Below are 162,205 nucleotides of genomic sequence, written 5' to 3'. Positions count from 1 at the left end.
GGCCTTCCTCGTCTCCGCAGCCTTGGCGCTGATCGTGATCGTCATGGCAGTGCTGCTGCCGAGCCGGGCCGTCATCCCGGAACAAGCCGACAAGCCCGAGACCACGGCCCCCGAGCTGGTCAAGGGCTGAACGGGATTCGGCACGACAAGCCCGGTGGGTTGCTACAGTGCGGCGCGATTTCGGGTGCGATGTCTGCCCATTCCGGGCAGTTTACGACGGTGCGGAGTGACCTAGCCGGCGGGCGCCGCTTCCAGCAGGCCAGTGGCGCGAACGCGGATGCGCTGCAGGCGTTCCAGGTCCGCGGCGATCGTGGACAGCTGGTCGCGGCGGTCGGCCTCGTGACGGTCGACGGTGTGAGCCGCCGCGGCGATGGCGTCGTTTGCCTTCTGACTGTGGGCATCCGCGACATCGGTGAAGTGATCGCGAAGCGTGCGCTGCACCTCGCGCAGCCGTTGCTTGGACTCTTTACCGACCTGGAGGGAAACCTCGTCCATCAGCTTGCCGACGGCGATCTTCGCTTCCAGCTGGCGGCGCTGCTTCACCGATTTGAAGTCCTCCCACACTGTGTGCCCGCCCAGCATCACACCGGCGATGATCGACCACGGGTTCACCAAAGCCAAGCCGGCCAGCGTGGTGGCCACGCCGATCATGAGCACGCCGCTGTAGGAGCCGCGCAGCGCGTTCACCGCCCGCTGCGCCACCGAGCCTTTGGCGCTGTCGAGTTCCTCCAGCTGCCCGTAGCCGCCGAGCACCGACTGGGTGTCGGCGATGCGGATGCGCGGCACCGCGTGCCGCTCTTCGTCGGCGAACTTCACCGCCACGGTGTTCGCCAGCTCTATCGAAAGGCGTTGCGCCAGCTGGAAGTTCTCACCCACCTCGGTAGCGACGCGGTCATCCAGCCAGGTGCCGAACCGCGCCCAGCGTTTGGCCGGATCCGATTTCGCGATGTCCTGCTCGGCCTCGCGGATCAGCGCGCGCAGCCGGATACGGAGATCGTGCTCGACGGCCACGTTCAGTTCGGTGACCCCGTCGCCGAGCGCGTACTGCCAGTTGGAGGTCCGCTTGCCCAGCGCCTCGGCGGCCTGGCGGGCGTGCTCCAGATGCGCGCGGGCCGCCATGCCCAGCTGGGGGTCCTGCAGCCGGGACAACTTCGAATTCAGCGCCAGGGTCGCCTGATCCGACACCACCCGGACATCGTGGATCACCGACTCCCGGGCCACCACGTCGGCGCGGGCCAGCAGATAGTCACGGATGTAGTCGACCAGCTGCGGGATGCCGGATTCGACGATTCCATCCGCGTTGTCGCCCCGGTGTCCGGACCGGTGCAGGTCGGTGGACACCGGCAATAGCGGCAGGTCCAAGCCCGCCTCGGTGAGCAGCTTCCGGTTGGCCTTCTGCACGTCGCCCCACCGCGGGTTGGTGTCGATCTTGTTGATCACGCCGGTCACCACCGGGCACACGTGGTGGATCCGCTGCAGATAGCGGATCTCTGCGGGACTGTACTCGTGCGCGGCGTCGGACACGAACAGCACCGCGTCGGCGGTCCCGAGCAAGTCCAGGATCGCCGTCGCGGAGCTGGACTCGATTCCGGTGAGACCGGGGGTGTCGACCAGGATCACACCGTCGGCGAGCAGTTGCGCCGGCGCGGTCACCGTCAGCTGGCCGCCGCGCCGGGCGACCGTGCGGAACGCCTCACCGTGCTCGATCACCGCCGGTGCCTGCGTGCGTTGCCCGACCGGGCACACATCCGCGGCCACCAGGGCGTTGACGATCGAGCTGAGCCCCTTGCCGGATTCTCCGGTCACGACGATGCGCAGGTGGTTGTCGCGGATGCGGCGGCGGGCCGTGGTCAGCCGCCGGGCCAGGTCGGCGCGGCCGACGGTCTCCGTCACCGACTGCAGTTCAGTGAGGATTTCGGTCATCGAGGTGATCGCGTCGGACACTTCGGCGACCCGGGTAGGCGTGCTCACGGTGAAAGAAGTACCTCTCTGGGGCTTCGGACCCCGCCGGATCGCGGCATGTGCGGGACCGGGCGATTCAGTGCTGGAGGAGGGTGGCGTCGTGGCTCGCGTCGGTGGTCGGGTGGACCGTCGACTCGGTGCCGGACGTCAGTCCACTGGACAGGGGGCTCGAGTGCGAATCGGTCAGCCCGCTGTGGTCGGTGGTACTGCTCGTGCCTGCGGTGACATCGGTGTGGGTGGCCGTGGTCGCCGCAGGGTGGCCGGTGTCGGTCGAGCTGGTCACATCGCTGTGGGTAGCGGCCGACCCCGACGTGCTCGCGCCGGTCGAGGCCGACGTGCCTGCCGACGGCGCACTCGCCGCGGTGGTCGGCGCGGTCGCACCCGACCCGCTGTGCGAAGTGTCGCTACTGGTGCCTGTCGAACTCGACGAGGGCGCCGAGGTCGACGCGGTGCTGCCGGACTGCATTTGGGTCACGTTGTCGCTGGTGTGCGAGCTCACGTTGCCGCCGGCGCTGCCGCCCAGATCCGCCTTCGGGGCTGCACCGGAGCTGCTCGGCGTGCCGGTGCTGTCGCTCGTGGTTGGAGCGGTGGAGTGTGTGGTCTCCGTGGGCCCTGTGGTCGCCGTCGAACCCGAAGTCGCGCCCGGGCCGGTGGTGGCCGAGTGCGAGCCGTCCGTGGCGGCGGTCGCCGTGGTCTGGGTGGTGGCCGTGACCTGGGTGGTGGCAGTGGGAATTGTGGCGCCGGTGGTTGCCGAGCCGGTGCCGGTGGAACCGGTGGTCGACGTGTGCGAAGTGCCGGTGGTCGAGGCGCTGATCGTCGCGGCCGCCCGGGCATCGGTGCTGGTCGCCTGCGACACCGTGGACGCCAGCGAGGTGCCGGCGGCGTTCGACGCCGACGCCGCCACCGGGGTCGCCACCACCGGCTGCACCGCCGACGCGTCGGCGGCCACCGTGGCGACGGTGGCCGCGGTGTGCGCCACGGCCGGGCCGGTGGACTGACCCAGAGACGACTGGGTCAGCGAGGTGCTGCCGGTCGCGCCGAGATTCGCCGCCGAGTTGGTCGCCACGTTCGACGAGAAGCCAGCGTTCTGCGCCGCACTGTTCGCAGTCGCGGCGGTGCCCGCGGTGCTCTGCGAGAAGCTCGCGCGGATGTCGGCCGATGGGGCATTGCCGGTACCCGCGGACGGCGCGTTGCCGCCGATGGCCGACGCAGGCCGGGAATCGCCGAGCTGACCGCCGCCCTGGGACGAACCATGACGAATGTCCTGGTCGTCGCCCCGGTTGTCGCCACCGTGCAAGCCGGACCGGTTGTCCCGATCGCCGTTGTGTCCGCCGCGATCCTGGTCGCCGAAGCCGGACCTGCCGCGGTCGAAATCACCGTCGGCATGGCCTCCGACACCCGGGCTCATACCGGCGTGCCCGTGGAAACCGGGCCGGCCGCCGTCGAAATCACCGTCGGCATGGCCTCCGGCACCCGGGTGCGCACCGGCGTGCCCGCCGAAGCCGAGCACCGCATCAGTGCCGAACTGGCCGACGCCGGCGTGCGCGTGCCCGAAATCCGCGACCGGCGCCCTGCCGGGCTCCCCGGAACCGAGCTGCCCGCCGGCATTTCCACCGAATCCGGCACCACCGTGGTGACCATCTCGGAATCCCGGACCGAAACCAGCACCGTCATGGTGGAGGCTGCTGTGGTCGGAGCCGTTCAACCCGATGCCCTCGCGGTGGCCATCATCGTGAAGACCGCCGCGGTCGGACCCGTCGAACCCGATGCCCTCGCGGTGGCCATCATCGTGAAGACCGCCGCGGTCGGACCCATCGAACCCGATGCCCTCGCGGTGGATGCCGAAGCCTGGACCGCGGTGGCTCGCGTCGCCGAAACCGGGGTGGTAGTGAGAGTCGCCGAAGGCACCCGGCGAACCAGGGCCCTCGGCGCCGATCCCGCCGCCGACGTTCACGCCGAACTCGAAGTCGACGTCGCCCATGTCGACACCGACTTCGACGCCCATCGCGCCGCCGACCGGGACGCCCGGCGCGCCGTCGGCGGACACGCTGTCCTGGACGACGCTGGTCTCCACGGTCGCTGAGAACGCAGGCGCCCCTGGTCCGAGCACCGCGCTGACCGAGTGCACGTCGTCCTGCTCCACCCTGGTCTCTACAAGGGAGCCGTTCCCGCCGCCGAGTGGGGTGGAGGCGCCGCCGGTGAACCGGATGCTGTCCTCGGTGACCCGGTGCTCATCCACGGTCTGGAGGCTTGGTCCGAACCCGGTCAGCGAGGTATCGGTCTCATGCACCGTGTCGGACTCCGAGTGCGATTCGTCCACCGACTCGTAGGCCGAGCCGAATGGGGTGTTCACCGCATGGGTGACCAGCTGGTCGTCGGTCTCGGTGTGCGAGGCGTCGACGGTCTCCTGGCCGAATCCGAAGAGCCCGGTCTCCTGCGAGACGTGCAGGTTGTCCGACTCGGTGTGGGACTGCTCCACGGCGTTGAAACCGCCGCCGTACGGGGTGTTCACCGCGTGGGTGACCAGTTGGTCGTCTGTCTCGCTATGTGCGAAGTCGATGGTCTGCGAGCCGCCGGACATGCCGGTCTCGCGGTTCACGTGCAGACTGTCATCCTCGGTGTGGGTGCGGTCCACGACATCCGAGGCGGAGTCGAAGGGGGTATTGACCACGTCGACGGCGTGGTAGCCGTCGGACTCGTGGTGGTCCGCGTCGATACTTTCGGAGCTGCCGAACAAGCCGGTCTGCTCCGAGACGTGCACGTTGTCCGACTCGGTGTGTGACTGGTCAACAGCCTCGAAGCCTGCGGCCAACGGGGCATCGACTACGTGGACCGCCTGCTGGTCGTCGGCCTCGTTGTGCGACGCATCGACATTCTCGTAGCCGGTACCGAACCAGCCGTCGCCTCGATCGACGTGCAGGTTGTCATCCTCGGTGTGGGTGCGGTCCACGGTCTCCGAGGCCGAGGCGAACGGAGTGCTCACGGCATTCACGGCGTGGTAGTGGTCGGCCTCGTGGTGGCTGGCCTCGACGGTCTCGGAGCCGCCGAACGGGCTGCGCTCCTCGGCGACATGCCGTGCGTCGGAGTCGGTGTGGAAGGCATCCACCGAATGCTGCGCCGAGCCGAACAGTCCGGTGATGGAGTGGCTGCTGTGCTGGGTGTCGGTCTCCTGGTGCGAATCGTCGACGTTCTCGTAGCCGGTGCCGAACCAGCTGTTTACGGTCGCGATGTGGCGGCTGTCATCCTCGATGTGTGTGATCTCTGAGTCGGAAAGGTCGGAGCCGAACGGGGTCACCGAACGGGCCAGGTGAACGCCGTCGTCGGCCATATGGGTCTGCGTGTCGGATTCGAAGGCGCTGCCGAACGGGGTGACGACGCCGGATTCCGCGGCGCTGTGGTCGGCGACATGGTCGCTGCGGTCGGCCGAGAATTCGGTGCCGAATGGGGTGGCGGCGTTGGCGACGGCCGCGCTGTGGTCCGCGACGTGGGTGCGCTCGCCGGCCTCGAACGCCGGTCCGAACCGGATCTGTGCCACGGCCAGGTCGGCGTTCTGTTCGCTTACGCGCACTTCCTCCGCGCCCACGGAACCGTCGCCGATCGGCGCTGACGTGGCACCGACGGCGATGCCGCCGGCTTGCTCACCGACGCCGAATTCGGCCTGATCGTGCGCCCAGGCGCCGGTCTCGGCGGGGGTGTCGCCATGCGGGCGGTCGGGAGTCGGACGACCATTCGCCCGTCCGTTGCCGAAGCCGAAGACGGTCTCTTCGCCGAAATTGGTGCCGAACGCCATGAGAGAACTGCCTTTTCTGATCTTGATCGCCGCTATTGCCGATAACCGTCCTGCTCGCCGGTTCAGCCAGCGAATTTACAGAATTCGAGCTGATGGCTCGATCAGAGCAAGCTGTGAATCAGCCGTGAATTCATTCCCGGAACAAGGAGTGCTGACCGAGACGCCAGCCGAAAGGCCCTGCAACAGCAACCTCTCCGGTGACCGACAATTATCGAATCAGCGAGTTGCCCGAATGCGGACAGCGGATCAGATGTCTTTGCCGACTGGATGTTACGCCGATCTGTAAAGCTTCGAGTAGCCCGCGTGATCGGGTGAAAAGCGGTTCGTATCCTGCCACGCCCTCGTGCTCGACGGCTCCACCCCGAGGACAAAGGCGGCGGTACCGGCTTCGCCGGGGGCGTGTGTGGTGGACGGTACGTCCGATGACCGCGCAGGCTCGCGTCGCTGGGCAAGCAAGTCGACCGAGGCCGCCCGGTCGATTGCGCGAGACCACCGCGAAGCAGCCGACGATTGGTGTCGGCGGCTACGAGAATCCGACGGAGGCGCTACGGAGGGTCGCAGGGCCTCAGCGGTGCAGGCCCTCACCCTGTGTGCACACGCACCGCTCTCAGGGCTTCCGAAACCGAATCCGCGAGGGGGAGTTGGAGTTACGTCAACCGAATCCGCATATTGCGTCCCGCGGAGGTTGATCACGGCCGACGAGCAGCATCTTCTCGCTAATGGGAATGCATGCGCCAGCCGGGGGAAGTAGATTTCACTGTCAACTTCGGCGACAACCGTTGGTTCAGGAATGGCGCAATCGTTTGAAACAGAACCTTATATCGAGACCGTCTACGGAAATTTCACCCGCGAATCCCCAACTGTGCGGACCGATGAAAGCCATTGGTCCATCGCCTCGGCGTCTCCGTCGAAACAAGGCCCGACATGAACCCGCCGTCGACTGATCCGGCGCCGCACGCGTCGATGCGTGACCGGACCGCGCTGGTCACGGGCGCGGGCGCGGGTATCGGTCGAGCCTGTGCGATTGCCCTGGCCGCGGCGGGCGCGGCCGTTGTCGTCACCGATGTGGACCGGGATTCCGCCGAGCATGTCGCGGAATACATTCGGACGACAGGCGCCGAAGCCGTGGCGGTCCGTGCGGATGTCCGCCGGCCGGACGACGTGGCCGAGGCGGTCGATTTCACCGCACGGACATTCGGGCGACTGGACTGCGCGGTGAACAATGCCGGTATCACCTGTGCACCCGCCGATACCGCGGACTCGAGTGGTGCCGATCTGGAACGGCTGTGGACGGTCAACGTCACCGGGCTGTGGCAGTGCATGCAGCGGGAACTGGAGTCGATGCTGGCCGGAGGCGGCGGCACCATCGTCAACCAGTCCTCGGCCTTGGGCATGGTCGGGATTCGCGGGTCCGCGGCCTATGCCGCCAGCAAACACGCCATTCTGGGTCTGACCAGGTCGGCCGCCCTGGAGTACATCGGCCGCGGAATACGGATCAACGCCGTATGCGCCGGGCCGGTGCGCACCGGCATGCTCGATCGCTTCCTCGGTGACGACCCGGACGCCGCGGCAGGACTGCGTGCCGCGACTCCCATCGGGCGGTTCGCTGAACCCGGCGAGGTCGCCCAAGCGGTGCTGTGGCTGTGCTCGCCGCTGTCGTCGTATGTGGTGGGTCACGGATTGGTGGTAGACGGCGGATGGACGGCGCAATGAACCCCGATGTGGTCGTCATCGGCGCCGGAGCTGTCGGTCTGGCGGTGGCACATCGGCTGGCCGGTGCGGGATCCGCGGTCACGGTCGTGGATGCGGGCGAGCCCGGCCGGAAGGCGTCATGGGCTGCTTCCGGCTCGTTGTCCCTGATCCTCCCGCAGGCGGCACCGAAGCCACTGCGGGCGCTCGCCGCGGCCAGTTGGGCGTTGTGGCCGGACTTCGCCGCGCAGGTGGAGCAGCATTCCGGGATGGACGTCCAAGTGCGCCGAAGCGGTTTGGTGCGGTTGGTCCTGTCCCAGTCGAGCGAGGCCGCCACCGAGGAGAGCAGAGCATGGCTGAGCACCCATGGTCAGCCATGCGAATGGATAGATCGGCACGGGATCGCCGCGCTCACACCAGTGGCGACCGACCGAGCGGACCGGGCCCTGTATCAACCGGATGTGTGGCAGGTGCGCCCGCCGCGCTTGATGAAGGCATTGGTCGACGCCGCACGGCGCAGCGACCGCATCACCGTTCGCCCGTTCGATCCGGTGGCCCGGCTGCTCGTCGGCAAGGGGCGGGTCACTGGTGTCCGGCTCGCCACCGGTGCGGACATCTACGCTCGGGAGGTAGTCGTCTGCGCCGGCGCCTGGGCTGGTCAGCTATTGGACCCACTCGCGTCCAGCATGGTCACTGTGCGCCCGATTCGTGGGCAGTTGCTCTGCGTGACAATGCCTTTCGATGTGGGTGCCGGTGCGGGCGCGATGTTGCTCGGGGAGGGCAACCACTACCTCATTCCCCGGGCGGACGGCCGCTGGGTGGTCGGTTCGACGTTCGAGGACGTCGGCTTCGACGAACGCGTCACCGCTGGTGGACTGCACGAAATCATCGACGGCGCACTTGCTTTCGCGCCGAGGCTCGCGCGAGCACCGATCGTGGCGCACTGGGCTGGGCTGCGACCGTCCACTCCGGACGGCGTTCCCTATCTGGGCAGGCCGCCCGGTCTCGACGGTCTTGTGGTGGCGGCGGGGCATTTTCGCGACGGCCTCCTGCTCACCCCGGTGACCGCCGAGATCGTCACCACGATGATCCACGGCGCTGATGCGCCGGTCGACCTGTCCGACACTGCGATCGGCCGGTCCGTACCCCACGCCGACGTCCCGGTGGCTCAGTCCGGGTCCGACACGGTGAGTGCGCCGGTCGCATACGAGGTGCGGCCGTCGAGCAGTACGTCGGCCACTGCTTGACCGATTACGGGAGCGAATTTGAACCCCATGCCGGAACACGCGCAGACTGCGGTGGCGCTGTGGGTGATCCGGGCGAGCGTCAACGCACCGCCGGCGGTGTGGGTGTACCGGCACACCCGCGAGCGGACGGCAGGTGACGAGGAGACCCCGGACATCCGTGCGCGCAACGCGGCGATGTCCGCGGTAACGACGTCCGGCGGAACAACGGCGTCGGCGGATCGAGGATCGACCAGCATTCCGGTGGAGAAGCGACCGAATTTCACGGCTTGGCCCGCCACGGCGGGAAACACCCCGAACGGCGTCGGATCGCGGTCGAAGATCACGAACGGCTCCGGGGCCGGAACGGGGTCGTCGAGCCAGTGCATCACGGCCTGTTCCACGGTCAGTTTCGGCATTGCGCGCAGACCCGACACCGCGGCCCACGCGCCGGTCGCCAGCACCAGTAGATCCGGCTCCACGATCTCGTCGGCGACGCGTACCCGCAGTGGTCCCTCGGTATCCGACCCGACCGAATCCGGTTGTGCTTCAATGCCGAATCGCAGTGTCGCCCCGTGCTCGACGGCCCGTGCCCGCAGTGCATCGACGCAGTCTTCCGCCAGCAGGATTCCCGCATGCGGCTCGTACCACCCCGACTCATCGGCTTCGATCCGCATACCGGGAAGCATCCGGCGCAGTTCCGCGGGGTGCAGCATTCGGTGCCCCGCGGCATCGCCGGGCATCGTCCCCACCGTCACACCGCCGGTGCGCACGAACAACCGGCGACCGGCATCGTGTTCCAGTCGCGACCACTGCGCGGCAGCGTCCCGCACCGCGGCAGTCAAGGCCGGGCGGTCAGGATGCTCTCGTAGCAGCCGGGAACCGCCGAACGAGGCTCCCCTCCCGCCAAGCGTGGAGTCCTGTTCCACACCGAGCACCGACAGCCCACGCCGCGCCAACGCATCGGCGCAGGCACTGCCCATCACCCCCAGCCCGACCACCAATACCTGACAGCGATATGTGCGCATCCATCCTCCTGGGAGCATGACAATGGCCGATGAGCCCACTCGTCTCCGAGCCCGCCTCGGCACCCGATTCCGCGGCGACATCATCGATCGTGACCAGCCCGACTACGAACGGGTACGCCGGGTCTGGAACGGAATGATCGATAGGAACCCCCTGCTCGTACTCCGCCCCGCGGATATCGCGTCCGTGCAGGCCGCGGTCCGGCTCGCCGGAGAGCTCGAGCGACCGCTGGCCGTTCGGGGTGGCGGACACAATGTCGCAGGCACCGGCACCTGCGACGACGAACTCGTACTGGACCTGAGCCTGCTCGGCGGGTTGCGGGTCGATCCGCAGCGGCGAATCGTGCGCGCCCCGGGCGGTTCGACCTGGGCGCCGGTCGATCAGGCGACCCAGGTACACGGACTCGCCACGGTCGGCGGCATGGTCTCCACGACCGGTGTCGGCGGGTTGACCCTCGGGGGCGGTGTCGGCTGGCTCATGCGCAGCTATGGCCTCACCTGCGACAACCTCGTCTCGGTCGACCTGGTGACGGCGGCCGGTGACCTGATCACGGCCTCCGACGAGACGCACCCCGATCTGCTGTGGGCGCTGCGCGGCGGTGGCGGCAACTTCGGCGTCGTCACCCACTTCACGTATCGGTTGCACCCGGTCGGCACGGTCGTCGGTGGATTTGTCATGTATTCCCTCGATCGAGCCGCCGAGGTGCTCCGACGCTATGCCGGCTACTGCGAGCGGTGCCCGGACACCGTCACCACGCTCGTCGTGCTGACCACCGCCCCCGACCAGCCGTTCGTTCCCGAGCGGTTGCGCGGAAGGCCGGTGCTGCTCGTCGCGGTATGCGACATCACCGCGGAGGCCGGCACCGGTGACCTGCTGGCAGCGCTGGGAGCTCCGGATCTGAACCTCACCGCCGCCATGCCCTACTGTGACCTGCAGTCGATGCAGGACCCGACAGCGCCGCACGGCTCGCGCAACTATTGGAAGTCCGGATATCTGCCCGGGCTCACCGGCCAACTGATCGACCTGCTCGTCGACTTCGCTGCCCGTGCACCGTCGCCGATGACCCAGATCCACGTGCATCAGATGGGCGGTGCGGTCGTACGGGTAGCCGGCGATGCTACCGCCGTGTCCTTTCGTGATGCGCCCTACATGATCAATATCGTGGGAATGTGGAACGACGTCGATTCAGATGCCGTCAACCTCGAGTGGCTGGCCGACTGCTGGCGACGTGTCGAGCCGCAGATCGCGGGAGCGTATTCCAACTTCCTCGCCGAAGGGGAGACCGACCGTGTCCCCGACGCCTACTCCGCCGAAGTCTGGAAAAGGCTGCGCGACATCAAAAGCGCATGGGATCCACGCAATATGTTCCGATACAACCACAACATTCCACCGCACGCCGACCACCCATGACAACCGGCCGGGTCGCCCGCCGGAACGGGCGCAGGGCAGGCTCTATTTCCGGCAGTCCACGATCGCGATATGCGGGTTGTCGAGGTAGCTCTGCCAGAATTCGGGTGGACCAGCGTCCGCGTCGGTAGGCGGGACCAGTGGAACCCACTGTACCGAACGGAATCCGCAATCGAACAACACCCGCTCGTAGGTTTCTCGTGACCAGAAGACGTTCGTGATGACGAACGAGGGATCGGTATTGATCTCGATGGTGATTTCGTCACCGTCCCGCGGGTTTCGCGGAAGGGTCACCGCGATTCCGTATTTCCCGAAATTCCTGGCTGAGCTCCACTTATCGGTCCGGTATCGGGAGTCCCCGACAATCGTCACGAAGCGGCCACCGGATCCGAGATTGGCGAAGACGTTCCGGCACATGCGGGCCAGCTGCGCTTCGTTTGTCGCGAACTGGAGCAGATGCACCGCCGCGACCAGGTCGTATTCACCGATCTTTCCCATCTCGACCACATCCGCGACCAGGTACTCGATACCGCGCGGATGCGCTCGTTCGAGGTCTCGCGCGTGCTCGATCAACGCCGGGTCGAGATCGGCGCCGGTAACCTGAGCCGCACCGAGCGGTGGAAACCGACGCGTGTACACCCCGTCGCCACAGGCCAGGTCGAGCACTGTACATCCGGAAATATCGCCGACCGCGCGGAAGAAGTTTCCAGGTTCGAGATACTTCCGGTACGGGATCTCCGCGGCCAACTCGAACAGTTCCGGCGTGAAGTCGACACCGGCCGTCACCGATTCTTGGTCACCAGGTGCCCAATCGCCCATTTCCGAACCTCGCAATATTGCTGAATGTTTACCGGTCCATGATTGCTGCTGCGCCTGGGTCCCCCATCCCAGCGATGGGAGTTCGGATCTCGCACGAGCGGCGATCGATCGGAGAGAAGTCGAGTCACGCCACGGCTGCACGCGACGGCTCGGATGCCGACGGGTGACGAAGTGTGCGACTACGCGGTTGCCCAGCTCGGCCAGCCGGACGACGTCCTGGTCGTGCGCGCAACAGGATTCCTCGTCACCGGCGCCGATCCAATCCCGCTTCATCACCGCCATGTTTGCCGTGCACACCCCTGCGCGCGCGTGGCAGGTCGACGGTTTGCGGAAGGAGTTCGATTCGCGGCGCCAGCACCGCATAGCGTGCGCCGCAGAACTTCGCCTCGAAATTCCGCATCCAGCCGTGATGGGACAGATTTCCCCAAGCGTCGAAACCTACGATGGAAATGCCACTGCGGTCATAGCTCCCGGAGAGCAGAAAGGTCCAGTACGCCTGGTCCGGAAAAGTGCCGTTCCGAGCCATGAAGGCGGCACAGAAACACAGGTACCGCCGCAGATCGAGGCCGTGGAGACCCTCGTCGTCATATTCACGCTTCGCGTATTTTCCGCTGCTTCCGATGAGCTCCGGTACCTTGGCGGCGGAGGTGACGAACCAATGCGATTCGCTCACCATGACGGTGCGGATCATATTCGCTTCGACATCGAAATTTATATTCGCCTGGATGCCGAACAGCTCGCACAAATCCCGTGCCGACAGCTCGGCAGGCACATAGACGAGCAGTTCGTCGCTGGATTCGAGTTCGGCAATCTCCGCATCGGTGAACGGGCAAGGCGCGATCTCGTCCGGCCGCTTGTCGCCGAACATCCCGTCGACGATCTCGTTCAGGTATGCTTCTCGGTCCACGTGTCGGGCGCCTTCCTCATCGGCTACGGCATTGCATTCGAGGCAACACGACATCCGCGCGGCAACGCGGGGGGAACACCCAACAGTTGCTTCATCGCACGGATGCTACTTCGGCTCGAGCCATCCGATTTCCCAGTGCGGGGACGGCCGAATGCTGGGACCGTCGGCGCAAACTTCCGTCCGGTATGCCTTTCCCGGTAACGGGTCGGTCATCGGTGCGACCTGCTGACACGCTGGAAGTTGTTGGGCTGCAACGAAAGCGCGGAGTTCGCCCAGCTCGGCGACCAACATGTCCTGCTTTCCCACAACGTGGCGGTCCCGACACGGAGCGGTCATAGTGCTGCCGACGTCAGCCCTGGCAAGATCCGTTCCGAGTACCAGTTGTCGGGCGATCGCGCGGCCGACGGCTCCTGAAGGCAGAATCCGGCTCTGCTTCTGGACTGTGACTGTCGCCGACGGCCATCCATCTTCGCCCCCTGTCAGGCCCGCTACGGGGTCTGATACAGTCCGGCCCGGATACATCGGAGGGCGAGAGGGCGGGATGGCGCACCGAATAACGTTGATCCCCTTGGCGGCAGCACTTGTGCTCGGACTCGCCTCCTGTGGTAACTCGGACGAAGGGTCACCGGCCGCGTCCACGACGCAGGCTGTGCGCACGAGCGGCGCGGCGGCGCAGCTGTTCGATCCGTGCACTGGAATTCCCGACACCGCACTGACCACCGCCGGACTCGACCCGGCGACCAAGCAGGTCGGTGTCGGTGGCGTCAAGCAGCCCGGCTGGGAGATCTGCGGATGGAAGGGCGCCGACTACACCCTCGGCGTGTTCTCCACCAGCGGGACCGTGGCCGAGTTCGAGCGGAGGCCGGGCAACGTCGATTTCCAGGACGTCACGATCGCCGGCCGCACCGGACGCCAGTTCCGGGTGGACGGCGCGGCCAAGGATCAGATGTGCGATGTGCTGTTCCCCGCCGCGCAGGGGCTGCTGCAGCTGACGCTGGTCAACAAGACAAGCGCCGACCCGTGCGCTCGCTTGCAGAGCGCCGGCGAGGCCATCGTCCCGGCACTGCCGAAGTAAACGACAACCCGGCCGATGGCATGGACGGACGAACCCACCCTGGTGCGCGATGACCCTGATGCCCCCGGCCGATCGCGTGGGACCCGGACTAGCCTGCCTGCAACCCTTCGGGGTCGCATCCGGGCGCACTGAACCGGCACGCCGCTACTTGTCGGCGAGGATGCCGAGCACCGCGTCGGAGGTATAGAACGGCGCGAGACGCTCGCGGATCAGCCCGGCCAGGACGCCGTTCTTCTTCGCGCCCTCGATCACCGCCGGCCCGTAGCGCAGAATCTCGTTGACGACGTCGTCGCCGGTGAGCCCGAGTTCGGGCAGCATGCCGGCCACTGTGTAGTCGCCGTACTTGGTGAAGAACACCTCGACGCACTCGTCGACGAGCAAGCCGAAGTACTCCTTCTCGCGGGTGGTGACGGCGATCTCGTAGCAGAGCAGAACCAGCTCGTTGAGGTCCGTCTGACTCAGGTATTCGCGCAGACCGCTGACCGGTTCGTCGGCGTGCAGATCCCAGAACTCCATCGCGGCGTCGTGCACCGGGGCGTCGCGCAGCATCTCGCGGATGGCGTTGTTGGTGCGTTTGAGCGCGAACAGCGCGCCCTTGCCCGCCAGGTCGCCCACGAACGTGCTGTCGGCCACCTTCTTCGCGCGGTTGGCGGCGGACTGGCCCAACGACATGAGCGAGGAGACGCCAGGGATCTTCTCGGCACGCTCCCGGTTGACCTGCATGAAGTCGTTGATCAGCTTGTCGACGAACTTCGAGGCGACGGTGGCCACGAGCGGGCTCTCGGTGAGCCGGTCCAGGATGCGTTCCTGGGCTCGGTGCATACCGAAGATCTTCTCCAGCAGCGCCTCTACCGGCTCGCGCTCGACCACCTGGCCGAGTGTGTAATCGTGGTTGGCGGCGATGTGGTCGTAGACGGAATCGGCGAACACGCCGACCATGTCGGCGAAAACCGGGCTGCCTCCGATCAGATCGATGACGGTCCGAACGGTCTGCTTGGCCTGCTCGACCTCGACGATGTCACGGAAGACCAGGGTGTCGGCGACCTCGAGGACGGATTCCGTGTCGCGCGCGAGCACCTCGGCGAAGCGGTCGCCGGTCACCTCGCCGAGGAGGAATTCCACCTGGGCGTCCAGCAGCCGTTCGGCGATCTCACGCGGCTCGCTCATCGAGTTCCACCCATCACAGTCGTAGTCCGGTGCACCTGGTCCGGATTACGGCTCGTGCGTTTCGATGTCGTTGCCGTGCAACGATTTCCGGATCCGATCCAGGCGCGCACGCGCAGCCTTCTCGCGTGCCTCCCATTGTTCGTCGACGCGGCGGCCGGCCGGGGTCTCCCGGTCGAGTTCGCCCATCCCCTGGGCGGTGCCGAAGCGCTGCTCGACCTTATCGCGAACTGACTCGAAAGTAGGAACGCCGGACGACGAATATCCGCCACCCGAGCCGGGTGCCGGAATACCGGGCGGCGGCACCGGTACGACGGGTACCGCGGAAACGTCTCCGACCTGCCTCGACACGTCCGGCACCGCCGCAGGGCCGTATGCGGCCGCGCTCGGCGTGTCAGGACTCACATCAGCCACGGCTCCCACATCACCTGCCTCGACGAGCCCGAGCAGCGCCGCGTGCGCCGCTTCGAACCCGGAGCGTCCCGCCGTCGCGACCAGCAGAACCCCCGCCAATTCCGCATCGGACAGCGCCGCCAGCCGCCCCGCGATCTCGCTTTTGTCACTCATACCGCCAGGCTACGCAGCCGCGACCACCGCGAACGGTTCACACCCGGAGGAGGGCGCCTGCCCAGTCGCGCACGAGGTCGTACCAGGCCGAGCCACCGACGACGATCAGGTCGTTGTGGCCCGCGCCGGGAAACACGACGAGCTGTTTCGGCTCCCGCGCCGCGGCGTAGAGCCGCTCGGCGTGCCGCAGCGGCAGCAGTTCGTCCTGGTCTCCGTGCATGATCAGCACCGGGGCGCGCAGCGCGCGGATGCGACGCTCGCTCGGATAGGCGTTCGGCACGAGCGGTGCGGGCAGGAACGGATACACCGAGCGGGCCGCGTCGCGGATGCCGGTGAACGTGGACATCAGCATCAATCCGGCCGGGGGATGCTCCTGCGCCAGTTCGAGCACGACACCGCCGCCGAGTGACTTCCCCAGATACAGCACCCGATCCGGGTCGACACCGGGTTGTGCCAGCATGGCCTTGCGCGCAGCGCGGGCGTCGAGGTAAGTGCCGTGCTCGGTGGGCCTGCCGGTGCTGCGTCCGTAACCGCGGTAATCGAAGGCCAGCACGTCGAATCCGGCCTCGGTGAGCAGCGCGAAGATCGGCACCCGGTCGCCGATGTTGCCCGCGTTGCCGTGCGCGAACAGGATGTGTCCGATCGAATTTCGCGCGGGCATCCACCAGGCATGCAGGGTCTCCCCGTCCGCCGTGCGCGGGGACAGCTCGGTGTAATCCATGCCGAGCACGGCCGGCGTCTGCAGCACCGTCCGCTCCGGCAGGTAGGTCAGCGCGTTGAGGATCGGACTGGCCGGATGTCGCATGCCCACGTTCTTCCTCCCTGTCGGCGCTCCGCAGCGGTGCGAATCAGCCGCGCAGGACCGCACCGACGGCATCGAACGCCGCGGTGACGGCCGCGTCACGCGCCGCACTGGCCTCGTCCTCGGTGAGTGTCCGGTCGGTGGCACGGAAGCGCAGCGCGTAGGTGAGCGACTTGCGTCCCTCGCCAGCCTGGGCGCCCTCGTACACGTCGAACAGCGCGATGTCCTCCAACAGTTCGCCGCCGCCGGTGCGCAACGCGGATTCGACCGACGCCGCGGAGATCGTCTTCTCGACACTCACCGAAACGTCCTGCAGCACCGCGGGGAACGGGGACACCGTCGGGACCGGCCGGGATTCCCGCAAGGGAAGCGCGTCCACATCGAGTTCGACAGCACACGTGCGCGGCGGCAGTCCGGAACGCTCCAGCACGGCGGGGTGTAGTTCGCCCGCGTAACCGACGACGGTTCCCTCGACCACAAGCTCGGCGCAGCGACCAGGGTGCCACGGCAGATAGGCCGCGGCGCGGCGTTCGATGGTCACGCCCGCCGCGTCGGCGACAGCGTCGGCGAGAGCGAACGCATCGGCGGCTTCGGCCGGGCGGCCTTCGCCCCACGGCCCGCGCGGCTCGCGGCGGCCGGTCAGGACGGCCGCCACGTGCACCGGCTGAGCGGGCAGCGAATCGAGCAGTTCGGCGATCTCGTCGTCGGTCGGACGCCGATCCACCGGCAGCGCCTCGACCGGCCTTGTGTTCGGTCCGGGCAGCACGACCTGAGCGATGCCGTAGACGGCGAGGTCACGGGCACCACGCGAAATGTTGCGCGCGGCCACCTCGAGCAGACCGGGCAGCAAGGTGGTGGCCAGCTCGGCACGCTCGACGTCCAGCGGGTTCACCACCCGGGTGGTGGCGCGCCGCGGGTCGTCGACGTCCAGACCCCAGGTTTCGAACACCCCGGCGGGCAGGAACACCGGCGCCGGCACCTCCACGCAGCCCGCGAAAGCCAGCGCGCGGCTGACCGCGCGGCGGCGGCGCTGCGCCGGGGTGAGACCACGGCCGGCCGGCGCGGTCGGCAGCACGGACGGGATCTGTTCGAGCCCCTCCAGCCGCAACACCTCTTCCACCAGGTCGGCGGGCTGGGCCAGGTCGGGGCGCCAGCTCGGCGGCGTGACCACCAGCTGGCCGTGCCCGGAGTCGCTGACGCCGACCTCGACGAGGCAGCCGATCTGGGCCAGGCGACGCGCCGAGGTCCCGGTCGGGTAGATGACGCCCGCGACGCGGTCGGCCAGGTCGATGTCGATGCGGATCGGCCCAACCGCCTGCACCGTGGGGCGTATATCGGTGAGCACGGATTCGACTGTGCCACCGGTGATTTCGGCGAGAAGTGTGGCGGCTCGGTCGAGCGCGGCGACGTTGATCTCGGGATCGACCACCCGCTCGTAGCGCTTGCCCGCCTCGGACACCAGCTTGTGCCTGCGCGCGGTCCGGTAGACCAGCAGCGGATTCCAGGTGGCCGCCTCCAGCAGAATGTCGGTGCTCTCGGCGCCGACCTCGGTGCTCGCGCCACCCATCACGCCGGCCAAGGAGACGACGCCGGAATCGTCGGCGATCACTACATCCTCGGCATCGAGCACCCGCTGCACATCGTCCAGGGTGCGCAGCGTCTCGCCCCGGTTCGCGGTGCGGACCACCAGCCCGCCCGATACCTTCTCGGCATCGAAGGCGTGCAGTGGCTGACCGAGCTCGAGCATCACGTAGTTGGTCACGTCGACCGCGGGCGAGATCGGGCGCACGCCCGACAGCAGCAGCCTGCGCTGCAACCACCAGGGGCTGACCGCCTTCGGGTCGATGCCGGTGACCCGGCGAGCCGCGAAACGGGTGCACTGGGAGCTCGGCTCGACCCGGATCGGCCAGGCCTCCTGTTCGTCGTCGGCCAGCGTTCGCACGGCCGGGTCGGCGTACTCGAGATCGAAACCGCAGGCCAGTTCGCGGGCCAGACCGCGCACCGAGAAGCAGTAGCCGCGGTCGGGGGTGATGTTCAGCTCGATGACCGTGTCGTCGAGGCCGAGCAGCTCGTTGGCGTCGGTACCCGGCTCCGCGGTGCCCGGCTCCAGCACCAGAATGCCGGAATGGTCCTTGCCGATACCGAGTTCGGCGACCGAGCAGATCATGCCGTTCGAGACGTGGCCGTAGGTCTTGCGCGAGGCGATGCGGAACCCGCCGGGCAGCACACCACCCGGCAGGACAACGACCACGAGGTCGCCGACCTCGAAGTTCCGTGCGCCGCAGACGATCTCCTGCAGCTCGGGAACGCCGATGTCGACCCTGCAGAATCGGATCGGCTTCTTGAACTCCGTGAGCTCGGTGATCTCCGCGACCCGCCCGACCACCAACAGCCGCGCGGTGTCCGGTCCCTCCCCGTTCCCCACCGGGTCACCGGTGACCCGCTCGAGCTTGTCGACCTCTTCGACCTCCAGCCCCACCCGGACGAACCCCGCGTCGAGCTCTTCCGGCGGCACCGACCAGTCGGGGTTGGTGCGCTGGAGGATGTCGGTCAGCCAGGACTGCGCTACTCGCACTTGACGTTTCGCTCTCTCGATCGAAGGGTGAGGTCAGGACCGGATACCGAAGGGCAGCGTGAAACGCACGTCCCCTTCGACGATGTCCCGCATGTCCGGGATGCCGTTGCGGAACTGCAGGGTCCGCTCCATGCCCATACCGAACGCGAACCCGCTGTACACCTCGGGATCGATCCCGCTGGCGATCAGCACCTTCGGGTTCACCATGCCGCAGCCGCCCCATTCGACCCAGCCCGCGCCGCCCTTCTTGTCCGGGAACCACACGTCGACCTCGGCGGAGGGCTCGGTGAACGGAAAATAATTGGGGCGCATGCGCGTACGGGTGTCCGGACCGAACAGCGCCCTGGCGAAGGCGTCCAGGGTCCCGCGCAGGTGCGCCATGGTCAGGCCCCTGTCCACCGCCAGACCCTCGACCTGGGAGAACACCGGCGTGTGCGTGGCATCCAACTCGTCGGTACGGAAGGTGCGGCCCGGGCAGACCACGTAGATCGGCAGCTCGCGTTCCAGCATGGAGCGCACTTGCACCGGGGAGGTGTGCGTGCGCAGCACCTGGCGCGAACCCTCCGGCGCGATGTGGAAGGTATCCTGCATCGTCCGGGCTGGGTGGTCGGGCAGGAAGTTCAGCGCGTCGAAGTTGAAGTGCTCGGTCTCCACCTCGGGACCCTCGGCGACCTCCCAGCCCATCGCGACGAACACGTCGGCGATCTGCTCGGAGATGACCGTGATCGGGTGCCTGGCGCCGACCGGCGTACGACGGGCGGGGAGCGTCACGTCGATGGCCTCGGCGACCAGCACGGCGGCGTCGCGCTCGGCGAGCAGCGTGGCACGGCGCGCCTCGAACGCCTCGGACACCCGGCCGCGCGCGATGTTCACTCGCTTGCCCGCGTCGGCCTTCGCCGATTTCGGCAGACTGCCCAGCGCACGCTGCGCCAAGGCAAGCGGTGCCCGGCCGCCGAGATGCTCGGTTTTCGCGACCGCGAGCGCATCCAGATCGCCGGCAGCGGCAAACGCCTTCTCGGCGGCCGCCGCGGCCGCGGCCAGTGCCTCCTCGGTCAGCGCCGCGTTCTGCTCGCCTGCGTCGATGTCGTCGGCCACGATGCTCCGTCTCTCCCCTGGGGATCGGTTCGCGGGCACAGCTGATTGCCTACCCACATTGCTGCTGGTCGAATCGTATTCGATGCCTCCCGGACACTTCACGCGGATTCCCCCGCTGTCACGGACCAAATGGTCTGTCAGCTCGCCGCGGATCCGGTTCTCGCCCTCGAAACGCGCTGATGACGCGCCTCGCCGCTACGGAAGACTGGTCTCGTTACGACGAGAGTGACCGGACAGTGGGACGTTCCGGCCACCTCCGCAACCGCGCTCGTGTACCCATTTCCGACACGACGCACCGCTCGGTGTCATCAACGCTACTGTGCGCCCTCCCCCGAAGCAGCGGAAAGGACGCACAGATCGGCGGTCAGTCCGCCGCGACCACCCGACGCGGCAGCAGCAGCGACGCCAGCGCCCCCACCGCCACGATCGCCGCGCCGACCCATACCGCGGGCACCAGCCCAGCTACGTAGCTCTTCGGGCCGAGGTAGGAACCATAGGAGGCGAATACCGAGGCCAGCACCGCGACACCCATCGCCACGCCCACCTCGCGGACGGTGTTGTTGGTGCCCGAGGCCATGGCCCGGTCCTCTGGTGCGGCGCTGGTCATCACGATCGTGGACGCGGGCGCGAAGGTCAGGCCCATACCCACACCCGCGAGCAGGAACGGCGCGACGAATGCTCCATAGCCGATGTCCACCGATGTGATCGCCGCTATCCAGGCCAGCGCCGCGGCGAGCAATCCCTGACCCGTGCTGATCAACGTGCGCGCGCCGACCCGGTCGACCAGCAGGCCCGCGATCGGCGCCACGAGCATGGGAGCCATCGTCCACGGCATCGTGCGCACGCCCGATTCCAGCGGGCTGTAGCCCTGCACCACCTGGAAGTACTGCGCGAGCAGGAAGATCGAACCGAACACCCCGACCGAGAAGGCGAAGCCCACGACGTTGCTCACGCTGAATGCCCGGGAACGGAACAGCCGCAGCGGCAGCATCGGCTCCGGCGTACGCAGTTCCCAACCGATCAGGCAGCCCAGCAGTGCGGCGCCGCCGATCAGCGCGGACAGCACACCCGCCGAGGTCCAGCCGTCGTCGGCGCCGTGGATCACGCCCCACACCACCGCGAGAACGCCGCCCGCCGACAGCAGCAGACCGACCGGGTCGAGGCGCCGGCTGCCACCGTGCGACTCGGCGAGCACCCGCGCGGCGAAGGGCAGCACTGCGAGACCGACAGGCACGTTCAGCCAGAAGATCCAGTGCCAGCTCAGCCCGTCCACCACGGCGCCGCCGATGAGGGGACCGAGCGCGACGCCGAGACCGGCGATACCGCCCCAGATGCCGATGGCAGCGTTGCGCATCCGCTCCGGAACAGCCGTCGAGAGCAGCGTCAGCGACAGCGGCATCACGGCCGCCGCGCCGAAGCCCTGAATCGCCCGTGCGGCGATCAGCATGCCCGGTCCGGTGGCCAGTGCACAGGCCGCGGACGCCAGCGTGAACAGTGCGATGCCCGCAAGAAAGACCCGGCGCCTGCCGAGCCGGTCACCGACGGCCGACGCGGTGAGCAGCAGCGAGGCGAAGGACAACGTGTAGGCGTTCACGAACCACTGCAGGTCGGTCAATGCGGCGCCCAGCTCGGTGCGGATCACCGGCAGCGCGTTCGTCACGACCAGGTTGTCCAGCGTGACCATGAACATCGGGATACCGACGGCGACCAGCACGGCGGCGAGCGAGCGCCCGCCGATAGCAACCGCGGGTGCGGCGGCAGGTGCCGCCGCAGATTGAAATGTCTCGGTCATGTCCAGTCCTTGTTGTAATCGACTGATAACTAACTGCCCGAAGAGTATGCATTGACTGATAACATGTCAAGATTCGCACGAACCAGAGGAGACGGAGCACCCCGATGGCGCATTCGACCAGAACCAGGATGACCGCCACCGAACGCGGCGAGCAGGTGCTGCGCGCGGCCATAGACGCCTTCGCCGAGTCCGGTTACGCGGCCACGAAGACCGACGAGATCGCCCGGCGCGCAGGCGTTTCGCAGCCGTACGTGATCCGGCTCTTCGGCAGCAAACAGCAGCTGTTCCGCGCAGCGCTGCACCGGGTGTGTGACCGGATCGAGGAGATCTTCCGTTCGGCGCGCGCAGAGGCAGGCCCTGGTGTGAGTTCCGAGGAAGCGCTGCGCGCGCTCGCCAACGGCTACTCGGTGTTCCTGGCCGAGCGAGAACTGCTCCAACTGCTGCTGCATGGGTTCTCGGCCAGCGCGGACCCCGCCATCGGCGACCATGTCCGTACGCGTTTCGGCCAGATCTACACCCTGGTCCGCGAACTGAGCGGCGCGCCGACATCCGAGGTGCGCCGGTTCCTGGCCTCCGGGATGCTGCTCACGGTGATGAGCGCGATGCGTGTCGCGGGACCGGACGCGGTGCCTGCCGCGTGGGCGGCGGAGATTTTGGCGGATCTGAGCGCCAACGGCGATTGAGCAGGCGCGGGCCGTCACGCGATCGAGTCGGTCAACGGCGCTCGAGTAGAGCTGCCGGTTTCGCAATCGGGCGGATCTGCCCGTTGAAAGCTATCGACCAGGCGCGCGGCTGTCTTGCTATCGGGCCGGACGCACGCACGTGCTGGTCCGCGCCGATCCGAGGGACCCGCGACCTCAGGAATCGGCGCGGTAGCGGACGCGGGAGTTCGCGTAGAGGCAGATCGCCGCGGCAGTGGCCAAATTCAGGCTCTCGGCACGGCCTCGAATAGGGATGCGGACGCGATGGTCGGCGCGACGCGCGACGGCGGGGTCGAGGCCGTGCGCCTCGTTGCCGAACAGCCAGGCGACAGGTTCGATGAACAGCTCGTCGGCGTCGTCCAGGTCGACTTCGCCGTTGGCGGCGGTCGCGAGGATCGTGATGCCAGCGGCCGCAAGCGCATCCACCGTCTCACCGACGTCTCTGTGCCGTGCGATCGGCACGTGGAAAATGCTGCCCGCGCTCGCACGCACGCATTTTCCGTTGTGCGGGTCGACACTGTCTCCCGCCAGCACCACTCCGTCGGCACCGACCGAATCGGCGACCCGGACGAGTGTTCCGGCATTGCCCGGCTCTGCCATTTCGACGGGAACGGCCAACATCCGCGGGCCCCGCTCGAGTATTCGCGCCAGCGGCACGTCGATAAGGTCGCAGACCGCGACCAGTCCCGGAGCAGTGACGGTTTCGCCGAGATGCTGCGCTGCGCGGTCGCCCACCAGCGTGCTGCGCACCCCCGCGGCGGCCGCGCCGGCGATCAGCTCGTGCTCACGCTCGGCGGCGGCCATCGAGTAGAACAGCTCATGCACTCGCCCGGCGCTCAGCGCCGCGGCAACGGCGTTGGCTCCCTCGGCGAGGAATCGGCCTTCCTTCCTGCGCTGCGCGCTGCGCTGCAGCTTGACAGCGGAAACGACCCGCGGATTGCGCTCGCTGAGCGCCTCCACGGGTCGTTCCGAGGGTCGTCCTTGTGTCAACAGATTCCGCGACTCAGGCAGCCGGGGCGTTGACGTCCTGCGGGAGAGCGGCCTTGGCGATCGCGACGAGACCGGCGAACGCCTCGGCGTCCGACACCGCGAGCTCGGCGAGAATCTTGCGGTCCACCTCGACACCGGCGGCCTTCAAGCCCTGGATGAAGCGGTTGTAGGTGATGTCGTTGATCCGCGCCGCGGCGTTGATTCGGGCGATCCACAGCTTACGGAAGTCACCCTTGCGCGCCCGGCGGTCCCGGTAGGCGTAGGCGAGCGAGTGCAGCTGCTGCTCCTTGGCCTTGCGGTACAGCCGCGAACGCTGGCCGCGGTAACCCTTGGAGGCCTCAAGGATGGAACGGCGCTTCTTCTGAGCGTTGACGGCCCTTTTGACGCGTGCCACTGGTCAGTCCTGTTCGATCTGGGGGCGCGGGCGGCGCCCGAAATTGGTCGGGGGTGGCGCCGGAGAATCTCCGGTCGCGGTGTGCTGGTAGCTAGCCTGCGCAGTGGCGCAATCAGATAGCGAGCAGCTTCTTCACGCGACGGACGTCGGCAGCCGCGACGACCTCCGTGCCGTCCAGACGACGAGTCCGGCGGGTGGGCTTGTGCTCGAACAGGTGGCGACGGTTCGCCTGCTGGCGAAGCAGCTTGCCTTTACCGGACACCTTGAATCGCTTCGAGGCGCCGCTGTGGCTCTTCATCTTCGGCATGGATTCCTCTATCTGTCGTTCCGGCGGCCCTCGCGGACCGCCGGTGTTCTGATCGGTGTTACTGCGGAGGTGCTGCCGCCTCGGCCTGCTCCGCGGCCGGCTCACCGGCCGGTGCGGCGCTGGGCGCCGGGCGCGGGGCCGACTCCTGCTGCGCCTTCACCCGCGTCTTCGCACCCTTGTGGGGGGCGAGGACCATGGTCATGTTGCGACCGTCCTGCTTGGCCGAGGTCTCTACGAAACCCAGCTCGGCAACGTCGGAGGCCAGCCGCTGCAGCAGCCGAAACCCGAGCTCGGGGCGGGACTGCTCGCGACCCCGGAACATGATCGTCACCTTGACCTTCGACCCCGCCTCGAGGAAGCGGACCACATTCCGCTTCTTCGTCTCGTAGTCGTGGTCATCGATCTTCGGGCGGAGCTTCTGCTCCTTGATCACGGTCTGCTGCTGGTTCTTCCGAGACTCACGCGCCTTCTGCGCCGTCTCGTACTTGAATTTGCCGTAATCCATGATCTTGCAGACCGGCGGACGGGCATCCGGGGCCACCTCGACCAAGTCGAGGTCGGCTTCGAGGGCGACGCGTAGTGCATCTTCAACACGCACGATCCCAACCTGCTCGCCGCCAGGTCCGATGAGACGGACTTCGGGAACACGGATGCGATCGTTGATGCGGGTCTCAGTGCTGATGGGGCCTCCTAGGTCAAGCGGTGTCGTCGGACGACCGCACGCAATAACTGCAACCCCTGTTCAACACAAAGGCCCCGGTGCGGTATTCCGCACGGGGCCCGGTGTCGACCGATCGCCGACCGCGAATATTCGGGTCGACCCTTGTGCGTCGGCTCTCCCGCGAGAACCCCGGCACAAGAAACCCGCCCTCGTAAGGACGGGTGACCGGACCGTTTGACCTGTACGATCGCTCGTCGGCAACGGTGGGAGTCGGGCTCCACTTATCAGGCCCCGGGCAGGCCCGGGGCGGTCGTCAGCGAAAAGTCTAACATTCTGTTCGGCTATCGCCGAATCGGGACGAAAACCGCTTGCCGGACCACCCGACGCGTGCCACGCTCCCCCGATGCCCACACCACGCCGTGACCTGCTGCGATGGCAATTCGACCTGACCTGGTCGCTCGCCGGGATCCACTTCGACACGCTCACGCAGGAAGACTTCCTCTGGGAGCCCACCGACCTCGTCTGGACGGTACGACCGGATCCCGAAGGCGTATGGCGGCCGGACTGGGCCGATACCGAACCCGATCCCATGCCGGTCCCGACCATCGGCTGGCTCACCTGGCACATCGGCTGGTGGTGGGGCACGGCCGTGGACCACGCCGAGAAGCGCATCCCACCAGCGCGGGAGGACGTGCACTGGCCTGGCGACGGCGCCGCCACCATCGCCTGCCTGCGCGAGCTACGCGAGGAGTGGGTGCGCGTGCTCGGCGGGCTCACCGAAGCCGATCTGGATCTCCCGTCCGCCTACCCGTGGCCCGCCGACGCCGGGCTGACCATCGCACACCTGGCGGGCTGGGTGAACGCGGAGCTGATGAAGAACGTCGCAGAGATCGGCCACCTCCGGATGCTGCGCGCGGCGTCGCTAGCCTGAAGGGCATGACTGAAGAGCTCGACACCTCCGTGCGCGAACTGGCCGACATCCCTGCGGTCGAGGTGATCAGCCGCGCCGCCGTGATGCTGATGAGCTCGGCGGCGGAGAAGCTCGGGCTCGCCGACGAGGATCCGGCCACCAGTCCGCGCCGCGACCTGGACGAAGCGCGGCGGGTGATCACCGCGCTGGCCGGGCTGGTCACGGCCTCGGTGGAGTATTTGGGCCCGCATGCCGGGCCGATTCGCGAGGGGCTGCAATCGCTGCAGCGCGCCTTCAGGGAGTCCTCCGCACACCCCGACGAGCCGGGCAAGGGCCCTGGTGAGAAGTACACCGGCCCGGTCTACTGACTCGCAGTCGCCACCAGCGGGTGCCGTAAAATCTTTCCCTTCGGGAATTTTTGCCCACCGGGCAAGTTTTCGCCGTAGTCTGGAGCCATGCCCGAAGAACACACGCTCGGCCTGCGCGAGCGCAAGAAGCTCGACACCCGTCGGGCACTGAGCGACGCGGCGCTGCAACTGGCCTTCGAACGCGGACTCGAGAACGTCACCCGAGAGGACATCGCGGCGCGGGCGGGTGTATCGGTACGGACGTTCACCAATTACTTCACCGGCAAGTACGACGCGATCGCCTATCGCCAGGCCGAGCGCATCCGGCGCAGCCTCGTCCTCCTGCGTGAGCGGCCCGCCGACGAGCCGTTGTGGACGGCCGTCTCCGCCGCGCTGCTCGCACCCCTCGAGGCCGAGGGCGCCACGGACATGGTGCCGAGTGCCGCCCAGCTGGCCGAGATCCGCAAGCTGCTTGCCATCCCCGAGCTACGCTTCGCGATCTCCAAAGAAGCCACCGAAGACTGGGTCGAAGTGGTCGCCGAACGTACCGGCACCGATCCGCATCGCGATCTCTATCCGCGCCTGGTGGCGGGCGTGATCGCGGCCTTGGGCGAAGCGGCCATGCTGGCCTACGTCCACGCCGATCCCCCGGTGCCCGTGACCACCGTGCTCCGTCAGGCCCTGGCCGAAGTCGCCGCAGGCCTGCCCGATCCTCAGCGCTGACCCCAGCGCGACCACATCACCGAGATACCAGAAGGGTTGTCCTCGTCATGCCCGAAAACGCTGTCGACGTGGTGATTTCCGGTGCCGGACCGAACGGGCTCATGCTCGCCGCCGAGCTCGCGCTCGCCGGTGTCCGCCCCGTCGTCCTGGACCGGCTCACCGAGCCGAGCGCGGAGCCGAAGGCCAACGGCCTGGTCGGCCAGGTGATCCGCCTGCTGGATCTGCGCGGGCTCTACCACGAGTTCGGTGGCACACCAGGCGCGCCTGCGCCGATTCCGGCGTATTTGCTCGGTGGGATGCCGGTGTCGTTCGCCGGGGTCGCGGACAACCCGATGCGGGCGATGCTGATGCCGCAGCCGCGGCTGGTCCGGCTGCTGGTGGAGCATGTGCGCGGCCTCGGGGTGGACCTCCGATGGGGCAACGAGGTGATCGGCCTCGACCGCGACGACGCGGGAGTCACCGTCACGGTGGCAGCGCACGACGGGACCTACGACCTGCGCACCCGGTATCTGGTGGGCGCAGACGGCGGCAAGAGCCTGATCCGCAAGAGCGTCGGCATCGGTTTTCCCGGCCACACCTCTGCGACGATCAACCGGATGGCGCATGTGCGCCTACCCGACAACCTGCGCACCGCCGACGGCGGCGTCGAGGTCCTCGGACCCGGCCGTCTTCCGTTCGGGCACAACCGGCTCGAACGCGGCGGATTCGTCTTCGCCGAGCTCGAACCGGGCCGTCCGCTCGTCGCCACGACGGAATTCGACGGGTCCGAACCGAGCGACGCGCCGATGACATTCGACGAACTGCGGGCGAGCCTGCGCCGGGTGCTCGGCGTCGACCTGCCGATCGAGCCGCCGCAGGGGCCCGGACCGCACGCGCTGCGGCGCATCCACGGCCAGAACACGCGGCAGGCCGACCGGTACCGGGACGGAAACGTCCTGCTGGTCGGCGATTCCGCACATGTGCACTCCGGCATGGGCGGTCCTGGACTCAATCTCGGCCTGCAGGACGTGTTCAACCTGGGGTGGAAGCTCGCAGCCCAGGTGCGCGGATGGGCGCCGGACGACCTGTTGAACACCTATCAAGAGTGAGCGGCATCCGGTCGGCGAGCGGGTGATGCTGCAGTCGATGTCGCAGACCCACTCATGATGCCCGGCCCCGAGATCACCGCGCTGCGGGCGCTGTTCGGCGAGCTGCTGCAACTGCCGGGGACGGCAGAGCACATCGCACACCTGATGGCCGGTTCCGACGTCCGCTACGACACCGGCGACGACCATCCGCTCGCCGGACTCCTCATGCCCGATCTCACCCTGTCGGACGGACGTCGCGCCGCCGAGCTCCTGCACCAGGCGCGCCCGGTACTGCTCGACCTGACCGGCGGCCGCTTCGCCGACACGCCGCGCGAGGCTGGCGCGACCGCATCGACACCGTGGTCGCCACCTGCGCGGACGCGCCGACGGATGCGTTGCTGATCAGGCCGGACGGCTATGTGGCCGCGGTCGCGCGGGAACCCGAGGAGGCGGACCGGCTGTACGGTGCGCTCACTCGCTGGTTCGGGAGCCGAGCGGGCTGACGAGCGAGTGTCGCCCACCGCAGGTGGGTGGAGACCGACAACCGGCGACCCCGCGATGGGCTGACGCGCGAACTCGTGTGTCTCCGCCCCGGGTGCGCGGGGCGAACGACCGTCGAACCTGGGGCAGGCCCGGTGCCGACCCACCGGTCGGCACCGGGCCTGAGTGGCGGCCCGGCAGCGGAGCACGGCGACCTATCCCGCGACCGCGACCGGCGTTTCTGGACGTGAATGCCGTTGCGGCACCGATGTTCAGGAATCCGCCTGGGTCGGACACAGTGCGGCAATCGCCCGGATCGACGCCGAGCTCCCCTGCCGGCCACTGGCCGATGCGGTCCAAGCCGAAGGAACTCGCCGGGCTGATCCACCATCGCAAACCGCGGACACGACGAAAAGCCGCGCGTCCACGGCATTCGGTGCACCACGCCGCCCGAACGGGGCGTGTCAGCCGACCGGCGCCGCCTTCTTCGCCACCCGCTTCGTCGCCTTGGCCGCCGTCGGCTCGACTGCCCGAGACTTGGCCACGGTGGCCTTGGCCGGTGTCTTCTTCGCCGGGGCCTTCGGCGCGGACGACTGGGCGAGCACGTCGCGTAGGAACTGACCGGTGTAGCTTTCCGCAACGGCCGCAATGTCTTCCGGGGTGCCTTGGGCAACGACGGTGCCGCCGCCGGAACCGCCCTCGGGACCCATATCGACCACCCAGTCGGAGGTCTTGATGACGTCCAGGTTGTGTTCGATGACGATCACCGTGTTGCCCTTGTCGACCAGGCCGTTGATGACGCCGAGCAGCTTGCGAATGTCCTCGAAGTGCAGACCGGTCGTCGGCTCGTCCAGGATGTACACCGTCCGCCCGGTCGAGCGCTTCTGCAGCTCGGCGGCCAGCTTCACGCGCTGGGCCTCGCCGCCGGACAGCGTCGGAGCACTCTGCCCGAGCCGCACATATCCGAGCCCGACGTCCACCAACGTTTTCAGATACCGGTGGATCGAGGTGACCGGCTCGAAGAACTCGGCAGCCTCCTCGATGGACATATCCAGCACCTCGGCAATGGTCTTGCCCTTGTAGTGCACCTCGAGGGTCTCCCGGTTGTACCGGGCCCCATGGCAAACCTCACACGGCACATATACATCCGGCAGGAAGTTCATCTCGATCTTCAGCGTGCCGTCACCGGAGCATGCCTCGCAGCGACCGCCCTTGACATTGAACGAGAACCGGCCCGGCTGGTAGCCACGCACCTTCGCCTCGGTGGTGGCGGCGAACAAGGTCCGGATCTTGTCGAACACGCCGGTGTAGGTGGCCGGGTTCGAGCGCGGGGTGCGGCCGATCGGCGACTGGTCCACCTGCACCAGCTTGTCCAGGTGGTCGAGCCCGTTCACCCTGGTGTGCCTGCCCGGCACCTGCCGCGCGCCGTTGAGCCGGTTCGCCAGCACCGTGGCCAGGATGTCATTGACCAGCGTCGACTTGCCCGACCCGGACACGCCCGTGACCGAGGTGACCACGCCGAGCGGAAAGCTGACGTCGATGCCCTTCAGGTTGTGCTCGTTCGCACCGACCACGGTGAGCTGGCGCTTCCTGCTGACCGGGCGGCGCACCACCGGTACCTCGATCCGCTCACGGCCCGAAAGATAGGCGCCGGTCAGCGAAACCGGGTCGGTGAGCAGCTCCTGGTAAGGCCCGCTGTGCACCACCGTGCCGCCGTGCTCGCCCGCGAGCGGGCCGATGTCGACCACCCAGTCCGAGGCGCGGATGGTGTCCTCGTCGTGCTCGACCACGATCAGCGTGTTGCCGAGATCACGCAGCCGTGTGAGGGTTTCGATGAGCCTGCGGTTGTCGCGCTGATGCAGGCCGATGGAGGGCTCGTCGAGCACGTACAGCACGCCGACCAGGCCGGAGCCGATCTGGGTGGCAAGCCGGATCCGCTGTGCCTCGCCGCCGGACAGCGTGGCCGCCGCACGCGACAGGCTCAGGTACTCCAGGCCGACGTCGAGGAGGAAGCCCAGCCGCGCCTGCACCTCCTTGAGCACCTGCCCGGCGATGGCGGCCTCGCGCTCCCCCAGGGTCAGTGAGTTCAGGAACTTCGAGCAATCTCCGATGGACAACTCGCTGACGTCGGCGATGGACTTGTTGTCGTTGTTCGCGGCGAGGGTGACCGCGAGAATCTCCGGACGGAGGCGGGCGCCGTTGCACACCGGGCACGGGATGTCCCGCATGTACCCGTCGTAGTGCTCCTTCATCTGTTCGGAGTCGGTGTTCTCCATGCGCCGCTGCAGGAACGGCATCACGCCCTCGAAATCGGCGTAATAAGAGCGTTTGCGGCCGTAGCGGTTGGTGTAGGAGACGTGCACCTGGTCGGCGCTGCCCTCCAGGACCGCTTTGCGGGCTTTCAGCGGCAGGTCCTGCCACGGCGTATCCATGGAGAAGCCGATGGATTCGGCGAGGCCGGACAGCAGCCTGGTGAAGTACTCGGCGGTCTGGCCGCGCGACCACGGGGCGATCGCGCCCTCGTTCAGGCTCAGCGCCGGGTCGGGCACGACCAGGTCCGGGTCGACCTCCTTGCGGATGCCGAGGCCGGTGCAGTCCGGGCAGGCGCCATAGGGCGAGTTGAACGAGAACGAGCGCGGTTCCAGGTCTTCGATGTCGAGCGGGTGGCCGTTCGGGCAGGCCAGACGTTCGGAGAAACGGCGCTCCCGGTCGTGCGCGTGCTCGTCGCGGTCCACGAAGTCGAGCACCACGATGCCGTCGGCAAGCCGCAGCGCGGTCTCGATCGAATCGGTGAGGCGCTGCTTGGAATTCGGCTTCACCGCAAGACGGTCGATCACGACCTCGACGTCGTGCTTCTCCTGCTTCTTCAGTTTCGGCGGATCGGTGAGCGGATACACCACGCCGTCGACCCGGACGCGGGAATAGCCCTGCGTGTTCAGCTGGTCGAACAGATCGACGAACTCGCCCTTGCGGGTGCGCACCACCGGGGCGAGTACCTGGAACCGGATGCCTTCGGCCATGGCCAGCACCTGGTCGACGATCTGCTGCGGGGTCTGCTTGGCGATCAGTTCGCCGCACACCGGGCAGTGCGGCGTGCCCGCCCGCGCGTAGAGCAGACGCAGGTAGTCGTACACCTCCGTGATGGTGCCGACCGTCGAGCGCGGGTTGCGGTTGGTGGACTTCTGGTCGATCGACACCGCGGGCGAGAGGCCCTCGATGAAATCGACGTCGGGCTTGTCCATCTGACCGAGGAACTGCCGCGCGTAGGCCGACAGCGATTCGACATAGCGCCGCTGGCCCTCCGCGAAGATCGTGTCGAAGGCCAGGCTCGATTTGCCGGAGCCGGACAGACCGGTGAACACGATGAGGCTGTCGCGGGGCAGTTCCAGATCGACCCCCTTCAGGTTGTGCTCCCGAGCTCCACGCACAGTGAGGCGTTCCGCCACAAGCCGTCCCTTCTCATTCGTGTTCAGCGTCCAGACATACCCCCGTCCGCCATGCTAAGCGTGGGCACCGACAGGTTTCGCGGACCGCCCGCCACCTCGATGAACGGCGGGAGCCGGACCGCAGGACGCGGGGATGCAGCCAGGAAACAGGCCGGACGTCTCTGTAGGATCGCCCGCTCGGCGCCTAGGGTCAACAGCTCGGCGCCGCCCGCCATTCCGACGGGCTCGCCGCGCGGTCGTGCCACGCCTGTTCCGACTCGCCTCCCGGTCACGCCGAGCCGAGCCGCCGCCGAGTCACGCCGAGCCGACTCGCCTCCCGGTCACGCCGAGCCGAGCCGCCGCCCGGTCACGCCGAGGCGGTGATGCGCAAAGCATGGTCAGGCCCCTCCGAGCACCACGACGGAATTGTTCCCGCCCATACCCAGCGAGAGCTTCGCGGTGATACCCCCCTCGAACGGTGCGGGGCCGTCCAGCAACCGCGGGTGGGCGGGCGCGACGATCGGTGCCGCGGGTATGACACCGCGGTCGTAACCCAACGCCGCCGCGGCCACCTCGACCGCGGCCGACGCACCCTGGCAATGGCCCACCAGCGGTTTCAGCGCGTAGATGTGCGGGCGGTCGGCGAACAGGTGCGCGACCAGATGGCTTTCGGCCACATCGCACTGCCTGGTACCGCTGCCGTGGGCGTTGAAGTAGCTCACCTCCTCGGCGCTCACCCCCGCGTCAGCGAGCCCGCGACGGGCACAGTCCAGGATCTGCTCATGGCTCGGGTCGACGGAGACCACGTGATAGGCATCGTTGGTCATGGCGCCACCGAGCACGGCGGCGTAGGGCCGGTCCACCGAGCGGGTCAGGACGAAGGCGACCGAGGCCTCCCCGATACTGAACCCGCGGCTACCCTTCTGGAAGGGCCGGCACGCGTCCAGCGGTTCGGCGTCGGTGACCGCCGCACCGAGCCCGACGAAATGTTCCACCATGTCCGGGCTCGCGGACAGGTCGGTGGCCACGCAGATCACATCGTCGGCCAGCCCGGCGTTCAGCCAGAGCTTCGCGGTGATCAGCGCGACGTTGGCCGAACTGCACGCCGCGGACACGTTCATCGCCGGACCGTGGAAACCGAACTCCTGCAATAGCACCGAGATCGGGGTGGACGGCAGCAGCCGAAGATAATCGCGGGAGCCCCGATGGCCGTGATCGACAACATAGAAGTCATGCCAGTTCGCCACGTCACCCAGCACGATCGCGTGCAGCAGCCCGACCGTGCGACCCGGCCGCCAACCCCGGCTTCGCGCGTCCGCGATCGCCTCCCGCGCAGCCTCGTGCACGGCACGCCCGTATCGGCTGGTGGTCACGTCGTGATCACCGCCGTCAGGCACCAGCGATACCCAGGCATCCTCGTCCCGCTCGGGCCCGTAGCCGCTCTGCATGGACGCCGCCGACTTGCCGCTCAGCAAACCTTGCCACAGGATTTCCCGCCCCCACCCATACCCGGTCACCGCACCGAGCCCGGCGATGGTCATATGATCTTGATACTGCGGTCTGTCGTTTCGGGACCGAATGGCGTTGGCGCCCGGCATAGCATCGCTCCTTCACCGGATTCCCCGGGGCGACCAGCGGTCGGCCCGACTTCCGCGTGGGACCCGGTTTTGTCATGATCACCAGATCGAACCGGACGAAGTGCCCGAACTGTGATCTGAGCAATTGCGTCGACGGTGTGATCTTGTACACGTCGATACCAGAATAATCCCGTGTTCCAATGGCCATAGGGTCGACGATCGGGGGTTCGAGTGGGTGAGGACAAGGCAGCCGCCGCGGTAGACGCCGCCGAACAACTGGCCGAGCGCTACCGTTCCCTGGTCGAGCACACCCCCGACGGGATCTGTGTGCACGAGCGGGGCACGGTGGTCTACGTCAATCCCGCGACCATCCGCATGCTCGCCGCCGAGAGCGTCGACGAGGTGATCGGCCAACCGCTGACCAAGTTCGTCGATCCGGCCTCGATCCCCGCGATGCTGGACCGCATCAGCACCCTGACCACGGCGGGCGCCGCATCCGAGCCGACCGAGATGCTGCTCAGGCGGGTGGACGGCGTCAGCATCCCCGTCGAGACCGTGTCGGTGCTGACCGCCTGGCACGACCACCTCGCCTACCAGGTGGTCATCCACGACCTCACCGCCCAGCGGCACGCCGAGGCCGCGCAGCGCCGGGCCGAACAGTACTTCACCACGGTCGTCTCCCAGTTGGAGGAAGGCGTCGTGGTGATCGATCCGGACGGGCGGATCGAATCGATGAATCCGGCGGCCAAGCGCATCTTCGGCACCGAGGGGCCCGACGAACAAGTGATCGGCCACACCATCCAGTCGCTGCCACTGGTGCTGCTCGACGGGAACGCCCAGCCGCTGCCGCCGAGCCGCCACCCCGTCGCGCGCACGCTCGCCACCGGCGAGACCATCACCGGCTATATCTTCGGCGTCGACCGGGTGGACGGACAGCGGCGCTGGCTCTCCGGCAGCAGCCGGATGCTCAACCCTGGCGATCCGCACTCGTCGGCGGTCTCCTCCTTCGCCGATATCACCGAGTTCCGCGCCAGCAGGCGGCAATTGGAGTACCAGGCCACGCACGATGGGCTCACCGGTCTGGCCAATCGCTCGCTGATCCTGTCCCAGCTGGCGGCCGCGCTGGCCACCGTCGAAGAGCTGCCGGTCTCCACCGTGCTGTTCATCGACCTGGATGGGTTCAAGTCGATCAACGACACCCTCGGACACGCCATCGGCGACACGGTGCTGCAGATCGTCGCGCAGCGGCTGCAGCGTGCCCTGCGCAGCGACGACATCGTGGGCAGACTCGGTGGCGACGAGTTTCTCGTCCTGCTGTCCGGCCGCACCCGCCAAGTCGACATCGACATGCTGGTGGCCCGGCTGCGCAACACCATGGCCGAGCCGATCGTCGCGCGGGGGCACCGAATCGAGGTGAACGCCTCGATCGGCGTCACCGCTCTGACGATCGGCGACCGCCGCACCCCCGAAGCCGTGCTGCACGACGCGGACCTGGCGATGTAACCGACGCTGGCGACTTCGTCGCGGACGCGTCGGCCGCTCGGACGCGAGCCGGGCCGCGAACGAACAATGGACGCTCTCGCTTCGCTCGGAAGCGGCGGCGGGCCGAGGTCGTTGCGGTTGTAGGCAATCGCTGTCGGGCCGGCAGTGCCGCGTGGTCGTATCTACGGCCGCTCGCACACTTCACCCGGTGCGATTCGCCTGGCCTGATGAACGGAGTGCTGCGTCGCCGCCGTGGGCATGACCTGCGGTTACAGCGAGTGTGCCGCGATCACAGTAAACTCGACAACTCTGTTTTCCGAGCGTCCACGTGCCCGGCCTGGGCACCGTGCTCTCGGCTTATCGCGGTGACAAGGAGTTAGTTTGCCCGACCTCACACAGGACCGTGCGGCATCCGCAGACAGGGGCAACAGCACGCCGTTGTCGGCCCCTGAGGACAGGCACGAGCGGACCCGCGAGACCGAGCGGGAACAGGCCTACCTATCGGTGCTGTACGACCGGCTCGACGAAATGCGCGACTACGCGCGCAACCGCTTGCGCACCGTACTGCTGGAGACCGGCGGCACCCCGCAGGCCCGCAGCGAACGGGAGTCCTTCAGCCAGCTCTACACCGAGGACCTCGCGAAATACGATGCCGCGGAACACGGTCTGTGTTTCGGCCGCATCGATCTCGACGGCGAGCAGGAGGATTACCGCTACATCGGCAGGCTCGGCATCCTCGACGAGAAGGACGACTACGAGAGCCTGCTGCTGGACTGGCGCGCCCCGCTGGCCCGGCCGTTCTACCTGGCCACCACCGCGACCCCGGACGGCGTGACCCGGCGCAGGCACATACGGTCGCGCAACCGCACGGTCACCGCGATCAACGACGAGTACCTCGATCTGGACACCGCGCGCCGGGCGGGCGTCACCGCCTCCGACGGCGGCGTCGGCAGCGAGAGCGCCCTGCTCGCGGCGCTCAACGCCGCCCGCACCGGCCACATGAGCGACATCGTGGAGACCATCCAGCACGAGCAGGACGCGATCATCCGCTCGGAGCACAAGAGCGTGCTCGTTGTGCAGGGCGGGCCGGGCACCGGCAAGACAGCCGTCGCGCTGCACCGCGCCGCGTACCTGCTCTACACCTACCGCCAGCAGCTGGCCAAGAGTGGCGTGCTGATCATCGGGCCGAACGCCACCTTCCTGGACTACATCGGCCAGGTGCTCCCTTCACTCGGTGAGACCGGCGTGCTGCTGTCCACCATCGGCGACTTGTACCCGGGAGTGCAGGCGACCCGGGAGGACTCCCTGCGCGCGGGCGAGATCAAGGGCTCGCAGGCGATCATCGAGGTACTCAAGCAGGCGGTGCGTGACCGCCAGGAGGTACCCGCCGAACCGATCCGGCTGACCTTCGACGGCTATCCGGTCACCTTGGACCGCAAGATCGTCACCAAGGCCCGCGGCCGCGCCCGTTCCTCGCGCCGCCCGCACAACCTGGCCAGGCCGATATTCGCCGGTTCGGTGATCGACGCGTTGACCGAGCAACTCGCGCAGACCATGGGTGCCGACCTTTCCGGCGGCCCCAGCCTGCTGAGCTCGACCGACCTCACCGAGATCAGGGACGAGATGCGCGCCGACCAGGAGATCCAGTCCGCCATCGGCAAACTCTGGCCGATTCTGTCCCCGCAGGAGGTCCTCGCCGACCTGCTCGCCGCCCCGGAGCGGCTGGACCGGGTCGCGGCCGCGCTCGACCCCGCCGACCGTGCCGAGCTGGTGCGTCCGGACAACGGCGCGTTCAGCGCGGCCGACGCGCCGCTGCTGGACGAGCTGGCCGAGCTGCTCGGCGTGGACGATGCCGAGGAGCGCGAGCGCGCGCGCCGCCGCTGGCGCGCCCAGCTCGCCGAGGCACAGGACGCGCTGGACATCTTGACCGGCTCCGCGCCGCAAGACCTGGAGGACGAACTCGATCCCGAGATCCTGATGGCCTACGACCTGATCGACGCGAGCCAGCTGGCCGAACGACACGACGTGCGCACCCGCCAGACCACCGCGGAACGCGCCGCGGGCGATCGCACCTGGACCTACGGGCACGTCATCGTGGACGAGGCGCAGGAACTGTCGGAGATGGCCTGGCGCATGGTGATGCGGCGAATCCCGAACCGTTGGATCACCGTGGTCGGCGACGTCGCGCAGACCGGCGACCCGGCGGGCACGTCGTCATGGCGGCGGATGCTGGAACCCTACGTCGCCGCGCGGTGGAAGCTGACCGAGCTGACGGTCAACTACCGCACACCCGCCGAGATCATGGCAGTCGCCGCGGACGTGCTCGCCGCGATCGACCCGGCGGCTGTCGCGCCGCGCTCGGTCCGCGAGACCGGCACCGTGCCGCGCGCGTACCGGGTGGCCCCAGGCGACGTGCACGCGGAAGTCGCCCGGCTGGTCGCCGCCGAATCCGGGCCGGGCACCACAGCGGTGATCGCGCCGCACGCGCTGGTGGCTCGGCTGGACGACCTCACGGACGAGTCGGTGCGGGTGCTCACCGTGCACGATGTGAAGGGCCTGGAGTTCGACGCGGTCTACCTGGTCGAGCCGCAGAGCATCCTCGACGAATCGCCGCGCGGGCTCAACGACCTCTACGTCGCGCTCACCCGCGCCACACAGCGGCTCGGCGTGGTGCACAGCGCGAAGCTACCGGACGTGCTCGGCAGGTTGTGCTGACAGCGCACGCCGAAATACGAAAGGCTCCGTGCCCCATCGCGGCACGCGACGAGCACGGAGCCTTTCGTCATAGCAGCGCTCAGCGCACGGTGTGCACGATCAGCACGTCCGAGCGCGACTTGCGCGCCACATCGGAGGGCACCGAGCCGAGCAGCCGGCCAGCCAGGGTGTTCAGCCCCCGGTTGCCGACTACGAGCAGGTCGGCCTCGACCTCCTTGACCAGCGCCAGCAGCGACTCCACCGGCTCGCCGACGATGGCGCGCTCGATGATGTCCGCCGCCCCCGCGGCGATGGCCTTGTCCCGCGCGACGCGCAGGATCTCGTTGGTCGGGGCGGAACCCCGCACCTGGTAGGCCTCCTCCTTGAGGACATCGGTGGCGGCGGCGAGATCGCGATCGTCGGTCGGGTAGTACGCGCAGGCCACGACCAGGGTCGCAGTGGAAACTCCAGCCAGAGCGGCGGCCTTCTCGACGGCGACATACGACGAGTCCGAGCCATCGGTACCGACGACAATGGTCCGGTAGGCGGTCATGCTCTCCTCCAACTATGCGGTGGGTCGGGTGCTGCGTCCGGTCTCGGCCCGGCAGATCGGGCGTCGGCGCGGCGATTGGGCTCGACCATAGCGGCAAACGGTGCGGAAAAATCAGAAATCGCAATACATCACACTCGGGGTGTTCAGCCATTCCTGCCTCGGGTTCTCCGGCGAATGCGAGAAAGGCACAACCAACCAGCGCCGAACCGATTTCGGCGTCCGAAACCTGTGATTTCGCACAATCGAGACGAACGGTGTTGCACTCCTGGGATATTCGCCACACAGCCAGGTCCGTCAAACGAAGATCGCCCGTCCCGACGCGTGAATCACGCACCGGGACGGGCCGATCGAGCCTTGGGCCAGCGCGCCGCTACGGCCACTGCCAGTAGTTTGCCCAGGAAATGCCGAAAATCGCTTCGATGAAGCCCATCGCTGCCTCTCCCCTGCGTAAAAAGGACGTGCGCTATTAGCGCGACCGGTCGGCCTAGAGGTCGAAAAGCGGGCCGGTGATGGTCAATCCGAGATCGTCGACACGTGCGAAGAACGCGAACAGCATCAGGGCAGCGCCCGCCAGGGCAACGTCCTTGTTGAACTGGATCATCTCGCCCTGTTTGGCTTCCGCGTCGGTCTCCTTCCAGAACGGATGCATCAGGAAGACAGTCGGCAGGAGCGCGACTGCCAGCAGCAGCGATCCGAGATCGGCCCACACACCGAGAAGCACGCTCAGTCCGCCTGATCCGAACACTGCGCCCGAGGCCAGCACAGCGTACTTCGGCATGGGGATCCCCCGACTCTGCGCATACCCCGCCATCGCGTCCGTCTGGGTGAAGTGCCCGAACGCTGAGCCCAGGAAGAGAAAAGCGAACAACACCCGTCCGATCAACACCACGACATCCATGTCCAACTCCTTGTCGGCTGATGGTTGATAGCGCAACTTTCGATTGCGTGCCCGGTTACCCCTTCCCGGATCCGCAGCAAATCACCGAAATCGATCCGTCCAGCAACTAAGCCCTGGTCGGCATGACCTTTGACGTTACCTCGTCACGTGAACGTAGCGAATTCTTGGCATATTCCAATGGAGCCATTCCGACCTCCGCGGTGAACTCACGCGAGAAGTGCGCCTGGTCGAAGTATCCCAGATCGGCCGCCAGTGCGGCCAGATCTTCGGTACGGCCCTTCGCGAGCAGATCGGCGCCGTCCTGCAGCCGATAGCGACGCAGCACCCATTTCGGCCCGGCACCGACGTAACGGCGGAACATGCGCTGCAGGGTGCGCGTGGATACACCGAATCGGTCGGTGATCTGGTCGACCCTGGTCAGCTCCAGATCGTCGGCCATCGCGTCGACGATGCGCAGCACCAGCCGGTAGGTCGGGTCGTCGACTGACGGCCTGCCCGCGAGGAACTCCTCGACGACGCCGCGGCGCTGCCCGTCGGTGGGCACGTCGAGCACACGCTCGGCCAATCCCGCAGCCTCGGGCATGACGTCGGCGAGGTCGACGGAGCAGTCGCGAAACGAACCGACATCGAGTCCGGTGAACGCGCCGAAACCGCCCGCCCGGAAGCGGATACCGAATGTTTCCCCGAGCCCGCTGAGCTCGCGGACGTATTTGGTGGTGCTCACGCCGTTCACGAATCCGCCGGTGCGTGAGTCGGATCGTTCGAAGGTGATGTTCACGCTCGGATACGACAACACCTCGGCGCGATACGGCGGTCTGCCGCGCAGATCCCAGCGCACCGACCAGTACCACTCGACGTAACGGTCCGTTGCCGGACTGGGGACCAACCGGGCCAGCGATCGATGCTTGGCCTGTTCGTTCGGATGCAGGATGCCCTTGGTGTCGGCGGGCACGGCCGGATTGCGGGCCGGCCATAGCTCGGCGGCGGGCGATTCAGCGCGGCCGGGCACGGTGTCGCTTTCTTACAAGACCCGCGGGCCACGAGCGACAACGGTTGATGCCATGACGAACACAGTGAACCCCATTGCCGACGGCTACCACTCGATCACCTGTTTCCTCGCGGTCGGCGACGGCAACAAGGCCATTGATTTCTACACCGCCGTCTTCGGAGCCGAGGTGCTCAGCCGCAACGATCTGCCTGACGGCCAGCCCGCGCACGCGGAGTTGAAATTCGGTGACTCGACCCTGCAGATGGGCATGCCCATCCCGGACAACGGCGTACTCGCTCCGAACGGCGAGTGGGTGCACACCTCGATCGTGCACTACTGCCCCGATGTCGACGCGGTCCTGCGGCGCGCCGTCGAACACGGCGCCCGCCATGTCGAAGAGCCGAAGACCTTCGTCACCGGCGACCGCTACGGCGTGATCATCGATCCGTTCGGCCACCGCTGGGCGGTGCTCACCAGGGTAGAGGAGGTCTCGCGCGAGGAGGCCGAGCGCCGGGTGAACGAGTGGATGGCCACCCAGGCCTGACGACCCCGCTGCCTCCGCGGCCAGGCGGTGCCCGGTCCGCGGAGGCAGAGCCGTTGCGGCACAGCTCAACTCAACCCGGCGGCATCCATGCCGCGCAGTTCCTTCTTCAGGTCCGCGATCTCGTCGCGCAACCGGCCGGCGAGCTCGAACTGCAACTCCCTGGCCGCGTTCATCATCTGCGCCGTGAGTTCCTTGACCAGATCGGCCAGTTCGGCGCGCGGCATCGACTTGACGTCACGGCCCTCGTACACCCCCGCGCTCACGGCCCGGCCCGGCTCGCCCTGGGCACGGCGACCGCGGCTGGCATTGCGACCCGAACCTCCGACCTCGACCTCGGTCTCGTCGACTTCTCGGTACACCTGGTCGAGGATGTCGGCGATCTTCTTGCGCAACGGTTTCGGGTCGATGCCCATTTCCTCGTTGTAGGCGATCTGCTTGGCGCGGCGGCGCTCGGTCTCATCGATGGCGAACTGCATCGAATCGGTGACCTTGTCGGCGTACATGTGCACTTCGCCGGAGACATTGCGCGCCGCGCGACCGATCGTCTGAATCAGCGCGGTGGTGCTGCGCAGGAAGCCTTCCTTGTCCGCGTCGAGGATCGCCACCAGCGACACCTCGGGCAGATCGAGACCTTCGCGGAGCAGGTTGATGCCCACCAGCACGTCGTACTCGCCGAGCCGGAGCTGCCGCAGCAATTCGACGCGACGCAGGGTGTCGATCTCGGAGTGCAGGTAGCGTACCCGGATGCCGAGTCCGAGCAGATAGTCGGTGAGGTCCTCGGACATCTTCTTGGTGAGCGTGGTGACCAGCACCCGCTCGTCGCGCTCGGTCCGCTCCCTGATCTCGTGGATCAGGTCGTCGATCTGGCCCTTGGTCGGCTTCACCACGACTTTCGGGTCGACCAGGCCCGTCGGCCGGATGACCTGCTCGACCACTTCGCCACCGGTCTGCCCCAGCTCGTACGGGCCGGGGGTGGCCGACAGATACACCGCCTGCCCGATCCGGTCGGCGAACTCCTCCCAGGTGAGCGGCCGGTTGTCCACCGCGGACGGCAGCCGGAAGCCGTACTCCACCAGGTTGCGCTTGCGGGACATGTCGCCCTCGTACATGCCGCCGATCTGCGGGACGGTGTTGTGCGACTCGTCGATAACGAGCAGGAAATCCTCGGGGAAGTAGTCCAGCAGCGTCGCGGGAGCCGAGCCGGCCGGGCGCCCGTCGATGTGGCGCGAGTAGTTCTCGATGCCGGAGCAGAACCCCACCTGCCGGATCATCTCCAGGTCGTACTGGGTGCGCATGCGCAGCCGCTGTGCCTCGAGCAGCTTGCCTTGGCGCTCCAGCTCGGCGAGCCGCTCCGCCAGCTCGGCCTCGATGTCGCCCACCGCGCGCTCCATCCGATCCGGACCCGCCACGTAGTGGGTGGCCGGGAAGATGCGCAGCATGTCGACTCGGCGGACCACGTCGCCGGTGAGCGGGTGCAGGTAGTACAGCGCGTCGATCTCGTCGCCGAAGAACTCGATGCGAACAGCGAGTTCCTCATAGGAAGGGATGATCTCGACGGTGTCGCCGCGCACGCGGAACGAACCGCGGGTGAACGCCATGTCGTTGCGCGTGTACTGCACGTCGACCAGCAACCGCAGCAGCGCGTCGCGGTCCACCTCGGTGCCCACCTCCAGCTGCACCGAACGGTCGAGATACGACTGGGGTGTGCCGAGGCCATAGATGCACGACACGGAGGCGACCACCACAACGTCGCGCCGGGACAGCAGGCTGGAGGTTGCCGAGTGGCGCAGGCGCTCGACGTCGTCGTTGATCGAGCTGTCTTTCTCGATGTAGGTGTCGGTCTGAGCGATGTACGCCTCGGGTTGGTAGTAGTCGTAATACGAGACGAAGTATTCGACGGCGTTGTTGGGCAGCATCTCGCGTAGTTCGTTGGCCAGCTGAGCCGCGAGGGTCTTGTTCGGCGCCATTACCAGCGTGGGCCGCTGCAGCCGCTCGATCAGCCAGGCCGTGGTGGCCGACTTGCCGGTGCCGGTGGCGCCGAGCAGCACCACGTCACGCTCGCCCGCCCTGATCCTGCGCTCCAGCTCCTCGATCGCGGCCGGCTGGTCGCCGGCCGGCCGGTGCTCGCTGACCACCTGAAACCGGCCGTCGACGCGCTCGATCTCGCCGACGGGACGGAACTCCGAGTGCGCGAGCGGCGGCTCACCCGCGGCCCTGCCCTCGTAGCCCTCCGCCGGAATCTCGGTTGCGAATGCCATGCTCACCAGCCTAGGCCCAGTCACCGACAGATTTCGCGGCCGTGCGACGACGGCCGGTGCGACGGGTCACGCCCGCCGCACCGCTCGGTACGGACGCCGCGGCGGGGCCGTCGGAGGACTGCGACCACCGAGTGCCGGGCGCCGGACCGGAATCCGGTCGGCAGCACGACGTTCGGGGCAGGCGCGCACAGCGTTCTCACAGTCCGGTGCGGTACTATCGGCGCAAACCATCGCATGCCCGAAATGTCCGTTGCGGCAACATATTTCGCGTTCGGAATCCCGCCGGGAACCGCGCGACGACGCCGTCTCAGGTGTAACCTGAGCTGGTTATTCGGATGTGGTGAAGGACAAGAGCTATGACCGGTCTGATTCCATTGCTCGTCGCCGTGCCGGCCGTCACCGGCCTTGCCGGGTATGTCGCAAGAGATCTCCGCGCGGCGGTTCCCTCCACAACGGGTGCCACCGCGATCGCACAACCCGGGCCGGCTACCCCAACCCCACACCGGCCCAGGGTCGAGTTCTTCAACCTCGACCATCTCACCAACACCGACGCCAAGGGCTTCGTCCGGCCGGTCGAGCGTTTCCACGTCGAGCCGTGGGGCCTGTACATGGCGCGCGCTGTCGACGGCCCGAGCTCGCACTATCTCGAATCCTGGCTGCTGCCAGGGCTTTCGCTGCGGGCGACGGTCGCGCGGCGCAACCCGGCACACCACAGGGACCCGGACTATCGCCTCGACATCGGCGAGATCACCCAGCTCGGCCCGAAGCGCTGGAAGGCGGTGGACCACTACTTGGACATCGTGGTCCGCCGCGGCCGCACTGCCGAACTCCTCGGCGTCGGTGAGCTGCTCGCCGCGCATGCGGCCGGCCTGGTCGACACAGCGCAGGCGCACCAGGCTGTCGAGCGCGCCACGGCAGCGCTGGACGGTCTGGCCGCGCACGACCACTGCGTCGAGGACTGGCTCGCCACCTACGGCATCACACTCACCTGGTTGTAGCCCCGATCACCGGCGCTCGACTCGACGGAGTCGTGGCGGCGGTAGATTCTGGATACATGACGCAGGCACCTTCCATCGACGTGCACCGCCCCAAGGTCGAGTACTTCAACCTCGCGGACCTGACCAACACCGACCCCAAGGGCTTCGTGCGGCCGGTCGAGCGGTATCACGTCGAGCCGTGGGGCCTGTACATGGCGCGCACCTCGGATCATCCACAGTTCCATTACCTCGAGTCCTGGCTGCTGCCGGAGCTGTCCATCCGCGCGACCGTGTTCCACTACCATCCGGCCCATCAGCGCGACCAGGACTACTACCTCGACCTGGGTGAATTCAGCGTGGTCGGCCCGAAGAAGTGGAAGTCGGTCGACCATTACCTGGACATCGTGGTGCGCTCGACGCGCGAGACCCAGCTGCTCGACGTCGACGAACTGCTCGCCGCGCATGCCGCCGGACTGATCAGGCTCGGCGAAGCGGAGGCAGCCATGCAGCATGCGGCCGCGGCGATCGACGGCATCGCCGCCAACGGCCACACCTTCGAGGGCTGGATGGAGTCCCTCGGCATCACCCTGACCTGGATGTGAACGACAGCGCCGAGGAATGCTGGGGTCGGAGCCGGGACCGCCTCGCCACGGCAGTGCGGCGCTAGCTGTCGCGCCGGGCCAGAGCGCGCGCGAAGGCCGCGTCGAACCAGGGCTCCTTGACCTCGAGGTAGGCCAGCGTTGCCTCTTCGGCGGTCAGCCCGACCGCCCTGGCCTCTCCCTCGCGCTTCACCTCGAGGTACTCCGCGCGAGCGGCGGCGTCAGCGCGCAGCCAGTCGCGGAATCGCAGCGCGAACTGTTGGCCCGGCGTGCCCTCGACCCGCACGTGCACGTTGGCCAACCTGCCCGGGTCGGCGTTTTGGTGGAACCGCTTGGCCCACGGTGCGAGGTCGGCGACCACCGGATCCTGCGGAGTGGGCTTAGGGTTGTCGCTGGTGATCTCCGGCCGGGCCGGGAATCCGACCGCGCCGAGCGCGTCCCGTACACCATCGGCCGCGGCCAGGTCCGCGACCGTGATCTGCAGATCGATCACGTCCTTGGCAGGCAGATCCGGCACGGAAGTCGAACCGATGTGGTCGATCCGTGACGCGGCCGCACCGCAGGCCACCCACAGCCGGGCGATCAGCCGCTGCGCCTGCCCGGGCCACTCCGGATTCGGAGGCACGATCCGCACCGTGCTGCGACGGGCGGGTATCCCGGTGCGCAGGTTGCGCTCGAAGGGCACCAGCCGCTCCTCCCACAGCCCGCGCACCACGGCGGCGACCTCGCCTGGAACGCCGCTGTTGTCGAGCAATACGTCGGCAGCGGCGCGCCGCTGCTCGTCGGTGGCTTGCGCCGAAATACGCGCCCGCGCATCGGATTCGGCAACGCCGCGAAATTCCGCCAAACGGCGAATACGCGTTTCGGCGTCGACATCGACTACCAGAACGAGATTCATGAGTGGCGCGAGACCATTTTCCACCAGCAGGGGAATATCTTGGACGACAACCGCGTCCGACGGCGCTGCGGAAATCAATTCCGCGGTGCGCTTTCCGACCAGAGGGTGGGTGATGGAATTCAGTTTCGCGCGTGCCGCGTCGTCACCGAATGCCTTGGCCGCTAACGCGGGACGATCCAAGCTGCCGTCCGCGGCAAGAATGTCCGCACCGAACGCCTCGACCAGTGCCGCGAGTCCCTCGGTGCCCGGCGCCACCACCTCCCTGGCGATCAGATCGGAATCGATGACTACCGCGCCGAGGTCGGCGAGTGCCCGCGCCACCGTCGACTTGCCCGCTCCCATACCTCCGGTGAGGCCGATCCGTAACATTCGACCAGTCTTTCATCCGGGCGCCGACCAGCCGTCCGCTGCCCCGACTCAGCCGAACGTACGCCCCGCTGCCGGCACGGTCCGGACACGAGAGCTGCGCCGCCGCATCCGATTGGCGGCCATCGGCGGCGCAATCCCGTCGAATACCCGATGCGGTCACGTATTTCACCACCTCGGCTGCCATTTGCCCGATCCGTGACTGCGCCGAGACCGATTCGAAACATTTTCGGCCGGTTCCGGTTTGTCAGCGACGCCTTTCCGACACGCCGAGGAAATGACTTCCGTAAAATACTCTGTCGAGCTGTTTGGTTCGGCTAATCTTCGCCGTGGCGCTCCAGGCCAGCACCAGCAAAGCAAAGGAACATCATTGGGCACCAGAATCAACCCGACGGGTCGCCACCGCCTGGGTAGGGCGGGTCGAGTGCACTGCATTCAGATCCCCGCCGTCGCGGCGGCGCTTGCCGAGCACCGCCGCTCATGGTTCACCGCGTTCGTCAGTCCCGCCCGACACAGTTTCGGGACCCTGCGGAGACGTTCGACCGCAGCACCCGCGGTCCGTTGGGTACCTGCCGCTGCGGCCTGAACTCTCCTATCGACGGTGGCCCAGCCCTCGCCAGGCTGGGCCACTCTCATGTGCGAACGAGGCCGTGCGCGGGGTGCCGGCCGCGGGATCGGCATCGTCTTCGCCGGGACCGGGTAAGAATTCCGACCGGGCCATCCGTGACTTCATCTTCCGCGGCGCCGACGGACCTCGCTCGGGGAAGACGATCATGCCCTTGCCTACGGCACCGCACCATCTGATCCATGGAACATGCCGCGCGTGTGAGCATTTACATCTCGAGGACTACGGTTCCGGTGATCGCGACGCTGATTGTCCATGGATCCCGGGCTTCGGCGAGATCGTAGGACTCGGAAGAGAACGCGATCTCACGTCGACCGGAAAAGTATTTCCGGGTTTTCCCGGCACGTTCGGGGGCAAGCACGAGGCGAGCAAGTGCGGATGCCGAACGACGAGGGGCGTGAACATTGATTCCCGGGACGAAAGATTGAATCGGCCAACGACGAGGCTCCAGCCTGGGCCTCGCCGAGGGTGGACAACCAGCTCGCACAAAATCACGCTGTCATGGGCGAGTGGATCGGGCGCGGCGGGTTCGGCAGTCCCAACGCGGTATTGAGACGATAGGCGCCACCCAAGCCGTGAAATACCGCCATCGCCAGGCCCCCGGCGCCGATACTCACAACTCCCGGCCAGGGATGACTGGAGAGATCGGCCCAGTATCCGATCAGGGCCGTGAGCACGAGCCCTAGGAATCCAGCGACGGCGTTACGCACCGGAGCGTTGCCCGTTACGTTCGGAAACTCCTCCCCGATCATGCCCTTCACGAAGTGCGGAACGGCGTTGACACCCAGGACCCCTGCCAGCAAGGACAGGACGACAGTAGACCACATCAGCAACAACCTCCCTCTCTACTTCAGTCAACAACGGTAGACTGAATTTACCGCCACACCCGCGGTTGAGTCAACATGCGTAGACTGAATCTCCATACTGCCCCGATCCGAACGCAGCAAGACCGAACATCGAAAACTGGACGTCGGCAGCAAGCGGCCGTTCACGGGAATCGGCTCGACCGGACCACGACCGCGACCAGGCCGGCGGGCCCCGGATTCACAACCGACGGCGACGCGCCGAGGGCATGATCGGAGAACCTGCCCGGCCAGCGAGCGAGCACCAGCAACAGCGAAGAAGCGGCAACGCCAGCAGCGAGGTCTTGGCGACGACGGCCACGGCGAGGTCGAGGTCGAGGTCCGCGTCATACCTCACCAAATGCGGCCTACAGCCCGAGCGAGCGGACCAGGTCGAGCATCTCGGTGCGGAAAAGCTTTGCGGGATCCTGCGCTTGCGGAAGCAGGTGGCCGTACACCTCGAGGGCGATCAGTCCGTGCATCCGACCCCACATACGCAGGGCGAGGCCGAGCGCCGCAGGCGGCAGTGCCGGGAAGTCGGCGCGGACATGCTCGACCAGCCCGGCGTCGAAGTCCGACCATGTGGAGTCACCGATGGTCTGTCGTGTCGCGGCGCGCGGCCATGCGGCCGCCGCGAGACCGACCAGGCCGGTGCACGCACGCAATTCGGCCTCCGCGGCCGGGCCACCCGGCGGCGCCTGGTAGCCCGGCACCGGATCGCCGTAGATGAGCCGGAACTCGGCAGGTCGCTCGACCGCCCAGCCGCGAACAGCTTCACCCCAAGCCACTATGCGCCCGGCCGGGTCGGCCCCGGGGACGGCGTCACGCGCCGCCTCCAGCCGGTCGACCAGGGTCGTGTACACGTCGGAAATGAGCGTGGAGATCAGGGCGTCGCGGGTGGCGTAGTAACCATAGATGGCGCCGGCGGTCATGCCCATCTCGCGGGCGATGGCACGGAGCGAGATCGCATCGGGACCGCCTTCGGCAAGTAGGCGCATCGCGATCGCCTTGATGTCCCCCGACGCCTGCTCACGCAGGCGCTCCCTGCGACTCTTCCCGACCTCGACCACGTTGACACTCTACAGCGTTTGACTACTATCAGCAGTGCTGTTACTGAACGGCGTGTAGTAAATCAACGATGTTTAGGGAGATCTCGTGGATATCGGAGTTTTCGGGGCGACCGGCGTCATCGGCGCACGCGTCGTCACCGAGGCGCAGCGGCGTGGGCATCGGGTGACTGCGTTCACGCGAGATGCCGCGCGGTTCCCCGCCGAGCGAGGGAACGCGGCGTGGACGGTCGCTGATTGGCTGGATGCCGACAGCATCGCGTCGGCGATCGCGGGCCTTGACGTGGTCGTCAGCGCGGTGAACGCGGGATACGGCATCGCGGACACCATCGCCAACGCGGGCAATTTCGTGGCAGGCGCACACGCGATGGTCGCCGCGCTCGACCAGCAGCCGCGGGTGCGGTTGATCGCGGTCGGCGGCGCGGGCAGCCTGGAGGTCGCACCTGGTGTGCAATTGCTCGACACCGGAGACGAATTCATCCGGAACCTCACCGACGTCCTCGACGTGCCCGCGGAGTACGCCGACGTGGTGCGGGCGCTGCGCGACGCCTTGAACGTCTTTCGGGTGTCCAATCGCAACTGGACCTACCTCAGCCCGTCGTCCGGCCGGATCGACCCCGGCGCCCGCACCGGCCGCTTCCGCGTCGGCGGCGACCAACTGCTCGTCGGCGAGGAAAACATCTCGGCGGAGGACGTCGCGGTCGCCCTCTTGGACGAGGTCGAGCAACCCCGATTCGTCCAACGCCGCTTCACCGTCGGCTACTGAGCGAGGACATGACCATGGAACTAGGACTTACGGGGCGGACGGCCGTCGTCACAGGGGCGGGCCGCGGCATAGGCCTGGCAATCACACGAACGTTGGTCGCGGAGGGCATGCGAGTGGTCGGTGCCGCGCGCACGATCACCGACGAGTTGCGAGCCACCGGTGCCACCGTGGTCTCGGTCGACCTGGCCACCAGCGGCGGCGCGCACGAGCTCATCGAGCAAGCGCTTGCCGGATCGGGCGGCATCGACGTGCTGATCAACAACGTCGGCGGCGCGGACTTCAACGCGCTCGCCGGATTTCTCGACATCGACGACGACACCTGGCGGCGTACGTTCGATCTGAACTTCTTCAGCACCGTGCGGGTGACCAGGGCGGCGCTGCCGAGCCTGCTCCAGCGGCGTGGCGCGGTGGTCAACGTGTCCTCGATAGCCGGCCGCGCACCGGGCGGCGCGGTCGCCGACTACGGCGTTGCCAAAGCCGCGGTCACGGCGTTGAGCAAATCGCTGGCCGAGCAGTTCGGCCCACTGGGTGTCCGAGTGAACACCGTGTCGCCGGGCCCGGTCCGCACCGCGTTCTGGGAAGCCGCCGACGGCCCTGGTGGAAAGATCGCCGCAGCCAACGGGACTCGGGTGGAGGAGTTCCTTCCGCAGTTGCCTGCCGCCGTCGGTATGACCACCGGGCGCTTGATCGAGGCCGGGGAGGTCGCCGCACAGGTCGCCTTCTTGGCCTCCGACCACGCCCGCAGCATCGTCGGCGCCGACCTGGTCATCGACGGCGGTGCCTTGAAGAACATCTGACCGCACCTAGTGCGACCCGCTGTCGGCCTGCTGGCCTCGGGTCCGTTTTTGTCGGACCCCTCCGGCACAATCAGAATCGGTCGGACGCCGATCGAGTTGCCACTCAACGTAATCCGCAACTCGAACGAGGGAGGCATCATGCCCGACGTCCATGCTTCGACGCCCGACCCGGGTGACCCGCGCACCGTCGACCACGATCGCCTCATCGCGCTGGCGGTCGAGATCGAACGGCACCGGTATCTGTTGCGCCGCGCGGCGGAGGACTACCGGTGGCGGGTCGAGCGGCGAGTCGAGCATCTGGACCCGCAGGATCGGGACCTGCGGCTGCGGCAGGCAGAGCAACTCATCGCGGCGCTGATGATCGACACGCTGGATTTGGATGCGTATCAGGCGATCCGGGACGGCATGCCGGTGGTGTTCGACGCCGAGCGCAGGGTGTATGTCCTGCGCCGGCCCGGACGGGATCCGCTGCCGATCCGCCCCGGACTGCCGGAGCATCGGCTCGGCGTGATCGCCCGACTCGCCGCGCTCGGTCTGCGCTTGGAGGAGATTCAAGTCGTCGCGCTCACGACGGCGCAAATGGTTCCACCCCATGAGGTGACCAAGCCACCGCCCGATCTCCCCGAGGTGCGACGCGGGACGACGAAGCCCTCGCGCGGCATACGCAGGCCACATCGTCGTAGGCGCCCCGGCAGGGCAGTGACCGTGGACGATCGGGCCGCACGGCGCATTCCTGAGCCGATAAACGGCCGAATCCGAACTTTGTCAGCTGTCCGGTGTGGCCGTGGACAGCCCCGAAAACGAGTGCGCCCCAACCGGTTTCGCGGTTGGGGCGCACTCGTTCAGCTGATGCCGATCAGGCGTTGCCGGACAGCTTCTCCCGCAGGGCCGCCAGCTGGGCGTCACTTGCCAGCGAACCGCCGCCGGTCTCGGCCTGGCTGGAGGCAGCCTGCGCACCGCTCTCAGAGGAGTAGTTCGATGCACCGCCGCCGTTCGCGGCCTCGGCCGCGGCGTCGGCCGCCATCTTCTCCATCTGCGCGGTGTGCATCTTGTGGCGACGCTCCGCCTCGGCGTAGCGGCCTTCCCACTCCTCGCGCTGCTTGTCGAAGCCCTCGAGCCACTCGTTGGTGTCGGGGTCGAAGCCCTCGGGGAAGATGTAGTTGCCCTGCTCGTCGTAGCTGTCCGCCATGCCGTACTTCGACGGGTCGAACTCGGCGTGGTAGTCCTCGTTGGCCTGCTTGAGGCTCAGCGAGATCCGGCGACGCTCCAGGTCGATGTCGATGACCTTGACCATCGCGTCGTCGCCGACCGCGACAACCTGGTCCGGGACCTCCACGTGACGCTCGGCCAGCTCGGAGATGTGCACCAGGCCCTCGATGCCCTCTTCGACGCGGACGAACGCACCGAACGGAACCAGCTTGGTGACCTTGCCCGGCACGATCTGGCCGATCGCGTGGGTGCGGGCGAACTGACGCCACGGGTCTTCCTGGGTCGCCTTGAGCGACAGCGAAACCCGCTCGCGGTCCAGGTCGACGTCGAGCACCTCGACGGTGACCTCGTTGCCGACCTCGACAACTTCGGAGGGGTGGTCGATGTGCTTCCAGGACAGCTCGGAGACGTGCACCAGGCCGTCGACGCCACCCAGGTCCACGAAGGCACCGAAGTTGACGATCGAGGAGACCACACCCTTGCGGACCTGGCCCTTCTGCAGCTGGTGCAGGAACTCGCTGCGCACCTCGGACTGGGTCTGCTCCAGCCAGGCGCGGCGGGACAGCACCACATTGTTGCGGTTCTTGTCCAGCTCGATGATCTTGGCCTCGATCTCCTTGCCGACGTACGGCTGAAGATCGCGGACGCGACGCATCTCGACGAGCGAGGCCGGCAGGAAGCCGCGCAGGCCGATGTCGAGGATCAGGCCGCCCTTGACGACCTCGATGACGGTGCCCTTGACGGCCTCGTCCTTCTCCTTGAGCTCCTCGATGGTGCCCCACGCACGCTCGTACTGCGCCCGCTTCTTCGACAGGATCAGGCGGCCTTCCTTGTCCTCTTTGGTGAGAACAAGCGCCTCGACCTCATCACCCACGGAAACGACCTCGTTGGGGTCGACGTCGTGCTTGATGGAGAGCTCGCGAGAGGGGATGACGCCTTCGGTCTTGTAACCGATGTCGAGCAGGACCTCGTCGCGATCGACCTTGACGATGGTTCCTTCGACGATGTCGCCGTCGTTGAAGTACTTGATCGTGGCGTCGATGGCGGCGAGGAAATCCTCGGCGGAGCCGATGTCGTTGACGGCTACCTGCGGCGAGGTGACGGTGGTGGGCATATGTCGGTTTGCTCCGGACGGATTGTGGTCGGTTGCGGACATTGGAACTTTCGGTACGCTGCGAACTCACCGCGAGGTGTGAAGACGGACACTTAGGAAGGTACCGCACGCAACTCGCGTCGAATCCAGCACGGGTCGTACTTCGGTACGGTTGTACGGAAGACACTCGCGCGTTCAGCGTACGCGACCTCGGTCCGGCCGAGCAAACCGGCAGTGCCGCCACGCCGATAGGCTGACGGGCGTGTCGGAAGATCGCCATGCGCAAGCAAATGCACTGCTCGGGACGACGGGCACGACCCGGACCAGGATCGGATCGGACGCCAGCCAGCTGGCCAGCCGACGTTGGTGGGATGCCGATGCCGCGCAATACCACGAGACGCACGCGGATTTCCTCGGCGTGGACTCGCCAGGGGGAGAGTTCGTCTGGTGCCCGGAGGGCCTGCACGAGGGTGACATGCACTTGCTCGGCGAGGTGACGGGCAAGGTCATCCTGGAGATCGGCTGCGGCTCCGCGCCGTGCTCGCGTTGGCTGGCGGGGCAGGGCGCGCTGCCGATCGGGCTCGATCTGTCCCGAAGCATGCTGGAACGCGGGAAGGCCGCGATGGCGCGCGGCGGGCCGCGGGTGCCGCTGGTGCAGGCGGGTGCCGAGGCCCTTCCGTTCGCCGACGCCTCCTTCGACCTGGCCTGCTCGGCGTTCGGCGCCATCCCGTTCGTCGCCGACTCGGCGCTGGTAATGCGGGAGGTGGCCCGGGTGCTGCGGCCCGGCGGGCGCTGGGTGTTCTCGGTGAATCACCCGATGCGCTGGATCTTCCCCGACGATCCCGGCCCGGCGGGCTTGACGGCCAAGATCCCCTACTTCGACCGCACCCCTTACGTCGAGGTCGACAGCGAGGGCGTGCCGACCTACGTCGAGCACCACCGGACCATCGGCGATCGGGTCCGCGAGATCGTCGCGGCAGGTCTGCTGCTGGAGGACATCGTCGAACCGGACTGGCCGGAATGGCTCGAACGCGAATGGGGGCAGTGGAGCCCCCTGCGCGGCGAACTCTTCCCGGGCACAGCCATTTTCGTCACGGGTAAGCCGTGAGCGATGCGAGGTGGTGCCGACCGGAAGCCGATCCGCGAGGCTGCGTTGGCGGCTCCGCTGGAGCGGTGGCGCGCCCGACGCGCTGCCCGCGGCCGGGCGATGTCGGCCGCGAGCACCGAGTCCGCGGCCTACCTCGCGCGGCGCTCTACTTCGAATTCGGTGTGCGCCCGGCCTGTTCCAGCGCCAGCCGCAGCGCGTACTCGATCTGCGCGTTGATGCTGCGCAGGTCGTCGGCCGCCCACTTCGCGATGGCGTCGTGGACGGCCGGGTCCAGGCGCAGCAGCAGTTTCTTGCGCTCAGCCATGGGCTGCCGCCTCAGGAGTAGAGCGAACCGGCGTTGACGACAGGCTGGGTCGGCCGGTCACCACACAGGACGACGAGCAGATTCGACACCATCGACGCCTTGCGTTCCTCGTCCAACTCCACCATGCCCTCCCGGGTGAGCCGCTCCAGTGCGAGGCCGACCATACCGACCGCGCCCTCGACGATCTGGGTCCGGGCCGCGACGACCTGGGCGGCCTGCTGCCGGACCAGCATGGCCTGGGCGATCTCGGGCGCGTAGGCGAGGTGGGTGATCCTGGCCTCCAGCACCTCGATGCCCGCCATCTCGGTGCGTTCACGCAGCTCGACGGTGAGTTCCTCGGCGATCTCGGCGCCGTCGCGCAGGCTGGTGCGGTCGGCGTCGTGCGCGTCGTACGGGTGCGTCGTGGCGAGATGGCGCACGGCGGCCTCGGACTGGGTCTCGACATACACCTCGTAGTCGTCGACGGCGAACGCGGCCTTGAAGCTGTCCACCACCCGGTAGACGACCACGGCGGCGATCTCGACCGGGTTGCCGTCGGCGTCGTTGACCTTGAGCTTCTGAGTCTCGAAGTTGCGCACGCGCAGGGAGATGCTCTTTCGGTCGGTCAGCGGGATCACCGAGAAGAACCCGGGTTCGCTCACCGAACCGACGTACCGGCCGAAGAACTGGACCACCTTGGCCTCGTTCGGGTTCACCACGGTCAGACCGGTCGCGAGCAACAGCAACACGACCACGATAACCGTCGCGACCACCGCGCCGATCACGGCGGGCACGCTGCCGTTCCTGGATCCCGCGGCAAAGCCGAGCACGGCGCCACCGCCGAACAGGACGGTGAGCACGAGCCACCCCAGCAGCACCACGAAGCCGTTGACGCGGAAAGCAGATCGAAACTGCATGACATCCTCCCAATATCAGAGTGATATCACGAAGATAGCATCTTGCTGCTGCGCAGCGCCAGGGCGCGGCGGCCACGCTCACCCTGCGGCGGGCCGAATGTTGCGGTTGAAGCGGAACAGGTTGCTCGGGTCGTACTTCGCCTTGAGCGCGGCCAGGCGCGCGTAGGTGCCGGGCAGGTAGCCCGCGCGGGTCTGCGCCTCGTCGGCGTCGCCGCCCGCGCCGTAGAGGAAGTTGAGACTGTGGCCGACGGTCCACGCAGCCAGCGCGGCACGGACTCGAGCCTGCGCCGCAGCGCCTTCCGGCCCGGTGATGACTCGCACGATATACGCGGTGTCGCGGTGGTCCACCGCGATTCCGGCACCGCCAGGCCGGCCCAGCGCACCGCCGAGATGCCGGACGTCGACCACCGCGTCGACGCCGGACTCCGGGCCCGCGGCGGCCAGCAGGGCGGCGGCCGCGTCTTCGGTGAACGCGCCGAGCAGCGCGTTGGTGGCCGCGTAGGCATGCGGGTGGTCGGGGTCGCTGTGGATGGTGTGCGACTCGGTGTAGGGCATCGTTCGCAGGTCGTCTTTCAGCCGTTCACCGACGGCCCGCAGCGGCGCGACCAGGCGCTCACCCTCCTCGGCCGAGCCGGTGAAGGCGATCCGGAACGACGCGACGTACCGGCCCCGCAGCGGCGCGGGAACCTGCGGGATGTCCGGAAAGGTGAGCATGGTGACCGTCGAGGTCAATTCCTCCGGCACGGTCGCGGTCCACTTCCGCCAAGCATCCAGTGCCCGCTCGACCAGCGGCGTGTCGAACACCAACTGTCCGCCGTACACCGTTGCGACCGAAACCAATTCGACCTCGACCGCGGTGACGACACCGAAGTTGCCTCCGCTGCCGAGCACGGCACCGAACAACTCGTCACCGGGTACCAGCCTGCGCATCCGGCCGTCGGTGGTGACCAGCTCGATCGCCCGCACCCGCTCGGCCGCGTAGCCGAATTGACGCGCCAGCAGCCCGACGCCGCCGCCGAGCAAATAGCCCACCACACCGACCGAGGGCGACGAACCGTTCAGCGGCGCCAACCCGTGTTCGGCCGCCGCCTCGACCAGCGCGCCCGCGCGCACTCCGGCGCCGACGTGCGCAATACGAGTCGTCGGGTCGACCCGGAGGCCGGTCATCCGACGCGTGCTGATCAGCACTCCCCCCTCGGTCGCGACCGACAGCCCGTGCCCGGTCGCCTGCACTGCGATCGGAAGGTCATGGCGCGCGGCGTATTCCACGGCGGCACGGACGTCCTCGGCGTGCACAGCCCCGACGATCAGGGCGGGCCGGTGCGCATAGGCGGTCTGAAAACCGGCGATCTCTTCGTCGTAGCCCGGGTCGCCCGGGCGGAATACGGGCCCGGTGAAGGTGTCGATGGTCTGTGCGGCGTTGTTTCCCATGCCTTGACGATGCCCCGCCAAGAACAAGAAGTACAACAGATAGTTATTATGGTTTCTATAATCGACAGTTATGGAACTGCGTCAGCTCCGCTATTTCGTGACCGTCGCTGAGGAGGCGAACTTCACCCGAGCCGCCGCCCGGCTACATCTTGCCCAGCCAGGGCTGAGTGCGCAGATCCGCCAACTCGAACGCGAACTCGGCCAGCCGCTGTTCGACCGCGGTGGTCGCACGGTGACGCTGACCGAAGTCGGCGCTGCGGTCCTACGCCATGCGCGGGCGGCACTGGACGCGACCGAGCGCATCACCCAGACCGTGGACGAATTCACCGGCCTGCTGCGCGGACAGGTCCGGGTCGGCCTCATCTCGGGAGCGGCGGTCGACGAATTCGATTTCGCCGCGGTGCTCGCCGATTTCCACGACGACCATCCCCAGGTCGGCATCAGCCTCACCGAGGACACGTCCGATCGGATGCTCGCCGCCCTCGCCAGAGGCGAACTGGATGTCGCGCTGATCGGATTGACCGGCGCGGAACTGGAACCCGGCATCGGCATAGATGTGGTTCTGGACACGCCCGTGGTCGCCGCGGTCGCGGCGACCGACACGGCCTTCGACGCCCCGGTCCCGCTCACCGCGCTGCGCGATCGGCCCCTGCTCTGTCTGCCTGCGGGCACCGGAATTCACGGCATCTTCTCTCGCGCCTGTGCCGCAGCGGGATTCGAGCCGAGCATCGCGTACGAGGCGGCCGCGCCCCCGCTTTTGCTGCGCCTGGCCGCGCGTGGGCTCGGCGTCGCCGTGATACCCGAAATCACCGCGCGTGAGGCGGCGGCCTTCGGAGTGCGGACGCTGCGCATCATCGAGCCGGAACTGCGCGGGCGCCTCGCCCTTGCTCGGCGCACCGACCGCCCCGGCAGCCCCGCCGCCAAGGTGCTGCTCGGCCAGCTCCGAATCGGCTTGCACGCCAAGGCATGACACCAATGCGGTCGGATGGCGGCCACCGGCGCGCGACAACGGCCATCCGACTGTGTTCGTCCTGCGTCAGAGCAGCCGGGAGAAGAACGCCTTGGTACGTTCGTGTCGCGGGTCGGCCAGCACTTCGCGGGGCGGACCCGCCTCAACGACGACGCCGCCGTCCATGAACACCAGCTGGTCGGCGACCTCGCGGGCGAATCCCATCTCGTGGGTGACCACCACCATCGTCATGCCCGATTGCGCGAGTTCCCGCATGACGGTGAGCACCTCGCCGACCAGCTCCGGGTCCAGCGCGGAGGTCGGTTCGTCGAAGAGCATGAGCTTCGGGTCCATGGCCAGCGCACGGGCGATGGCCACGCGTTGCTGCTGGCCACCGGACAGCTGCGCCGGATAGGCACCCGCTTTCTCCGCCAAGCCGACCCGGTCGAGCAGCTCCCGTGCCCTGGTCACCGCGTCCGCCTTACGGATCTTCTTGACCTGGGTCGGCGCCTCGATCACGTTCTCCAGCGCGGTCCGGTGCGGGAAAAGATTGAAATGCTGGAATACCATGCCGATTTCGCGGCGCTGCTTGGCAGCGTCGCGCGGGTGCAGCTCGTAGAGCTTGCCGTTTTTCTCCTGGTAGCCGACGATCTCGCCGTCGACGTACAACCGGCCCGCGTTCACCTGCTCCAGGTGGTTGACGCAGCGCAGGAAGGTGGACTTGCCGGAGCCGGAGGGCCCGACAACACATAGCACTTCGCCGCGACCCACCTCGAGCGAGACGCCCTTGAGCACCTGCAGCGCACCGAAGTTCTTGCAGACCCGGTCCGCGACGATCATCGGAGGGGGCGTGGCCTTCTCGACGTCGACGCTCATTTCGCCTTCACTGTCTGCTGGGCGTCGGCGAGTTCCTGGAGCTGCTTGGCGGTCAGCTGCCGCGAGACGCCGCGCGAGTAGTAGCGCTCCAAATAGAACTGCCCGACCATCAGCACGCTGGTGATCGCCAGGTACCAGGTAGCGGTGACCAGCAGAAGCGGAATCGGCTGGAAGTTCACGCCGTAGATATCGCGCGCCCGGCCGTAGAGGTCGGTGGACAGGGGGATGGCGGTGACCAGCGAGGTGGTCTTCAGCATGCCGATCAACTCGTTGCCGGTCGGGGGAATGATCACGCGCATGGCCTGCGGTAGCACGGTCCTGCGCATGGTCTGACCCCAAGACATGCCGAGCGCGATGGACGCCTCGCGTTGCCCCTCACTGACGGAATTGATTCCGGCACGGACAATTTCGGCCATGTAGGCGGCCTCGTTGAGCCCGAGGCCGATCACGGCGAAGGTGAACGCGGCCTGCAAGCCCTGCACGTCGAGCTGGAAGAACTGCGGCCCGAACGGAATACCGAGATCGATCTGGCGGTACAGCGAGGGGAACAGTCCCCAGAACACCAACTGCACGAAAACCGGTGTACCGCGGAAGATCCAGAGGTAGACCCACGCCGAAGCCCGCAACACCGGGTTCGGCGAAAGGCGCATCACGGCGAGCACCGTGCCGAGCACGACCGCGATGGCCATCGCGAGCACGGTCAGCTCCAGCGTGACGACGGCACCCGAGGTGATTCTACGGTCGAACAGGTACCGCGAGTAGGTATCCCAGCGATACGCCGGGTTCGTCGCTGCGCCGTAGACGAACAGCGCCACCAAGACCAGAATGACCGCCGCTGCTATCCAGCGACCCGGCCTGCGCAGCGGCACCGCTTTGATCGGCTCCGGCTCCCGCGCCGAGTCCGCCCCGCCGAACCCGGGTTCGCCAGGCGTCGGGCGAGCGTTGTTCGTCGCCATCGCTCAGCTCACGGCGCCGTTGATGACGGATGTCGTGATCGCGCCTTCCTGGACACCCCAGTTCTTCGTGATCTCGAGATACTTTCCGTCGTCTATCAGATGCTGGACCGCCTTCTGCAGCACCGCGGCCAGCGGCGCGCCCTTGGCGACTGCCCAACCGTAAGGTGCGGAATCGAACACGGGGCCCGCGTTCTCGATCTTGCCGTTACTCTGCTTGATTGCGTACGCCGTTACCGGAGAGTCGGCCGACATTGCGTCGACCTGACCGAGCATCAGCGCGTTGGTCGCGCCGCTCTGCTCGTCGAACGGCTTGATGTCGATGGCGGGCTTACCCTGCGCGACGCACTTGGCGCTCTTGGCTGGCACCTCGTCGGTGTGCTCCACCGTGGTGGCCTGCACCGCGACCTTCTTACCGCAGGCATTTTCCGGGTCGACCGGCTTGCCCTTCTGCTGGGCCCACTGGACCCCCGCGTTGAAGTAGGTGGTGAAGTCGACCTGCTGCTCGCGTTCCTTCGAGTCGGTGATCGATGACATGCCCACGTCGTAGGTACCGGACTGGATCGCCGGGATGATCTTCTCGAACGCCGACTCGACGTACTCGGCCTGCACGCCGAGCACGGAGGCGATCGCGTCCATCAGATCCACGTCGAACCCGACGATCCGGCCGCTGGCGTCCTTGTATTCGTTGGGCTGGTAGGGAATGTTCACGCCGACGACGATCTTGCCGGACTGTTCGATCTTGTCGGGGAGCTGCGCCGCGATCTCGTCGACCTTGTCCACCTGCACCTTTGCCACCGTGGGTCCGGACTCCTCGGTGTTCGTGGTACAGCCCGTCAGCACCAGTGCGCCCGCGGCGAGCACACCCATCACCCGCAGGGCGCGCCTGCCGAGTACCGATCGATCAGACACAACAGCCCTCCACATTTCGGATATACGAAACCAGGGCGTCACCACCCGTTGGCAATCTAAGCGATCGAAGCACCTTTTGCTGGAAAGTAACGGAAGCGAAACACGAAGTCGTTGCGAACCCCTGCCGCCCGCGTGCCGGTACGCCGCGAACACCCTACCTCGTCACGTCCTGACCTGCAGTTTCGAGATGCCGGTTCATCCGATGCGCCGGTCGCGGACAACCGCCATAGGACAGGGTCGTGCCGTCCGACGGGATGAATTCAGCCGAGAGGCTTGCGAGTTGGGGTGTTCTGGTTACCTCCGAAACGGCCGGGTTGTAGGACTGTGGGCCCGAACCAGTGGCAGAGGAGGAGAGCGAGTTCGATATCGAGTCGGTCGTCGGCGATCGGGTGGCCGCGACGGTCGACAGCGCGCTGGATACGGTATTTCACCGAGTTGAAGTGGAGGTTGAGTTCGTCCGCCGCGGCCTTGTAGCTCGAACCGTGGTGGAGGAAGACGCGCAGGGTATTCCGCAGTCGCGCATCGCTGTCGGAGTCGGTCGCGAGCGGGCCGAGAATGTCGCGTACCCAGGCTCGCGCTTCGGAGAGGTCGTGCCCGAGCAGGGCTGCTGCCGACAAGCCGCGGTCGGTGGCGGCGGTGACGCGCAGGGTGCGGGGACCCGCTGCTACGGCGATGTTGCGGGCGCTGGCGGCCTGGTGATGCGATCGACGGAAGCCGTCGACTCCGGGCAGTGCGGAGCCGATCGCGATACGTGGGGCGTCTTTGTGGGCGGTCACGAAGCGGCGGATGTGCGTGTAAGGGTCTGGGACGGTGGCGGAGCTCAGCGGAATCCACCCCCAGCCACTGACTCGATCGGCGGCAACGAACAGCGGGCTTCCGGATGCCGTCATGGATTCAGCGAGGTCCTGGAGAAAACGTTCCAATCGCACGAACTCGTTTCCGGTGCTCGCATCGTCGGGATACCAGAGAATAACCGCGAGATGGACGCGTCTGAGTGGATAGCGGATCGCGGCGGTCACCGCGTCCAGATCCACTTCGCCGTCGTCGAGCAGCTCACGGACACGAATGGCGCGCACGCTGTTGCGGCTCTCCGACCAGCGATCACGCTCGATCTCGTATGCCCCGATCAGCTGCTGCGATATCCAATCGACGTAGCCGAAGGTGACGGTCGTCATCCGCTCGTAGACGTCGAGGCTCAGCCCCGGCTCGAGGTCGGCGGCGCGGATCTCCTCCAGAATCAGGTGGAGCAGGACCTGCTGCCCCAGCCGGTACGCGCGAAGCAGCGCATTCGCCGGCACACCGTGCTGAGCCAATCGCCGCGCGTACTCGAGCGCCGCGGTAGGCGGTTCGATCCGCTCGATCGGGATGTCGTAGCGAAGTGCGCGGAAAATTGTGTCGATGTTTCCCTCGACGCTGGCGCCGAGCAATTCGACCAGCTGCGAGTCGCCCCGCAATTCCGAGATCTCGGCAGCCAAGTCCTGCTGAATCGACTGTGACAAGTCGGTGATGCGGGCATGGAGCAGTCCGGCAATCGTCGCGGCGTTCTCGCTGACGACCGCCTTGTCATACCGGCGCCGATCAGCCATACCTAGACAGTAGATCGAGGCCCTCACCAGGGCGAATATTTCAGCTGATGGCATTGTCCTCCGGCGACAACCGCGGGCGCGGACTTCGTCGATTCCAGACGGTGTGGACCACCTGTCGGATTTCTACGGTTGATACATCCACCGAAACCATCGATCGAGGACCTGTCCATGAACTTATCCGCACTCCCGGATCTACGCGCCACGCGAAACCCCAGCGGGCCGAGCATCGCAGACGATGACGTCACGCTGAACAACACCCAGTTTCTCGAGACCGTGCAGCGGGCGGCGACGACGTTGCGAACCCACGGCATCTCCGCTGGAGACGTCGTCACCGTGGTACTGCCCAACACGGCCGATCTGGTCGTGGCCCTGTTCGCCGCCTGGCGTGTCGGTGCGGCCGTTGCCCCGCTCGGCCCGACGCTCACGGCATCGGAGGTCGCCGACCAGGTCGAGAAGACGGGCGCGAAACTCTTGATCGTCGACCGGCCGATCGACTTGGCGGCGTCCACACCGACGGTCTTGCCCGTACGTGAGCTGGCCTCCGAACCTCCGGCCGCTGCCGACCCGGTCGAACTGTCCAGCGACGCGCTCGCTCTCTTGGCGTGCACCAGTTGGACTTCCGGCCGTCCGACTGTGCTGCTCGATCATTCCAATCTGAATGCCATGTGCCGCATCGTGATCGACGCATTCGACTTGACCAGCGCCGACCACAGCCTGCTTGTCCTGCCGCTGTTCCATGTGAACGGCATCGTCATCAGCACACTGTCGCCATTGCTGGCCGGTGGCCGGACGACGATTGCGAGCCGCTTCAGTCCGACGACCTTCTTCGACCGAATCGAGCACAGTGGTGCGACCTACTTCTCGGCCGTTCCCACCATGTACACGATGCTGGCCGACCTACCAGGAGACGCGGTGGCGGATATCTCGGCGGTCCGTTTCGCGGCATGTGGTGCGGCATCCGCCAGTACCGGGCTGCTCGAGAAGTTCGAAAGCCGTTACGGCATTCCTGTCGTCGAAGGTTACGGGGGCCTGTGCGAGCACCATCGACGGCAAGCGCAAAGCGGGGACGGTCGGCCTGCCGGAGCCCCGGGCGTCGTCCGTCATGTCGCATAGGCCATTCGCACGTAGTTGGACAGGCGGGTGCCCGTGGCCGTCCCCTGAATCGGGCTGCCACGCACGACAGCGATCGGCTTCGCAGGGGGATTCGGCCACACGACACGGCGTTCCGCCCCCGCGCGCCTTGACCGTCATCGCTGCTGGTCAGCGGTAAAGTTCCCGCCCTGGCGACCCCGAAGGAGCGGAAGCGACATGCCGGAAGGCGCCATGGGCGAGGATCACCAGGGCCGGATGAATCGCCGGGCCGCGCTTGGTGCGGGCACTGCCGCGCTCGGTGGCGCCGCGGTGGGCGGCGCGCTCACCGCACATCTGTCCCGCGCCGACACCAGGACCGAACTGCCGGCGACCGGAGAGATCAATGCCAATCTGAACAGCGCGCCGCACCTGATCAAGCTCGCAGCCACCGAACCCCAGCAATTCGACGGCGGCACCCTGCGCGGTGCGACCGAAGACAACTTCCCCGTGCTGTCCGGCCAGAACGGCGCGGTGTACCTGGCCCACCTCGAGGTCGGCGGCATCCGCGAACCCCATTGGCACCCGACGGCGTGGGAGTTGAACTTCGTCATCTCGGGGACTGCGAAATGGACCATCCTCGGCACCCACCCCGACGACAGCTACCGCAACGACGTCTTCGAAGCCGAACAGGGCGACCTGGTCTTCGCACCCCAGGGCTTCTTCCACTACTTCGAGAACGCCCGCACCGATATGCCGCTCGATGTGCTCATCATCTTCAACACCAGCGCCCGTGAAGGCTCCGACGACATCGGCATCAAGGCCGCCCTCAGCTCCGTCCCACGCGACGTCCTCGCCGCCACCCTCGGCATCCCCGCCTCGGCACTGAAAGCCATCCCCACCGATATCACCCCGGTCGTCATCACCAGACGCCACTGATCCGACGACGCGCATCAAAGTCGACGCTGTACGCCCACGTGGCCGAGCACGCCGCCTACCCGATCCGGCGCACCAATCCCACCGTCCGTCGTCCTTTCCTGGTCGCATCGGTCATCGCAGGCCTCGGTAACCTGCCCACCTCGTGGACACTGCCGCTCACCCAACTCAGCGCGTGGCACCGCCGCCGCCCTCGCGGCCATCGACGCCTACCTGACCTGACAGCAGGCGTGGGCGTCCGGATCCCGCCCGCTCCGGTACCGCGGCGTCCCCGGCGTCACCAGCCTCGGGTTGCAGATCGCCACCGGCTGGCGCCGACGCACCCGAATCCGATAGCTCGCCCGGCCGCAGGACGTTCCGCCGCGCTACCGGCGATGCACCCTTGCACACACCTGCTCGGTGAATTCGCTGGTAGAGGCCAGTCCGCCCAGGTCGGAGGTCGCGACACCCGCCTCGAGCGTAGCGGCGACGGCCCGCTCGATCCGCTCGCTCGCATGCGTCAACGACCTATCGGCGTCGCGGGTTGCCATCCACTGCAAAAGCATCGCCGAGGAAAGTTGCAACGCGGCCGGGTTCGCACGATTGTGGCCGGCTAGCGACGGCGCGGCGCCGTGCACTGCCTGCGCCATGGCCTTGGTCGCCGAACAGTTCAGCGAGGCGGCCAGTCCGAGTGATCCACTCAACTCCCCCGCCAGGTCGGACAAGATATCGCCGAACAGGTTCTCGGTGACCAGCACGTCGTAGTCGGCGGCGGCGCGGACCAAGTGCGCGGCCGCCGCGTCGACGTGCTCGTCGTCGACCTCCACATCTGGATACGCCTGGGCGATCTCGTAGCAGACATCGCGGAACAGGCCCATCGTCATCGGCAACACGTTGGCCTTGTGCACGATGGTGACCCGCTTGCGCCGGGTCGCGGCCAGACGTAACGCCTGGTGGGCAATCCGCTCGCAGGCCGCTCGGGTCACCACGCCGACCGACATCGCGATGTCCGGGGTCGGCCGGAACTCCCCTGACCCGGCAAACATATTGCGGTCAGCGTAGAAGCCCTCGCTGTTCTCCCGGACGATCACCAGGTCGATGTCCGGCGTGGCCGCGTGCACGCCAGCGAATGCCCGCGCCGGACGGAGGTTGGCGTACAGGCCGAATCGCTTGCGGATGGCGCCGCCGGGAGCGACGGCGGCACGGTGTTCGGCGGGATAGGAGGCGTTGTCGTGCGGGCCGAGAATCCAGGCGTCCACACCGTCGAGCGCGTCGAGGGTCTGCTCCGGCAATGGATCGCCGAACTCGGCGATGGCACGGTGCCCCATGGACAGCGGCACCCATTCGACCGGCTGAGCACCCGCGGCGGACAGCGCCTCGTCGACCACCTGTCTGGCGGCCCGCACCACCTCGGGACCGATGCCGTCGCCGTCGATCAGGCCGAGCCGCAGCGGGCCCGCACCGCGAGGGTCGTTCGCGTCGCTCATCGGAACATCCTCCCGCCGCGACGCCCGCGCGCCCGATCCGGCCCGCGGACACGCCGGATGCGGCTACCTTTTGGAGACCATGGTGCAGTCGGTCGAACTACTCCTCGACGAGGCCGCCGACGCGGAGATCCGCCGTCAGTGGCGGTTGCTCGCGGAGGCGGGCGTGCCGAGCCCGGCCGCGAACACCGCTGAATCGAACCGCCCGCACATCACCGCCGCGGTGGCCAGGCAGATCTGGCCGCGCATCGAGCGGGCGCTGGACGAGCAGACCTTCCCGTCGATCCCGGTGCGGCTCGGCGGGCTACTGGTGTTCGGTGCGCGCCACCCGATCCTGGTGCGGGTGGTGGTGCCGTCCGAGCCGCTGCTCGCGCTACATCGGCGGATCTTCCACGCGATCTCGCCCTGCCCCGGCATTCCGGGCAACGTCCATCCGGACGCATGGACCCCGCACATCACGCTGGCCAGGCGAGTGCCCGCCCCCCAGCTCGGCGAGGCGATGCACGCCGTCGCGCGCGATCGCGATTTTCCCGCGACCGTGCTGGGTATCCGTCGATGGGACGGCGAACAGCGGCGCGAGTGGCCGATCGGTCGTGGAAGATAACGAACGCAGCCCGCGTTACAGCTGGCACACCGAATACGAGAGGACGTCATGGCCACCCAGACCCTGACCCAACAGAACTTCGATGAGATCGTCACCGGAAACGACATGGTACTCGTCGATTTCTGGGCCGATTGGTGCGGTCCGTGCAAGAGCTTCGCACCAACCTTCGAGGCATCCTCCGACAAGCACCCCGACGTGGTGCACGGAAAGGTCGACACCGAATCCGAGCAGAGCCTCGCGGCGGCCGCCAACATCCGCTCCATCCCGACCATCATGGCCTTCCGGGAGGGCGTGCTGGTGTTCGCGCAGCCCGGCGCGCTGCCCCCCGCCGCGCTCGAGGACCTGGTCACTCAGGTCAAGGCTCTGGACATGGACGACGTGCGCAAGCAACTCGCCGAGCAGCAGGCCGAAAAGTAGTTTCGCGGCGGCGCCGGAAATCCTTGCGCCGCAACGGAACCGACTCGGGCTCGGGCACGGACGCCGCAATGCGGCGCAGGCCGCACCCGGGCCCGACTCATGTCTCGACTCCGACGGCAAGCACCGCGGGCTCCGCGGGCCTCGCACGCCGCGGCCTACGTCACTGAGGGCCGAGCAGGTTGACGCCCGCGATCATGGCGCGGACGGTCGATTCGGCGCCGTCGTCGGCGAGCGCCGCACCCCAGCCGCGCCTGCCATCGCACTCGCACTGCACGAACGTGGCGGTGCCTTCGGCGGTGCGCCGTTGGTGAAACTGCAGGATCTCCACCGGGTAGCCCTCCTCGTAGAGGGCCGAGGTCATCGCCGCGACGGGGCTGCCGGTGGCGACGACGGTCTTCAGATGGCCGGCGAATTCCAGCGTCGCGGTGAACTCGGCGGTCCGGCTACCCGCAGGGGACCAGTCGCCGAGCCGGATCGGACCGCTGTGGTCGCAGTAGCGGCTGTGAAACTCCGCTGAGGTCAGACCGGTGCTTTCGCCGCGAAGGCCCTTCGGTGCGGCGGCATGGAACGTGTCTGTATCCAGAGTCAGGATGGTCATTGAAAGTAGGTCTTCCCGAAGAATGTCGTGGTTCAGTTGACAGAGGGGACCAGCACTAACAAGTCGAACAGCCCGCAGCGAGGGGGCCGGCCCGAATCAGACCCCGCTACGGCGGGCTACTACGAGTCGCCGCTGCGCCACCATCGCGGTGAGCGGATCTAGCCCGACGCCAGCCTCAGGCTCGAAGGCGGTAGCCTGCGCAGCCACAAAGGGCCCGGTGAGCGACGCCATCGACACAACGCTATCGCGGTCTGCGACGTAGAGCGCTGCGCTACAGCGGGCGGCGGGATTCGGCACGCGCTTGAGAATAGGGACATCGCGCCGCGATGGCAACTACATTTCGCGCCCGATTTGTCTACTGACGAGTATCGTTCGGGCAGTTCAGGCAGCCGCGGAGGCCCAGGAGGCGACGACGGTATCCCACCTCCGCCCGGAACTCGCCATCGCACTGTCGCGAGGCGGACCGATCCATTCGGATCCGGCCCGGCTCGTCGTCCGCGGCGCTCAGTGCGCGGCGGCGTCCCAGCTGCGGCCGACGCCGACGGAGACCTCGAGCGGCACCGACAGGCTGATCGCCGACGACATCTGCTCGCGCGCCAAAGTCTCGAGCGTCTCCCGCTCTCCCTCGGCGACCTCGAACAGCAATTCGTCGTGGATCTGCAGCAGCATCCTGGAGCGCAGACCGGCGGCCCGGATCGCATTGTGCACGTTGATCATCGCGACCTTGATGATGTCGGCCGCGGTGCCCTGGATCGGGGCGTTGAGCGCCATCCGCTCAGCCGACTCGCGGCGCTGCCGGTTGCCGGAGTCCAGATCCGGCAGATAGCGACGGCGCCCGAACAGCGACTCGGTGTAGCCGACCTTGCGCGCCTGTTCGACCACCTCGTACAGGTAGTCGCGGATCCGGCCGAAGCGGTCGAAGTAGACATCCATCTGCTCCTTCGCCTCGGCGGTGCTGATCTTCAGCTGCGCGGAGAGGCCGTAGGAGCTCAGACCGTAGGCGAGGCCGTAGGACATCGCCTTGATCCGGCGACGCAGCTCCGGGCCGACCTCGGCGATCGGGATGTCGAACGCCTTCGAAGCGACGAAGCTGTGCAGGTCCTCGCCGGAGTTGAACGCCTCGATCAGGCCCTCGTCCCCGGACAGGTGCGCCATGATGCGCATCTCGATCTGGCTGTAATCGGCGGTCATCAGCGACTGGTAGCCGGAGCCGACCACGAAGGTGTCGCGGATCTGCCTGCCAGTGTCGGTGCGGATCGGGATGTTCTGCAGATTCGGCTCGGTCGAGGACAAGCGACCTGTGGCGGCGATCGTCTGATTGAACGTGGTGTGGATGCGGCCGTCGTCGGCGACGCATTTGAGCAGGCCGTCGACGGTGACCTTCAACCGGGTGGCGTCGCGGTGCGCGAGCAGATGTTCCAGGAACGGGTGCTCGGTCTTCTCGAACAACGACTCCAGCGCGTCCGCGTCGGTGGTGTACCCGGTCTTGGTGCGCTTGGTCTTCGGCATGTCCAGCTCGTCGAACAGCACCACCTGCAGCTGCTTGGGCGAGCCCAGATTGATCTGCTTGCCGATCACCTCGTACGCCGCGGCGGCCGCGTCGTTGACCCGATCGGCGAACTGGCGCTGCAGCGCATGGAGTTGTTCGGTGTCCACCGCGATGCCCGCGTCCTCCAGCGTGGACAACACGCCGAGCAACGGCAGCTCCATCTCGGCGAGCAGCGGCGTGGATTCGATCTTGCGCAGTTCCTCGTCGAGCGCGTCGGCGAGATCGGCGACCGCGCGGGCGCGCAGCATCTCCGCCCGTGCCAGCTCGGCGTCGACGGTGTCCTCGTCGTCGAGCAGCGACAGCTGCGGGGTCTGGTCGGTTTCGGCGCGCAGCTCCCGATGCAGATAGCGCAGCGAAAGATCGTCGAGGTTGAAGGTGCGCTGGCCCGGGCGGACCAGGTAGGCGGCCAGCGCCGTGTCGCTGGTCAGGCCGCCGAAGGTCCAGCCGCGCCCGCGCAGGGCATGCACGGCCGCCTTGGCCTCGTGCAGCGCCTTGGGCACGGCCGGATCTGCCAGCCAGGCGCCCAGCGCAGCCTCGTCCTCCGGGGTGAGCACGGTGACATCGATATAGCCGCTCTCGCCGTCGCCCGCCGCGATCGCGAGCGCACGCGCGTCACCATGTCCGGGTGTCCCCGCGCCGACGATCGAGACACCATGGCGCACACCAGGTTTCGCGTGTTCAGCGAGCCAGGCGGCAACCGCGCCGATCTCCAGCACGCCGCCGCTGATCTCGAAGCCGGCCTCGGCCTCGGGCTCCTTCGGGGCCAGCGTCTCGAACAGCCGGTCACGCAGCACGCGGAATTCGAGGTCGTCGAACAGCTGGTGGATTTTGCTGCGGTCCCACGGCGCCTGGGCCAGCTGGTCGGGCGTATAGGGCAGCGGCATGTCACGGATCAACTCGGTGAGCTGCCGGTTGAGCACCACGCTGCTCAGGTTGGCCCGCAGCGCGTCGCCGACCTTGCCCTTCACCTCGTCGACCTTCTCGACCAGCGTGTTCAGATCGCCGTACTCGCGGATCCACTTGGCGGCGGTCTTCTCCCCCACACCGGGGATGCCGGGCAGGTTGTCGCTCGGGTCGCCGCGCAGCGCCGCGTAGTCCGGGTACTGGTTCGGGGTGAGGCCGTATTTGGCCATCACCTCCTCGGGGGTGAACCGGGTGAGGTCGGAGACGCCCTTGCGTGGATACAGCACGGTGACGTTCTCGTCGACCAGCTGGATCGAGTCCCGGTCACCGGTGACGATGAGCACCCGGAAGCCCTCGGCCACCGCCCGGGTGGTGAGTGTGGCGATGATGTCGTCGGCCTCGAAGCCGTCGATCGCCATCACCGGGATGCCCAACGCCCCGAGCACGTCCTTGGTCAGCTCGACCTGCCCGCGGAATTCGTCCGGGGTGGTGCTGCGGTTGGCCTTGTACTCCGGGTATGCCTCGGCACGGAAGGTCTGGCGCGACACGTCGAACGCCGCGGCGACGTGCGTCGGCTTCTCGTCGCGCAGCAGGTTGATCAGCATCGCGGTGAAGCCGTACACCGCGTTGGTGGTCTGCCCGGTGACCGTCTTGAAGTTCTCCGCCGGTAGCGCGAAAAACGCACGATAGGCGATCGAATGCCCATCCACCAACAGCAGCGTCGGCCGGTCACCGGACACGGGATCGGTGGAGCCGGAGGCGGGGGCGGGACGCGGAGCGGTCGTGGGTGAACTCACGCCCCAGAGTCTAAGGACCGCCACCGACACGGTGATACGGCGACACCCGGCAGCCACACGCCGCTGCGGCACAGGACCGCACACGCGCAAGCGTGCCGAAGACCGACGGCACGCATGGCACCGCTCACAACGTCGCGACCAGCTCGCGCAGAACGGGCAAGCTCACCGAACCCGACCCGAGCACCACGTCGTGGAATGACTTGATGTCGAAGTCCGCGCCGAGTCGTTCGGTAGCCGCCACCCGCTGCCGCCGTATCTCCAGCTGGCCGACCTTGTAGGCGACCGCCTGCCCCGGCATCGCGATGTAGCGGTCCACCTCCACGGTGATCTCGGCCAGCCCGACCGGCGCGTTGGCCACCATGAAGTCGATAGCCTGCTGCCTGCTCCAGCCCTTCGCATGCACACCGGTATCGACCACGAGACGGCAGGAGCGCCAGGAGTCGCCCGCCAGCATGCCGAGGCGCCCGAGATCGTCCTCGTACAAACCCATCTCGTCGGCCAGCCGCTCGGTGTAGAGCGCCCACCCTTCGACGAACGCGGTGTTGGCGAACGATTGGCGCTGGAAGCGCGGCAGGTGGTCGAGCTCGTTCGCGATGGTGAGCTGGAGGTGGTGGCCGGGAATCGCCTCGTGGTATGCCACCGACGCCGTCTCGTAGCGGCCGCGGCCGGTGGGATGGTGCTGGTTGACGAAGTAGGTGCCCGGCCGCGACCCGTCGGCGGCGGGCGGGAAGTAGTACGCCGCAGGCGCGTCCGCGGCGAGGAACTCGGGCACCGGCACGATGTCGCAGGATTCCTTCGGCAGCCGCCCGAACCAGTTGTCCATCTCGGCTGTGGCCAGCGACAGCGCCCTGCGCGCGTCGAACATGATCTGCTCGGCGTCGGCGTAGCACAGCTCGGGATCGTCGCGCAGCCTGGCGAACACCTGGCCGAGGTCTCCCGTGCCGAACAGCCGCGCACCCACGGTGGCGTACTCTTCGCGCAGCTTCGCCAGCTCGGCGAGGCCGAGTTCGTGGATCTCCTCGGCGCCGAGGTCGGGCAGCGTGGTGTGGTGGCGCAGCAGCCGCCCGTAGATGTCCTCGCCGTCGGCGCCGAGCCAGCACAGCCCCGGCTTCTCGTCGGGGCGGCTCACCGGCAGCAGCTCGTCGTACAGCGCGTCGCGGTAGACCTGGAACGCGGGCCGGATGACATCCCGCGACACCTCGGCCAATTCAGCGCGCCAGGCGGCCTCGCCATCCCAGCCTTCCGGTCCCGCGAAGGTGACGAACGGGTCGGCGGTGTGGTCGGAGGCCAGGTAGCCGTCGAGCTGGTTGAGCGAGCGCTCGATGGTGATCCGCGCGGGTGTGCGTCCTGCCGCCAGACCTGACCGGAACCGATCCACGGCCTGCCCGAGCATTTCACCGAACTGCCGGTAGCGCCGCACCAGCGCCAGCGCGTTCTCCGGACCGGGTGCGTTGATCTGCGGCGCCACCATCAGCACCAAGGCGTGCACGCCGTTCATCTGGTCGGAGGCCATCTCCACCGGCCGCCACTCCAGGTGCTCCACCGCGCCGCTCAACTCGGTCCGCAGCAGGCTGCGGGTGATGCGGTCGGTGGGGCCCAACCGGTCGGCGTCGAGGGCGTCGACCGCGCGCAGCAGGTCGCGCCAGGTGGACAGCAGCCGCTGCTCCGCCTCGACGGACAGATCCTCGATCCGGTCGTCGAATCGGCGGTCGCCGAGCAAGGTCGCCTCGCTCGGCGTCGCCTCGAGCACGCTATCCCAGTACCGCTCGGCCAGGCCCATCAGCTCGTCATGACCATCCATGGTCACGATCATGCCTCGAGCAAGGCCGCGCGGCACCGAGGTCGCGGCCTACCCGACGCCGAGGTAGGCCGACTTGACGGCCGGATCAGTGAGCAGTTCGCGGCCGCCGCCGGTCTTGGTGACCTCGCCGGTCTCCATGATGTAGGCACGGTGGCTGCGGGCCAGCGCCTGCTGCGCGTTCTGCTCGACCAGCAGCACGGTGGTGCCCTGCTGGTTGATCTCACTGATGATCCGGAAGATCTGCTGGATCACCATGGGCGCCAAACCCATCGACGGCTCGTCGAGCAGCAGCAGCCGCGGCCGAGCCATCAGCGCACGGGCGATGGCCAGCATCTGCTGCTCACCGCCGGAGAGCGTGCCGCCGACCTGTTTGCGCCGCTCGCGCAGCCGCGGAAACAGCTCGAACACCCATTCGAGCGTCCGGTCGTACTCGGCCTTCTGCTTGAAACCCCGGCCGTAGCAACCCATATCGAGGTTCTCCTGCACCGTCATGCCGGGGAAGACACCCCGACCCTCCGGCGCCTGGATCAGCCCGTGGGTCACCCGCTCGTGCGCCTTCATCTGGGTGATGTCGCGGCCCTCGAACAGGATTCGGCCGCGCGTCAACGGCAGCAGCCCGGACATCGCGCGCATGGTCGTCGTCTTGCCCGCGCCGTTGGCACCGAGCAGGGTAACCAGCTCACCCTCGGCCACCCGCAGCGAGATCCCGTGCAGCGCTTGGATTCTGCCGTAGTTGACGACCATGCCCTCTACCTCGAGCAGCGGGGCGTCCGCACCGGCGTAGCGCTCGTCCGGTTTGCGGAACACACCAGCCCGCGGGCGCGACCCAGCAGCCGTCGGCTCCGTGGCCGTGGCCTCGTCCGGCCGCGGCTCGCCGGCATCGGGCGCGCCCTTCTCGCTTTCGCTCGCGTCCCTCTCGGATTCGATCACCTCGGTGTCCGGTACACCGAGGTACGCCGCGATCACGGCCGGATTGTCGCGGATGTCCGCGGGCAGCCCGTCGGCGATCTTGCGGCCGAACTCCAACACCACGATCCGGTCGGTCACGCCCATGACCAGCCGCATGTCGTGCTCGATCAGCAGCACCGTGAACCCGTCGCCGCGGATCTTGCGGATCAGGTCCATGAGCGCGGACTTCTCGCTCGGGTTGAACCCGGCCGCCGGCTCGTCGAGGCACAGCAGCTTCGGCTCGGTGGCGAGCGCGCGGGCGATCTCCAGCCTGCGCTGATCGCCGTAGGACAGATTGCGCGCCTTCTCCACCGCCCGCGGCGCGATGCCGACGAACTCCAGCAGCGCCATGCCGCGCTCGATCGCGTCGCGTTCCTCGCGCCGATGCCGCGGTGTGCGCAACACCGCGCCGGGCACCGAGGTCTTGTGCCTTGCGTCGGTGCCGACGACGACATTCTCCAGCGCGGTCATCTCACCGAAAAGCCGCACGTTCTGGAACGTGCGCGCGATGCCGAGCCGGGTGATCGCGTTGCGCTTGGTCTTCGTCAGCGGCTTGCCGTCGAAGTACACCAGTCCCGACGCGGGCTGGTAGATCCCGGTGATCGCGTTGAAGCAGGTGGTCTTGCCCGCGCCGTTGGGGCCGATCAGGCCGAGGATCTCGCCACGGCGGATCTCGAAGCTCACGTCGTCCAATGCGGTGAGGCCGCCGAACTTCACCGTGAGGCCGTCGGTCCGCAGCAGCGGAGCACCGACGGCGGTCTCGATCTCCCGATGCGGCGCGACGACTTCCGCGACCGTCTCGGCATCGGCCAGATCGGGGATCACGGCGGTCACGTCGACCGTGCCCGCGCTCTCCACCTCCGGCTCTGCCGCGTAGCCCGCCGCTATGTCCTCGTTGTCGAACAGCGCGTCACCCGCGCCCGGCCCGGTCATCGTCCCGCTCCGATCGGCTCGCTCGCGACCGGTCTGCGCACTGCCTGGTACACCTGTCTGCCATAGGTGAGCAGCTTCTGCCGCACCGGGAACAGACCCTGCGGACGCAGAATCATCATCACCACCAACGCGATTCCGAAGTACAGATACTTGAGGTCACCCAGCGACTGCGCGCCGCCCTTGCGGAACAGCAGCACGCTGCCGAGCAGCAGCAGCGCCAGTACGCCGGTGACCACCATGCCGGTGATCACCCCTCGTCGCGGCCACCCGCCGAGCCGGTCGCCCAACAGCTTCCAGCCCGCGAACAACACGACGAACACCACGACGTCGACGATCAGCAGGAGATATCCCGTCGACTCGTTGCTCACGAGGTTCACCGACTGCAACCGCGCGGGCAGATAGGCGATGACGAATGCGCCGAAGATCACCCCGAGCTTGTTGCCCTGGCCACCGATGACCACCGCGCACAGGAACAGCATCGAGTTGATGATGTTGAATCCGGTCGGGTTGATGAACTGCACCTGACCGGCATAGATCGCGCCGGACATGCCGCCGACCGCGGCACCGATCATGAAGGCCCACAGCTTGAACTTGAACGTCGGGACGCCCATGATCTCGGCCGCGTCCTCGTCCTCGCGGATGGCGACCCAGGCGCGGCCGACCCGGCTGCGTTCCAGGTTGCCGACCAGTAGCAGTACGAGGATCACCAGGACCATGCCGAACCAGTACCAGTAGGTGCCGTAGCTGGCGCGATCCAGGATGTTCGCGCTGTCCGGGTTGCCGCTGTTGCCGCCGGAGAACACGCCCTCCGGCTTGCTCACGGACTCGCCGACGTGCGGATAGGCCACGCCGGACAGGCCGAGGCTACCGTTGGTGAGCTCGGTGAGGTTGTCCGCGAGTAGCCGGACGATCTCACCGAAGCCCAGCGTCACGATCGCCAGGTAGTCACCGCGCAGGCGCAACGTCGGCGAACCGAGGATCAGACCCGAGACCGCGGTCACCGCGACCGCGATCGGCAGGCACGCCAGCCATGCCCACTTCGGATCCAGCCAGCCACCGTCGGTCTGGTTCCACGGGCTGTTGGGGCTGGTGAGCAGGCCGACGGTGTAGGCGCCGACGGCGTAGAAACCGACATAGCCGAGGTCGAGCAGGCCCGCCTGCCCGACGACTACGTTCAGGCCGATGGCCAGCAGCGCGTACATCGCCACCTGCGCCATCACCAGACCGAAGTTGTAGGACGGGGTGTCCAACAGCGGCGGAGGGAACAGCGGTAGCAACGCGAGCAGAACGAGGATCGGGATGCCGACGCCCCACTGTGCGGGCCTGCTCAGACCGTCCCACCAGGCACGGATCGTGTCGCCGAGGCCGTGTCGCACGGATTCCGGCGCGGTCTTGGTCGTGTCGGTCATGCGCGTGCCCTTCCGAGACTCTCGCCGAGGATGCCGGTCGGGCGAACCATCAGCACCAGGACGAGCACCACGAACGCGACCACGTCGCGCCACTCGGTGCCGAACAGGATCTGGCCGTACTGCTCGACCACGCCGAGTACGAGGCCGCCGAGCAGCGCGCCGCGCAGATTGCCGATTCCACCGAGCACCGCAGCACTGAACGCCTTGATGCCGAGGATGAACCCGCCGGAGTAGATGACCCCGTTCGGGATCTTGAGTGTGTACAGCATCGCCGCCGCGCCCGCGAGCACGCCGCCGATGAGGAAGGTCAGCATGATGACCCGCTCCCGCGAGACGCCCATCAGCGTCGCGGTATCGGGGTCCTGGGCCACGGCCCGGATGCCGCGACCGAACTTGGTCCGGTTGATCAGAACCTCGGTGACGATCGCGAGCACCACCGCCGCGATCACGATGAGCAGCATGATGTTGGTGACGTCCGCGCTGCCGAAGCTGAACTGCACAGTCGGCTCGACGAGCCGAATCGCCTGCTGCGCGTTGGTGCCACCGAGATCGGGATCGATCTTGGGCAGCACGAAGTGCACCAGTTCCTGGAGCACGAACGACATGCCGATCGCGGTGATCAGAAAGCTCAGCGGTTTGGCACTCCGCCTGCGCAACGGGCGATAGGCTACCCGCTCCAATCCGACGGCCGCGCCGCCGGATATCGCCATACCCACGATCATCGCCAGCCCGAGATATACGACAGTCAGCACGACACCCTGGGTGTAGACATCGGGACCAGCGACGAATCCGAAGATCATCAACCCGATCAATTGCCCGAACAGGCCGAGCATGAATATTTCCGAGTGGGCGAAATTGATCAGCCGCAATACGCCGTAGACCAAGGTATAGCCCACGGCGACCAAGGCATAGATAGCGCCGTAGGTCACTCCGTCGACGGTCAGTCGCCAGAAACTATCGATCAACCCTTGATAGTTGAAGTCGATCGATCCGCCGACGAGTTGTACTGCGTCGGCCAATGCCATTGATTTCATTCGTTTTCTGCCCTCATCCATTGACCCACCGAACAACAGCACGTACGGGGATTCGCGCGATCCCCCGTACGTGCTGTGTCCGGAATTCGGGCTACTTGACCTCGTACACCCAGATCAGCGCGTTCGACAGCTCGCCGTTCGGGTCCCACTTGTACTGACGCGCGAGGCCGGCACCGTCGTACGTCCGCACATACTCGAGCAGATCCGGGCGGGTCACCTTGCCGCCGTCGATGCCCTTGGACAGGATCGTGGTCAGGTCGTAGGCCTCGACCGAGTAGACGCCCGGCGCCTGACCGTTGAGCACCTCGTAGTCCTTGGCGAACTTCTCCGGCGCGGGACCACACGGGCACGACAGCTTCGCGCCCTTGGCCGCACTACCGGCCTGGGCGACGAACTGCGGGTCGTTGGTGCCGTCGGCGGAGACGAAGACCGCCTTCACACCGCCGGACTTCAACTGCTGGGCCAGCGGGGCGGCCTCGGAGTAGTAACCGGAGTAGAAGATGGCGTCCGGATTCGCGCCCGCGACCTTGGTAACCGTCGCGGAGAAGTCCTTGTCGCCCTTCTTGATACTGGCGGCGCACGCCGGGTCGGCGGCGGAGCCGAGTCCCTCGGTGATCGACCTCGCCAGCCCGGTGCCGTAGTCGGTGTTGTCCTGGATGACGCAGACCTTCTTGTAGCCCGCGGTGTTGACCAGGTACTTCGCCACCGAAGGGCCCTGCACGTCATCATTGGCCAGACCGCGGAAGAAGCTGCTCCAGCCGTTCTGGGTCAGCGTGGCGTTGGTCGCCGACGAGGTGACCGAGACCAGGCCCGCGTCGCTGAGGATCTTTCCGGTTGCCTTCGTCTCCCCGGAGAACCCGGGACCGACCAAGCCGATGATCGACTTGTCGTTGACGATCTGCGGGATCACCTGGGTGGCCTTCTGCGGGTCACCCTCGGTGTCGAACTGCCTCAGCTCGATCTTGCACCCGGGGTTCGTCTTGTTGTGCTGATCGAGGGCGAGCTTGACGCCGTTCACGATGTTGATGCCCAGCGCGGCATCCGGCCCGGTCAGCGCGCCCGCCATCGCGATGGCCGTGCCGGGGGCGCAGGTCGCCTTGCCATCGCCCGCGGGGTCGGCCGCCTTGGCCGTATCGGCCTTCGGCACCTCCTTGCCCTGCTGGTCGACCTGCATGACCGGCTGGATGGACAGACCGCCCGAACCGTTCATACCCGACGCATCCGAACCGCTGCCCGTGGATTTGTCGCTACACCCTGTCAGCACCAGCGCGGCGGCAGCGCCGATGACCAGAACACCTCGCGTCGTACGACTCCGGCATGTCGAACTAAGCACGTTTCACCTCTAAGTTCTGCGCTCCCCCGGGATCACCGAGGAGGCCGACTACGTCAGCCCGGTCAGAACATAGCGTCGGTACGTTATTTCCGCATCACATTCGCATCATGCACGCGACATCATGTCGAACTTTCGTTTACGAGCTTGTTTCGTCCGAGTAAATTTTCCGGCCGGTGCCACAAGCCGATGTCACTTGGGAGCCAGATTCTCCAACACGACCTCCGCTACGGCCTTCATCGTCGTCCGACGATCCATTGCCGTGCGCTGAATCCACTTGAACGCCTGCGGTTCCGAAAGGCCTTGGGTCTGCATCAGAACACCCTTCGCCCGCTCCACCAGCTTGCGCGTCTCCAGCCGATCGGCCAGATTCGCCACCTCGCTCTCCAGCGCCGTGATCTCATGGAAGCGGCTCGCCGCCAATTCGATGGCAGGCACCAGATCCGATTTCGTGAACGGTTTCACCAAATAGGCCATCGCACCCGCGTCGCGTGCCCGCTCCACCAGATCCCGCTGACTGAACGCGGTCAGAATGACCACAGGGGCAACACGTTTCGACGCGATCTCCGCCGCCGCATCGATACCGTCCCGGCGCGGCATCTTCACATCCATGATGACCAGATCCGGCCGGTGCTCCACCGCGAGATCGACCGCCTGCTGGCCATCGCCCGCCTCGCCGACGACCTGATAACCCTCTTCGGTCAGCATCTCGACCAGATCCATGCGAATGAGCGCCTCGTCCTCGGCGACGACGACCCGCTTCGCCCCGGCGTCGCGCTTCGTGCCGGCGCCCCCAGCTGCTGTGCTCATAGGTAGACCCCTCTGGTTCCGATGCCTGTCCCCGACACACCGTGGGACCACGGTCGTACCACACGACCAACGGCCAACCATCGGGCTGTCGAGTGATGTAAAGAGTACCTTTCACTTCGGCACAGAACGCATATACCCTGCGCAAACCGCATCCCGCACGCTGCCGAAGACAGCCCATTCGCTTCCGGCGTACAGGACCCGCTATAGTTCCACCCGGTGCGCCGAGTTGGCGGAACTGGCAGACGCGACGGTCTCAAAAACCGTTGTCCGAAAGGACGTGTGGGTTCGAGTCCCACACTCGGCACTCGCTTTTGGGCGACCCCTGCTCGCGGAGAGCGTTCGCGGGGGCGCTCGTCATTCTTTCTTGGGGTGCAACCCCCAGGCCCTGCTCGGCGACGTTTCGCCCGTTACCTTTTTGTGGGCCCTGAACCCCCCGCGGGCTTGTGGTTGCGTTGGGTGGGATGTCACGTTCGAGCAGGGTTGCTTTTCGTGGGCATAGGGAGAGCCTTCGGGAACGGCGCGTCATTTCCCCTTGGGTGTGACCCAGGTCTCGCCCTCGAACCCTAGGGCTTTTGGTTGTGTTAGGTGGGTCGCGCTATTGAGCAGGGTTGCGGACGCACTCGAGCATGTGGCCGAACGAGGGGTTGCATTCCGCGGAGGGATAGTGGGAAGCGCTCGTCATTCTTTCCGAGGGTGCAACACGGGCTCCCGCTCGCACTGGGGGCGCGACAGTACTGGCGCGGCCTCGACAGCCCGAAATCATGGACCCGCTCGGCGCCACACCGGGACTGGTGGCAGCGGTTCCTGCACGACTCCGGCGGCACCGGATTCCGGCACGAGGCATACTTCGCGCGCGGCGGAATCGACGACATGGACACCTCGACCGGGCTTGCCCGATTCGCGCCGGTGATCGCCTCGCGCGGGCGGTCGTTCTCCACCTGGGGACGCGTCGAGGACAAACCCGCCGAGGTCGCGCCCGTGGTACCCGAATCCGCGCTGTACGACAACGAATCCGAGTAGTCCCGCAGGTCCTATCGAAAAAATCACAACGCAGCGTTCGGATGTCCGCGCCAGGTATGCGGGTTACGACAACAACTGCATCAACTCCATGGTGACGTACGCCACAGGCCACGAGCGCCGCCTTTCATGTACGGCACGCGACCAGCAGATGAATATACGTTCCCACCACTGGGATCAATGAACTTCAGTACTTCTGGTACGGTGCCCGCCGTTTATCGTGTCATGTGTGCACGTCTTGTTCGTCTGCAACGGCAACGTTTGCCGTTCGGTGATCGCCGAGCGGCTCACCCGCGCCGTCGCGGTCGAACACGACCTGCGCCAGCTCACCGCCGAGAGCGCGGGAACCCGTGCACTGGTGGGTTTTCCGGTCGAGCCGCGCGCCGCACAGGCCATCACCGGACTCGGCGCCGACCCGAGCAATTTCCGGGCCCGCCGCCTGAAGCCCGAGATGATAGACAAGGCCGACCTGGTTCTCGCGATGACCGAGCAGATCCGCGACCAGGCCATCGAGATGGACTCTGGTGCGGGGCCGCGCACCTTCACGCTGTTGGAAGCACAGCGGATTGCCCACGTCACCGGCGCGCGCACCATCGGCGAGCTGCATCAGGCGCGCAGCGACCTGTCGCTGGTCGGCCGAGAGAACATCGCCGACCCGGTCGGGTTGTCGGCGCAAGCTTTCTGCGAGGTCGGCGACAGCATCGCCGAGGCGCTCATCCCGCTGCTGCTGACCCTCGCCCCCGCACGAACAGCCCCGTTCGTGGAATAACGACCGCTCCGGGCTGGTGGTCCGGCCTGGCGCGGCGCCCGCGCCGCTGGCCACCTTTCTCGCTACGCAGCGCGCGCTGACCCGCGCCAGACAGCGTATAAGACACCAGGCAGCACCCAGCTGCGTTCAGTTCCGGCCCCGAGGGTTTACACTGCCCGCGGACAGCAACTTCCACCGTTGATGGTTCGACACACGACAGGAATCAGACATGCCGAAACGAATTTCGGATGTTTCGCTCCATGTTTATGTGACACCGAAGACCCTCGAACGTGTCGTCGAGACCGTTCGCGAGGTGGTGGACGACCACCTCGCCGACCGCGACGTGTTCGCCTGGCGCTTCACCCTGCCGGTCGACACCGACGACCCGGCCCACGTGGCCCTCGAAACCCACTGGCGCGAAGTACATCTCGACCGAGTGCCGGAAACCCGGGTCACCTACGAGATCGCACTCAGCCTCGTAGGTGCGCCCGACGAACTGACCGACGACGACGTGGCCGCGCTGGAACGGCAACTGCTGCACGGGATCTACGCCGTCGCGCGGATCGAGCCCGGACAGGAGATCCCGGTCTCGATCCGCGCCTCGCAACGCACCGACGTGGATCTCGATATCGATCTCGAACTGCTGTAGCGGGACCTACTCCGCCGATTCCCGCCTGCGCGCGGGGAAGTGGCGGATGAGCCCCTCCTGCACCGTGGTGGCGAGTAGGTCGCCGCTGCGGGAGTAGAAACGTCCGGTCGCCAGTCCGCGGGAGCCTGCGGCCACAGGAGACTCGGTGGCATACAGCGCCCACTCGTCGAAACGGAAGGGGCGGTGGAACCAAATCGAATGGTTGACCGTGGCGGCCACGATCCGGTCCAGCCCCCAGGACAGCCCGTGCGTGGTGATGATCGAGTCCAGCACCGTGGTGTCGGACGAATAGCCGAGCGCGGCAACGTGAATCAGCGGGTCGTCGGGCAACCGGCCGTCCGCGCGCATCCACACCCGGTTGTGGTTGAGCCGCTCCCCCGTGCCCTTCAGGATCCACGCCGGGTCGTTGGTGTAGCGCATGTCGATCGGGTGTGGCGCATTGACGAACATCTCCAGCTTGTCCTCCAAACCTTCGAAGCTCTCCTCCACCCGCGGCAACGTCTCCGGATCGGGCACGTCCGGTTGCGCGTGCGCGTGCTCGAGTCCCTTGCCCCACTCCTGGAACGCGGCGAGCATGACGAACAGCTCTTGCCCGTCCTGGCTGGCGGTGACTGTACGGTTGGCGAACGCGCGGCCGTCGCGGTGGCGGTCCACCCGGTACTCGATCGGCTTCTTCACGTCGCCGCCCCGCACGAAATGCGCGTTGACGGCGTGCACCGGACGGTCACCGACCGTCCGGCCCGCCGCCATGATCGCCTGCGAGACGAGCTGACCGCCGAAGGTCCGGCTCCACACCTTCGCGGGATGCTGACCGACGAACACGTCCTCGTCCATCTGCTCCAGGTCGAGCAGGCCGAGCAGCACGTCCAGGTCGGAGCCCGCTGCGGGCGCCTCCTCGACGTCGACGCTACTTAAAGAAGCAGTCACTAATGGTCCTCCTCGCCGATGCGGTGCACGTGGATCAGGTTGGTGGAGCCAACGGTACCCGGCGGGGACCCGGCCACGATGACCACGAGGTCACCCTTTTGGTATCGCTCCATCGACAGCAGTGCTACATCAACCTGGTGGATCATCGCGTCGGTGCTGTTCACCGTCGGCACGATGAATGTCTCCGTGCCCCAGGTCAGCGCCAGTTGGCTACGTACTTCCGGCAGCGGCGTGAACGCCAGCAGCGGCAGCGGGGTGTGCAACCGCGCGAGGCGACGCACCGTGTCGCCCGACTGGGTGAACGCGACCAGCGCCTTGGCGTTGAGCCGCTCGCCGATGTCGCGCGCGGCGTAGGAGATCACGCCGCGCTTGGTGCGCGGCACGTGGGTCAGCGGGGGCACCCGGGTCGACTCGGTCTCCACCGCGTGCACGATGCGCGCCATCGTGCGCACCGTCTCGATCGGGTACTTGCCCACCGAGGTCTCGCCCGAAAGCATCACCGCGTCGGCGCCGTCGAGCACCGCGTTCGCCACGTCCGAGGCCTCGGCTCGGGTCGGGCGGGAGTTCTCGATCATCGACTCCAGCATCTGGGTCGCCACGATGACCGGCTTGGCGTTCTCGCGGGCCATCTGAATGGCGCGCTTCTGCACGATCGGCACCTGCTCGAGCGGCAGCTCGACGCCGAGGTCACCGCGGGCGACCATCACCGCGTCGAAAGCCAGCACCACGGCCTCCAGGTTGTCGATCGCCTCCGGCTTCTCCAGCTTGGCGATCACCGGCACCCGGCGGCCCACCCGGTCCATCACGTCATGCACCAGCTCGACGTCGGACGGGGACCGCACGAACGACAGCGCGATGAAGTCGACGCCGAGCTTCAGCGCGAACTCCAAGTCCTCGATGTCCTTGTCCGACAGCGCGGGCACCGACACGTCCATACCGGGCAGCGAGACGCCCTTGTTGTTCGAGACCGGACCGCCCTCGGTCACCCGGCACACCACGTCGTTGCCCTCGACCCGGGTGACGGTGACACCCACCTTGCCGTCGTCGACCAGCAGCCGGTCGCCGGGCTTGGCGTCCTTGGCCAGCTCCTTGTAGGTGGTGGACACCCGGTCGTGGGTCCCTTCGACGTCGTCGACGGTGATGCGGACCTCTTCACCCGTCGCCCAGACGGTCTTGCCCTCGATGAAGCGGCCGAGGCGGATCTTCGGACCCTGCAGGTCGGCGAGAATGCCCACCGCTCTGCCGAGGTGGTCCGAGGCCTGACGCACCTTCTTGTAGTTCTCGGCATGGTCCGAGTGTTCGCCATGGCTGAAGTTCAGCCGAGCCACATCCATACCGCTCTCGACGAGTTCGCGGATACGGTCCTCGGTGGCAGTGGCCGGGCCGAGCGTGCACACAATCTTCGTCCGTCGCATCACGGGTAGAGCCTAGTCCTGCGTGGTCCCCGGGTCGTCGCCCGGCCATGGTGAAAACTCGATGAAAAATATGAACTACCTTCGGGCGATATGGCGGGCAAGCCGAGTTTCCAGCCGGGTCTGCCCGAATCCGAGGACCAGGCAGATGACCCAGTAGTAGATGGCCGCGACTCCGTACAGCGCGAAGAAGTCGAAGGTCGGGGCGGCCGCCAGCTGCGCGACCCGCAGCAGCTCGGTCACCAGGATGGTCGAGGCCAGCGAGGTGTCCTTCACCAACGAGATGAGCGTGTTGGACAGCGGCGGCACCGCGATCCGCGACGCCTGCGGCAAGATGATCAGCCGCATCATCATCGGGTACGACATGCCCAGCGCCTTGGCCGCCTCCCACTGCCCGTCCGCGACGCTGAGAATGGCGGCGCGTACCACCTCGGCCGCGTAGCCGCCGACATTGAGGCTGAACGCGATCACCGCTGCGGGAAACGGGTCGATCACGATGTCGAACTGCGGCAGCGCGTAGAACACGATGAACAGCTGCACCAGCAGCGGCGTGCCGCGAATGATCGAGATATAGAACCGGGCCGCCGCCGACAACGGCCACACCGGCGACATCCTGGCCAGCGCGACGAACAGCGCGATCACCAGGCCGATGGCGAAGCTGATCGCGGTCAGCGGAATGGTCTTGGTGAGCGTGGCCTGCAGCATCGGCCACAGGTTGTGCCAGRTGAGATCTCTCGTGGCGGCGTCCATGAACGGTGTCGGCTACCGGCTGACGTCGGTGCCGAAGTACTTCTCGGAGATCTTCGCCAGGGTGCCATCGGCGCGCAGCTGGTCCAGCGCCTTGTCCACGTCGGCGATCAGCGCGTCGTCCTTGCGGGCGGCGAAGGCCTGCTGGCTCGCCGCTCCGGTCTTGCCCGCGATCTTCACGCCGGTGTCGCCGGTCTTCTTGGTGTATTCGGCGACAGCGAGGTTGTCGTTGACGGTGGCGTCGACGCGGCCGTTCTTCAGCAGCTGGATGGCCTGCACGAAGCCCTCCACTGCCTCGACCTTCGCGCCCGCGTCGGTGGCGACCTTGCTCCAGTTGCTCGTGGCCGACTGCGCGCAGGTCTTGCCGTTCAGATCGGCGAGGGTGGCGATGGCGTTGTTGTCGGCGCGGGTGACGATCACGCCCGCCGAGATGGTGTAGGGCGTGGACAGCGCGTACTTGTTCTTGCGCTCGTCGTTCACCGTCACCTGGTTGGCGACCAGCTCGAAGCGCTTGGACTCCAGACCGGCGAAGATCGCGTCCCACGGCGTCTGCACGAACTCGACCTTCTTTCCGAGCTTGTCGCCGACCGCCCGGATCACCTCGACGTCGTAGCCGGTGAGCTTGCCGTCGGAACCCTGGAAGCTGAACGGCGCGTAGGTGCCCTCGGTACCGACCTTCAGCACGTTCGGGTCGCTACTGCCGCAAGCGCTGAGCCCGCTGGCGGCGACGATGGCGAGCATGGCGGCGGCGAACAGCTTGCGACGCACGGGGGTAACCCTCTCTTCGGTGCGTGGAGCTCCACACACGACACGCAAAATCCGGCTCATGCTACGCCTGGACCTGTGCGATGCACAGTATCTCGATCATCGTGCGCCGCAGGGTTGTGCTCATTGATTTCGCACCCGTACGCACGGAGAGGCGGACACGTCGCGCCCGCCTCTCAGTCGTGTGGATGCCCCGCGGTCAGTCGCGCAGCGGGCGACCGTTGGGATCGGGCACCTTGCCGACGAGGATCATGATGCCGTCGATAAGGCCCCAGATGCCGCCGAGGCCGCAGGTCACGATGGTGACCAGCAGCTGGGCGACGCCCAGGCCGGTGTAGCCGAGGTAGAAGCGGCCGACGCCGAAACTGCCGAGGAAGATCTGCAGGAGGCCCGCGATCAGCTTCTGTTTGTCCGACAGCGGCACACCGTAGGGGTCCCGGCCCCACGGCGCCTCCGGGTCGTTCGGGTTGTAGCCCTGCGGACCGCCGACGTACGGCGCGGGCGGGTAGCCGCCGGGCTGCTGACCGTACGGGTCAGTGGGCTGACCGTACTGGGGCTGACCGTACTGGGGCTGGCCGTACTGGGGCTGGCCGTACTGGGGCTGACCGTACGGGGCAGCGGGTTGGCCGTACTGCTGCTGGGCGTTGGGGTCCGACGGCGGGCTGTACTGCGGCTGACTCGGCGCGTCCTGCGGCTTGTTCAAGTCCGGACCCGTACCGGGCGGGCCGTACTGCGGACCGCCGACTCCTGGGTTCTGCTGGTAGGGGTCGGTCACTCATGTCCTCCTCATTCGTGCGGGTACCCTTCTCGGCCCCCGATCTGCGTGAACCGCCGAATTACCGCTCCCGACGATCACGAGTCATTGTTACCGTGATCGACCGGGATTGTCGCGCCTGGGCATTCGGCACTCGCAGGGACTGTCGCGGTGCGTCTCCGGTTCGTTGCCGTAGACGGAAATCCTGGGCATCGACGGTAACGGGTCCGCGCGTGAGACGGGCGCATCGGCGCCCAGCTCACGCGCAGGTCACTTTTGGTCCGAACCCGCTTTGTCGGACTCCCGGCTTCGTCAATCAGTCTCGTCGGAACCGGTCCTGTCGGGTTCAACCGCGGCTGGCTTACCCGATTCGACGGTCTTGCCGGGCGCGGCAGCCTCGGCGTCGGCGGACGCATTCGCGCCGGACTCGTTGTCGGTCTGCGCGCTCGCCTGGGCATCGGATGTCCCCGAGCCGTCGTCGCCCCCGCTGTCGGCCGTGCCCGCACCGTCGTCTGCGGTGGCTGTGCCCGACGCCTTTTCCGACGCCGACGTAGCATCGGGTGCTGCCGCCTCCGCCGGGGTCGTCCCCGCGGCTCGCAGTGCGCGGATCTGCCATGGCCATGGGCGCGGGCTCGCACCGGGCTGCAACTGTGCGGCGGTCTCGCGTCCCTTCGTCGCGAATACGAAGTAGGCCACGGCGGCCAGGAACACCACGGCGGAGGTGAACGAGTTGATCCGGATGCCCGCGATCTTGGTCGCCTCGTCGTCGCGCATCAGCTCGACGAAGAACCGTCCGAAGCAGTAGCCCGCGACGTACAGCGCGAACAGGCGACCGTGCCCGATCCTGAAGCGCTTGTCCAGGAAAACCAGCAGCGCGACGACGAGCAGGTTCCAGATCAGCTCGTACAGGAAGGTGGGGTGCACGACCTTGTCGACCACACCCGTCGAGACGCCGTTCATCAGGTCGAGCTGTCCGTCGTCGCCGACCCGGCGGAAGATCTGCAGTCCCCACGGCACGTCGGTTTCGCGGCCGTACAACTCCTGGTTGAAGTAGTTGCCGAGCCGGCCGATCGCCTGGGCGAGCAGGATCGGTGGAGCGACCGCGTCACCCAACGCGGGCAACGGGATTCGGTACACCCGACAGCCGATCCACGCGCCGACACCGCCGAGCAGCACCGCACCCCAGATGCCGAGTCCGCCCTGATAGATCTTCAGCGCGTCGACCGGATGCCCGCTCGAGCCGAAGTACTTCTGCCAGTCGGTGGCCACGTGGTAGAGCCTGCCGCCGACCAGACCGAACGGCACCGCGAACATGGCGACATCCAGAATTGCGCCAGGCTGCCCGCCGCGTTCGCGCCAGCGCCGCTCTCCCCACCAGATCGCGACGATGATGCCGAGGATGATGCACAGGGCATAGGCCCGCAGCGGGAACGGCCCGATATGCCACACACCCTGCGAGGGGCTGGGAATGTAGGCCAGCACGGCGCCGCTGACGCCGCCGTCGGCCAGGACACTGTCTGCCAGGACTCGTAAGGTCACGGGGCCACCGTAGCGGAGATCCGCACTCGCGCCGCCACCACCGCACCACCCCTGCCGCGGCGAGGCTCAGCGCCGCGGCACCGAGCGCGGTGCGGACGGCCGACTGACCGCGGGATGCGACGGCGACCATCGGTGCGATTGACGAATACGGCGCGGCTCGCCGCCGGGCCTGCCATGCGGAGGGTCGAGGCGCAATCGGTCCTACGACGGCGGAGGCGGCGCGGCTGACCGCCTTGCGCCGGGTGTGCTACGACGCGACAGTCGCCGAGCGCACACCTTCGGCAAGCTCGGCCGTGAGAGCGCGAACCGCGTCCAGCCCCTCGCCCGCGGCGCTCACCAGCGCCGAGCCGACGATGACTCCGTCCGCGTACGAGGCGATTTCGGCGGCTTGGGCCCCCGAGCGCACGCCGAGGCCGACACCGATCGGGATGTCGGAGTTGGCACGGATACGCGCGCACAGCGCGGGCGCTGCCGAGGACACCACGTCCCGAGCTCCGGTGACACCCATTGTCGAGGCCGCATACACGAAGCCGCGGCTGGCCTCGAGCGTCTTCACCAGCCGCTCCTCTGTGGACGATGGCGCGACCAGGAAGATGCGGTCCAGGTTGTGCGTAGCCGAGGCGACGAACCAGTCGTCGGCCTCCTCCGGGATCAGGTTCGGGGTGATGATGCCCGAACCACCCGCGGCGGCCAGATCGCGCGCGAAGCGGTCGACGCCGTACTGGAGCACCGGATTCCAGTAGCTCATCACCACGGCCTTGCCTCCCGCGCTGGTGACCGCCTCGACCACAGAGAACGCGTCGCGGACCCGGACGCCACCGCGCAGCGCCTGCTCGGCGGCGGCCTGAATGGTCGGGCCGTCCATCACGGGATCGGAGTAGGCGACACCGACTTCGATGATGTCGCACCCGGATTCGACCATCGCGCGGACGACCTCGATCGAACCGGCCAGGTCGGGGAAGCCCGCGGGCAGATAGCCGATCAGCGCGGCGCGGGCGTCGGCGCGGCAGGCCGCGAAGGTGTTGGCGAGGCGGGACTGCTGGCTCACTGGTGCGTTTCCTTCGGCTCGGTCTCGTCGTCGAACAGCCGGAACCAACGCGCCGCCGTGTCCATGTCCTTGTCACCCCGGCCGGAAAGGTTCACCAGGATGATCGCGCCAGGGCCGAGCTCCTTGCCCAGTTGCAGCGCGCCCGCTACCGCATGTGCGGACTCGATCGCCGGGATGATGCCCTCGGCGCGGCTGAGTAGCAGTAGCGCGTCCATCGCCTCGGTGTCGGTGACCGGCCGGTACTCGGCACGCCCGATATCTTTGAGGTAGGCGTGCTCGGGGCCGACGCCCGGGTAGTCCAAGCCCGCCGAGATCGAGTGCGACTCGATGGTCTGGCCGTCCTCGTCCTGCAGCAGGTAGGAGTAGGCGCCCTGGAAGGCACCCGGCGTTCCGCCGGTAAATGTGGCCGCGTGGCGTCCGGTTTCGACGCCGTCACCGGCAGCCTCGTAGCCGATCAGACGGACCTCGGCGTCGTCGAGGAAGGCGTGGAAGATGCCGATGGCGTTGGAGCCGCCGCCGACGCAGGCAGCGACCGCGTCGGGCAGCCTGCCGGTCGACGCCAGCACCTGGGCGCGGGCCTCCAAGCCGACGACGCGCTGGAAATCGCGCACCAGCATCGGGAACGGGTGCGGGCCCGCCGCGGTGCCGAAGCAGTAATAGGTGTTCTCGGCGTTGGTCACCCAGTCGCGTAGCGCCTCGTTGATGGCATCCTTCAGGGTCTGCGAGCCGGAGCGCACCGAAACCACTTCGGCGCCGAGCAGCCGCATGCGGGCCACGTTCAGCGCCTGGCGCGCGGTGTCGACGGCGCCCATGTAGACCACGCAGTCCAGGCCTAGCAGCGCACACGCGGTCGCGGTAGCGACACCGTGCTGGCCCGCCCCGGTCTCGGCGATCACCCGCGCCTTGCCCATCCGCTTGGCGAGCAACGCCTGGCCGAGCACGTTGTTGATCTTGTGCGAACCGGTGTGGTTCAGGTCCTCGCGCTTGAGCAGGATGCGCGCGCCACCCGCGTGCTCGGCAAGACGCTTGCACTCGAACACCGGCGAGGGACGACCGGTGTAGTCGCGCTGCAGCCGATCGAGTTCGTTGAGGAAGGACTCGTCGATGCGGGACTTCTCGTACTCGACGGTGACCTCCTCGATCACCGCCATCAGTGCCTCGGGGACGTGCCGTCCGCCGTAGACGCCGAAGTGCCCGCCCGAGTCCGGCTCGTGGCCGCTGCGCTGGGCGACGCCGTCGCTCGCCTGAGGTAGGGCCCCCACTCCTGTCACCGGCCCCGCCGCGCGGGCTTGGGGCAGGACGGATGGGTACCCGCGGTCACCAGCTCGGACACGGCGGCACGGGGATCGCCGCTGGTCACCAGGCCCTCGCCGACGAGAACGGCGTCCGCGCCCGCGCCCGCGTACGCCAGCAGGTCAGCGGTGCCGCGGATGCCGGACTCGGCGATCCGGATGACCTCGGTGGGCAGGCCGGGCGCGATCCGCGCGAACACATCGCGGTCGACCTCGAGCGTCTTGAGGTCGCGGGCGTTCACGCCGATCACGGAGGCGCCCGCCTCGAGCGCGCGATCGGCCTCCTCCTCGGTGTGCACTTCGACCAGTGCGGTCATGCCCAGCGATTCGGTGCGGTCGATCAGCGAGGACAGCACGTCCTGCTCCAGCGCCGCGACGATCAGCAGGATGACGTCCGCGCCGTGCGCGCGGGCCTCGTGGATCTGGTACGGGCCGACGACGAAGTCCTTGCGCAGGATCGGGATGTTCACCGTGGCACGGACCGCGTCCAAATCGTCCAGTGACCCATTGAAGCGGCGGCCCTCGGTGAGCACGCTGATGATCCGGGCGCCGCCGTCCTCGTAGGCTTTCGCCAGGCTCGCCGGGTCCGGGATGTCCGCGAGTTCGCCCTTGGACGGACTGGCCCGCTTGACCTCGGCGATAACGCCGATGCCGTCTTCGAGGAGCGCGGCGCGGGCGTCCAACGGCGCGGGCGCCGCGGCGGCCTTGGCCTTGACCGCCTGGAAGTCGAGAAGGGTTTCCCGAGCGGCCACATCCGCGCGGACCCCGTCGAGAATCGAGTCGAGTACCGTCATCTGGCTCGAATCCTTTCTGGGGAGACGGACTTGCTACCTGAGAATCCCCCCAGGCGCTGTCTCACCGATGCTGACAAAGAATAAATGGAAGGACCCGCCGCCTTTGCGCCGGGGTTTGTCTTGAACCACGTGGAAGGGCCTGGCACAAGGTAAGACCCGTCACAGGCGCCCTGCGCGAACAGCTCAGCGTTCATGTCTGCCCGCTTTGCCGGGGTCCGGATCGTCCGGCGGCGCCGACTCCTCGGTCGGGTCGGTGCCCGCGTCCAGCGCGTCCCACAGCACGCGCTCCGACAGTTGAGGCGGCGGCTCGGCGTCCGAAGTCGCCGTACGCCGATGGGTGACCTCTGCCGTGGCGGCGGCGCGCCGGAAGACCGGGTTGTCGTACTTGCCGGACAGGCGCCCCGTCTCGGCGGGCATGCGGGTCAACAGCGCGCCCGCCGCGAACGCGGCGATCGCGCCGAGCAACGCGAGCACGGCCGGGAGCGCCGACGCCGTCGCCTCGCCGACCTGCGCGCGGGCCGGCAGTTCGGCCAGTTTCGCGGCCCGTTCGGCGATCTTGCCGGAGTTGGTCAGCAGCGCGAACGCCGGCACCGCGGCCACCGCGGCGACCAGCGCGATGAGCACGCCGACCACGCGGCGCAGCCAGCCCCTCGTGGCCAGCACGGCCGCGATCGAGGCGAGCAGCACCAAAGCCAGCGGCGTCAGCGCGCCGAACCACACGCCGCCGTTGAGCTGGTCGATGCGCGGCTGGGTGAGGCCGTCGGAGGAGGTGACCGTCACCCAGGTCATCCGGGAAGAGCCCCAGAGCGCGGCGGCGGCCAGGGCGAGCAACGCGACGGGGCCGACCGGGTACCTGCGGTGGGACCCGGTGTCGGCGCTGGTGGCCGACCCGGAATCGTGCGGAGGCGGGACGGATGCCCGCCCGGCTTCAGCGTCCGCCTCGGTCGCTTGCTCCCGGGCGGTACCCCGTTCGCCATCGGGGTCGGCCGTCATCGGGCTCCGCCGTCCGCGGCACCCGGTGCCGCGCCGTAGGCCCGGACCGTCTCGGCCGCCGCGATCGCCTTCAACACCGCCATCGCCTTGTTGCGCGATTCGACGTCTTCGTAGTCCGGGTCCGAGTCCGCGACCACGCCCGCGCCGGCCTGGACGTAGGCCGTGCCGTCCTTCAGCAGCGCCGTGCGGATGGCGATCGCGGTGTCCGCGTCACCGGCGAAGTCCAAGTAGCCGACGACGCCGCCGTAGATGCCGCGGCGGGTCGGCTCCAGCTCCTCGATCAGCTCCATCGCCCGCACCTTGGGCGCACCGGAGAGCGTGCCCGCCGGGAAGCAGGCCCGCACCGCGTCCAGCGCGATCCGGCCGGACGCCAGCTGACCCGACACCGTCGAGACCAGGTGCATGACGTGGCTGTAGCGCTCGATGTGCCGGTACTCGGTGACCCGCACGGTGCCCGGCTCGCACACCCGACCCAGATCGTTGCGGCCGAGATCGACGAGCATGAGGTGCTCGGCGTTCTCCTTCTCGTCGGCGAGCAGCCCCTTCTCCAGCAGCAGGTCCTCCTCCTCGCTGACGCCGCGCCAGCGGGTACCCGCGATCGGATGGGTCGTCGCGACACCGTCCTTCACCGTCACCAGCGATTCCGGGCTGGACCCGACGATGGAGAACGCGGTGCCGCCCTCGCCGTCCGGGATGTGCAGCAGGTACATGTACGGGCTCGGGTTCGAGGCGCGCAGCATCCGGTACAGGTCCAGCGGCGCGCCGTCGTAGTCCATTTCGAAGCGCTGCGACAGCACCACCTGGAACGCCTCGCCCGCCTCGATCTCCTTGACCAGGCGACGCACGCCTGCTCCGAACTCCTCGGTGGTGCGCCTGCGCCGGTACCGCGGTTCGGGCTGGTCGAACACCGAGACGGTGGAATCGGCCGGCGCACCGAGCGCCGCGGTCATCCGGTCCAGCCTCGCCACCGCGTCGTCGTAGGCGGCATCGACCCGCTCGGCGGTGGCGTTCCAGTTGACCGCGTTGGCGATCAGCGTGATCGCGCCCTCGTGGTGGTCGAACGCGGCCAGATCGGTGGCCAGCAGCAGCACCATCTCCGGCAGTCGCAGGTCGTCGAGTGTCAGGTTCGGCAGGCGCTCCATCCTGCGCACCGCGTCGTAGCCGAGGTAGCCGACCATGCCGCTGGTCAGCGGAGGGAGGCCGGGCAGCCGCTCGGTCCGCAGCAGCTCGAGGGTCTCGCGCAACGCGACCAGCGGATCGCCGCCGGAGGGCGCGTCGGCCGGGATATGGCCCAGCCAGGCGGCCTCGCCGTCGACGACGGTCAGCGCCGACGGGCTTCCCGCGCCGATGAACGACCAGCGCGACCAGGACCGTCCGTTCTCCGCGGACTCGAACAGGAAGGTGCCCGCCCGGTCGCCGGCCAGCTTGCGGTAGGTCGACAGCGGAGTTTCGGAGTCCGCCAGCACCTTTCGGGTCACCGGGACCACTCGGTGCTCCGCGGCCAGCTGATGGAATTGTTCGCGGGTCGTGGTGGTGGGAGTGGACGCGCCTGGCATGTGCTCATCATCCCAGGTGGGGCTGACACGTCGGTCGGCGGTGTCGGTGATTACGACAGAACGGGTCGCCGAGCCCGACAATTCGGACAGCCGACCGTCCGGTTCCTACGTGGATGCAGGACCTGTGGCGGCCGTCACTACACTCGCTGCGTTCGACGTCGCATGCGGTATCCACCTCGAGAGGAAACAACTGATGTACCCCTCGCAACCGGTAGCGCCCATCCCGGGCCACGGTGCCCCGCCTCGCCACGCTCCACGGATGGCAGGCACGAGTCAGATGGGCCACCAGCAGACCACCGGTTCGATCAACGCTCTCGCGTCTTTCGTCACCTATGTCAAAGCGCTGGAGTCCTTGGACAAGAACCACTTTCCGGACGAGTACGCCACGCACAGCGATCGCATCAAGGAACTGAAGCCTTTCCTGCGCGCGCACGGCATCCTCGACGTCATGGCGATCAAGAATCCCGAGGTGGCCGCGCTCATCGGCGCGTAGCCGCAGCGCGGCGTACGCGCCGCGCACCCCCCGGCTCGTGCCCGGCCACCGTCGCAGGCGATCGCATCGCATCGGCTCGTCGGCGGGCACGAGCACCAGGACCCCCCGTGCGGGCACGGCACCGGTGACCGAATGCCGAATCGGCCGAGCACCCGGTAGTGTTCTCAATCATGCAGCAAGGACAGCTCGCTCCGCACTTCGAGCTTCCCGATCAGTCCGGCACCCCCCGCTCGCTCGACGCGTTGCTGGCGGAGGGCCCGCTGGTTCTCTTCTTCTATCCCGCGGCAAACACCCCGGTCTGCACGGCCGAGGCCTGTCACTTCCGTGACCTGGCCGCCGAATTCGCTGCCGTCGGCGCGACCTGCGTCGGTATCAGCACCGACAGCGTGCAGACCCAGGCCGGGTTCGCCGACAAACAGCGCCTCGGCTATCCGCTGCTCTCCGACTCCGACGGCGCGGTCGCGGCGCGGTTCGGCGTCAAACGCGGACTACTCGGCAAGCTGGCGCCGGTGAAGCGGCAGACGTTCGTCATCGACACCGATCGCACGATCAGCAAGATCATCACCGGCGAGCTGCGCGCCGCCGTGCACGCCGACGAGGCCTTGAAGTTCCTGAGCGCCAGGTAGACGGAGCGACGCGCCGCGTCCCCGGAGCCCGGTCCGCACCGCCGGTCCGGCTTACGCTGGATTCATGACGTCGACCGAGGTTCAGCCGGGCGGGCAGAAATCCGTGTGGGCCACGTGGCGCGCGCGGATCATCGGTGGACTCGCGATCCTCGCGGCCCTCGTCATCGCCTACTTCATCTTGGCCGCGTTCATCCCGCGCTGGTGGGCGCAGCGCCTCGCGGATTTGGTGGGAGGCAGCTTCGCCAAAGGCATCGGCTGGGGTCTGGTCTACGGCGGATTGGGTACCGCCGTGCCGCTTTTCCTGTTGCTGTCCGCCGTGCTGGTCTGGCGCCGCAGGGCAGGCAGATTCCTCGCGGGCGCGGCCGTGGTCGTCTCGATCCTGGCCGCGATCCCCAACCTCATGACCCTGACCATCGTGCTGGGTGGCAGCAACGCCGCCCATGCGGGCGAACGGATTCTGGACGTCGACGCGCCCGCGTTCCGCGGCGGCTCGCTCGTCGGTGCGATCGTGGCAGTGCTGGTTTCCTCGCCGTGGTCGGCCTGGTCCTGTTGCGCAAGTGGCGACGCGGGCACCCGAAAGAATCGACCGGGCAGCCCACTGCACCGGCCCCCACAGCGCGCCCCAGCTAGACGCACCTCGAGGGCTCGGACGCATGTCATGCACCCATCTTTATGACGGCCGAGCGAAGTCGTGGCAAACTCGATATCACGGGTGACCGTGAACACGTTTATCAATAATCACTAGCTGACCACCGAAACCACGTCACTTGGCTTGAAAGAAGGCACACAGTGACGAAGTGGCTCGACCCCGTCGAACAACGAGCTTGGCGCGCGACCGTGGCGCTGATGACCCGTCTACCAGGTGCTTTGGACACCCAGCTGCAGCGCGAATCCGGCCTGACGCATTTCGAGTACTGGGTGCTTACCCTGCTGTCCGAGGAACCAGGGCACCAGCTGCAAATGAGTGAGCTTGCCCAGAAGGCAAATGCATCGCTATCACGGCTGTCCCATGTGGTGTCGAAGCTGGAGCGCATGGGCTGGGCGCAGCGGTCGGCGACCGCCGGTCGGCGCGGCGTGCACGCCGTGCTGACCGACGACGGATATCTGAAGGTCGTCGAGGCCGCACCGGGATATCTGGACGCGGTGCGGCACATGGTGTTCGACGGCCTGGACGCCGATCAGACGGCCCAGCTCGCCGAACTCGGCGAGCGGCTGGCCGAGCACCTGGCCGACGCACTGAACCAGCCCGGCGGGCTCACCTCTTCCGGTGCGGACGACCACTGGCCGTCCGGCTCCTAGCAGGCGCGTTCAGGACCGGGCAGCCAGCAGCACATCCGAGTCGAAGCACGTGTGCGTGCCGGTGTGGCAGGCGGCGCCTTCCTGATCGACGACGAGCAGGATCGTGTCGCCGTCGCAGTCGAGCCGCACTTCGTGCACGTACTGGGTGTGGCCGGAGGTCTCCCCCTTGACCCAGTACTGTTGCCGCGAGCGCGAATAGTACGTCGCCTTGCGGGTTTCCAGCGTCCGCGCCAGGGCCTCCTCGTCCATCCACGCGACCATCAGCACGTCACCGGTGGCACGCTCCTGCGCGACGGCGGACACCAGCCCGGCGTCGTTGCGCTTGAGACGGGCGGCGATGGCGGGATCGAGACTCATAGCTCGGTTATAACAGGCACGCCGTGCGGTTGACGCCGGAGGTTCTCGTTCAGCTCGCGCGGGACCACCGCAGCTCGCTATCGGATGACGATTTTCTGCGCCCGCATCGAGTCCTTGACCTGGCCGATGGTCAGGTCGCCGAAGTGGAAGACGCTGGCCGCCAATACCGCGTCGGCGCCCGCGTGGACAGCCGGGGCGAAGTGTTCGACCGCGCCCGCTCCCCCGCTGGCGATCACCGGCACCGTCACCGCCGCCCGCACCGCGCGGATCATCGGCAGATCGAAACCGGCCTTGGTTCCGTCGGCGTCCATCGAGTTGAGCAGGATCTCGCCGACACCTAGTTCGGCGCCGCGCACCGCCCATTCGACCGCGTCGATACCGGTGCCGCGCTTGCCGCCGTGCGTCGTCACCTCCCAGCCGGAAGGGGTGCCGGGCTGGCCGTCCGGCACGGTCCGCGCGTCCACCGATAGCACGATGCACTGCGAGCCGAACCGCTCGGACATCTCGCGCAACACCTCGGGGCGCGCGATCGCGGCGGTGTTCACCGAGACCTTGTCGGCGCCTGCGCGCAGCAGCCGGTCCACGTCGTCGACGGTGCGCACGCCGCCGCCGACGGTGAGCGGGATGAAGATCTGCTCGGCGGTGCGGGTCACCACGTCGATCATGGTGCCGCGGTCGCCGGCGGAGGCGGTGACGTCGAGGAAGGTCAGCTCGTCGGCACCTTGCGCGTCGTAGAGGGCGGCCAGCTCGACGGGATCGCCCGCGTCGCGCAGGTTTTCGAACTTCACGCCCTTGACCACCCGGCCGGCGTCGACGTCCAAGCACGGAATCACGCGTACTGCCAACGTCATTGCCTCACTCCTCTTCCGCGGTCGCAGGGTCGGCGACCGTGCAGATCATGTCGAGCAGTTCTTCGTGCACTCCGGGCGCGGCCGCGAGCACCGAGCCGGAGGCGATCGTCCACGGCGCGCCTGCCAGGTCGGTGACCACGCCGCCCGCCGCGCGCACCAACGCGACACCTGCCGCGTTGTCCCACGGATGGTGCCCGAAGACGATCGCGCCGCCGAGCACGCCGGAGGCGGTGAACGCCAGATCGATACCGGTGGAGCCGTGCATCCGAACCCTGGAGGACAACCTGCTCAGCGGGCCGAGTAGATCGAAGCGGAACTGCCCCGGGATGCGGCCGCGCGAATCCACGTTGAAGGCGCCGAAACCGATCATCGCCTCGGCCAGCTTGCCTCGAGGCAGCGGCGGCAGCGCATGGTCGTCCAGCAGCACCGGTCCACCGGCTGCGGCGGCGTAGCGGCGGCCGAGCAGCGGCAGCCAGGTCAGGCCGAGCACCGGTTCGCCGTCGCGCACCAGCGCGAGCAGCATGCCCGAGAGCGGATGCCCCGACGAGTAGTTGAACGTGCCGTCGATCGGGTCGAGCACCCAGGTGGCACCCGAGATGAGCTGGGGTCCGCCGAATTCCTCGCCGTGCACCTCGATTCCGGTGCGCCGCTCCAGCTCGGCGGAGATGGTGCGCTCCAACTCCAGGTCGAGTTCGGTGGCGAAGTCGTTGCGGCCCTTGGTGACCGCGCTCGGCGCGCCGATTCCTTGGACGAACCGTGGGCTCACCGAATCCAGGATCTCGCTCGCCACGGCGAGCAGGGTAGTCAGCTCGCTGCTCATCTCACCGCGGCCAGCGCCTCGGGCAGGGTGAACCGGCCCGCGTAGAGCGCCTTGCCGACGATCGAGCCCTCGACGCCTTCCGGCACCAGCTCGGCGATCGCGACCAGGTCTTCGATGGTGGAGACGCCACCGGAAGCGATCACCGGCGCATCGGTCGCCGCACAGACCTCGCGCAGCAGGTCGAGGTTGGGGCCGGTGAGCGTGCCGTCCTTGGTCACATCGGTTACCACATAGCGCGAGCAGCCGTCGCGCTCGAGGCGCTCGAGTACCTCCCACAGGTCGCCGCCGTCGCTGACCCAACCGCGGCCGCGCAGCCGATGCTCGCCGTCGACGATGCGCACGTCCAAGCCCACGGCGATCCGATCGCCGTGACGTGCGATCGCCTTCGCGCACCAGACCGGGTCCTCCAATGCGGCGGTGCCGAGGTTCACCCGGGCGCAGCCGGTGGCCAGCGCCGCCTCCAGGGTCTCGTCGTCGCGGATGCCGCCGGACAGTTCCACCTTGACGTCGAGTTCGCCGACGACGCCCGCCAGCAGTTCCCGATTCGAGCCGCGACCGAAGGCCGCGTCCAGATCGACCAGATGCACCCATTCCGCGCCGGCTTCCTGCCACGCCAGGGCCGCATCGCGAGGCGAGCCGTAGCTGGTTTCGCTACCGGCCTCCCCCTGCACGAGGCGCACAGCCTCTCCATTGGCGACATCGACAGCGGGCAGCAGCACAAGACTCACGAGTGCAGCCTAGTGGTTGACCGCCCACGCTCGAGCCCCGGGCCTGCACGGATGGGACCTCGATCACCGGCGCGGGGGTCGGCCGCTGTGCGCGTCCAGGATGCGGGTCAGCAGCGTGACCAGCGTGCGACGGTCCGCGGCGGATAACCCGGCCAGCAACTCGTCCTGGGCGCCCGCCAGGCGCTGGTCGAGATCGTCCAGGTGCCGCGCGCCTGCGGCGGTGAGGGTGACGATGTTGCGGCGGCGATCGGCGGGATCGGGGCTTCGCGCGACGAAACCGCGCTCGGCGAGATCGCTCACCGCCGCGACGACGTCGCTGCGGTCGATGCGGGTGCGCCGGCCCAGCTCGGCCTGGCTGGCCGCACCGAACTCGCCCAACGCCGCGAGCAGCGCGTAGTGGTGGCGACGGGAGCCGGTGGCCTCCAGCGCACGCTCGGTCGCCCGATTCGCCACGAGCGCGACCTGGTTGACCAACCGGGTCGGCAGAACCCGCAGCCTGCTGGGGGCGTCTTCATGCGCGATCTCCATGCGGCCCAATCTACCCACTTGTTGGTGTCGCCCACAATCTGATACGTTGGCGTTACCAACGTTGGAGCAGCCAACGTTAAGCTCGAAAGGCCCTATCGATGAACAAGATTCGCCTGGCCCTTCTCTTACTGCCCCTCCCGCTGGCCGCCCTCGCCGGCGCCTGCGCCTCCCCGGCCGCCGCGAACGACTCGGCACACGAGCTGCGCGACGTGCTGGACCGCCACCAGATCACCGCCTTGGTCGACCGGCTCGGCCGCGCACTGGACGAGGGCCGCTTCGCCGACCTGCGCGCGATCTACACCTCCGAGGCCACCGCGAAGACCCCCGGCGGCACGGCCGATGGCCGCGATGCGCTGATCGCCCAGGCGAGCCGGAACCACACCGACGACAAGCGGATTCAGCATTTCATCAGCAACGTGATCATCGATCTTCGCGGCGACACCGCGGACGTCCGGGCCAATCTCATCGCCACTTTCGCGCCGGCGGCGACGAGCGGGTCGATTCCACAGCCGCAGTACACCCTCGGCGAGATCTACCGCTTCGACGCGGTCCGCACCGCGGAGGGCTGGCGGCTGTCCCGGGTCGAGACCACCCCGATCTGGTCCACCGGCACCCGTCCGTGATCAACGCGCGGCGAGCGCGCGGATGCGGCAGCAGGCCAGGGCGGCGAGCCAGGTAGGACCGCGCGGACGGCCGGTGCGGTTGGTCACGAGATCGCCGACGGCCGGTATCGTTTCCGCGCGGCGATCACCCCCGGTCGCCGCTTCCACCTCGCACTGAGGAACTGAATGTCACGAACGACACTCGCTGCCGCACTGCTACTTTCGGCAGCCACCTGCTCCGCGGCACTCGCAGCCGCGCCCCTCGCGGCCGCGGCACCCCCCGAGGACGCACGCTTGGCCGGATGCGAATTCGGCACCGCGGCAACGACATACGACTATGCGCGGTTCGGCGACCACACCCGCAGAGTACTCGAGCTGAGCACCGGCGACTTCCGTGCCGAGTTCGAGAACTTCCGGCACAACATCCAGTCCGGCGCGGAGGCCGCGCACACGCGGGCGCAGGCCGACTCGGCCGACTGCCGCGTCGTCTCCGGCGACGACAACCGGGCCGAAGTGGCCGTGGACGTGGTGCGAACGGTGACGAGCGACGAAACCGACGGCATGCCACAAACCGGCCGCGTGTCGATGACCGTCACGGTGGACCACGTGGACGGACGCTGGCTGGTCAGCAAGGTCCAGTCGAACTGAGCCGGTGGGCGATCCCGCGCGCCCGGCGCGCGGGATCGTCTACAGCGACCGCACCCAGTTCGCCAGCAGGTGAGCGCCCGCGTCGCCGGATTTCTCCGGGTGGAACTGGGTCGCCGACAACGCACCGTTCTCCACCGCGGCCAGGAATGGCACACCGTGCTCGGACCAGGTCAGCTTGGGCGAGGCGAAGTGCTCGCTGGGCGGCAGATCCCAGGCCTGCGCGGCATAGGAGTGCACGAAATAGAAGCGGGTGTCGGAATCCAGGCCCGCGAACAGGACGCTGTCGGTCGGGGCGGATACGGTGTTCCAGCCCATGTGCGGCAACACCGGCGCGGACAGCCGTTCGACGGTACCCGGCCATTCGGCGCAGCCGTCGGTTTCCACGCCGAACTCGACCCCGCGTTCGAAGAGGATCTGCATGCCGACGCAGATGCCGAGGACGGGGCGTCCACCGGCCAGTCGCTGGCCGATCATGCGCTCGCCCCGCACTTCCCGCAACCCCGCCATGCACGCGGCGAAGGCGCCGACACCGGGGACGACCAGACCGTCGGCGGCCAGCGCGAGTTGCGGGTCGGCGGTCACCTCGACTCGCGCGCCCACCCGGGCCAGCGCCCGTTCGGCAGAGTGCAGGTTGCCGGAGCCGTAGTCGAGCAGCGCGACGGATTTCGTGGTCATCGCCGCGCCGCGCTGACGCTCGGCTCCGACATGACCACGGTGCCGGCTGTGTCGATGATTCGCTCGCTCACAGCGTTCCCTTCGTCGACGGTACACCGCTGACCCGCGGGTCCAGTTCCACCGCGGCGCGCAATGCCCGTGCCACCGCCTTGAACTCGGCCTCGGTGACATGGTGCTGGTCGCGGCCGTAGAGCACGCGCACATGCAGGGCGATGCGCGCGTTCAGCGCGATCGACTCGAAGACGTGCCGGTTCAGCACGGTGGAATACGGCGCTCCGGGGCCCGACCCCGGAATCACGGCGTGCAGCAGGTGTTCCGGCTCGCCGGTGTGCACACAGTAGGGACGGCCGGACACATCGACCGCAGCGTGTGCCAGTGTCTCGTCCATCGGGATGTAGGCGTCGCCGAACCGGCGGATACCCGCCTTGTCGCCCAGCGCTTTTCCCAGCGCCTGCCCGAACACGATCGCGGTGTCCTCCACCGTGTGGTGCGCCTCGATCTCGATGTCGCCCTCGGCGCGCACGGTCAGGTCGAAGGCGGCGTGCGCGCCGAGCGCCGTCAGCATGTGGTCGTAGAACGGGACTCCGGTGGCGATCTCGGTCCTGCCGGTGCCGTCCACATCCAGCTCGACGACGATGCTGGATTCCTTGGTAACCCGCTCCACCCGTGCGGTCCTACTCATGTTCATTTCCAATCGGGTTGTCGCCGATGGTTTCCCGGCGCTGGTTCATCGTGGCGTGAGGTCGGTGCCGACCAACGTGCCGCTGATCTTCAGCAGTTCGTCGTTCTCTGCGGCGAGGCCGATGGTTGTCCTCAGGTAGCCGGGAATGCCGACGTCGCGGATCAGCACACCGTGGTCCAGATACCGCTGCCACGTGCGCGCGGCGTCGGCGAAGCGGCCGAACAACAAGAAGTTGGCGTCGCTGGGGATCACGTCGAATCCCATGTTCCGCAATGCCGCCGCGACCCGGTCGCGCTGCGCGGCCAGTTCGGCGACGCTTCCGAGGGTCTCCTCGGCGTGCCGCAGCGCCGCGCGCGCGGCGGCCTGGGTGACCACGGACAGGTGGTAGGGCAGCCGCACCAGCAGCATCGCGTCGATTACCGCGGGCGCCGCGACCAGATAACCGAGGCGCCCGCCGGCGAACGCGAAAGCCTTGCTCATCGTCCTGGTCACCACGAGCTTGGCCGGGAACCGATCGATCAGCCCGATCGCGCTGGGCTGCGCGGAGAACTCGCCGTAGGCCTCGTCGACCACCACGATGCCCGGGGCGGCCGAGAGAATGCTGGCCAGGTCGTCCTGCGGAATGCTGTGCCCGGTGGGGTTGTTCGGGCTGGTCACGAACACCACGTCGGGGGCACGTTCGGCGATGTCGGCCAGCGCGCGGTCGATGTCCAGGGAGAAGTCGTCGTTACGCTTCGCCTCGACCCACTCGGTATCGATGCCCTCGGCGATGATCGGGTGCATCGAGTACGAGGGCACGAAACCCAGTGCGCTGCGGCCCGGTCCGCCGAACGCCTGCAGCAGTTGCTGCAGGATCTCGTTGGAGCCGTTGGCCGCCCAGACGTTACCGGTGTCCACCGCGACGCCGGTCTGCCTGGTCAGGTACTCGGCCAGGTCGGTGCGCAGAGCCACCGCGTCCCGGTCCGGGTAGCGGTGCAGATCGGCGGCGGCGGCCCGGATCGATTCGGCGACGTCGTCGATCAGCGCCCGGCTCGGCGGGTGTGGGTTCTCGTTCGTGTTGAGCTGCACCGGCACCGTCAATTGCGGTGCGCCATAGGGCTTCTTCCCGCGCAGATTCTCCCGCAGCGGCAGATCGGCCAGGCTCACGGTCGCGCCGGGCGCGTGCACCGGGTGGGTCACGACAGCGCCTCGAAACGTGCCTGCACGGCCTGGCCGTGCGCGGGCAGGTCCTCGGCATTCGCCAGCGCCACCACGTGGCCCGCGACGTCCTTCAACGCGGCCTCGGTGTACTCCACCACGTGGATGCCGCGCAGAAAGGTCTGCACGCTCAGGCCCGAGGAGTGCCGCGCGCAACCCGCCGTGGGCAGGACGTGGTTGGAGCCCGCGCAATAGTCGCCGAGGCTGACCGGCGCGTACGCACCGACGAACACCGCTCCGGCGCTGCGGACCCTGGCCGCGACCGCGGGCGCGTCGGCGGTCTGGATCTCCAGGTGCTCGGCGGCGTAGGCGTTCACCACGCGCAGGCCCTGCTCGATGTCGTCGACGAGGACAGTGCCGGACTGCCTGCCGCGCAACGCCTCGCTCACCCGGTGCGCGTGCTTGACCACGATCAGCTGCGCGGTCAGCGCCGCGTCCACCGCGTCGGCCAGCCGCGCGCTGTCGGTGACGAGCACGCTGGCGGCCAGCACGTCGTGCTCGGCTTGGCTGATCAGGTCGGCGGCGACGTGCACCGGATCGGCGGTCGCGTCGGCGAGGATCGCGATCTCGGTGGGGCCCGCCTCGGCATCGATACCGACGAGGCCACGACACAACCGCTTGGCCGCGGTGACAAAGATGTTGCCGGGCCCGGTGATCAGGTCGACCGGCTCCAGCGCGGCGCCGTCGGTGTCGACACCGCCGTAGGACAGCAGCGCGACGCCCTGGGCTCCACCGACCGCCCACACCTCGTCGACGCCGAGAAGCTGCGCGGCGGCAAGGATGGTGGGGTGCGGCAGCCCGCCGAACTGAGCTTGCGGCGGCGAGGCCACCACCAGCGAGCCGACGCCCGCGGTCTGCGCGGGCACCACGTTCATCACGACGCTGGACGGATAGACGGCGTTGCCGCCGGGCACGTACAGACCGACCCGCTCGACAGGCACCCAACGCTCGGTGACGGTGCCGCCCGACACCACTTCGGTGGTCTTGTCGCGGCGCCGCTGATCCGCGTGCACCTTGCGTGCCCTCGCGATGGATTCCTCCAGCGCCGCGCGCACCGGCGGGTCCAGCCGATCCAGCGCGGCTTCCAGCTCGGCCGCGGGCACCCGTACCGTCGCCGGGATCACGCCGTCGAAGCGCTCGCCGAGCTCCAGCGCGGCCGACACTCCCCGATCCCGCACCGCCTCGACCATCGGCCGCACCTGATACAGCACCGAGTCCACGTCGACTCCCCCGCGCGGCAGCGCGGCGCGCAGCTCGGCAACGGAGGGAGTGCGACCGCGCAGATCGACGCGGGCGAGCTCGATGCGGGTTGTCATGTGGGTTCGATCCTTGTCTCCAGAAGATCCACAACAGGAAAGTTGCAGCTACCAGCCTAATGGTCCGGCGCCAGCCGTTATCGGTGTGGTCGGCGCGGCCGGCCGGTTTCGAAGCCGTGTTCCCAGGTCGGCCCGCCGGTGGGCGTCTCAGGGCGCCGCGAAGTGTGGTGGTGCTCTCTTCCGTGTGTCGTCGTGACGGCAATCCCCGCGCCGTCCGCCGTAGACCCCAGCACAACAACGGCATCGGAACACATCGGCAAACGAACGCGACAGCATCGAAAGGCGGCGATCGACGGGACGGCGACGGGATCGGGCGGGCCGCCACCGGACGGCCCGGTGGCCGCCGGCCGAACAGCCACGCGCCGCGACTAGCGGGTGTCGCTATCGATGAGCAGACGTCCCGCAGAGCTGATCACCCGCAGCGTCAAGCTCTTGGTCTGGCCTTCTATGGTGAGGGTGGCCAGTCGCATGTCGACCGACCCGTCGTCGTTGTTCGTCCTCTTGGCCGCCTCGATGGTGGCGAAGTTGTCGATGGTCCGCGAACCCCAGTACTGACGGAAACCCTGCTCGCTGCCGTACACCTTCTGCGCGGCCGGTGTCAGTAGTGACCAGGAAGCACTCGGGTCGCTGTAGAACTGCTCTATCAGGCCACCGGCTGCCCCGATATCGACCCGCTCCCCAGAGTTGGCTGTCCGACCGGGCTCGGTAGGAACGGTCGAGGACCGACCGGTATTCGGCGTAGCGCTCGCCGACAGCGAGCTCGCCTGCGTGTTCGGCGAATCGGAGCCGGAATCGCTGAACGCGCTGATCAGTAGCGCCGAGACGGCGGCAACCGCGCCGACCAGCGCACCGACCAGCACCGCGCGCCGCTTGCCGCCCGAACGCTGCGTGGAGATCGGACGCGGCTGGGCCATGGTGCGCGGATGGGCCGCGGTGTCCAGCTGCGCGGCGGGGCGCGGCGGCGCGGGTTGCGGCCGCTGATGCCGCTCGGTCGGCGTGTACGGCGCCGACGCCATCGCCGATGGGCGCAGCGCGCGGGTCCGCGATTCCGGCTCGCCCGCCCTCGGGCGCGCGAAAGCCTCACTGGCCGGGACGAATCCGGCGGCCACCGGCGCGGGACCGGAGTCGGCGAACGCGGCGAGCTGCTCGCGCGCCGCGCGCATCGTCGGACGTTCCGCGGGCTCGGGGCTGAGCAGGTCGAGGAGAAAATCCGTGGCGGGACCCGCGTTTCGCGGCTGGCTGACCTGACCGTTGGCGGCCGCGTACAGCACCGCGAGCGGATTGGCGCTCGCACCATAGGGCGGTTCGGCCTCCAGCGCGTGGAATAGCGTGGCGCCCAAGGCGAAAACGTCCGACGCGGGCGTCGGATCGGCGCCGCGGGCCATCTCCGGCGCGAGATAAGCGGCGGTGCCGCAGATCAGGCCGGTTTCGGTGAGCGTGACATCGCCCGTCGCGCGGGAGATCCCGAAGTCGGTGATCTTCACCGTGCCGTGGTCGTCGAGCAGGATATTGCCCGGCTTGACGTCGCGATGCACGATGCCCGCCTGGTGCGCGGCGATCAGCGCCGAGGCGACCTGCTCGCCGATCCGCGCGACCTGGGTCAGCGGCAGCGTGCCCTGCGCGGCAATCACCGCGGCGAGGCTCTTGGACTTCAAATACTCCATCACCAGGCAGGGGTCGCCCTCGTGCTCGGTGATATCGAACACGACGATCGCGTTCGGATGCTGGAAGCGGGCGGCGTTGCGCGCCTCCCGGATCGCGCGCTGGCGAACCACGTCTCGCTCTGCCTCGGGCAGGCTCGGCTGGATGTGGATCTGCTTGACGGCCACGGAGCGCTGAAGGCGTTCGTCGACGGCACGCCAAACTACGCCTGTGCCGCCGCTACCAATCCGCTCGACCAGGCGGTAGTGCTCCGCGATCAACTGACCGGTATCGATGGCGCCTACTCCGAACCTTCTCGAAATCGTGACATCCCGCATATTGATTAAGCACGCGGGTCGGGGACGAGTGTAGCCTGCGCCGGAACTTCGGCACGCCCCAGCCGGGGCATGTTCTCCGCCCAAAACGCCCCGAACGGACTAACGCGACGTCCGCAACATCCGGCCCGCTGCCGCTACCGCGGGACCCGAACTGCCCGCATCGCTGACGAACACGGCAAACGCCAAGTCACCGTCGATACCGACGAACCAGCCGTGCGCGTGCGTGTCGTCGATGTACTCCGCGGTTCCGGTCTTGCCGAGCAGACCGGGGATATCGCGCAACTGGGTCGCGGTACCGCCGGTGATCGTCTCGCGCATCATGGATTTCAGCTGGTCAGCGATGGTCGGCGGGAGTGCGGCCGGGCTCTGGTCCTGGGTTCCCCGCTGTCCTTCGACCAGCGCGGGCACGGGCACCGCACCGTGCGCGATGGACGCCGCGACCAGCGCCATCCCGAACGGAGACGCTGTCACCTGCCCTTGACCGATCGCGGATTCCACCCGAAGGGCGGATGTGTCGGCGGGCGGCACTTTCCCGGTGACGGTGGTAAGGCCTGGTGTGACGTAGTCGATACCCAGCCCGAGCTGTGTGGCTGCTTTCGTCAGCGCGTCGGCGGGAAGCCGCACTCCGAGCACGCCCATCGTGGTGTTGCAGGAGCGAGCGAACGCGGTGTGCAGCGGAACCTCGCCCAAGTCGAAATTATTGTCGTTGGGAATGCGACGACCTTCGATGTTCGCGGTGCCGGGGCAGGGCAGCACCGTGTCAGGAGTCACCGTGCCCGCCTGCAGCGCGGCGGAGACAGTCACTGTCTTGAACGTCGAACCCGGCGGGTACAGCCCGGTCAGCGCGATCGGCCCCTGGGTGTCGGCGGCGCCGTTCTGCGCCATCGCGACCACGTCGCCGGTGGACGGTTGCAGGGCGACGATCGCGGCGGGCTGGGTGATCGGCGCGAGCGCCGCCTCCGCCGCGCGCTGCAGGCCGACGTCGAGGGTGGTCGCGATGTCGGCGGTCGGCGTCGGATCGGTACCGGCGACGCGCTGGATGCCCTGCGGAGTCTGGGCCCGCACCGCCCACCCCGCATTCGCGTCGGCGGACTTCTGCCACAGCTCGGTGAGCCCGGACATGGTCGGCGCGGCGAGTGCCTTGTCGGTGGTCAGCAGTCGGGTCTGCGGTGCGAGGGTGACGCCGGGCACCGCGGCGAGCAGGTCCTGGATCGGGGCGATGTCGGAGTCGCGCAGCGTGATCACGGTGATCGGCTTACCTTGCGCCGCGGCCAGTTCCGATTGCAGCGACTGCGCGCTGATGCCGGGAGCGAGTGGGCCGAGCAGGACCGCCAGCGCCGCGACGTCGGCGCCGGGGGCGACGTTCACCAGCGTGACGACCTGCTCAGTCATCAACTCGCCCCCGGCGGAGTCGAGGATGCGGGACGGTGGTGGAGCGACCCGGCTGTAGCTCAACGGCCCCGCGGCCAGCCCGGGGGCGATGGTGGCGGGATCCCACTTCACCTTCCACCCCTCGTCGGTATCACTCGCGGCACCGTGGGTGGTGTAGGTCCACTCGGACTTGCCGTCCTTGCCCAGCTTCCAGGTCGCGGCCAGCGAGAAACCGCGCTCGTCGGCCGAGCGGACCTCGAAACGCACGTCCTTGCCGAGCCCGTCGTAGAGCTTGTCGAGAGTGTCGGCCGCGGTGACCGGATTGTCGGTGAGTGCGGCGGCCGCGGCGACGTCGTCGCGGTTCAGCGCGTCGGCGAACTGTCCGGCGACGGTGTCCGGCTGGTCCGGTCCGGACGAGCAGGCGGCGAGCACGAGCGCAGGTGCGGCGAACAGGACGAGGTACTTCCGGTAGGTACGCACGCCGACGACACTATCGGCCCGAGGCGACAGGCCGGGGCAGGTCGCACCGCCGGACCTTCAAGAGACGCACCACCGGCGCGTTATCGGACGCCAGATCCCGGGGCGGCGCGGTCGGGGCAAGGCACGCTGCGGTTCCGACAAGCAATGGCAGTTCGGAACCGTCAACCCACATGGACGCGACACCCCGGATTTCCGAGCGAAGCGACACCGAGCACTGACTGTTCGGGGCCCGGCTCGCGTCCGATCGGCCGACGCGTCCGCGACGAAGTCGCTAGCGGCGGCCGCTCGGACGCGAGCCCTCGAGGGCGCCCGGTCACGCAGCGCCGCAGGCGCTGCAAAACAAGCACAGCGCGGCGGCGTCGGCCTCGGTGAGGTCGATGTCGAATACCTCGGTGAGGATCTCGGGCAGATCGGCCGGGTCCAGTTCGCGCGCATCGCTCGTGCCGTCCGGGCGCTCGGTGGTCAGCGTGGTGCCGTCCAGCACGTGGTGCACGTCCGGGAGAAAACGCTGCACGTACGGCCGCATGGTGAATGGTGAACGCGGCGAGGTGGACACGAAGTGGTTGCCGACGGCGTAGTCGATGCGGTACTGCGGGTTCGAGGTGAAGGTGTAGCGGTCGATCCAGCCCTCCCTGCCGAACTGGTGCAGCACCCACTGGTCCGAGCCCAGCTCACCGATCGTGTGCTCCAACCGGAACTTCCACGCTCCCGCTGCGAATTCGCGGGTCCGCGTGGACAATTCGAATGGCTCGAGCGGGCCGGAACCGAACCCCACGTCGCACAGCCAGACCCGGTCGTCCGCTGCGGTCCTCACGCGCAGCAGGGCATGCGTAGCGGGACGAAGCCCACCGCCTGCGCCCATGCTCACCCGGCCGCTGAGGCCGGTGACGCCGAAACCGAGCCGTTCCAGCGCTGCCGCGAACAGCCCGACGTTCTCGTAGCAGTAGCCGCCGCGGCGGCGACGAAGCATCTTGTCCTGCAAGGTCGCCAGATCCAGCTCGATCGACCGGCCGAGAATGATCTCCAGGTTCTCGAACGGGATCGAGGTGGTGTGCGCACGCACCAGAGCGCGCAGCGCGGCGACGGTGGGAGCGCGCTCGCCGTCGAACCCGATTCGACCCAGGTAGGCGTCCAAGTCCAGATCGGCACCGTTCCAGTGGTATGCGGGGTCCGTCGGTTCGTTCATCGTGTCCTTCACTTCGTTGTCGGTATCCCCCGGACCAAACGTGCCGCGACGCGTTTGTGTTCCCCGCTCAGGCGGCGCATTTGGCGTCGGGCGGGGCAGGCGGGGCGGTCATCACGCCGCCTGCGACGTCCACTACGTAGTCGTGGTCCGAATCCCCGACCGGTTCGGTGCCGACCAGCAGGCGCTCGACGACGCAGCCGCCCTCGAAGAAGGCCGGGCCGATGCTGTGGTTGCCGGGGACCACCTGTCCGTTCAGGCCGCGGCCGGTGACGATGGTGTATGTCGAGGTCGGCTTGCCCGCCGCGAGCAGCCCGGCGCGCATCTCCAGGGTGGTGGCATACGGCACCACGTTGTCGCCGGTGCCGTGGACGAGGAAGGCGTGCCGCACGTCCATCCGGTTCGCCAGCAGCACCGGAGACCGTTCGGCGTAGGCCTGCGGGCAGGCCACGGGGGTGCACCCGCCCGCGTCCTTTTCGATCTGCGCGGGCAGAGCGGGGTCGACCGTCACCGCGCCCAGCCACATGGTGAAATCGTCCGCGGGACCGTAGTTGTCGACCCAATAGTCGAACAGTCCGCGCGGACCGTACGCCGCCGCGAGTCCGCTGGTGATGCCACCCTGGCTCCAGCCCCACAGTACGGTGCGCGCGATGGAACGATGCGCGTCCTTGTACCACCGGGTCGCGGCGACGATGTCGCGCCAACCCGCCCACAGGTTCCATTCTCCGGCGCGCCAGACGCCGGTGGTCGAGCGCAGGTCCATGGACAGGATCGGGGTTCCGGTCCGCCGGGAGATCGAGGTGAGGTAGTCGGCGAAGTCCGCGGACGACCCGTCGTGTCCGTGCACGGCGACCACGAGCCCCTGTGGCGCCAGGTCGCCCTCGGCGCACCGGTACGGCTCGTAGACTCGGCCGGTCGCGTCCTCACCGTCGACGTTGAGCGTGACCGGCTGCACGGCTACCCGGACAGCGCACTCCTGCTCCGCCGAAACAGCCGGTGCGGCAACACTTGTCGTCACGAACAGACTCGCGAGCACCCAGCACGCCGCGAGCACCGGATATCCGAGCCTCATGCTCGAATGATGTCATGGGTCGCGGGCGCTCCTGCAGCCCCGGCGGTCCGCCATACGTCCCGCCGCCACCGGCGCCGACATAACCCGCGATTGCACCCTGCCGCACCTACTACGCCGACGCTGTGGCGTCTTCCGCCGACGCAGCGGCGCCCCTGCCCAAGCGCACCGCGACGAGCAGCCCGCCGGCCGCCGCCGCGATGGCCACCACGACGCCGAACGCGAACACGCCGGTGGTCAATCCGAATGCGTCGCCGAGGAAACCGGCGACCAGCGGCAGCGCCGCCGCCGGGAGGTAACCACCGACGTTCTGGGCGGCGTTCGCCTCGGCCAGCCGGTCGCCCGGCACGCTCGCGCTGATCGCCGTCAGACCACCGAACTGGCCGAGCCCTTGGCCGAGTCCGGCAGAGACCGCGGGGACCGCGAACAGCGGGAGGGACGCCGACGAGAGCGACAGCACCAGCGTGAGCATGCTCAGCGCCGTCGAGGCGGCCCCGCCGACCAGGATGGTGCGTACCCGGAGCCGCCGCGTCGCGAACTGGATTCCGGTCGCACCGAGAAACATCGCGAATGCCACCGCACCCGCGAGCACCCGGTCGTCGGCGCCGAGCAGATGCGACAGCACCGACGGGCCGAGCGACAGGACGAACGATGTCGCCGTGATGCCGGGAGCGAACACCGCGACCCCGAGCAGCACCGCCGTCCGGCCACTTCGCACAACCGAGGGAACACGAACCCACGGCCCGCGACCACCCGCCCCTTTGGACAGATCCAACCGGGCCACGACCACGAAAGCCGACGCGAGCACAGCGATCTCGACCACGAAGACAGTAACCGTCGGTCCGGGCAACGCCTCCGACAGGATTCCGGCGAGCAGCGGCCCGAATCCGGCCCCGAGCACCATCGCCGAGGAGGCGGCCAGGGCTGCGAGCCGCTTACGTTCCGGCCCGCCGACATCGGTCACGGCCGCCATCCCCGCGGATACCGTCGCCCCCACGGCGATGCCGGTCAGCAGTCGCGCCAGCGCGAGCACGGCGACCGAGTTGGCGACCGAGAACAGCACGCAGGCCACGATCGCCGCCGCCACCGCGGGCAACAGCACCGGCTTGCGCCCGATCCGATCCGACACCACGCCCGCGACGAGCAGCGCACCGACCAATCCGACGATGTAGCAAGCGAATATCACGGTCAACGTCCCGGAGGAGAATCCGAGTGCCCGCTGCCACACGACATATAGCGGTGTCGGCGCGTTCGACAGAACGAACACCGCGAGCACCGGCCACGCCGCCAGCCACACCATGCCGCTGCCCGCCTGGTCCGAGTCCGAGAGCGTGCGTTTCACGGTCAGCGTCATACGTACCTCCGATAGTTCGATTATTCTCGTAATGATACGACAATAGTCGAACTTAACTCCTAGTACGATATGACTCGTACAAGGCGGCGAAGACTGAGGAGAACCGATGACATCGGCCACCGAAACGACCGACATCGCGGCCGCGCTCCCCGAGCCGGACCGTGCCGACCTCCGGCTCGACCACGTACTCGCCGCCCTCAGCGACCCGCTGCGGCTGGCCATGGTGCAGAAACTCCTCCTGGAGTCCCCCGACGCCGACCGCTCCTGCTCCTGGTTCGGCATCGACCGCCCGAAATCCACACTGACCCATCACTTCCGGGTACTACGCGAGGCGGGCGTCACCCGACAGCAGCGCTATGGACTCGAGCGCCGCAGCCGCGTGCGCATCGAGGATCTCGACGCTCGATTCCCCGGCCTGCTCGACCTGGTCCGCGCCTGGAAGCCCGCGCGCACTGATCCCACCGCCTGATACGGTCCCGCTGCTCAGTCGAGTCCGAATAGCGGGAGCTCGGGGTCCTGACCTCTTTTTGTGCAGTCAGCCATGGCCTTTGTACCTACGCGGGCCGTGACCCCGAGCGCTTCGGGCTTTGGGCCAGCGCGGCGAACGCTAGGATTCGCCTATGCGTTCGATTGATGCTGCCGAGCGACGCGCTCGGCTGGCCGTGCGGCACCGGTTGGCGACGACGGAACGGTCCAACCGGGTCGCCGAGATCGCCCGCTCGCTGGTGGCCCTGCACGCGACCGATCCGGCTACCGTGTTTCTCTCCGTCGCGGCCCGCGGGGGCGACCTCGAGCCGGCAGCCGTCGAACGGGCGCTCTACGAAGACCGAACGCTGCTGCGCATGCTGGCCATGCGCCGCACCATGTTCGTGGTGCCAGTAGACCTCGTTCCGATCCTGCAGGCATCGTGCGCGGACGCGTTGGCGCACAAGCAGCGTCGCACCTACGGCAAATACCTGGAACAGGCGGGCATCGGCGACGGCGATGCCAGGGGCTGGCTCGCCGAGGTCGAGGCCGAGACGCACAAGGCACTGCTGGCCAGGGGTGCGGCGACCGGCGCGCAGCTGAGCAAAGACGTCCCGCGCCTGCGCACGCAGGTGAATACCGCGCCGGACAAGGCTTATTCGAAGCCGACGAACATCACCACCTGGGTGTTGGTGACGCTGGGCTGCGAAGGCCGCATCGTCCGCGGTAGGCCGAACGGCAGCTGGGCCAGCAGCCAATACACCTGGGCGCCGGTCGAATCATGGCTGCCCGACGGGGTCGCGGCCCTCGCCGTGGCGGACGCCCGCGTCGAGCTGGTCCGCCGCTGGTTGCGGGCGTTCGGCCCCGCACCGGTCGCCGACATCAAGTGGTGGACCGGCTGGACTCTCGGCGAGGTGCGCACGACCCTCGGGGCTCTCGACCTGGTCGAGGTCGATCTGGATGGCGCCACCGGCGTGCTGCTCGCCGACGACGTCGACCCCGTCGCGGCGCCGGATCCCTGGGCGGCGCTGCTGCCCGCCCTCGATCCGACACCGATGGGCTGGCAGTCACGGGGCTGGTTTCTCGGACCGCACGCACCGAGCCTGTTCGATCGCAACGGCAATATCGGACCCACTCTCTGGTGGGACGGGCGGATCGTCGGCGGTTGGGCGCAACGCAAGGACGGCGAAATCGTCTACCGCCTGCTGGAAGACGTGGGAACCGACGCCGAGGCGCTGATCGCCGCGGAAGCGCAGCGGACCACCGCGTGGTTCGGCGACGTCCGTACCGTTCCGCGGTTCCGGACACCACTGGAACGCGAACTGACCGCCTGATCACAGGGGACGGTTCCGCATCGACGCACACAGGTTTCACGGCCTACGGTCCGGAGGAACCGCCGTAGCTGCGATCAGCGGCAAGCGCGTGCATTCGTCGGTGCAATTCCCGCCGCGCCGCAGCTCCAATCCGAAGCCATGCGCTCTCTCACAGTTAGTTGTCGTAGGACGCGACGCCAACAGGACCCACCCCGACACATAGGTCGAGTCCTGATGTACGGGAAGTGATCCGAAGCGCAGAACCGTCGCCGACTATCCGGACGAATACTGTATTCAGACCTTTTCGGACCGGAGCCGCCACGGCGGCGCCGTGTTCGAAGGCAACCGTGATCTGACCGTCTCGATTCGCGAGGTAGTTGAGTTGTGCCGTCCATTCGTGCTCGAGCGTCGGGCCGTCGAGGGGTAGGTGGACCGGCTCGGCATTGTGGATTCGATAGCCACAGTCGGGCTCCGGTCCGGGCCGGATGCTTCGGTTCCACCAGACGGCCGCGTCGACGATCTCGCCGGTATCGGTGATCATCCGCAGGCGTGGCGTCGAGTCGGCGAATACGCCTGGAGCTGCGATAGGCGCCAGCACCCGACTGGTCAGATTCTGTGGATACGCCAGCGGGCTCAGGACATTCCACGGCACCTCCTGCTCGAGCAGGGGCACACCATCCCACTCCGCCAGCGCCGACTTCACGTTCGTGACATAGGTCCTGGTCGGGCCGGCGCACCACGAACGCGTGAAGGTGTAGGTGGACCCCAGGCTGCTCACGAGGAACACCACCATCAGCGCGACCACCACGCCCGGCCCAGGAAGCACCGCGCGTCTCCGACCACGCGGCGACCGCGGACGGGCACGCAGTAGCAGGGCACCCGCCGCGGCCAGCACCACCCCGACGTCGGCAAAGTAGCGCAGGGACTGGGTCAGTTCTGCCGTGGTATTCGGTCCACTTCGGGCCAGCGCCACCGGTAGCTGTGCCGCCAGAATGTACGCCGACACCATCAGCCAGACCGGCAGCACCCGGAGCCGGCGGCGCATCGACAGCGCCGCCAGAGCACCCAGCGCAACCCAGCCCGCCACCACTGCCCAACTCGGCGCGACCGCCCACGGAGTCGACGGTAGCCACCGTTCCCACATCCATGGGCCGCCGAGCACCGTAGGCACGGCGCCCAGCGATGTCGCGCCGGGCAGCGAGTTGCGCACTTCGCCCGGGCTGCTGTGCACGGTGGAAACGTCCACCACCATGAGATATCCGATCAACCAACAAGCGAGCACCAAGCCCGAACCGGTCCACAGCACCGCACCACGTCGTGCCACCACGCGAATCGCTGCCGCGCGACGGTCGACGTATCGAGCGAGTACGACAACTGCGAATGCGACGAACGGGACAATCACCGACTTCTCGAAGAACAGCAATGCCACCACCAGCACCGCGATCCCCGATACTGCGTGCCGATGCCGACCGCTGCCGACCAGCAGCACCGCGTCGCCGATCACCCAGGCGAGGGCGAATTGCAGCGGCAGCGCGTTCAGGGCAGCCGCCCACCACGCGAACGCAGGAAGCGTCAACGGGCAGAACAGGTAGAAGACCAGCGGAACCAAGATCGTCCACCGCGTACCCACCAGCACGATCAGCATGCGCAATACGGCCACCGATGCCCCGAGCTGCAGTACCAGCAGCGACACCACCGGTCCGGTCCACGCCAGCGGCGCCACTGCGGTCACCACCCACGCCGTGGCGAATGCCAACGGCATGAAATGCCCGTCATGGTTGTACAGCAGCAGATCGGTGGACCACAGCGGGTATCTGGCCGCACGGCCGACCAGGATGAGATCGTCCCAATAGAAGTAGCCGCTGTCGGCAACCCAGCAGCGGATTGCCAGCTGCAGCATGATCAGGCACCCGGCCGCGACTACGACCGGTTGCGTATTCCGTATCTTCGGCGGAAACCGAAGCCTCGCCGACAACGATGCCGGCCGCGAGGCAGACGCGTGCCCAGGTGGGGCGGCCGCGGCGGTGTCCATGGAATCCCACCGTAGCCTCGATCGGGTCAGGGACGTGTCCACGATCGAGGCGCGGCGATTACCTCCGGGATCGGCGGCACGATCCACATCGGAATGTGGTCGGCTCGGCGACCCACGCGACCCACGAGTTCATGGGCCACGCGCTGCGCGCCGTGCGGAAGCGTTGAGCCGCCCGCGGGTGCCGTGCCGCGATCCGGACGTCGCGCAGTTCGAACTCCGGCACCGAGCATGGTTGTGACGAAGGTGCGCCGCGGCATCGGATTCCGGGTGCCGGGTAGCGTAGCGGGACATGAATCGGCGTGCGGCTCGTGTCGTGACGAGCTATGTGTTGTTACTGCCGAGCCTGATCGGCGTCGGAGGCTTCCTGATAGTGCCGATCCTGCTTGTTGCGTGGCTCAGTGTGCACAGCTGGAACTTGTTGGGGCCCATGGAATTCGTGGGACTGCAGAACTGGCGATCGGTGCTGGAGGATCGGGCGTTCGGCCACGCGCTGCTGGTGACGGTGGCGTTGACAGCGATCGTGGTACCGGCGCAGACCGTGCTGGGATTCGCGGTTGCGGCGCTGCTGGCGCGGCGTCGCGGTGCGACGAGCCTGCGGGTGATGTACGCGCTGCCGTGGATGTGCGCGCCGGTGGCGGTGGGTGTCGTGTGGCAGTGGATGTTCGCGCCGACCGGGGGCGCGATCGACGCCGCGCTCGGCCACCGCATCGAATGGCTGTCCGATCCAGCGCTGGCGCTGCCCGCGGTGTCGGCCGTGAGCGTCTGGGCGAACTTCGGGTACGTGGCGCTCTTCTTCGTGGCCGGGATCCGGGCGATACCGCACGAAATCCTCGACGCGGGCGCGCTGGACGGCGCCACCGGCTGGCACCGGATCCGCTGGCTGATCCTGCCGTTGCTGCGGCCCACCATGTTCTTCGTCCTCGTCACCGGCGTGCTGACCGCATTCCAGACCTTCGACATGGTGTACGCGTTGACCAAAGGCGGACCGGGCGATCGCACGGATGTGGTTGCTATGCGGATGTTTTCCGAGGCGTTCGACGCCGCGCGTCCGGGCCGGGCCGCGGTGATGGCGATCGTGGTGTTCGCCCTGATGTTCGCGATCACCGTCGTGCAGCACCGCTACTTCCGGAATCGAACCACCTATGAATTCTGATCGTCTGCGCTCGGCCGCGGCCTACGCGGTGCTGCTGGCCGGAGCCTTGCTGACCGTGGCGCCGTTGTTGCTCAGCGCACTGACCGCGGTCAAGACGCCCGACCAGTTCGCCACCGGATCGCCGCTGGCCCTGCCACATCCGGTGACCGCGGACAATTTCCGGACCGTGCTGGACCACGGGCTCGGGCGAGCGGTGCTGGTGACCGCCCTCATGACGGCGTTCGTCACCGGCGGTCAGCTGATCACGTCGGTGCTGGCGGCCTATGCGTTCGCGCGCACCGAGTTCCCGGGCCGAGATGTCCTGTTCTGGGGCTATCTCGGCACCATGATGGTGCCGCCCATGGTGACGCTGATCCCGCTGTATCTGATGTTCGCGAAGCTCGGGTGGCTCAACACCTTCTGGGCGCTGGTGCTGCCGTATGTCTTCGGCTCGCCGTACGCGATCTTCCTGCTGCGCCAATACTTTCGCGCGATTCCGCAGGAGCTGATCGGGGCGGCACGGCTCGACGGCGCGAACACTCTCGACATCATCGTGCACGTGATGGTGCCGATGAGCCGACCGGTGCTGGCGACGCTGACACTCATTTCGATCGTTTCGCAGTGGAACAACTTCATGTGGCCGTTGGTCGCGAGTAGCGGCCGCAGGTGGCAGGTGCTGACCGCGGCGACGGCGAATCTGCAGACGCAGTACAACGCGCAATGGACTCTGGTGATGGCGGCGACGACCCTGGCCATCGCGCCGCTGGTGGTGCTGTTCGTGATCTTCCAGCGGCAGGTGCTGCGCTCGATCGCGTTTACGGGAGTGAAATGAAGACCTCGACCCGCCTAGCGCTCGCCATAGCGCTCACCGCTGCGCTGCTCGTCGCGGCAGCCCTGTGGCTCGGCCGCGTCGATGACGGGTCCGGCCGCACCGTGGTGGGGCTGCGGATCTGGGACGAGAATTTCGTGCCCCTCTACCGTTCTTCGCTGGAGCGGTTCCAGCAGGCGAATCCGGACGTCGAGGTACGAATCACGGTGGTGCCGTGGTCGTCCTATCAGCAGAAGCTGCGCCTGGACGTGGCCGGTGGCACCGCCGACGACCTGTTCTGGACCAACTTGTACGAGGACTACGCCGACGCCGGGCGGTTGATCGACGTCGGGACAGCGCTCGGTCCCGACGCCGAACAGTCCTGGGACCCGTCGGCGGTCGCGCAGTACACACGCAACGGAACCCTGTGGGCTGTACCGCAATTCGTCGACGGCGGCACGGCGGTGTACTACAACCGCGAACTGCTCGCAGCCGCACACGTCGACCCCGCCGAGCTGGATGCGGTGCGATGGAGCCCAGGTGGCGACGACACCTTCCGCTCGCTGCTGCGCCGATTGGCCGCGGTCGCGCCATGGGCCTACAACGCGGCCCACGACTTCCAGTCCATCGAGCTGCCGTACCTCGGCTCGGCCGGGGCACAATTCCAGGACGACCGCGATCGCTTCGTCTTCGACAGCCCGCAGGGGATCGCGGCGTTCGAATATCTGGTGCGGTTGATCGCCGACCGGCTCGCGCCCTCGCCGGCCGACACCAATACCAACCCCGATTTCGCGAAGAATGCCTTCCTGCAGCGCAAGCTGGCGCTGTTTCAGTCCGGGACGTTCTCGCTCGCGCAGATCGCCCAGCAGGCTCGTTTCGGGTGGGGCGTGGTGCTGCTGCCGGAAGGGCCTGCGGGGAGGGTGAGTACGAATAATGCGGTCGGCGTCGCCGGAAACGCCGCGACTCGGCACCCGGATGCGGTGCGTCGGGTGCTCGCCTGGCTGGGCAGCGGCGAGGGCAATCGTTATCTGGCCCGCGACGGCGCCACCATCCCGGCGGTCGTCTCCGAGCAGCAGGGCTACCGCGACTACTGGGCCGGTAAGGGAGTCGATGTGTCCCCGTTCTTCGACGTGCTCCGCGGGCCACGCATCTCCTCCGGCGGCGGCCCAGGATTTCCGGCCGCGCTGCGGGCCGTGGACCCGATCTTCGCCGAGATGTACCTGGGTCGAATTCCGGTACCCGAGGCCCTGTCCGGCGCCCGCGCCGCAGCCCGAGCCGCCGTCGCCCAGCATTGAGCAGGGCCGAGCACAGGATCTGCCGAATGCACTGCACGATGCCGGCAACCGTTCATGTCTCGGCGGCAGCGGGTACGGGTCGGCCACCGATCCCACGTCTCGGAGTGGGGTTATGGATGTCGCCACACCGGGTCGAACCAGCTGCCGACGTCACTCCTGCGCCGCAATTTTCGACTGATCCGGATCGACGCGCATCTCGTGTGTTCGTGGATCGATCTGCACATCGAGTCTCATGCTCATGACAAGCAGCGTCTCCTACGGCACGGACAGGGGTGCGGTCGAATCGGCGCGGCGACCGCGTGCGCCTACATGTCCAGACCGAGGTCGAGCACCCGCACCGAGTGGGTGAGGGCGCCGACGGCGAGGTAGTCGACGCCGGTGCGGGCGTAGTCGGCGGCGACGTCGAGACTCAGGCCACCCGAGGACTCCAGTTTCGTTTCCGGCGCGTCGGCGTTGCGGCGCTGCACGGCTGCCTGTGTCTGCCAGAGCGGGAAGTTGTCCAGCAGGACGAGTTCCACGTTCTCGGCGAGCACGGCATCGAGTTGTTCGAGGCTGTCGACCTCGACCTCGCAGGCGATGTCGGGAGCGACGGCGCGAACCGCGCGCAGTGCCTCGACCACCGACCCCGCGGCGACGACGTGGTTGTCCTTGATCAGTGCGGCATCACCGAGGCCCATGCGATGGTTGACACCGCCACCGACCCGGACCGCGTACTTCTGCAGCGCACGTAGTCCCGGCAGGGTCTTGCGGCTGTCGCGGATACGGCACCCGGTGCCCGCAACCTCGTCGACCCAGGCGGCCGTCGCGCTCGCGATGCCGGACAGATGGCAGACGAGGTTGAGCATGGTGCGCTCCGCGGTGAGCAGGCCGCGGGTCGGTGCGACCACGGTCAGCACGCACTGCCCCGGCGTCACCCTGGTTCCGTCGGCGACGCGATCGGTGACCTCGTAGTCACCCACGCCGAGCACCTCGTCGAGCACGAGCAGCCCGACGTCGAGCCCCGCCACGGTCCCCGCTTGCCGCGACACCACCGACGCCTTGACGACCGCGTCGGCGGGCACGGTGGCCGCCGTGGTGACATCCGGGCCGTAGCGCAGATCCTCATCCAGCGCCGAGCGGATGATCCGCAGCACCTCGTCACGATCCAAACCGGAATCCAGAGGCATCGAAGCGCTCCTCTCTCTTTGCCGAACGGGATGGGTGGCATGCCACCGCGAAGTCCCACTCGACGGCTGTGGTCAGGGGGTTGGTGTGGTGGGTTCGGGGGCGCCGTCGGGGTTCAGGCGCATCGGGAGGCTGTGCCGCAGGGCACGCACGGGTTCCGGATGGTCCGATCGGGTGTGGCACCCACGGCTTTCGGTGCGGGTGGCGGCGGCAAGCAGCATGGTTCGCGCCGCGAGGGTGAGCGCGGCGTCCTCGATCCCGGCGATCGGGTGTGCGGTGCCGGAGAGCGTTTCGCGCCGGGTCACCACATCATCCAGCCGTTTGAGCGCTTCATCGAGACCGGCGCCGTCGCGGACGACCGAGGCGTGCGTGGTCATCAACTGCTGCACCAGGTCGCGGTCGGCGTGCTCGGTCAAGCGGGCGCGGACCTCGGTCACCGTGGCCCGCTCACCGAGCCGCTCGGCCGCGGCGGCCCCGGCGCGTTCGCCGACCACCAGGCCCTCGAGCAAGCTGTTGGAAGCCAACCGGTTCGCACCGTGTAGGCCGGTGCGCGCCACCTCCCCCGCCGCGTACAGACCGGGCACGCCGGTGCGGCCGTGGGTGTCGGTCACGAGCCCACCGCACTGGTAGTGCGCGGCCGGCGCGACCGGGATCAGGTCTGTGCCCGGATCGATGCCCGCGGCCAGACATGAGGCGGTGATCGTCGGAAACCGTTGCGGGAAGCCGTCGATCGCGCGCGCGTCGAGATACACGTGGTCGGCGCCCAATGCTCGCATCCGCCCGGCGATGGCGCGGGACACCACATCGCGTGGCGCGAGATCGCCGCGCGGATGCACACCTGCGGTCACCGCGTCGCCCTCGGTGTCGACGAGCGTCGCGCCTTCGCCGCGCACCGCCTCGCTGATCAGCGGCCGCCGTCCTATTCCGCCCGGCGTGTACAGCACTGTCGGGTGGAACTGCACGAACTCGAGATCGGCCACGCTCGCGCCGGCCCACAGTCCGAGCGCGATGCCGTCGGCGGTAGCACCTGGCGGGTTGGTGCTCAGCGCGTAGAGTTGGCCGAGCCCACCGGTGGCCAGCAGCACCGCAGGCGCGTGGACTACGCCGAATCCCTGGTCGGACACTGCGACAACACCCTGCACGCCGCCGGGCCCGGTGACGATCTCGGCGACGGCGGTGCCGAACAGCACCGGCAGACCGGCCTCGTTCAGCGCCCGCTGTACCTCCGCGCCCGTGGCGTCGCCACCGGCGTGGATGATCCGGCGCGTGCTGTGCCCACCCTCGCGGGTCCGCGAGATCTGGCCGTCGCGGCCCAGATCGAAGACCGCGCCCAGGTCGGTCAGCGCCGTCACCGCGGCCTGACCGCCCTCGACGATGGAGAGCACGGCATCCACGTCACACAGCCCGGCGCCCGCCTCCACGGTGTCGTGCACGTGTGATTCCACCGAATCGCCATGCGGTGCGACGACGGCGATACCGCCCTGTGCGTACTGCGTGGACGTGTCGGTGGGCCCGCCCTTGCTGAGCGTGAGCACCCGCAGGCCGCGCAGTGACGCGGTCCGCGCCGCGGTCAGCCCTGCGACGCCGCCGCCGATCACGACCAGGTCGGCCTCTGCCTCCCAGTCGATCGAAGCCCGGGTGGTCATCGGCCCGGGCCCGAGCTCATTCACCACCGCCCGGATTGCCGATCTCGATCATCCGCCGCACCGAATTGCGGCCGAGCGCGGCGGTTTCCGGATCGACGTGAACCTCGTCGCGGCCCTCGACCAGGCAGCGAAGCAGTGCGGCCGGGGTGATCATCTTCATGTATTTGCACGAGGCCCGGTCGTTCACGGCCTGGAAGTCGATGCCAGGGGCGGCCTTGCGCAGCTGGTGCAGCATGCCGACCTCGGTGGCCACCAGTACCTGGTTCGACTTCGCCGCCTTGGCCGCGTCGATCATGCCGCCGGTGGACAGGATGTGCACTCGGTCGGCCGGGAAGGCGCCCTCGCCCGCGAGGTACAGCGCCGACGTCGCGCAACCGCATTCGGGATGCACGAACAGCTCCGCGCCGGGGTGGGTGCGTGCCTGCTCGGTCAGCTCGTCGCCGTTGATGCCCGCGTGCACGTGGCATTCGCCCGCCCAGATGTGCATGTTCACCCGGCCGGTGACGCGCTTGACGTGCGCACCGAGGAACTGGTCCGGCAGGAACAGCACCTCGCGGTCGGGGTCGATCGAGGCGACCACGTCGACCGCGTTGGACGAGGTGCAGCAGATGTCGGTGAGCGCCTTCACCTCGGCCGTGGTGTTCACGTACGAGACCACCACCGCGGCCGGGTGCTCGGCCTTCCAGGCGCGCAGCTCGTCGGCGGTGATGGAGTCGGCGAGCGAGCACCCCGCCCGCTGGTCTGGGATGAGGACCGTCTTTGCCGGGCTCAGGATCTTGGCGGTCTCGGCCATGAAGTGCACACCGCAGAACACGATCGTGTCCTCGGGCGCCTCGGCGGCGATCCGCGACAGCGCCAGCGAATCGCCGACGTGGTCGGCCACGTCCTGGATCTCCGGCAGCTGATAGTTGTGCGCGAGAATGGTCGCGTTGCGCTCCCTGGCCAGTCGCTTGACCTCCTGCGCCCATTCCGGCGTCGCCTCGACTCCAGCGAACCCGGCGGGTCCGTCGAATACCTGCCCCATCAGCGGGGGCGCAAGTTTCGCACCCATCGTCGCCATGGATGGCTCCCTTCCTCGTGCGGTCGGCTTCACCACCGATTCGCACCAAACCAGGTTTTCGACTTACAATCGAAAACGTGCCCTATGGTAGCACCATCCACGAATCGCTCACCGCGGTGTTCCAGGTTCGCCGCTTCCCGGCAAACATCGCCGCAGGTCCGAGCCCCGCCGACCGCGCAGAAGGCATGCTGCGACGATGCCCGCCCGACCAGAGGACCGAACTGGCGGTGTTGCTGTGGGAACGCGCGCTCGACCCACAGAAGGGCACCTGGTCACTACCTGGCGGACGGCTGCGCGACGACGAGGATCTCGACACCTCCGCGCGCCGCCAGCTCGCCGAGAAGGTCGACGTGCGCGAGCTGACCCACCTCGAACAGCTCTCGGTGTTCAGCGCCCCGGACCGCGTGCCGAACCCTCGCCGCATCGCCTCGGCCTACCTCGGCCTCGTGCCGCTGACCGCCGACCCGCAACTGCCGTCGGACACCACGTGGCATCCGGTCTCGGCGCTGCCCGCCATGTCCTTCGACCACCGCACGGTCGTCGACCACGCCCGCACCCGACTGGCCGCGAAGCTCTCGTACACCAATATCGCCTTCGCACTGGCGCCGAACCGGTTCACCATGTCGACTTTGCGCGAAATTTATTGCGCCGCACTCGGTTACGATGTAGACACCACGAACCTCCAGCGAGTTCTCTCCCGCCGCAAGGTGATTACCCCCACCGGCGCCACCACCGCTCCCGGCCGCGCCGGCGGCCGTCCCGCCGCGGTCTACCGCTTCTCCGACTCCGGCTTACGCGTGACAGACGAATTCGCGGCGCTGCGCCCGCCGACCTGAGCGAGTTCTCCCTGTGTACCGTGTCCTTCAGCTTCGTAACCTCTTCCACGACTTCGCCTTCGGAGTACCGTCGATCTGTTCCAGTCGGGGTCTTCCGAGGGTGGTGGAGACGACGTCCTCGGACAGGCTGCCCGGCCGCATGATCACTTCCCAACGCATGTAGTCGACCAACCAGGTGCTTATCGTCGGGAAATGCTTGATCTCCATGCGGTCGTCAGGGACCTGATGCGCGATATTGGTGCCACACTTCGCCCGATGGGCTTTCGCGGCTCCGGCGGTGTCTGGCGCCTTGTCACCGCTGAGGGCGCCGCCGTGGTCCAGAAGCAGGGTTCGCGCGGCTCAGCCTGGGACGCGAAGCTGTTCTTTCTCGATGTGGCCGTTGTGCCGAGGGCTTGGTGGGAGTGGAACCACAGGAACCACAGAGCTGCCCGCCCGATCACCAAGGCGAACGAGGCTGACGGGATCCGCGTCCTCGAAGGCCGGATCGAGTGTCCGGACGGCACCGACGAGTGGCGGGTGACGGACGGCACGGACGTGGACCGGCTGCGCTCCGATCTCCTCGCCGCCGTGGCACCGGCGGCGGACAGGGCGGCGGAGCTGCTGAAGCCGGGCCGTTATGCCGACGAGTTGTCCGCGCTGCCGAACAAGCAGGTGGGTCATTGGCAAGCGCTGGTAGTGCTGCTCGCCGAGCGCGGACCGACGCCAGAATTGCAGGCCGCGTGCGCCGGGCTGCGCCGCGCCTGCGCCGACCGGCCGCATGCCGCCGCTCATATCGATCGCCTCACCGAGTGGGCGCTGAACCGCCCGTCACACTGACAGGCGATACACCTCACCAGTGCGACGAGTCGCCGATCAGGGCGCGCTTCCGACGTATGCGAAGCCGAACCATCATGGCTCCTCGTTCGGCAGCCTCGCCAAGCCGTCGATATCCCCACCCGCCACGCATGCGACCAGGACGCCGCCCACTACCCCAGCAGCCGCCCTGCGCGACCTCAACCCACCCGCACCATCGTCGGCGGCCTCCTCGTCACACCCGCCAACGCCCGGTAGGAGACCGTGCACCGCAGAGGCGTGCACCGCAGAGGGGAGATGCGCGGTACTCGCCCGGCACGCAGCAACCACAGCGACTGGGCGAGGAGCGCCTCTCTGTCGTCGGCGAATCAGCACGCCGGTCTCGGGAGGCTCGTCGGGCGGCACGCGCTTCTCGACTCGAATTTTGTGAATCCCGCTGTGCCGCAACGTGTTCACCGGAGCGACCACATCGGGTCGAGCACGATTGCGACGGCGGCGGCGACGGCGCAATAGTCGGATCAGGCGGCTTTCATCTGCGGCTCGGGCGGCGGAGCATCGGTTCGCTGGCCCAACCGGCCGCCCGCCCAGAAGACCAGCTCGACCACCCAGAACAGCGCGAGGAACGCCGTCACTACGACCACGGGGACGGCGAGGAAGATCACCGAAGGCATGGCGGTGAGGACGAACAGGGCGATGTCCCGGATGCTCGCGCCGCGTAACCGGCTGGCCGCACGCACTGCCGCCCACATCATCCAGCGTCGCGGCACCGACACCCCGAGTTCGCGCAGGCAGCGGCGGAAGAGTCCGTCGGCGTCGGCGACGCTGACGGCATGCGAGCTGAGCAGATAATCGTGCAGGATGGCGGCGCGGGTGTACAGACCGTAGCGCGGAATCAGCCAGACCAGCGGGCGCGGCACCGAGGCGAAGTCGGTGCGGAACCCGGCGGGGATCACGAATTCTTCTGTGTCGCCGCTATATACGAGCGGCTCGGCTACCCGCCAGAATTTGGCGTCGAGCTCTTCGACAACCGGCCCACTCCCGACGAAGGTCACGTCCTGTTCCTTCCCGCCCACAGCATGATTCACCACCTTAGGGTGGTTTCGATACCCATACGACGACACTGCGGCAACGGTTCGGACAATGCGTCAGCGGCGGAACTCGGGCAGCGTGTCGGCGGCCGGTTCGTAGCCACGATTGGGCAATTCGCCACCGCGCGCGGCGTCACCGTAAGGCGTGAACGCGCCTGCGGTGCCGAAAGATCCGCCGTCGGCCGGATCGGCGCGGCTTCCGGTCCCGAGATCCGCCCAACTGCTCAGCGCGGCGAGGAACAGGATGGCCAACGACGCCACCAACGGCTGCACGATCAGTGCCAGCGTGCTGCCCAGCTCGATCGGCAGCGCGACGATCTGCCCGACCGGCGGGTTGTGCGGGCGCGGATGCAGCCACTCGGCGACCTGTTCGCCGAGCCGCGCCATCACCACCGCGCCCACACCGGAACCGATCAACAGTCCGATCTGCAGCAACGGTCCGCGCACGGACCGCCACCGCCATGCGGCGATCGCCGAGAGCAGACCGAGCACCGCCCCTGTGAGGACGAACAGCGCCATCGCGTCGAACTGGTGCGCGCTCTCGCCCGTCAGCACGGAGCCGCGGCCGGGTTCGACCACGAGCAGCCGCTCGGTCGGGGCCAGCCAGCCCCACCCGATGCCGCCGACCGCGCTCGCCACCACCACCGCGACGGCGATCACCGCCGCGGCACGCATCTCGCGCCGCACCCCGGAGCGAGTCGGCGCAACCACCGCCACCATCAGCGGCGCTCCAGTTCGGCCGAGTCGAGCACTCCGTGCCGGGAGCACTTCGCCCACCAGCCGTCCGGGCTCACCTGCACGATCATGCGGCGGCCGCACTGCTCGCAGAACCGCGGCGGCTCCAAGCCCAGCGCGGCGGCCGTCGGGATCGCGTCGTCGAGCCCCGGCACGATCCGCTTGCCGGTGAACGGGTTGTATCGCTCGTCCATGCCCATGACAGTACTCACCGTCGAAGCCTCTTTCGTCGCAACGAGCCGGGTCAGAGGGTTTCGTTCAGCGCCTTGATCGGCATCTTCAGCTCGCCGAGCAGATCGAGGTCCTGTTCGGCGGGGCGGCCGAGGGTGGTCAAATAGTTGCCGACGATGACGGCGTTGATGCCGCCGAGGATGCCCTGCTTGGCGCCGAGGTCGCCGAGAGTGATCTCCCGGCCGCCCGCGAAGCGCAGCATGGTGCGCGGCAGGGCGAGGCGGAACGCGGCGACCGCGCGCAGCGCGTCGGAGGCGGGCAGCACCTCGAGGTCGCCGAACGGGGTGCCCGGCCGCGGGTTGAGGAAGTTCAGCGGCACCTCGTCGGGCTCGAGCTCGGCCAGGTTCGCGGCGAATTCGGCGCGCTGTTCCAGGGTTTCACCCATGCCGAGGATGCCGCCGCAGCACACCTCCATGCCCGCCGCGCGGACCATGCTCAATGTCTCCCAGCGCTCCTCCCACGTGTGCGTGGTGACCACGTTCGGGAAATAGGAGCGGGAGGTCTCCAGGTTGTGGTTGTAGCGGTGCACGCCGATGGCGGCGAGCTGGTCGACCTGCTCCTGAGTGAGCATGCCCAACGAGCACGCGACCTGGATGTCGACCTCGTTGCGTATCGCCTCCACACCGGCGGCGACCTGGGCCATCAGACGCTCGTCCGGGCCGCGGACGGCGGCGACGATGCAGAACTCGGTGGCTCCGGTCTTCGCGGTCTGCTTAGCGGCCTCGACCAGGCTGGGGATGTCCAACCACGCGGCGCGGACCGGCGACTGGAACAGGCCCGACTGAGAGCAGAAGTGGCAGTCCTCGGGGCAGCCGCCGGTCTTGAGGCTGATGATGCCCTCGACCTCCACCTCGGGACCGCACCACTTCATCCGCACCTCGTGGGCGAGGGCTAGCAGCTCTTCCAGCCGGTCGTCGCCGAGCCGGAGCACCTCGAGGGTCTGCTCCTGGGTCAGTCCTTCGCCGCGCTCGAGCACTTGCTCGCGGGCGATCGACAGAACATCGGTGTCAACGGGGGCCTGGGTCACTGCACGAATCCCTTCGTCCGGCCGAGGTGGCCGTGCAACTTGAACGGTGTTCAGGCTAGGGTAGCGGTAACAGTGAGTCAAAACACCACGGGGAAGGATGGCAGTGCAACTGCACCGGGCGGACGTGATCGACGGCGCCATCGCGATTCTGGACCGATATGGCCTCGCCGACCTCACCATGCGCAGGCTGGCTGGTTCCCTCCAGGTGCAACCCGGCGCGCTGTACTGGCACTTCCCGAACAAACAGGCGTTGCTCGGTGCGGTCGCCGACAAGATCCTCGCACCGATGGAAGATCCGATCGTGGCCGAGGACTGGTCGGCGCAGATCACGGAATTGGCGCACCGCCTTCGCGACTGTCTTCTGGCCTACCGGGACGGCGCCGAATTGGTCTCGGCGACATACGCTTCCCGGCTCACCACGAGTAGGGGCCGGGAACGCATGGTGAGCACGGCGATTCGCGCAGGTATGCCGCGGGCCGAGGCCGAGCTCGCGGCGTTCACGCTGCTGTACTACGTACTGGGTCAGACCGTGGACGAACAGTCCAGGATGCAGATGGGCTCCGTCGGCGCGCTTCCCGACGACGCCTCACCACTGGACGAAACCCCCGACGCCACCGCCCGTTTCGATTTCGGCCTGCAGCTCTTCATCGCGGGCGTGCGCCACCTGCTCGGCACCCGCGTCCGCTGACCCGCCGAGCGCGTGCCGTCCGTCAGGTCTCGGTCGGGTTGTGCCGCTCACCTCGGACGCATCTGGTTTGTACCGTGAGGCAGTCAGTTCTCACCTGGTCAGCGCGTGCTGACGGGCGAACCGGCTCTCCGGGCGCGGCAGGCCGAAGTGGTCGCGCAGGGTGGTACCGGTGTACTCGGTGCGGAACAGTCCGCGTTCCTGCAGGATCGGCACGACCGTTTCGGCGAAGACCTCGAGTCCGCCCGGATAGTACGGCGGCATCACGTTGAATCCGTCGGCGGCACCGTTGCGGAACCACTCCTCGATGGTGTCGGCGACCTGCTCGGGAGTCCCGGCGAACACCCGATGCCCACGCGCACCCGCGAGACGGTGCAACAGCCCACGGACCGTTGGCCGCTCCCGCTGCACAATGCCGGCCACCACCTGCAACCTGCTCTGTCCGTTGTCGGTGACATCACCTGCCGAGTCGAACAAGTCGACCGGGATCGGCTCGTCCAGCGGCAGGTGCCGCAGACTGATCCCGACGATCCCCTCCAATTGGGAAAGCCCGTACTCCGGCACGGTGAGCTCGTTGAACTCCCGCTCCAGCCGCTTGGCGGCCGCCTCGGTGTCGGCGATGAACGGGCTGATGCCGGGCAAGATCTTGACGTGCCCGGGATCGCGGCCGAAACCCTGTGCCCGTGTCTTGATGTCGGCATAGAACGCCTGCGCGTCGCTCAGGCGCTGGTGCGCGGTGAAGATCGCCTCGGCATACTTGCCCGCGAACGCGCGGCCGTCGTTCGACGCGCCCGCCTGCACCAGTACCGGATACCCCTGCGGTGTGCGCGGCGCGTTGAACGGCCCACGCACCCGGAGGTACTCGCCCGCGAAGTCGATCGGGTGGATCTTGTCGGTGTCGGCGTATACTCCGGTGACCTGGTCCAGAACGATGGCGTCATCTTCCCAGCTGTCCCACAGCGCGACCACGGCATCGACGAATTCCCGTGCCCGCGCGTAGCGTTCGGCGTGGTCCGGGTGCTTGTCCAAGCCGAAGTTGGCCGCGGCGAGGTCGGTGCCGGTGGTCACGATGTTCCAGCCCGCCCGGCCGCCGGAGAGGTGGTCCAGCGTGGAGAACAGCCTGGCCAGGTTGTAAGGCTCGTAGTACGTCGTGGAGGCGGTGGCGATGAGACCGAGATGGGTTGTCGCCGTGGCGATCGCGGCGAGCAGGGTGATCGGCTCCAACCCGGAGGCCGCGTTGTGCTTCACGTTGGTGCGCAGCGCGGGCCCGTCGGCGAAGAACACCGCGTCGAACTTCGCCGCCTCCGCGGTGCGGCCGATCTCTTGGTAATAGGCGACGTCGTAGATGCGCTCGGGTCGGCTCGACGAATGCCGCCATGCGGCTTCGTGGTGACCGGAAGGGTAGATGAACGCGTTGAGACTGAGCTGACGTGGTGCGGTCATGAGGCTTTCTTCTCTTCGTCGTCGGCCGGCGTCTCCGCGACACCGAGGCTGGCCAGCAGGAGAGCCCGGTGCCGCAGAAACGCCGGATCACCGTGGTGGCGTGGACGTTCCAGGTCGATGCGCTGGTCCACCGCGATGCGCCCGTCATCGAGCACCAAGACGCGGTCGGCGAGCAGCACCGCCTCGTCCACGTCGTGGGTGACCAGCAGGACGGCGGGCCGATGCTTGGCGCACAGATCCTGCAGCAACGCGTGCATCCTGATCCTGGTCAACGCGTCCAGCGCACCGAAGGGTTCGTCCGCCAGCAGCAGCTCCGGCTCGCGCACCAGCGAACGGGCCAGGGCGACGCGTTGTTGCTCACCGCCGGAAAGCTCCTTGGGCCAGGCCTTTTCCCGGCCGGCCAGGCCGACCTCGGCCAAGGCGGCGCGGCCACGTTCGGCTGCGCCGGGCCCGCCGAGCCCGAGGGTCACATTGTCGAGTACCCGCACCCACGGCAGCAACCGGGAGTCCTGGAAAACCACCGAGCGCTCGGTGGGCACGATCAGCTCACCGGATCCCGGCACGTCATAGTCCAGTTCGGCCAGCGCCCGCAGCAGTGTGCTCTTGCCGGAGCCGCTGCGCCCGAGCAGCGCGACGAACTCGCCGCGGGCAATGTCGATGTCGAGGTCGCGCAGCACGACTCGGTCGCCGAAGCCGCGGCGCAGCTCGCGGGCGCGGACAACGGTCAGTCCGCCAGTGTCTGTCGCCATGACAGCGCCTTCCTTTCCACCGCGCGCACGAGGAGATCGCCGAACAGGCCCAGCAAGCCGTAGATCACCAGGCCGACCACGATGACGTCGATCTGTCCGTAGGTGCGGGCCTGGGTCATGAGGTAGCCGATCCCGCTGGTCGCGTTGACCTGTTCCACGACGACCAGCGCCAGCCACGAGATCGTGACCGCGAGTCGCAGCCCGGTGAAGAACCCGGGCAGCGATCCGGGCAGCGCGATCCGGCGGACGAACCCCCAGCGCGACAGGCCCACCGTCTGGGCGAGTTCGACATACCTCGCATCGACGCTGCGCAAGTGCGCGTGCGTATTGAGATAGATCGGGATCGCGACACTGGTGGTGATGACCAGCAGCTTCATCTCTTCGCCGATGCCGAACCACACGATGAACAGCGGGATCAGCGCGAGCGTCGGAATCGCGCGCTTGATCTGGATCGGCCCGTCCACCAGCGCTTCGCCGATCCGGCTCAGCCCGGCCAGCAGCGCGAGCACCAGGCCTATGGCGACGCCGACCCCGAGTCCGATCCCGGCCCGCTGCACCGAGGTGAGCAAATTCGATTGAAGTCTGCCGTCGGCAAGCAGATCCCCTGCGGTTTCCGCGACCGTCCACGGTGCGGGCAGGGTCTCCGGATCCAGTGCGCCCGAGGCTGATCCGGCCACCCAGGCGGCGATCAGCAGGGTCGGTCCGAGCGCGGCACCGAACGGGATCGGGCGGCCGGGGCCGAGGCGCCGCCGGGCGGGCTTACGTTCGGCCAGCACCGGTTCCGACGCGATCCGGCCGAGACCGATGCGATGGAGAACGCCGACGTCCAGGGTGACCATCAACGTGCCTTCGTCTCGAAGGCGGCGCCGCTCGCACTGACCGCCTCGGTGGTCGGGGCGTCGAAGCGCAGGTCGAAGCCTTTGGCAGCCTGTACCTTCTTGGGCAGCTCGCCCGCCTTGGCGATGGCGTCGATGGTGGACTGCTGACGGTCGACGAGCTCCTGGTCCAGATGCGGGAAAACATAGGTGCCCAGCGAGTCGACGATGCGCTTGGCGTCGTCCGCGCTGACCTTCTGGTTCTCCACGTAGTACCGGCGCGCCCACTCCTCCGGGTGGGTGTTGGCCCACTGGTAGGCCCGCACGAACGCGACGACCAGAGCACGGGTCGCGGCCGCCTTTGCCGGGTCCTGCACAACGGCGCGGCGGGCGTACAGATAGGCGAGGCCGCCATAGATGCCCGCGGTCTCGGAGTCCTGGAGCAGCGTGGTGCCCGGCGTGCGCAGGAAACGGGTGACGTTCGGTTCGATCAACGGGGCAACGTCGACCTGGCCGGTGCGCACCGCGTCCGGGAACTCGGCCAGCTGCAGCCGTACCAGTTGCACATCGGAGGTTTTCAGTCCGACCTTGTCGATCGCGCGCAGCACCGCGGCCTGCTGTGCCGTGCCCTCGGCGTAGGCGATCTTCTTGCCCTTCAGATCCGCCAGCGTGGTCACCGGCTTGCCCGGGGCCACGGCGAGTTTCAGCGCGGTGGTGCTGGTCTGATAGGCCGCGACGATCGGAACGTCCTGCCCGGCCACCAGCGCGTGGATCGGCGGGACGTCGCCGACCTGTGCGACGTCGGCGGCACCCGCGCGGAACGCCTCGAGGATGGCGGGACCGCCGACGAAGTTGGCGAACTCCACCTTGAACGGAAGCTTGTCGAGCTCACCGGAGATACGCAGCACGGACTGCAGCCGTTCGGACTGGTCGGCTACTACCAGGGTGGTTCCGGCCGGAACCTCGGTCGGTAAGGGGCCGTCGGCGGTGGGACCGACCGGCTTGTCGTCGTTCGCGCAGCCGGTGAGTCCGAGGGTCGCAACGGCTGCCACGGAGAGCAATATGGCGGTCGCGCGGCCACGGAGGCCGGACCGGAACGTGCTTGGTCGGTACATAGTGGGAATTGAAACAACCCGAAACCGGCACGAACACGGTTTGTCTCAGCCTGGTTCGAACTCGCCTCAGCGCGGCGCCGCGGCCGAAACGGTGGCACGGACCTGCTGCTGATAGCGCTGGATGAACGGCAGAATCTGCTGCTCGATCACCGTGTTGTACTCGCGCGGACGCTGCATCGGATTGGCGTGCCCCGTGTTTCGCGCGAGCACGACGAGCAGCGTGCCGTCCACGCCGCCGGACCGCTCGATCAGCACTTGGTGCGAGTATTCGACGTCGACGACGCGATCGCGGCCTGGGTCGCGCGGCCGGATGAAAACAATGGCCGGACGCGGCTTGTCGTCCGCGGGCCGGGCCAGGGCGCGCAGGTCGTCGAGCGCGCCGCCCGCCACGATGGCGGTGAACTGGGATTCGATCAGCCCGTTGCTCGCGGCGTCGCGCGAGAGAATCTTCTCCCGCACCACCTCCCCCAGAACCCCGCGCAGCTTGTCGAACCGGATGCCGGGCAGCCCGACGCCGCGGTCGAGGAACTGATCCCGGCGGGCATAGGTCTCCACGGCCAGGCGCAGGGTGCGGCTCTCGCGCGCCCCGGGCAGCCAGCCCATCCAGCGCAGCATGTCCTCGCCGCGGCCACGGCTCTCCGGGCGGACCGCGTTCAGATCCATCGGCGTGCAGTCCAGGATCACCCCCACCAGCCTGCGGTCACTGTCCAGGTGGATGTGTTTGGCGACCTCCAATGCGATCACGCCACCCATACTGTGCCCAACCAGCACGACGTTCTTCAGCCCCGACTGCTCGGCGGCGCGGATGATCAGGTCGGCGATCACCTTGGTGTCGATACCTTGATTGTCGTAGCGGATCGCCCACACCATGCCCATCGTCCGCAGCGAGGGCAGCGCGGCGGCGGTGTCGCCGGCGTCCAGGCCGCCGAGTCCGACCATGTCCACCACCACTGTGTCCCAGTCTTTCGGGTCGACGGGCGGTGCGACGGGAAGGATGGCCGGGTCGGTGCGCGCCAGCCGCGCCTGTTCCGGCGCGACATCGTACTTCCAGTACTGCGCGAACACCACGAGTCCGGCCAGTAGCAGTGCGGCGACCCGCAGCAGCATCACCCTGGTGCGGCGCAACGTCTTCCACTCGTGCCTCAGGCGTGTGTCCCGCAGCCGAGTTCGGCGTCGCGCATCGTCCCAGTCGGAGACGGTGGACGGGTGCCGATCGTCCAACGGCGACATCTCTCCCACTGTAGGCACGAGTGCGGACGGCTGCCATTGCGTGGGCACCACCACGCTGGAATCAGGCTGCCCGTCTCCGGCGCGCGCCCCACTATGATCCGATCCGCTGACCGGTATGTCGCGCAGACCTTCGGTGCTCGGTCAGCGCACCGCCTCGGCCATTGCGGCCAGCGAGATCCGCCAGCCGAGTTCGTTGTCCTCGGGCGCGATTCCCGCCGGCAGGCCGTCGTGCACCGCGTCGACAACAGTGCCGCCGTCGTCGCCGAAGAGGCGGTAGGTGATGGTCTGTTCGCCGGTCACCGCGGGGTCGTCGGTCTCGAATACCAAGCCGTAATGTCGTTTCCGTTGGCGACGTCAGCGACCGCTATTCGAGTATCGGCCGGCTTCGACAGCAAATATCGAAGCCGGCCGAACAGTCTCGACTACCTCACCCGATGGGCGGCGGCGCAAACGGCGGCGGCGTCACCGGCGGCGGGGCAATCGGCGGGGGGACGATCGCGTCGGGCGGAGGAGTCATCATGCTGGGCGGCGGGGCAATCTTAATCATCGGAGGTTCCTTCCTCTTTGATCGGCCTGAGATCAGTCGAATCCCAGGCAGTCTCAGAACCCGGGCGGATTTCCCGCCTGAGTACACAGGGAGCTGGCGTCATACGAAATGTCGACGCTATGAAACGTTCCTCAGTACCGCGGACACCGACGATGTCCCGCGTGATGTTCGGGCGCTATCGATACTCGCCAGCACGACGCCGAGCCGACCACGATGACACCCAGCACCGTTTTGTCCGAGGTAAGGTGCACTGCCGTAACGAACTGGCTCATCGAAGTCTCCGCGTTCCGCTCGGGCCAACGTGTCACCTATTGTGCCCCAGGCAATCTGGACCCCTTCCCACACCTGGGCACAGAAGGGCAGGCATTTCCGGCCACCCCACAGGGAGGGCAGGGCTCCGACCCGTCTCCGGCTTCCCTACGGCCACCTGCTGCGGTGAGATCGGCTGACGGCGTGGCCATTCGAGCGCCGAGCCAAGAGTCCATTCGCCAGAGAGAGGAAACTTGCGACTACCCGGCGGGAGCGTACCGAAGCCCTTACCGACGACAAGAGGGGCGGTCCACGGCCGGAACGCGGCGCCGCAAACCTGGAGTCTTGTTAAGAACAGGTTACGGCGTGGTCCCTGGATTTGTGGCGTAGGAACCTCCGTGTGACGATATTTTCGGATCTCACACGAACAATTCATCCCGAAGTGATCACCAAAGGCATCTCCGGTCACCGTCGTCGCCCCGGCTTGTCTCCTTCCGTGTGTTCGTTTGAGAAGTTGAATCGTTGACTCTTGCCGACGCGACGAGATCTGCGAAGGGGCGTCTTGCGCATATCGGCGCAAAAATATGTGAGGAATGTTTCGGGTGAGTGAGTTCTGGAGCGTCAGCTCGTCTTCGGCGTATCTCAGTATTGGTATCTCGTTGTATGGTGTCATCGCGTATCTGGCGGGAATACTGGAAGGTGGCACGCGGCCGCGCATCGCATCATGGGCGGCCTGGTGCACCGCCAATACCGTATTCGCGATCGTGGCATATCTCGAGGGCGCCTATCTTGCCGCAGGTATCAATGCCGCTTCGGCGTCCATGAATGCGGCGGTCATCGGCGTCGGCATAAAGCATCGGGTGAGCCTGCGACCGGGAGATAATATCGATTGGGCTTGTCTGATTTCATCGATCGCGTGTGTGATGGTGACCGTAGGGGTGCCGGAGAAGGCGTTCGGCGCACTCTTTGCCTTGTGCGCCAACCTCATTGCCACCATACCGACACTTCGGCACGCATGGTCGAAACCCCAGGAAGAGACCTGGCAGACGTTCGCCGCGAATGCCTGCGCCGGAGGGCTTGGACTGCTCGGCGTGCTCATGGCAAGCGGATTTCAATTCGCCTCGGCTGCCGGTCCGCTGATTACTGCCCTTGGCAACGTCGTTTTGGTGGCACTCACCATCGGTCGTGGTAGGTTCGCCGATGATTCTGTCGTCGCCGCAAGAGCTGGTTGACCGCAATGCGATCGATCATCTCCAATATCGGCGACTGCTTCGCCGATCCCGGCGAACTCACCCGCGGGGAGGCCCAGCGCGCCCTCAGCATCCATAACATCTGTTCCCAGCGATGCCTTGTCCTGCAGCAAGCCGAACGCATTCTCGGCGTCGACGGCCGAGAAAGATCGTCGATCGGGGAACTGTCCCCGGAACAGAAAGGGGAAAGTCGGCACCATTCGGCCGGTGGATCGACCGAGGTGAGAACAACGATCCCGCCGACCAGCATGGCGCCTACCGCGACCGAACTGGAAATGCCGTAGTCGGCAATAAGCCGATTGTGCCGAGCCCGATCGAGGCGTCGATATGAAGATATCGAGGCCAGGGCTGATGCGACGGACTGGCCGGCTCGCGGCTAGCCCAAGGGCGACCAGGCGGGCTCGAACCAACTGGCCGCGGCGGTCAGGAACCGCTCGCGATCCCAGCGGCCCGCGCCCGCGGGCACCGCGCCGACCAGATCGACACCGGTCACCCGGGGCAGATCTGTCCGGTTGCACTCGGCCGCGAGGTCCGGCTCGGTCGGCCAGGCGCCGATCACCAGGCCCGCGCAGCGCACACCCGCCGAATGCAGGGCACGAGTGGTCAATTCGGTGTGGTTGAGCGTCCCCAGCCCGGCCGCGGCGACCACCAGGACGGGTGCGTCGAGCTTCTGCGCGAGGTCGACGAGGGTGAAATCGCCTAGGCGGACCAGCAATCCGCCCGCACCTTCGACCAGGACGAGGTCGGCGTCGGCGAGGGAGTCGACGGCAGCGGCGGCCTCGGCGAGGGTCAGTTCCGGCAAACCGGCCCTTCGGGCGGCGGTGTCGGGCGCCAGTGGGTCGGGGTAACGGGCGAGCTCGACCGTCCGCATGACACCGCTGAGGCGCTCGATCTCGGCGAGATCGCCGGGTTCGCCAGGGGCGACACCGGTTTGGCCCGGTTTGCACACCGCGACCGAACGACCGTCCGCCAGCGCGGTGGCGGCGATCGCGGCGGTGACGACGGTCTTACCGACGTCAGTGGACGTTCCGGTGATCAGCAGAACGCTCATGCAAACATCACTCGCGACCGGCGAATCGCACTGCGCAACAAGGCGACAACCCGACTTCCCCCGCGACACGGCCGGGCGCTGATCGTCGCGCTCGGCTCCGTCATGACCGCGATAGCGGCGGTACCTGTTGTTCGCTGGCTACGCTCACTCATGACTCCACCCCGCTGACGCTCGGCTCTGTCACTCATGCGGGCACCGCATCCAGATCACGCGCCTCGGCCAACACTTCGCCGAGCACCGTGGCGATGGTGTCGAGTTCGGCCGCGGTGAGATCGGCACGCGCCGTCAGCCGCAACCGAGACGTGCCGTCCGGAACCGACGGAGGACGGAAACAGCCCACGTCGAGCCCCCGCGCCCGGCACGCTTGGGCGGCGTCGAAGGCGACCTGGGCGGCGCCGAGCACGACCGACACCACCGCCGAATCCGGGGCGGGCACACCGGCGATCCGGGCGATGTCGGCGGCGCGCTCGAGTACCCGCCCGGCGAGTTCGGGTTCATTGCCCAGCAGGCGCAGCGCGGCCCGAGCCGCGCCGACGGCGGCGGGCGCGAGACCGGTGTCGAAGATGAACGTGCGCGCGGTGTCGATCAGGTGGGCGCGCACCCGTGCGCTGGCCAACACCACGCCGCCTTGCGCGGCAAGGGATTTCGACAGCGTCGCGGTGATCACCAGATCCGGCGCGCCGGCCAGGCCGACTTCGTGCACGAGCCCACGCCCGCCCGTGCCGCGCACGCCGAGACCGTGCGCCTCGTCCACGAGGAGCACCGCACCATTGGCCCTGGTCACCCGGTGCAGTTCGGCCAGCGGCGCGAGATCGCCATCAGCGCTGAACACCGAGTCGGTGAGCACGAGCGCGCGCTCCTCCGTGCGCGCCGACAGCAGCCGGTCCACCGCCGAGACATCGCAGTGCGGCGCTACCTCCACCCGGGCCCGCGAGAGCCTGCACGCGTCGACGAGCGACGCGTGGCTGCCCGCGTCGGAGACAACGAGGGAGCCACGCCCGGTGAGCGCGGTGACCGCGCCCAGGTTGGCCGCGTACCCGGAGGCGAACACGAGTCCCGCTTCGGCGCCGACGAATTCGGCCAGTTCGGTCTCCAGCAGCTCGTGCTCGGCGGTGGTGCCGGTGACCAGGCGGGACCCGGTCGACCCCGCGCCCCAGCGTCGCACCGCCCCGATCGCGCCGTCGATCACCTCCGGGTGGCGCACCAGCCCGAGGTAGTCGTTGGAAGCGAGGTCGATCGACGGCGCCTGCGGGGCGCGGGGCCGTAGTTCACGACGCAGTCCCGCGCTCACCCGCGCGTCGGCGCGTTCGTCCAACCAGCTCAGCGGATCGGTAGTCACAGCTCTGCAGCATACTTGAACACCGTTCAGGGCAGATAGTCACGGCCGAGTCACTGACCGTTGAACCAGTTCGGCGTATCGAGCCGGAATACCTCGCCGGGGATCAGCGCGCGCAGATCCCGCTCCATGGCGGCGAGCCGGCCCGCGCCGAGCAGGTCGGCCCAGCGGTCATGGATCCGGTCGAAGACGCGCGCCGATCGGGTCAGCGCGTCGAGGGCTCGATCGGTCAGTGTGTAGACCTTCCGCCGGGCGTCGGCGGGATCGTGGCCCCGCCGCACATAGCCCAGCCGTTCCAGCACCTCGATGTGCTTGCCCGCGGCCTGTTTCGAAATGCCGAGAGCACGCCCGAGGTCGGCGGCCGTGCATCCACTGGGCCCGCCCGCACGGCCCACGGCCTGAAAGAGGAAGCCGTGCATGGGCCGCAACTCGGAGTGGCCGTGCTCGGCCAAATCTGCATGCACCTCGTCGATCACCGCACGGAAGCCGAGCAGCATCCGCAACGGTAGCTCGTAGCCGCCGGCATCACTTGACATAGTGGACAACCTCATTGACTATATGGACAACTTTGTTGTCTATCTTAGAGGTGGCGCCCCGATGACTGTCATTTCCCATGCCGACACCCGCCGCACCGAGACCCCCAACGGGGTCATGACCACGCTCGCCTCCCCCACACAGGGGGGCGCCTCGCTCGCGCTCTGGCGGGTCGACGTGCCCGCAGGCACCACCGGACCACGGCACTTCATCGACGCCGAACAAGTCTGGACGGTCATCGCGGGCCGGATCGACATTGCGCTCGACGGCTCGGAAATCACTGCCGCCGACGGCGATACGGTGATCCTCCCGGCGAATGTGCTGCGACAGGTGCGCACCGACGAGGGCTTCGCGGCCATCGTCGCCGCACCGGCGGGCGCGCGGGCAGGCACGCCGGACAGCGACAGCACGGTCGTACCGCCCTGGATCGTGTAGCGACTTCGGGCCACTAGTCCGACGACGTCGCGACAGCGGCGCGCACACCGGCGGTGATCGTCGCGATGTCGTCGGACGTGCTGACGAACGGTGGCATCGTGTACACCAGGTTCCGGAACGGACGCAGCCAGACGCCGGCCGCGACGGCGGCGTCGGTCGCGGCGCGCATGTCGACCGGACGGTCCAGCTCGATCACGCCTATCGCGCCGAGCACGCGCGCCTCGACAACCCCGGGCAGACCCCGCACCGGGGCGAGGCCCGCCTCCAGCTCGGCCTCGATCCGACCGACCTCCCCGAACCAGTCACGCGACCGCAGCAACTCGATCGAGGCGACCGCGAGCGCGCAGGCCAGCGGGTTGCCCATGAAAGTCGGCCCGTGCATCAGCCCACCATGCCCCGCGCTGATCGTCTCGGCGATCCGCGTGGTGCACAGCGCGGCGGCCAGCGTCAGGTAGCCGCCGGTGAGCGCCTTACCCACGCACATCACATCCGGGCTCACCCCGGCCTGGTCGGCCGCGAAAAGCGTTCCGGTGCGGCCGAATCCGGTGGCGATCTCGTCGAAGACCAATAGCACGCCGTGCTGGTCGCACAGCCTGCGCAAATCGGTGAGATAGGCGGGGTGGTGCCAGCGCATCCCGCCCGCGCCCTGCACCACGGGCTCCACGATGACCGCCGCCAGTTCGTCGGCGTGCGACGCGATCAGCCGCTCCAACTCCGCGACGTACTCGGGCTGGTACTCGCGCGGCGGCACCGGCGCGAAGAACTGGTTCGCCAGGATGTCTGTCCACAGCGAGTGCATGCCGCCGTCCGGGTCGCACACGCTCATCGGGGTGAAGGTGTCGCCATGGTAGCCGCCACGCCAGGTGAGCAGCCGCCGCTTCTCCGGCCTGCCCAGCGAACGCCAGTACTGCAGAGACATCTTCACCGCGACCTCGACCGACACCGACCCGGAGTCGCACAGGAACACCTTGTCCAGTGCGGCGGGCGTCGACTCGACCAACAGCTCGGCCAGGCGGGCCGCGGGCTCGTGGGTGAGTCCGCCGAACATCACGTGACTCATTCGCTGCGACTGGGCGACGAGCGCGGCGTCTAGCACGGGGTGCCGGTAGCCGTGGATGGCAGCCCACCAGGAGCTCATGCCGTCGACCAGTTCACGCCCGTCGGCCAGGGTCAGCCTGGTACCCGCGGCGCCCGCCACCACCAGCGGCTCGGTCGTCGCGGGGAAACCGCCGTAGGGATGCCAGACATGCTTGGCGTCGATGGCGGTGATCTCGTCAGGCGTCAATCCCACAGCAATCCTCGCGGTCGAGCGTCGGCCCCGGCCGGACCGGAGCGGCTTGAACGGCGTTCAAGTTACCACTCGAGCTGGGCGGGCACTAATAGGCATTCCGGCGAGCGGCGGAGCCCCGATGGGAGCGGTCAGCGCTCCGGATGGGTCACCAACTCCCCCATCGACTGCCGCGTCATCCCGGCCGCCTCCGCGAGCGCGGTGATCCGTGCGCCCGCGGGGTTCAGGTGCCGGAACACCGCGTAGTGCGCGGGACGCAGCTGATCATCGAGGCGGGCGCGCAGCTCGCGATTCAGCGCGCGTTCATAAGCCGTAGTGGCCTGGGATTACCAGGACGGCTACCTCGCCGGCATCCCAGCCTGGCTGCAACGCCGGGCGCCCGGCGGCCTCGCGCGCGTCGCACAGCGCTGCGGCTACCGGCGCTGGCTCGAAAGCAGCTCCGAACCTCCGCTGACTCGCCTGGTCACAACCACCCCAGGAAGCACGCGCGCCGCTGCCGCTAGTGTCGTTGCCATGGCTCAGCCCGACGCAGCGCCAAGCGACGCGACACCACTGGGTGTCTGGCCCGGCACCGCCTACCCCCTGGGTGCGACCTACGACGGCGCGGGTACCAACTTCTCGGTGTTCTCGGAGGTTGCCGACGCAGTCGAACTCTGCCTGATCGCCAGGGACGGCACCGAAAGCCGGGTCGAGCTCGACGAGGTCGACGGCTACGTCTGGCATGCCTATCTGCCCGCGGTCGGCCCCGGTCAACGTTATGGCTTCCGAGTGCACGGGCCGTACGATCCCGAGCACGGATTACGCTGCGACCCGAGTAAATTGCTGCTCGATCCCTACGGCAAGGCGTTCGACGGCACCTTCGACGATCATCCCTCGCTCTACACCCATGGGCTCGACTCGCTCGGGCACACCATGGCGGGCGTGGTGATCAACCCGTACTTCGACTGGGGCGCCGACCGACCACCGAACCGGCCCTACCACGAGACGGTGATCTACGAGGCGCACGTCAAGGGCATGACGATGACCCATCCCGAGGTGCCCGAGGAACTGCGCGGCACCTACTCGGGCATCGCGCACCCGGCGGTCGTCGACCATCTGAAAGCGCTGGGCGTCACCGCGATCGAGCTGATGCCGGTGCACCAGTTCCTGCACGACCGCGTTCTGCTCGATCGGGGCCTGCGAAACTACTGGGGCTACAACAGCTTCGGGTATCTGGCGCCGCACAACGAGTACGCCGCGATGGACCGCGCCGGTTCGGCGGTGACCGAGTTCAAGGCTATGGTGCGGGCACTGCACGTGGAGGGCATCGAGGTGATCCTCGACGTGGTCTACAACCACACCGCCGAGGGCGACCACCGAGGGCCCACGCTCGGGTTCCGCGGTATCGACAACGCCGCCTACTACCGCCTGGTCGACGATGACCCCGCGCGCTACATGGATTACACGGGCACCGGCAACAGCCTCAACGTGCGCCATCCACACACCCTGCAGCTGATCATGGACTCGCTGCGCTACTGGATCGTGGACATGCACATCGACGGGTTCCGCTTCGACCTGGCCGCGACGCTGGCACGCGAACTGCACGACGTGGATCGGCTGTCCACGTTCTTCGATCTGGTGCAACAGGATCCGGTGGTGAGCCAGGTGAAGCTCATCGCCGAACCGTGGGACGTCGGCGAGGGCGGCTACCAGGTCGGGAACTTTCCCGGACTGTGGACCGAGTGGAACGGCAAATACCGCGACACCGTGCGCGACTACTGGCGCGGCGAACCGGCGACGTTGGGCGAGTTCGCCTCTCGGCTCACCGGCTCCTCGGACCTGTACGAGGTCACCGGGCGCAGGCCGAGCGCGAGCATCAACTTCGTCACCGCACACGACGGATTCACCCTCCGGGACCTGGTGTCCTACAACGAGAAACACAACGAGGACAACGGCGAGGACAACCGCGACGGGGAAAGCTGGAACAGGTCGTGGAACTGCGGCGTCGAAGGTCCCACCGACGACGAGGAGATCTGTACCCTGCGCGCACGGCAGAGCCGCAACCTGATGGCGACGCTCGTGCTCAGCCAGGGTGTGCCGATGCTTGCGCACGGGGACGAGATGGGCCGCACCCAGTACGGCAACAACAACGTCTATTGCCAGGACTCGCCGCTGGCGTGGATGGACTGGTCACTGCGGGAGACGAACGCGGACCTGCTCGCATTCACCCGCAGCGTGATCGCACTGCGCACCGAGCACCCGGTCTTCCGGCGCCGCCGCTTCCTGGCGGGTGGACCGATCCGCTCGAAGGACCATGCCCGCGACATCGCGTGGCTCACCCCGTCCGGCGAGGAGATGACCGCGGCCGACTGGGACAGCGGATTCGGCAAGTCGCTGGCGGTCTACCTGAACGGTGCGGGCATTCCCGAGCCGGGCCCGCGCGGCGAGCGGATCACCGACGACTCGTTCCTGCTCTGCTTCAACGCCCACGACGCTGCCATCGACTTCGCCCTACCGGGAACCGACTACGGCGCCGAATGGTCAGTCGCGCTGGATTGCTCGACGCCCACCGGTCTGGCCGAGGCCACCTACCCGGCGGGCGCCACTGTCACCATCGAATCTCGCTGTCTCCTCGTCCTCCGCCACGCCGCATGACCGAAATGCCGATGACCACACCCACTTCCACCAAGACGCGCGTGACCGACCCGATCTCCCGGCGCCGCAGTGCGACGCGCCGGACGACGATCCGCAGCACCTACCGGCTGCAACTGCGCCCCGACGCGCTGACCTTCGCCGACGCGCGCGCCATTGCGGAATACCTACAGCAACTGGGCATCTCGCACCTCTATCTGTCGCCGCTGCTGACCGCTGCGCGCGGTTCCACCCACGGCTACGACGTCACCGACCCGACCACGGTGTCCGCGGCCCTCGGCGGACCGACCGGGCTCAAGGCCCTGGCCGACGAGGTGCGCAGCCGCGGCATGGGGCTGATCGTCGACCTGGTGCCCAACCACGTCGGCGTCGCCGACCCGCGACAAAACCCGTGGTGGTGGGATGTACTGCGGAACGGCCGAGAGTCCAGGTTCGCGCGGTACTTCGACATCGACTGGAGCCAGGGCAACGGAGCGGGCGGCAGGCTGGCGCTGCCGGTGTTACAGAGCGAGAACGACCCTGCCGCGTTGACCGTCGACCGCTCGGGAGCAGAGCCGATGCTGGCACTGCATGAGCTGCGCTTTCCGATCGCACCGGGCACCGACGGCGACAACGCCCTTCGCATCCACGACAAGCAGCACTACCGCCTGGTGAGCTGGAAGGCCGGGCTGTGCACATACCGCAGGTTCTTCGCCGTCAGCAGCCTGGCCGCGATCCGCCAGGAGGACCCCGAGGTCTTCGAGATCACCCACCGCGAACTCGCCGCCTGGTGCGAGCACGACCTGATCGACGGCGTGCGGGTCGATCACCCGGACGGACTGTCCGATCCCGCCGGGTATCTCACCCGGCTGCGCCGGCTCATCGGCCCACACCGGCTGCTGCTGGTGGAGAAGATCCTGGCCAACCGCGAGCCACTGGACGCGACGCTCCCGGTCGACGGCACCACCGGTTACGAGGCGCTGGCTGATGTCAGCGGTGTGCTGATCGATCCAGAGGGCGAAAAGGCGCTCACCGAGCTGTCCCGCCGTGTCGCCGGGCACGGCAGCGATCGCGCGTGGATCGGCGAGACGGAGCACCGGATCAAGCGGGCGGTCGCCGAAAGCGTTCTGGCGCCGGAGGTCCGGCGACTGGTGGCCGCGATCAAGCAGGACGCGAACGTCGAGTGCTTCGACACCATGGCGCTGACCAACGCCACCATCGAGGTGCTGGCGTTCATGCCGGTGTACCGGGCGGACTATGCGCCGCTGGCCGGCATGATCGGCGCGGTGATCGCCGAAGTGGAAAAGCGCAACAGCGAGCTCACCGCGCCGCTCGCGGTGCTGGTCGCGGCGCTGGCCGGCGCCGGCGCCGCCGCAGTGCGATTCAGCCAGGTGTGCGGTGCTGTCACCGCGAAGGCGGTCGAGGACACCATGTTCTACCAGGCCGCGCGGCTGGTCTCGCTCCAAGAGGTCGGCGGCAATCCGGCCAGGTTCGGCCACTCACTCAACGAATACCACCTGTCCAACAGTGAACGCGCACAGCGCTGGCCCGCGACCATGACGACGCTGTCGACGCACGACACCAAGCGCGGCGAGGACGTGCGCGCCAGGATCGGCGTGCTCTCCCAGGCCGCGGAGACCTGGGCGCGTAGCGTCGACTCCTGGTTGGAGACCACCCCGGCTCCGGACGGCGCGACCGCACTGTTCCTGTTGCAGAACATGTTCGGCGTGTGGCCCGCGGACGGCCGACCGGCCGCGTCGGTGCCCGGCCTGCGCGAGCGCCTGCACGTATTCGCCGAGAAAGCGATCCGCGAGGCGAACACCAAGACCTCTTGGGAGGAGCCGGACGCCGAGTTCGAGACCGCCGTGCACGGGTGGCTCGACGCGGTGATCGACGGCCCGGTCGGGTCCGAGCTCGGCGACCTGGTGCACGAGCTGGCTCCGCATGCGTGGTCGGACGCGTTGTCGCAGAAGCTGTTACAGCTGTGCGGCCCCGGCATCCCGGACGTCTACCAGGGCTGCGAACTGTGGGAGGACTCGCTCGTCGACCCGGACAACCGCCGTCCGGTCGACTTCGCCGCTCGCGCGGGCATGCTCCAATCACTCACCGGCACACCGGCGCTGGACACCACCGGCGCGGCGAAGATGTGGATCGTCGCCTACGCGCTGTGGTTGCGCCGGGAGCGTCCCGATTGCTTCGTCGGCGGCACCTACCTGCCGCTGTTCGGCTCCGGCGAGCAGGCGGGCCGGGTGGTGTCCTATGCCCGTGGCCGCGCGAACGAAGCCCCGGAGGTGATCGTCGCGACCACCCGACACAGCGTGGGCCTGACCGAAAGCGGTTGGGGCGATACTTTTCTCGACCTGCCAACGGGTACCTGGATCGACCGGCTGACCGGTCACACGTTCCAGGGAAAGGCTCGGCTGGAGAAGCTCTTCACGCGGCTGCCGGTCGCGCTACTGGTTCGCTAGACCTCGGGCACGGTCGCGGCGGTCACCGCGCCGACCTTCTCGAAAAGGGCCTCCGGGAACATGCCGCCGAGCTGCTCGCGCCACCGCACCAGGTTCACGGGGTGGTAGTTCATCTCGTCCTGGGTGCTGGAGGCCAGCCGGACGCACTGGTCGACCGGCGTGGACATGCGGCGCCAGGAATCCCAGTGGAATCGGCGGCTGCGCGGATTCCGCAGGGTCCGCAGCACATTCAGGACGCGGTAGCCGATGCCGAGAGACTCGTGCAACCGCATATGGTCTGCGCCTGCGGTATGGCAGCGCTTGGACAGCTTCGCCAGCCGTTTCCGGTCGAAGGCCAGGCCGACCGACTCCGCCTCCTGGACCATCCACTGCAACGTGATGTCGGACAACCCGCACTCGACGTAGCCGCCACCGATATCGCTGTGCACGCCGGGGAACCACACCTGCTTGACCCGCTCGAACCCGCGACGGTACTTCACGGTCGGCTCGATCGGCACCTCCCACAGGCAGGGTTCGAAGTTGCGCCGCCGCTCGTCGATGGCCAGCGCCTGGCGTGCGCAGTGCACATCACGCGTGAGCTTCACGTCGTGGAACCGGTGCCGCAGCGAGGTGAGCCCGGGCACCCCAAGGGCGCCGACGGTGTCGAACACGCCGAGGAAGTCGATTTTGGCTCTCCTGCAGTACTTCCGGCGGAACTCGTGCCATTCCGGCGGCTCGGGCGGGTCCGGGTTCTGCGGCGTTTTCGCCGGGGGCCGCTGCCGATACATCCGCAGCGCCTCCGGGTACCTGCCCGCGATCATCGCCTCCGGCGTCATGATCCCGATGCGACCGATCAGCGCGGCCAAGCTGCGCGCGGTGAACGCGCCGCGGCTGAAGCCGAAGATGTAGATCTCGTCGCCCTCTTCCCAATTCAGCGCCAGATGCCAGTACGCGGACGAGAGGTTCGCCTCGAGCCCGAGTCCGAACGCGCCGCCCATCAGGCGGTCGGCGAGGAACCCGCGCGCGCCGGGACCGGAGACGTAGGTGACCCACTGCTGAATCGTCTCCCCCGTCGGCCCCGGGGCGTCGAACCGGATCGTCTGCGCGATCTTGATGATGTTCGATACCGTGCTGCTCGACTCGGCCTTCCACGTGCCGTCGCAACACACAACCAAGCGTTTCATGGCCCACATCCTCCCGCCGATCTCCCGTCTACACCTACGTACCCGACTACTCGAATTCATCGCGGACCGGACAGTCGTGCGTTGATCCGCCGCGGCGGCCGGTGCGGAGGCGCCGAGCAGGTCGTCGAATGGGTGCCGAACAGCCGGAACAGGTCGAGGCTGCCCACGCCGACATCCGCAATCTGTCATGACACCGGCCGAGATTTGCGCACCGCGGCGACGTGAGCGGGCATGCCGGACAGCGCGCGGCCCGCGGCGTGGGAGGCAGCAGGCGGGTCGGCGTGGAGCGGCGGCCGGCTGGTGGCGACCGCGGCGCCCCGCCCGGTCTTGCGCGAAGGAGCGATGCGGGGGGCGGAGATCTAGCGGGTGCCGAAAACCCGGGCGGCCCGGGGAGCTTGCCGACGGGCGGCCGACAGACCGACGATCCAGCGCGCCGCGCCGACCGCGGCCGCGGCCAGCACCGCGATCTGCGGCGAGCCGGTGACGAGCACCGAGATCAGCCCGACCACCAGCCCGGCGGCCAGCGCCTCGAGCTTGTATACGGGCCAGGCGGTACCGGCGATCTCGATCGTCGCCGAGGGAGCCGAGGGGTGCACAACCGCCATGTACTCAGGGTAGTCGGAATCGGAAGTTCGGGCCAGCGAACTTTTGTCGCCGGGAACACCGCCGACCGCTTGCGCGTTTTCGCAGACATGCCACTCACAGGTGAATACGAACCGAGTACATCCGACTGGGCCCGCGAGCAAGCCGAGAGGTACGAGAACTCCGGCGGCACCAAGGGAGCGACACTGCAGGGCAAACCCATCATCCTGCTGACCACCAAGGGCGCGAAGACCGGCAAACTCCGCAAGACCCCGCTGATGCGGGTGGAGCACGACGGGGAGTACGCCGTGGTCGCCTCGCTGGGCGGCGCGCCCAAGCACCCGGTCTGGTATCACAACATCAAGGCCGAACCGCACGTCGAACTGCGCGACGGCACGGTGCACAACGACTACACCGCGCGCGAGGTCTTCGGCGACGAGAAGGCGCTGTGGTGGCAGCGGGCGGTCGAGGTGTGGCCGGACTACGCGAACTACCAGACCAAGACCGACCGGCAGATCCCAGTTTTCGTCCTGACACCCAGGTAATCAGGTGTCACTGCCACCCGCCGCAGCACGCCGACGCGGCGGGTGGCAGCATATTTCGGGTGTCCAATCCGCTTGATGACCTCGACGCACTGTCCGGTTCTCGTCCCGCACTCAGCGCGGACGAGATCGATGCTGCCGCCAAGCGAATTGCCGATATCATCGACCCGACCCCGTTGCAGTACAGCGAACGACTGTCCGCGCTGACCGGGGCGAAGGTCTACCTCAAGCGTGAGGACCTCACAGCGGTCCGCTCCTACAAGCTGCGCGGCGCCTACAACCTGGTGATGCAGCTGTCCGAGGTCGAGCGCGCGGCGGGCGTGGTCGCGGCCAGTGCGGGCAACCACGCGCAGGGCGTGGCGTTCGCATGCCAGGCGATGGGGATCACCGGTCGCATCTATGTGCCGGCCACGACTCCGAAGCAGAAGCGCGACCGCATCCGGGTGCACGGCGGCGGGTTCGTGGAGCTCATCGCCGTCGGCGATACCTACGACGCCGCCGCGGCGGCAGCCGCCGCCGACGTAGTCCGCACCGGTGCGACCATGGTGGCCCCGTTCGACGACACACGCACCGCGGCCGGCCAGGGCACCATCGCCCCGGAGATCCTGGAGCAGCTCGGCACCTCCCCCGACCTCGTGGTCATCCCCGTGGGCGGCGGCGGCTGCCTGGCCGGCATCGGCACCTACCTGCGCGAGCGATCCCCACGCACGGCCATCCTCGGCGTGGAGCCCGCGGGCGCGGCCTCGATGACCGCCGCGTTGGTGGCGGGCGGCCCGGTGACGCTGCCGGAGATCGACCCGTTCGTGGACGGCGCGGCGGTGCGCCGGATCGGCGCTGTGCCATTCGCCGCGGTGTCCGGCTTCGGCGGGCAGGTGGTCTCGCATGCCTCGCTACCTTTACTGACCACCACCGAATCCCTCAGTGGCGCAGGCTCTTTCGGTATGATGCAGGTCAACGAGGGCGCGATATGCACGACCATGCTCGACCTGTACCAGAACGAGGGCATCATCGCCGAACCGGCGGGCGCGCTTTCGGTGACGGCGCTCGCCGAGATCCCGGTGGCCCCGGGCTCGACGGTGGTATGCCTGGTGTCCGGCGGCAATAACGACGTGTCCCGGTACGGCGAGGTCATCGAGCGCTCGCTGGTGCACCGCGGTCTCAAGCACTACTTCCTGGTCGACTTCCCGCAGGAGCCGGGCGCGCTGCGCCGCTTCCTCGACGAGGTGCTCGGCCCCGACGACGACATCACGCTGTTCGAGTATGTCAAGCGCAACAACCGCGAGACGGGCGCGGCGCTGGTCGGCATCGAGCTCGGCGCGCCGGAAGGACTCGGGCCACTGCTGGAACGGATGCGGGAGTCACCGATCCAATGCGAGCGGCTGGACCCCGGCTCGCCCGCCTACCGCTATCTGACCTGAGCGAACCACCACGACAACCGCGCCGACGATCCGCGCGAGCCACTCATGACTTCACCTCGCCGGCGCTCGCTCACGACCGCGCCTCGCTGGCGCTCGCTCACGCCGCCTTCGGCAACTCCTGCACCGCCACGCGGCGGGTCGCACGCAGACAGTTCAGCATGAGTGGCAGCAGCCAGAAGGCCGCAGACTGGTCGTAGCTCAGCTGGCCTGCCGAGAGCCGGTTGTGTACGAAGCCGACCGACAGGCCCAGGCGCGGTTCGGCCCAGCCGAACGAGCCCCCGAGGCCGATGTGCCCGAAACCGGCTCGAGCACCCGGCATCGGCATCGAGTGGTAGCCGAGGCGCCACAGCATCGGGACGTAGAACAGCGCGCGGTCGAGCTGGTAGCTCTCGATGCGGCGCAGTGCCTTGACAGTGTGACCGCCGAGGTACCGGCGCTCGCCCACGCGACCGCCGTTGGCGAGCGCGCCGTACATCGTGGCCAGCGCGGGCGCGGTGCACACGCCGTTGCCCGCGCCGAGTTCGGTGTGCAGGATCGGCGGATCCGTGCCTTCCAGAATGGCTTCCAGACCGGGCAGGAACAGGCAGCGGGTCGCGGCGCCCAGCGCACCAGGAATCCGATGACTGCGACCCAGAACCGCTGCGCCGAGCGGCTTTCCGAGCATGCTCAGCTGAGAGCCCGCCAGCGGCGCGTAGCTGATCGACGCGTCCGCCGGTGGCCTGCCGAGATACATGCCGTCGATGCCGAGCGGCTCGGCGACCTCGGTGCGGAACAGGTCCGCCATGCTCATCCCGGTGATCGCGCGGGCAAGCCCGGCCATCAGCCAGCCGAAGGTGAGCGCGTGGTAGGCGGGAACACCGAGCAGGCGGTCGGGTTTCGCGGCGGCCAGGCGCTCCTCCATGAGCTCGTGGTCGAGCACGTCGGCCAGGCAGGTCGCGATCGGTGCCAGCGCGGACAGTCCCGCCCGGTGCGTCATCAGCTGGCGGACGGTGATCGCGCCCTTGCCGTTGGCGCCGAACTCCGGCCAGTACTCGGCGACCGGGGCGGAGTAGTCGAGCAGCCCGCGATCGGCGAGGCGGTGCATGACCGTGGCGGAAATACCCTTGGTGGCGGAGAAGATGATCGTGCCGGTCTCCTTGGTCCACGGGACGTCGCCTCCGGAGCCGATCCAGATGTCCACCAGCGGCTCCCCGTGCAGGTGCATCGCGAAGGCAGCACCCGCCCCCCGGCGGTTACCGAATGCCCGCGCGAAAGCTCGAACAAATGGTGCGAATTCGGCGGCGACGCTGCCACCCATCCCCGGGGGCAGAACCGCTAGGTCCCCGGAAGCCTCGTTGCTCATCTATTCACGGTAATGGCGTGGATCACACACGGCAACAATTCTGTCTCGGACAGTTGCGGGCCCGCTATCGGGCGGTGGCCGAAAACTACGCCGCGTCTTCGCCTTCCACCCAGCTCACCGTGGTCCGAGCAGCGCCGTCTCCAACAGTGCGAACGAGTGGCCGGGAACGGTTGTCGCGGAAGGACCTACCGTCGGAGGCTCCCAGGACAGCACCGGTATGCCCGCGATGGGCACGGCGGCTCGGTCCTCGGCGAGGTTGCACAGCAGGGCCAGGGTGCCACGGTGCACGACGATCCAGCGCGCCGCCTCGTCGTAGTCGACCGAGATGTGCGTCAGCCACGGGTCGCTCAACTCAGCCCGCTCCCGGCGCAGCCTCAGTAATGCGCGGTAGCAGGACAGCAATCGCGCATGACGCGGTTCGTCCGGTTCGTTCCAGTCCAGCTTGGAGCGCAGGAAAGTCCGTGGGTCCTGGGGATCGGGGACCTCGTCGGTGTCCCAGCCGTGTTCGGCGAACTCCTCTTTGCGCCCGGTGGCGGTGGCGGCGGCGATCATCGGATCGGTGTGCGAGGTGAAGAACAGGAACGGTGTGTGCGCACCCCACTCCTCCCCCATGAACAGCATCGGCGTGAACGGCGCGCACAGCACCAGCGCGGCCTTGATCGCGAGCTGGCCCTCGGTCAGGTAGGCGCTCGGCCGGTCGCCGATCGCGCGGTTGCCGATCTGGTCGTGGTCGCAGGTGTAGGCCAGCAACGCGCTGCCCGGGATCAGGCGCGGGTCGACCGGGCGACCGTGTGTGCGCCCGCGGAAGCTGGAAAATGTTCCGGCATGGAAGAAGCCGTGGGTGAGCGTCTGGGCCAGACAGCGTAGCGAGCCGAAATCGGCGTAGTAGCCCTGACGTTCGCCGGAGACCGCGGTGTGCACGGCGTGGTGTAGGTCGTCGTTCCACTGCCCGGCCAGCCCGAAGCCGCCCGCCGCCCGCGGGGTGATCAGTTTCGGATCGTTGAGGTCGCTCTCCGCGATCAGCGTCAGCGGCCTGCGCACGTGGGCGGCGAGGCGTTCGGTTTCGACGGCGAGTTCGGCGAGCAGGTGGGTGGCGGTGCGGTCGACCAGGGCATGCACGGCATCCAGACGCAGCGCGTCGATGCGGAACTCGCGCAGCCAGCGCAACGCGTTGTCGATGATGTGCCTGCGCACTTCATCGGACTGGGGTCCGTCCAGGTTGACGCTCTGCCCCCAGGTGTTGCGACCGTCCGTGAGGTAGGGCGCGAAACGCGGCAGGTAGTTGCCCGACGGGCCGAGATGGTTGTAGACGACGTCGAGACAGACAGCCAGTCCGCGGGCATGGCAGGCGTTCACGAACCGTTGCAGCCCGTCGGGCCCGCCGTAGCTTTCCTGCACCGCGTACCAGAGCACGCCGTCGTAACCCCAGTTGTGCGTGCCGTCGAAGGCGTTCACCGGCATCAGCTCGACCACCGTGACACCGAGCCGGACCAGATGGTCGAGCCGCTCGATCGCCGCGTCGAAGGTGCCTTCCGCCGTGAACGCACCGATGTGCAGCTCGTAGTAGACCGCACCGGCCAGTGGCCGCCCGGTCCACTCCGCGTCGGTCCATCCGGCCGGGTCGAGGGCGTGCAGCGCCGAGCGGGCGTGCACCCCGTCGGGCTGGCGCGGGGAGCGCGGATCGGGCAGCACGGTGGGATCGTCGTCGAGCAGAAACCCGTACCGGGCTCCGATCGCGGCGGGTAGGTCGGTGCGCCACCACCCGTCCGACGACCGGGCCATCGAGTGGACGACTCCGTCCAGGTCCAATCGCACCAGCTCCGGCCGTGGCGCCCACACCTCGAACAGTGTCACCGCGCCAGCATCCCATGCGCGCCACCGGTCCGCGCGGCGCGGATTCCACGTCTCCGCACCGGCACCGACATCCACGACAAGTGACGTCATAGAGCACCGATTGCCAGGTTGCGCGACAGCCTCGGTTCGGACACGCGCGATCGTACTGGCATCCGGGAGGTGACATCGGTGGCGATGAAGGCCTGCGTCCGCTATCCGAGACCCAGCCGCCGCGCCCGATATCGCGGTGGCCGATGCGGGCCACGAGTCGCGATCAGAGCCGTCGCCGAAAGCGCCTCCGCCCTGGAGAGCTATTCGGCGCGGATCTCCTGCAGTGCCGTGAACAGAGCGAGGCCGATCTTGCCCATCTGCGCGCGACTGTGCAGGGCCGTGTCGTATTCCACCTGAATGGTGAGTCGTCCGCCGACCGTGAAAACGGTGAGCTTCGGCGGCATTCCGGGCCCCATCGCGAAGATGTCGTCACGGATGAAACGAATGCCTTCGGGTGCCGGATGCGCCGGCAGCCTACCGATATTGGAGATGGCAAGGGTTGGTGCGGCAGCCAGGATCGCGGCGGTCACCTCGTCGTGGGCGCGCCGCGCGACGAGCGGGAAACGCGCCGGTTCGCGCCGCTCGAGCGCGGCCCGCATGCCTGCCGCAACCTGATGTCCGACTTCGACCGTGCTCGAGTCGTGCGAAACGATCGCGGGCGTACCAACGCCCGAGGCGCAATTGAGGATCACGCCGGCGGGCAACGGCGGAACCAGCTCGGATCGCACATCCACCGCGTGCCCACAGACCATCGGCAACGGGCCCGTCACCGGCTCGAGCTGCGAACGGACTGCGACCAGAGCCGCGCCACTGAGCAGGCTGTTGACCGAAAGACCATGTGCACGAGCGGCATCGACGAGGGCGTCGGTTTCCTTGGCGTCCAGCTCGATCCGCTGCACGGCGAAGCGGCCGAGTGGATCGCTGCCGACACCGTCGTCCGGCAGGGTACGCGGAGCCGATTCCGGGCCCATCAGCGCGGCGCCCGCCCGCACCTGCTCGAGCCACTCGGTGACCTCCGCGTCGCCGATTACGGCCGTCAACTGGTCGTCGATGGCCTCCGGCAGCTTTCGATCGGATTCCGACCGCGGCGCCGCGGTTCCCGTCGCGTGCGCGGTGTAACGCCGCCACATCTGTTCCATTAGCGCGAAGGCAGATCGGCCGTCGGCGATCCCGTGGTGGATGACCAGGACGAGCTGATCGCGATCCCCGTCGCGCAGCAGGTGGGCACGAAACAGCCCGTCACGCCAATCCCTTGGCCCATTCACCAGATTCAGGTATTCGACTTCGCCACCGTCGATGCTGTCGAGCCGAGGGCGGTATGCGTCGTCTCGGCGGAACCGCATCGTGCCATCGGGATCGGTCACCGGCTTACTGGACAGCAGCGGATGCTCCGCCGCGAGTTCATCCAGCACCAGGCGGAGGATCTCGACGTCGAGTGAACCGTGCACGGTAGAGCCGATGAACAGTGGCATCCCACCGGCCGGCACACTGCCGAGCTTGGTGTCAGAGCCGAAGAAGCTGAGCTCGAAAGGGGAAATCGGTCGCTGCGCGGTCATCTCGTTCTCGTACTTCCGTGTGTTGGAGAAAGCCGCCTTCAACATACAGATGTTTCAAACGCTTGTCATATACACATGTTTGAAACGCTTGCCACAAACAGATGTATGCCGCGCTGATATGGTGCGAATGTGGGAACCCGAGAAGATCTGCTCGCCGCCGCCAAACGATGCCTGGCCGAACGCGGCTATGCGCGCACCACGGTGCGGGATATCGTCGCCGCCTCCGGCTCCAACCTGGCGGCCATCAACTACCACTTCGGCACTCGCGACAAGCTGCTCAACCAGGCGATGATGGAATCCAGCGCGGCCGCTGTCCAACAGATCCTCGACTCGCTCCCCACCGACGCCGACGACCCCACCGACCGCCTACATGCCTTCTTTCAGCAGCTCATCACATCGTTCATCGAAGACCGCGCCCTCTGGTCGGCCAACGTCGAAAGCCTGGCTCAAGCCCTGCACTTCCCCGACCTCCGCACTGAATTCGGCTCTGCCCAAGTCCTCGCCCGCACCGAGCTCGCACGCCAATTCGGCACGGCCGACAAGAACTCCCACCTCGGCGCCGTCCTGCAAACCATGATCGGCGGCCTACTCGCGCAACACCTGGTAGACCCCGACCGCGCCCCCACCGCCGCCGACATCACCTCCGGCCTCCGCGCCCTCGCCCAACTCGCCCTCTAGCCCAAGGCTGACCTCGATCTTCGTCGGGCCTGCGGCCCGACCTACACCATGGCGCGTGCGCTGTTCGGCAACGGTTTGTTCATGGCAGCCAGACCGGGCTGGCTGCGTCAGCGCCGACTTCTCCAACCGACTTTCCATCGCCACCGCATCGCCACCCTCGGCGAGCTCATGACTGACACGATCGATTCCCTCGTGGACAGCTGGCAGCGGATTTCGGCGCGCGGCGTGGACCTCGACGTGCGCGCCGAATGAGCCGTCTCACATTACATGTCGTGGTGCGCGCCCTGTTCGCCATGGACCCCGCGGATACGATGATCCGCCGCTTCATGACGCGGTCGCCACCTCGACCCGGGAAATGTCGGCCCACGGAAGACCATAGGGAATTCCCTACTGCTCGGGTGCGCGCGCCCCACGCCAGACTTGTGATGCAACCAATCTAGTGGTTCCAGACGGGTAGCAGAAATGAATAATGGCTCAGCAGTCAACGCCGCCGCGCTGTTCACGGCATCGGAAGATGGCCGCGCCGGGTCGGACAGCCCTGGAATAGGCCTGTACTGCTGAACTCCTGGGCCGGGCCGCAGAGGGCAGGTTGGAGCCCGCCAACCGCTGGCCCCTCTGCGAGCGGGCCGCACGTCGTATCCGCGCCACTGACAGTGCGCCCTGTCGGCCGCATCGTGGGCCCGGTTGACCGTTGCATGTCACGCACGCGACCGGAGTACACCGAGGAATAGAGATATGAATATCACGCCACAGCAAGATGTCGAGTTCGGTGTTTCCGTTGAGGGGTTTGATCCGTTGAATTCGCACAACGAAGACGTTGACATTATCAGAAGGACCGTCTACGAACAGAAGATCGTTGTTTTGAAGAATCAGACGCTCACCCCATACCAGTTTGTTGCTTTGGGACGGCTGTTCGGTGTGCCCGAAGTGTATTACCAGCCCATGTATCATCATCCCGAGGTCAAGGAGATCTTTGTATCTTCGAATGTGGATCACGACGGTAGAAGAGTGGGTGTTCCGCAGACCGGTAAATTCTGGCATTCGGACTATTCCTTCATGCCGCGCCCATTCTCGATCACCCTCGTCTATCCACAGATTGTTCCCGAGAGGAACCGTGGAACGTATTTCATCGACATGGGACATGCATATTCGATGCTTCCTGAATACCTCAAGTCCGCATTGTCAGGAACCAAGGCTCGTCACAGTGCGAGCCGATACTTCAAAATTCGGCCGACAGATGTGTTTCGGCCCATCGGCGAGGTACTCGCAGAAATTGCTGAAGAAAGTCCGGACGTATTCCACCCAACCATTGTCACACACCCGGTGACAGGCGAGGAGATACTCTATGTGAGCGAAGGTCTGACCCACGAGTTGCTGGACGGGAACGGCACGGTGCTGGATGACAAGCTTCTGCAGGAACTCTTCGAGGCTACCGGACAACGAGATCTTACCTTTTCACATGAGAACATCCACCTGCAGACCTTCGAAGAAGGCGATTTGCTGATCTGGGACAACCGAAGTCTGGTGCATCGAGCACTACACACCAGCAAGCCGGAACCTGCAGTTTCATTCAGGGTGACAGTCATGGACAATCACCCATGGTGAGAAGATAAGAGCAAGTCATGCAAAGCCGAATGCCGCACGCGAAATTCGAAGCGATCCACTGCGACCAGAATTTTCTGGACCGAGTGCTCGAGCCGTACAAGCCCAACTGCCGGTACATTAAAACAGCTGTGGTGGATGTGGATGGCCGTACCGATCGTCTGCGCATCAGCGGCACGTTCAGTATCCCGGAGTCGTGCTACATAGCAGATACCGGACATTTCAATTCTGTAGAGTTCAATATCTGCTACAATCAAATGACGTACTGCCTGATCGCAAAGGCTGTCGACGAATCTTTGATATGCCCATTCGACTCGTGGAGCATGGAGGACTATTGGGAGCGTCAGCTCCCGGATATTCTGATATTCGACTTCCGGAGTAGATTCCGACGACCCATGCTCAGCGCATCCTTCCTCGGGTCCGTCGATTTCGTCCGAGTAGCCCAACGGCATGGTGACCGACCGCTCGTGACAATCGATACGACATGTCAGTTCTCGGACGAATCGGGCTGCAGCTCCGAGGGGTCCGTGAAACTGGCCATCACCAATCCCCCGCTACGTGGACAATAGGGTTCTTGCGGTGGAACCGAGGCCTGTGGACAAGCAGCGGCTGCGTCGCCTGCCGCGGTGGGATCGCGATGTAGTTCTCGAAGGCTTGGTGATCCAGATATTCAAGGACCTGCTACTCATGGAGAAGTCCGACGAACTCCCCTTCGACGAGAACTACTTCGACATGGGGCTCACCTCATTGCAGCTTACAGAGGCAAAAGAACGGATCGAACGAACTCTTGAATGTGAGATCGATACGATTCTCCTCTTCAACAGCCCGACTATTACACACCTCATCGAGCATCTGAAAGACATTATCGTCCGAACCGGATGAACTGGAACGAAATATGATCTGCAACGATTACCCCATCGCGATTGTCGGCATCGGTCTCCGGTTTCCAGGAGGAAACAACTCCCCGGCCGAGTTCGCACAGTTCCTGAAGGGTGGCCGATCCGGGATTACAAAGATGCCTGCAGGGCGATTACCATCCGTTCCGTCCGATGTTTGCACGGACGGCGGCTACCTCGATGACCTCCATGGATTCGACGCAGGCTTCTTCAACATCTCACCGAGAGAGGCAGCATTCGTCGATCCCCAACACCGGCTGACGCTGGAGACCTCATGGGAAGCCCTGGAGAATGCAGGGATCGACCCCAGGACGCTCCGTCATGGGGATACGGGAGTGTATGTAGCCGTCACCGGCATGGATTATGCCATGGAAATAGCCCGGCTTCCGGTTGAGCAAGTCGAACTATACGCAGGCACAGGCATGCTCCATTGTGGCGCCTCGGGCCGAGTCTCGTACTTCCTTGGCCTTCGCGGACCGAGCATGAGTGTCGACAGCGCTTGCGCTTCGTCGCTCGTGGCGGTGCACTTGGCCGTACAGGGCCTGCGCACGGGCGAATGCAGCCTGGCCCTTTGCGGTGCTGCCAACACCATAAGCGATCCGGCTTATCCTGTTATGGCTGGCCGGGCGGGCGTGTTGGCCAAGGATGCCCGCTGCAAGACGTTCGCCGACGATGCGAATGGCTACGTACGCGGTGAGGGCGCTGCCATGATAGCGCTGAAACGCCTCGACGACGCACGCCGCGATGATGACCGAATTCTCGCGATCATTCGCGGTTCCGCCGTGCGTCAAGATGGTGAGAGCGCCGCTCTCATGGCGCCGAACGGCCAGGCTCAGGCATCGCTCATGCAGACAGCGCTCGAGAACGCCGGCCTCACAGCTGGCGACATCCAGTATGTCGAAGCACACGGTACAGGAACTGCGCTGGGCGACCCGATCGAGATCGGTGGTCTCACAGAGGTCTTCTCCCGCACCCGCTCGGTTGACAACCCTGTATTTGTGGGTTCTGTCAAAACGAACATCGGTCATCTCGAATCAGCGGCGGGTATGGCCGGCCTCATCAAGACAGTCCTGCAATTTCAGGACAAAACCATCTATCCCCACCTGAACTGCAGAACGCCGTCACGCCGAATCCCCTGGGAAAAAATTCCGATCAGGATTCCGGTCGAGGCGGTACCATGGGACGCCGTTACCCGTCGTGCCATAGTGAACTCGTACGGTGCAACGGGTACGATTGCGTCCGTCGTGCTCGAGGAAGCTTACCCAGGAAATCACCTCCCACAGCAGTCCGGCTGTACCAACAAAATTCCTGCGATCTTCACATTGTCGGCCAAGGATCCGACCTCTCTGAGAGCGATGCTCAATTCCTATGCAAACCTCCTGAAGGGAACAACGGACCGCGACTTGGTCGACATCTGCTACACGTCGAATGTGGGACGTGCGCACCATACCTGGCGAATCTCGAGTCCCGTCGGTACCGCTGCGGAACTTGCCCAATTCATCGAGCGTCAACGGGAGCAGATTCACCGGCTGCGGGCGAACGGAATTTCGGCGAAAGTCGCGTGCATGTTCCCTGGAGGAGGCTCCCAATACCGCGGCATGGGCCGCACGCTCTACCAAAGATTCCCGATATTCAGGCACCACGTCGACCAGTGCAGCGAGCTATTTTCCGCTCATATCGACTACTCGATCAAAGATGACATCATCGGGAACGGCGAGCAGGACCTACCACCCGGAGCAGGGATACTTACGGCGAGCCTGTTCACATTGGAGTACGCCCTGGCCAGGCTGTGGCTTTCCCTCGGCGTACGACCCAGCGTTCTGGTCGGCTACAGTCTCGGTGAGATCACCGCTGCCACTGTGGCGGGAATCTTCGGTATCGAAGATGCCGTCCGCCTGATCTCCTTCCGTGGCTCACTCCTGGACAAGACCTCACCTGGGTCGATGGCCGCGGTCGAAGCCGCGCCTCGGCAATTGCAGCGCATTCTCGAAGACTTCCCGGATGTATCAATTGCCGCCGTGAACGGGCCCACACAATGCGTTGTTTCCGGCGGTAGCGGGTCCGTAACGAAGATCTCATCGCTTCTCGAAGACAAAGGGTTCAAGGTAACGCGCCTACACGTCCCGGTTGCTTCTCATTCGTCCCTGATGGATGAGATCGCCGCCGACTACCGCGCCTTCCTCTCGACGATCGACTTCGGCGATCCGAAATATCCGATAGCGTCAACTGTGTCGGGCGCCATCGCGAAACCGGAAGAAATGACGACACTCGAATACTGGATCCGTCACCTCCGCAACTCGGTGAACTTCGCCGAAGCCATTCACTCCATTGAAAACCGAGGAAGCCACGTGTTCCTCGAGATCGGACCCGGCACAGAAATGATTGGCATGGGTAGGCAGTGCACCACACGTAACGACCACATGTGGCTCGGAAGCATGCACCGCACCGACCTCGGTGGAAACACGATACTTCACTCGGCATCCCGAATGTACGACGCTGGACTTCAAATTTCCTGGACGGCCTGGCACGACGGCATCCGCGGCAACCGAGTTGTCCTTCCAACCTATTCCTTCCATCGGAAATCATACTGGCTCCCTGGGCCTCATGAGCACACGGATGTCGACTGCTCGATGCTGAGCCACCCACTCCTCGGCACCGAGATTTCTACGGAATCGAAACGAACCACAAGTGTAAGAACCTTTCGAACCCAGGTGAGTTCGTCTCGACCGGCATATCTCGCCGGACATGCGCTCAGTGGCACGCCCGTTTTTCCGGGTACCGGATTCTTCGAGATTCTACTCGCTCTACAAGACACCCTGTTCGGTGAGACCACACGTCAGATCAGAAATCTCAGATTCCATGAACCACTATTTCTTTCGAAAGAAACCACCTCCCTCCGAGTCAGCGTCGAACGGCGCCTCGGAGGTCGGCTGAATGTTAAAATTCTCAGCAGTACCGGAGAGAGTGGAAGCGCGGCGGATCGTGTGCACGTGAGCGCACAGATCGACGAGAGCACGGACAGCGATCTCCTCGATTTCCACAAGGCAATCGATCGGATGCGTTCGACTCCGGCAGCGGATGCGGCAACTGAATTGGTAATGAATTCGGCGGATGTGACCGAATACTACCGTCGACGCGGCGTCGACTACGGCCCTATGTTTCAGACATTACGGCGGGTGACCAGATACGCCGGCGCTACGATCATCGGCGAGCTCGAGGTACCAACTGCAACACTGGTGGACTTCCTGCATCCAGCCCTCCTGGCAGGGGCTTTTCAGAGCATAGCGTGCCTGCTCGGAGATAGGTCGGCGGACAACATCACCTTCGTATCGGCTGGCGCTGAACGGGCCCGTCTTTTCCGGAAACCGCGTGGTTCTGTGCTTCGCAGTGTGTTGCATGTGCTTCACGCTGACGAAGAGAAGATCACGGCCGATCTCGCACTGTTCGATGAGAACGGGGATCCTGTGCTCGGTATGAACAACATTGCATTGCAGCGTATTTCGACAACAACTCCCGCCGGCGCCGAGGTGCACACTTCACGATCCCACATTGTGAGTGGGTTCCAAGCAAACAACGTGGTCGGAGGTGAAACCGCGGCATTCGATCTCCGTGCCTGGAAACGTCTTCCTCTTGAACAACGCCGCCAATCGGTGTGCGCGTTTCTCGCGTCCTGCACAGCCGAATTACTGCACTTTCAACACCCGGACGAGATCCCGGCCGGCGCCACGTTTTTCGAGATCGGAATGGACTCGATAATTGCCGTCAAACTCAAGAACGCGGCCGAAACCGCTTTTCGAATACAGTTGGAAACACGCACGATCTTCGACAATCCCGTCATCGAGGACCTTGCAGAGGTTCTCATGTCGAAGGCGACCAGCAGCACTGCTTCCGAGTCGGGTCCGAGATGACAGAAACGTGCAAAGACTCGGATACATTGGTCGAAACAGCCAAAAGGCAAGCAGCCAACCTGCCGGAAAACGCTGCGATCATCTGCGATGTCCGCTCCTTGACCTATGCCGAACTGGATGCCGAAAGTGATCTGACAGCGAGTGCGCTGGTTGCAGAGGGAGTTCGTAAAGGATCCCGAATTGCGTACCTCGGCAAAGATTCGGAGATTTATTACGACATCCTCTTCGGCTGCGCGAAGTCCGGTGCGGTACTCGTACCGATAAATTGGCGCCTGACGTGTGCGGAGATCAGCCACATTCTTGCCGACTCCACAGCGGAGCTGATTTTCATCGAACAAGAGTTCATGCCTGCAGTAGAGGACATATCCGATGCTCTTCCAGCCCTGAACTCGACCGTTGTTCTCGACGGCCCTGAGACTGGATTCAAGGATTGGAAGCGCCGGAATTCGAATGTGCCCGTAATCGTAGTTGCGCATACCGACGATCCCGTCGTTCAGATCTATACCAGCGGAACGACGGGCCCGCCGAAGGGCGTAGTACTGGCGCACCGAACATTTTTCGCGGTACGCGATATGTTGGCACGAAACAACCTCGACTGGATAGACTGGCAGGCTGACGACAGGAACTTGATCAGTGTTCCCAGTTTCCATATCGGCGGGTTGTGGTGGGCTGTACAAGGCCTCATTGCCGGTGTAACGAACATAATACTTCGCAGTTTGAACAGCGGTGCAGTTCTCGAGGCGATACGCCAACAGGGCGTGACGACCGCCTGTATGGTCCCGGCAATGATGCACATGCTCACAGCCGAACCGAGCGCATCATCGGCAGACTTCGCGACCCTACGCAAGCTCGTGTACGGAGGATCACCGATCTCGGAAGCGCTGCTGACGCGCTGTCGCGCCATGATGAATTGTGAATTCGCTCAGATATACGGGCTCACGGAAACAGGAAACACCGCGGTCTGTCTCCCACCACATGCGCATACAAGAGGCGGCCATCTCCTCAGAGCGGCAGGCCTACCGTACCCGGGAGTCGAAGTTTCCGTTCTCGACAAGCAAGGAAATGAACTCGAAGCAGGTCAGATCGGTGAGATCAGAATCAAATCCCCCGCGTGCATGAGGGAGTACTGGGGACAACCCACCGCCACCGCAGAGACACTCAGGGACGGCTGGGTGCGCACCGGAGACGCTGGGTACCTGGACGCAGACGGGTACATCTACATCTGCGATCGCATCAAGGATGTTGTCATCGTGGCAGGTGAGAACATCTATCCGGCGGAGATCGAGAGACTCCTGGAACAGCTACCCACCGTTGTGGAAGCGGCCGTGATCGGAATACCTGACGAACGATGGGGAGAACGCCTCCACGCAGTTGTCGTCCGGCGCAACGAGGCAGTCACGTACCGACAACTTGCCCAAGCACTGCGCAAGTCGCTTGCCAATTTCAAGATCCCCACCAGCTGGGAGTTCGCGGACAGCATCCCACGCAACCCCAGTGGAAAGGTCCTGAGACGTCGGCTACGACAATCTCACTGCAACGGTCGGGCACCTCTGATGTAACCGTGAGAGATCCAAGGAATTGCTATTGTGAAGCAGATATACGACCTGGGTGAGATGCCACCAACCGGTGTGATACCGGATCAGATGTATGCCTCTGTGATCAGGAGTGATCGGTACGGTCGGCCTGACCAAGCATTTAAAACCGAAATCATCGACGTCCCTCCTCTGGGGCGTGGCCAAGTGCTCGTCTATATGATGGCGGCTGGTATCAATTACAATAACGTGTGGGCGGCTTCGGGAAAGCCGGTCGATGTAATCAACGCCAGGCGAAGCAAGGGCGAGTCCGAGGATTTTCATGTAGGAGGGTCCGAAGGGGCGGGAATAGTTTGGGCGGTCGGCGATGGGGTGCGCGATGTAAGGGTGGGCGACCACGTGGTGGTGTCGCCGGGCTCATGGGACGAGACTGCACTGGATATCAGGGCTGGTGCGGATCCAATTACGTCATCCACTCAGAAAGTCTGGGGATACGAAACCAACTTCGGCGCCTTCGCCCAGTTCGCGCTGGCCCAGGACTATCAATGTATTCCGAAACCCAATCGCGTGTCCTGGGTTGAGGCTGCGGCATATATACTTACCGGCGCGACGGCCTATCGTCAGCTTACCGGTTGGAATCCGAACGTGGTTCGTCCGGGTGAGCCTGTTTTGATCTGGGGTGGATCCGGCGGCCTCGGGTCCATGGCCACGCAAATTACCAGGGTCTTCGGTGGAATCCCTATAACTGTGGTATCGAGCGAGCATCGCGGTGAGTACAGCTTGCAATTGGGCGCGCAGGGCGTGATCAACCGAAGCGACTTCAGTCATTGGGGCCGACTTCCGGACATCGGCGATTCGGATGCATTTGATCTTTGGCTGCAGGACGTCAGGTCATTCGGAACTCAGTTCTGGGAGAAACTGGGAGAACGTCGAGCGCCGACGATTGTGCTGGAGCACATAGGTCAAGACACCATTCCTACATCCATTTACCTTTGCGACAACGCTGGGATGGTCGTAATTTGCGGCGGCACAACAGGCTATCATGGTGATGTTGATCTGAGATTTTTGTGGATGCGTCAGAAACGATTGCAAGGTTCACATTTTGCCAGTACTCGACAATGCCATGAGGTCACCCAGCTCGTCGCACGAGGGTATATCGAGCCGTGCCTGAGCTATGTAGGTTCCTTCGACGAAATAGGTATGGTTCATCAACTGATGTATGACAACGCGCATCCGTCAGGAAATATGGCGGTCCGGATCAACGCACACGCTGAGGACGACTAGTGTGTCGGTCCCGAAATTGCAGCTCTAATTATCTATGGTGTTGGGGTGGCGGGTTTCGGGCGTAGTGATGTCGAGTTCGTACTGGCCGGTGACGAGCGGGACCAGCTTGTCGCATGGTCGCGGGCGGAGTCGTCGCGGTTGGCG

The 162,205-nt window shown here is 67.2% G+C and carries 143 protein-coding genes, 1 tRNA gene and 3 pseudogenes; 56 read left to right on the top strand and 91 right to left on the bottom strand.

The genetic code is table 11. From position 1 onward, the window contains the following. Positions 1-231: 231 nt before the first annotated feature. Positions 232-1,971 (bottom strand): dynamin family protein, encoded by a 1,740-nt coding sequence (locus AB4Z47_RS11560; RefSeq protein ID WP_441950186.1) that lies wholly within the window; start codon positions 1,969-1,971, stop codon positions 232-234. 67 nt (positions 1,972-2,038) lie between these two features. Continuing rightward, positions 2,039-5,752, bottom strand: a complete 3,714-nt coding sequence (locus tag AB4Z47_RS11555) for a hypothetical protein (RefSeq protein ID WP_441950184.1) — start codon at positions 5,750-5,752, stop codon at positions 2,039-2,041. Positions 5,753-6,676: 924 nt separating this feature from the next. Here AB4Z47_RS11555 and AB4Z47_RS11550 point away from each other — a divergent pair. Beyond that, positions 6,677-7,465 carry a glucose 1-dehydrogenase gene (locus AB4Z47_RS11550; RefSeq protein WP_441950183.1) on the top strand — a complete coding sequence of 263 codons (789 nt, stop codon included), beginning with the start codon at positions 6,677-6,679 and terminating at the stop codon, positions 7,463-7,465. Next, the gene (thiO, locus tag AB4Z47_RS11545) at positions 7,462-8,688 is read left to right on the top strand and encodes a glycine oxidase ThiO (protein ID WP_441950181.1); all 1,227 of its coding nucleotides are present in this window, start codon (positions 7,462-7,464) and stop codon (positions 8,686-8,688) included. Before AB4Z47_RS11550 ends, thiO begins: the two co-directional genes overlap by 4 nt. On the opposite strand, the gene AB4Z47_RS11540 is transcribed toward thiO, so the two are convergent. Beyond that, positions 8,610-9,692 (bottom strand): FAD-dependent oxidoreductase, encoded by a 1,083-nt coding sequence (locus AB4Z47_RS11540; RefSeq protein WP_441950179.1) that lies wholly within the window; start codon positions 9,690-9,692, stop codon positions 8,610-8,612. The two genes, thiO and AB4Z47_RS11540, sit on opposite strands and share 79 nt — an antisense overlap. Before the next feature lie 22 nt (positions 9,693-9,714). On the opposite strand from AB4Z47_RS11540, the gene AB4Z47_RS11535 reads away from it, so the two are divergent. Beyond that, positions 9,715-11,100: an FAD-binding oxidoreductase gene (locus tag AB4Z47_RS11535; protein ID WP_441950177.1), complete on the top strand. Its 1,386-nt coding sequence runs from the start codon at positions 9,715-9,717 to the stop codon at positions 11,098-11,100. 42 nt (positions 11,101-11,142) lie between these two features. Here AB4Z47_RS11535 and AB4Z47_RS11530 read toward each other — a convergent pair whose 3' ends face one another. Together AB4Z47_RS11530 and AB4Z47_RS11525 are read right to left on the bottom strand one after the other, a co-directional pair. Next, positions 11,143-11,916 carry a class I SAM-dependent methyltransferase gene (locus AB4Z47_RS11530; protein WP_441950175.1) on the bottom strand — a complete coding sequence of 258 codons (774 nt, stop codon included), beginning with the start codon at positions 11,914-11,916 and terminating at the stop codon, positions 11,143-11,145. A 244-nt stretch (positions 11,917-12,160) separates the two neighbouring features. Then, entirely contained in the window at positions 12,161-12,823 is a 663-nt protein-coding gene (locus AB4Z47_RS11525; protein WP_441950174.1) for a hypothetical protein, read from the bottom strand. 568 nt (positions 12,824-13,391) lie between these two features. Between AB4Z47_RS11525 and AB4Z47_RS11520 the strand changes: the two genes are divergently transcribed. After that, entirely contained in the window at positions 13,392-13,898 is a 507-nt protein-coding gene (locus AB4Z47_RS11520; RefSeq protein WP_441950172.1) for a DUF3558 domain-containing protein, read from the top strand. Positions 13,899-14,042: 144 nt separating this feature from the next. Here AB4Z47_RS11520 and AB4Z47_RS11515 read toward each other — a convergent pair whose 3' ends face one another. The 6 genes from AB4Z47_RS11515 to AB4Z47_RS11490 all read right to left on the bottom strand — a co-directional run bounded on the left by AB4Z47_RS11515 (position 14,043) and on the right by AB4Z47_RS11490 (position 21,893). Further along, positions 14,043-15,065 carry a hypothetical protein gene (locus AB4Z47_RS11515; RefSeq protein WP_441950171.1) on the bottom strand — a complete coding sequence of 341 codons (1,023 nt, stop codon included), beginning with the start codon at positions 15,063-15,065 and terminating at the stop codon, positions 14,043-14,045. 45 nt (positions 15,066-15,110) lie between these two features. Next, positions 15,111-15,629, bottom strand: coding sequence for a hypothetical protein (locus AB4Z47_RS11510; protein WP_441950170.1), 519 nt, complete (start codon positions 15,627-15,629; stop codon positions 15,111-15,113). A gap of 37 nt (positions 15,630-15,666) precedes the next feature. Beyond that, positions 15,667-16,434 (bottom strand): alpha/beta hydrolase, encoded by a 768-nt coding sequence (locus tag AB4Z47_RS11505; RefSeq protein WP_441950207.1) that lies wholly within the window; start codon positions 16,432-16,434, stop codon positions 15,667-15,669. 43 nt (positions 16,435-16,477) lie between these two features. Next, a complete protein-coding gene (pheT, locus tag AB4Z47_RS11500; RefSeq protein ID WP_441950169.1) occupies positions 16,478-19,006 on the bottom strand; it encodes a phenylalanine--tRNA ligase subunit beta in 2,529 nt (842 codons plus the stop codon). 33 nt (positions 19,007-19,039) lie between these two features. Next, a complete protein-coding gene (pheS, locus tag AB4Z47_RS11495; RefSeq protein ID WP_441950168.1) occupies positions 19,040-20,101 on the bottom strand; it encodes a phenylalanine--tRNA ligase subunit alpha in 1,062 nt (353 codons plus the stop codon). 364 nt (positions 20,102-20,465) lie between these two features. Continuing rightward, positions 20,466-21,893, bottom strand: a complete 1,428-nt coding sequence (locus tag AB4Z47_RS11490) for a DHA2 family efflux MFS transporter permease subunit (RefSeq protein WP_441950167.1) — start codon at positions 21,891-21,893, stop codon at positions 20,466-20,468. A 104-nt stretch (positions 21,894-21,997) separates the two neighbouring features. On the opposite strand from AB4Z47_RS11490, the gene AB4Z47_RS11485 reads away from it, so the two are divergent. Further along, on the top strand, positions 21,998-22,576 hold the full coding sequence (locus tag AB4Z47_RS11485) for a TetR/AcrR family transcriptional regulator (protein ID WP_441950165.1): 579 nt from the start codon (positions 21,998-22,000) through the stop codon (positions 22,574-22,576). Positions 22,577-22,750: 174 nt separating this feature from the next. Here AB4Z47_RS11485 and AB4Z47_RS11480 read toward each other — a convergent pair whose 3' ends face one another. The 4 genes from AB4Z47_RS11480 to infC all read right to left on the bottom strand — a co-directional run bounded on the left by AB4Z47_RS11480 (position 22,751) and on the right by infC (position 25,012). Beyond that, positions 22,751-23,554 carry a TrmH family RNA methyltransferase gene (locus AB4Z47_RS11480; protein WP_441950164.1) on the bottom strand — a complete coding sequence of 268 codons (804 nt, stop codon included), beginning with the start codon at positions 23,552-23,554 and terminating at the stop codon, positions 22,751-22,753. A gap of 43 nt (positions 23,555-23,597) precedes the next feature. Continuing rightward, on the bottom strand, positions 23,598-23,978 hold the full coding sequence (rplT, locus tag AB4Z47_RS11475; RefSeq protein WP_327114805.1) for a 50S ribosomal protein L20: 381 nt from the start codon (positions 23,976-23,978) through the stop codon (positions 23,598-23,600). A gap of 112 nt (positions 23,979-24,090) precedes the next feature. After that, positions 24,091-24,285, bottom strand: coding sequence for a 50S ribosomal protein L35 (rpmI, locus tag AB4Z47_RS11470; protein WP_327114804.1), 195 nt, complete (start codon positions 24,283-24,285; stop codon positions 24,091-24,093). 58 nt (positions 24,286-24,343) lie between these two features. Further along, positions 24,344-25,012, bottom strand: coding sequence for a translation initiation factor IF-3 (infC, locus tag AB4Z47_RS11465; RefSeq protein ID WP_441950205.1), 669 nt, complete (start codon positions 25,010-25,012; stop codon positions 24,344-24,346). 337 nt (positions 25,013-25,349) lie between these two features. Between infC and AB4Z47_RS11460 the strand changes: the two genes are divergently transcribed. The 4 genes and pseudogenes from AB4Z47_RS11460 (at position 25,350) to AB4Z47_RS11445 (ending at position 28,496) form a co-directional block, all read left to right on the top strand. Next, complete coding sequence (locus AB4Z47_RS11460) at positions 25,350-25,877, top strand: DinB family protein (RefSeq protein WP_441950162.1); 528 nt, start codon at positions 25,350-25,352, stop codon at positions 25,875-25,877. Between the two features lie 5 nt (positions 25,878-25,882). Beyond that, positions 25,883-26,224 (top strand): DUF1844 domain-containing protein, encoded by a 342-nt coding sequence (locus tag AB4Z47_RS11455; protein ID WP_327114800.1) that lies wholly within the window; start codon positions 25,883-25,885, stop codon positions 26,222-26,224. 87 nt (positions 26,225-26,311) lie between these two features. Then, the gene (locus tag AB4Z47_RS11450; protein ID WP_441950161.1) at positions 26,312-26,926 is read left to right on the top strand and encodes a TetR/AcrR family transcriptional regulator; all 615 of its coding nucleotides are present in this window, start codon (positions 26,312-26,314) and stop codon (positions 26,924-26,926) included. Between the two features lie 47 nt (positions 26,927-26,973). After that, positions 26,974-28,496, top strand: a pseudogene (locus AB4Z47_RS11445) (FAD-dependent monooxygenase). 441 nt (positions 28,497-28,937) lie between these two features. On the opposite strand, the gene uvrA reads toward AB4Z47_RS11445, so the two are convergent. Both uvrA and AB4Z47_RS11435 read right to left on the bottom strand, forming a co-directional pair. Then, entirely contained in the window at positions 28,938-31,919 is a 2,982-nt protein-coding gene (gene uvrA / locus AB4Z47_RS11440; protein ID WP_441950160.1) for an excinuclease ABC subunit UvrA, read from the bottom strand. 377 nt (positions 31,920-32,296) lie between these two features. Continuing rightward, on the bottom strand, positions 32,297-33,439 hold the full coding sequence (locus AB4Z47_RS11435) for a beta-ketoacyl synthase N-terminal-like domain-containing protein (protein ID WP_441950159.1): 1,143 nt from the start codon (positions 33,437-33,439) through the stop codon (positions 32,297-32,299). Positions 33,440-33,706: 267 nt separating this feature from the next. On the opposite strand from AB4Z47_RS11435, the gene AB4Z47_RS11430 reads away from it, so the two are divergent. Together AB4Z47_RS11430 and AB4Z47_RS11425 are read left to right on the top strand one after the other, a co-directional pair. Continuing rightward, the gene (locus AB4Z47_RS11430) at positions 33,707-34,978 is read left to right on the top strand and encodes a diguanylate cyclase domain-containing protein (RefSeq protein WP_441950158.1); all 1,272 of its coding nucleotides are present in this window, start codon (positions 33,707-33,709) and stop codon (positions 34,976-34,978) included. 417 nt (positions 34,979-35,395) lie between these two features. Further along, positions 35,396-37,672 (top strand): HelD family protein, encoded by a 2,277-nt coding sequence (locus tag AB4Z47_RS11425; protein ID WP_441950203.1) that lies wholly within the window; start codon positions 35,396-35,398, stop codon positions 37,670-37,672. A gap of 79 nt (positions 37,673-37,751) precedes the next feature. Here AB4Z47_RS11425 and AB4Z47_RS11420 read toward each other — a convergent pair whose 3' ends face one another. The 3 genes from AB4Z47_RS11420 to AB4Z47_RS11410 form a co-directional block, all read right to left on the bottom strand. Then, on the bottom strand, positions 37,752-38,204 hold the full coding sequence (locus AB4Z47_RS11420) for a universal stress protein (RefSeq protein ID WP_441950156.1): 453 nt from the start codon (positions 38,202-38,204) through the stop codon (positions 37,752-37,754). Positions 38,205-38,688: 484 nt separating this feature from the next. Beyond that, a complete protein-coding gene (locus tag AB4Z47_RS11415) occupies positions 38,689-39,102 on the bottom strand; it encodes a DoxX family protein (RefSeq protein WP_441950155.1) in 414 nt (137 codons plus the stop codon). A 106-nt stretch (positions 39,103-39,208) separates the two neighbouring features. Next, positions 39,209-40,111 carry an AraC family transcriptional regulator gene (locus tag AB4Z47_RS11410; RefSeq protein WP_441950154.1) on the bottom strand — a complete coding sequence of 301 codons (903 nt, stop codon included), beginning with the start codon at positions 40,109-40,111 and terminating at the stop codon, positions 39,209-39,211. A gap of 52 nt (positions 40,112-40,163) precedes the next feature. Between AB4Z47_RS11410 and AB4Z47_RS11405 the strand changes: the two genes are divergently transcribed. Then, positions 40,164-40,634, top strand: coding sequence for a VOC family protein (locus AB4Z47_RS11405; protein WP_441950152.1), 471 nt, complete (start codon positions 40,164-40,166; stop codon positions 40,632-40,634). Positions 40,635-40,699: 65 nt separating this feature from the next. Here the strand turns inward: AB4Z47_RS11405 and uvrB are convergent, their stop codons facing one another. Continuing rightward, complete coding sequence (uvrB, locus tag AB4Z47_RS11400) at positions 40,700-42,892, bottom strand: excinuclease ABC subunit UvrB (RefSeq protein WP_441950151.1); 2,193 nt, start codon at positions 42,890-42,892, stop codon at positions 40,700-40,702. Positions 42,893-43,248: 356 nt separating this feature from the next. Between uvrB and AB4Z47_RS11395 the strand changes: the two genes are divergently transcribed. Together AB4Z47_RS11395 and AB4Z47_RS11390 are read left to right on the top strand one after the other, a co-directional pair. Continuing rightward, positions 43,249-43,890 carry a DUF402 domain-containing protein gene (locus AB4Z47_RS11395; protein ID WP_441950149.1) on the top strand — a complete coding sequence of 214 codons (642 nt, stop codon included), beginning with the start codon at positions 43,249-43,251 and terminating at the stop codon, positions 43,888-43,890. A gap of 56 nt (positions 43,891-43,946) precedes the next feature. Further along, a complete protein-coding gene (locus tag AB4Z47_RS11390; RefSeq protein WP_441950148.1) occupies positions 43,947-44,471 on the top strand; it encodes a DUF402 domain-containing protein in 525 nt (174 codons plus the stop codon). Between the two features lie 61 nt (positions 44,472-44,532). Here the strand turns inward: AB4Z47_RS11390 and coaE are convergent, their stop codons facing one another. Continuing rightward, on the bottom strand, positions 44,533-45,735 hold the full coding sequence (gene coaE / locus AB4Z47_RS11385) for a dephospho-CoA kinase (RefSeq protein WP_441950146.1): 1,203 nt from the start codon (positions 45,733-45,735) through the stop codon (positions 44,533-44,535). 367 nt (positions 45,736-46,102) lie between these two features. Between coaE and AB4Z47_RS11380 the strand changes: the two genes are divergently transcribed. Next, positions 46,103-46,318: a hypothetical protein gene (locus AB4Z47_RS11380; protein WP_441950145.1), complete on the top strand. Its 216-nt coding sequence runs from the start codon at positions 46,103-46,105 to the stop codon at positions 46,316-46,318. Positions 46,319-46,848: 530 nt separating this feature from the next. On the opposite strand, the gene AB4Z47_RS11375 is transcribed toward AB4Z47_RS11380, so the two are convergent. Together AB4Z47_RS11375 and AB4Z47_RS11370 are read right to left on the bottom strand one after the other, a co-directional pair. Further along, a complete protein-coding gene (locus AB4Z47_RS11375; RefSeq protein ID WP_441950144.1) occupies positions 46,849-47,184 on the bottom strand; it encodes a hypothetical protein in 336 nt (111 codons plus the stop codon). Between the two features lie 383 nt (positions 47,185-47,567). Continuing rightward, positions 47,568-48,269: a TetR/AcrR family transcriptional regulator gene (locus AB4Z47_RS11370; protein WP_441950142.1), complete on the bottom strand. Its 702-nt coding sequence runs from the start codon at positions 48,267-48,269 to the stop codon at positions 47,568-47,570. An 85-nt stretch (positions 48,270-48,354) separates the two neighbouring features. Between AB4Z47_RS11370 and AB4Z47_RS11365 the strand changes: the two genes are divergently transcribed. Together AB4Z47_RS11365 and AB4Z47_RS11360 are read left to right on the top strand one after the other, a co-directional pair. Next, a complete protein-coding gene (locus AB4Z47_RS11365) occupies positions 48,355-49,032 on the top strand; it encodes an NAD(P)-dependent oxidoreductase (RefSeq protein ID WP_441950140.1) in 678 nt (225 codons plus the stop codon). A gap of 14 nt (positions 49,033-49,046) precedes the next feature. Next, on the top strand, positions 49,047-49,829 hold the full coding sequence (locus AB4Z47_RS11360; RefSeq protein ID WP_441950139.1) for an SDR family NAD(P)-dependent oxidoreductase: 783 nt from the start codon (positions 49,047-49,049) through the stop codon (positions 49,827-49,829). 6 nt (positions 49,830-49,835) lie between these two features. Here AB4Z47_RS11360 and AB4Z47_RS11355 read toward each other — a convergent pair whose 3' ends face one another. Together AB4Z47_RS11355 and rpsA are read right to left on the bottom strand one after the other, a co-directional pair. After that, on the bottom strand, positions 49,836-50,423 hold the full coding sequence (locus AB4Z47_RS11355; RefSeq protein WP_441950138.1) for a hypothetical protein: 588 nt from the start codon (positions 50,421-50,423) through the stop codon (positions 49,836-49,838). A gap of 262 nt (positions 50,424-50,685) precedes the next feature. After that, a complete protein-coding gene (rpsA, locus tag AB4Z47_RS11350; protein ID WP_441950202.1) occupies positions 50,686-52,152 on the bottom strand; it encodes a 30S ribosomal protein S1 in 1,467 nt (488 codons plus the stop codon). 241 nt (positions 52,153-52,393) lie between these two features. Here rpsA and AB4Z47_RS11345 point away from each other — a divergent pair, with 241 nt between their 5' ends. Then, positions 52,394-53,239 carry a class I SAM-dependent methyltransferase gene (locus tag AB4Z47_RS11345; RefSeq protein ID WP_441950137.1) on the top strand — a complete coding sequence of 282 codons (846 nt, stop codon included), beginning with the start codon at positions 52,394-52,396 and terminating at the stop codon, positions 53,237-53,239. 145 nt (positions 53,240-53,384) lie between these two features. Here the strand turns inward: AB4Z47_RS11345 and AB4Z47_RS11340 are convergent, their stop codons facing one another. The 3 genes from AB4Z47_RS11340 to AB4Z47_RS11330 all read right to left on the bottom strand — a co-directional run bounded on the left by AB4Z47_RS11340 (position 53,385) and on the right by AB4Z47_RS11330 (position 55,870). Further along, positions 53,385-53,543 carry a toxin-antitoxin system HicB family antitoxin gene (locus AB4Z47_RS11340; protein ID WP_441950135.1) on the bottom strand — a complete coding sequence of 53 codons (159 nt, stop codon included), beginning with the start codon at positions 53,541-53,543 and terminating at the stop codon, positions 53,385-53,387. An 11-nt stretch (positions 53,544-53,554) separates the two neighbouring features. Next, entirely contained in the window at positions 53,555-54,439 is an 885-nt protein-coding gene (locus tag AB4Z47_RS11335) for an SPFH domain-containing protein (RefSeq protein WP_441950133.1), read from the bottom strand. A gap of 78 nt (positions 54,440-54,517) precedes the next feature. Beyond that, complete coding sequence (locus tag AB4Z47_RS11330; protein ID WP_441950131.1) at positions 54,518-55,870, bottom strand: FAD-binding oxidoreductase; 1,353 nt, start codon at positions 55,868-55,870, stop codon at positions 54,518-54,520. A gap of 70 nt (positions 55,871-55,940) precedes the next feature. On the opposite strand from AB4Z47_RS11330, the gene AB4Z47_RS11325 reads away from it, so the two are divergent. Further along, positions 55,941-56,840 (top strand): LysR family transcriptional regulator, encoded by a 900-nt coding sequence (locus AB4Z47_RS11325; protein WP_441950130.1) that lies wholly within the window; start codon positions 55,941-55,943, stop codon positions 56,838-56,840. Positions 56,841-56,906: 66 nt separating this feature from the next. Here the strand turns inward: AB4Z47_RS11325 and AB4Z47_RS11320 are convergent, their stop codons facing one another. The 4 genes from AB4Z47_RS11320 to AB4Z47_RS11305 form a co-directional block, all read right to left on the bottom strand. Beyond that, positions 56,907-57,659, bottom strand: a complete 753-nt coding sequence (locus tag AB4Z47_RS11320; protein WP_441950200.1) for an amino acid ABC transporter ATP-binding protein — start codon at positions 57,657-57,659, stop codon at positions 56,907-56,909. Between the two features lie 32 nt (positions 57,660-57,691). Beyond that, complete coding sequence (locus AB4Z47_RS11315) at positions 57,692-58,651, bottom strand: amino acid ABC transporter permease (RefSeq protein ID WP_441950128.1); 960 nt, start codon at positions 58,649-58,651, stop codon at positions 57,692-57,694. 3 nt (positions 58,652-58,654) lie between these two features. Further along, complete coding sequence (locus AB4Z47_RS11310) at positions 58,655-59,518, bottom strand: ABC transporter substrate-binding protein (protein WP_441950198.1); 864 nt, start codon at positions 59,516-59,518, stop codon at positions 58,655-58,657. A gap of 302 nt (positions 59,519-59,820) precedes the next feature. Next, complete coding sequence (locus AB4Z47_RS11305) at positions 59,821-61,146, bottom strand: PucR family transcriptional regulator (RefSeq protein ID WP_441950127.1); 1,326 nt, start codon at positions 61,144-61,146, stop codon at positions 59,821-59,823. A 168-nt stretch (positions 61,147-61,314) separates the two neighbouring features. On the opposite strand from AB4Z47_RS11305, the gene AB4Z47_RS11300 reads away from it, so the two are divergent. Then, positions 61,315-62,259, top strand: a complete 945-nt coding sequence (locus tag AB4Z47_RS11300; RefSeq protein WP_441950125.1) for a class I adenylate-forming enzyme family protein — start codon at positions 61,315-61,317, stop codon at positions 62,257-62,259. Between the two features lie 195 nt (positions 62,260-62,454). Further along, the gene (locus AB4Z47_RS11295; protein WP_441950123.1) at positions 62,455-63,153 is read left to right on the top strand and encodes a cupin domain-containing protein; all 699 of its coding nucleotides are present in this window, start codon (positions 62,455-62,457) and stop codon (positions 63,151-63,153) included. 362 nt (positions 63,154-63,515) lie between these two features. On the opposite strand, the gene AB4Z47_RS11290 is transcribed toward AB4Z47_RS11295, so the two are convergent. Continuing rightward, on the bottom strand, positions 63,516-64,616 hold the full coding sequence (locus tag AB4Z47_RS11290; RefSeq protein WP_441950122.1) for an isocitrate/isopropylmalate dehydrogenase family protein: 1,101 nt from the start codon (positions 64,614-64,616) through the stop codon (positions 63,516-63,518). A 79-nt stretch (positions 64,617-64,695) separates the two neighbouring features. Here AB4Z47_RS11290 and AB4Z47_RS11285 point away from each other — a divergent pair, with 79 nt between their 5' ends. Together AB4Z47_RS11285 and trxA are read left to right on the top strand one after the other, a co-directional pair. After that, complete coding sequence (locus AB4Z47_RS11285; protein ID WP_441950120.1) at positions 64,696-65,217, top strand: 2'-5' RNA ligase family protein; 522 nt, start codon at positions 64,696-64,698, stop codon at positions 65,215-65,217. A gap of 48 nt (positions 65,218-65,265) precedes the next feature. After that, positions 65,266-65,634 carry a thioredoxin gene (gene trxA / locus AB4Z47_RS11280; RefSeq protein WP_441950119.1) on the top strand — a complete coding sequence of 123 codons (369 nt, stop codon included), beginning with the start codon at positions 65,266-65,268 and terminating at the stop codon, positions 65,632-65,634. Between the two features lie 160 nt (positions 65,635-65,794). Here the strand turns inward: trxA and AB4Z47_RS11275 are convergent, their stop codons facing one another. The 9 genes and pseudogenes from AB4Z47_RS11275 to AB4Z47_RS11235 all read right to left on the bottom strand — a co-directional run bounded on the left by AB4Z47_RS11275 (position 65,795) and on the right by AB4Z47_RS11235 (position 77,746). Then, on the bottom strand, positions 65,795-66,232 hold the full coding sequence (locus tag AB4Z47_RS11275; protein WP_441950118.1) for a 2-keto-3-deoxygluconate kinase: 438 nt from the start codon (positions 66,230-66,232) through the stop codon (positions 65,795-65,797). A gap of 504 nt (positions 66,233-66,736) precedes the next feature. Beyond that, positions 66,737-69,481 (bottom strand): DNA polymerase I, encoded by a 2,745-nt coding sequence (gene polA, locus AB4Z47_RS11270; protein ID WP_441950116.1) that lies wholly within the window; start codon positions 69,479-69,481, stop codon positions 66,737-66,739. Positions 69,482-69,605: 124 nt separating this feature from the next. Then, entirely contained in the window at positions 69,606-71,282 is a 1,677-nt protein-coding gene (locus tag AB4Z47_RS11265; RefSeq protein ID WP_441950114.1) for a DUF885 domain-containing protein, read from the bottom strand. A 48-nt stretch (positions 71,283-71,330) separates the two neighbouring features. After that, positions 71,331-72,026 carry an ABC transporter ATP-binding protein gene (locus AB4Z47_RS11260; protein WP_441950196.1) on the bottom strand — a complete coding sequence of 232 codons (696 nt, stop codon included), beginning with the start codon at positions 72,024-72,026 and terminating at the stop codon, positions 71,331-71,333. 183 nt (positions 72,027-72,209) lie between these two features. Beyond that, positions 72,210-73,163, bottom strand: a pseudogene (locus tag AB4Z47_RS11255) (ABC transporter ATP-binding protein); the annotation flags it as partial. Next, positions 73,160-74,572: a branched-chain amino acid ABC transporter permease gene (locus AB4Z47_RS11250; protein ID WP_441950113.1), complete on the bottom strand. Its 1,413-nt coding sequence runs from the start codon at positions 74,570-74,572 to the stop codon at positions 73,160-73,162. The pseudogene AB4Z47_RS11255 and the gene AB4Z47_RS11250, both read right to left, overlap by 4 nt. After that, positions 74,569-75,606, bottom strand: a complete 1,038-nt coding sequence (locus AB4Z47_RS11245) for a branched-chain amino acid ABC transporter permease (RefSeq protein ID WP_441950111.1) — start codon at positions 75,604-75,606, stop codon at positions 74,569-74,571. The genes AB4Z47_RS11250 and AB4Z47_RS11245 overlap by 4 nt, the downstream gene beginning before the upstream one ends. A 91-nt stretch (positions 75,607-75,697) precedes the next feature. Next, positions 75,698-76,816, bottom strand: a complete 1,119-nt coding sequence (locus AB4Z47_RS11240) for a branched-chain amino acid ABC transporter substrate-binding protein (RefSeq protein WP_441950109.1) — start codon at positions 76,814-76,816, stop codon at positions 75,698-75,700. A gap of 312 nt (positions 76,817-77,128) precedes the next feature. Continuing rightward, a complete protein-coding gene (locus AB4Z47_RS11235) occupies positions 77,129-77,746 on the bottom strand; it encodes an ANTAR domain-containing response regulator (RefSeq protein ID WP_357268597.1) in 618 nt (205 codons plus the stop codon). 220 nt (positions 77,747-77,966) lie between these two features. On the opposite strand from AB4Z47_RS11235, the gene AB4Z47_RS11230 reads away from it, so the two are divergent. The 4 genes and pseudogenes from AB4Z47_RS11230 to AB4Z47_RS11215 all read left to right on the top strand — a co-directional run bounded on the left by AB4Z47_RS11230 (position 77,967) and on the right by AB4Z47_RS11215 (position 80,160). After that, a tRNA-Leu gene (locus tag AB4Z47_RS11230) sits at positions 77,967-78,050 on the top strand. Between the two features lie 389 nt (positions 78,051-78,439). Then, a complete protein-coding gene (locus AB4Z47_RS11225; protein ID WP_441950107.1) occupies positions 78,440-78,766 on the top strand; it encodes a monooxygenase family protein in 327 nt (108 codons plus the stop codon). Positions 78,767-78,992: 226 nt separating this feature from the next. After that, a pseudogene (locus AB4Z47_RS11220) lies at positions 78,993-79,713 on the top strand (arsenate reductase/protein-tyrosine-phosphatase family protein). A 66-nt stretch (positions 79,714-79,779) separates the two neighbouring features. Next, positions 79,780-80,160, top strand: a complete 381-nt coding sequence (locus AB4Z47_RS11215) for a hypothetical protein (protein ID WP_441950105.1) — start codon at positions 79,780-79,782, stop codon at positions 80,158-80,160. A gap of 6 nt (positions 80,161-80,166) precedes the next feature. Here AB4Z47_RS11215 and AB4Z47_RS11210 read toward each other — a convergent pair whose 3' ends face one another. The 11 genes from AB4Z47_RS11210 to AB4Z47_RS11160 form a co-directional block, all read right to left on the bottom strand. Beyond that, entirely contained in the window at positions 80,167-80,994 is an 828-nt protein-coding gene (locus AB4Z47_RS11210; RefSeq protein ID WP_441950195.1) for an acyl-CoA thioesterase, read from the bottom strand. 92 nt (positions 80,995-81,086) lie between these two features. Beyond that, positions 81,087-82,505, bottom strand: coding sequence for a pyruvate kinase (pyk, locus tag AB4Z47_RS11205; protein ID WP_441950104.1), 1,419 nt, complete (start codon positions 82,503-82,505; stop codon positions 81,087-81,089). A 72-nt stretch (positions 82,506-82,577) separates the two neighbouring features. Next, a complete protein-coding gene (locus AB4Z47_RS11200) occupies positions 82,578-83,249 on the bottom strand; it encodes an amino acid ABC transporter permease (protein WP_441950102.1) in 672 nt (223 codons plus the stop codon). A gap of 12 nt (positions 83,250-83,261) precedes the next feature. Then, positions 83,262-84,014 (bottom strand): amino acid ABC transporter substrate-binding protein, encoded by a 753-nt coding sequence (locus tag AB4Z47_RS11195; RefSeq protein WP_441950101.1) that lies wholly within the window; start codon positions 84,012-84,014, stop codon positions 83,262-83,264. A gap of 196 nt (positions 84,015-84,210) precedes the next feature. Continuing rightward, complete coding sequence (locus AB4Z47_RS11190; protein ID WP_441950099.1) at positions 84,211-84,786, bottom strand: NINE protein; 576 nt, start codon at positions 84,784-84,786, stop codon at positions 84,211-84,213. Between the two features lie 291 nt (positions 84,787-85,077). Continuing rightward, positions 85,078-86,304, bottom strand: coding sequence for a prolipoprotein diacylglyceryl transferase (lgt, locus tag AB4Z47_RS11185; protein WP_441950098.1), 1,227 nt, complete (start codon positions 86,302-86,304; stop codon positions 85,078-85,080). 247 nt (positions 86,305-86,551) lie between these two features. Then, positions 86,552-87,352: a tryptophan synthase subunit alpha gene (trpA, locus tag AB4Z47_RS11180; protein ID WP_441950096.1), complete on the bottom strand. Its 801-nt coding sequence runs from the start codon at positions 87,350-87,352 to the stop codon at positions 86,552-86,554. Further along, positions 87,349-88,623 (bottom strand): tryptophan synthase subunit beta, encoded by a 1,275-nt coding sequence (gene trpB, locus AB4Z47_RS11175; protein WP_441950094.1) that lies wholly within the window; start codon positions 88,621-88,623, stop codon positions 87,349-87,351. Before trpB ends, trpA begins: the two co-directional genes overlap by 4 nt. After that, positions 88,620-89,438, bottom strand: a complete 819-nt coding sequence (gene trpC / locus AB4Z47_RS11170; RefSeq protein WP_441950093.1) for an indole-3-glycerol phosphate synthase TrpC — start codon at positions 89,436-89,438, stop codon at positions 88,620-88,622. The genes trpB and trpC overlap by 4 nt, the downstream gene beginning before the upstream one ends. 183 nt (positions 89,439-89,621) lie before the next feature. Beyond that, a complete protein-coding gene (locus AB4Z47_RS11165; RefSeq protein ID WP_441950091.1) occupies positions 89,622-90,431 on the bottom strand; it encodes a TIGR02234 family membrane protein in 810 nt (269 codons plus the stop codon). Then, complete coding sequence (locus AB4Z47_RS11160; protein ID WP_441950089.1) at positions 90,428-91,987, bottom strand: anthranilate synthase component I; 1,560 nt, start codon at positions 91,985-91,987, stop codon at positions 90,428-90,430. The genes AB4Z47_RS11165 and AB4Z47_RS11160 overlap by 4 nt, the downstream gene beginning before the upstream one ends. A 259-nt stretch (positions 91,988-92,246) precedes the next feature. On the opposite strand from AB4Z47_RS11160, the gene AB4Z47_RS11155 reads away from it, so the two are divergent. The 4 genes from AB4Z47_RS11155 (at position 92,247) to AB4Z47_RS11140 (ending at position 94,405) form a co-directional block, all read left to right on the top strand. Further along, on the top strand, positions 92,247-92,480 hold the full coding sequence (locus AB4Z47_RS11155) for a hypothetical protein (protein WP_441950088.1): 234 nt from the start codon (positions 92,247-92,249) through the stop codon (positions 92,478-92,480). A 170-nt stretch (positions 92,481-92,650) separates the two neighbouring features. Beyond that, positions 92,651-93,106, top strand: a complete 456-nt coding sequence (locus AB4Z47_RS11150) for a peroxiredoxin (protein WP_441950086.1) — start codon at positions 92,651-92,653, stop codon at positions 93,104-93,106. A gap of 64 nt (positions 93,107-93,170) precedes the next feature. Continuing rightward, positions 93,171-93,782 (top strand): permease, encoded by a 612-nt coding sequence (locus tag AB4Z47_RS11145; RefSeq protein ID WP_441950084.1) that lies wholly within the window; start codon positions 93,171-93,173, stop codon positions 93,780-93,782. 170 nt (positions 93,783-93,952) lie between these two features. Next, positions 93,953-94,405: a MarR family winged helix-turn-helix transcriptional regulator gene (locus AB4Z47_RS11140; RefSeq protein ID WP_441950193.1), complete on the top strand. Its 453-nt coding sequence runs from the start codon at positions 93,953-93,955 to the stop codon at positions 94,403-94,405. Between the two features lie 9 nt (positions 94,406-94,414). Here AB4Z47_RS11140 and hisI read toward each other — a convergent pair whose 3' ends face one another. From hisI to AB4Z47_RS11115, 5 genes are all read right to left on the bottom strand, one after another. Beyond that, positions 94,415-94,762, bottom strand: a complete 348-nt coding sequence (gene hisI / locus AB4Z47_RS11135) for a phosphoribosyl-AMP cyclohydrolase (RefSeq protein WP_441950082.1) — start codon at positions 94,760-94,762, stop codon at positions 94,415-94,417. A gap of 77 nt (positions 94,763-94,839) precedes the next feature. Then, the gene (gene hisF, locus AB4Z47_RS11130) at positions 94,840-95,613 is read right to left on the bottom strand and encodes an imidazole glycerol phosphate synthase subunit HisF (protein ID WP_441950081.1); all 774 of its coding nucleotides are present in this window, start codon (positions 95,611-95,613) and stop codon (positions 94,840-94,842) included. Between the two features lie 4 nt (positions 95,614-95,617). Beyond that, positions 95,618-96,433 (bottom strand): inositol monophosphatase family protein, encoded by an 816-nt coding sequence (locus AB4Z47_RS11125; protein ID WP_441950079.1) that lies wholly within the window; start codon positions 96,431-96,433, stop codon positions 95,618-95,620. After that, positions 96,430-97,161, bottom strand: coding sequence for a bifunctional 1-(5-phosphoribosyl)-5-((5-phosphoribosylamino)methylideneamino)imidazole-4-carboxamide isomerase/phosphoribosylanthranilate isomerase PriA (gene priA / locus AB4Z47_RS11120; RefSeq protein WP_441950077.1), 732 nt, complete (start codon positions 97,159-97,161; stop codon positions 96,430-96,432). Before priA ends, AB4Z47_RS11125 begins: the two co-directional genes overlap by 4 nt. 63 nt (positions 97,162-97,224) lie before the next feature. Beyond that, entirely contained in the window at positions 97,225-97,689 is a 465-nt protein-coding gene (locus AB4Z47_RS11115) for a MarR family winged helix-turn-helix transcriptional regulator (RefSeq protein WP_441950075.1), read from the bottom strand. A gap of 98 nt (positions 97,690-97,787) precedes the next feature. Here AB4Z47_RS11115 and AB4Z47_RS11110 point away from each other — a divergent pair, with 98 nt between their 5' ends. Both AB4Z47_RS11110 and AB4Z47_RS11105 read left to right on the top strand, forming a co-directional pair. Then, entirely contained in the window at positions 97,788-98,312 is a 525-nt protein-coding gene (locus AB4Z47_RS11110) for a nuclear transport factor 2 family protein (protein ID WP_441950073.1), read from the top strand. Between the two features lie 165 nt (positions 98,313-98,477). Then, positions 98,478-98,939, top strand: coding sequence for a hypothetical protein (locus AB4Z47_RS11105; RefSeq protein WP_441950072.1), 462 nt, complete (start codon positions 98,478-98,480; stop codon positions 98,937-98,939). A gap of 39 nt (positions 98,940-98,978) precedes the next feature. On the opposite strand, the gene hisH is transcribed toward AB4Z47_RS11105, so the two are convergent. The 9 genes from hisH to AB4Z47_RS11060 all read right to left on the bottom strand — a co-directional run bounded on the left by hisH (position 98,979) and on the right by AB4Z47_RS11060 (position 110,245). Further along, the gene (gene hisH, locus AB4Z47_RS11100; RefSeq protein WP_441950071.1) at positions 98,979-99,614 is read right to left on the bottom strand and encodes an imidazole glycerol phosphate synthase subunit HisH; all 636 of its coding nucleotides are present in this window, start codon (positions 99,612-99,614) and stop codon (positions 98,979-98,981) included. 67 nt (positions 99,615-99,681) lie between these two features. After that, a complete protein-coding gene (gene hisB, locus AB4Z47_RS11095; protein WP_441950069.1) occupies positions 99,682-100,302 on the bottom strand; it encodes an imidazoleglycerol-phosphate dehydratase HisB in 621 nt (206 codons plus the stop codon). Between the two features lie 39 nt (positions 100,303-100,341). Further along, positions 100,342-101,475, bottom strand: a complete 1,134-nt coding sequence (locus tag AB4Z47_RS11090) for a histidinol-phosphate transaminase (RefSeq protein ID WP_441950068.1) — start codon at positions 101,473-101,475, stop codon at positions 100,342-100,344. Continuing rightward, a complete protein-coding gene (hisD, locus tag AB4Z47_RS11085) occupies positions 101,472-102,809 on the bottom strand; it encodes a histidinol dehydrogenase (RefSeq protein ID WP_441950067.1) in 1,338 nt (445 codons plus the stop codon). The genes AB4Z47_RS11090 and hisD overlap by 4 nt, the downstream gene beginning before the upstream one ends. Positions 102,810-103,177: 368 nt before the next feature. Next, positions 103,178-104,731 (bottom strand): serine/threonine-protein kinase, encoded by a 1,554-nt coding sequence (locus tag AB4Z47_RS11080; protein WP_441950065.1) that lies wholly within the window; start codon positions 104,729-104,731, stop codon positions 103,178-103,180. A gap of 156 nt (positions 104,732-104,887) precedes the next feature. Beyond that, positions 104,888-106,639, bottom strand: a complete 1,752-nt coding sequence (locus tag AB4Z47_RS11075) for a penicillin-binding transpeptidase domain-containing protein (protein WP_441950063.1) — start codon at positions 106,637-106,639, stop codon at positions 104,888-104,890. 313 nt (positions 106,640-106,952) lie between these two features. Continuing rightward, on the bottom strand, positions 106,953-107,825 hold the full coding sequence (locus tag AB4Z47_RS11070) for an arylamine N-acetyltransferase family protein (protein ID WP_441950062.1): 873 nt from the start codon (positions 107,823-107,825) through the stop codon (positions 106,953-106,955). A 67-nt stretch (positions 107,826-107,892) separates the two neighbouring features. After that, a complete protein-coding gene (locus AB4Z47_RS11065; RefSeq protein WP_441950060.1) occupies positions 107,893-108,894 on the bottom strand; it encodes an alpha/beta hydrolase family protein in 1,002 nt (333 codons plus the stop codon). 109 nt (positions 108,895-109,003) lie between these two features. After that, a complete protein-coding gene (locus AB4Z47_RS11060; RefSeq protein WP_441950058.1) occupies positions 109,004-110,245 on the bottom strand; it encodes an MFS transporter in 1,242 nt (413 codons plus the stop codon). Positions 110,246-110,351: 106 nt separating this feature from the next. Here AB4Z47_RS11060 and AB4Z47_RS11055 point away from each other — a divergent pair, with 106 nt between their 5' ends. Both AB4Z47_RS11055 and AB4Z47_RS11050 read left to right on the top strand, forming a co-directional pair. Further along, a complete protein-coding gene (locus tag AB4Z47_RS11055; protein ID WP_441950056.1) occupies positions 110,352-110,714 on the top strand; it encodes an ArsR/SmtB family transcription factor in 363 nt (120 codons plus the stop codon). Positions 110,715-110,865: 151 nt separating this feature from the next. After that, positions 110,866-112,044, top strand: coding sequence for a winged helix DNA-binding domain-containing protein (locus tag AB4Z47_RS11050; RefSeq protein WP_441950055.1), 1,179 nt, complete (start codon positions 110,866-110,868; stop codon positions 112,042-112,044). Positions 112,045-112,198: 154 nt separating this feature from the next. Here the strand turns inward: AB4Z47_RS11050 and AB4Z47_RS11045 are convergent, their stop codons facing one another. Continuing rightward, positions 112,199-113,923, bottom strand: coding sequence for a hypothetical protein (locus AB4Z47_RS11045; RefSeq protein WP_441950053.1), 1,725 nt, complete (start codon positions 113,921-113,923; stop codon positions 112,199-112,201). Positions 113,924-114,344: 421 nt separating this feature from the next. Between AB4Z47_RS11045 and AB4Z47_RS11040 the strand changes: the two genes are divergently transcribed. The 3 genes from AB4Z47_RS11040 to AB4Z47_RS11030 are packed head-to-tail and all read left to right on the top strand — an operon-like array spanning position 114,345 to position 117,290. Further along, positions 114,345-115,208: a carbohydrate ABC transporter permease gene (locus AB4Z47_RS11040; protein ID WP_441950051.1), complete on the top strand. Its 864-nt coding sequence runs from the start codon at positions 114,345-114,347 to the stop codon at positions 115,206-115,208. Further along, positions 115,198-116,019, top strand: a complete 822-nt coding sequence (locus AB4Z47_RS11035; RefSeq protein WP_441950050.1) for a carbohydrate ABC transporter permease — start codon at positions 115,198-115,200, stop codon at positions 116,017-116,019. The genes AB4Z47_RS11040 and AB4Z47_RS11035 overlap by 11 nt, the downstream gene beginning before the upstream one ends. Next, positions 116,016-117,290 carry an ABC transporter substrate-binding protein gene (locus AB4Z47_RS11030; RefSeq protein ID WP_441950048.1) on the top strand — a complete coding sequence of 425 codons (1,275 nt, stop codon included), beginning with the start codon at positions 116,016-116,018 and terminating at the stop codon, positions 117,288-117,290. Before AB4Z47_RS11035 ends, AB4Z47_RS11030 begins: the two co-directional genes overlap by 4 nt. A gap of 305 nt (positions 117,291-117,595) precedes the next feature. Here the strand turns inward: AB4Z47_RS11030 and nadC are convergent, their stop codons facing one another. The 3 genes from nadC to nadA all read right to left on the bottom strand — a co-directional run bounded on the left by nadC (position 117,596) and on the right by nadA (position 121,160). Then, positions 117,596-118,456, bottom strand: a complete 861-nt coding sequence (gene nadC / locus AB4Z47_RS11025) for a carboxylating nicotinate-nucleotide diphosphorylase (protein ID WP_441950047.1) — start codon at positions 118,454-118,456, stop codon at positions 117,596-117,598. A 72-nt stretch (positions 118,457-118,528) separates the two neighbouring features. Beyond that, entirely contained in the window at positions 118,529-120,100 is a 1,572-nt protein-coding gene (locus tag AB4Z47_RS11020) for an L-aspartate oxidase (protein ID WP_441950045.1), read from the bottom strand. Positions 120,101-120,116: 16 nt separating this feature from the next. Next, positions 120,117-121,160 (bottom strand): quinolinate synthase NadA, encoded by a 1,044-nt coding sequence (nadA, locus tag AB4Z47_RS11015; protein WP_441950044.1) that lies wholly within the window; start codon positions 121,158-121,160, stop codon positions 120,117-120,119. A gap of 77 nt (positions 121,161-121,237) precedes the next feature. Here nadA and AB4Z47_RS11010 point away from each other — a divergent pair, with 77 nt between their 5' ends. Both AB4Z47_RS11010 and AB4Z47_RS11005 read left to right on the top strand, forming a co-directional pair. Then, complete coding sequence (locus AB4Z47_RS11010) at positions 121,238-121,996, top strand: NUDIX hydrolase (RefSeq protein ID WP_441950042.1); 759 nt, start codon at positions 121,238-121,240, stop codon at positions 121,994-121,996. Positions 121,997-122,188: 192 nt separating this feature from the next. After that, the gene (locus AB4Z47_RS11005; RefSeq protein ID WP_441950040.1) at positions 122,189-122,812 is read left to right on the top strand and encodes a DUF4304 domain-containing protein; all 624 of its coding nucleotides are present in this window, start codon (positions 122,189-122,191) and stop codon (positions 122,810-122,812) included. Between the two features lie 494 nt (positions 122,813-123,306). Here AB4Z47_RS11005 and AB4Z47_RS11000 read toward each other — a convergent pair whose 3' ends face one another. From AB4Z47_RS11000 to bioB, 4 genes are all read right to left on the bottom strand, one after another. Continuing rightward, positions 123,307-123,840: a DUF1353 domain-containing protein gene (locus AB4Z47_RS11000; protein WP_441950039.1), complete on the bottom strand. Its 534-nt coding sequence runs from the start codon at positions 123,838-123,840 to the stop codon at positions 123,307-123,309. Between the two features lie 93 nt (positions 123,841-123,933). Further along, complete coding sequence (locus AB4Z47_RS10995; RefSeq protein WP_441950037.1) at positions 123,934-124,596, bottom strand: DUF2567 domain-containing protein; 663 nt, start codon at positions 124,594-124,596, stop codon at positions 123,934-123,936. Continuing rightward, positions 124,596-124,811 carry a biotin synthase auxiliary protein BsaP gene (gene bsaP, locus AB4Z47_RS10990; RefSeq protein WP_441950191.1) on the bottom strand — a complete coding sequence of 72 codons (216 nt, stop codon included), beginning with the start codon at positions 124,809-124,811 and terminating at the stop codon, positions 124,596-124,598. Before bsaP ends, AB4Z47_RS10995 begins: the two co-directional genes overlap by 1 nt. A 44-nt stretch (positions 124,812-124,855) precedes the next feature. Then, positions 124,856-125,869 (bottom strand): biotin synthase BioB, encoded by a 1,014-nt coding sequence (gene bioB / locus AB4Z47_RS10985; RefSeq protein WP_441950035.1) that lies wholly within the window; start codon positions 125,867-125,869, stop codon positions 124,856-124,858. 103 nt (positions 125,870-125,972) lie between these two features. On the opposite strand from bioB, the gene AB4Z47_RS10980 reads away from it, so the two are divergent. Next, the gene (locus AB4Z47_RS10980; RefSeq protein WP_441950190.1) at positions 125,973-126,557 is read left to right on the top strand and encodes a TetR/AcrR family transcriptional regulator C-terminal domain-containing protein; all 585 of its coding nucleotides are present in this window, start codon (positions 125,973-125,975) and stop codon (positions 126,555-126,557) included. Between the two features lie 90 nt (positions 126,558-126,647). Here the strand turns inward: AB4Z47_RS10980 and AB4Z47_RS10975 are convergent, their stop codons facing one another. From AB4Z47_RS10975 to AB4Z47_RS10950, 6 genes are all read right to left on the bottom strand, one after another. Beyond that, entirely contained in the window at positions 126,648-127,997 is a 1,350-nt protein-coding gene (locus tag AB4Z47_RS10975; protein WP_441950033.1) for an LLM class flavin-dependent oxidoreductase, read from the bottom strand. After that, a complete protein-coding gene (locus AB4Z47_RS10970; RefSeq protein WP_441950031.1) occupies positions 127,994-128,746 on the bottom strand; it encodes an ABC transporter ATP-binding protein in 753 nt (250 codons plus the stop codon). Before AB4Z47_RS10970 ends, AB4Z47_RS10975 begins: the two co-directional genes overlap by 4 nt. Continuing rightward, positions 128,722-129,585 carry an ABC transporter permease gene (locus AB4Z47_RS10965; RefSeq protein WP_441950029.1) on the bottom strand — a complete coding sequence of 288 codons (864 nt, stop codon included), beginning with the start codon at positions 129,583-129,585 and terminating at the stop codon, positions 128,722-128,724. The genes AB4Z47_RS10970 and AB4Z47_RS10965 overlap by 25 nt, the downstream gene beginning before the upstream one ends. Beyond that, complete coding sequence (locus AB4Z47_RS10960) at positions 129,585-130,676, bottom strand: ABC transporter substrate-binding protein (RefSeq protein WP_441950027.1); 1,092 nt, start codon at positions 130,674-130,676, stop codon at positions 129,585-129,587. The genes AB4Z47_RS10965 and AB4Z47_RS10960 overlap by 1 nt, the downstream gene beginning before the upstream one ends. A 66-nt stretch (positions 130,677-130,742) precedes the next feature. Continuing rightward, positions 130,743-131,906, bottom strand: coding sequence for an alpha/beta fold hydrolase (locus AB4Z47_RS10955; RefSeq protein WP_441950025.1), 1,164 nt, complete (start codon positions 131,904-131,906; stop codon positions 130,743-130,745). A gap of 141 nt (positions 131,907-132,047) precedes the next feature. Further along, entirely contained in the window at positions 132,048-132,233 is a 186-nt protein-coding gene (locus tag AB4Z47_RS10950) for an SRPBCC domain-containing protein (protein ID WP_441950023.1), read from the bottom strand. A gap of 1,071 nt (positions 132,234-133,304) precedes the next feature. Here AB4Z47_RS10950 and AB4Z47_RS10945 point away from each other — a divergent pair. Beyond that, positions 133,305-133,934 carry a hypothetical protein gene (locus AB4Z47_RS10945; protein ID WP_441950021.1) on the top strand — a complete coding sequence of 210 codons (630 nt, stop codon included), beginning with the start codon at positions 133,305-133,307 and terminating at the stop codon, positions 133,932-133,934. Between the two features lie 5 nt (positions 133,935-133,939). After that, positions 133,940-134,236, top strand: a complete 297-nt coding sequence (locus tag AB4Z47_RS10940; RefSeq protein WP_441950019.1) for a hypothetical protein — start codon at positions 133,940-133,942, stop codon at positions 134,234-134,236. 92 nt (positions 134,237-134,328) lie between these two features. Here AB4Z47_RS10940 and bioD read toward each other — a convergent pair whose 3' ends face one another. The 3 genes from bioD to AB4Z47_RS10925 form a co-directional block, all read right to left on the bottom strand. Then, positions 134,329-135,003, bottom strand: coding sequence for a dethiobiotin synthase (gene bioD / locus AB4Z47_RS10935; protein WP_441950017.1), 675 nt, complete (start codon positions 135,001-135,003; stop codon positions 134,329-134,331). A 184-nt stretch (positions 135,004-135,187) separates the two neighbouring features. After that, the gene (locus AB4Z47_RS10930; protein ID WP_441950015.1) at positions 135,188-136,342 is read right to left on the bottom strand and encodes an 8-amino-7-oxononanoate synthase; all 1,155 of its coding nucleotides are present in this window, start codon (positions 136,340-136,342) and stop codon (positions 135,188-135,190) included. Positions 136,343-136,392: 50 nt separating this feature from the next. Further along, positions 136,393-136,875 (bottom strand): MarR family winged helix-turn-helix transcriptional regulator, encoded by a 483-nt coding sequence (locus tag AB4Z47_RS10925; RefSeq protein WP_441950013.1) that lies wholly within the window; start codon positions 136,873-136,875, stop codon positions 136,393-136,395. A 61-nt stretch (positions 136,876-136,936) separates the two neighbouring features. On the opposite strand from AB4Z47_RS10925, the gene AB4Z47_RS10920 reads away from it, so the two are divergent. Beyond that, on the top strand, positions 136,937-137,308 hold the full coding sequence (locus AB4Z47_RS10920; RefSeq protein ID WP_441950011.1) for a cupin domain-containing protein: 372 nt from the start codon (positions 136,937-136,939) through the stop codon (positions 137,306-137,308). 13 nt (positions 137,309-137,321) lie between these two features. Here AB4Z47_RS10920 and AB4Z47_RS10915 read toward each other — a convergent pair whose 3' ends face one another. Then, a complete protein-coding gene (locus AB4Z47_RS10915; RefSeq protein ID WP_441950009.1) occupies positions 137,322-138,599 on the bottom strand; it encodes an adenosylmethionine--8-amino-7-oxononanoate transaminase in 1,278 nt (425 codons plus the stop codon). Positions 138,600-139,109: 510 nt separating this feature from the next. On the opposite strand from AB4Z47_RS10915, the gene glgX reads away from it, so the two are divergent. Next, positions 139,110-141,230 (top strand): glycogen debranching protein GlgX, encoded by a 2,121-nt coding sequence (gene glgX, locus AB4Z47_RS10910; RefSeq protein WP_441950008.1) that lies wholly within the window; start codon positions 139,110-139,112, stop codon positions 141,228-141,230. An 11-nt stretch (positions 141,231-141,241) separates the two neighbouring features. Further along, positions 141,242-143,674, top strand: coding sequence for a malto-oligosyltrehalose synthase (gene treY, locus AB4Z47_RS10905; protein WP_441950006.1), 2,433 nt, complete (start codon positions 141,242-141,244; stop codon positions 143,672-143,674). On the opposite strand, the gene AB4Z47_RS10900 is transcribed toward treY, so the two are convergent. Together AB4Z47_RS10900 and AB4Z47_RS10895 are read right to left on the bottom strand one after the other, a co-directional pair. Next, positions 143,671-144,837 (bottom strand): DUF2235 domain-containing protein, encoded by a 1,167-nt coding sequence (locus AB4Z47_RS10900; RefSeq protein ID WP_441950004.1) that lies wholly within the window; start codon positions 144,835-144,837, stop codon positions 143,671-143,673. The genes treY and AB4Z47_RS10900 overlap by 4 nt on opposite strands. 359 nt (positions 144,838-145,196) lie before the next feature. Continuing rightward, complete coding sequence (locus tag AB4Z47_RS10895) at positions 145,197-145,442, bottom strand: hypothetical protein (protein ID WP_441950003.1); 246 nt, start codon at positions 145,440-145,442, stop codon at positions 145,197-145,199. Between the two features lie 87 nt (positions 145,443-145,529). Between AB4Z47_RS10895 and AB4Z47_RS10890 the strand changes: the two genes are divergently transcribed. Then, the gene (locus AB4Z47_RS10890) at positions 145,530-145,964 is read left to right on the top strand and encodes a nitroreductase family deazaflavin-dependent oxidoreductase (RefSeq protein WP_441950002.1); all 435 of its coding nucleotides are present in this window, start codon (positions 145,530-145,532) and stop codon (positions 145,962-145,964) included. A 59-nt stretch (positions 145,965-146,023) separates the two neighbouring features. After that, positions 146,024-147,379, top strand: a complete 1,356-nt coding sequence (gene ilvA / locus AB4Z47_RS10885) for a threonine ammonia-lyase IlvA (protein ID WP_441950000.1) — start codon at positions 146,024-146,026, stop codon at positions 147,377-147,379. Positions 147,380-147,476: 97 nt separating this feature from the next. Here the strand turns inward: ilvA and AB4Z47_RS10880 are convergent, their stop codons facing one another. The 3 genes from AB4Z47_RS10880 to AB4Z47_RS10870 form a co-directional block, all read right to left on the bottom strand. Then, positions 147,477-148,721 carry a serine hydrolase domain-containing protein gene (locus AB4Z47_RS10880; RefSeq protein WP_441949999.1) on the bottom strand — a complete coding sequence of 415 codons (1,245 nt, stop codon included), beginning with the start codon at positions 148,719-148,721 and terminating at the stop codon, positions 147,477-147,479. Between the two features lie 114 nt (positions 148,722-148,835). Beyond that, entirely contained in the window at positions 148,836-150,575 is a 1,740-nt protein-coding gene (gene treZ / locus AB4Z47_RS10875) for a malto-oligosyltrehalose trehalohydrolase (protein WP_441950188.1), read from the bottom strand. A 290-nt stretch (positions 150,576-150,865) separates the two neighbouring features. Continuing rightward, on the bottom strand, positions 150,866-152,161 hold the full coding sequence (locus AB4Z47_RS10870; RefSeq protein ID WP_441949997.1) for a phthiocerol/phthiodiolone dimycocerosyl transferase family protein: 1,296 nt from the start codon (positions 152,159-152,161) through the stop codon (positions 150,866-150,868). A 129-nt stretch (positions 152,162-152,290) separates the two neighbouring features. Between AB4Z47_RS10870 and AB4Z47_RS10865 the strand changes: the two genes are divergently transcribed. The 8 genes from AB4Z47_RS10865 (at position 152,291) to ccrA (ending at position 162,061) form a co-directional block, all read left to right on the top strand. Then, entirely contained in the window at positions 152,291-152,839 is a 549-nt protein-coding gene (locus AB4Z47_RS10865; protein WP_441949995.1) for a TetR/AcrR family transcriptional regulator, read from the top strand. An 81-nt stretch (positions 152,840-152,920) separates the two neighbouring features. After that, entirely contained in the window at positions 152,921-153,091 is a 171-nt protein-coding gene (locus tag AB4Z47_RS10860; RefSeq protein WP_441949994.1) for a hypothetical protein, read from the top strand. A 483-nt stretch (positions 153,092-153,574) separates the two neighbouring features. After that, on the top strand, positions 153,575-154,444 hold the full coding sequence (scoE, locus tag AB4Z47_RS10855) for a (3R)-3-[(carboxymethyl)amino]fatty acid oxygenase/decarboxylase (protein WP_441949992.1): 870 nt from the start codon (positions 153,575-153,577) through the stop codon (positions 154,442-154,444). 17 nt (positions 154,445-154,461) lie between these two features. Continuing rightward, positions 154,462-155,010, top strand: a complete 549-nt coding sequence (locus AB4Z47_RS10850; protein ID WP_441949991.1) for an FcoT family thioesterase — start codon at positions 154,462-154,464, stop codon at positions 155,008-155,010. Between the two features lie 25 nt (positions 155,011-155,035). After that, positions 155,036-155,323 (top strand): acyl carrier protein, encoded by a 288-nt coding sequence (locus AB4Z47_RS10845; protein WP_441949990.1) that lies wholly within the window; start codon positions 155,036-155,038, stop codon positions 155,321-155,323. Positions 155,324-155,336: 13 nt separating this feature from the next. Continuing rightward, entirely contained in the window at positions 155,337-159,245 is a 3,909-nt protein-coding gene (locus tag AB4Z47_RS10840; protein WP_441949988.1) for a type I polyketide synthase, read from the top strand. 26 nt (positions 159,246-159,271) lie between these two features. Continuing rightward, positions 159,272-160,804 (top strand): long-chain-fatty-acid--CoA ligase, encoded by a 1,533-nt coding sequence (locus tag AB4Z47_RS10835; protein WP_441949986.1) that lies wholly within the window; start codon positions 159,272-159,274, stop codon positions 160,802-160,804. A 27-nt stretch (positions 160,805-160,831) separates the two neighbouring features. Continuing rightward, the gene (gene ccrA / locus AB4Z47_RS10830; protein ID WP_441949984.1) at positions 160,832-162,061 is read left to right on the top strand and encodes a crotonyl-CoA carboxylase/reductase; all 1,230 of its coding nucleotides are present in this window, start codon (positions 160,832-160,834) and stop codon (positions 162,059-162,061) included. Positions 162,062-162,205 lie beyond the last annotated feature (144 nt).

Origin of the sequence: Nocardia sp. 2TAF39 (genome assembly GCF_052114905.1) — a bacterium.
Lineage (GTDB): Bacteria > Actinomycetota > Actinomycetes > Mycobacteriales > Mycobacteriaceae > Nocardia.
The sequence above is the reverse complement of the archived record's forward strand: the minus strand, read 5'-3'. Positions and strand labels throughout refer to the sequence as shown.

Excerpts from the sequence above, each read along its gene's own strand:
- AB4Z47_RS11535 (WP_441950177.1), top strand. The coding sequence starts at position 9,715 with ATGGCCGATGAGCCCACTCGTCTCCGAGCCCGCCTCGGCACCCGATTC.
- coaE (WP_441950146.1), bottom strand. The coding sequence starts at position 45,735 with ATGTTACGGATCGGCCTCACCGGAGGTATGGGAGCGGGCAAGTCGACG.
- AB4Z47_RS10965 (WP_441950029.1), bottom strand. The coding sequence starts at position 129,585 with ATGGTCACCCTGGACGTCGGCGTTCTCCATCGCATCGGTCTCGGCCGG.
- AB4Z47_RS11485 (WP_441950165.1), top strand. The coding sequence starts at position 21,998 with ATGGCGCATTCGACCAGAACCAGGATGACCGCCACCGAACGCGGCGAG.
- AB4Z47_RS11155 (WP_441950088.1), top strand. The coding sequence starts at position 92,247 with ATGGCAGGCACGAGTCAGATGGGCCACCAGCAGACCACCGGTTCGATC.
- AB4Z47_RS11145 (WP_441950084.1), top strand. The coding sequence starts at position 93,171 with ATGACGTCGACCGAGGTTCAGCCGGGCGGGCAGAAATCCGTGTGGGCC.
- AB4Z47_RS10860 (WP_441949994.1), top strand. The coding sequence starts at position 152,921 with ATGGCAGCCAGACCGGGCTGGCTGCGTCAGCGCCGACTTCTCCAACCG.
- AB4Z47_RS11315 (WP_441950128.1), bottom strand. The coding sequence starts at position 58,651 with ATGGCGACGAACAACGCTCGCCCGACGCCTGGCGAACCCGGGTTCGGC.
- AB4Z47_RS11065 (WP_441950060.1), bottom strand. The coding sequence starts at position 108,894 with ATGAGGCTCGGATATCCGGTGCTCGCGGCGTGCTGGGTGCTCGCGAGT.
- AB4Z47_RS11140 (WP_441950193.1), top strand. The coding sequence starts at position 93,953 with ATGACCCGTCTACCAGGTGCTTTGGACACCCAGCTGCAGCGCGAATCC.
- AB4Z47_RS11125 (WP_441950079.1), bottom strand. The coding sequence starts at position 96,433 with ATGAGCAGCGAGCTGACTACCCTGCTCGCCGTGGCGAGCGAGATCCTG.
- AB4Z47_RS11030 (WP_441950048.1), top strand. The coding sequence starts at position 116,016 with ATGAAGACCTCGACCCGCCTAGCGCTCGCCATAGCGCTCACCGCTGCG.
- AB4Z47_RS11260 (WP_441950196.1), bottom strand. The coding sequence starts at position 72,026 with ATGGTCGTCAACTACGGCAGAATCCAAGCGCTGCACGGGATCTCGCTG.
- AB4Z47_RS11250 (WP_441950113.1), bottom strand. The coding sequence starts at position 74,572 with ATGACCGACACGACCAAGACCGCGCCGGAATCCGTGCGACACGGCCTC.
- trpC (WP_441950093.1), bottom strand. The coding sequence starts at position 89,438 with ATGACGGTACTCGACTCGATTCTCGACGGGGTCCGCGCGGATGTGGCC.
- AB4Z47_RS11450 (WP_441950161.1), top strand. The coding sequence starts at position 26,312 with ATGCCCGAAGAACACACGCTCGGCCTGCGCGAGCGCAAGAAGCTCGAC.
- AB4Z47_RS11005 (WP_441950040.1), top strand. The coding sequence starts at position 122,189 with ATGCTTGATCTCCATGCGGTCGTCAGGGACCTGATGCGCGATATTGGT.
- hisD (WP_441950067.1), bottom strand. The coding sequence starts at position 102,809 with ATGACAACCCGCATCGAGCTCGCCCGCGTCGATCTGCGCGGTCGCACT.
- AB4Z47_RS11165 (WP_441950091.1), bottom strand. The coding sequence starts at position 90,431 with ATGACGGCCGACCCCGATGGCGAACGGGGTACCGCCCGGGAGCAAGCG.
- AB4Z47_RS11150 (WP_441950086.1), top strand. The coding sequence starts at position 92,651 with ATGCAGCAAGGACAGCTCGCTCCGCACTTCGAGCTTCCCGATCAGTCC.
- AB4Z47_RS11310 (WP_441950198.1), bottom strand. The coding sequence starts at position 59,518 with ATGGGTGTGCTCGCCGCGGGCGCACTGGTGCTGACGGGCTGTACCACG.
- AB4Z47_RS11555 (WP_441950184.1), bottom strand. The coding sequence starts at position 5,752 with ATGGCGTTCGGCACCAATTTCGGCGAAGAGACCGTCTTCGGCTTCGGC.
- AB4Z47_RS11035 (WP_441950050.1), top strand. The coding sequence starts at position 115,198 with ATGAATTCTGATCGTCTGCGCTCGGCCGCGGCCTACGCGGTGCTGCTG.
- AB4Z47_RS11040 (WP_441950051.1), top strand. The coding sequence starts at position 114,345 with ATGAATCGGCGTGCGGCTCGTGTCGTGACGAGCTATGTGTTGTTACTG.
- AB4Z47_RS11530 (WP_441950175.1), bottom strand. The coding sequence starts at position 11,916 with ATGGGCGATTGGGCACCTGGTGACCAAGAATCGGTGACGGCCGGTGTC.
- AB4Z47_RS10940 (WP_441950019.1), top strand. The coding sequence starts at position 133,940 with ATGCGATCGATCATCTCCAATATCGGCGACTGCTTCGCCGATCCCGGC.
- AB4Z47_RS11110 (WP_441950073.1), top strand. The coding sequence starts at position 97,788 with ATGAACAAGATTCGCCTGGCCCTTCTCTTACTGCCCCTCCCGCTGGCC.
- AB4Z47_RS10880 (WP_441949999.1), bottom strand. The coding sequence starts at position 148,721 with ATGAGCAACGAGGCTTCCGGGGACCTAGCGGTTCTGCCCCCGGGGATG.
- AB4Z47_RS10840 (WP_441949988.1), top strand. The coding sequence starts at position 155,337 with ATGATCTGCAACGATTACCCCATCGCGATTGTCGGCATCGGTCTCCGG.
- AB4Z47_RS11235 (WP_357268597.1), bottom strand. The coding sequence starts at position 77,746 with ATGAGCACAGCAGCTGGGGGCGCCGGCACGAAGCGCGACGCCGGGGCG.
- hisH (WP_441950071.1), bottom strand. The coding sequence starts at position 99,614 with ATGACCACGAAATCCGTCGCGCTGCTCGACTACGGCTCCGGCAACCTG.
- AB4Z47_RS11240 (WP_441950109.1), bottom strand. The coding sequence starts at position 76,816 with ATGAACGGTTCGGGCGGTCTGTCCATCCAGCCGGTCATGCAGGTCGAC.
- AB4Z47_RS11020 (WP_441950045.1), bottom strand. The coding sequence starts at position 120,100 with ATGACCACCCGGGCTTCGATCGACTGGGAGGCAGAGGCCGACCTGGTC.
- AB4Z47_RS11060 (WP_441950058.1), bottom strand. The coding sequence starts at position 110,245 with ATGACGCTGACCGTGAAACGCACGCTCTCGGACTCGGACCAGGCGGGC.
- AB4Z47_RS11490 (WP_441950167.1), bottom strand. The coding sequence starts at position 21,893 with ATGACCGAGACATTTCAATCTGCGGCGGCACCTGCCGCCGCACCCGCG.
- AB4Z47_RS11335 (WP_441950133.1), bottom strand. The coding sequence starts at position 54,439 with ATGCAGTTTCGATCTGCTTTCCGCGTCAACGGCTTCGTGGTGCTGCTG.
- AB4Z47_RS10960 (WP_441950027.1), bottom strand. The coding sequence starts at position 130,676 with ATGTACCGACCAAGCACGTTCCGGTCCGGCCTCCGTGGCCGCGCGACC.
- AB4Z47_RS11055 (WP_441950056.1), top strand. The coding sequence starts at position 110,352 with ATGACATCGGCCACCGAAACGACCGACATCGCGGCCGCGCTCCCCGAG.
- nadC (WP_441950047.1), bottom strand. The coding sequence starts at position 118,456 with ATGCCTCTGGATTCCGGTTTGGATCGTGACGAGGTGCTGCGGATCATC.
- hisI (WP_441950082.1), bottom strand. The coding sequence starts at position 94,762 with ATGAGTCTCGATCCCGCCATCGCCGCCCGTCTCAAGCGCAACGACGCC.
- AB4Z47_RS11300 (WP_441950125.1), top strand. The coding sequence starts at position 61,315 with ATGAACTTATCCGCACTCCCGGATCTACGCGCCACGCGAAACCCCAGC.
- AB4Z47_RS11295 (WP_441950123.1), top strand. The coding sequence starts at position 62,455 with ATGCCGGAAGGCGCCATGGGCGAGGATCACCAGGGCCGGATGAATCGC.
- AB4Z47_RS10925 (WP_441950013.1), bottom strand. The coding sequence starts at position 136,875 with ATGTCAAGTGATGCCGGCGGCTACGAGCTACCGTTGCGGATGCTGCTC.
- AB4Z47_RS11275 (WP_441950118.1), bottom strand. The coding sequence starts at position 66,232 with ATGACCATCCTGACTCTGGATACAGACACGTTCCATGCCGCCGCACCG.
- AB4Z47_RS11550 (WP_441950183.1), top strand. The coding sequence starts at position 6,677 with ATGAACCCGCCGTCGACTGATCCGGCGCCGCACGCGTCGATGCGTGAC.
- AB4Z47_RS10970 (WP_441950031.1), bottom strand. The coding sequence starts at position 128,746 with ATGGCGACAGACACTGGCGGACTGACCGTTGTCCGCGCCCGCGAGCTG.
- nadA (WP_441950044.1), bottom strand. The coding sequence starts at position 121,160 with ATGGCGACGATGGGTGCGAAACTTGCGCCCCCGCTGATGGGGCAGGTA.
- AB4Z47_RS11420 (WP_441950156.1), bottom strand. The coding sequence starts at position 38,204 with ATGACCGCCTACCGGACCATTGTCGTCGGTACCGATGGCTCGGACTCG.
- AB4Z47_RS11070 (WP_441950062.1), bottom strand. The coding sequence starts at position 107,825 with ATGAACGAACCGACGGACCCCGCATACCACTGGAACGGTGCCGATCTG.
- AB4Z47_RS11540 (WP_441950179.1), bottom strand. The coding sequence starts at position 9,692 with ATGCGCACATATCGCTGTCAGGTATTGGTGGTCGGGCTGGGGGTGATG.
- AB4Z47_RS11115 (WP_441950075.1), bottom strand. The coding sequence starts at position 97,689 with ATGGAGATCGCGCATGAAGACGCCCCCAGCAGGCTGCGGGTTCTGCCG.
- AB4Z47_RS11505 (WP_441950207.1), bottom strand. The coding sequence starts at position 16,434 with ATGCGACATCCGGCCAGTCCGATCCTCAACGCGCTGACCTACCTGCCG.
- AB4Z47_RS11265 (WP_441950114.1), bottom strand. The coding sequence starts at position 71,282 with ATGGATGGTCATGACGAGCTGATGGGCCTGGCCGAGCGGTACTGGGAT.
- glgX (WP_441950008.1), top strand. The coding sequence starts at position 139,110 with ATGGCTCAGCCCGACGCAGCGCCAAGCGACGCGACACCACTGGGTGTC.
- hisF (WP_441950081.1), bottom strand. The coding sequence starts at position 95,613 with ATGACGTTGGCAGTACGCGTGATTCCGTGCTTGGACGTCGACGCCGGC.
- bsaP (WP_441950191.1), bottom strand. The coding sequence starts at position 124,811 with ATGGGCATGGACGAGCGATACAACCCGTTCACCGGCAAGCGGATCGTG.
- AB4Z47_RS11290 (WP_441950122.1), bottom strand. The coding sequence starts at position 64,616 with ATGAGCGACGCGAACGACCCTCGCGGTGCGGGCCCGCTGCGGCTCGGC.
- AB4Z47_RS11415 (WP_441950155.1), bottom strand. The coding sequence starts at position 39,102 with ATGGATGTCGTGGTGTTGATCGGACGGGTGTTGTTCGCTTTTCTCTTC.
- trxA (WP_441950119.1), top strand. The coding sequence starts at position 65,266 with ATGGCCACCCAGACCCTGACCCAACAGAACTTCGATGAGATCGTCACC.
- AB4Z47_RS11105 (WP_441950072.1), top strand. The coding sequence starts at position 98,478 with ATGTCACGAACGACACTCGCTGCCGCACTGCTACTTTCGGCAGCCACC.
- AB4Z47_RS11355 (WP_441950138.1), bottom strand. The coding sequence starts at position 50,423 with ATGGGGTGGAACCATTTGCGCCGTCGTGAGCGCGACGACTTGAATCTC.
- bioD (WP_441950017.1), bottom strand. The coding sequence starts at position 135,003 with ATGAGCGTTCTGCTGATCACCGGAACGTCCACTGACGTCGGTAAGACC.
- AB4Z47_RS11305 (WP_441950127.1), bottom strand. The coding sequence starts at position 61,146 with ATGGCTGATCGGCGCCGGTATGACAAGGCGGTCGTCAGCGAGAACGCC.
- AB4Z47_RS11405 (WP_441950152.1), top strand. The coding sequence starts at position 40,164 with ATGACGAACACAGTGAACCCCATTGCCGACGGCTACCACTCGATCACC.
- AB4Z47_RS11435 (WP_441950159.1), bottom strand. The coding sequence starts at position 33,439 with ATGACCATCGCCGGGCTCGGTGCGGTGACCGGGTATGGGTGGGGGCGG.
- AB4Z47_RS11045 (WP_441950053.1), bottom strand. The coding sequence starts at position 113,923 with ATGCTGCAGCTGGCAATCCGCTGCTGGGTTGCCGACAGCGGCTACTTC.
- AB4Z47_RS11375 (WP_441950144.1), bottom strand. The coding sequence starts at position 47,184 with ATGTGGTCTACTGTCGTCCTGTCCTTGCTGGCAGGGGTCCTGGGTGTC.
- AB4Z47_RS11210 (WP_441950195.1), bottom strand. The coding sequence starts at position 80,994 with ATGGACGAGGACGTGTTCGTCGGTCAGCATCCCGCGAAGGTGTGGAGC.
- uvrB (WP_441950151.1), bottom strand. The coding sequence starts at position 42,892 with ATGGCATTCGCAACCGAGATTCCGGCGGAGGGCTACGAGGGCAGGGCC.
- AB4Z47_RS11455 (WP_327114800.1), top strand. The coding sequence starts at position 25,883 with ATGACTGAAGAGCTCGACACCTCCGTGCGCGAACTGGCCGACATCCCT.
- AB4Z47_RS10850 (WP_441949991.1), top strand. The coding sequence starts at position 154,462 with ATGCAAAGCCGAATGCCGCACGCGAAATTCGAAGCGATCCACTGCGAC.
- AB4Z47_RS11360 (WP_441950139.1), top strand. The coding sequence starts at position 49,047 with ATGGAACTAGGACTTACGGGGCGGACGGCCGTCGTCACAGGGGCGGGC.
- AB4Z47_RS10995 (WP_441950037.1), bottom strand. The coding sequence starts at position 124,596 with ATGGTGGCGGTGGTTGCGCCGACTCGCTCCGGGGTGCGGCGCGAGATG.
- AB4Z47_RS10890 (WP_441950002.1), top strand. The coding sequence starts at position 145,530 with ATGCCACTCACAGGTGAATACGAACCGAGTACATCCGACTGGGCCCGC.
- AB4Z47_RS11245 (WP_441950111.1), bottom strand. The coding sequence starts at position 75,606 with ATGAAATCAATGGCATTGGCCGACGCAGTACAACTCGTCGGCGGATCG.
- AB4Z47_RS10955 (WP_441950025.1), bottom strand. The coding sequence starts at position 131,906 with ATGTCGCCGTTGGACGATCGGCACCCGTCCACCGTCTCCGACTGGGAC.
- AB4Z47_RS11460 (WP_441950162.1), top strand. The coding sequence starts at position 25,350 with ATGCCCACACCACGCCGTGACCTGCTGCGATGGCAATTCGACCTGACC.
- AB4Z47_RS11330 (WP_441950131.1), bottom strand. The coding sequence starts at position 55,870 with ATGGGAAACAACGCCGCACAGACCATCGACACCTTCACCGGGCCCGTA.
- rpsA (WP_441950202.1), bottom strand. The coding sequence starts at position 52,152 with ATGCCCACCACCGTCACCTCGCCGCAGGTAGCCGTCAACGACATCGGC.
- AB4Z47_RS11395 (WP_441950149.1), top strand. The coding sequence starts at position 43,249 with ATGACCGGTCTGATTCCATTGCTCGTCGCCGTGCCGGCCGTCACCGGC.
- AB4Z47_RS10895 (WP_441950003.1), bottom strand. The coding sequence starts at position 145,442 with ATGGCGGTTGTGCACCCCTCGGCTCCCTCGGCGACGATCGAGATCGCC.
- AB4Z47_RS10870 (WP_441949997.1), bottom strand. The coding sequence starts at position 152,161 with ATGACCGCGCAGCGACCGATTTCCCCTTTCGAGCTCAGCTTCTTCGGC.
- AB4Z47_RS10900 (WP_441950004.1), bottom strand. The coding sequence starts at position 144,837 with ATGAAACGCTTGGTTGTGTGTTGCGACGGCACGTGGAAGGCCGAGTCG.
- rpmI (WP_327114804.1), bottom strand. The coding sequence starts at position 24,285 with ATGCCGAAGATGAAGAGCCACAGCGGCGCCTCGAAGCGATTCAAGGTG.
- thiO (WP_441950181.1), top strand. The coding sequence starts at position 7,462 with ATGAACCCCGATGTGGTCGTCATCGGCGCCGGAGCTGTCGGTCTGGCG.
- AB4Z47_RS11390 (WP_441950148.1), top strand. The coding sequence starts at position 43,947 with ATGACGCAGGCACCTTCCATCGACGTGCACCGCCCCAAGGTCGAGTAC.
- AB4Z47_RS11340 (WP_441950135.1), bottom strand. The coding sequence starts at position 53,543 with ATGGCTGAGCGCAAGAAACTGCTGCTGCGCCTGGACCCGGCCGTCCAC.
- treY (WP_441950006.1), top strand. The coding sequence starts at position 141,242 with ATGACCACACCCACTTCCACCAAGACGCGCGTGACCGACCCGATCTCC.
- AB4Z47_RS11050 (WP_441950055.1), top strand. The coding sequence starts at position 110,866 with ATGCGTTCGATTGATGCTGCCGAGCGACGCGCTCGGCTGGCCGTGCGG.
- AB4Z47_RS10975 (WP_441950033.1), bottom strand. The coding sequence starts at position 127,997 with ATGACCGCACCACGTCAGCTCAGTCTCAACGCGTTCATCTACCCTTCC.
- AB4Z47_RS11285 (WP_441950120.1), top strand. The coding sequence starts at position 64,696 with ATGGTGCAGTCGGTCGAACTACTCCTCGACGAGGCCGCCGACGCGGAG.
- scoE (WP_441949992.1), top strand. The coding sequence starts at position 153,575 with ATGAATATCACGCCACAGCAAGATGTCGAGTTCGGTGTTTCCGTTGAG.
- hisB (WP_441950069.1), bottom strand. The coding sequence starts at position 100,302 with ATGAACATGAGTAGGACCGCACGGGTGGAGCGGGTTACCAAGGAATCC.
- AB4Z47_RS10920 (WP_441950011.1), top strand. The coding sequence starts at position 136,937 with ATGACTGTCATTTCCCATGCCGACACCCGCCGCACCGAGACCCCCAAC.
- AB4Z47_RS11160 (WP_441950089.1), bottom strand. The coding sequence starts at position 91,987 with ATGCCAGGCGCGTCCACTCCCACCACCACGACCCGCGAACAATTCCAT.
- AB4Z47_RS11515 (WP_441950171.1), bottom strand. The coding sequence starts at position 15,065 with ATGAGCGAGCCGCGTGAGATCGCCGAACGGCTGCTGGACGCCCAGGTG.
- AB4Z47_RS11325 (WP_441950130.1), top strand. The coding sequence starts at position 55,941 with ATGGAACTGCGTCAGCTCCGCTATTTCGTGACCGTCGCTGAGGAGGCG.
- AB4Z47_RS11510 (WP_441950170.1), bottom strand. The coding sequence starts at position 15,629 with ATGAGTGACAAAAGCGAGATCGCGGGGCGGCTGGCGGCGCTGTCCGAT.
- AB4Z47_RS11320 (WP_441950200.1), bottom strand. The coding sequence starts at position 57,659 with ATGATCGTCGCGGACCGGGTCTGCAAGAACTTCGGTGCGCTGCAGGTG.